Origin of the sequence: Uliginosibacterium silvisoli (assembly GCF_036017035.1) — a bacterium.
Lineage (GTDB): Bacteria > Pseudomonadota > Gammaproteobacteria > Burkholderiales > Rhodocyclaceae > Viridibacterium > Viridibacterium silvisoli.
In genome coordinates this window covers 978,509-1,142,038 of record NZ_JAYXHS010000002.1, presented here as the reverse complement: position 1 = coordinate 1,142,038, position 163,530 = coordinate 978,509, and the positions used below count along the sequence as shown (strand labels likewise).

150 protein-coding genes, 3 tRNA genes and 1 pseudogene (1 of these 154 running past the window's edge) are annotated in these 163,530 nt (G+C 60.7%); 69 read left to right on the top strand and 85 right to left on the bottom strand.

Annotated elements, in window-relative coordinates; translation table 11 throughout:
* Positions 1-426 (top strand): flagellin (locus VVD49_RS14840; protein WP_327599956.1); only part of this gene is annotated, 426 nt, incomplete at its 5' end.
* A 52-nt stretch (positions 427-478) separates the two neighbouring features.
* Here the strand turns inward: VVD49_RS14840 and VVD49_RS14835 are convergent.
* On the bottom strand, positions 479-748 hold the full coding sequence (locus VVD49_RS14835) for a hypothetical protein (protein WP_327599955.1): 270 nt from the start codon (positions 746-748) through the stop codon (positions 479-481).
* 139 nt (positions 749-887) lie between these two features.
* Between VVD49_RS14835 and VVD49_RS14830 the strand changes: the two genes are divergently transcribed.
* A complete protein-coding gene (locus VVD49_RS14830) occupies positions 888-1,721 on the top strand; it encodes a flagellin N-terminal helical domain-containing protein (RefSeq protein ID WP_327599954.1) in 834 nt (277 codons plus the stop codon).
* 82 nt (positions 1,722-1,803) lie between these two features.
* On the opposite strand, the gene VVD49_RS14825 is transcribed toward VVD49_RS14830, so the two are convergent.
* The gene (locus tag VVD49_RS14825; protein WP_327599953.1) at positions 1,804-2,472 is read right to left on the bottom strand and encodes a GntR family transcriptional regulator; all 669 of its coding nucleotides are present in this window, start codon (positions 2,470-2,472) and stop codon (positions 1,804-1,806) included.
* A 178-nt stretch (positions 2,473-2,650) separates the two neighbouring features.
* On the opposite strand from VVD49_RS14825, the gene uxuA reads away from it, so the two are divergent.
* The 3 genes from uxuA (at position 2,651) to VVD49_RS14810 (ending at position 7,072) form a co-directional block, all read left to right on the top strand.
* A complete protein-coding gene (gene uxuA, locus VVD49_RS14820) occupies positions 2,651-3,706 on the top strand; it encodes a mannonate dehydratase (protein WP_327599952.1) in 1,056 nt (351 codons plus the stop codon).
* 96 nt (positions 3,707-3,802) lie between these two features.
* A complete protein-coding gene (locus tag VVD49_RS14815) occupies positions 3,803-4,669 on the top strand; it encodes an SDR family oxidoreductase (RefSeq protein WP_327599951.1) in 867 nt (288 codons plus the stop codon).
* Positions 4,670-4,828: 159 nt separating this feature from the next.
* Positions 4,829-7,072 (top strand): substrate-binding domain-containing protein, encoded by a 2,244-nt coding sequence (locus VVD49_RS14810; RefSeq protein WP_327599950.1) that lies wholly within the window; start codon positions 4,829-4,831, stop codon positions 7,070-7,072.
* A 63-nt stretch (positions 7,073-7,135) separates the two neighbouring features.
* On the opposite strand, the gene VVD49_RS14805 is transcribed toward VVD49_RS14810, so the two are convergent.
* Complete coding sequence (locus tag VVD49_RS14805; RefSeq protein WP_327599949.1) at positions 7,136-8,611, bottom strand: GGDEF domain-containing response regulator; 1,476 nt, start codon at positions 8,609-8,611, stop codon at positions 7,136-7,138.
* A 397-nt stretch (positions 8,612-9,008) separates the two neighbouring features.
* Between VVD49_RS14805 and uxaC the strand changes: the two genes are divergently transcribed.
* On the top strand, positions 9,009-10,415 hold the full coding sequence (uxaC, locus tag VVD49_RS14800) for a glucuronate isomerase (protein ID WP_327599948.1): 1,407 nt from the start codon (positions 9,009-9,011) through the stop codon (positions 10,413-10,415).
* Between the two features lie 70 nt (positions 10,416-10,485).
* Here the strand turns inward: uxaC and motB are convergent, their stop codons facing one another.
* The 5 genes from motB to VVD49_RS14775 form a co-directional block, all read right to left on the bottom strand.
* On the bottom strand, positions 10,486-11,559 hold the full coding sequence (motB, locus tag VVD49_RS14795) for a flagellar motor protein MotB (protein ID WP_327599947.1): 1,074 nt from the start codon (positions 11,557-11,559) through the stop codon (positions 10,486-10,488).
* 40 nt (positions 11,560-11,599) lie between these two features.
* Positions 11,600-12,457: a flagellar motor stator protein MotA gene (motA, locus tag VVD49_RS14790; RefSeq protein WP_327599946.1), complete on the bottom strand. Its 858-nt coding sequence runs from the start codon at positions 12,455-12,457 to the stop codon at positions 11,600-11,602.
* Between the two features lie 230 nt (positions 12,458-12,687).
* Positions 12,688-13,242, bottom strand: a complete 555-nt coding sequence (gene flhC / locus VVD49_RS14785) for a flagellar transcriptional regulator FlhC (RefSeq protein WP_327599945.1) — start codon at positions 13,240-13,242, stop codon at positions 12,688-12,690.
* Between the two features lie 10 nt (positions 13,243-13,252).
* A complete protein-coding gene (flhD, locus tag VVD49_RS14780) occupies positions 13,253-13,570 on the bottom strand; it encodes a flagellar transcriptional regulator FlhD (protein ID WP_327599944.1) in 318 nt (105 codons plus the stop codon).
* 325 nt (positions 13,571-13,895) lie between these two features.
* On the bottom strand, positions 13,896-15,917 hold the full coding sequence (locus tag VVD49_RS14775; RefSeq protein ID WP_327599943.1) for a diguanylate cyclase: 2,022 nt from the start codon (positions 15,915-15,917) through the stop codon (positions 13,896-13,898).
* 236 nt (positions 15,918-16,153) lie between these two features.
* Between VVD49_RS14775 and VVD49_RS14770 the strand changes: the two genes are divergently transcribed.
* Positions 16,154-16,696, top strand: a complete 543-nt coding sequence (locus tag VVD49_RS14770) for an NUDIX hydrolase (RefSeq protein ID WP_327599942.1) — start codon at positions 16,154-16,156, stop codon at positions 16,694-16,696.
* Here the strand turns inward: VVD49_RS14770 and VVD49_RS14765 are convergent.
* On the bottom strand, positions 16,693-17,313 hold the full coding sequence (locus tag VVD49_RS14765) for a hypothetical protein (protein WP_327599941.1): 621 nt from the start codon (positions 17,311-17,313) through the stop codon (positions 16,693-16,695). The two genes, VVD49_RS14770 and VVD49_RS14765, sit on opposite strands and share 4 nt — an antisense overlap.
* A 195-nt stretch (positions 17,314-17,508) precedes the next feature.
* Here VVD49_RS14765 and VVD49_RS14760 point away from each other — a divergent pair, with 195 nt between their 5' ends.
* Positions 17,509-18,069, top strand: a complete 561-nt coding sequence (locus VVD49_RS14760) for an HNH endonuclease (protein WP_327599940.1) — start codon at positions 17,509-17,511, stop codon at positions 18,067-18,069.
* Positions 18,070-18,095: 26 nt separating this feature from the next.
* Positions 18,096-18,377, top strand: coding sequence for a SemiSWEET transporter (locus VVD49_RS14755; protein ID WP_327599939.1), 282 nt, complete (start codon positions 18,096-18,098; stop codon positions 18,375-18,377).
* 79 nt (positions 18,378-18,456) lie between these two features.
* Here the strand turns inward: VVD49_RS14755 and htpG are convergent, their stop codons facing one another.
* Entirely contained in the window at positions 18,457-20,370 is a 1,914-nt protein-coding gene (gene htpG, locus VVD49_RS14750) for a molecular chaperone HtpG (RefSeq protein ID WP_327599938.1), read from the bottom strand.
* Positions 20,371-20,464: 94 nt separating this feature from the next.
* Between htpG and VVD49_RS14745 the strand changes: the two genes are divergently transcribed.
* Positions 20,465-22,333 (top strand): ATP-binding protein, encoded by a 1,869-nt coding sequence (locus tag VVD49_RS14745; protein WP_327599937.1) that lies wholly within the window; start codon positions 20,465-20,467, stop codon positions 22,331-22,333.
* Positions 22,334-22,354: 21 nt separating this feature from the next.
* On the opposite strand, the gene greB is transcribed toward VVD49_RS14745, so the two are convergent.
* Both greB and VVD49_RS14735 read right to left on the bottom strand, forming a co-directional pair.
* Entirely contained in the window at positions 22,355-22,900 is a 546-nt protein-coding gene (greB, locus tag VVD49_RS14740; protein WP_327599936.1) for a transcription elongation factor GreB, read from the bottom strand.
* Positions 22,901-23,093: 193 nt separating this feature from the next.
* The gene (locus VVD49_RS14735) at positions 23,094-23,327 is read right to left on the bottom strand and encodes a DUF3567 family protein (protein ID WP_327599935.1); all 234 of its coding nucleotides are present in this window, start codon (positions 23,325-23,327) and stop codon (positions 23,094-23,096) included.
* Positions 23,328-23,611: 284 nt separating this feature from the next.
* On the opposite strand from VVD49_RS14735, the gene VVD49_RS14730 reads away from it, so the two are divergent.
* From VVD49_RS14730 to VVD49_RS14715, 4 genes are all read left to right on the top strand, one after another.
* The gene (locus tag VVD49_RS14730; RefSeq protein ID WP_327599934.1) at positions 23,612-23,779 is read left to right on the top strand and encodes a YdcH family protein; all 168 of its coding nucleotides are present in this window, start codon (positions 23,612-23,614) and stop codon (positions 23,777-23,779) included.
* A gap of 230 nt (positions 23,780-24,009) precedes the next feature.
* Entirely contained in the window at positions 24,010-25,590 is a 1,581-nt protein-coding gene (locus VVD49_RS14725) for a hypothetical protein (RefSeq protein ID WP_327599933.1), read from the top strand.
* Positions 25,591-25,649: 59 nt separating this feature from the next.
* Complete coding sequence (locus VVD49_RS14720) at positions 25,650-26,501, top strand: HDOD domain-containing protein (protein ID WP_327599932.1); 852 nt, start codon at positions 25,650-25,652, stop codon at positions 26,499-26,501.
* Positions 26,502-26,706: 205 nt separating this feature from the next.
* Entirely contained in the window at positions 26,707-29,616 is a 2,910-nt protein-coding gene (locus VVD49_RS14715) for an adenosylcobalamin-dependent ribonucleoside-diphosphate reductase (RefSeq protein WP_327599931.1), read from the top strand.
* A 65-nt stretch (positions 29,617-29,681) separates the two neighbouring features.
* On the opposite strand, the gene VVD49_RS14710 is transcribed toward VVD49_RS14715, so the two are convergent.
* From VVD49_RS14710 to VVD49_RS14600, 23 genes are all read right to left on the bottom strand, one after another.
* Positions 29,682-30,008: a c-type cytochrome gene (locus VVD49_RS14710; RefSeq protein ID WP_327599930.1), complete on the bottom strand. Its 327-nt coding sequence runs from the start codon at positions 30,006-30,008 to the stop codon at positions 29,682-29,684.
* 5 nt (positions 30,009-30,013) lie between these two features.
* Positions 30,014-30,445, bottom strand: coding sequence for a c-type cytochrome (locus tag VVD49_RS14705; protein ID WP_327599929.1), 432 nt, complete (start codon positions 30,443-30,445; stop codon positions 30,014-30,016).
* A gap of 27 nt (positions 30,446-30,472) precedes the next feature.
* Complete coding sequence (locus VVD49_RS14700) at positions 30,473-31,012, bottom strand: NUDIX hydrolase (protein ID WP_327599987.1); 540 nt, start codon at positions 31,010-31,012, stop codon at positions 30,473-30,475.
* A 19-nt stretch (positions 31,013-31,031) separates the two neighbouring features.
* Positions 31,032-32,495, bottom strand: coding sequence for an NADH-quinone oxidoreductase subunit NuoN (gene nuoN, locus VVD49_RS14695; protein WP_327599928.1), 1,464 nt, complete (start codon positions 32,493-32,495; stop codon positions 31,032-31,034).
* A 41-nt stretch (positions 32,496-32,536) separates the two neighbouring features.
* Positions 32,537-34,018, bottom strand: a complete 1,482-nt coding sequence (locus VVD49_RS14690) for an NADH-quinone oxidoreductase subunit M (RefSeq protein ID WP_327599927.1) — start codon at positions 34,016-34,018, stop codon at positions 32,537-32,539.
* Between the two features lie 28 nt (positions 34,019-34,046).
* Complete coding sequence (gene nuoL, locus VVD49_RS14685; RefSeq protein WP_327599926.1) at positions 34,047-36,143, bottom strand: NADH-quinone oxidoreductase subunit L; 2,097 nt, start codon at positions 36,141-36,143, stop codon at positions 34,047-34,049.
* Between the two features lie 10 nt (positions 36,144-36,153).
* The gene (nuoK, locus tag VVD49_RS14680; RefSeq protein WP_327599925.1) at positions 36,154-36,459 is read right to left on the bottom strand and encodes an NADH-quinone oxidoreductase subunit NuoK; all 306 of its coding nucleotides are present in this window, start codon (positions 36,457-36,459) and stop codon (positions 36,154-36,156) included.
* A gap of 4 nt (positions 36,460-36,463) precedes the next feature.
* Positions 36,464-37,060: an NADH-quinone oxidoreductase subunit J gene (locus tag VVD49_RS14675; protein WP_327599924.1), complete on the bottom strand. Its 597-nt coding sequence runs from the start codon at positions 37,058-37,060 to the stop codon at positions 36,464-36,466.
* 96 nt (positions 37,061-37,156) lie between these two features.
* The gene (gene nuoI, locus VVD49_RS14670; protein ID WP_327599923.1) at positions 37,157-37,645 is read right to left on the bottom strand and encodes an NADH-quinone oxidoreductase subunit NuoI; all 489 of its coding nucleotides are present in this window, start codon (positions 37,643-37,645) and stop codon (positions 37,157-37,159) included.
* A gap of 8 nt (positions 37,646-37,653) precedes the next feature.
* A complete protein-coding gene (gene nuoH, locus VVD49_RS14665) occupies positions 37,654-38,742 on the bottom strand; it encodes an NADH-quinone oxidoreductase subunit NuoH (protein ID WP_327599986.1) in 1,089 nt (362 codons plus the stop codon).
* The gene (gene nuoG, locus VVD49_RS14660; protein ID WP_327599922.1) at positions 38,742-41,078 is read right to left on the bottom strand and encodes an NADH-quinone oxidoreductase subunit NuoG; all 2,337 of its coding nucleotides are present in this window, start codon (positions 41,076-41,078) and stop codon (positions 38,742-38,744) included. The genes nuoH and nuoG overlap by 1 nt, the downstream gene beginning before the upstream one ends.
* A gap of 5 nt (positions 41,079-41,083) precedes the next feature.
* A complete protein-coding gene (gene nuoF, locus VVD49_RS14655; protein WP_416384906.1) occupies positions 41,084-42,397 on the bottom strand; it encodes an NADH-quinone oxidoreductase subunit NuoF in 1,314 nt (437 codons plus the stop codon).
* A gap of 32 nt (positions 42,398-42,429) precedes the next feature.
* The gene (gene nuoE, locus VVD49_RS14650) at positions 42,430-42,906 is read right to left on the bottom strand and encodes an NADH-quinone oxidoreductase subunit NuoE (protein ID WP_327599921.1); all 477 of its coding nucleotides are present in this window, start codon (positions 42,904-42,906) and stop codon (positions 42,430-42,432) included.
* 20 nt (positions 42,907-42,926) lie between these two features.
* Entirely contained in the window at positions 42,927-44,180 is a 1,254-nt protein-coding gene (locus tag VVD49_RS14645; protein WP_327599920.1) for an NADH-quinone oxidoreductase subunit D, read from the bottom strand.
* Complete coding sequence (locus tag VVD49_RS14640) at positions 44,173-44,778, bottom strand: NADH-quinone oxidoreductase subunit C (protein ID WP_327599984.1); 606 nt, start codon at positions 44,776-44,778, stop codon at positions 44,173-44,175. Before VVD49_RS14640 ends, VVD49_RS14645 begins: the two co-directional genes overlap by 8 nt.
* A gap of 78 nt (positions 44,779-44,856) precedes the next feature.
* Complete coding sequence (locus tag VVD49_RS14635; RefSeq protein WP_327599919.1) at positions 44,857-45,333, bottom strand: NuoB/complex I 20 kDa subunit family protein; 477 nt, start codon at positions 45,331-45,333, stop codon at positions 44,857-44,859.
* Between the two features lie 38 nt (positions 45,334-45,371).
* On the bottom strand, positions 45,372-45,746 hold the full coding sequence (gene ndhC, locus VVD49_RS14630; RefSeq protein WP_327599918.1) for an NADH-quinone oxidoreductase subunit A: 375 nt from the start codon (positions 45,744-45,746) through the stop codon (positions 45,372-45,374).
* An 81-nt stretch (positions 45,747-45,827) separates the two neighbouring features.
* Positions 45,828-45,912 (bottom strand) — tRNA-Leu (locus VVD49_RS14625).
* A gap of 94 nt (positions 45,913-46,006) precedes the next feature.
* A complete protein-coding gene (secG, locus tag VVD49_RS14620) occupies positions 46,007-46,354 on the bottom strand; it encodes a preprotein translocase subunit SecG (protein ID WP_327599917.1) in 348 nt (115 codons plus the stop codon).
* A 96-nt stretch (positions 46,355-46,450) separates the two neighbouring features.
* Positions 46,451-47,803, bottom strand: coding sequence for a phosphoglucosamine mutase (glmM, locus tag VVD49_RS14615; protein ID WP_327599916.1), 1,353 nt, complete (start codon positions 47,801-47,803; stop codon positions 46,451-46,453).
* Positions 47,804-47,830: 27 nt separating this feature from the next.
* Positions 47,831-48,616 (bottom strand): dihydropteroate synthase, encoded by a 786-nt coding sequence (gene folP, locus VVD49_RS14610; protein WP_327599915.1) that lies wholly within the window; start codon positions 48,614-48,616, stop codon positions 47,831-47,833.
* Positions 48,617-48,869: 253 nt separating this feature from the next.
* On the bottom strand, positions 48,870-50,768 hold the full coding sequence (gene ftsH / locus VVD49_RS14605) for an ATP-dependent zinc metalloprotease FtsH (RefSeq protein ID WP_327599914.1): 1,899 nt from the start codon (positions 50,766-50,768) through the stop codon (positions 48,870-48,872).
* A gap of 150 nt (positions 50,769-50,918) precedes the next feature.
* Positions 50,919-51,548, bottom strand: a complete 630-nt coding sequence (locus tag VVD49_RS14600) for an RlmE family RNA methyltransferase (protein WP_327599913.1) — start codon at positions 51,546-51,548, stop codon at positions 50,919-50,921.
* Between the two features lie 90 nt (positions 51,549-51,638).
* Between VVD49_RS14600 and VVD49_RS14595 the strand changes: the two genes are divergently transcribed.
* Positions 51,639-52,085 carry a YhbY family RNA-binding protein gene (locus VVD49_RS14595; RefSeq protein ID WP_327599912.1) on the top strand — a complete coding sequence of 149 codons (447 nt, stop codon included), beginning with the start codon at positions 51,639-51,641 and terminating at the stop codon, positions 52,083-52,085.
* Between the two features lie 43 nt (positions 52,086-52,128).
* Here VVD49_RS14595 and VVD49_RS14590 read toward each other — a convergent pair whose 3' ends face one another.
* The 13 genes from VVD49_RS14590 to VVD49_RS14530 form a co-directional block, all read right to left on the bottom strand.
* Complete coding sequence (locus VVD49_RS14590; RefSeq protein ID WP_327599911.1) at positions 52,129-52,584, bottom strand: DUF4149 domain-containing protein; 456 nt, start codon at positions 52,582-52,584, stop codon at positions 52,129-52,131.
* Between the two features lie 16 nt (positions 52,585-52,600).
* Positions 52,601-53,077 carry a transcription elongation factor GreA gene (gene greA / locus VVD49_RS14585; RefSeq protein ID WP_327599910.1) on the bottom strand — a complete coding sequence of 159 codons (477 nt, stop codon included), beginning with the start codon at positions 53,075-53,077 and terminating at the stop codon, positions 52,601-52,603.
* Between the two features lie 13 nt (positions 53,078-53,090).
* Positions 53,091-56,300, bottom strand: a complete 3,210-nt coding sequence (carB, locus tag VVD49_RS14580; RefSeq protein ID WP_327599909.1) for a carbamoyl-phosphate synthase large subunit — start codon at positions 56,298-56,300, stop codon at positions 53,091-53,093.
* A gap of 66 nt (positions 56,301-56,366) precedes the next feature.
* Positions 56,367-57,512, bottom strand: coding sequence for a glutamine-hydrolyzing carbamoyl-phosphate synthase small subunit (carA, locus tag VVD49_RS14575; RefSeq protein ID WP_327599908.1), 1,146 nt, complete (start codon positions 57,510-57,512; stop codon positions 56,367-56,369).
* A 251-nt stretch (positions 57,513-57,763) separates the two neighbouring features.
* Complete coding sequence (locus VVD49_RS14570; RefSeq protein ID WP_327599907.1) at positions 57,764-60,367, bottom strand: response regulator; 2,604 nt, start codon at positions 60,365-60,367, stop codon at positions 57,764-57,766.
* Between the two features lie 152 nt (positions 60,368-60,519).
* Complete coding sequence (locus tag VVD49_RS14565; protein ID WP_327599906.1) at positions 60,520-61,725, bottom strand: acetylornithine/succinyldiaminopimelate transaminase; 1,206 nt, start codon at positions 61,723-61,725, stop codon at positions 60,520-60,522.
* 267 nt (positions 61,726-61,992) lie between these two features.
* Positions 61,993-62,757 carry a phosphate ABC transporter ATP-binding protein PstB gene (pstB, locus tag VVD49_RS14560; RefSeq protein WP_327599905.1) on the bottom strand — a complete coding sequence of 255 codons (765 nt, stop codon included), beginning with the start codon at positions 62,755-62,757 and terminating at the stop codon, positions 61,993-61,995.
* 58 nt (positions 62,758-62,815) lie between these two features.
* Entirely contained in the window at positions 62,816-63,664 is an 849-nt protein-coding gene (gene pstA, locus VVD49_RS14555; protein WP_327599904.1) for a phosphate ABC transporter permease PstA, read from the bottom strand.
* A complete protein-coding gene (gene pstC / locus VVD49_RS14550) occupies positions 63,664-64,647 on the bottom strand; it encodes a phosphate ABC transporter permease PstC (RefSeq protein ID WP_327599903.1) in 984 nt (327 codons plus the stop codon). Before pstC ends, pstA begins: the two co-directional genes overlap by 1 nt.
* Before the next feature lie 74 nt (positions 64,648-64,721).
* On the bottom strand, positions 64,722-65,759 hold the full coding sequence (gene pstS / locus VVD49_RS14545) for a phosphate ABC transporter substrate-binding protein PstS (RefSeq protein ID WP_327599902.1): 1,038 nt from the start codon (positions 65,757-65,759) through the stop codon (positions 64,722-64,724).
* 198 nt (positions 65,760-65,957) lie between these two features.
* Positions 65,958-66,275 (bottom strand): flagellar hook-basal body complex protein FliE, encoded by a 318-nt coding sequence (gene fliE, locus VVD49_RS14540; RefSeq protein ID WP_327599901.1) that lies wholly within the window; start codon positions 66,273-66,275, stop codon positions 65,958-65,960.
* 69 nt (positions 66,276-66,344) lie between these two features.
* Complete coding sequence (locus tag VVD49_RS14535; protein ID WP_327599900.1) at positions 66,345-67,760, bottom strand: sigma-54-dependent transcriptional regulator; 1,416 nt, start codon at positions 67,758-67,760, stop codon at positions 66,345-66,347.
* Positions 67,757-68,911, bottom strand: a complete 1,155-nt coding sequence (locus VVD49_RS14530) for a sensor histidine kinase (RefSeq protein ID WP_327599983.1) — start codon at positions 68,909-68,911, stop codon at positions 67,757-67,759. Before VVD49_RS14530 ends, VVD49_RS14535 begins: the two co-directional genes overlap by 4 nt.
* A gap of 277 nt (positions 68,912-69,188) precedes the next feature.
* On the opposite strand from VVD49_RS14530, the gene fliF reads away from it, so the two are divergent.
* The 13 genes from fliF (at position 69,189) to fliR (ending at position 80,704) form a co-directional block, all read left to right on the top strand.
* Positions 69,189-70,904, top strand: a complete 1,716-nt coding sequence (fliF, locus tag VVD49_RS14525; RefSeq protein ID WP_327599899.1) for a flagellar basal-body MS-ring/collar protein FliF — start codon at positions 69,189-69,191, stop codon at positions 70,902-70,904.
* A 22-nt stretch (positions 70,905-70,926) separates the two neighbouring features.
* Positions 70,927-71,895, top strand: a complete 969-nt coding sequence (gene fliG / locus VVD49_RS14520; RefSeq protein ID WP_416384900.1) for a flagellar motor switch protein FliG — start codon at positions 70,927-70,929, stop codon at positions 71,893-71,895.
* A gap of 66 nt (positions 71,896-71,961) precedes the next feature.
* Positions 71,962-72,639: a flagellar assembly protein FliH gene (locus VVD49_RS14515; protein WP_327599897.1), complete on the top strand. Its 678-nt coding sequence runs from the start codon at positions 71,962-71,964 to the stop codon at positions 72,637-72,639.
* Positions 72,640-72,713: 74 nt separating this feature from the next.
* Positions 72,714-74,120, top strand: coding sequence for a flagellar protein export ATPase FliI (gene fliI, locus VVD49_RS14510; protein WP_327599896.1), 1,407 nt, complete (start codon positions 72,714-72,716; stop codon positions 74,118-74,120).
* An 18-nt stretch (positions 74,121-74,138) separates the two neighbouring features.
* Positions 74,139-74,585 carry a flagellar export protein FliJ gene (gene fliJ, locus VVD49_RS14505; RefSeq protein ID WP_327599895.1) on the top strand — a complete coding sequence of 149 codons (447 nt, stop codon included), beginning with the start codon at positions 74,139-74,141 and terminating at the stop codon, positions 74,583-74,585.
* Positions 74,586-74,701: 116 nt separating this feature from the next.
* Positions 74,702-75,898 (top strand): flagellar hook-length control protein FliK, encoded by a 1,197-nt coding sequence (locus VVD49_RS14500; RefSeq protein ID WP_327599894.1) that lies wholly within the window; start codon positions 74,702-74,704, stop codon positions 75,896-75,898.
* Positions 75,899-76,069: 171 nt separating this feature from the next.
* Positions 76,070-76,657 carry a flagellar basal body-associated FliL family protein gene (locus VVD49_RS14495; protein ID WP_327599893.1) on the top strand — a complete coding sequence of 196 codons (588 nt, stop codon included), beginning with the start codon at positions 76,070-76,072 and terminating at the stop codon, positions 76,655-76,657.
* A 41-nt stretch (positions 76,658-76,698) separates the two neighbouring features.
* Positions 76,699-77,721: a flagellar motor switch protein FliM gene (gene fliM / locus VVD49_RS14490; protein WP_327599892.1), complete on the top strand. Its 1,023-nt coding sequence runs from the start codon at positions 76,699-76,701 to the stop codon at positions 77,719-77,721.
* Positions 77,714-78,148, top strand: a complete 435-nt coding sequence (gene fliN / locus VVD49_RS14485) for a flagellar motor switch protein FliN (RefSeq protein WP_327599891.1) — start codon at positions 77,714-77,716, stop codon at positions 78,146-78,148. Before fliM ends, fliN begins: the two co-directional genes overlap by 8 nt.
* Before the next feature lie 175 nt (positions 78,149-78,323).
* The gene (gene fliO / locus VVD49_RS14480) at positions 78,324-78,746 is read left to right on the top strand and encodes a flagellar biosynthetic protein FliO (RefSeq protein ID WP_327599890.1); all 423 of its coding nucleotides are present in this window, start codon (positions 78,324-78,326) and stop codon (positions 78,744-78,746) included.
* Entirely contained in the window at positions 78,736-79,503 is a 768-nt protein-coding gene (gene fliP, locus VVD49_RS14475; protein WP_327599889.1) for a flagellar type III secretion system pore protein FliP, read from the top strand. Before fliO ends, fliP begins: the two co-directional genes overlap by 11 nt.
* Positions 79,504-79,618: 115 nt before the next feature.
* Positions 79,619-79,888, top strand: coding sequence for a flagellar biosynthesis protein FliQ (gene fliQ, locus VVD49_RS14470; protein ID WP_327599888.1), 270 nt, complete (start codon positions 79,619-79,621; stop codon positions 79,886-79,888).
* 27 nt (positions 79,889-79,915) lie between these two features.
* On the top strand, positions 79,916-80,704 hold the full coding sequence (gene fliR / locus VVD49_RS14465) for a flagellar biosynthetic protein FliR (RefSeq protein ID WP_327599887.1): 789 nt from the start codon (positions 79,916-79,918) through the stop codon (positions 80,702-80,704).
* 39 nt (positions 80,705-80,743) lie between these two features.
* Here the strand turns inward: fliR and VVD49_RS14460 are convergent, their stop codons facing one another.
* Positions 80,744-83,131: a multiheme c-type cytochrome gene (locus tag VVD49_RS14460; protein WP_327599886.1), complete on the bottom strand. Its 2,388-nt coding sequence runs from the start codon at positions 83,129-83,131 to the stop codon at positions 80,744-80,746.
* Positions 83,132-83,351: 220 nt separating this feature from the next.
* Here VVD49_RS14460 and minC point away from each other — a divergent pair, with 220 nt between their 5' ends.
* From minC to VVD49_RS14435, 5 genes are all read left to right on the top strand, one after another.
* Positions 83,352-84,158: a septum site-determining protein MinC gene (minC, locus tag VVD49_RS14455; RefSeq protein ID WP_327599885.1), complete on the top strand. Its 807-nt coding sequence runs from the start codon at positions 83,352-83,354 to the stop codon at positions 84,156-84,158.
* A gap of 46 nt (positions 84,159-84,204) precedes the next feature.
* Positions 84,205-85,017: a septum site-determining protein MinD gene (gene minD, locus VVD49_RS14450; RefSeq protein ID WP_327599884.1), complete on the top strand. Its 813-nt coding sequence runs from the start codon at positions 84,205-84,207 to the stop codon at positions 85,015-85,017.
* 2 nt (positions 85,018-85,019) lie between these two features.
* Complete coding sequence (minE, locus tag VVD49_RS14445; RefSeq protein WP_327599883.1) at positions 85,020-85,292, top strand: cell division topological specificity factor MinE; 273 nt, start codon at positions 85,020-85,022, stop codon at positions 85,290-85,292.
* 166 nt (positions 85,293-85,458) lie between these two features.
* Positions 85,459-85,545 (top strand) — tRNA-Leu (locus VVD49_RS14440).
* Between the two features lie 28 nt (positions 85,546-85,573).
* Positions 85,574-86,737: an FAD-dependent oxidoreductase gene (locus tag VVD49_RS14435; protein WP_327599882.1), complete on the top strand. Its 1,164-nt coding sequence runs from the start codon at positions 85,574-85,576 to the stop codon at positions 86,735-86,737.
* Between the two features lie 15 nt (positions 86,738-86,752).
* Here VVD49_RS14435 and VVD49_RS14430 read toward each other — a convergent pair whose 3' ends face one another.
* Both VVD49_RS14430 and VVD49_RS14425 read right to left on the bottom strand, forming a co-directional pair.
* Positions 86,753-87,871 carry a right-handed parallel beta-helix repeat-containing protein gene (locus tag VVD49_RS14430; protein ID WP_327599881.1) on the bottom strand — a complete coding sequence of 373 codons (1,119 nt, stop codon included), beginning with the start codon at positions 87,869-87,871 and terminating at the stop codon, positions 86,753-86,755.
* A gap of 56 nt (positions 87,872-87,927) precedes the next feature.
* A tRNA-Leu gene (locus VVD49_RS14425) sits at positions 87,928-88,012 on the bottom strand.
* A 109-nt stretch (positions 88,013-88,121) separates the two neighbouring features.
* Here VVD49_RS14425 and hpnC point away from each other — a divergent pair.
* The 3 genes from hpnC to hpnE are packed head-to-tail and all read left to right on the top strand — an operon-like array spanning position 88,122 to position 91,108.
* On the top strand, positions 88,122-88,937 hold the full coding sequence (hpnC, locus tag VVD49_RS14420; protein ID WP_327599880.1) for a squalene synthase HpnC: 816 nt from the start codon (positions 88,122-88,124) through the stop codon (positions 88,935-88,937).
* Positions 88,938-88,941: 4 nt separating this feature from the next.
* Positions 88,942-89,775, top strand: a complete 834-nt coding sequence (gene hpnD, locus VVD49_RS14415; RefSeq protein WP_327599879.1) for a presqualene diphosphate synthase HpnD — start codon at positions 88,942-88,944, stop codon at positions 89,773-89,775.
* A gap of 1 nt (position 89,776) precedes the next feature.
* Entirely contained in the window at positions 89,777-91,108 is a 1,332-nt protein-coding gene (gene hpnE / locus VVD49_RS14410; protein ID WP_327599878.1) for a hydroxysqualene dehydroxylase HpnE, read from the top strand.
* Here the strand turns inward: hpnE and VVD49_RS14405 are convergent, their stop codons facing one another.
* Positions 91,109-91,612, bottom strand: a complete 504-nt coding sequence (locus VVD49_RS14405; RefSeq protein ID WP_327599877.1) for a phasin family protein — start codon at positions 91,610-91,612, stop codon at positions 91,109-91,111. It abuts the gene before it with no gap.
* A gap of 393 nt (positions 91,613-92,005) precedes the next feature.
* On the opposite strand from VVD49_RS14405, the gene clpB reads away from it, so the two are divergent.
* Positions 92,006-94,588 carry an ATP-dependent chaperone ClpB gene (gene clpB / locus VVD49_RS14400; protein ID WP_327599876.1) on the top strand — a complete coding sequence of 861 codons (2,583 nt, stop codon included), beginning with the start codon at positions 92,006-92,008 and terminating at the stop codon, positions 94,586-94,588.
* Positions 94,589-94,610: 22 nt separating this feature from the next.
* Here clpB and VVD49_RS14395 read toward each other — a convergent pair whose 3' ends face one another.
* From VVD49_RS14395 to gspG, 10 genes are all read right to left on the bottom strand, one after another.
* On the bottom strand, positions 94,611-94,955 hold the full coding sequence (locus VVD49_RS14395) for a DUF4124 domain-containing protein (RefSeq protein ID WP_327599875.1): 345 nt from the start codon (positions 94,953-94,955) through the stop codon (positions 94,611-94,613).
* Between the two features lie 132 nt (positions 94,956-95,087).
* Positions 95,088-95,507, bottom strand: coding sequence for a type II secretion system protein (locus tag VVD49_RS14390; protein ID WP_327599874.1), 420 nt, complete (start codon positions 95,505-95,507; stop codon positions 95,088-95,090).
* On the bottom strand, positions 95,500-97,542 hold the full coding sequence (locus tag VVD49_RS14385; protein WP_327599873.1) for a secretin N-terminal domain-containing protein: 2,043 nt from the start codon (positions 97,540-97,542) through the stop codon (positions 95,500-95,502). The genes VVD49_RS14390 and VVD49_RS14385 overlap by 8 nt, the downstream gene beginning before the upstream one ends.
* Positions 97,539-98,078, bottom strand: coding sequence for a hypothetical protein (locus VVD49_RS14380; RefSeq protein ID WP_327599872.1), 540 nt, complete (start codon positions 98,076-98,078; stop codon positions 97,539-97,541). The genes VVD49_RS14385 and VVD49_RS14380 overlap by 4 nt, the downstream gene beginning before the upstream one ends.
* Positions 98,075-98,674, bottom strand: a complete 600-nt coding sequence (locus VVD49_RS14375) for a GspMb/PilO family protein (RefSeq protein WP_327599871.1) — start codon at positions 98,672-98,674, stop codon at positions 98,075-98,077. The genes VVD49_RS14380 and VVD49_RS14375 overlap by 4 nt, the downstream gene beginning before the upstream one ends.
* On the bottom strand, positions 98,674-99,258 hold the full coding sequence (locus VVD49_RS14370; RefSeq protein WP_327599870.1) for a hypothetical protein: 585 nt from the start codon (positions 99,256-99,258) through the stop codon (positions 98,674-98,676). Before VVD49_RS14370 ends, VVD49_RS14375 begins: the two co-directional genes overlap by 1 nt.
* Positions 99,255-100,100, bottom strand: a complete 846-nt coding sequence (locus VVD49_RS14365; RefSeq protein WP_327599869.1) for a hypothetical protein — start codon at positions 100,098-100,100, stop codon at positions 99,255-99,257. Before VVD49_RS14365 ends, VVD49_RS14370 begins: the two co-directional genes overlap by 4 nt.
* Positions 100,081-101,736 carry a GspE/PulE family protein gene (locus tag VVD49_RS14360; RefSeq protein WP_327599868.1) on the bottom strand — a complete coding sequence of 552 codons (1,656 nt, stop codon included), beginning with the start codon at positions 101,734-101,736 and terminating at the stop codon, positions 100,081-100,083. The genes VVD49_RS14365 and VVD49_RS14360 overlap by 20 nt, the downstream gene beginning before the upstream one ends.
* Positions 101,737-101,768: 32 nt before the next feature.
* A complete protein-coding gene (locus tag VVD49_RS14355; RefSeq protein WP_327599867.1) occupies positions 101,769-102,953 on the bottom strand; it encodes a type II secretion system F family protein in 1,185 nt (394 codons plus the stop codon).
* An 84-nt stretch (positions 102,954-103,037) separates the two neighbouring features.
* Positions 103,038-103,478: a type II secretion system major pseudopilin GspG gene (gene gspG, locus VVD49_RS14350; RefSeq protein WP_327599866.1), complete on the bottom strand. Its 441-nt coding sequence runs from the start codon at positions 103,476-103,478 to the stop codon at positions 103,038-103,040.
* Positions 103,479-103,996: 518 nt separating this feature from the next.
* On the opposite strand from gspG, the gene VVD49_RS14345 reads away from it, so the two are divergent.
* The 8 genes and pseudogenes from VVD49_RS14345 (at position 103,997) to VVD49_RS14310 (ending at position 111,476) form a co-directional block, all read left to right on the top strand.
* A complete protein-coding gene (locus VVD49_RS14345) occupies positions 103,997-104,932 on the top strand; it encodes a cation diffusion facilitator family transporter (RefSeq protein ID WP_327599865.1) in 936 nt (311 codons plus the stop codon).
* Between the two features lie 21 nt (positions 104,933-104,953).
* Positions 104,954-105,967 carry a quinone-dependent dihydroorotate dehydrogenase gene (locus tag VVD49_RS14340; protein WP_327599864.1) on the top strand — a complete coding sequence of 338 codons (1,014 nt, stop codon included), beginning with the start codon at positions 104,954-104,956 and terminating at the stop codon, positions 105,965-105,967.
* A gap of 41 nt (positions 105,968-106,008) precedes the next feature.
* A pseudogene (rsxB, locus tag VVD49_RS14335) lies at positions 106,009-106,716 on the top strand (electron transport complex subunit RsxB); the annotation flags it as partial.
* 2 nt (positions 106,717-106,718) lie between these two features.
* Positions 106,719-107,687 (top strand): Gfo/Idh/MocA family protein, encoded by a 969-nt coding sequence (locus VVD49_RS14330; RefSeq protein ID WP_327599863.1) that lies wholly within the window; start codon positions 106,719-106,721, stop codon positions 107,685-107,687.
* A gap of 17 nt (positions 107,688-107,704) precedes the next feature.
* Positions 107,705-108,337, top strand: coding sequence for an endonuclease III (nth, locus tag VVD49_RS14325; protein WP_327599981.1), 633 nt, complete (start codon positions 107,705-107,707; stop codon positions 108,335-108,337).
* Between the two features lie 180 nt (positions 108,338-108,517).
* Positions 108,518-110,320 carry a polysaccharide lyase gene (locus VVD49_RS14320; protein WP_327599862.1) on the top strand — a complete coding sequence of 601 codons (1,803 nt, stop codon included), beginning with the start codon at positions 108,518-108,520 and terminating at the stop codon, positions 110,318-110,320.
* A gap of 107 nt (positions 110,321-110,427) precedes the next feature.
* Positions 110,428-110,859 carry a DUF1841 family protein gene (locus VVD49_RS14315; protein WP_327599861.1) on the top strand — a complete coding sequence of 144 codons (432 nt, stop codon included), beginning with the start codon at positions 110,428-110,430 and terminating at the stop codon, positions 110,857-110,859.
* Positions 110,856-111,476: an HAD family hydrolase gene (locus VVD49_RS14310; RefSeq protein WP_327599860.1), complete on the top strand. Its 621-nt coding sequence runs from the start codon at positions 110,856-110,858 to the stop codon at positions 111,474-111,476. Before VVD49_RS14315 ends, VVD49_RS14310 begins: the two co-directional genes overlap by 4 nt.
* 11 nt (positions 111,477-111,487) lie before the next feature.
* Here the strand turns inward: VVD49_RS14310 and VVD49_RS14305 are convergent, their stop codons facing one another.
* On the bottom strand, positions 111,488-112,429 hold the full coding sequence (locus VVD49_RS14305; RefSeq protein ID WP_327599859.1) for a hypothetical protein: 942 nt from the start codon (positions 112,427-112,429) through the stop codon (positions 111,488-111,490).
* A gap of 201 nt (positions 112,430-112,630) precedes the next feature.
* Here VVD49_RS14305 and VVD49_RS14300 point away from each other — a divergent pair, with 201 nt between their 5' ends.
* The 3 genes from VVD49_RS14300 to VVD49_RS14290 all read left to right on the top strand — a co-directional run bounded on the left by VVD49_RS14300 (position 112,631) and on the right by VVD49_RS14290 (position 118,354).
* The gene (locus tag VVD49_RS14300) at positions 112,631-116,104 is read left to right on the top strand and encodes a hybrid sensor histidine kinase/response regulator (protein WP_327599858.1); all 3,474 of its coding nucleotides are present in this window, start codon (positions 112,631-112,633) and stop codon (positions 116,102-116,104) included.
* The gene (locus VVD49_RS14295) at positions 116,091-117,041 is read left to right on the top strand and encodes a response regulator transcription factor (protein ID WP_327599857.1); all 951 of its coding nucleotides are present in this window, start codon (positions 116,091-116,093) and stop codon (positions 117,039-117,041) included. The genes VVD49_RS14300 and VVD49_RS14295 overlap by 14 nt, the downstream gene beginning before the upstream one ends.
* Before the next feature lie 209 nt (positions 117,042-117,250).
* Positions 117,251-118,354, top strand: coding sequence for a pectate lyase (locus tag VVD49_RS14290; protein ID WP_327599856.1), 1,104 nt, complete (start codon positions 117,251-117,253; stop codon positions 118,352-118,354).
* 69 nt (positions 118,355-118,423) lie between these two features.
* Here VVD49_RS14290 and VVD49_RS14285 read toward each other — a convergent pair whose 3' ends face one another.
* Entirely contained in the window at positions 118,424-120,511 is a 2,088-nt protein-coding gene (locus tag VVD49_RS14285) for an EAL domain-containing protein (RefSeq protein ID WP_327599855.1), read from the bottom strand.
* A 531-nt stretch (positions 120,512-121,042) separates the two neighbouring features.
* Positions 121,043-122,485: an exodeoxyribonuclease I gene (gene sbcB, locus VVD49_RS14280; RefSeq protein WP_327599854.1), complete on the bottom strand. Its 1,443-nt coding sequence runs from the start codon at positions 122,483-122,485 to the stop codon at positions 121,043-121,045.
* Positions 122,486-122,597: 112 nt separating this feature from the next.
* Between sbcB and VVD49_RS14275 the strand changes: the two genes are divergently transcribed.
* Positions 122,598-123,539 (top strand): DUF808 domain-containing protein, encoded by a 942-nt coding sequence (locus tag VVD49_RS14275; RefSeq protein WP_327599853.1) that lies wholly within the window; start codon positions 122,598-122,600, stop codon positions 123,537-123,539.
* Positions 123,540-123,621: 82 nt separating this feature from the next.
* Here VVD49_RS14275 and VVD49_RS14270 read toward each other — a convergent pair whose 3' ends face one another.
* The 3 genes from VVD49_RS14270 to VVD49_RS14260 form a co-directional block, all read right to left on the bottom strand.
* Entirely contained in the window at positions 123,622-124,542 is a 921-nt protein-coding gene (locus VVD49_RS14270) for a DMT family transporter (RefSeq protein ID WP_327599852.1), read from the bottom strand.
* A gap of 161 nt (positions 124,543-124,703) precedes the next feature.
* Positions 124,704-125,456 (bottom strand): alpha/beta fold hydrolase, encoded by a 753-nt coding sequence (locus tag VVD49_RS14265; protein WP_327599851.1) that lies wholly within the window; start codon positions 125,454-125,456, stop codon positions 124,704-124,706.
* The gene (locus tag VVD49_RS14260; RefSeq protein WP_327599850.1) at positions 125,453-126,523 is read right to left on the bottom strand and encodes a M14 family zinc carboxypeptidase; all 1,071 of its coding nucleotides are present in this window, start codon (positions 126,521-126,523) and stop codon (positions 125,453-125,455) included. Before VVD49_RS14260 ends, VVD49_RS14265 begins: the two co-directional genes overlap by 4 nt.
* 91 nt (positions 126,524-126,614) lie before the next feature.
* Here VVD49_RS14260 and VVD49_RS14255 point away from each other — a divergent pair, with 91 nt between their 5' ends.
* The 3 genes from VVD49_RS14255 (at position 126,615) to nudC (ending at position 129,740) form a co-directional block, all read left to right on the top strand.
* Positions 126,615-126,746 (top strand): hypothetical protein, encoded by a 132-nt coding sequence (locus VVD49_RS14255; protein ID WP_327599849.1) that lies wholly within the window; start codon positions 126,615-126,617, stop codon positions 126,744-126,746.
* 543 nt (positions 126,747-127,289) lie between these two features.
* Positions 127,290-128,768, top strand: a complete 1,479-nt coding sequence (locus VVD49_RS14250) for a pectate lyase family protein (RefSeq protein WP_327599848.1) — start codon at positions 127,290-127,292, stop codon at positions 128,766-128,768.
* Positions 128,769-128,918: 150 nt separating this feature from the next.
* On the top strand, positions 128,919-129,740 hold the full coding sequence (gene nudC / locus VVD49_RS14245; RefSeq protein ID WP_327599847.1) for an NAD(+) diphosphatase: 822 nt from the start codon (positions 128,919-128,921) through the stop codon (positions 129,738-129,740).
* Positions 129,741-129,746: 6 nt separating this feature from the next.
* On the opposite strand, the gene VVD49_RS14240 is transcribed toward nudC, so the two are convergent.
* Positions 129,747-130,364 carry a cation efflux transmembrane domain-containing protein gene (locus VVD49_RS14240; RefSeq protein WP_327599846.1) on the bottom strand — a complete coding sequence of 206 codons (618 nt, stop codon included), beginning with the start codon at positions 130,362-130,364 and terminating at the stop codon, positions 129,747-129,749.
* Between the two features lie 101 nt (positions 130,365-130,465).
* On the opposite strand from VVD49_RS14240, the gene VVD49_RS14235 reads away from it, so the two are divergent.
* On the top strand, positions 130,466-130,882 hold the full coding sequence (locus tag VVD49_RS14235) for a MerR family transcriptional regulator (protein ID WP_327599845.1): 417 nt from the start codon (positions 130,466-130,468) through the stop codon (positions 130,880-130,882).
* Between the two features lie 14 nt (positions 130,883-130,896).
* Here the strand turns inward: VVD49_RS14235 and VVD49_RS14230 are convergent, their stop codons facing one another.
* On the bottom strand, positions 130,897-131,361 hold the full coding sequence (locus VVD49_RS14230) for a RidA family protein (RefSeq protein WP_327599844.1): 465 nt from the start codon (positions 131,359-131,361) through the stop codon (positions 130,897-130,899).
* 501 nt (positions 131,362-131,862) lie between these two features.
* On the opposite strand from VVD49_RS14230, the gene VVD49_RS14225 reads away from it, so the two are divergent.
* From VVD49_RS14225 to VVD49_RS14205, 5 genes are all read left to right on the top strand, one after another.
* The gene (locus VVD49_RS14225; RefSeq protein ID WP_327599843.1) at positions 131,863-133,179 is read left to right on the top strand and encodes a hemolysin family protein; all 1,317 of its coding nucleotides are present in this window, start codon (positions 131,863-131,865) and stop codon (positions 133,177-133,179) included.
* 215 nt (positions 133,180-133,394) lie between these two features.
* Positions 133,395-133,703, top strand: a complete 309-nt coding sequence (locus tag VVD49_RS14220) for a UBP-type zinc finger domain-containing protein (RefSeq protein WP_327599842.1) — start codon at positions 133,395-133,397, stop codon at positions 133,701-133,703.
* Complete coding sequence (locus VVD49_RS14215) at positions 133,703-134,233, top strand: 2'-5' RNA ligase family protein (RefSeq protein ID WP_327599841.1); 531 nt, start codon at positions 133,703-133,705, stop codon at positions 134,231-134,233. Before VVD49_RS14220 ends, VVD49_RS14215 begins: the two co-directional genes overlap by 1 nt.
* A 37-nt stretch (positions 134,234-134,270) precedes the next feature.
* Positions 134,271-134,885 carry a class I SAM-dependent methyltransferase gene (locus VVD49_RS14210; RefSeq protein ID WP_327599840.1) on the top strand — a complete coding sequence of 205 codons (615 nt, stop codon included), beginning with the start codon at positions 134,271-134,273 and terminating at the stop codon, positions 134,883-134,885.
* Position 134,886: 1 nt separating this feature from the next.
* Positions 134,887-136,560, top strand: a complete 1,674-nt coding sequence (locus tag VVD49_RS14205) for an FAD-dependent oxidoreductase (protein WP_327599839.1) — start codon at positions 134,887-134,889, stop codon at positions 136,558-136,560.
* 6 nt (positions 136,561-136,566) lie between these two features.
* On the opposite strand, the gene VVD49_RS14200 is transcribed toward VVD49_RS14205, so the two are convergent.
* The 4 genes from VVD49_RS14200 to VVD49_RS14185 all read right to left on the bottom strand — a co-directional run bounded on the left by VVD49_RS14200 (position 136,567) and on the right by VVD49_RS14185 (position 141,353).
* A complete protein-coding gene (locus VVD49_RS14200; protein ID WP_327599838.1) occupies positions 136,567-137,364 on the bottom strand; it encodes a class II glutamine amidotransferase in 798 nt (265 codons plus the stop codon).
* Between the two features lie 346 nt (positions 137,365-137,710).
* On the bottom strand, positions 137,711-139,573 hold the full coding sequence (locus VVD49_RS14195) for an ABC transporter ATP-binding protein (RefSeq protein ID WP_327599837.1): 1,863 nt from the start codon (positions 139,571-139,573) through the stop codon (positions 137,711-137,713).
* A gap of 160 nt (positions 139,574-139,733) precedes the next feature.
* Positions 139,734-140,537, bottom strand: a complete 804-nt coding sequence (locus tag VVD49_RS14190; protein WP_327599836.1) for an inositol monophosphatase family protein — start codon at positions 140,535-140,537, stop codon at positions 139,734-139,736.
* A gap of 42 nt (positions 140,538-140,579) precedes the next feature.
* Positions 140,580-141,353, bottom strand: a complete 774-nt coding sequence (locus VVD49_RS14185; protein WP_327599835.1) for an SDR family NAD(P)-dependent oxidoreductase — start codon at positions 141,351-141,353, stop codon at positions 140,580-140,582.
* A gap of 441 nt (positions 141,354-141,794) precedes the next feature.
* Between VVD49_RS14185 and VVD49_RS14180 the strand changes: the two genes are divergently transcribed.
* From VVD49_RS14180 to VVD49_RS14165, 4 genes are all read left to right on the top strand, one after another.
* Positions 141,795-142,289, top strand: coding sequence for a glutathione peroxidase (locus VVD49_RS14180; RefSeq protein WP_416384899.1), 495 nt, complete (start codon positions 141,795-141,797; stop codon positions 142,287-142,289).
* 88 nt (positions 142,290-142,377) lie between these two features.
* Complete coding sequence (locus VVD49_RS14175; RefSeq protein WP_327599834.1) at positions 142,378-142,797, top strand: OsmC family protein; 420 nt, start codon at positions 142,378-142,380, stop codon at positions 142,795-142,797.
* The gene (locus VVD49_RS14170) at positions 142,794-143,270 is read left to right on the top strand and encodes a GNAT family N-acetyltransferase (RefSeq protein WP_327599833.1); all 477 of its coding nucleotides are present in this window, start codon (positions 142,794-142,796) and stop codon (positions 143,268-143,270) included. The genes VVD49_RS14175 and VVD49_RS14170 overlap by 4 nt, the downstream gene beginning before the upstream one ends.
* Positions 143,267-144,145 (top strand): pirin family protein, encoded by an 879-nt coding sequence (locus VVD49_RS14165; protein WP_327599832.1) that lies wholly within the window; start codon positions 143,267-143,269, stop codon positions 144,143-144,145. The genes VVD49_RS14170 and VVD49_RS14165 overlap by 4 nt, the downstream gene beginning before the upstream one ends.
* Positions 144,146-144,273: 128 nt before the next feature.
* Here VVD49_RS14165 and VVD49_RS14160 read toward each other — a convergent pair whose 3' ends face one another.
* From VVD49_RS14160 to VVD49_RS14130, 7 genes are all read right to left on the bottom strand, one after another.
* Complete coding sequence (locus tag VVD49_RS14160) at positions 144,274-145,506, bottom strand: hypothetical protein (protein WP_327599831.1); 1,233 nt, start codon at positions 145,504-145,506, stop codon at positions 144,274-144,276.
* Positions 145,507-145,634: 128 nt separating this feature from the next.
* Positions 145,635-146,342, bottom strand: a complete 708-nt coding sequence (locus VVD49_RS14155; protein ID WP_327599830.1) for a hypothetical protein — start codon at positions 146,340-146,342, stop codon at positions 145,635-145,637.
* 93 nt (positions 146,343-146,435) lie between these two features.
* The gene (locus VVD49_RS14150) at positions 146,436-147,017 is read right to left on the bottom strand and encodes a hypothetical protein (RefSeq protein ID WP_327599829.1); all 582 of its coding nucleotides are present in this window, start codon (positions 147,015-147,017) and stop codon (positions 146,436-146,438) included.
* The gene (locus VVD49_RS14145; RefSeq protein WP_327599828.1) at positions 147,014-147,292 is read right to left on the bottom strand and encodes a DnaJ domain-containing protein; all 279 of its coding nucleotides are present in this window, start codon (positions 147,290-147,292) and stop codon (positions 147,014-147,016) included. The genes VVD49_RS14150 and VVD49_RS14145 overlap by 4 nt, the downstream gene beginning before the upstream one ends.
* Before the next feature lie 243 nt (positions 147,293-147,535).
* Complete coding sequence (locus VVD49_RS14140) at positions 147,536-150,646, bottom strand: efflux RND transporter permease subunit (RefSeq protein ID WP_327599827.1); 3,111 nt, start codon at positions 150,644-150,646, stop codon at positions 147,536-147,538.
* Positions 150,646-151,824, bottom strand: a complete 1,179-nt coding sequence (locus tag VVD49_RS14135; protein WP_327599826.1) for an efflux RND transporter periplasmic adaptor subunit — start codon at positions 151,822-151,824, stop codon at positions 150,646-150,648. Before VVD49_RS14135 ends, VVD49_RS14140 begins: the two co-directional genes overlap by 1 nt.
* A gap of 8 nt (positions 151,825-151,832) precedes the next feature.
* The gene (locus VVD49_RS14130; RefSeq protein WP_327599825.1) at positions 151,833-153,296 is read right to left on the bottom strand and encodes an efflux transporter outer membrane subunit; all 1,464 of its coding nucleotides are present in this window, start codon (positions 153,294-153,296) and stop codon (positions 151,833-151,835) included.
* A 337-nt stretch (positions 153,297-153,633) separates the two neighbouring features.
* On the opposite strand from VVD49_RS14130, the gene VVD49_RS14125 reads away from it, so the two are divergent.
* Together VVD49_RS14125 and VVD49_RS14120 are read left to right on the top strand one after the other, a co-directional pair.
* Complete coding sequence (locus VVD49_RS14125; protein WP_327599824.1) at positions 153,634-154,386, top strand: SDR family NAD(P)-dependent oxidoreductase; 753 nt, start codon at positions 153,634-153,636, stop codon at positions 154,384-154,386.
* 118 nt (positions 154,387-154,504) lie between these two features.
* Positions 154,505-156,205, top strand: a complete 1,701-nt coding sequence (locus VVD49_RS14120) for a hypothetical protein (RefSeq protein ID WP_327599823.1) — start codon at positions 154,505-154,507, stop codon at positions 156,203-156,205.
* A 108-nt stretch (positions 156,206-156,313) separates the two neighbouring features.
* On the opposite strand, the gene VVD49_RS14115 is transcribed toward VVD49_RS14120, so the two are convergent.
* Positions 156,314-156,475 carry a hypothetical protein gene (locus tag VVD49_RS14115; protein ID WP_327599822.1) on the bottom strand — a complete coding sequence of 54 codons (162 nt, stop codon included), beginning with the start codon at positions 156,473-156,475 and terminating at the stop codon, positions 156,314-156,316.
* A gap of 133 nt (positions 156,476-156,608) precedes the next feature.
* Between VVD49_RS14115 and VVD49_RS14110 the strand changes: the two genes are divergently transcribed.
* The 4 genes from VVD49_RS14110 (at position 156,609) to VVD49_RS14095 (ending at position 159,436) form a co-directional block, all read left to right on the top strand.
* Positions 156,609-156,986 carry a DUF2946 family protein gene (locus tag VVD49_RS14110; protein WP_327599821.1) on the top strand — a complete coding sequence of 126 codons (378 nt, stop codon included), beginning with the start codon at positions 156,609-156,611 and terminating at the stop codon, positions 156,984-156,986.
* 124 nt (positions 156,987-157,110) lie between these two features.
* A complete protein-coding gene (locus tag VVD49_RS14105) occupies positions 157,111-157,641 on the top strand; it encodes a YcnI family copper-binding membrane protein (RefSeq protein WP_327599820.1) in 531 nt (176 codons plus the stop codon).
* A gap of 36 nt (positions 157,642-157,677) precedes the next feature.
* A complete protein-coding gene (locus tag VVD49_RS14100) occupies positions 157,678-158,154 on the top strand; it encodes a copper chaperone PCu(A)C (protein ID WP_327599819.1) in 477 nt (158 codons plus the stop codon).
* A 121-nt stretch (positions 158,155-158,275) separates the two neighbouring features.
* Complete coding sequence (locus tag VVD49_RS14095; protein ID WP_327599818.1) at positions 158,276-159,436, top strand: metallophosphoesterase; 1,161 nt, start codon at positions 158,276-158,278, stop codon at positions 159,434-159,436.
* Positions 159,437-159,445: 9 nt separating this feature from the next.
* Here VVD49_RS14095 and VVD49_RS14090 read toward each other — a convergent pair whose 3' ends face one another.
* The 3 genes from VVD49_RS14090 to VVD49_RS14080 all read right to left on the bottom strand — a co-directional run bounded on the left by VVD49_RS14090 (position 159,446) and on the right by VVD49_RS14080 (position 162,567).
* On the bottom strand, positions 159,446-161,002 hold the full coding sequence (locus VVD49_RS14090; RefSeq protein ID WP_327599817.1) for a tripartite tricarboxylate transporter permease: 1,557 nt from the start codon (positions 161,000-161,002) through the stop codon (positions 159,446-159,448).
* 9 nt (positions 161,003-161,011) lie between these two features.
* Positions 161,012-161,479, bottom strand: coding sequence for a tripartite tricarboxylate transporter TctB family protein (locus tag VVD49_RS14085; protein WP_327599816.1), 468 nt, complete (start codon positions 161,477-161,479; stop codon positions 161,012-161,014).
* A gap of 119 nt (positions 161,480-161,598) precedes the next feature.
* Entirely contained in the window at positions 161,599-162,567 is a 969-nt protein-coding gene (locus VVD49_RS14080; RefSeq protein WP_327599815.1) for a Bug family tripartite tricarboxylate transporter substrate binding protein, read from the bottom strand.
* Between the two features lie 291 nt (positions 162,568-162,858).
* On the opposite strand from VVD49_RS14080, the gene VVD49_RS14075 reads away from it, so the two are divergent.
* Positions 162,859-163,530 carry the 5' portion of a YbaY family lipoprotein gene (locus VVD49_RS14075; protein ID WP_327599814.1) on the top strand. Its footprint extends 138 nt past the window's final position, so 672 of the gene's 810 nt are visible here — the first part of the coding sequence; it begins with the start codon at positions 162,859-162,861; its stop codon lies off the right edge, out of view.

Genomic DNA, 163,530 nt, shown 5'->3' with positions numbered 1-163,530 from the left:
GTCAATCTGCTCAACAGCGGTTCGACCCTCACCTTCCAGGTGGGCGCCGGCACGACGACCAACGACCAGATCACCGTGAGCACGACCGATATCCGCGCATCGACGCTGGCCATCGACTCCGCTTCGATCCAGATCTCCGCCGCTTCGCTGGCGCTGGCTGCGATCACCAACCTCGACTCGGCAATCAATACGATCACGACGACCCGCGCCCGCTTCGGCGCCGCGTTGAATCGCACCTCGGCGGTTGTCTCCTCGCTGCAGGTTGCAGTGGAGAACCAATCGGCCGCACGTGGGCGAATCGTCGATGCGGACTTCGCGTCGGAAACTGCCAACCTGTCGCGTAGCCAGATCCTGCAGCAAGCCGGTACGGCGATGCTGGCGCAGGCGAACAGCTTGCCGCAGCAAGTCTTGAGTCTGTTGCGCTAATAGGCAAACGAAGCAGTCTGAAAAGCCCGCGACAACGCGGGCTTTTTTACGTCTACGCCGCCCCGGTCATGCCGTGGGCGGCGTTTTCACGTGTGCGCATCTCATCGCGCAGCAGCGCCTCTCGCTTCGGCGTTGCCGCCTGCCCGAAATGCCCGGCAAAAAATGCCGGAGCGGCGAAACATGTATGTGCGCCCGGCATGTTTTGACGCGCACACCCCCTCCATTGCGCCTTTGAAAACAAAAAAGCAGCGCAAACCCCCTTCAATTCCACTCCGTTGCAAAACTGGCCCGGTCTTTGCTGAATGGGTATCGAGCCGATCACGAAGCCCTCTCGCCAGAGCGCCGCGATTCAGCCTGACGGAGATGTCATTGCCATATATGGCAAAGTCATTTGCAGAAGCGGCCTTGCCAAGGTTTCCGTCGGAATTATTTGTTAAATGCATTCATGGAGGAATGTAACCATGGCAATGACCATCAACACCAATGTGGCATCTCTCAATGCCCAGCGGAATCTGAACGGAACAAAGGAGTCTTTGGCAACTTCGCTGCAACGGCTGTCATCCGGCCTGCGCATCAACAGCGCCAAGGACGATGCAGCAGGTCTGGCGATCGCGGAACGTATCAACTCGCAGGTGCGTGGCTTCAACGTTGCAATCCGCAACTCCAATGACGCCATCTCGCTGATGCAGGTTGCAGACGGTGGTGCTTCGCAGATCTCTGACAACTTGCAGCGGATGCGTGAGCTGGCCGTGCAGGCAGCCAACGGTACGCTCAACTCGGGTGACCGTCAGAATCTCGCAGTTGAATTCACCGCACTGTCGAACGAAGTCGGCCGCCTCAGCCAGGCAACGCGCTACAACAATGTCGAGCTGCTCAACAGCGCTGCTTCGACCTTCACCTTCCAGGTGGGCGCCGGCACGACAGCCAATGACCAGGTCACGGTCAGCACGGTGGACCTGCGTGCATCTGTCCTCGCAGTCGATTCGGCCACGATTTTCATCTCGACCGCATCGCAAGCGCTCGACGCGATCACCAATCTCGACTCGGCGATCAACACCATCACCACCGCGCGTGCCGGTTACGGCGCCGCGATGAACCGTACCGAGGCAGTGATTTCTTCGCTGCAGATCGCGTCGGAAAACCAGTCCGCAGCACGGGGCCGCATCATTGATGCCGACTTCGCGATGGAAACGGCAAATCTGTCTCGCTCACAGATTCTGCAACAGGCCGGCACGGCCATGTTGGCCCAGGCCAACGCGTTGCCGCAGCAGGTATTGCAACTGCTGCAAGGTTAAGGCGGTAGCTCCATCTACCGCCGCGCGGGGATCACTTACCGGTGATCCCCGCGTTCCGCTATTGAAGAATGACAAATGGTTGTCAGTCTTCAAAAACCTCCGGGTAACGCTTTGCCAGCTCTGGCAGCGATTGCAGGATTTCGTGGTGATGCATCCGCATTGCCGACTCGGCCACCTCGGGCTGCCCGGCCTCGATGGCATCCAGAATCTCCCGGTGTTGCGCAATCAGCCTCGAGACAGGCGTGGCTGAATCGAAACTGAGATAGCGCACGCGATCCATCTGCGCTTTGATCTGATCCACCACACGCCATGCATGCTCGCGCTGTACAGCTGCGGCGATTGCATGATGAAAGTGTTCGTCGAGCATCAGGAAGCTTGCGTTGTCACCGGATGCAACCTGGCTTTGTTGGGCAATTGCGTCGCGCAGGATTTCAACCAGCGCAGCTCTGGCTGGCGCATCCAGTGCCGCTGCTTCGCGCACCACTGCCACCTCGATGGCCTCGCGCACGAACCGCCCATCCATGACATCACGAATGGAGATCTTGACGACAAAGGTGCCTCGCTGCGGCAGGACCACGACGAGACGCTCCTGTGCAAGACGGATGAAAGCCTCACGCACGGGCTGCCGGCTGACTTCGTAGCGCGTCGCGATATCCGTCTCGGACAAAGCCTGCCCGGGGCGGATTTCACCGGTCACGATGGCGGTACGCAACTGTTCATGCAACTGCGCGCCAATGGAAGCGACAGACATGGACCGCCGTTGCTTCATTTGTGGTTCAGCAGACATATCACCTCTTATCTTTCGCGTCCCTCGCGAATGCCAGAACCTATGATTCCGGGACAGACTTGATCAATCCACGCTCGCTGCTATACTACCATACAAGTTGTTCCGACAAGCCTTGTGGTTGCACTGAAGGAGTAGAGAAAGCATGAAGATGAGTTTCCGCTGGTATGGCGATACCGATCCCGTCAAGCTCGAATACATCCGCCAGATTCCTGGCATCCACAGCATCGTTTCGGCGATCTACGACGTGCCTGTCGGCGAAGTCTGGCCGATCGATAAGCTGCAAGCGCTCAAGGCGCGCATCGAATCCGTCGGCCTGAAATTCGATGTCGTCGAGAGCATCCCGGTTCATGAAGACATCAAGCAGGGCAAGCCCACGCGCGACCGCCTGATCGCCAATTTCCAGCAGAACATCCGCAACTGCGCCGCAGTGGGCGTGAAGGTCATCTGCTACAACTTCATGCCGGTCTTCGACTGGACGCGCACCAGCGTCGGCACCGTACTGCCGGATGGCTCGACCACCCTCTCCTTCGACGCGAGCCAGGTGCAGGAGATCGACCCCGAGCAAGGCATCTCCCTTCCCGGCTGGGATGCCAGCTACAAACCCGAAGAACTCAAGAAGGTGCTCGCCGAATACAAGGACATCGGCGAGGAACAGTTGTGGGCCAATCTCGAGTACTTCCTCAAGAAGATGATCCCCGTTGCAGAGGAAGCCGGTGTGCGCATGGGCATGCATCCGGACGATCCTCCGCGCCCGATCTTCGGCCTGCCACGCATCGTCAAGAATCGCGATGACCTGATGCGTCTCGTGAAGATGGTCGACTCGCCCGCCAACGGCATCACGCTGTGTTCGGGCTCGCTCGGCGCCGACCTGTGCAACAACATCGAATCGCTGGTGCACGAGTTCGGCGGCATGGGCCGCATCCCCTTCGGCCACCTGCGTAATGTCGCAGTCGAAGAAGACGGCACTTTCTACGAATCGGCCCACCTGTCATGCGAGGGCTCGCTCGACATGGCGAAGATCCTGAAGGCGTATCACGACGTTGACTTCGATGGTTACGTACGCCCTGACCACGGCCGTATGATCTGGGGTGAAACCGGCAAGCCCGGCTACGGCCTCTACGATCGCGCACTCGGCGTCGTGTATCTGAACGGCCTGTGGGAAGCCATCACCAAGTTCGTTCCCGCCGAGCACGCCTGACCGACGCCATAGCACGGCGCACCGGCTGCATCTCATCCCGAAGACCTCCCGCTACGGCGGGAGCGACAGACCCTTTGCCATCACCAAGGAATCTGCATGACCGCTTTCGCTCCACTGCCATTCGATATCGATTTGAAGAACAAGGTCGCCGTGGTCACCGGCGGTGCCGGCGTGCTCGGTGCCGCCATGTGTCGGGCGCTCGCCCAATGCGGTGCCAAGGTCGTGATCATCGGACGTGATCTGGCGAAGGCCGAGCGCCTCGCCGAGTCCATCAACAACACCGGCGGTTTTGCGCAAGGCATGTCCTGTGACGTGCTTGATCGCGGAGCTCTCGAGAACGCCGCCGCACACATTGCCAGCACGCTCGGGCCGTGCGACATCCTCATCAACGGCGCAGGCGGCAATCACCCCAAGGGCATCACCGGCCAGGAGTACTTCGACGCAGAAACAGCCGGCAAGGATGCATCGCAAAGCAGCTTCTTCGATCTGGACATGGAAGGCTTCAAGTTCGTCTTCGACCTCAACCTGATGGGCACACTCCTGCCCAGCCAGGTCTTCGCGAAGCAGATGCTTGGCCGCAGCGGTTGCAGCATCATCAACATCTCATCCATGAGCGCCTATCGCCCGCTCACCAAGGTTGCGGCCTACAGCGGCGCCAAGGCCGCGGTGAGCAATTTCACGCAATGGCTGGCGGTGCACCTTGGTCAATCCGGCATCCGCGTGAATGCCATCGCGCCCGGCTTCTTCATCACCGAGCAGAACCAGAAGCTGATGCTGCAAGAAGATGGCAGCTTCACACCTCGCGCGCAGAAGGTCATCGCGCAGACGCCGATGCGCCGTTTTGGCGACGCGTCGGAACTGATCGGAGCGCTGCTGTGGCTGGTCGAAGCCAAGGCCTCGGGCTTCGTTACCGGCGCCATCATTCCAGTGGATGGCGGCTTCTCCGCCTATGCGGGCGTCTGACAACGCCTTCGCTACGCGCAAATTGGGGGCCATCCCGCCCCCTGCTTTACGCAACAACAATGGGAGCCTGCAGATAGGCTAGCTGCCATCATTAACCGGCACGTGCCGACGGCGAAGACCGCGGTGTCTCTGCCGTTTTCCACGTCTGGGAACAATGCCGTGAACAACAAGAAGATCAATGTCGGCTTCGTAATGTTCGAACCGCGCTCCGGCGCCTTCGTTTGGACGCTGGGCGAAAACTGCTTGCGTACGGACGCCCTGCGACGTGGCATGGAGTTCACGACCGTATCGGTCCGCACCGTCGAAGAGCAGGCAACGGAATTGTTCGCCCTCCTCGACAAGGGCATGGACGCCATCATTCTCAAGCCGATGGCGCGCAACCACCCTGGCATCTCTGCCTTCATTGCCAAGGCTCATGCTTCAGGCATCCCCGTCATCAGCCTGGACTCACCGCTCGAAGACGAGGGGCTGCTGTGCACCGTTGGCTCCGACAATGCCAAAGGTCAGGCAATGGTCGCGGAATACGTATTCAAGCATCTCGAAGGGCGCGGCAAGGTCGCGTACTTCCGTGGCGATGAGCGTGTCCCCGCTGGCGCAACCCGAACGCGCAGCTTCCACGAGACCCTGACTCGTTATCCCGGCATCGAAGTCGCCTACGAGAACATGCTCGACTGGGTTGCGCAGATTTCGCGCCGCGAACAAGGCGCGCAGTTCATGCGTGAAGTGCTCCAGAAAGCGCCGGACGTCGTTGCCGTGATTTCCACTACCGACGAAGGTGCGCTGGGGGCGATGGATGTCATCCTCGAACGCGGCCTGTCGAAGAAAATTCTCGTCGCTGGTTTCGATGGCATTCCAGGCACGCTGATGGCCATCCGCGAACGCACCATGGAAGTCAGTGTGCGCCAGCTGCCACGCCTCATCGCCACGCGCTTGCTCGATACGCTGGAAGCCGCCCTGCGGGGCGAGGCCGTACCAAAGATCGTGCCCGTAGACGTCGAGCTCGTCACCGAAGATGGCGTCGACAGCTCGGCACTGGACTCCCTGCAGATGATCCCCGGCCTGATCCTGCACCTTGCTTCGAATCACGAAGAGCAACGCGTGCTGCAGCAAGCCGTGATCTCCACGCAACAGAACATTCTCGAAACAGTCGCCGCCGTCTCCTCGGCGGTGAGCAGCATCCGCGAGCCCGGCGAAATGATGAAGCAGGTCGTCAATCTGCTGACGCGGCGTTTCAGCCTGCATTGCGCCAGCCTGTATTCGATCGACCCTACTACCGAGGCATCCGACGGCCAGCCCGTCATCCAGCTCAAGGCCAACAGCAGCGACGGCAATGGCGGCCACCACGCGTGCGGCCCAAGCCGCCAGACCGCTGAATGTCTGCGCACGGGCCAACACATGGTCGGCCACACCGAGGCGGGCGCAGGTGACGGCGAACGCAGCTACGCCGAACTGGTGTTGCCCTTGAAATCCAGCGCGCATGTCACGGGCATTCTCGTCCTGCAAAGCGCCAACCCGCGTGCATTCAATGCTGAAGTTGTCTCCGTGATGCAGGCCATCGCCCAGCAGATTGCTGTCGCGATGGACAATGCGGACCTGCATCGCGAAACCGTCCTGAGCGCCCAACAGCAAGAGCAAAGCCGCGAAAAACTGATGATCGCCGAGAAGATGGCCTCACTCGGTCGCCTCACAGCAGGCATCGCCCACGAGATGAACACACCGCTTGCCGCGGTACGCGCAGCAGTACTGGAGCTGGAAAGCCTGGTGACTGAATACCGCGACTCGATCGGCGACGACAGCGTCAACGACGACGACCACCGCGAGATTGCCGCCGAGATGTCCAAAGCCATCAGCCTCGCCAGTGGCGCAGCCGAACGCGCGGCTGGCTTCGTGCGTGGCGTGAAATCACAGACGCGCGATCTGAGTTCGCAGCAGCTCGTGAATTTCAATGTGGTGACGACCATTCAGGATGCAATCCTGCTGCTCAGCCACACCCTGCGTGAGAAAAACTGCAAGCTTGAACTGCAGAAGCGTGCGGACGATCTGCAGGTGCACGGCTCGCCGGGTCGGCTGGCGCAGGTCATCACCAACCTCATCACCAACGCTGTCGACGCAAGCGCTGCCACCATCGCCCGTGATGGTGGCGCCAGGATCGAGATCTCGCTCGAGCAGGAAGATCGCTTTGTGGTGATGCGTGTCAAGGATCAGGGCAGCGGCATTCCACCTGAGGTGTTGCCACGAATCTTCGAGCCCATGTTCTCGACGAAGAAATTCGGAGACGGCACAGGCCTCGGGCTCACCATCGTCAATGACATCGTCACCGGCGACTTCAAGGGCTCGATCGAAATCGACAGCACGGTTGGGCAAGGCACGACTTTCATCGTACGTCTGGCTCGCCCCAGCTGAGCGGAAACAAAAAACGGAGGCCGCAGCCTCCGTTCGGTACTTCTTGCGACTCGCACGCAAGGCTTATGAAAAAGCCTTCCACTGCAAAGGCTCGCTGCTGAAGGCACAGCTCCCCCCAGTGTGCTTTGCCTTGTACAAGGCCCGGTCGGCAGCATCGATCAGCTGCTTGGCCATGTCGTCGAAATAGGCCGCAGGAATCGGTTTCGGAATATCGGCAACGTCAAAGTCATGTGCTTCCAACAAGCTCACGCCGATGCTCCCCGCCACTGACCACCGACCATTCGGGCCCTCGACGCTCTCGCTACGAAGCAACTCGAGGATCCTTTCGGCCAGCAGCTCGCCGCCTTGCGGGCCGGGCTCGTGCAGCACGATGGCAAACTCGTCACCGCCATAGCGCCCGCAGATATCCGTATCGCGCAGCACTCGACGCAGCACGCTCCCCATCGCCGCCAGCGCACCATCTCCACCGAGGTGACCCATGGTGTCGTTGATCTGCTTGAGCTTGTCCATATCCACCATGAGGATGGACAGGGTGTACTTCTTGCGGAACGCTGCGCGCAACTCGCGGAGCAGCCACTGCTCGAAGAAGCGGCGGACATAAACACCCGTCAACGGATCCAGCGTTGCCATCTCGTATAGCTGCGAGTTGTGGATCGCTACCGCAGCCTGATTCGCAAACACCTGCAGCAATTCGAGGTCGCGGCTCAAGCTCACCGCACGATCGAGATAGACCACGCCGATGACGGCCGGGCCCACACAGAGCGGCACGATGGTCGTTCCATCCACGGCACGGATCTCGTTCTGCTGCACCGTCGTGCGTACGTTGCTCAACTCCTGCTCGTTGAGACACTCCATCGCGCTCTTGAAGCCATGAAAGCGTCCGGTACTCGCCTGGATCGCCAGCTCGGTCTCATCAACCAGCATTGCCAGGAAACCTTCCGATTTCGGTTCTTCGGGAATCTGGACGCCATTGCCATGGGTGTTGATGGCGAGAAAGGAATTCACATTACCAAGCAGGCCCGAGATCTGCAGGATGATGCCTTGCAGCAGTTCGTTCAGTGGCTGGATCTTGTGCAGCTCAGGCGTTGCATTGAGGATGAAGCGCAGCCCTTCACGGCTGTTGCGCAATAGCTGGACGGCATACGCGGCCTTGAGGCCGACATCGGTCCACATCAAGAGCTTCTCAGGGCCCTCGCTCTTGTCGTGGTAGCCCTGGATATCAAGGCGCTTGAGCAAGGCACGTGGCGGCTGCTCGCTGGCGTACCCCGTTTGCAGGATGACCTGCACATTCGTGTTGAATTTACGCAGCTCGATAACGGTTTCCTCGCCCGTCATGCCGGGCATGAAGTAGTCAAGCAACAACAGATCGATCTGGCGGGAGCGCAGTACTTCCAGCGCCTTGGCGCCCGAGTCGGCCCAGACAACTGTGTGCCCTTCCCGTTCGAGCAGCGTGACGGTGGTCTGCGCGTAGTCCGGATCATCCTCAGCCAGCAGGATGGTCCAGTTCGAGGCGCTCTCCCCTTTTGTCTTTCGAGCCATTAGGCACAGTCTCCAATTACTGATTTCATGATTCGCGCGATGTACGCCCGTGCAAGACGCCATCCGCTTGTTATGTATTTATTGTTTATGTGACGCTGCTGGCAACAGCTGCCAGGAGCGATGCTCACTGCTCAGCCCATGGCCAGGAGCGCTTTGACGCTCAGTGCAAGCAACGGCATTTTTCTGCAAGTCATGATGCCTCGGTGCCCAACTGATACACATCGACACATTGCTGCAGCAGCAAAAAAGCGTTGTCAGCGCCGAGGGATGGCGTGACACTCTTTCACTCAGATCAAGGCGCTGTCGGTTTGTCAGACATATAGTGCCACGACTATAATTAGTCAGACTTGTGGACCTGAAATTCGGCGACACCCGCAAGGCAACGGAGATACACAAAATGGCCAAGGCATTCATGGACGAGCACTTCCTGCTCGAATCCCCCACCGCACAAAAGCTGTACCACGAATACGCTGCTCCGCAGCCCATCATTGACTACCACTGTCACCTGCCACCTGCTGAGGTCGCGGAAAACAAGCAGTTCCGCAATATCACCGAGATCTGGCTCGGCGGCGATCACTACAAGTGGCGCTTCATGCGCTCATCCGGCGTCACGGAAGACTTCATCACCGGTAACCAGCCCGACCAGGCCAAGTTCCGCAAATTCTGCGAAGTGCTGCCAATGGGAGTGGGCAATCCGCTCTACCACTGGAGCCACCTCGAGCTGCAACGCTACTTCGGCACGAAGACACTGGTCAGCGCTGCAACGGCCGACGAGTTGTGGGAAGTATGCAACGCACAGATCAGCAAGCCGGAATTGTCCGCACGCGGCCTGATGCAGCGCTCGAATGTGCGCGTTGTATGCACGACCGATGACCCGATCGACGATCTGGCGCACCACAAGGCTGCAGCCGCCGACGGCACCTTCAAGTCGAAGATGCTGCCGACCTTCCGCCCGGACAAATCCTTCAACATCGACCGCGCCGGCTTCCAGGATTACATCCCCAAGCTCGCCGCCGTATCGGGCATCGCCATCAACAACTTCGGCGATCTGCTCAAGGCGCTCAACGCGCGCCTCGACTATTTCGCTGCACATGGTTGCAAGCTGTCCGACCATGCCATCGACATCGCCTTCTTCGAAACGGCGACGGAAGACGAACTGTCGCAGACTCTCGCCAAGGCCATGAGCCACACGGCCGTGACGAAGCTGGAGGCCGACAAGTTCAAGACGGCCATCATGCTGCACCTCGGTCGCGAATACGCACGTCGTGGCTGGGCGATGCAGTTGCACATCGGCGCGCAGCGCAACAACAACACGCGCATGTTCAAGACCCTCGGCCCGGACACAGGCTGGGACTCGATCAGCGATGACCTGATCTCCGCCAAGATCGCTCGCTTCCTCGACGCGCTCGACGGCGACGATCTGCTTCCCAAGACCATCATGTACAACCTGAACCCGATGCACAACGAGGTTCTGGCCACTATGATCGGCAACTATCAGGACGGTAAGTTCAAGGGCAAGATGCAGTTCGGCTCCGGCTGGTGGTTCCTCGACCAGAAGGACGGCATGCTGCGTCAGCTGACGGCGTTGTCGCAACTTGGCAACCTCGGCGCCTTCGTCGGCATGCTGACCGACTCGCGCAGTTTCCTGTCATACACACGTCACGAATACTTCCGCCGCATCCTGTGCAACCTCATTGGTGGCTGGGTCGAGAACGGCGAGTATCCGCAAGACTGGAAGTTGCTGAAGACTGCAGTGGAAGATATCTGCTACAACAACGCGGAGCGTTATTTCCAGCTCGGCTGATGTTTCTGGGTTGGCAAGAAAAAGCCCTGGTCGCGAAAGCGCCAGGGCTTTTTTTGTTGCGGCCGGCCTTCTACCGCTGGGGTGGCCCTGACGGCGCGGAACCACGTGGAGGCAAGCCGCCCACCTGCGGGATTGTGCGCGGCCCGGAAGGAAGCGGCTCGGAAGGAGGGGCCATGCCAGCGGAGTTTTCCCGGACGCCCTCGTTCATGATGTCCTCTTCGGCACGATGATTCAGCACCACGATGCTGATGCGTCGATTGGCCGCGCTGAAGGGGTCGCTTCTATCTAGCGGCAGGATGGAAGCCTGACCAAGCACGCGAATGATCCGCTCCTTGTCCAGCCCGCCGACAATGAGCTCTCGGCGTGCCGCGTTCGCACGGTTGGCAGAAAGCTCCCAGTTTGAAAACCCAGCCGCGCTGCCAGCGTACTGCGCCGCATCGGTGTGGCCCGAAATACTCAACCGACTGCCAAAGCGATTCAACTCCTGCCCGAGCGCGCGCAGGATCACTCGCGTATAGGGCTTCAACTCCGCGCTGGAGGTATCAAACATCGGGCGATTCTGTTCGTCGACAATCTGGACGCGCAGGCCATCCGGCGTCATGTCGAGCAATAGCTGATTCTTGAACTGCCGGAGATCGGGGCTAGCCTCGATGATGGCTTCAATACGCTCCTTCAGCTCCTGCAGGCGGCTACGCTCAACCCTTTCCACCTCCATCTTCTTGCTGTCCGGAATCGCATCAGGCACATCGAAGTTCTTGCCCTTGTCCACCGCAAATTTTGTGTTCTGCGTTTGCTCCGGCGGCGTCACGATGATCTTGGACATCACTCGCTTCTGCTTGAAATCACTCCGTGCAGAATCTCCGATGGTCTTGGTCAGATCCGATCCCCCGCCTTCCAGCGGCGAAGCGGATGCCCCCGTACCCGGGCCGCCATTCAAGGACAGCCGCAAGGGGTTCTGGAAATAATCGGCAATACCTTTGAGGTCACCCTTTGTGGTGGAACCCAACAACCACATCAACAGGAAGAAAGCCATCATGGCCGTCACGAAGTCGGCGTAGGCAATTTTCCACGCGCCGCCGTGCGCACCGCCGCCGCCCTTCTTGATGCGTTTTACAACGATGGGTTGCTGATTGTTATCGGCCATGGTCCGCAGTCAGTGATTCTTGAGGATAAGAAGAGCCGGATCACTTGCCCTTGCGGCTCTTGATCTCTTCTTCCAGCTCCTTGAAGCCAGGGCGATCACCTGAGTAAAGCACTTTACGGCCGAATTCAACGGCCACCTGCGGCGCATAACCATTCATGCTGGCAAGCAACACGACCTTCATGCACTGGTAGAGCTTGCCGTCCTCTTCCACGATCTGTTCAAGCTGGCTGGCAACCGGCGCCACAAATCCATACGCGATCAAGATGCCGAGGAAGGTACCCACCAAGGCGCCACCAATCATCTTGCCAAGCACTGCAGGAGGCTCGCCCACCGAGCCCATCACGTTCACCACGCCCATCACCGCAACCACGATACCGAATGCAGGTGTCGCGTCCCCCACCTTGGCAACGATGTGCGGCGCCTGGTGCGCCTCGTGATGGTGAGTCTCGATTTCCACATCCATCAGGTTCTCGAGCTCAAAGGCATTGAGATTGCCGCCTACCATCATGCGCAGATAGTCGGTGAGGAACTCAACCGCGTGGTGGTCATGCAGGAAATTTGGGTACTTGGACAGAATCGCACTGCTTTCCGGGTTCTCGATGTCGTTCTCGATCGACATCAAGCCTTCCTTGCGGACCTTGGCCAGGATCTCGAACATCATGGCCAGCACATCTACATAGAGGGCCTTGTTCTTGCCGGAGCCCTTGAAGACTTTCGGCAGCGCCCCTACCGTCGCCTTGATCGCCTTCGGACCGTTGCCTGCAATGAAGCCCCCTATCGTCAAACCGACGATGGCGATGTACTCCATAGGCACCCACAACGAGGCAAGACTGCCGTGAACCGAGTACGTGCCCAACGCTGCCGCGAGAATGACGACGTAGCCAATTATCAAAAACATCTTTTTTGATCCCGCAACGAGTGAATGCAGCGCCTGAGAAAATATTGCCTGTCCCTGTTGGGTATCGGCACCACATCTGCAAACTTAAGAAAACCAGAACACCTGACGGCCTCTTGCAACGATGGAGCAGTAGACAAAAAAACCGCCAGACAAGCCGGCGGTTCGTAACTCCCCGCAATGCAGGGAGGAGGTCAGACAGGAGAGAGACTACATTCGATGCATTGTCACCATCAGACAGCAATCTTGAGATCGTCGGTCACGCGAGCCGTTGCACGCTTGCCCTTGCCAGCGCGAGCCGGGATGTGGCACAGACCGCAGACATAGCCTTGGGTAGGATCGTATGCATGCGCCACGAAACCGCCCGTGCATTTCGTACAGCAAGCCAGTTGCAGCATCTTCGCCTCGAAGAAACGCACCAGCGTCCAGGCACGGGTCAAGCTCAGCACTTGATCCAGATCGTTCGAGACCACGTGGTCACGATACATACGGAAGGCCTTCAACGTTGCATCCAGGCCGCTGAGCTTGGTGTTCTTGGTGATGAAGCCGCGGAACGACATGAACAGAGATGCGTGCACGTTCTGCTGCCATGGAATGAACCAGTCAGTCGAGAAAGGCAGCATGCCCTTCGGTGGTGATTCCTGACGGATTTCCTTGTACAGCTTGAGCAGGCGCTCACGCGACAGGCCGGTTTCGGATTCGAGCATCTGCATGCGCGCACCGAGCTCAATCATTTCCATAGCGAGCTGGGTTTCGCGGGCATCCTGGACGAGGCTTTTCATACGCATGTCATTCTCCTCAGGCGATGTGGCCAACTGGCGTTGCTGCTGCCAGGATGGTTGCGTGGATGCGCGCAGCCTGATTGTCGCGATCGTGGTTGGACAGGAGGTTCAGCAGGAGAGTGTCATCGAAGCGGAACTGGCAGATCAGCATGTCGCCGGTCGCCATGCGCAGGATCTGGCCTGGCGACAGCTTGCTGATCATGTCAGCCACGTCTTCACCGACACCGAGTTTCAACATGGCTACTTCGCGATCTGCGCTCAGCATCTGCTGCGCCAACATGAGGTAGGCGAGATTCAGTTCCTTGATCTCGTCGTTGATGTTCGATGTCGTCATTTGTGGCCCCTCTGCTTGTTCAGCGGCGTAAAGGTGTTACGCCATGGAGTGCATTGTTCCCACAAGGGCAACGTCCTCCAATCAGGGTCACGCGGAAAATGATGTAGCAAGGCGAGAACAACCCATTGTAGGAGCTTGTCCTACAAGGGTTATCCTCGCCCTGTAATCTGGCAAGAAGGAAGATGGTTTTCAGATGTCTGCCAACACTACGGCGAAACCCGTAGGTGGCTTTAGGAAAAAAAATAAAAGTTACGTAAATAACTGTTTATTAAAATATATTTTTATCGTCGCGGGGGCCACCTGCAAGGCAGGAGAACGCCCTGAATCATGCCCCAGCCACATGCGGGCGCAGTTGCACGCCTGACACGCGGTTGCGTCCAGCCTGCTTGGCGGTCTGTAGTCCCTGCTCGGCCCGACGCACCAGCGCGTCCGTGTCACCGATCGAAGCGTCGCGTGCTGCGAGGCCCACGCTGACCGTGAGCTTGAGGTTGAGCATGCCGGAAACGATCTCGGCCCCCTCCACCGCCGCGCGCAAGCGCTCGGCACACGCCTGGGCGGCCTCCAGCGGCGTATCCGGGCACATCACGAGAAACTCATCTCCCCCCGTACGCGCCACCACGTCGTGAGAGCGCAGCACATCGCGCATGGCCGTAGATATTTGCCGCAGCACTGAATCACCCACTTCATGTCCGTAGGTATCGTTGATGATGCGGAAGTTGTCGACGTCAACGATCACGCATGACAGAGGGCGCTTGTTTCGCGTCGACGCCGCCCATTCCTGCAGCAGGCGATCAACAAAGAAACGACGATTCGGGAAGCCGGTCAGCGGGTCCATCATCGCCACTTCCTGCAAGCGACGATTACTCACCGCAAGCTCCGCCGCGAAGTGCCTGATCTCCTCGCGGTCACGCTCGATCTCGCTGTGCATGGTCGTGACGCGCTTACCTGCCTCGAGACGCGCCAGTAACAGGCGCGGGCTCACCGGCTTGGAAAGCACGTCATCCACGCCAAGCCCATAGGCGCGCACCATGAATTCTTCATCGCGACGCTCACTCAGGATGACGATGAACATGCCGCGTCCAATCCGCGTTTCACGTACGGCACGAATGCTCTCTTCGCCGCCCTTGTCAGTCAGCGCCCAGTCAACGACAAAAATGTCAGGTTCATAGTCCAGAGCGAACTCGGCCGCCATGCTCACATCGCGCACGATCGCCACTTTGTAACCGGCATTGAGCAACAGCTGCCTGAGCGCCGCACTCGCAGCCTCATCCGCCGACGCCAGCAAGACACTGAGTCCGGCAGGCTCCGGAGCGGGCGCGACCAGCGGGCGCACGATTGCCTCGGCCACCGGTGCGACAGGCTCAGGCGCCTTCACAGCAACAGGGTCCGATGGCGCCTCCTGTTCAGCAGGCACCTCGTCGACTTGCGCAGCCTGGCGTCTCATTTGTTCGAAAGGCGGCAAGGCCTCGGCCTTGACGTTCAGCAACACGCCCCACTCGACCCATTCGCGTGCGACGCCATCGCACAGTTCAACCGTCGAAGACTCATCGAACGACAGGCGTGAGCCGAGTTGCAGCAATCTGCGCATGACAGGTGGACGCGCCGCTTCAGCCGTCAGGCACAGCTCTCCCATGGTCCGCGCAATCATCAATGCTTCAGTCAGGGTGCGCTCGCGCGAGCCATCCGGGAAAGGACAATCGCCAAGGCCATCGCTGTGATACGCAGCTTCCGTAAACACGCGCGGCATACCCCAGTCTGCAAGCATGGCTGCGCCAAGCTCGGCGTGGTTCATGCCGAAACGCCGCGACTCCAGCTCGATGATCTGCAGACCAGGCTTCGCCTTTACCTCGCGCAGTACTTCCGCATACTCCTTCGGGTAGAGCGTCGCCAACGCCAGTTCGCCCACGCTGGCCAACAGACCAAGGCAATAGGTTTCGTCAGGTGCTGCCGCACGCGTACGCATGCAAACAGCTTGGGTCGTGACAGCTGCGGCAAGGCAAGAAGACCAGTAATCCGCGTAGTCGAATGCCTCGCAGGCACCAGACTTGTAGTTGGTCATGAGTGAGAAACCCAAGGCCATCGTACGGATCGCTGGCATGCCCAACACGGTCAGCGCGTCCTGCACGGAAGCGATCGGGCGGCGGCCATAGCCAATCACGCCATTTGCCGCTTTGATGAGACGACCGACGAATGCCGGATCGGTACGGATGATGCGAGCGAGTTCGGCCATCGACACGTCGTCTTGCGACGTGAGCCGCATGATGGCCAGTGCCACGCCTTTGGGCGATGGCAGATCTCCTGAAGCCTTGAGTTGCTCGAAGTGCGCGGTGTTGATCGGGGGTGCCATATTGTCCAACCTGTTCCCCGGCATGCGGGTGCTGATGGGCCTCTGTGCTGGCCTTCTTGCAAGCCAGTCGCCAGCGGCCAGTGAAGATCAATGCTGCTGCACAACAATCCAGATTAACGGCCTGCCTTGCAGGGTCTTGAGCCATAAACGAGCCCCGCCCTGCGGGCGCGTAGACAAGCCATCAGTTAGAATCAAAGCCCCTTCACGCGCTGGCGAAAGCAGCCTGAAACACTCCCATGAACTTCTGTTCGAACTGCGGCGCAACAGTGAAGCAACGAATCCCGGAAGGCGATACCGCGCTCCGTGATGTCTGCGATCAATGTGGCACGATCCACTACATCAATCCGAAGATGGTGGTTGGCGCGCTCGCCGAGTGGGAAGGGAAAATCCTGCTGTGCCGTCGCGCAATCGAACCGCGTCGCGGAATGTGGACGCTGCCCGCCGGTTTCATGGAAATGGCCGAGACCACGGCCGAAGCGGCCCTGCGCGAAACCCGCGAAGAAGCCTGCGCCCGCGTGGAGTTGATCGAGCTCTATACGCTGGTGAATATTGCGCACATCGGTCAGGTGCACATGTTCTACCGTGCACGGCTGCCAGAGCCGGTGTTTGCCGCAGGCGAGGAATCACTGGAAGTGGCCTTGTTCGACGAAGCCAGTATCCCTTGGGACGACATTGCGTTCCGTTCAGTCTCGCTGGCCTTGCGCCAGTTTTTCGCTGACAGGGCCAAGCGTGATTTTCACTTCCGCACTTACGATCTGGCCCCACAAACCAGCTTCTAGCCGCCCGGCTCCAGCAACAGATCCAGCGAAAACGCTTGCCCCATCAAAGCAGCGGGCAAGACAACCTGCTCGATGGCACGCCTTGCCATGATCGGCAGCCCTGGCTGCGCAGTGCCCGACGTGTCGCGCACTGCCACTAGATGCCCGCCTTCATCGAAATCGCACATCAGCAGCACTGCCTGCGGTAGCGAAAACGATTTGCCGTACAGGCCGATCAGGGACTCCGCTATCGACAAGCGCATCGCCACCATCGCCTCCGCCGATCGACCGCTGCGCACACCCGCGGGCTGAACAAACGGTGTCGGGACTGCCGCAGCGGCTGGTTGCGCAGCACCGACCGATGACGACAGCCTGGCGGCAGGGCGACCCACATCCGCTTGCCGCGCTGGCTTGACCGTTGGCCTGGCGGATGCTCCTGCCGTTACGGACACCTCCGGCTGGTGTAGCGGGTCACCCGAGGCCTCTTTCAGACTCACCTGCAGCGTCGGCATGCTGGGACCATGCGACGTCCACGCCGCAGAACGCATCAGGTCAAATGCCACCCAATGCAGCACAAGTGAAGCCAGCAGACCCCAGCCCAGAATGCGACACCAGTTCGGAATTGACGGGAATGACATCGACTTGTGTTGGCAATGTGGTTGATAGAAGCGCCGATAAGCGTATAAGCTGAGGCCAGACCAAGCTATCAGGAACAAGGTACAACAGTAAGAAGCAGAACCAGAGCGAGACAGCACCTAACGGGAAACGGCATCGACATGCTACACACCGAACTGCGCCCAGACATTCGTCCCATCATCCGTGATCGACGACCCATGATCCTCACACTGGACATGTACGGTCAGCCGCATCGCTGGGTCACCTGGCAACACGCCCTCTTCTACTACGCCAAGAACCTCGTCGCCTGGGATGCCGGAGAAGAATGCTTCACCTTCATCGGCGGCCATTCCCGCATTACCGGTCAGCGGTCCGAAATCACCGCCAACAGCATCATCGCCATCCGCGGCAAAGCCCTCAACGCCCGCTGCCTGCACCAGACACCTCCCCTTTCAAACCGCGAACTCTTCCATCGCGATCGCCAGATCTGCGGTTATTGCGGTGACGAATTCAGTACCCAGCGCCTGACCCGAGACCACATCAAGCCCGTTTCCCAAGGTGGCCCCGACACCTGGATGAACGTGGTAACCGCATGCCGCAGCTGCAACCAACGCAAGGCCGGCCGTACGCCAGAGCAAGCACGCATGCTCCTGTTGTTTGCGCCTTATGTGCCAAACAAGGCCGAGTACCTTATCCTCTCGAACCGTCACATCCTGGCCGACCAGATGGACTTTCTCGCCCGACATCTGCCGGCGCAAAGCCGATGGCGAAGTTGCTGAGACGCCGCAAACAACCACCTGCCCCCATGCTCTTTTCGTTCGAACAGCTCATCCTCCAGTTTGCCGACCCGATCGGCTATCTAGCCGCAACCCTCACCACCTCCGCCTTCGTTCCACAAGCCTGGCTGACCTGGAAAACCCGGTCTGCGCACGGCATCTCACTCGGCATGTACAGCGTCTTCGTAGTAGGTGTCGCGTGTTGGCTGGTGTACGGGATCAGCTTGCATGCCTGGCCGGTGATCATCGCCAATGCCATTACGTTGAGCCTGGCCAGCTTCATCCTGATCATGAAAATCCGCTTCGGATAGACAGAAGGCATCAATAAAAAAAGGGCCGCATCTGCGGCCCTTTCATTTTTACTGCGCGTCAGATGTGTGCATCAATCGATTACTTGCTCATATCCAGCATCAGCTGGTTCATGCGCTTGACGAAGGTCGCTGGATCATCGAGCGTGCCGCCTTCTGCCAGCAGCGCCTGATCGAACAGCACGGATGCCAGATCATCGAAGCGCGCGTCTTCACCGCCCAGCTTTGCCACCACCGGATGCTCGGGGTTGATCTCGAGAATCGGTGCCGAGCTCGGTACGTTCTGGCCCGCCGCCTTGAGCATGCGCGCGAGGTTCATGCCCATCTCGTGCTCATCGACCACCAGGCAAGCCGGGCTGTCGGTGAGGCGATGCGTCACGCGCACTTCCTTCACGCGCTCACCAAGCGTGGCCTTGATCTTCTCGAGCAATGGCTTGAATTCTTCGGCCTGCTCTTCGACCTTCTTCTTCTCTTCCTCGTCTTCCAGCTTGCCGAGATCGAGATCGCCCTTGGCGACTGACACGACCTGCTTGCCTTCGAATTCCGTGAGCTGGCTGATCGCCCATTCGTCTACGCGCTCGGAGAGCAGCAGCACTTCGATGCCCTTCTTGCGGAAGACTTCAAGGTGCGGGCTGTTCTTCGCTGCGTTGAAGCTATCTGCCGTGACGTAGTAAATCTTGTCCTGACCTTCCTTCATGCGTGACACGTAGTCGGCCAGCGACACGGTTTCTTCCGGCGTGTCGGTTTGCGTCGAGGCGTAGCGCATCAGGCCGGCGAGCTTGTCCTTGTTGCTGAAGTCTTCGCCGAGGCCTTCCTTCAGCACCTTGCCGAACTCCTTCCAGAACTCGGCGTACTTTTCCTTCTCGTTCTCGGCGAGGTCCGAGAGCATCCCGAGTACGCGCTTCGTGCAACCGCCACGAATGGTGTCGACGTCCTTGCTCTCCTGCAGGATTTCACGCGAAACGTTGAGCGGCAGGTCTGCCGAATCAACGACACCACGCACGAAGCGCATGTAGTGCGGCAGCAGCTTTTCGGCGTCGTCCATAATGAAGACGCGGCGCACATACAGCTTCAGGCCATGGCGTGGATTGCGGTCCCACAGGTCGAACGGCGCGTGCTTCGGCACGTAGAGCAGTTGCGTATATTCGTGACGACCTTCTACGCGTGCATGTGACCAGGCGAGTGGCTCGTCGTAGTCATGCGAGACGTGCTTGTAGAAAGCCTTGTACTCGTCTTCCGTGATGTCGTTCTTCGAGCGAGCCCACAGCGCATTGGCCTGATTGACGGTTTCGTCTTCGTCCTTGAGCACTTGCTCGGCCTTCTCCGCATCCCACTCTTCCTTCTGCATGACGATGGGTTGCAGGATGTGGTCGGAATACTTGCGGATGATGTTGCGCAGCTTGTAGCCGGACAACAGGTCGTCTTCACCTTCGCGCAGATGCAGGACGATATCAGTGCCGCGTTGCGCCTTGGTATACGTCTCGACGGTGTACTCGCCGGCTTCGTCACCGGCCATCGAGCATTCCCACTTCACGCCTGCTTCAGCACCGAGACCAGCACGGCGCGTCATGACGGTGACCTTGTCGGCCACGATGAAGGCCGAGTAGAAGCCAACGCCGAACTGGCCGATCATGTTGGCGTCTTTCTGCTTGTCGCCGGAAAGCTTCGAGAAGAAGTCCTTGGTGCCGGACTTGGCGATCGTGCCAAGGTGATTGACCGCTTCGTCACGGCTCATGCCGATACCGTTGTCGGAAATCGTCAGCGTGCGCGAGGCCTTGTCGAAGGCGACGCGGATCTTCAGGTCGGGATCGCTCTCGAACAATGCGGCATTGTCGAGGGATTCAAAGCGCAGCTTGTCGCAGGCATCCGACGCGTTGGAAACCAGCTCACGCAGGAAAATCTCGCGATTGGAGTAGAGCGAGTGGATCATGAGATGCAGCAGCTGCTTCACCTCGGCCTGGAAGCCGCGTTTTTCGACTTGAGAGGTCTCGGACATGGAAAAGCTCCTTTTATTCTGTGGAGGTAAAGTTGGAAGACCGACGTAATATTGGGCAGTTTTCACCCATTTCAAGAGCGGTCAACAGGCATTCATGAACGCCCCGCAAGCGGATCTCCCTCCTGCCAGCACCGGACGCAAGCCCACCTCCGCGCCACTCTCATTGCGCGCTCCGTTACACCCGCGTCCGGTCGCCGCGCCCGGTCAGCGCCTGGCGCTGCTGTTCTTCGGCAGCTACGCGCTGATTTTCATCGTCATCGTTATCAGTGTCTGGGCACTGGTCGCGCGCGACCGCCAACGTGAGCTCGCCCGCCAGCAAACCGAACTGGTCAGTCTGGCGCGAGCCCTGGAAGAGCACGTGGCGCGTACCGTTGGCCACATGGATTCGAGCCTGCAATTTCTCACCCGCTTGCTCGACAACGAACCCCGCATCAGCCAGGCATCGGTCGACACGCTCAGCACTTACGCCCGCAACTGGCTCAAATCGGCCCCCCACGCGGCAGCCCTGTCCATCACGGATGCGCATGGCCAACCCTTGCTCCTCGTGCAGCAACCGTGGTTGCGCGCAGCCGCGAACTATCCGCCTGTTGCCGTTCCGGCCTGGCGCAGCATGCCGGACGCAGGCATGCGCATCGGCCTGCCGATTCGCCTCAACACGCAAGATGGCAAGGAATGGTTCATCCCCGTCGAACAAGGCATCACGGGCATCGGCGGCAAGCTGATCGGTATTGCCAGTGGGCTCATCAGCACCCGCTATTTCGAGCAGTTCTATCACGACATCCAGTTCGCGCCACGCGACACGATCAGCCTGCTATCCAGCGACGGGCGCCTGCTGTTGCGCTACCCGACCGTTGACGCCTTGATGGGTTCGGATCAATCGTCGGCCCCCATCTTCGGTAGCTCTACCCAAAGCAGTGATCAGTCGCGCTCCCTGGTGTTCAGTGGCGCCATGCAGATCGACGGCGTGCCACACATCACGGCCTATCGTCGCCTCAGCCATTACCCATTGCTGGTCGGCATTTCACGCCCACAAGACGGGGCCTTGGCCAACTATTTCGAAATGCGCAACCGCGTTGTGGTGGGAGGCTGTCTGCTGATCAGCCTCCTCGCGCTCACGGGCTGGATCATCTTCCACGACACCCGACAACGCGAACTCGATCGCGCCGAACTGAGTGAAATCAACACCTCGCTGGAAGAGCGGGTCAGCCGGCGGACTGCGGAGCTGGAGCAATCCAACCGCGATCTGGTCGGCTTCAGTTACTCCGTCTCGCATGATCTGCGCACGCCCCTGCGCGCCATCAATGGCTTCGCCCACGCCTTGCTGGAAGACAGTGGCGACAAGCTCGATGCACAGGGCAAGGACTATCTCGCGCGCATCGGTCGCGCCAGTGTGCGCATGGGCGAGCTGATCGACGAGTTGCTCAATCTCGCCAACGTTTCGCGCCGCCCGCTGAATGTACGCCCGGTACAGCTGAGCAATCTGGTCAGCGACCTTTTCGAAGAGCTGCGTATCGCCGAACCAGACCGGGTCGTCAAACTGCATCTGCAACCGGAACTACAAGCCGAAGGCGACGAAGCCTTGCTACGCAACGCGCTATCCAATCTCCTGCACAACGCCTGGAAATTCACGCGCGGCGAGTCTGTCGGCGAAATCACGATCACCGCCCACCCTACGCCGGATTGTATGAATTACTCGATTGCCGACAACGGCGTCGGTTTCGACATGGCTCACGCCAAGCGGCTGTTCCAGCCGTTCCAGCAATTGCATGGCGATCAGGGTTTTGGCGGCACGGGCATCGGGCTGGCTTCGGTGCGCCGCATCATTGAGCGGCACGGCGGCAGGATCTGGGCGGAATCCAGCCCTGGCGAAGGCGCGCGATTCATCTTCACGCTGCCGCATCGGGTATCCGTCGTGCGACGCCGGCGCCGCGAAGTGCCGTTGGGACCCGAAACCCGGATGTAGTACGGCGCCAGACAGCCCGCTTCAGATGTAGCGGATACCGACGACGTCCAGCTCACGCGGCCCGGCTGGCGTAGGCACCTTGATGGTGTCGCCTTCACGCGCTTTCAACAGTGCGGTGGCCATTGGCGAAATCCAGCTGATGCGCCCTTCCGAAGCGTTGGCTTCATCGACACCCACGATCTGGTATTCCGCCTCCTCACCATCTACGTCGGCCACACGCACGGTTGCACCGAAGAACACCTGATCGATGTTCTCTTGTTCAGTCGGGTCGACGACCGTTGCCGTCTCGAGTCTCTTGATCAGGAAGCGGATGCGCCGGTCGATTTCGCGGAGGCGGCGCTTGCCATATATGTAATCGCCATTCTCCGAGCGATCTCCATTCGATGCAGCCCAGGAGACGATCTGCACGACCTCGGGCCGCTCGGTACGCAGCAAGTGATCCAGTTCGGCCTTGAGGCGATTGAAACCGGTACGCGTCATGTAGTTGCGCGTACCCGCCGGAAGACCGGGAGCCTCTAGCTCTTCGTCATCTTCCTGTTCACTTTCTTTGGTAAAAGCCTTGTTCATGACTGCTGCCGCAACGAGATGATGCGCAATTGTATCGGGTGACAAAAGAATGACACCGGTGCTATCGCGCAGTTCGTACGCGGCCCACGCCACCGGCGTGGAGCCGCGCAGAACAAATAGCGGTTTGTCCCTATGAACTAATTCGCAGGCACCCGTCTAAGCTGAACGGACAGGGTTTTTCCGGGCAGGATCACTATTGGTAAATGGCTGGCTGCGTAAAGAGCGCTTCGAACTGGTCAAGACAGATATCCAGTTCATCAGCACTCTCACCGTGAGCCAGCGCATCGGCTAGTTCATCACGGAATTTCTGAGCAGTTGTTCCGTGAAGAAAAACGCCTTTGGCGCGACGTTTGTCAATGGCTTCCAGCCCATCAACAGAAGGATAGTCAACCACATACAGGATCGGATTGTTCAAGACGACCAACATGGCTTGCCCTCCTTTACTGAGGTTAGGCCATCACGAAAATGGTGGCCTTGTACTGCGCCTTCGTATGTTGCAAATCGCTTACGTGCCCCTTACCTATTGCTAGATCGGTTTCAATTTCCGTAAGTTCAAGCCGTTGTTGTAAAGATGTGTGACTGTGGCTGGTTCGACAAAATCATCAGTCATGGAAAATCTAACGGTCAGCCCTTACAAAGCTGGAGGACGAAATGACGAACGAGACGACGAACGCTACTAGCTTTGAGCAAGCAATGAGCCTGGAGATTCGCTTGGCCTCACTTCGTGACGAGCATCGCCAGATCAACGACACCATCAGTGGTCTGGGCAATGCCTATAACGACGAGTTGGTGCTGCACCGCCTGAAGAAACGCAAGCTCATGGTGCGCGACCGCATCAATCTCATTGAGCGCATGCTCGACCCCGCCGTACGCGCCTGATCTTGCAAAACGGCCGGACATGCCACAACCTTCCTGATCCGGCCTGCACCGTCCTGACGAACGCTCCCCCAGCCTTCCACGCCACCCATCGCCCGATACGCGGCAGCAAGCTTGCCGTCAGTCGCCCGGGCGCATAATCCTCCAGTCGGAACACCGCCACGCCGTTCAAGTTTCGGCCGGCGCGGGTCGTTTCTTTCATTAATTGTCTTACGTACCGACTGGATGTTCACTTGGATATGCGAATCCCCGCGCTGATTTCTGCACGCATGGCGCGCCTGAGCCTGTTCAAGAACGTGCTGCAGGGTGACGGCGACACGGTTTCGCCGGTCAGTCGCGAAATGTCGCGCTGGTTCGCCGACCTGCCAGCCGACAATCCGCTGACCGTCATCGACAGCCTGGGCCAGCGCGTCCTGGAAATCTCGACCAGCACCGGCTCAGCCAACCGCAAATTCCGCCAGCTCGAGCAGATCATCGGCTATGCCGAGCCCATGCTCAAACGGCTCGAGCAGCAGCTCGACCAATGCCGTCTGCCTATCGACTCCGCCAGCAAACAGGCTGCGAATAGCGCCGATCAGCTTTTGAAGAGCCTTTCCGAAGGCTATATGCACATCGTGCAGGCGCTGGACAAGAGCAATTGGCAGCGTCGCCTGAACAGCAAGGTTTTCGCAACCTCCCTTCTACGCTCCGCGCAGTTGATCCATCGCCGTGCCATGGTGGCGCATCGCGCGCATACGCCCGGCTCGCCGCGGCGCTGGAAACTGTTCCGCAAGCTGTTGTCGATGGCGCAGAAGCATCAGCTCATCGACTACTCCATCGATACGCGCAATCCGGAAACCCTGGAACAGGTCGTCGTACGCGATTGCCTGATGAATCTGGTTGACCCCGTCAGCCTCGAATCCGCCGAACTCGGGCGCATCCGCTTCTACGTCGAACGCTTTGGCCATCTGGCGCAATTGACCACCGAGCAACCGGCGGAGCATGCCAAGGCCTTGTTCGTATTCTCGGAGGCCCCGCGGGGCCCAACCCAGCTTGCGCCTGACCAAACCCTGCAGGAGAAGGAATACCTCCTGGATTGCCGCCCACTGATCGAGCGCGCCACCCAACAACTGTCCGGTCTGCGCCAAGGCTTGCATGCCACCAAACTGGGCTTGCCGATGGTGGCCAACGAAGCTTCATACGCATTCATGCTGTCGCGCTGCATGGAGCAGTGGTCGGACGCCAAGTCTCGCCGTCACATTCGCCGCGACTACCAACCATTGGCTGAACTGGTCAGTGGCTTCGATCCGATCCGCAACTTCCTGACCAGTGCAGCCTTCCGCCGCCGCAAGTCAGACAAGCAGGAAGGCGTCGGCAAAGGCCTTTCGGTCGCCAGCGAATGGCGCATCCTGGACCAGAGCCGTTCGGGCTTTGGCCTGCGCCAGGCCAGCGAACACACACGCCATATTTCGGTTGGCGAAGTCGTCGCGATGCGGCCGCTGGAGCGCTCCAACGTGCACATCTGCATCGTGCGGCGCGCGCGCAACGTGGAAGATAAAGACTGCGAACTGGGTCTCGAAAGATTGGGCGGTACCGGCATGCCGACCTCCATCGACAAGACCCTGCCTGACGGTCACACGCATGCGATTCCTGTGCTGTTGCTGCCGCGCGTGCAATGCTTTGATGGAGGCCCGGGTTTACTTGCACCGGTTGGTGACGTAAACAAGGGAATGTCGCTGCTGGTTGCCCAGCAGGATGGCAATGTACGCTTTGAAGTGACCGGCTCTTTTGAAAGGCTCGCCTCCTGCGAGCTGATTCAACTGCGAAGGGTCTGAGCACTTCCCGCAGTACACTGCCTACAACGTCGTTCTCAACCTCATCGGGCCGATCACGTATGCATGTTGCACAGGAACTCGTCGCAAGTCTCGACAAGCTCGCCAGTCTGCCAAGCGTCTACTACCGCGTAAGACAGGCACTGGACGATCCCGATATCTCCCTGAACACCCTTTCCGATCTGATCGGCAGCGACCCTGCCCTCAGCGCGGCCTTGCTGCGTCTGGCCAATAGTGCTTTCTATGGCTATCCACGGCGCATCGAAACCATCAGCCGCGCGATCAGCCTGGCCGGGTTGGAACAGGTCGGCGACGTCATTCTCGCCAGCTCGATCGCGGCAACCTTTGGCGGTATTCGTCCGCAACGCATGGACATGGCCCGCTTCTGGCGCGGTTCGGTGCGCTGCGCCCTGCTCTGCCGCGGTATCGCGCAGACGCAAGGCAGCAACGATACGGAACGTCACTTCCTGCTCGGCCTGCTTGCCGACATGGGGCATCTGGTGATGTACCACGCCATCCCGGATCTCTCCGATCTGGTCATGGGAACGGCCGGCATGTCGCTGGAAGCGCTCGCAACACGTGAGCGCCAGCTGATCGGCTGCGATTTTGCCGAGGTCGGCGCGGCGCTCGCGCAAAGCTGGCGCATGCCGGTAAGCATTGGCGCCACCGTCGGCGAGCAATTGCATCCCGAAAGCGCGGGTGAGTATTCCCAGGGGGCAGCCGTACTCAATATCGTCCGGCGTATCGATGAAATGTGCGAAGCGGGTGCCTCCCTCGACGACACCATCGCCAGCCTGCCTGAGTCGATTCTGGTACTCGGCGATATCGAAACCGAAGAGCTGCCGTCTCTTATCGTGCATTGCGAGGCCCAGCTCCACGAAATGCTGGCGTCTCTTGGTATTGCGGCAAGCTAGGCTCGGCACCCCAAGCACGGACTGCAGCGTTTCCATTAGCAGACCGGGTTCATGCCGATCACGACCTCGCCCCGCTCAAGCGCTAAGATGAAAACCATCTGATAACGGAATTCGCCGTCGCCCCAGCGGTCGAATCCGATTCGACCGACTCCGGGTGAGCTGCCCGCAGTCATCCAGCCTTTCCCAAGCTTTCTGCGAGGTACTCATGACCAAGTATCTGCCGACCGATTCGCACTCCACCAGCACGCTGGCCCCCTTGGCTGATCAGGAAATTTCCGGTGAGGTGTTGGTCGAGAAGTATGCCAAGGGTAACGAGACCAGTGCTCGCGAGGTACGCAGCCGCGTCGCCCGCGCGCTGGCTGCGGTCGAGAACGAAGATCGGCGCAGCTACTGGGAAGAGCGCTTTCTGAGCGCCCAGGAACAGGGATTCGTGCCGGCAGGCCGTATCAACTCCGCAGCGGGAACAACGCTCACGGCCACGCTGATCAACTGCTTCGTCCAGCCGGTGGGTGACTCCGTCACCGAGGAGTCCAATGGTCGCCCAGGCATCTACACCGCCCTGTCACACGCGGCAGAAACAATGCGTCGTGGCGGCGGTGTCGGCTATGACTTCTCCAGCATCCGGCCGATGGGCGCCATGGTGCGCGGCACGCAGTCGCGTGCCAGCGGGCCCGTCTCATATATGCGCGTCTTCGATCGTTCATGCGAAACAGTCGAATCAGCCGGCGCGCGTCGTGGAGCGCAGATGGGTGTGTTGCGCTGTGATCATCCGGACATCGAAGCCTTCATCCATGCCAAAGACGACGGCGACTTGTCCAATTTCAACATCTCCGTCGGCGTCACCGATGTGTTCATGAAAGCCGTCGAGGCCAGTGGCGAGGTCGAACTCGCGCATCGCGCCGAACCAGGCTCCGAACTCAAGGAGAGTGGCGCCTGGCAACGCGAAGATGGCTGGTGGGTATATCGCAAGATTCCAGCGCGTGATCTGTGGGAGCAGATCATGCGTTCGACATACGACCACGCCGAGCCAGGCATCCTGTTTCTAGACCGCATCAACCGCGACAACAACCTCAACTACTGCGAGACCATCGAATCCACCAACCCTTGCGCAGAACAGCCACTACCGCCGTATGGCTGCTGCTGCCTTGGCTCGATCAATCTCACGCTGTTCGTGCGCGAACCCTTCACGGCCAATGCACGCTTCGACGAGACCGCTTTCGGCAAGATCGTCGAGACTTCGACACGCATGCTCGACAACGTGCTCGACGCGACCCACTGGCCATTGCCACAACAACAGCAGGAAGCCGCCAGCAAGCGCCGCATCGGCCTCGGTTTCACGGGCCTTGGCGATGCATTGATCATGCTCGGCCTGCGCTATGACACGCCTGCTGCACGTGCCAAGGCAAGCGAGATAAGCGCCCTCATGCGCGACCGCGCCTATCTCGCTTCCATCGAACTTGCGCGCGAGCGCGGAGCCTTTCCGTTGTTCAATGCAGACCTCTATCTCTCGGGCGGCAATTTCGCCTCGCGCCTGCCCGTAGAGATCAAGGAGCAGATCCGCAAGCACGGCATCCGCAATTCGCACCTGCTCTCCATCGCCCCGACCGGCACGATCTCGCTGGCCTTTGCCGACAATGCATCGAACGGTATCGAGCCGCCCTTCTCGTGGACCTACACGCGCAAGAAGCGCATGGCCGACGGCACGCACAAGCACTATGCGGTGGAGGACTACGCCTGGCGTCTATACCGTCATCTCGGAGGCGACGTAGACGCGCTGCCAGAAGCTTTCGTCACCGCCCTGGAGATCTCGGCTCTGGCGCACAAGGACATGGTCGCCGCTGTGGCCCCCTACATTGACACCAGCATATCGAAGACCGTAAACGTACCGGAAGACTACCCTTACGGTGAGTTCGAAGACCTGTACATGTCGGCGTGGAAGTCCGGCCTGAAAGGCCTTGCCACTTACCGTCCCAACAAGATCCTTGGCTCCGTACTGTCCGTCGACACGGGTCACGCAAAGGAAGACACGCGCTCGCCCAATGACGTGGTACTGAGCGATCCGAATCGTCGCCTGTCCATCCCCTCGCTGCCCGCACCCGTATTGGCCAGCCTGCGCTGGCCCGGCCGCCCCGAGTTACCCGATGGCAACTCATCCTGGACTTACATGCTGGAAAGCCCGCAGGGTTCTTTCGCCATTTTCGTGGGGCACGTGGATGCCAGCGAAGATGGCCGCCGGCGCGACAACTTCCCCTTCGAGGTGTGGGTCAATGGCGCAGACCAGCCCCGTGGCCTTGGTGCCCTCGCCAAGACACTGTCAATGGACATGCGCGCCAATGACCACGCCTGGCTCAAGCTCAAGCTGGACGCACTGGCCTCAACCGTTGGTGAAGTCGGCATTGATCTCCCCTTCCCCCCGCATGGCGAGAAGCGCCGCGTACCGGGCGTCGTTTCCGCGTTCGCGCAAATCGTTCGCTATCGCTGTGAAAAGCTCGGCGCTTTCGAAACCAGTGGTCCGACACCGGTTCAGGACGCTGTCTTCAGCGTGCAGGAGCCGAAAACCGGCACGGACGGCACGCTGTCCTGGACCGTAGATATCGCCAACCCGGCCACTGGCGAAGACTTCGTACTCGGGTTGAAAGAAATCTCCCTGCCAAACCCGGAGACAGGCAACCCCGCGGGCGTCACGCGCCCGTACTCCATGTGGCTGTCCGGCAACTACCCGCGTGCGCTGGATGGACTCGCACGCCTGCTGTCACTCGATATGCGCGTGCTGGACCCCGCGTGGATCGGCATGAAGCTGCGCAAGCTACTCAACTATCCGGAGCCGCTCGGCGACTTCATGGCTTTCGTACCGGGCACCCGCCGCCAACAGAACTGGCCTTCAACGGTCGCCTACGTTGCACGCCTGATGATTCACCGTTACGCCATGCTGGGCGTGCTCGACGAGAACGGATATCCAACGCGCGAAATGGGCATTCTCGAGATGCCACGCGACGACAATACTCCGCGCGTCATGCAAGGCGCTCGCTGCAATGAATGTGGCAATACGTCGGTTATCCGCAAAGACGGTTGCGACTTCTGCACGGCCTGCGGAGCGGTTGGTAGCTGCGGCTAAGTCTGGTGTAGTAAACAAAAAAAGCGGCCCTCAAGGCCGCTTTTTCTTCTTGGCTATGCTTTGCCTTATTTTTTCTGCGTCAACGCAGACTGGCTTGCAAAGTACGCAGCCAGGTCTTCGATCTCCGACGCCGACAGCGGCGCTGCCATCGGGCTCATCATGGCGTTCTTGCGTGTCCCCTTCTTGTATGCCGTAAGGGAATGAACGAGGTAGTCCACATTCTGGCCAGCCAGCTTGGGAAAGGTCGCAACTGCACTGTTGCCATCTGCGCCATGACACGCAGCACAGGTGACGGACTTGGCCTTGCCGCGCGCAACATCGCCCGCGGCATGCACCGAACCAGCCAACATCAACAAGCCCAGCGAGAGAGTCAGGTATTTATTCATCATCATCGAGCTCACTTCTTCGCGCCAGCGTAATACGCCGCGATGTCGGCCATGTCCTGATCGGACAAAGTGGTGGCAATGCTGTTCATGTCGGGATGCTTCCGATCACCGGATTTGTACGCCTGTAGCGCACTGACGATATAGGCTGCATGCTGGCCACCCAGCTTGGGCACTTGATAAGTATCCGGGAAGGTCGTGCGATATCCGGGAATCCCGTGGCATCCGATACACATGGATACCTTCTTCTTGCCAATCTGAGGACGGCCATCCGCTGCTTGTGCAGCAAATGCGCTCAATCCCAAGCCCGCCGCCAGCAGCACAGCCGTGATTTTCATGATTGCTTTCGATTGCAATGAGTTGAAATTAGTAACGCTTGCAATGCACAACGGCATTGCACGAAAAGTGGCGATTTTACAGGGCTTGTGATTGATATCAAACCCCAAGCCCCGGAGTCCTGATGCGGGAATGGCTCACGCGAGAAAACGTCGCGCCCAGAACAGACAGGCAATCGTCTTCGCATCGGTAATTCGGCCGTCGAATACGCAGGCTTCCGCGTCAGCAAGGCTCATTTCAAAAACCTCGAGAAACTCGCCTTCATCGAGCCGCTGGCCTTCGTACTTCAAGCCTCTCGCGAGGAACACTTCGATATGTTCATCTGAGTAGGCTACGCAAGGGTGCAAAGTCGCGATGTGTTGCCAGGAGTCAGCTACGTAGCCGGTTTCTTCCAGCAACTCACGACGCGCGCAGGCCAGTGGCTCCTCACAAGCGTCCAGCTTGCCAGCAGGCAATTCCATGAATACTTGCCCTACCGGGTAGCGGAACTGGCGTTCGAATACCAGCACACCCGGGCGCAGCTCGGCAATGACGATGCAGGCGCCGGGATGTTTTATGAACTCGCGAATCGACTTCGAACCATCCGGGAGGCGCACTTCATCGCGCCAGGCTTTCAGCAGCTTGCCGTCCAGCAGTTGTTCGCTCGAAACGCAAGTCTCGTCCAGCGCAGTATCGATGATCGTCACTGGAAACTGCTCAGAACGAACCGTGGATGACGAGACTGCAGAAGTACATCAGCAAGTTGGGGAACAAGCCGAAGGCTGCGACAGCGAGAACATTGGCAGACAGCACGACACGCACCCCAACACCTGCAACGATGGGGGACTCATCGATAGGCTCGTCGAAGTACATCAATTTCACGATACGCAGATAGTAGAAAGCACCAATCAGCGACATCATGACAGCCAACACTGCGAGCCAAACATGGTCTGTTGCCACGACGAACTGCAAGACGAGGAACTTCGAGAAAAAGCCAACGAAGAACGGGATGCCAGCCATCGAGAACATCACCATGGACATCATTGCTGCCCACCAGCTGTTGCGCTTGTTGAGCCCCTTGAAGTCGCTGATCTGATCAGCTTCGAAACCAGCGCGGGACATCAACAGGATCATGCCGAAGCTTGCCAGCGTGGTCAGCACATAGGTCACGACGTAGAACAACGCTGCCGAATAGGCGTTGTCAGCAAGGTAGCGCTCGCCTCCCACCACGCCTGAAGCCAGGCCCAGCAGGATGAAGCCCATATGGCCAATCGTCGAGAACGCGAGCATGCGCTTGATATTGGTTTGCGCGATCGCCCCGAGATTACCGATGACCAGCGAGCCGATTGCAAGCAGGATCAGCATCATCTGCCACTGTTGAGCGAAGTCCCAGAAGCCTACGGCCAGCAGGCGGAATGTCATCGCAAATGCAGCAAGCTTCGGCGCTGAAGCAATCAACAAGGTCACCGCTGTCGGTGCACCTTGATACACGTCCGGCAACCACATGTGGAAAGGCACTGCGCCCATCTTGAAGCCTACCCCTGCCACCACGAAAACCATGCCGAACATCAGCACGGGGCGATTCGCCTGCTGTTCGAACAAGGCGCGTGCCACATCGATGATATTGAGCGTCTGGGTAGCGCCATAGACCATCGAAATCCCATACAGCAGCAGACCTGATGCCAGGGCCCCGAGCACGAAGTACTTCATGCCGGCTTCGGTTGACTGTGTCGAATCGCGGTTGATAGCGACCAGCGCATAGGACGACAGAGACAACATTTCCAGGCCGAGATACACCGTCAGCAGACTGCCTGCCGAGATCAGGATCATTGACCCCAGCATCGAGAACATGACAATCAGGTAGTACTCGGCCGACTCCAGGCCACGGTCAATGAGATAGCGACGGCCATAGAGAAGGCTCGTCAATACAGACAGCGCGACCCACAGCTTGAGGAAATCACCCAGCGGATCGTCGATATACATCTGGCCGAAAGTGAAGCCCACGTCACGACCGGAGAGCAGCGCAACGAGAGCCATGCCGACGACCGTTGCTTGCGTCAGCCAATAAGCCACCGTTGCGCCACGACGTACGAACGACACGATCAGCAGCACCACCAAGGCCATGCCCGCAACGAACAGCTCAGCGGCAGCCGGGTAAAAGTCTGGTATCTGGAATTCCATTTTATGCCTGTCTGATTTTCAGTATCCGGATCACAGCCGACTTACAGCTTGCCTGCCGCTACGTGCTGCAGCAGATTGCTCACGGACGCATGCATCACCTCGGTGATCGGCAATGGATACAGGCCCATCACAAGCACGCACACGGCGAGCACCAAGAGGAATGCAAATTCACGCTTGTTGATATCGTCAAGCTCTGCCACATGCGAGTTGGCGACTGCGCCGAACACAACGCGCTTGTACATCCACAAGGTGTAGGCCGCGCCCATGATCAGCGTGGTCGCCGCGGCGAAGCCAATCCAGAAATTGAATTTCACCGCCCCGAGAATGACCATGAACTCGCCAACAAAACCGCTGGTTGCTGGCAAGCCTGCATTGGCCATGGCAAACAGCATGAACAATGCAGCGAACTTCGGCATGCGATTCACGACACCGCCGTAGTCAGCGATCTGGCGGGTATGCATCCGGTCATAGAGCACGCCGATACAAAGGAACATGGCTCCCGACACGAAACCGTGCGAGATCATCTGCACCAGCGCGCCTTCCACACCCAGCTGGTTGAACATGAAGAAGCCGAGTGTGACGAAACCCATGTGCGAAATCGAAGAGTACGCCACAAGCTTCTTCATATCGGTCTGCACGAGCGCGACGAAACCGATGTAGATCACTGCGATGAGCGACAACGTGATCATCAGCGGTGCGAAATACTGCGCAGCATCCGGTACGACGGGCAGCGAGAAACGCAGGAAGCCGTAGGCACCGAGCTTCAGGCCGATAGCAGCCAGCACCACCGAGCCGCCCGTCGGCGCTTCGACGTGGGCATCTGGCAACCAGGTGTGCACGGGCCACATTGGCACCTTGACTGCGAACGAAAGCAGGAAGCCCCAGAAAATCCAAGCCTGCGCGGACTCACCCAGCTTGAGTTCGTGCCAGTCGAGAATGCTGAAGCTACCGCCAGAATGCTGGAACAGATAGATGAATGCCACCAGCATCAACAACGAACCAAGCAAGGTATAGAGGAAAAACTTCAGCGCAGCGTACACACGGTTCGCCCCGCCCCAGATACCGATGATGAGGTACAGCGGAATCAATGAAGCTTCGAAGAACACATAGAACAGCACGCCATCGAGCGCGGAGAAGATCCCGTTGAGCAAGCCCGACATGATCAGGAACGCTGCGTTGTACTGCGCAACCTTGGTCTGGATCACCTCCCAGCCAGCCACCACGATGATCAATGTGATGAAGCTGTTCAGCAGGATGAAGGGCATTGAAATGCCGTCCACGCCAAGGCTGTAGTTGATCCGCATGTAGGGTATCCATGCGGCCTCTTCCTGGAACTGCATGGCCGCACTGGCGGCATCGAAGTGCGAGAACAGCGGCAAGGTGACAGCCAGGCCCACGATGGCCGTGATCAACGCGATCACGCGAGCAATGCCGGCATTGCGATCACTACCGCTGACGAGCGTCAGCAGGCCACCGAAGATCGGTATCCAGATGGAAAGACTGAGGTAAGGCACACCGGTCATCTGCAGGTATCCGTTAATTATTTTGTGTTCAGAGCAGGTTCAGGAGCTTGCCGAGCAGACTCACCGGGAACATCCAGACCAGCAATACCGCAACACCGGAAATGATCCAGAAAGCGTAGTGATAGACGAAGCCGGATTGCAGCGCGCGCATCAACTGCGAAATGCCGCCAACCACACTGACCGAACCATTCACGGCAAGACCATCAATCAGCGTCTGATCGCCCGCCTTCCAGAAGATGCGGCCCAATCGACGAGCTCCGCCTGCAAAGACGATTTCATTGAAGCGGTCAAAGTAATACTTGTTCTCAAGCAGGACATACAGAGCCGAGCAACGACGCTGGATGGCCGCAGGGATATCCGGGCGCTTGAGATAGAAGAACCAGGACAGCAGCACACCCGCCATGGCCAGCGCGAACGGCAAGCTCGTCAGTCCATGCAATGCCATGGCAAGAGGCCCATGGAACTCATGACCCAGTTCCCCGAGCACGTCGTTGTGTTCAGCTACAGTGACCACGCCCTTGAACCATTCGCCGAACAGCATGGGTTCAATGGTGAAGAAACCGATCAGCACGGAAGGTATCGCCAGCAACACCAGAGGCACAGTCACGACCCATGGTGACTCATGCGGCTTCTGACCGGGCGCCAGACCGTGATGATGTTCATCGTGGTCGTCTTCAGCGTGTGCGTCGTGCGCATGATCGTCATCCGCGTGATGATGATCGTCATGCGTTGCGGCCGCATGGTCGTCGTGATGCGCATGGGCCTTGCCGAAACGCTCTTCGCCATGGAAGACGAGGAAGTACATGCGGAAGGAATAGAAGGCCGTGATGAACACGCCTGCAATCACGCAGAAATACGCGTAGCCAGAACCCCAGCGATGCGACTCCTTGACGGCCTCGATGATCGAGTCTTTCGAGTAGAAGCCCGACAAAAGCGGGAAACCGATCAAGGCAAGCGAACCAAGCAGCGACGTAATCCACGTCACCTTCATGTACTTGCGCAGACCACCCATGTTGCGGATGTCCTGATCGTGATGCATCCCGATGATGACCGAACCGGCACCGAGGAACAGCAGCGCCTTGAAGAAGGCGTGCGTCATCAGATGGAAGACGGCTGCCGAGTAAGCAGAAGCGCCGAGCGCGACCGTCATGTAACCAAGCTGCGAAAGCGTCGAATACGCAACGACGCGCTTGATGTCGTTCTGAATGATGCCGAGGAAGCCCATGAACAACGCCGTCGTCGCACCGATCACCAGCACGAAAGACAAGGCTGTTTCCGACAGTTCGAACAGGGGCGACATGCGTGTCACCATGAAGATACCGGCCGTCACCATGGTTGCAGCGTGAATCAGCGCCGAAATAGGTGTCGGACCTTCCATCGAATCCGGCAACCAGACGTGCAGCGGCACTTGCGCGGACTTGCCCATTGCGCCAATGAACAGGCAGATGCAGATCGCCGTCATCATTGGCCAGCCCGTCGACGGAACAGTCATGGCAGCCAGTTCCGCGCCCTTGGCGAAGACTTCGGCGTAATTGAGCGTACCGGCGAAAGCGGCGATCAAGCCGATGCCCAGGAGAAAACCGAAATCGCCAACACGGTTAACGAGAAAGGCTTTCATGTTGGCGTAGATCGCCGTCGGCCGCGTGTACCAGAAGCCGATTAGCAGATACGACACGAGGCCCACAGCTTCCCAGCCGAAGAACAGTTGCAGGAAGTTGTTGCTCATGACGAGCATCAACATCGAGAAGGTGAACAACGAGATGTAACTGAAGAAGCGCTGATAGCCTGGATCTTCACTCATGTAGCCAACGGTGTACAGGTGCACCATCAGTGACACGAAAGTCACGACCAGCATCATCATCACTGTCAGGCTGTCGATCAGGAAGCCGACTTCAAACTTGATACCGCCACTGGTTGCCCACGTGTAGAGCGCACCATTGAAGGTGTGACCCGCGCGGACGTCCAGGAAGATGTAGCAGGACGCGATCAGCGCTACGAGCACGCCAAGAATGGTGACGACATGCGCTGCCGTGCGGCCGATGGCGCGGCCGAACAGGCCGGCCAGAATGGCGCCCGCCAACGGGGCAAGGGGAACAAGAAGGTAGAGTTTCTGCATCGCGGTCATTGTTTTGATCTCAACCCTTCAGGCTGTCGAGGTCATCGACATGAATCGAACGCATGTTGCGGAACAGCACCACGAGAATGGCGAGACCGATTGCTGATTCGGCAGCCGCAACCGTCAGGATGAAGAACACGAAAATCTGTCCATCCAGATCCTGGTAGTAGGACGAGAAGGCGATGAAATTCATGTTCACAGCCAACAACATCAACTCGATGGCCATCAGCAGAACGATCAGGTTCTTCCGGTTGAGGAAAATGCCGACCACGCTGATGGCGAACAGGATGGATCCGAGAATGAGTACGTGAGAGAGCGGCAGCATCTTGTTATTCCTCTCCCGCCGAAGGCATCGACACAATCCGCATGCGATCTGCCGCCTTCACGGCAATCTGCTGGGCAGGATCAACGTTCTTCAGGCCCTGACGACGACGGAAAGTCAGTGCCACTGCCGCGATCATCGCGACCAACAGGATCAAAGAAGCAATTTCAAAGGGATAGGCGTAATTCGTGAACATCTCGCGCGCCAGATCCTGGGTGTTGCTCTGCGCCGCAGTCGGCCCCGGAGCAGGCTCCAGGTGGAAGTAGCTGCCGTTGAGCACCATGGCCATCTCGCCCACCATCACCAAAGCAACGATGAGGCCTACGGGCAGGTAACGCCAGAAACCCTCGCGCATCTTGTCGATATTGATGTCCAGCATCATCACAACAAAAAGGAAAAGCACCATGACCGCGCCCACGTAAATCAACACGATGGCGATCGCGAGGAACTCGGCATGCAACATCATCCAGATTGCGCCCGAGGTGAAGAAGGCCAGCACCAGGAACAGCGCCGAATGAATGGCATTGCGCGAGGTGATGACCAGCAGCCCGGAAGCCACCAGTACCGTCGCCAGCACGTAAAAGAAGATCGTCGAAATTTCCATGAGCTTGTCAGCCAGCCTGGCTTTGCTTGTCCTTGGTATCCCGGTTGTCCGGGCCCTGCGTGTTCCTGAAATCCGTGCGAACTACCGGGCGACGCTTTATCGATACTGAGCGTCGGCTTCGCGGTCCTTGGCGATCTGCTCCTCATAGCGATCACCAACAGCCAGCAACATCTGCTTGGTGTAATAGAGATCGCCACGCTTCTCGCCGTGGTACTCGAAGACACGTGTTTCGACAATCGCATCGACCGGGCACGCCTCTTCACAGAACCCGCAGAAGATGCACTTGGTCAGATCGATGTCATAGCGCGTCGTGCGACGGCTACCGTCGTCACGCTGGTCGGATTCGATAGTGATCGCCATCGCGGGGCACACGGCTTCGCAAAGCTTGCATGCAATACAGCGCTCTTCACCATTGGGATAGCGACGCAAGGCGTGCAGGCCACGGAAACGTGGGCTCTGCGGCGTCTTCTCTTCCGGAAACTGTACGGTGATCTTGCGCGCAAAGAAATGCCGCCCGGTCAGGGCAAGGCCCTTGACCAGCTCACGCAGCAACACACTGCCAAAGAATTGATTGACTGCACCCATAGCGAAACCTACTTCCAGATCGACAGCGGCGACATGATCCACAGCCCGGTAACAAGTACCCAGGCAATGCTGATCGGAATGAATATCTTCCAGCCCAGACGCATGATCTGGTCAAAGCGGAACCGCGGGAAGGTCGCACGGAACCACAGGAACAGGAACAGCACGAAAGACGTCTTCGCCGCCAGCCAGAAAAACCCATCCGGCAGGAGGCTCACCGGCGACAACCAGCCACCGAGGAAGAAGGTCGATGTCAGCGCCGACACCAGGATCATGTTGGCGTATTCGGCAAGGAAGAACAGCGCGAAAGCCATGCCCGAATACTCGACCATATGACCAGCAACGATTTCCGACTCACCTTCAACGACGTCGAACGGAGCGCGATTGGTTTCGGCTACGCCCGAGATCAGGTAGATGATGAACATCGGCAGCAAAGGCAACCAGTTCCAGCCGAGGAAACTGAACCAGCCTGCATGCTGTGCGATCGCATTCGTGTGCTGCGCCTCAACGATGGCCGAGAGGTTCAACGAGCCGGAAATCATCAACACGCAAACCAGTGCGAAACCCATCGCCAGTTCGTAGGACACCATCTGCGCGGACGCGCGCATGGCTCCCAGGAATGCGTACTTCGAGTTCGATGCCCAGCCCGCGATGATCACGCCATACACGCCGAACGAAGTGATGGCCATCAGGTAGAGCATGCCGGCATTGATGTCGGCCAGCACCAGGCCCGACGAGAAAGGCACGACCGCCCAAGCTGCCAACGCAGGCGCAAACGCCAGCACGGGAGCCAGCAGGAATAGCGCCTTGTTCGACTGGTGAGGAAGAATCACCTCCTTCAGCAGGAGCTTCATGCCGTCTGCAATCGGCTGCAGGAAACCAGCCGGGCCAACGCGGTTAGGCCCGATCCGTACCTGCATGTAACCAATGACCTTGCGCTCGGCAAGCGTCAGGTAGGCAACGCACAGGAAAATCGGGATGACGATGGCAACGATCTTGATCAGCGTCCACACCAGGGGCCAGATGGTGGGTACAAAACCGGCTGGCAGGTGGATGATGTTCGCCACGTACTGGACGATATTGAGGAGCATCGCTTCCATCATGCGGGCTCCACCGTCAAGTCACCGAACAGCGGGCCCAGTGCGACTGTGCTGGCATGCGCAGACGAAACACGTACCGTGCCAAGCGGCAAGGTGTCATCGGTCTTGGCCTTGAGGATCACTTCGCCTTGTGCGCTACGCACGGCGATTGGCGCCCCCTCCTCCACACCCAGCTCACGCAATTGCGCTGAATGCAGGCGTGCGGTCGGCAGCGCTGAATCCCGTGTTTTCTGCAACGGCACAGAACGGCGCACCAGCGGGTCAGCAAAATGCAGTGGCACATCGGCGATGCGCTGGATACCTGTTGCTGCAGGCGAGCCGTCAGGCGTAAAGCCAGCCACCGTATTACCAAGACGGCTGGCCGGCTCACCCAAGGCAAGCACTTCAGCCAGTACCGCTTCCGAACTTGCTTGCTCGAAGCCTTCGAGATCCAGCAGATTGCCGAGCACGCGCAACACCTTCCATGCTGGACGCGTCTCGCCAAGCGGCTTGGCTGCAGCGTTGAACGACTGCAGGCGGCCTTCGGTATTCACGAAGCTACCGGACGTTTCCGTGAACGGGGCAATCGGCAGCATCACATCCGCATACTCGGGCGCCTTGCCTGCAAAACTACCCAGGTAAATGACCGAAGCAGCACCGTCTAGCGCAGCACGCGCGGCAGCGCCGTCGGCAACATCCAGCTCGGCTTCGGCGCCGAGAACCATATAGGCTTTGAGACCTGCCGCAACCATGCTGCGCACGTTGCCACCTGATTTCGGTACCGCACCCGCCAAATAGCCGCCGACCGAATTGGCGGCTTCACCAATCACGCCGAAGCTGGCATTGGCAATGCGCGCAATATCCTGAGCAACTACATACAGCGAGCTGTACTGCGGATGCTGGACAGCCAGATTGCCAAGGAACACGGCACGCTTCTCGCCGGAGGCAAGACTCTCTGCGATCTTCGTTGACTCATCCGACGCAACTGCCGAAGAGACGATTGCAGCGCACTCTGGCGCAACGGTAGCGTTCTGAGACGCGGCAAGTGCCCCCAGTACGGCAGCCAGTGTATTCACCAACGCGACAGGCGAGACGATGGCTTCAGCATCGATCGGCATGAGCCAGTCTTCACGCGCCACGTGCACGCGAGAAACATTCGCGTACTGACGCGTGGCGCGGCGCAAGCGCTGCGCCAGCAGTGGGTGATCCTTGCGCAGGAAGCTACCAATCACCAGCGCAGCATCCAGCGTGCTCACATCGGCTACCGGCATTCCGAGCCAGGGCGCGCCAGCGAGTTTGCCATCTAGAGCAAAATCGCTCTGACGCAGGCGGAAATCGACATTATCGCTACCCAGGCCACGCACGAACTTCTGTGCGAGATACAGCTCTTCGAGCGTACTGTGCGGCGACAACAATGCGCCGACACTGTTCGCGCCATGATTGGAAACAATGTCCTTGAGCGTCTTCGAGACATACTCAAGCGCAGTCTGCCAATCAACCTTGTGCCATTCGCCACCATGCTTGATTTGCGGCACGCTCAGGCGGTCGTCGGACTTCAGCCCCTCGTACGAGAAGCGATCCTTGTCGGACAGCCAGCATTCATTGACCGCTTCGTTCTCGAGCGGCAAGACGCGCTTCACTTCGTCCAGCTTGGTTTGCACGATCAGGTTGCTACCCAGCGAGTCGTGCGGGCTCACCGACTTGCGACGGGCCAGCTCCCAAGTGCGGGCAGCAAAGCGGAATGGCTTCGACGTCAACGCGCCGACCGGACACAGATCGATGGCGTTGCCGGACAGCTCGGAGTCGACCGTACGGTCAACGAAGGTCTGGATCTCGGAATGCTCACCACGCCCCGACATGCCCAATTCCATGATGCCGGAGACTTCCTGGCCAAAACGCACACAGCGCGTGCAATGGATGCAGCGGGTCATGTCGGTCGAAATCAGTGGGCCGAGATTCTTGTTGAAGACAACGCGCTTCTCTTCCTTGTAGCGCGATGCGGAACCGCCATAGCCGACCGCCAGATCCTGCAGCTGGCACTCACCGCCCTGGTCGCAGATAGGGCAATCCAAGGGGTGATTGATCAGCAGGAACTCCATGACAGCCTTCTGCGCTTTCACGGCCTTCTCGGAATGCGTCGTGACCTTCATGCCAGGCGTCACAGGTGTCGCGCAGGCAGGCAACGCCTTCGGAGCCTTCTCTACTTCGACTAGGCACATGCGGCAATTGGCCGCAATCGACAATTTCTTGTGATAGCAGAAGTGCGGCACGTAGGCACCCGCCTTGTTGGCAGCATCCATGACGGTGCTGCCATCGGGTACTTCAACCTTGTTGCCGTCGATTTCGATCTCAAGCATCTGTATCAACCCACATAAATCTTGCTGCCTTCGCGCTGCACTTCAGGCGGCACGACACAGCACTTGTTATCGACGTGATGCTGGAACTCGGCACGGAAGTGCTTGATGAAGCTACGCACCGGCATTGCCGCGGCGTCGCCCAGCGCACAAATAGTGCGGCCCATAATGTTTTCCGCGACGTTGTCCAGCACGTCCAGATCTTCCTGACGGCCCTGTCCACTTTCAATGCGGTGAATGATGCGATACAGCCAGCCGGTACCTTCACGGCAAGGCGTGCACTGCCCGCACGATTCTTCGAAATAGAAATAGGCCAGGCGCTCGAGGGCCTTGACCATGCAGGTCGTCTCGTCCATCACGATCACGGCGCCCGAACCAAGCATGGAGCCCGCCTTGGCGATCGCGTCATAGTCCATGGTGGTCGCCATCATGATGTCTGCGGGCAACACAGGTGCTGATGAGCCACCGGGAATGACGGCCTTGAGCTTGCGGCCACCACGCATGCCACCAGCCATTTCCAGCAGAACAGAGAATGGCGTACCGAGAGGAATCTCGTAGTTACCCGGTTTGTTCACGTGGCCCGACACCGAGAACAACTTGGTGCCGCCATTGTTCGGCTTGCCCAGATTCAGGAAGGCATCACCACCTTCGCGAACGATGTAGGGCACGGACGCAAAGGTCTCAGTGTTATTGATCGTCGTCGGCTTGCCATACAAACCGAAGCTAGCAGGGAACGGCGGCTTGAAACGTGGCTGCCCCTTCTTGCCTTCGAGCGATTCGAGCAAGGCTGTTTCTTCACCACAGATATAGGCGCCATAGCCATGGTGCGCATACAACTCGAAGCTGAATTCCGAACCGAGGATGTTCTTGCCTAGCAGCCCCGCCGCACGTGCTTCAGCCAATGCTTCCTCGAAGCGCTCGTACTCCGCAAAGATTTCGCCATGGACGTAGTTGTAACCCACCCCGCTACCCATTGCGTAACCGGCGATGATCATGCCTTCGATCAGCGCATGCGGGTTGTAGCGCAGGATGTCACGATCCTTGAATGTCCCGGGCTCCCCTTCATCCGTATTACAGACGACATACTTCGCGCCCGGAAACGAGCGTGGCATGAAGCTCCACTTCAGGCCCGTAGGAAACCCTGCGCCGCCACGTCCACGCAGCGCAGACTTCTTCAGTTCGCCGATGATCTCGTCCGGCTTGATGCCATTGGCGATGATCTTCTTGAGTGCCTCGTAACCACGGCGCTTGAGATAGTCTTCAAGACGCCAGGTGTTCTCACCAGCAATGCCGTCGAGAATAATGCCGTGGCCCGAAGGCATCGCAGCAGGTGCGTCAGGTGTGCTCACGTCGCTCATTTCGACAGCTCCGCGATCAATGCATCGATCTTCGTGCGATCCATGCGACTGCACATGCGGTGGTTGTTATCGAGGATGACAGGTGCGTCGCCACAGGCGCCCATGCACTCGCCCTCCTTCAGCGTGAATTTGCCGTCGGCAGTCGTTTCATTGAAGCCAATGCCAAGCTTTTCCTTGATGTACTCAGCCGCCTCGACACCACCCGACAGCGCACAAGGCAAATTCGTACAGACAGTCAGCTTATGCGCGCCAACCGGCTTCAGGTCGTACATATTGTAGAAAGTGGCCACTTCCAGCCCGGCGATTGCCGGCATGCCCAAGTATTCCGAAACGAAAGCAATCACGTCGTTCGGTAACCAGCCCTTTTCCTGCTGCGCAATGCGCAGAGCCGACATGATGGCGGACTGCTTCTGGTCTGCCGGATACTTGGCGACTTCGCGATCAATTTTCTGCAGGGAGTCTGCGCTCAGCATATGTTTCTCTTGTCTGTCGCTTAACGATCAATCTCACCGAACACGATGTCCATCGTGCCAATGATGGCCACCACGTCAGCAATCATGTGGCCACGAGACAACTCGTCCATTGCTGCCAGATGCGCAAAGCCTGGCGCACGAAGCTTCAGGCGATAAGGCTTGTTGGCGCCATCAGACACGGCATATACACCGAACTCACCCTTGGGATGCTCGACGGCAGAGTACACCTCGCCTTGCGGCACATGGATACCTTCAGTGAAGAGCTTGAAGTGATGAATCAGCTCTTCCATGTTTTCCTTCATCTTTTCGCGAGAAGGCGGCGCCACCTTGTGGCTGCCAATCATCACCGGGCCAGGATTGGCCCGCAGCCAGGTAATGCACTGCTGGATGATGCGATTGCTCTGGCGCATCTCTTCCATGCGACACAGGTAACGGTCATAGCAATCGCCATTCACGCCGACAGGAATGTCGAAGGCGAGTTGATCGTAGACTTCGTAGGGTTGCTTGCGACGCAGATCCCACTCGACACCCGAGCCCCGCAGCATCGGCCCGGTAAAACCCAGTGCCAATGCACGCTCCGGCGTCACGATTCCGATATCGACCGTACGCTGCTTCCAGATACGGTTGTCAGTCAGCAAGGTGTGATATTCGTCGATCAGCTTCGGAAAGCGCGTGACGAAGTCTTCGAGGAAATCGAGCAGCGAACCTTCACGCGATTCGTTCAGTTGCTTCACAGTCGTCGCGCTCTTGAACTTCGACTGCTCGTATTTCGGCATTGCGTCCGGCAGGTCGCGATACACGCCGCCCGGCCGATAGTAAGCCGCATGCATGCGTGCACCAGAGACAGCCTCATAGGCATCCATGAGGTCTTCACGCTCACGGAAGGTGTACAGCACCATCGTCATCGCGCCGATGTCGAGCGCATGCGTGCCGATGTTCAACAGATGATTGAGGATGCGGGTGATCTCATCGAACATCACGCGGATGTATTGAGCACGCGTCGGCACTTCGATACCGAGCAACTTCTCGATAGCCATGCAATACGCATGCTCATTGCACATCATGGAAACGTAGTCGAGACGATCCATATACGGCACCGACTGAATCCAGGTGCGCGTCTCGGCAAGCTTTTCGGTGCCACGGTGCAGCAGACCAACGTGCGGGTCAGCGCGCTCGACCACTTCGCCGTCGAGTTCCAGCACCAGACGCAACACGCCGTGTGCGGACGGATGTTGCGGCCCGAAGTTGATGGTGTAGTTACGAATCTCAGCCATGGCCAACGTCTCCATAGCTCTCTTCGCGCACGATGCGCGGCGTCACTTCGCGTGGCGCGATTGTCACGGGCTGATAGATCACACGACCCTGCTCCGGGTCGTAGCGCATTTCCATGTAGCCGGACACAGGAAAATCCTTGCGGAAAGGATGGCCGACAAAACCGTAGTCGGTCAGGATGCGACGCAAGTCAGGATGGCCTTCAAACATGATGCCGTAGAGGTCGAACGCTTCACGCTCGAACCAGTTGGCCGACGGCCAGATCGACACAACCGATGCGACAACAGGAAAAGCGTCGTCGTCCGCGTGAACGCGCAAGCGTACACGCCAGTTATGCGAAACCGAAAGCAAATGCAGGACAGCAGCATAGCGGCGCGCATTGCTCCGCAGCCCTGCATAGCTGGCGTAGTCAATCCCGCTCAGGTCAATCAGTTGTTCAAAACGCAGAGTCGGCGCATCGCGCAGCAACTCTGCCACCGACAGATAATCCGCGGCGCAGACCTCCAAGGTCACCTCGCCGCAATCTTTCACCAGCGAGACGCCGCGCCCTTCGAGCGCAGCATTCAACGCATCAATCAGTCTTTCCAGCTTTGAACTCATGCAGATGCCAATCCAGTGATTAGTCCAGTGAAGCTGCCAATCAAAACCAGCAGTCAAGCGCAGACTTCCGCCTTACGCTTAACGAGCAATAGTGTTGGTACGTTTGATCTTGTTCTGCAACTGCACGATGCCGTACAGCAACGCCTCAGCGGTCGGAGGACAGCCCGGTACATACACATCCACAGGCACAATGCGGTCGCAACCACGCACGACGGAGTATGAATAGTGATAGTAGCCACCACCGTTCGCGCACGACCCCATGGAGATCACCCAGCGCGGCTCGGCCATCTGATCGTAGACTTTGCGCAGAGCTGGGGCCATCTTGTTGCACAGCGTACCGGCAACAATCATCAGATCAGACTGACGAGGGCTTGGACGGAAGACGACCCCAAAACGATCCAGGTCGTAGCGCGCACAGCCTGCGTGGATCATCTCCACGGCACAACACGCCAACCCGAATGTCATGGGCCACAGAGATCCGGTACGAGTCCAGTTGATGACCGTATCCATGGAGGTTGTGACAAACCCCTCGCGAAAGACGCCTTCGATACTCACGGCGATTTCCTCAAATCAATAGTGGACGCGGAGCGGGGTTATTCCCAGTCCAGCGCGCCCTTTCTCCAGACGTACACATAACCAATGATGAGCACGCCAAGAAAAATCAGCATTTCGAAAAAACCGAATGCGCGCAACGACGGGGTTGCGGCGATGTCTTTGAGGATCGATGCCCAAGGCAGCAGGAAGGCCACTTCGAGATCGAACAAAATGAAGAGGATGGCAAGCAGATAGTAGCGGACGTCAAATTTCATCCGCGCATCTTCGAAAGCTTCGAAGCCGCACTCGTAAGGAGAGTTTTTTTGCGCATCGGGTTTGTGGGGCGCAATGACCCACCCGAGAATGACGGGGACTGCCGCAATGACTACTCCAAGGATGATGAACAACAACACCGGGAAGTAGTTTTCTAGCATTTTCTATCCGCAGCAGATTTGACCCGGCGTGATGCCACCGAAGTCGGAAAAACGCCCGCATACGCGGGCGTTCTGAATTCATGGTGCCGACGGTGAGACTCGAACTCACACAGCTTGCGCCACCACCCCCTCAAGATGGCGTGTCTACCAATTTCACCACGTCGGCACGCTCACAACTGAGCGAATTATACTCGGCGCCGATTTTGCTGCCAAGCAACAAAATACGTCTATTGCGCCGTTACAACAGTACTTGAAACTACTTACTTCGGAATCTCACTAGACTGCGGCGCCGAAGCTGCAGGCGCTACTGCCGCGGGAATCGACTGCTCGGTCATTGTATCCAGGACGCTAGAAGACGTCGCGGTACGATGGCTAGCCAGATAAGTCAGCGTCAAGCTGGTCACGAAAAACAAGGTTGCGAGAATCGAGGTTGTGCGACTGAGGAAGTTCGCAGAACCGGAAGCACCAAACAGGCTGCCCGATGCGCCGCCACCGAAGGAAGCACCTACATCAGCACCCTTGCCATGCTGCAGCAAGACGAACACGATGACCGCAAGGCCAACAATGACGTGCACGACGAGGATGAGATTGAACCAGAAGCTTCCCATGATTTCCGGGCCGAAAAAAGAAGCAGAATTGTAGCCACGACATCAGCCCCGGTCAAGGATTCACGCACTATTCTGGGGAAATTTGTCTGAATTCTTTCACGCGACCGCTTGCAATACGGCATCAGCAATTGTGTGCGCCAACCGCTCGACCTTTTCGGCCTCGCTCCCCTCCACCATCACGCGCAACAAGGGCTCGGTTCCAGAGGGCCGCAACAGCACTCGACCGGTATCGCCCAACTCTTTGACCGCCAGGTCATGCGCAGACTGGATACTGGCATTTGCAGCCCAATCAAAACCAGCAGCCATACGTACGTTGATCAGACGCTGCGGATAGAAAGTCAGATCGCTGCACGCTTGCGCGAGGTTCTGTCCGGTCTGCCTCAAGGAGGCAAGAACCTGCAACGCCGAAACAATGCCATCGCCAGTTGTATGTCGATCCAGGCAGATGATGTGACCGGAGTTCTCGCCACCCAACTTACACCCCGTCTCCGCCATCATTTCCAGAACGTAACGATCCCCCACCTTGGCGCGATGGAAAGGCACTCCGAGTCGCTTGATTGCATGTTCGAATCCCAGATTGCTCATCAAGGTCCCGACTACTCCATCAAGCTGACCCAGAGCGTGTTGCGCTTTGGCGATAACATACAAAAGCTTGTCGCCGTCGTAGATTTCACCCGTGCTGTCGCACATCATCAGGCGGTCAGCATCGCCATCCAGCGAGATGCCAATGTCAGCGTGACTACTACGCACCGCCGCACTCAGATTTTTGGGCACCGTGGCGCCAACACCATCGTTGATATTGCGGCCGCTCGGTTCCACACCCACCGCAACTACATCCGCCCCCAATTCGTGAAAGACCTTTGGAGCGATCTTGTAGGCGGCTCCATTGGCGCAGTCGACCGCAATTTTTAGCCCGCGCAAATCCAGATCGTTCGGAAAAGTGCTCTTGCAGAATTCGATATAGCGTCCCGCCGCATCGTCAATACGGCGCGCCCTTCCCAGCTGCGCCGAATCGGCACATCCCATCGGCTCATCGAGGTGAGCTTCGATCTCTGTTTCGACTGCATCCGGCAGCTTCGTGCCGTTGGCTGAGAAGAATTTGATACCGTTGTCAAAATATGGATTGTGCGAGGCAGAGATGACCACGCCCGCCTGTAGGCGCAGCGCGCGCGTCAGATAGGCCACCGCAGGCGTCGGGATCGGACCAGCAAGCATCACATCGACACCCGCGGCGTTGAAACCTGCCTCCAATGCCGCTTCCAGCATGTAGCCTGAGATCCGCGTGTCTTTGCCAATCAGCACCGCCGGGTGCTCGCCTTCCTTCAACTTCTCGCGCGCAACAAGCGTTTTGCCTGCGGCATATCCCAAACGCATGACAAAATCCGGCGTGATCGGTGCGTCGCCAACCCGACCGCGCACACCATCTGTTCCGAAATATTTGCGTCCCATACCTGAGTCCCTGTTCTTGAATACTGATTACGAATTCTGTTGATGCGATTGGATGGCCGCCATGATTGCGAACGCGTCACGCGTCGCGGCAACATCATGTACCCGCACAATGGCGGCACCGCGCTGTACCGCCAGCATGGCCGCCGCCACACTCGCCGCCAGGCGTTGCGCAACAGGCTGACCAGTAATCTGCCCCAGCATCGACTTGCGCGAAACACCTATCAGCAGCGGATATCCCAAGTCACGCAGCCGCGACAGATCTGCGAACAAGGCCAGGTTGTGCACCAGGGCCTTGCCAAAACCGAAACCTGGATCGACCAGGATACGCTCCGTCGCAACCCCCGCAGACTTCAAGGCATCGGCACGCAAGCAAAGGAAATCCCTTACTTCGGTTACGACGTCCCTATAGTGCGGCGCGGACTGCATCGTACGCGGCTCACCTTGCATGTGCATCAGGCATACCCCGACGTCGGTAGCGGCAACGGCCTCGATTGCCCCAGGCTCTCGCAGCCCATTGATGTCATTGATGATGGCCGCACCCGCACTCGCTACAGCGCGCATGACCTGCGGCTTGACTGTATCAACCGAGAGCGGAACACCGGCGTTCGCAAAGGCCTCAACAATCGGCACGACTCGATCGAGCTCTTCCTGCAGGCCCACAGCCTCTGCCCCCGGCCGTGAAGACTCGCCACCAATATCAAGAATATCGGCCCCGTCTGCAATTGCTTGCTCCGCCTGGCGCAGCGCCATGTCTCGTCGGCCAACGAGCCCGTCACCCGAAAAGGAATCTGGCGTCACATTGATGATCGCCATGATCAACGGCCGCGTTAGCGATAGCCGGAAACGCCCGCAACGGAATCCGGAGTCATTCGCAGTACCTGTCATCTCTCTGGCATATCCCGATACAAAAGAAAATGGCTCCGACATTCCGGAGCCATTGTTCAAAATAGCGACAACTGATCAGGCGGGTGCAGCGGCATTCGGTGCCGCACCCGGGGAATTGTCCTGACGTGAAGACGGTGGTGTCACAAATTCCGGAGCCATTGTTCAAAATAGCGACAACTGATCAGGCGGGTGCAGCGGCATTCGGTGCCGCACCCGGGGAATTGTCCTGACGTGAAGACGGTGGTGTCACAACAGCCTTCGGTGGGCGCGGAGGACGACCATCCATGATGTCGTTGATCTGGTCTGCATCAATGGTTTCCCACTCCATCAACGCGGCCGTCATGGCCTCTACCTTGTCGCGATTGTCCTCGAGAATCTTCTGAGCCAGAGCGTATTGCTCATCAATGATGCGACGGATTTCGCCATCGACCTCCTGCATCGTCGTTTCCGACACGCTCTTGTGAGTCGTGACCGAACGGCCGAGGAAGACTTCGCCTTCGTTTTCGCCGTACACCATCGGCCCCATCTTGTCCGACATACCGTAGCGCGTAACCATGTCACGAGCCATGCGGGTCGCACGTTCGAAGTCGTTCGATGCCCCTGTCGAAATGCGATGCACGAAGAGGTCTTCGGCAATACGGCCGCCAAAGAGGATCGAAATCGTTGACAGCATCTGATCCTTGTAGAGGCTGATCGCATCACGCTCAGGCAGCTGCCAGGTCAGACCCAGAGCGCGGCCACGCGGCATGATGGTGACTTTGTGGACCGGATCCGTACCCGGCAGGATCTTGGCAACAACAGCGTGCCCTGACTCGTGATACGCAGTCGCGCGGCGCTCGTCTTCGGTGAGCACCATGGAGCGGCGCTCCGGTCCCATGAAGATCTTGTCTTTGGCCTTCTCGAAGTCGTCCATATCAACCAGACGCTTGTTACTGCGTGCGGCAAACAGGGCTGCCTCATTCACCAGGTTGGCGAGATCTGCGCCAGACATGCCCGGCGTACCACGCGCCAACACCATTGCATCAACATCTGGCGCAATCGGCACCTTGCGCATATGCACGCGCAGGATCTGCTCGCGACCACGAATATCCGGCAGAGGCACAACGATCTGACGATCGAAACGACCTGGACGCATCAGCGCGGGATCGAGCACGTCAGGGCGATTGGAAGCGGCGATGACGATGACACCTGTCGTACCTTCGAAACCGTCCATTTCCACGAGCAGCTGATTCAAGGTCTGCTCGCGTTCATCGTTACCACCGCCCATGCCCGCACCGCGCTGACGGCCGACCGCATCGATTTCATCGATAAAAATAATGCACGGCGCGTGCTTCTTGGCGTTCTCAAACATGTCGCGAACGCGCGCGGCACCAACACCGACAAACATTTCAACGAAATCGGAGCCGGAAATACTGAAGAACGGTACCTTGGCTTCGCCTGCAATCGCCTTGGCCAGCAAGGTCTTGCCGGTTCCCGGCGAACCGACCATCAGTGCGCCCTTCGGGATGCGACCACCGAGTTTCTGGAACTTGGAAGGATCACGCAGGAAGTCGACGAACTCGGAAACATCTTCCTTGGCCTCGTCGCAACCCGCAACGTCAGCAAAAGTGATGGAGTTCGACGACTCGTCCAGCATGCGCGCCTTGCTCTTGCCGAACGAGAACGCACCACCACGACCACCGCCTTGCATCTGGCGCATGAAGAAAATCCACACGCCGATCAGCAGCAGCATCGGGAACCAGTTAAGCAAGGCGCTCAGGAACCAGGATTGTTCCTCGCGTGGCTTGACGTCGAACTGGGTGTTACTGCGCACCAGATCATCAATCAGCTTGTTGTCCAGACGCGTACCCGTCGTGTGGATCTTCGAACCATCAGCTGTCTCGGCAACAATCTCCGGCGTCATACTACCGTCCTGGATGACGACATTCTTGAGGCGACCGGCACGGACGCTTTCGATGAAGTCGGAATAGGAAACCGCGCGCGCTCCCGCTGCGGGATTTCCACTGATCTTGCTGATCACGGTCATCAAGACGACGCCAATCACCAGCCAGATCGCAAGATTCTTGAAAATATTGTTCAAGTCATTTCCTCACTGCCGCCTCACGGAGGCCTAAGTCATGGTTACTACAGCTGCAAAAAGCTTCGAATGAGCACTGGAATAATGCTCTTGCCAAGTATGGCAGACCCATTCTATGCCCGTTCGTTCCCAAGCATCAATTGCGCCGAGCAATCATCGGGATAGCGGCCGATGGTCCAGCCCAAGCAAATACACTTCGGCACTACGATCTCGCGAAGCCTGGGGCTTACGCGCATGCACTACGCCGAATTGTTTCTGCATGGCCTGTCGGTACTCCATATAGCCAGCACCTTGAAACAGCTTGATCAACATGCTGCCACCTGGACGCAGATGATTGGTGGAAAAATCAAGCGCAAGCTCCGCAAGGTGCATCATCCGGCCGTCGTCACTTGTTGATACTCCCGATATGTTGGGGGCCATATCAGACAAAACAAGATCCACCCGACGTCCATCCAGCAATTTCTCGAACTCGGCAAGCACATCGTCCTCGCGAAAGTCCCCTTGGAGAAAGGTGACACCGGGCAAAGGCTCGATAGGGAGCAAATCTAGCGCAAGCAACAGCCCACCTGGCTGTACGCGCCGTGCCGCCACCTGGCACCACGAACCGGGGGCTGCCCCAAGGTCGACGACCACCATACCGGGCTTGAGAAGTCGGTCTTTCTCGTTTATTTCCAGTAACTTGTAGGCTGCGCGCGAACGCAAACCATCCGCCTTGGCCTTCTGCACCCAAGGGTCGTTTACGTGTTCCATCATCCAGCCTTTGCTGGTTTTACTGCGCTTCATTGCATTCCCCTGCTCGCCACGCTGCAGAAACTCACGCGACCTGTTCATTTTTAACGCGATACAATCACGTTTTATCAGGAATCACTGTCAATGTTTGAACTCAAAGCCGCGCAACGCCGCGAACTGCGTGCCCGCGCCCATCATCTCGATCCCGTCGTCAGCATCGCCGACAAGGGACTCACCGCGAGCGTGCTCAAGGAAATCGAAGTCGCCCTCAAGGCGCATGAGCTGATCAAGATCCGCGTCTATGGCGATGATCGCGAGACGCGCATGGGCTACCTTCTGGAAATCTGCTCGCGGCTTGATTGCGCACCAGTGCAAAACATCGGCAAGCTGCTCGTCGTTTTCAAGCCGGACACCACCGTCAAGGCAGCGCCTGCCGCAGCCCCTGTGAAGAAGGCTGGCAAGACCGCAGCCCCTTCCCGCCCGGGCCGCCCGACTACGACAAAACCACCGCGTGCCGGCCTGCGCGGCACATCGGAGCGTCATCGCAAAGCCCCATTGGGAAGCGATCGCGCCAAGAAGAGCGCCCGCTGAAACGCCTGCCAGGGTGCAGCCCACGGCTGCACCGCGCTAAAACTCAGCGCTTGAACAGTTGCGTCACCAGCGCAACACCCAGTGCGCATTGAATCAGGTACAGCACGCTCGAAACGCCGTGCCAAGCCATGAAACGATCGCGCAACACACTTTCCATGACCTCGCGTGGCAGCGCCTCTGCCTTCAGATGCGCGAGGATGGGCGTGACACCGAAATGCCCCGCCAGTGTCAGCAGCAGCATCACCAGAATCAACCAGAAGGCCGCTGTTTTCAGCGCGCGCGCGCCTTCACGGGCAAAGAGAAACAACAGCGCATAGGTCGCAGCGCCAATTCCGACCCAAGCCATCACGGCGAACATCGCCCCCGCGAGATTACCCGCCAGCGCACGATCACTCAGCTCACGAAACAACACCGGCGCTGCAACGAGGCCGAGTGCCCAAAGCACACCGACCCACAACGTGACCGAGATAGCAAAAAGGTAGTCTGCGACGCGGCTCATTACTGACGGGCCGCGGTCAGATGTATTTGACGTCGAGAACTTCGTAAGAACGCAGGCCGCCGGGCGCCTGCACATCGGCCACGTCACCCGCATGCTTGCCGATCAAGGCACGCGCAATCGGCGAAGAGATCGAAATCTTGCCGTCCTTGAGGCTGGCTTCGTCGTCACCAACGATCTGGTAGGTCACCTTGTCGCCGGACTCGAGATCCTCGAGATCGACAGTCGCGCCGAACACGCAACGGCCATCCGCATCGAGCAGCTTCGGGTCGATGATCTGGGCCACCGAAAGCTTGCCTTCGACTTCCTTGATGCGACCTTCAACGAAGCCCTGGCGCTCCTTGGCGGCATCATATTCGGCGTTTTCCGACAGATCTCCATGCGAACGTGCTTCAGCAATCGCTTCGATCACACGCGGTCGTTCGATGGTCTTCAGTTGATGCAATTCGGCACGCAGTAGTTCTGCGCCCTTCACGGTAAGTGGAACACTGGCCATGGCTATCTATTTCTTATCCGTTCAGTTCGGCATGCAGGCTCTGCAGCGAATAGGTTTCGAGAACAGCAAGGTGACGAATACCCATGCAAGCGGCACGCGCACCTTCGATAGTGGTGTAGACCGTCACCTTGGCGGCAAGCGCGCTGGTGCGGATCGAGCGGGAATCGACAATCGCCTGACGCTTCTCTTCAACGGTGTTGATGACAAGCACGATCTCGTTGTTCTTGATCATGTCGACAATGTGCGGGCGGCCTTCCATCACCTTATTGACTGGCGCCACCTCGATGCCGGCCGACTGCAGGTGGGTCGCGGTGCCTTTAGTCGCAACCAGACTGAAACCCAGCGACACCAGCTCGCGTGCGACCTCGACAGCCTTTTCGCGGTCCGTTGGCTTGACGCTGATGAAGACCTTGCCGGAAGCCGGCAAGCGCGTGCCCGCGGCCAGTTGGCTCTTCACGAAGGCTTCGCCGAATGTGCGGCCCACGCCCATGACTTCACCGGTCGACTTCATTTCAGGGCCAAGGATCGTATCCACGCCCGGGAATTTGTTGAATGGGAAGACCGCTTCCTTCACCGAGTAGTACGGTGGTACGACTTCACCCTTGATGCCCTGCTCCGCCAGCGATTGACCAGCCATGCAGCGCGCAGCGATCTTGGCCAGCGGCAAGGAACAGGCCTTGGATACGAACGGCACCGTACGCGAAGCACGTGGATTCACTTCCAGCACATAGACGGTCTCGCCCTGAATGGCGAACTGCACGTTCATGAGGCCGACCACGTTGAGTGCTTTGGCCATCTGTTCGGTCTGGCGACGCAACTCATCCTGCATTTCGGCCGACAGCGTGTACGGCGGCAGCGAGCAAGCGGAGTCGCCCGAGTGCACGCCGGCCTGTTCGATGTGTTGCATGATGCCGCCGATGATGACCTGCTTGCCATCGGACAGCGCATCGACGTCAACTTCCGTCGCGTCGTTGAGGAAGCGATCGAGCAACACCGGCGAATCGTTGGACACCTTGATGGCGTCACGCATGTAGCGCTCGAGATCCTTCTGCTCGTGCACGATCTCCATCGCACGACCACCCAGCACGTAGCTCGGGCGCACGACCAGCGGATAACCGATTTCACCAGCCAGACGAATCGCGTCCGCCTCGGTACGCGCCGTACGATTCGGCGGCTGCTTGAGGCCCAGATCGTTGATGAGCTTCTGGAAGCGCTCACGGTCTTCCGCTGCATCGATCATGTCTGGTGAAGTGCCGATGATCGGCACGCCGTTGGCTTCGAGATCACGTGCCAGCTTGAGCGGCGTCTGGCCCCCGAACTGCACGATCACACCGACCGGCTTTTCGATGGCGACGATCTCGAGCACGTCTTCCAGCGTCAGCGGCTCGAAGTACAGGCGGTCGGAAGTGTCGTAGTCGGTCGACACAGTTTCCGGGTTGCAGTTGACCATGATGGTTTCATAACCATCCTCACGCAGGGCAAGCGCTGCGTGCACGCAGCAATAGTCGAACTCGATACCCTGACCGATACGGTTCGGGCCACCACCCAGCACCATGATCTTTTTCTTGTCGGTCGGCTGCGCTTCGCACTCTTCCTCATAGGTCGAGTACATGTAAGCCGTATTGGACGCGAACTCTGCTGCGCAGGTATCCACACGCTTGTAGACCGGGCGCACACCCAGCGCCTGGCGACGCGCACGCAGCGTCGATTCGTCCGTCTTCAGCAGCTTGGCGAGACGGCGATCCGAGAAGCCCTTGCGCTTGAGGCGGCGCAACTCGGCCGCATCGATCGAACCCAGCGAGCGGTCATCCAGCTCCATCTCGTGATCGACGATGTCCTTGATCTGCGCAAGGAACCACGGATCGATCTTCGTCAGGTTATGCACTTCTTCAAGCGTCATGCCGCTCTCGAAGGCATCACCGACATACCAGATACGCTCAGGGCCCGGTTCGCCGAGTTCCTTCTCGATTTCTTCGCGATCGTCAGTCTTCTTGTTGAGACCATCGACGCCGACTTCCAGACCACGCAGGGCTTTCTGGAAGGACTCCTGGAAGGTACGGCCGATCGCCATGACCTCACCCACGGACTTCATCTGCGTCGTCAAGCGATTGTTGGCGGTCGGGAATTTCTCGAACGCGAAACGCGGCACCTTGGTGACGATGTAGTCGATCGAGGGCTCGAACGAAGCCGGCGTCACGCCGCCCGTGATCTCGTTCTTGAGTTCGTCGAGCGTGAAGCCCACGGCCAGCTTGGCAGCAACCTTGGCGATCGGGAAACCGGTCGCCTTCGACGCCAGCGCAGATGAACGCGACACACGCGGATTCATCTCGATGACGATCAGGCGGCCATCCTTGGGATTAACCGCGAACTGCACGTTGGACCCGCCTGTATCCACACCGATCTCGCGCAGCACCGCGATCGATGCATTACGCATGATCTGGTACTCCTTGTCGGTCAGCGTCTGGGCCGGCGCGATGGTGATGGAGTCACCGGTGTGCACACCCATCGGGTCGAGATTTTCGATAGAACAGATGATGATGCAGTTGTCGGCGCGGTCGCGCACGACTTCCATCTCGAATTCTTTCCAGCCCAGCAGCGACTCTTCGATCAGCAGTTCATTGGTCGGCGAAAGGTCGAGGCCGCGCGTACAGATCTCGACAAACTCTTCGATGTTGTAAGCGATACCACCGCCGCTGCCGCCCATGGTGAAGGACGGGCGAATGATGGCCGGGAAGCCCATCTTGACCTGCACGGCCAGCGCCTCTTCCATACTGTGAGCGATGCCGGAACGTGCGGATTCGAGACCGATCTTGGTCATCGCATCCTTGAACTTGAGGCGGTCTTCGGCCTTGTCGATGGCTTCCGGCGTCGCGCCGATCAGCTCGACCTTGTACTTGTCGAGCACACCGTTGCGCCACAGATCCAGCGCGCAGTTCAAGGCTGTCTGACCACCCATGGTCGGCAGCACCGCGTCAGGGCGCTCCTTCTCGATGATGCGCTCGACCACCTGCCAGGTGATGGGCTCGATGTAGGTCACATCGGCCATGTTCGGGTCGGTCATGATCGTGGCCGGATTGCTATTGACCAGAATGACCTTGTAACCCTCGTCGCGCAGCGCCTTGCAGGCTTGCGCGCCGGAGTAATCGAACTCGCAGGCCTGACCGATGATGATCGGGCCGGCGCCGATGATGAGGATGGATTGGATGTCTGTCCGCTTGGCCATATCAATACCTGAATTGCATTTCGTGGGGCACGCAACTCGTGGCTGCGGCCTTGATTTCGTTACTGCTTATTTCTTTGCTGTTGCCATCAGATCGACAAAACGGTCGAACAGATAGGCCACGTCGCCAGGCCCCGGGCTCGCCTCGGGGTGACCCTGGAAGCACAGTGCAGGGCGGTCGGTCCAGACGAGACCTTGCAGGCTGCCGTCGAACAACGAGACGTGGCTGCTGCGCACGTTAGCCGGCAGCGTATTCACGTCTACTTCGAAACCGTGGTTCTGGCTGGTGATCAGCACGCGACCGGAATCCAGATCCTTCACCGGATGATTGCCGCCGTGATGGCCGAACTTCATCTTGCGTGTCTTGGCGCCTGCAGCGAGACCCATGATCTGGTGACCGAGACAGATGCCGAAAGTCGGCAGCTTGCGCTCGAGGAACTTGCGCGAGGCTTCGACGGCGTAGTCGCAAGGCTCGGGATCGCCTGGGCCGTTGGACAGGAACACGCCATCCGGATTGAGCGCGAAGACTTCTTCAGCAGTCGTCTGTGCCGGCACGACTGTCAGCTTGCAACCACGCTCGGCGAGCATGTGCAGGATGTTGCGCTTGACCCCGAAGTCATAGGCCACGACGTGGTATTTGGCGGCAGTCTGTTCGACATAGCCCTTGCCCAGTTTCCACTCCCCGCTGGTCCATGGATAGGACTTCTGCGTCGTCACGACCTTGGCCAGATCCATTCCGGCCAGACCCGGGAAGCCACGCGCTTCGGCGATGGCAGCTTCAGCGTTGAGTTCGGCAAGGCTGGCTGCAGTCACCACACAGCCGGCTTGCGCACCCTTTTCACGCAGGATGCGCGTGAGCTTGCGCGTGTCGATACCGGCAATACCGACAACGTTCTGCGACTTCATGTAGTCGTCAAGCGATTGCTGTGAGCGGAAATTCGAGATGCGGATCGGCAGATCGCGAATGATCAGACCGGCGGCAAAAATCTTCGTCGATTCGGCGTCTTCGGTATTCACACCGACGTTGCCGACATGCGGATGGGTAAGCGTAACGATCTGGCGGCTGTAGGACGGGTCGGTGAGGATTTCCTGATAGCCGGTGATGGAGGTGTTGAACACCACTTCGCCGACTGTCTTGCCTACTGCGCCAAGGCCTTGTCCGTAAAACACTGTGCCATCGGCGAGTGCGAGCAGGGCATGCAGGGTGTCGGCCACGGTAAAACTCCTGAAGTCTGGGGTACTGAATGCGTGGGTCACTTGCACATCGAGCTGCCTGATCAGGGCTTCAAGCGACGAAGGCCCTGCAAAGCAGTGACGTAAAAAACGGGACGGTCCCCAAGTGCAGCACTGGGCCCATCCCGCTAAGTGAATTTATGGGATTGTAGCTTTTTACAGGGCCTCCGGCAATGGCAAGGCACGCATCTGGTGCCGGCCACGGGCCAGAACGGCGCCATCAGATCCTGATTTCAGGGCTTCAACTGAGTGCGCAGATAGGCGGACAGGCGATTGAGCTCCACCAGCAACGCCGGTGCGGCAGCCACAGCGGCAGCCGGATCGCCATGGCGGCCAGCCATTTCGACTTTCAGCGCCGCCTCGGCACCATGCACCGCACCGAACACGCCTACCGACGACTTCACAGAGTGCGCGACCGCACCCAGCGCTTTGCCATCACCCTTCTGGATCGCCGCCTGCAACTTGTCACAGGTATTGCCGACGTCGCTGAGGAAAACGCTGATCAAGGCCTGCACGGCCGACTCATCACCTTCGAGGAGGCTGCGCGTCTGTTCCAGATCGGCGACCTGCGTCCCGTCGCCACTGAAAGCATTGCCATTTTCCACGACGACATTGGCAATCCCGTCGGTGTCAGTGCGCTCATAGCGGTTCGAGACCCGATCGATCGCCGCGAACAGCTCGGAAGGCTGGATCGGCTTGGCCACATAGTCATCCATGCCGGCATCGAGACAACGCTCACGGTCGCCCGACATGACGTGGGCCGTCATGGCAATAATGGGCACTGACTCCCAACGGCCGGACATGGCCCAACTGCGACGGGCTTCACGCGCGCGAATCGCCTTCGTCGCATCGAGACCGCCGAGCACCGGCATCTGCACGTCCATGAGAATGATGTCGAAGCGCTGCTTCTCGAACCATTCGATCGCTTCCTGGCCATCGCCCGCTACCGTCACCTTGAAACCAGCGCGCTCCAGCACCTTGGTCGCCACGGTCTGATTGACCGGGTTGTCTTCCACCAGCAGCACCTCACGGCGCCGCACCACGTTGCCGGCCTCGGCCAGCGACTCATCAATCCGGAACTCGTCGAGCTTCACTTCGGAATCCACTGTTGTGCTCAGTGCCAGACGGATCGCATCGAGCAAATCACCCGCAGAGACGGGTTTGACGACATGCGCGCGCACGCCGAACTGGCGACAGCGCGCGGCATCGTTACGTTGCGACTCGGTGGTCAGCATCATGATGATGCGATCGCAAGGTGCACCTTCGGTATGGAAGCGCGAGGGCAGTTCGAAGCCACCCGGCTCGGGCATCCGCGCGTCGACCAGCATCAGGTCGAAAGCCTCGCCGGACTTCTGCGCCACCCGCATCGTCATGTTCGCCTCGTCGCCATTCGCCGCCAGCGCAACATGGAAACCCCAACGACGCAGCGTGTCACCCAGCTCACGTGCGGTGCTGGCACTGTCTTCGACCAACAGGACGCGCATACCCTGGAAGCGCTTGTCGATGCGCTCGCTGACCAGCTCGTCACGCACCACGTCCACTTCTGTCGTGAAGTGAAAAACGCTGCCACGCCCTTCTTCGCTTTCCAGCCAGACGCGTCCACCCATCAATTCAACCAGGCGGCGGCAGATCGCCAGCCCCAGACCTGTGCCGCCGTAACGGCGCGTGGTCGAGGTGTCCGCCTGGGAGAAGACACCGAAGACCTCCTCCTGCTTCTCCTTGGCAATACCAATGCCTGTGTCACGCACCGCGAACTCGATGCGCGCCTGACGCCCCGTACGACTGATCTGTTTGACCGAGACTTCGATTTCGCCCTTCTCGGTAAACTTGATCGCGTTTCCAAGCAGGTTCATCAACACCTGGCGCAGTCGGTTCGGGTCGCCTCGCAGCACCTGTGGCGTTCCCGGCGCAATGCCATAGACCAGCTCCAGCCCTTTCTGGTGGCCGCGCAATGCAAGTGACTTGAAGGTATCGCCCAGTACGGCGGGCAGCGAAAATTCGATGGTTTCCAGTTCGAGTTTGCCGGCCTCGATTTTCGAGAAATCAAGAATGTCGTTGATGATGGACAGCAGCGACTCGGCAGAGGACTTCACCGTCTGCAGGTAGCCACGCTGCTCCGGATCCAGCTGCGTGTCGAGCGCCAGCTCCGTCATGCCGAGGATGCCGTTCATTGGCGTGCGGATTTCGTGGCTCATATTGGCGAGAAAGTCGCCCTTGGCACGACTTGCCGATTCCGCAACCTCCTTGGCACGCAAGAGTTCATGCTCGAACATCTTGCGGTCCGAGATATTGCGATGCACGCCCACCATGCGCAACGCTCGGCCATTGGCATCACGCTCGACGACACGGCCGTAGCTGCCCACCCATTGCCAGTTGCCATCCGCGTGGCGCAAACGGTACTCGACGGCAACGCCTTCAGTGCGTCCAGCCAGATGAACCGATAACACGCTTTGCACGCCCGGCAGGTCGTCGGGATGAACGCGCGACTCCCAGGCTTGCAGGCCCAAGCCGCGGTCGCTCTCGCCATAGCCGAGCGCCTTTTTCCATTGCGGGCTCAGGTAACCACCGTTCGATGCGATATCCCAGTCCCACAAGCCATCGTGCGCACTGTCGAGCGCCAGCACGATGCGCTCCTTCTCGCGCAGTTCGAGCTCCAGCATGTCCTTGAGGCGCCAGGCCAGATCGTCCAGCGTGTCGCCAAAATCAGCAAAAAACTCGGCGCGGCCAGCTTTGCCAGCCAGCAGCTCCAGCGCGTTACGCAAAGCGGCGACGTCTCCACCCACGCTTCCCGACGTCGGAGGGATGCTACTCAGGTCTCTCGTCATGCTCTTGGTCATGCACTGGGTCCGGAAATCACCGACATTGGATCGCGTTCTCGCGACAGATCACTCAGGTTAACGGAAAGCGGCGCGCAGCATTGAACGCCCTTGACGGGCGGACGGGCCCAGCGCCAGTAGTGGCCAGTCTGGCCCCGCCCTCACTGAACCGGCTAGCTCAAGAGCTCGATGCAGGTCTTTTCCAGCCGACGCAGGCCTTCATCCAGCTCGGCATCGCTGATGATCAGCGAGGTCGCGATACGCAGCACGTTCGGACCCGCCTGCAACATCAGCACGCCGTTCGCAGCCCCCTTGCCCACCAGATCGCCGGCTCTTGCCGCCAGGGCTCCGCTCAGCTCGCAACCGAACCAGAGGCCCGAACTGCGAATCTCGCTGAAGCAACCCAAGCGCTCACCCATCGCACGCAGCGCAGCAGCCGCGCGCGCAGCCTTGGTCCGCACACCGGCCAGCACCGCGGGATCGTTGATGATGTCGAACGCAGCCTCCGACACTGCACAGGCGAGCGGATTGCCACCGAAAGTCGAGCCATGGCTGCCGGGCTTGAAGTGGTTGCCGACAGCCGCAGTCGTCAACATCACGCCGATCGGGAAGCCGCCACCCAAGCCTTTGGCCGTGGTCAGGATGTCCGGCACAACCGAGGTATTCATGTAGTCGTACAACGCACCCGTGCGGCCATTGCCGGACTGGATCTCGTCAAAGATCAGCACCGCATCGTTGGCAGTGGTCAGGTCACGCAGCGCCTGCAGGAATTCCGGTGTCGCCGGAACGATACCGCCCTCGCCGATCACAGGCTCGACGATTACGGCACAGGTCTTCGGACCGATGACGCGCTTGACCGCTTCGATATCGTTGAAATCAACGTGAATGATGCCGGCCGGATTCGGCCCCATGCCGGAGGAATACTTCGGCTGACCGCCTACCGAAACGGTAAAGAAGGTACGTCCGTGGAACGAGCCATTGAACGCAACGATCTCGACCTTCTCGGGATTGATATCAACGCCACGCTTGCGAGCCAGCTTCAGCGCAGCCTCGTTAGCCTCGGCGCCAGAATTGCAGTAGAACACCTGCTCGGCAAAAGTCGCTGCGCACAGCTTCTTCGCAAGACTCAACGCCGGCTCATTGGTGAAATAGTTCGAGACATGCCACACCTTGGCGGCCTGATCATGCAAGGCCTTCACCAGCGCCGGATGGTTGTGCCCCAGCGACGTCACCGCCACACCGGCACCGAAGTCAATGTAATCGCGCCCCTGCTGATCCCACAGGCGCGAGCCTTCACCTCGGACGAGAATCATCTCGAGCGGGTTGAACACGGGCACCATGTACCGATCGAAATCGGCGCGTTGGACAGCAAGACTCACGGATGTTCCTTTCGGGAAACAGGGGAAAAGCTGGATATTACTACCTGAAGCACCAAAAGCAGCCAGCACACAAAAGACAAACCCCGCAGGGCACAAGGCCTTGCGGGGTTGTTCCGAAACTCAAGCAGTCCGAAATTTGGTGGTGATTGCCGTAGCGAGCGCCTCAAGGTCGAATCGCGGAGCGGAGCTGTGCTTGAGCACAGCGACTCAGTAGACCACGGCGACAGATTCGAGATTGTGGCGCGCAGTAGGCAAGCGCCGCCAAATTTAGCCGAAGCGGCCCGTAATGTAGTCCTCGGTTTCCTTGCGCTGCGGCTTCACAAAGATCTTGTCGGTATCACCAAACTCGATCAGCTCGCCCAGATACATGTAGGCCGTGAAGTCGGAGATACGCGCAGCCTGCTGCATGTTGTGCGTGACGATGACGATGGTGAATTCTTCCTTCAGCTCGTCGATCAGCTCTTCGATGCGCATCGTCGAGATCGGGTCCAGCGCCGAGGTCGGCTCGTCGAGCAGCAGCACTTCCGGCTTCACCGCGACGCCGCGCGCGATGCACAGACGTTGCTGCTGACCGCCAGAGAGACCCATGCCGCTCTTGTGCAGCTTGTCCTTCACTTCATCCCACAGCGCAGCCTTGCGCAGCGCCCATTCAACGCGCTCGTCCATCTCGGCCTTCGACAGCTTCTCGTGCAGATTCACACCAAAAGCGATGTTGTCGTAGATCGACATCGGGAACGGTGTCGGCTTCTGGAACACCATGCCGACCTTGGCGCGCAGCGAGCTCAGGTCGATGTCCGAGTGCAGGATGTTGTTGCCTTCCAGCAGCAGTTCGCCTTCGGCACGCTGCTCCGGGTACAGGTCGTACATGCGGTTGATCGTGCGCAACAGCGTCGACTTGCCGCAGCCCGATGGACCGATGAAGGCCGTGACGTGACGGCGCGCCAGCGACAGGTTGATGTTCTTCAACGCATGGAACTTGCCGTAGTAGAAATTGAAGTTCTTGAATTCGATCTGCGAAACAAGCTGGGTCATCACTATTCCAATGCAATAAATTCGTTCAGCGTCAGTACTGGCTCTCGGTACCGAGCCTTTAGTGCGATGCTTCCTGGCGCAGGAAGACACGCGCCACGATGTTCAAGGCCAGCACACCCAGCGTGATCAGCAGCACACCCGCCCAGGCAAGGTTCTGCCACTCGGTAAATGGGCTCATGGCGAAGCGGAAAATCGTGACCGGCAGATTGGCCAGCGGATCATTCAAGCTGGTGCTCCAGAACTGGTTCGACAGCGCGGTAAAGAGCAGCGGCGCGGTCTCGCCAGCGATGCGTGCGACCGCCAGCAAAATGCCGGTTGCAACGCCCGATTTTGCAGCGCGCATGGCGATCATCATGATCATCGTGCGCTTCGGTGCGCCGAGTGCGAACGCAGCCTCACGCAGGGAATTCGGCACCAGCATGAGCATGTTCTCGGTCGTACGCACCACCACCGGCACTACGATCAGGGCCAGCGCAACCACACCAGCCCAACCCGAGAACCGCCCCATGTGCGCAACCACCATGGCATACACAAACAACCCGATGACGATGGAAGGCGCCGACAGCAGAAGGTCATTGACGTAGCGCGTGATGCGCCCTAATGGGGTCTTCACGCCGTACTCGGCAAGGTAGATACCCACCAGCACGCCGATTGGCGAGCCAACGAGCGTACCCAAGCCGACCATCATGAGACTGCCTACGATCGCATTCGCCAGACCGCCTTCAGCCGTTCCCGGCGGCGGCGTCATCTTGGTGAACAGATCCAGCGACAAGCCGCTGATGCCGAGCTGCAGCACGGTAAAAAGAATCCATGCGAGCCAGAACAGGCCAAAGGCCATTGCCCCGAGCGATAGCGTCAGCGCAACCTTGTTGACCAGCTTGCGCCGCTTCAGAATTGTCAGAGCCATTATTTCGTTCCTTCGTTACGCGACAGGCGAGCAAGGAACAGCTTCGAGATCATCAGCACTACCAGGGTGATGACGAAGAGGATCAGACCCAGCTCCATCAACGCAGCGGTGTGCAGGCCAGGGCCCGCCTCGGCAAACTCGTTGGCCAATGCCGAAGTAATGCTGTTGCCCGGCATGAACAGCGAGGCTGAATTAAGCATATTGGTGTTGCCGATCACGAAGGTCACCGCCATCGTCTCGCCCAACGCGCGACCCAGGCCGAGCATCACGCCGCCAACGACGCCAGCCTTGGAGTGCGGCAAGACCACACGCCACACCACCTCCCAGGTCGTACAGCCCAGACCATAGGCCGACTCCTTGAGCATCTGCGGGGTGACGAGAAACACATCGCGCATGACAGCGGCGATGAATGGAATGATCATGATCGCGAGGATGATGCCGGCAGACAGCAAACCGATACCCATCGCAGGGCCATTGAACAAGGCACCGATGAGCGGCAATTTGCCCAGCGTGGCCGACAGCACCGGCTGCACATACTCGGCAAATACGGGTGCAAAGACCAGCAAGCCCCACATGCCGTAAACGATACTGGGAATGGCCGCCAGCAACTCGATGGCAGTACCCAGCGGACGACGCAGCCAGGCTGGCGACAGCTCGGTGAGGAACAGCGCGATACCGAAACTGACCGGCACTGCGATGATCAGCGCGATGATGGAGGTCACGATGGTGCCGTACATTGGCACCACCGCACCGAAGCGCTCCATCGGCGGATTCCACTCCGTTGTCGTCAGGAAGCTGAAGCCGAAATGACTGATGCTGGGCCAGGCAGCAATGGTGAGCCCGACGATGATGCCGGCAAGCGTCATCAGCGTCAGAAAGGCGACCGAGCGTGTCAGCCACGCGAAGGCAATATCACCCAGATCCGTCTTGCGACGTCTGATAACGCCTTCTGCCTGCGTATTCACGACCACACTCTCCATCATGGGACCCTCCGAAGCCAGGATGGCTCCGGAGCTTGCCCCGCCAGAACCCAGCGAAACAGTCATGGGATTCTACTTTACTTGGCTGAGAAGACTGGTTTGCCGGCAGCGTCTTTCACGCCGTCCCACGACGTACGCACCAGCTTGGTCGTTGCGTCAGGCAGCGGCACATACTCCAGCTCTTCCGCCATCTTGTTGCCGTTCTTGTAGGCCCAGTCGAAGAACTTCAGGACTTCAGCACCTTGAGCAGGCTTGTCTTGCGACTTGTGCATCAGGATGAAAGTCGCGCTGGTGATAGGCCAGCTTTCCTTGCCCGGCTCATCGGTCAGGATTTCGTAGAAGGACGCATCCCACTTGGCGTAGGCAGCGGCAGCCTTGAAGGTGGTGTCATCAGGTTGCGGGAACTGCTTGTCCTTGTTCTGAACCAGAGCATGGGTCAGCTTGTTGGTCTTGGCGTATGCGTATTCAACATAGCCGATCGAACCCGGTAGCTTCTGCACGAAAGCCGACACGCCTTCGTTACCCTTGCCGCCCAGACCGACTGGCCATTGTGGCGCGGTGCTTTCACCAACCTTGGTCTTCCACTCTGCGGAAGCCTTGGACAGGTAGTTGGTGAAGACGAAGGAAGTACCCGAACCGTCAGCGCGGCGCACGACACCGATATCGCTGTCAGGCAGGTTCAGTGAAGGATTCAGTTCCTTGATGGCCTTGTCACTCCACTTGGTGACCTTGCCCAGGAAGATGTCTGCCAGCAGCGCGCCAGTCAGCTTCAGCTCACCGGGCTTCACGCCAGCCAGATTGACCACGGGCACGATGCCGCCGATAACAGCCGGGAATTGGGTCAGACCATCCTTGGTCAGTTGCTCAGGCGTCAATGGCATGTCGGAAGCGCCGAAATCAACCGTCTTGGCCTGGATTTGCTTGATACCACCACCGGAGCCGATGGACTGGTAGTTGATCTTGTTGCCGGTCGCCTTGTTGTAAGCATCGGCCCACTTCGCATAGATGGGAGCCGGGAAGGAAGCGCCAGCGCCGGTCACTTCAGCGGCGGTTACTGCCAGAGACAAGCTGGCAAAGGCGGTGGCGACAACAACAGAAATCAGAGTCTTGCGCATTGCGTTTCCCCATTGGGTGAGTAAGAACGGCGCCAGATTATTTCCATTGTGTTACAGGGATATTTCAGTGCTCCATGACAGTCTCGCCAAAAGGGCAGAGTTCGAGCAAACGCCAGCAAACACTGATATTTGAGCGGCGAACAAGAAAAACGGCGACCCTTGGGTCGCCGTTTTTCCTGATACGCCTGACGACTTGCGTCAGACCGAAATATTCATGATGTCCTGATAAGCCGTAACCAGCTTGTTACGCACTTGAACCATCTGCTGGAACGAGATATTGGCCTTCTGGAGGTTGATCATGACGTCCTGCAGATTGACATTGGAGTCACCGGCAGAGAAGTCCTGCGACATCTGCTGGGCACTTTCCTGGGCCTGGCTGACCTGTTGCAGGGCACCTTGCAGGGCTTGCGCGAAGTCAGCACCCGCAGTTGGCTGCGCAGACGAACTCTTGCCGGCCGCCAGCTCTGTGGATGCCTTCAACTGCCCGATCATCTGTTCAATGCCACGTGTGTCCATGGTCGCCCACCTGTTAATCCCGGTAAAACCTAAGCAGCTTGCATGCCAAGAAGCCAGCCCCCGGCACGCTCATAGATCGGTATAGCCCTCTTCGCGGTATTGCTGCAACTTGTAACGCAAGGTCCGTTCCGAAATCCCGAGCTTCTCGACAGCCTTCTTGCGCGAACCGCCCACTGCCTTGAGGGTATCAAGAATGTGCTGACGCTCAAGATCACGCATGCTTGCGGGCTTCTCTCCCGGTGCTGCATCCGTTTGATTTGATTGCCTTTCAAGCGCGCCGTGACCCGCACTCGCTCCTTCGTATGCGAGATTCGCCGCAAAAGCCTCCGTGGCGGAAGTCATCTGCGAAGGAGCGCCCGAATCCGGCAAGCACAGACGCACATCGTCAGCCGAAATCGTGTCACCGGAGGCAACGATGACAGCGCGCTGGACCGTATTTTCCAGCTCACGAACATTGCCGGGCCAACGCCAGTCGGCAAGAATTGCCGCAGCCTCATCGGCAATTCTTGCCGTTTTGCCGATTCTTTCGCCGTGTCGCTCAATGAAATACCGCGCCAGCGGCAATACATCCGCCGGTCTTTCGCGCAAGCTGGGGATAGCCAGTGGAAACACGTTGAGGCGGTAGAAGAGGTCTTCGCGGAAACGCCCGGCCTGCACCTCGCGCATCATGTCGCGGTTGGAGGTGGAGAGGATGCGGATATCCAGGGCAATCGGCTTCTTGCCGCCAACCCGCTCCACTTCGCGCTCCTGCAACACGCGCAGCATCTTGGCCTGAAGGCCCATCGGCATTTCCGAAATTTCGTCGAGCAGTATCGTGCCGCCCTGTGCCTGTTCGAATTTGCCAGCCTGCGATGTTTGCGCACCAGTAAAGCTGCCTTTCTCGTAACCAAACAAGGTCGCTTCGAGCAGGTTTTCCGGAATAGCCGCGCAGTTGATGGCCACGAACGGCCCGGCACGGCGGCGTGAATGCTGGTGGATATAGCGGGCAAACACTTCCTTGCCGGTACCGGACTCGCCGGTCAGCATGATGCTGGCGTCAGTCTCCGCAACCTTGGCTGCCAGCGCGAGCACGTTCTTCGTGCGCGCATCGGCGGCCACCATATCGTCCTGAGTCGGCGCCACCGTGGCATGGCGGCGTACGTTCTCGAGCAGCACATCCGACTCGAACGGCTTCATGAGGAAGTCGCACGCGCCGCCGCGCATCGCAGCCACAGCCTTGTCGACGTCGCCAAAGGCCGTCATCAGCAGCACGGGAAGCTGAGCATATTTCGCGCGGATATTGCCGAGCAGCGCCAGCCCATCCATCGGATCCATGCGCAGGTCGGAGATGACCAGGTTGAAGCTGCTCGACTCGAGCTCCGCAAGCGCCTCCGGCCCACTGGCAGCGAGCTTCACGCGATGCCCGGCAGATTCGAGAATCATGCTGATGGCGTCACGCAGGGCGGCGTCATCATCGACAACCAGAATATTGAGCGCTTCTATCATCGTGGTTCCTGCTCTATGAATTCATTGGCATGTTCAGGGTGACGCTCTTCCGCGACGGCTTGCGGCAGCACCAGGCGGAACTCGCTCCCCTCACCCGGCGCTGATTGCAGGAATATGTCGCCGCCATGCGCGCGCGCGACGCCACGGGCAATCGCCAGCCCCAGACCGGTGCCGTCCGCACGCGTCGTGAAGAAAGGCTCGAAAAGTCGCGCCTGCAATTCGAGCGGAATGCCGCGGCCGTTGTCACGCACCGCAAACACCACATCTTCGCCATCCTGTGTGGCCGACAGCGTCACCTTGCCGTCGTCGCTCAGCACCTGGATGGCATTTTCCAGAAGGTTGATCAAGGCCCCGGCAATCTCCTTGCGATTGCCGAACAGGCGCTGGCCGACCGCGCGGCAATCCTGGCTGAAAGCAACGCCATGCCGTTGGGCCACCGGCTCTATCGTCGCGCTCAGCTCGAGCAGGAGATCGCAGACCCCGAACACTTCACGCCCAAGCGCTTCTCCGCGCGCGAAGATCAGCATGTCCTTGATGAGTTTTTCCAGATGGCGCAGCCGTTCGACGGCACGGTCGGCCACCTTGGCGCGCTCCGGCGCCGGCAACTGCACGCTGGCCAGATGTCCGGTGTAGAGCAAGGCCGCTGCCAGTGGCGTGCGTAGCTGGTGTGCCAGCGAGGCCACCATTTCGCCCATGGCGGCGAGCCGCTCGTTACGCGCCGCCGATACACGCATGCGCCAGGCTTCGGTGACATCGTGCAGCAGAACGATGCGCCCGCCAGTCGTGCTTTGCGCGGTTGCGGAAATCGAGATGCGCGCCTCGTCCACCTTGCCAGCCAGGGCCCATTCGCCGGGTGTATCGGTCGCCACGAAGGCGGTCGCCGCGAAGCCCTGCCATTCCACGCCGGTCACATCGCCCAGCATGTCCTGCGCAGCCCGGTTGATCTGTTCGACTTTGCCTTGCTGGTCCAGCACCACCACACCGGCGGGCAAGGCGGCCAACAGCAAATCGAGACGCTCGGTCAGCACGCCCACCTGCCCCTGCAAGCCGCTATAAGCGTGCGTCAGCTCGTCGGATGCGCGCGCAAAGGCCTGGAAGGCTTCGGCAAGACTTGCCGCATCCATGGCCGGCGCAGCCGCCAACGATGGCATTGCGCCGGGCAGCGAGGCTGTTAGGTCGAGAGTTTGAGGCGTGGAATGGGCCAAGGTGATTTCAGGACAGGTTCAGGTTGGGCGCATTGAATAAAGGCTTCTCACGGCATCGCACTTTAGGCGCCGGGCGGCAAGGCGTGCAGGTGGAGAAGGCGGCAGAACTTGCCGCTTATCAAACAGTAACTGGCAAGGTGGCCAGCGCAGAATGCGCCATCACAAATGGGTTTCCGTCCGCCTTTTTCGCACCCGGGACGGGAAACACAAACGCAAAGACGCCATGGCCGCCGAAGACACTCTTGCCGCACCCGTGCCCTCGCCTCTTCAGGTGATCGCGGACAATCTGAACAAGTTGAGCCAGCGCCAGAAGATTGCTGGCGCCATCGCGCTCGCGGTCGCCATCGCGCTGCTCGTCGGCGTCTGGCTGTGGAGCAACAAGCCGCAATATTCGATCCTCTTCTCCAATATCGCAGAGAAAGACGGCGGCGCCATCATCACGGCCCTGCAACAACAGAACGTGCCCTACCGCGTCGAGAACGGCGGATCGACCATCACGGTGCCGGAGAACCGCGCCAATGAACTGCGCCTGATGCTGGCATCGCAAGGCCTGCCCAAGGGCGGCCTGGTGGGTTTCGAATTGCTCGAGACGCAAAAGATCGGCGTGTCGCAATTCAACGAACAGATCAACTACCAGCGCGGCCTCGAGGGCGAACTGGCGCGCACCATCCAGTCGCTGTCCGCAGTCTCCGGCGCGCGCGTACATCTGGCCATTCCCAAGCAGTCTGCATTCCTTCGTGACGAACAGAAGCCGACGGCATCCGTCGTCGTAGCCCTCGTGCCGGGCCGCAAACTGGAGCCGCAACAACTCGCCGGCATCGTGCATCTGGTCTCCGCCAGCGTGCCAGAGCTGTCGTCGGACCAGGTCAGCATCATCGACCAGAACGGCAACTTGCTGACGCGTGCACGCGACCCACGTTCGATGGGGCTCGACTCGACGCAGCTCGGCTACGTCGAGGAAGTGGAAAACAGCTACAGCAAGCGCATCGAAACCATCCTCGCGCCGGTACTGGGCCAAGGCAATTTCCGCGCGCAGGTGACCGCCGATGTGGACTTCGACTCCACCGAGCAGACTTCGGAAACCTACAAGCCGAACCCGTCGCCGAACACGGCGATCCGCAGCCAGCAGAGCAACGAGAACATCACCAACCAACCACCACCGGCAGGCGTGCCCGGCGCCTTGAGCAATCAGCCGCCTGTACCGGCCACAGCGCCGATTACTTCTCCACCGGTACTGGGCCAGGGCACTGCCGCACAGAGCGCACCGCTCACATCGAACAAGAGTTCAACGATCAATTACGAAGTCGACAAGACCGTGCAGCACATCAAGCGCTCGCTCGGCTCGGTGAAGCGCCTCTCAGTTGCGGTGGTGGTTAACAACCGTAGCGAGAAAGACCCGAAAGGCGCGGTGAAGATGGTCTCGCGCAGCGAAGACGAGATGGGCAAGATCGACGCCCTCGTGCGCGAAGCCGTGGGCTTCAACAAGGAACGTGGTGACACGCTGAACCTCGCCAACACGCCATTCACGGAAGTGGCACGTGAAGATGTCGCCGAGTTGCCGATCTGGAAAGACCCGTCGAATCTGGCTCTGGCCAAGGAAGCATTGCGTTGGCTGCTGCTGCTGGCTGTAGTTTTCTTCATCTGGCGCGCCGTCATCCAGCCGCTGATGGTCACCGTCATGCCGCCGCCAGCCGAAGCCGGCGAAAAGGGCGAAGACGGCGAACCGATGATGTCCGCCGACGGCACGCCGATGGCTGCGGAAGGCGCGACGGAGGAAGACCAGGACATCCCGCCGGAAGTGCTGCAGGCAGAGCTTGCCAAGATGAGCTTCGAGAAGAAGGTGGCACGCGCCAAGGAGATTGCGGCGAAGGAGCCGAAGATGGTCGCCCAGATGTTGAAGGAATGGATGGGGAGTACGCCAAGTGGCGAAGGACGCTAACGAAGGGCTGGAAAATTGCGCCATGCTGCTGCTCACCCTGGGGCCGGATGACGCCTCGGAGGTGCTCAAGCACATGTCGCCGCGCGAAGTGCAGAAGCTCGGCGCTGCCATGGCCAAGCTGCCGCCACAACCTCGTGAGCGCGTCGAGAAACTCGTCGAGAAGATGCAGCTCTACGCTGCACACGGCTCGCACATCGAGCCCGACGAAGAGACGATTCGCGTGATGCTCACCAAGGCCCTCGGCGATGAGCGCGCCGCCAACCTGATCTCGCGCGTGTTGCAGGGCTCGGACACGGCGGGCATCGAATCGCTGAAGTGGATGGACGCCGCTACCGCAGCGGACCTGATCAAGAACGAACACCCGCAGATCATCGCCACGATCCTGGTGCACCTCGAGTACGACCACTCCGGCGAAATCCTCAAACACTTCACAGAGCGCCAGCGTAACGACGTGCTGCTGCGCATCGCCACGCTGGACGGTGTGCAACCGACCGCACTGAAGGAACTCAACGAAGCCCTCACCCGCGTACTTTCGGGTTCGACCAATACGCTCAAGAAGACCTCGATGGGTGGCACACGCCACGCGGCAGAAATTCTCAACTTCGTCGGTAACGCGGCGGAGACGGCGATTCTCGACAACGTACGCGAATACGATCCAGACCTCGCACAGCGCATCCTCGACGAGATGTTCGTGTTCGACAACCTGATGGATATCGATGACCGTGGCATCCAGGTCGTACTGCGCGAAGTTCAGTCAGACCAGTTGGTGCTGGCCCTCAAGGGCGCCAGCCCCGAAATGCGCGAGAAGATCTTCAAGAACATGTCGACACGTGCGGCTGAAATGATGCGCGAGGATCTGGAGTCGAAAGGCCCGGTGCGTCTCTCCGAGGTAGAGGGCGCGCAGAAGGAAATCCTGAAGGTCGCGCGCCGCCTCTCGGAAGAGGGGCAGATCGTGCTCGGCGGCAAGGGCGGCGACGACTCGTTTGTGTGATCTGCAGGTTTGATCTTCGGCTCTCTTTCTGGCTCCAGAACCCGGAACGCAACACGGTAAAAACTCGTGGCATCAGTCATCCATAACAATCAGGCCTCAGGCGCCTACCAACGCGCGGAATTCGTCAATTTCGACCGCCCTGCACGCTCGTCGACCAGCGTTGAGCAGAAGGTGTCGGCGGCGCCGGAAGAACCCGTCGATGACCGCCTCGAACTGGCCCCCGGGATCACCCTGCCGACGGCCGAAGAAATCGACGCCATGCAGCAGGAAGCATGGAAGGAAGGCTACGCATCGGGCTACGAGGAAGGCAGTGCACGCGGTCGCCTCGAAGCCGCCGAGTTGCATCAGCTGCTGCAATCCATGCACGCAGCGCTCTCCAATCTCGACCAGGAAGTGGCCGAGGAAATCCAGGCCCTGGCACTCGAGGTTGCACGGCAGGTCGTACGCGACACCTTGAATGTGCAGCCGGAGAGCGTCATCGCGGTGATCCGTGAAGCCTTGACGCAAGTGCCGCAGCAAGGCGCGACTGTGCGCGTCAATCCCCTCGACGCGGCCCTGGTTCATCAATACCTGGGCGAACAGTTCGGCACCACCGGTCATCGGCTGCGCGAAGACGAAGCCGTGGAGCGCGGCGGGTGCCTGATCGAATCCGAGGGAGGTCAGATCGACGCGCAGATCAGCACACGCTGGCGACGCGTCGTCGAGAACATCTCGCGCAGTGCAGCGCAATTCGCAGAAGAGTGACCTCCGAAGACTGAATACCCGGACCCCTGGCAGCAATCCCCCGACATTCACTTCAAGACGACACGCAGGCTCACATGGAACACTTCGGTCAGAACTGGCGCGCGTTTCTCAAGGACTGCCGCAAGCTCTCGCGCGCCGCGCCCGCTTTCCAGCACTCAGGTCGCCTGACGCGCATCAATGGCCTCGTCATGGAAGCGGCCGGATTGAAGCTGCCGCTTGGCTCGGGCTGCCGCGTACTGGTCCCCGGCGGCGGCGGTGTCGAGGCAGAGGTTGTCGGCTTCTCCGGCGAGAAGCTGTTCATGATGCCGACCGATGATGTGTTCGGTCTGGCGCCGGGCGCGCATGTCATTCCGAACGAACCGGTCCAGCCCGTTGCTTCCGCCGCGATCCGCGTCGAGCCACGACGTCGCGCATCCGACCGCGCCAAGCACTTGCCGGTGGGCGACGGCCTGCTCGGCCGCATTCTCGACGGCGCCGGCCGCCCCCTCGACAGCCTCGGCCCGCTCGACACCACGCAAGCACGCTCGCTGCAGAGCCGGCCCATCAATCCGCTGGCGCGTGCGCCGATCGATCGCAGCCTCGACGTCGGCATCCGCGCCATCAACAGCCTCATGACGGTCGGCCGGGGCCAGCGTCTGGGTCTCTTTGCCGGCTCGGGCGTCGGCAAGTCGGTGTTGATCGGCATGATGGCGCGCTACACGGCGGCGGATGTGATCGTCGTCGGGTTGATCGGCGAACGCGGTCGCGAAGTGAAGGAATTCATCGAGCATAACCTTGGCCCCGAGGGTCTGGCACGCTCGGTCGTGGTCGCGGCTCCCGCAGACACCAGTCCGCTGATGCGCCTGCAGGGCGCAGCCTACGCCACCACCGTGGCCGAGTACTTCCGCGATCAGGGCAAGCACGTGCTGCTGATCATGGACTCGCTCACCCGCTACGCCATGGCGCAACGCGAAATTGCTTTGGCTATCGGCGAACCCCCTGTGACACGTGGCTACCCACCATCGGTTTTCGCGCGCCTGCCCGCACTCGTCGAGCGCGCCGGCAACGGCCCCGATGGCGGCGGTTCAATCACAGCCTTCTATACCGTGCTGGCCGAAGGCGACGATCAGCAGGATCCGATCGCCGACTCCGCACGCGCGATTCTCGACGGTCACTTCGTGCTGAGCCGCGCGCTGGCCGACCAGGGGCACTACCCCGCCATCGACGTGGAGCAATCCATCTCGCGTGCGATGCACGGCCTCATTCGCCCCGCTCACTTCGATCTGGTGCGGCGCTTCAAACAATTGTTCTCACGCTATCAACGCTCACGCGATCTGATTGCCGTTGGTGCGTATCAAGCCGGCGCCGACCCCCTGCTGGACGAGGCGGTACGCATGTACCCGGCGCTGGAGGCCTTCCTGCAACAGAGGATCGAGGAGCAGGCAGATTTCGAAGCCAGCCTCTCCGGTCTTTACAGCCTGTTCGGCACACAGCGCCAGTAATAGAGCCAGGAGTGATTCATGAGCGCCCAGAACAATCCGATCAAGACCCTGCTCAACCACGCACATGAAAAGGTCGATGCCGCCACCCGACGACTCGGCGAGCTGCTGGCGAGTGAGCACGCTTGTGAGGTGAAGCTCGACATGCTCGTGCAGTACCGCCTCGAGTACCGCAACCGCTTCATGCAGGCTGCGCAGGACGGCATCGGCCCGGATGCCTGGCGAAACTATTCAGGCTTCATCGCCAAGCTCGACGATGCCATTGCCTTGCAACAGAACATTGTCGACCAATCCAAGCGTCAGACGGCCAATGGCCAGCAACAGTGGGTGCACGAACGCAACCGCATGAAGGCGTTCGATGCATTGTCGCAACGGCAGATCCAGCAGGAGCAGCGGCAACAGAACAAACAGGAACAGAAGATGAGCGATGAATACGCCGTCAAGAACTTCCGCAAGGAAGAGGAATAAGGCCGCTGTAGCCGCGTGGAACCGGCATCTCCCCAACTGGCATAGGCTTTGCTGTAACGCTGTCACAGATCATTGCAAGCAGATCGCTGAACGACGCTACTCAAAGGACAGCAGCCATGCCCGAAGTCAATAACGTTTCGCCCATCCTGCCCGTTGCCGCGGCAGCGCCTGCACAAGGCAGCGGCAGCAATAGCGCAGTGTCGCAGGGCGACGGACAGTCGTCTTTCTCCCAGGTTCTCCGCGACAAGCAGGCCGCCGCAGACAAGGCAAACACGCCAGAACCCGCGAAAACACAGGCCAAGAGCAAGACAGACAAGGCCGATGGCAAGTCTGACGCGGCAGCCACAGATGAAACCGTGGAAGACGAAGCCGTAGCCCGAACCCCTGCCGAACTCGCGCAGCTGCTGGCGGCAATGGCCAATACCCAGAACAACGCTACAAGCACTGGCAATGCCGGTGACGTTGCCGCAGATGCAACAGTTGGCGATGCCACGGGTAAAGCCGCAGCCGATACCGGCATCATGGCTTTGCTGCCGAAGGACGACAAAACTGCCGCGACAGCGGCAAACCTTGCCGGCGCAACGGCAACAACGACGACTTCGGGCGAACAGACGCTGGCCAATCAAGCCCTGCTGGCGAAAGCCGACGTCAAGGACAGCCCCGCTGGCGGTAGCTCGAATGGCGATCAACCCAGCGAGAAGCAACCACTCCTGCAGGTCGCTGGTCAGGGCGATGCCGACAAGGCACGCGCTGCCGCGAACGAGAGCGACACAAGCTTTGCGGCAGCACTCGACCGGGCCAGCCAGAACGCCGAAGTGCGCACGGGCATGCAGCCCACCAACGCCACGCAAACCCAATCGACGCAAGCTACGACAACCCACACGGTGGCCACGCCGGTCGGCCGTCAAGGCTGGGCAGATGAAATCGGCCAGCGTGTGTTGTGGACCGCGAAAACCGACAGCAGCCGCGCCGATCTCATCCTGACCCCACCGCAGCTCGGCCGCATCGAGGTGTCGATCCAGATGAACGGAGACCAGGCCAGCGCCAGCTTCCTGGTGGCCAACCCGGTCGCACGTGAAGCCTTGCAGGACGCCATGCCAAAGCTGCGCGAACTGATGTCACAAGCCGGCATCCAGCTCGGCCAGGCCGATGTCAGCGCGGGCCAGAGCGGCCAGAACAGTGGCCAGAACGAACGTCACCAGAGCGGTCGCAGCGGCATCGGTAACGGGCTCTTGAGCGGCGACAACATGATTGGCGCGACGTCTGGCCAATGGACGCGCCAAGGCACCGGCCTCGTCGATACATTTGCCTGATTTCAAAGCCTGATGCGTCCCCCGCCATCCACCGCAACAACGTGGCAAGGCGGGTAACCGGCAAGGAGTTTGTGTCTCAACCCTTCATTTGCTACCGGGTTTGTCCGTTATTCAAGGCTTGGCGAAGTGTTTCGACACGCGACAATACCCTGACACTGCAAGGTAAAACACATGGCATCCAAGGAAGTTAAGAAGGAAGAAGGCGCAGACGCAGCGCCACCGAAGAAGAGCAAGAAGCTGCTGATCATCATTGTTGGCGTGGTGGTCGTGACCTTGGCACTGGGTGCCGGGGTGGGTTACTTGATGGGTCACAAGAAGCCCGCGGGCGATGGCGCACACGGCGAGGAAGCCAGCGCCGAGAGCAAGCATGAAGAGAAGAGTGGAGAGCCGAAGAAGCCGCCGGTGTTCGTGGCGCTGGAGCCCTTCACGGTCAACCTGCAAGCGGATGCCAGTTCGGGCGAGCAGTTCCTGCAGGCCGTCGTTTCGCTGCGTGTGGCAGACGAGAAGAAGGGCGAAGAACTGAAGGCGTACATGCCGCAGATCCGTCACGAAATCCTCGGCCTTGCTGGCGCCAAGAAGGCGGCTGAAATCACGACCCCGGAGGGCCGCGAGGCTCTCGCCGAAGACATCAAGGACACGGTTAACGAAGTGCTTGGATATGAACCGCCCAAGCGCTCCAAGCGCAAGAAGAAGGACGAAGGCCCTGACGAAGATGCGCCCGTCATGGCTGTTTTCTTCACCCAGTTCATCGTTCAGTAACGTTAGTGACAAACCAGCGATTACCAGCTCGAGCATAGAAGATGGGCCAGGACTTTCTCTCCCAGGACGAGGTTGACGCGCTACTGCGCGGCGTCACCGGCGACCTCGACGAACCGGAATCCGGCGGCGAGGAAGGCGGTGGCATACGTTCGTACGACCTCGCCACGCAGGAGCGTATCGTCCGCGGCCGCATGCCGACGCTGGAGCTCATTCACGAACGCTTCGCCCGCTACCTGCGCATCGGCCTGTTCAACTACATGCACCGCAATTCGGAGGTCTCGGTCGGCCCGATCCGCGTGCAGAAGTACAGCGAGTTCGTGCGTAACCTGGTGGTGCCGACCAACCTGAATCTGGTGCTGGCCAAGCCGCTGCGCGGCACGGGCCTGATGGTGTTCGATCCGGACCTCGTGTTCCTCGTCGTCGACAATATGTTCGGCGGTGACGGACGTTTTCACACACGCGTCGAAGGTCGCGATTTCACCGCCACCGAGCAACGCATCATCCAGGGCCTGCTCAAGGTTGTGTTTGCCGAATACGAGCGTGCCTGGGCACCGGTATTCACGCTGCAGTTCGAGTACATCCGCTCGGAAATGAATTCGCAGTTCGCCAATATCGCCACGCCCAGCGAAATCGTCGTCGCCACGACTTTCACGCTGGAGTTCGGTGGCGCGCAAGCGGACATGCATATCTGCTTCCCGTATTCGATGGTCGAGCCGATTCGCGACGTGCTTTACAGCTCGATGCAATCGGATCACATCACGCAGGACAAGCGCTGGATCAGCCTGATGACCAAGCAGGTCCAGAGCGTGGATATCAACCTGACGGCACGCCTCGCCACAGCCACTGTGTCGCTGCGTGACATCGTCAATTTCAAGATCGGCGACGTGATTCCGCTGGATATTTCAGAGAATGTCCAGGCTGCGGTTGACGGTGTCGGCGTACTGGAATGTCAGTACGGCGTTCAGGGTGGTCACTATGCCCTGAAGGTGGATCGCTTCATCCCGCCGGAAGACACCGAGATCAACCTGATTGCCGCCAAACTTGGGAGTACCGACCATGGCTGAAGAGAACTCCACCGACGTCGCAGAAGACGATATCACCGACGACGACTGGGCCGCCGCGATGCAGGAACAGGTGGTGGCGGATGCCGCCGCCGCCGAGGCTGCGGTCGCACAGCCAGCCAGCTTCCAGAACTTCGAGGCGGGCAGCGGACCGAAGGCGACGTCGATGAACGACTTCGACCTGATCCTCGACATTCCCGTACAACTCACGGTGGAGCTGGGTCGCACCAAGATCTCGATCCGCAATCTGCTGCAACTCGCGCACGGCTCCGTCGTCGAGCTCGACGCACTGGCAGGTGAACCAATGGATGTGCTGGTGAACGGCACCCTTATTGCCCAGGGCGAAGTGGTCGTGGTGAACGACAAGTTCGGTATCCGCCTTACGGACATCATCACGCCATCGGAGCGCGTACGTAAGTTGCGTACCTGAACACCCGTCATTCCCGCCTGCGCGGGCATGACGAGTTCGCCCGGGCAGACGCCCTGCCAGTTCCGCCCCACCTCTCCCGGCAAGATTTGCCGCCGCTTTTCGCCGCTTCTCCCGTCAAGCATCTCCGCTCGCTGCCTTTACCCTACGTGCATTGCAGACTCCGCACGTACACGCAGTGAAGCCCATCGTCACAGCCCTGTTCACCGCCCTGTTTTTCCTGCCCGGCAATGCAGCCCACGCTGCCGAAGGCATGCCGTCAATGGCCAGCAGCGTCGCGCAGATGATCTTTGGACTCGTCATCGTCCTCGCCGCCCTGTTCGGTGTGCTGGCCATGTTGCGCAAGCTGCAAGGCGGGCGCACGCACCTTGTCGGCGGCCTCAAGGTCATTGGTGCAACCTCCGTCGGCCCGCGCGAGCGCGTCGTGCTCGTCACTGTCGGCAGCAAGGTGCTGGTACTCGGCGTCACCCCCGGCCGCGTCAACGCCCTGCACACGCTTGAAGCCAGCGAGTTGCCGCTGGCACCGGAGCCCTCTCCGGCCGCCCCTAACGATTTCGCGGCCCGCTTGCGCCAGATGCTGGAGAAGCGCCATGCAGGTTAAGTCGCTCACGCGCAGCCGCAGCTTTGCCTTGCTCGGCAGTCTGCTGTGCCTTGCCAGCGCATTGCCGCTCGACGCATTCGCGCAAGGCATTCCGGCCCTGACTTCAACACCTGCCGCAGGCGGCGGCACCACTTACAGCCTGCAGGTGCAAACCCTGCTGTTGATGACGGCGCTGACCTTCATCCCGGCAGTGGTGCTGATGATGAGTGGCTTCACGCGCATCGTCATCGTCATGTCCATGCTGCGTCATGCCATGGGCACGCAGACCTCGCCACCCAACCAGGTCATCGTCGGCCTGTCGCTGTTCCTGACCTTCTTCGTTATGTCACCCGTCATCGACAAGGTCTACACGGAAGCGTGGGTACCGATGTCGACCAACCAGATCCAGTTCGATGAAGCGCTCACCCGCGCCTCGGTACCGGTCAAGGCCTTCATGCTCAAGCAGATGCGCGACAGCGACCTGACCCTGTTCGCCAAGCTCGCCAAGGTACCCAAAGTCGAGAAGGCCGCCGACCTGCCGATGCGCGTCATCGTGCCGGCCTTCGTGACGAGCGAGTTGAAGACCGCCTTCCAGATCGCTTTCATCATCTTCCTGCCCTTCCTTGTCATCGACATGGTGGTGGCCTCGGTGCTGATGTCGATGGGGATGATGATGATGTCGCCCGTCATCGTCTCCCTGCCCTTCAAGATCATGCTGTTCGTGCTCGTCGATGGCTGGAACCTGGTTATCGCCTCGCTGATACGCAGTTTTGGCTAGTAAAAACAGAGAGGAGCTGAGAGGGAAGAGTGAAGGGCAAACATTTCCGGGCGGCATGTCGCCCGCATGCTCCGACTCCTCACTCTTCTCTCCTTGTTCATCACCAGGAGTAGACATGACCCCAACCACCATCATTGCGCTCGGTCGCGAAGCGCTCTACATCGCCCTGCTGGTCGCCGCACCCATGTTCATCGCGGCACTGGCTACGGGGCTCTTGATCAGCATCCTGCAAGCAGCAACGCAGATCAATGAAGCCACGCTGTCTTTCGTACCGAAGCTGGTCATCATGTTCGGCACCCTGGTGATGGTTGGCCCGTGGATGATCACACTGCTGACCGACTACATTCGGCGCCTGTTCGAGTCAATTCCCAATGTCATAGGCTGACGCCGTAACGGAAAACGCGCACCCCGCATGTTCACGATCACCTCGGCCCAGCTGGATGCGCTGCTCCTCGCCTACACCTTTCCAATGGTGCGGGTCATGTCCTTTCTCGCGGCCGCACCACTGTTCAATAACGTGGCAATCCCGCGTCGCGTCAAGTTGATCGTCGCGCTCGCCGTCGGATTTGCGATTACGTCTGCGCTGCCGCCTCAGAATCTTGCCGCACCCGGCAGTGATGTCGGCCTCGCCATTCTCGGCATGCAGATCCTCATCGGCGCAGGCATGGGCTTCGCGATGCGCGTGGTCTTCGCGGCACTGGATGTCGCGGGGGAATTGATCGGCCTGCAGATGGGCCTGTCATTCGCGACTTTTTTCGACCCGCAAAGCCAGAGCCAGACCTCGGTCGTGGCCGAGATCATCGGCATCGTCGTCTCCTTGCTGTTCCTGGCGCTGAACGGACACCTGATGCTGATCCAGGTGCTGATACGCAGCTTCGAGTGGTTGCCGATATCGGCGAACCCGGTGCATGCAGAGGGCTGGCTATTGCTCGCGCGCAGCGGCGCGATCGTGTTTGCCACGGGCCTGCTGCTGGCGCTCCCCGTGGTCGTCGCGCTGCTGATCACGAATATCGCCCTGGCCGTGCTGACCCGCGCCGCGCCGCAACTCAATCTGTTTGCCGTCGGCTTTCCCATCACCTCGACGGTGGGCATCGCCGTCATCTGGCTGACGCTGCCCACCCTCGCGAACGTGCTGGAGCAGATCTTCGATCAGGGCTTCGAAGGCATGGCGCTGCTGGTCCGCGTGTGGACGGGCACCTGACGCCCCTCTTCCCGGCTCACGCCTGCAAGCGCAGCAAGGTCAGGGAGTATTGCTGCGCAGCGCCGACAGGCGCGCCGCGTAGCGCTCCATGGTCTTGTTATCCCCGCCCTGCTGCGCGAAGCTCATGCCGGCACTAAGCAGATCAGTATCCGCAGGGCGAAGCACCAGCGCACGGTCAATCTCGGTAAACGCCGCGCGCTGACTGCCGAATGAGTGCAAGGCGACGGCATAGACATACGCATAGCGGGAGTTCGCCGGCTCGATCTGCGTTGCACGCTTGAGCGCTTGCAAAGCCTCGTCATTGCGTCGCAGACGTGTCAACGCCAGGCCTTGTGCGTGCAACATGCTGGCATCGTCTGGCATGATCGCCAGGCCTTCACGCAGCACCTGCTCGGCCATCGCATCGTTGCCCTGGCCGCGATACAGATCGCTAAGGTTGACCAGCGCCGGCACATATAGCGGCCGCATCGCAGCAGCACTCTTCAGCTCCGCTTCAGCGTCGCCGACCCTCGCTTGTCGCAGGTAGAAAGACCCCAAGGCGACACGCCCCTCCGGGCGATCCGCAAGATAGCGCTGAGTCTGCTCGTACTCGGTCGCCGCGCGGGCAAAGCTGGCACTCTGCGCCGCATCGAATGCCGACGCTGGCGCTTCGGCAAGGGAGCTTGCCGCTTCCATGCGCACGACGCGCAGAGGATCGTCGAGCAGCGGCGCAATGAGCGGCACGCGCTGCGCCGGCGGCATCGGTGCCAGCCCCTGGATGCTCGCCATGCGCATCAGAGGATCGCTGGAGAGCAGCCCGCTTCGGATGGACACGAGCGCCTGCGGCGAAGGAAATCCTTGCAAGGCCCGGAGCGCGGTAGCCTTTGCGATAGCCGGCGCTGTCGCCTCGTTGGCGAGGGTCGTCAGGTCATGCCGTGCCGTCAAAGCCCCTTGTCTTCCCGCCTGCAGGGTTGCCGCGAACTTCTGGAAACCTTGCGGCGCGTGCTTGTACCACTTGCGTACCGCGTCGTCGGCCCACTTCGGCGGTTTATCCGTGTGGCAGCTATTGCACGCATTGGGCGTCCCCATGCTCACCGAAAGGTCCGGCCGCGGAATGCGCAGACTATGGTCGCGACGTGGATCGACGACCATGTAGTCCTTTGCCGGCATGTGGCAGTCCGCGCACTGCGCACCCGCCTTGTGGAAGGTATGCGCCGGCGTGTCGTACCTGGTCGGCATGTGGCACTGCGCGCACACCGCGTTACCTTCTGCACGCAGCTTGCCCGAGTGCGGCTCGTGGCAATCACTGCAGGTCACACCTGCGTGGTTCATCTTGCTCTGCAGGAAAGAGCCCCAGATGAACACTTCATCCTGCTGCTGGCCGTCGGCGTGATAGAGCCCCTGCGTCAGCAAGGCGGGCTGGTAGTGGTCCATGAAGGGCTTGCCTGCCTGATAACCCTCGGCAACTTGCGCTCTCCGTGCATGGCACTGCGCGCAGACATCCATCTCACGCTGGCTCGTGCGCGGCACGCTGCGCTTCGAATTGCCTGTTGCTGCGTCAGGCTGCCAGAGCACCCCATGACGTTCGTCGAGCTTGACCGTCAGGCCCGCTGCGGGATTTGCATCCTGCTTCTTTGCCAGTTCGACATGGTTGGCGCCGGGGCCATGACAGGCCTCGCACCCCACGCTGATCTCCGACCAGGTGGTCTTGAACGTGTCGGCCTGCGCGTCGTAACCCTTCTGCAGATTCGTCGAGTGGCAATCCGCACACATGAAATTCCAGTTCTGCGAGCGCTTGGTCCAGTGCAGTTCATCCTTGAAATCGACGCGCTCTTGCGGGTAAAGGTGGAACCAGCGCTGGCCGCCCTTCTCCTTCGGGCGCGTATCCCACGCAACGCCCAGAGCCTGCAGACGGCCATCCGGAAACTCGACGAGGTATTGCTGCAGGGGCTCGACGCCGAAGGTGTACTTCAGCTCGAAGTCTGCCAGCTTGCCGTCCGGCCCGTCCGTGCGCACAAAGTACTTGCCGTCGCGGCGGAAGAAGCGCGACTCGACGCCGGCGTAACTGAAACGCGCATCGTTGAAATCGCCCAGCGCAGTCTCGGCGCTGAGGTGCTGCATCGCATGACGGTGTTGAGACTTGTCCCAGGCAGCATATTGCGGGGCATGACAGGACTGGCAGGCCTGACTTCCGAGGAAACCGGCATTGAGCACCGCGTGTTCTGCTGGACTGGCAGCGCTCACTTCCGGCACTGCCGGCGCACGCCCTTTCAAGAACCAGCCGGCAACGACCACGAGCAGGGCAAGCACCAGAGCCAGCCCCCCAAGCAGCGGGGTCACGCGCAAGGGCTTGCGCTGCGCTGGTGCGCTCTGTTCCTCGGTTCTTGCCGGCTTCAGCGGCGGCGTCGTTGCTTTGGCCTGCCGGCCCTTCCTGGAAGATCTGGACATCTTGCAACCGCGAGGACGAACGAGTGGCGATAGTATCGACAATCGACGAAGTCATGCAAAAGAACGCCGAGCCAGCCGCCAGCCCTCAAAGGCTCTGATTGCTCGCCAAAACCGGACCCGGCGCAGCCCCGAGGGTTTGTTACAATCCTGCCGGTCGGGAGGCCACGCCAGCCCGGAATCCAGTCACCTACCCAACTTTTGCCTATCTGCCCGCACTTCCATGTCGAAACCCATTGAGTTCAAGGCCGGTACGCTTTCCGCCATGTCGGCAGTCATTCGCGAACTCGACAACGTGCGCCTTTCGGACAGCATGCACACCATGCTGGGCGGGCTGGGCGAATTCTTTGCAGGTGAAGCGACAGTCATCGACCTGACGCAGCTGGTCAAAGTGCCCGACCGTGCCGACTGGGCCGGCCTGCTGAGTTTGCTGCGCCGCTACGGCCTGCAACCCATCGCCGTGCGCCACGCCCCCGAACATCTTGTCGAAAGTGCCCGCAAGGCCGGGTTGGCCGTGCTGTCAACCGACGCGGGCCGCATGACGGGCGAACGCACGGTCACGGCTCCTACAGCAGCCCCTGCCCCGGCGCCGGTGGCTGCCGCGGCACCAGCTCCAGCACCCGCCGCCGCAGAGCCCGCCCAAGCCAGCCTCGACATGGCGCCACCGGTGGTCAATGCGAACACCATGATCATCGAGCGCCCGCTACGCTCCGGCCAGCAGATCTACGCCAAGGGCGGCGATGTCGTGATCCTCGGCGGCGTGAGCAATGGCGCAGAAGTCATCGCCGATGGCAGCATCCACTGCTACGGCCCACTGCGAGGCCGCGCACTGGCCGGCGCACAGGGCGACACCAAGGCGCGCATCCTCACCACCAGCTTCGGCCCGGAACTCGTCTCCATCGCCGGCGTGTATCGCACCTTCGAGCGCGGCATTGCCGCCAACCTCGCCGGCAAGCCTGCGCATGCCGTATTGCGTGCCACGACTCCGGGCCAGCAGACACTGAATATCGAAACACTGCAGCTCGACTGAGCCTGCAGCAAAACATGAAGAAGCATTGAGAGAGAAGGAAATCACCGTGACAAGAATTGTCGTCGTTACCTCGGGCAAGGGTGGAGTAGGCAAGACAACCTCCAGCGCCAGCTTCGCCTCCGGGCTGGCCCTGCGCGGCTTCAAGACGGCCGTCATCGACTTCGACGTCGGCCTGCGCAACCTCGACCTGATCATGGGTTGCGAGCGTCGTGTGGTGTATGACTTCGTCAATGTCATCAGCGGCGATGCCAACCTGCACCAGGCGCTGATCAAGGACAAGCACTGCGAGAACCTCTTCGTGCTGCCCGCCTCGCAAACCCGCGACAAGGATGCGCTGAGCGAAGAAGGTGTCGAGAAGGTCATCAACGACCTCAAGCACATGGGCTTCGACTACGTGATCTGCGACTCACCCGCCGGTATCGAACATGGCGCCATCATGGCTCTGACCTTCGCCGACGAAGCCATCGTCGTCACCAACCCGGAAGTCTCCTCGATCCGCGACTCCGACCGCATCCTCGGCATCCTGCAAAGCAAAAGCCGCCGCGCACGCGATGGCCAGGAGCCCGTCAAGGAGCACCTGCTGGTCACGCGCTACAGCCCGAAGCGTGTCGAAGAAGGCGAAATGCTTTCGTACAAGGACGTACAGGAACTGCTGCGCATCCCGTTGATCGGCGTCATCCCCGAATCGGAAAGCGTGCTGCAGGCCTCCAACGCCGGCACCCCGGTCATCCACACCAAGGATGAAGATGCTGCCAGCGCTTACCAGGACGTCGTTGCACGCTTCCTCGGTGAAGAACGCGAACTGCGTTTCGTGAACTTCGAAAAGCCGGGCATCTTCAAGCGCCTGTTCGGAGGCTGATCATGTCCTGGCTCGAAAAATTCTTCGGCAGCAACCAGCCCAAATCCGCCTCGCTGGCCAAGGAGCGCCTGACCCTCGTCATCGCCCACCAGCGCGACGCGGAAGACAAGACGCCTGACTTCCTCCCTGCCCTGCAGAAAGACCTCGTTGCGGTGATCTCGAAGTACATCAAGATCAACCCGGATGACATCCGCGTGCAGATGGAAAAGAAGGGCAACTACGAAGTACTTGAAGTAAATATCGTGATGCCGGAACCTACGGCCAAAGCACGATAATTTTTCGCGTCGCGTGCGCCGCCCGCCTTCATCAGATCGAGGATGTCGCGGTGGGTGGAGCGAGCGGCGCGAGAACAAGGCGGTTTGACGAGACAGTGCTCATGCACGGCGAGGCAAACCAACGCAGTAATCGAGCCGCGCAGCCCATCCAGCGCGGCATCCGAATGCCCGGATGGTGAAATTGGTAGACACAAGGGACTTAAAATCCCTCGACCGCAAGGTTGTACCGGTTCGACCCCGGTTCCGGGCACCAATCCTTTTTCCTGACCCCCCGCTGACAGATGCTCCGGATCGCCATCATCGGTTACGGTACAGCGGGCCAGGCATCTGCAATTGCGCTGGGCCGCAGCGGCAGACATGCCATAGAGGTATTCGAGCAGACAGCAACGGCCGGCCCGGTTGGCGCTGGTTTTCTGCTTCAGCCCACCGGGCTTGCGGCGCTCGCGCGCCTCGGCTTGCTCGACGAAGCACTGGCGCTCGGCTCACCGATTGCCCGCTTGCACGGCTGCAATGCAAACGGCCGGCGCGTCATGAACATGCACTACGCCACATGGCGCGACGATGCATTCGGCCTCGGCATGCAGCGCCACGCGTTGTTCTCGATGCTTCACGATGCCGTGCCTGCCGACGTCGTGCTGCGGACCGGCATCCAGATCCGCAAGCTTGATCCCGCGAGCGGCTTCATCCATGACGAAGCAGATGCCCGATACGGCCCCTACGATCTCGTCATCGTCGCCGACGGCTCACGCTCCCAATTGCGCACACAGATTTTCGGCAAATCATGTGCCCGCCCCTATCCATGGGGCGCATGGTGGTGCCTGACGCCTGCAAAGGACTGGCCAAACACTGATTCGCTGGAGCAGCGCTATCGCCTTGCGCGCGAAATGATGGGCGTGCTGCCGGTGGGCCACGTTCCCGGGCTGACGCGCGACAGCGATCAGCTATGCATCTACTGGAGTGTGTTGGCCGACGAGACACCGAAGGGGCGCAACTCTCACGACATAGCAAACAAGGTTGCAACGCTATGGCCGGAAGCTGCCGGGCACCTGCGTCGAAACGATGCCGTCGCGCTGACACACGCAACCTACCGCGCCATCAACCTGTCAAGCTGGACGCAGCAACGGGCCGTCTGGATCGGTGACGCCGCACACGGCATGAGCCCTCAGCTCGGTCAAGGGGCGAATCTGGCGCTGCTCGATGCACTCGCACTTGCCGAAGCAATCGACACACAAGCCAATCTCCCGGCTGCACTCAAGCAATACGAGCGCGTGCGGCGCGCGCATGTGAGATGGTATTCAAGGGGAAGTCACTGGCTCACACCGCTGTTCCAGTCGGAACACGACAACATCGCGCGGCTACGCGATCTGCTTTTTGACCCACTGAGCCGCCTGCCAATCATCCGGCGGATTTCATTGCAGCTCCTGACGGGCTCACTCGGCGCCTGATCCCGCCACGCCGAATCATTTCGCGCTCTGCAGTGCCCCCGCGACGCTTCCACGCTGGGCATCCGCCAACGGCACGACCCGCATGGGGTGCAGGTACTCCATCGTGGGCGGAAACGGCCGCCCTAGCAGCAACGGAGGCAGAACCATGTCCTTCAAATTTTCTGCCGGCACCTTCCAGCGCGAGCGATCCAGCGGCCGGTAATCTGCTCCGATCTGACTGAGCGAACCTGCCTGGTTGCCACGATCCAGTGCAGCTGCCGGCAACTTGAGTGGGCTCGAGCCCATCAGCAGATTGTTGATGACCGTCACGGAAACTTCTCCTGGTTTGCCATGAACGACCAGGGGCGTGCCCGCAAAGAAACGACGATCGACGATGGTGTTGTGAACCAGCACGAGTTGGTTGCCGCCATCGCGCAGGCCTTCAGCACCGTAGGAAATGATGCTTGGGTTTTCGGTCGTGGCAGATTGCTCGATGATGTTGCCCATCACGAGTGCCGTGCCACCGTTCGGAAACTCCAGTTCGTAGCTGGCACGCCCGTCCGTTTCGTCCGTCAGGCGGTTGTAGCTGATGTCATTGACCTGCGCGCGCGATTTGAGGAGATGGCCAACGCGGGCATGATGAAAATAGCTGCCCGTGACGCGCAAACGCCCGATAGCGCCTGCGTAAATATTATGCGTGTAGCCCGAGCCATCACCGTTGTGACCAAACTCGCTGAACTCGATATCGAGCTGGCTGTCCGGGTTACCGCCGGTGAGAATGCCATTCTCATTGTCGATGAAACGACAATGCGATAGCTGCAGGCGGCCCTTCTCGAAACGGATGCCGGCACCGTTGCGATGAATCACCCGTGCGCCGGTGAATTCGATCTGTTCGATGCGGATGTCACCGCCGCGTATGACCCAGATCGCTTTTTGCTCGGCAGCGCGTCCGTCGGCAATCAACCTCGCCATACCACCCCGCCCACGGATGGTCAGCGCCGATTGCGTCCACACCGCGACGTCGCCACGGTACTCGCCGGCATCGATCTCGACGACGTCGCCATCACGCGCAAGCGTGGCTGCCTGGGAAGGCAGAGTCAGTCGCTGATTCGGGCCGACATGGAGCGTCGCTGCACGCGCGAATGGCGCGGTCAAAACAGCAAGGAGGACCAGCAGGAAGAACGCGCGAACGCGCGTTCGCCAATATGTAATGGTGCCCAGGAAGGGACTCGAACCCCCACGTATCGCTACGCCAGAACCTAAATCTGGTGCGTCTACCAATTTCGCCACCTGGGCCAGCACACAACACCCGGCGCGATGCCGAGAATATTGAGCCGCGAATTATACCAGCTTGGCTATACTCGCCGCCTGACTTGATTACATCTTCAGAAGCACACGGTACCGGATGCCTGTCGAGCATTACGAAAACTTTCCCGTCGCATCCCTGCTCCTGCCGCGCCATCTGCGCGAGCCGATTGAGGCCATCTATGCATTTGCGCGCAGCGCAGATGATATTGCCGACGAGGGCGACGCCGCGCCCCTCGTGCGCCTCGCGCAGCTCAACGACTATCGCAACGAGCTCAATACGATCGATTCAGGTGGCATGCCGACCGCGCCGATGTTCGCGCGTCTTGCGCGCAGTGTACGCGCGCACGCATTGCCGACGATCCTCCTGCGTGACCTGCTGGATGCGTTCTCGCAGGATGTAGTAAAGAGCCGCTATGCCGACTTTGCCGAGCTGCGTGAATACAGCCGCCTCTCCGCGGATCCGGTCGGGCGCCTACTGCTGCACCTCTACAAGCGCGCCACGCCCGAAAATCTCTCCCGCTCCGATGACATCTGCTCGGCTCTGCAGTACATCAACTTCTGGCAGGACGTCGCCATCGACTGGAAGAAGGACCGCGTCTATATCCCGCAAAGCGATCTGCAGAGCTTCGGTATCAAGGAGAAGCAGATTGCAGAAGGCCGTAGCGACCAGCACTGGCGCAATCTGATGCATTACCAGGTAGATCGCGCGCGCCGCATATTGCTGCGTGGCGCACCGCTCGCACGTGCCCTGCCCGGCCGCATCGGCTGGGAGTTGCGCCTCGTGGTACAGGGTGGTTTGCGCACGCTGGAGAAGATCGAAGCGGTCGATTACGATGTGTTCCGCCATCGACCCACGCTGGGCAAGACAGACTGGCTGCGCATGCTGTGGCGCGCAGCATTCATGAAAGCATGACTTGATGGACCCCTTCGATTACTGCAAGCAGAAAGCCGCCGCCAGCGGCTCAAGCTTCTACTACAGCTTCCTGTTCCTGCCGCCCGAGCGTCAGCGCGCGATCATGGCGCTGTATGCGTTCTGCCGTGAGGTGGACGATGTTGTCGACGAAACCCACGACATCCAGCTTGCCCAGACCAAGCTCGACTGGTGGCGCAAGGAAACGGCCGAGATTCACGGCGGCAAGCCGACGCACCCGGTCACGCAGGCGCTGGCTGAGGTGGTGAAGACGTTCGACCTGCCACGCGACAAGTTGCTGGAGATCATCGACGGCATGCAGATGGATCTGCAGCAGACGCGCTATCTCGATTTCAAGGCGCTGGAGCTGTACTGCTATCGCGTAGCCAGCGTGGTCGGCCTGCTGGCCGTGGAGATTTTCGGTTACACCGATCCACAGACGCTCAAGTACGCACATGATCTTGGCATTGCTTTCCAGCTGACCAACATCATCCGCGATGTCGGCGAGGACGCGCGCCGTGGCCGTATCTATCTGCCGATCAACGAGCTGCAGCAATTCAACGTGACGGCGAAGCAGATTACGGACGCAAGCTACAGCGACAATTTCCGCGCGCTGATGGAGTTCCAGATCGAACGCGCCGAGCGCTACTACGATCAGGCGCTGGGTTTGTTGCCGACAGCCGATCGCAAGAGCCAACGCGCCGGCCTGATCATGTCGGCGATCTATCGCACGACCCTGAAAGAGATCAAGGCGGAGGGCTGCAAGGTTCTCACGCAACGCACCTCGCTGACGCCACTACGCAAGCTGTGGATCGCGGCGCGCACCTGGTTGAAGTACTGAAATGAGCACGCGCGTTGCGATCGTCGGTGCCGGCTATGCTGGCCTCGCAGCGGCCGTGGAGCTGGCGCGTGCCGGCATCCAGGTCACGGTATTCGAGTCCAGCCGCACGCTGGGTGGTCGCGCACGCGTCGTCGAGAAGGATGGTCACCGCATCGACAATGGCCAGCACATCCTGATTGGCGCCTATACCGAAACGCTACGTTTGCTGCGCTTTCTGCGCGTGCCGGCGGGTCGTCTGATCAGCCGGCCTTTCACCCTGCACGTGCCCGGCCGGCTGGACTTCCGCGCGGCCAATCTCCCCGCACCCTTTCACCTCGCCGTCGGCCTGCTGAAATCACGCCAGATGAGCTGGGCTGATCGCTTCGCCGTAGTACGCATGATGCGCAGCCTCAAGCGCATGCGCTACGAACTGCCGCAGGACTGCAGCGTCTCGCAATTGCTGGCGGACACGAAGCAGACACCGATATTGCGCGAATTGCTGTGGGAGCCGCTGTGTGTCGCTGCGCTCAACACGCCTGCAGATGAGGCCTCTGCGCAGGTGTTCATTAATGTGTTGAAAGATTCACTGGCGGGCAGCGCGTCAGACAGCGAGTTGCTGATCCCCCGCGTCGACCTCAGCGAGTTGTTGCCGGTCCCTGCCCTGCAATTCCTCGCGCTCCAGGGGGGTACGGTGAACATCGCCACGCCCGTCAAGGGCATAGAGCTGGACGAAGACGGGGAATTCCGCATCGTCGGCAACCCTTTCGAGGGCGAGCGCTTCAGCCATGTCGTGCTCGCTGTCGGACCGTATCACGTCAGCGACCTGCTGGCTGGTTTCCCCGAGTTGAGCATGCTGCGCCAGCAGGTGGATGCCATGGAGCATCAGCCGATCACCACGGTCTACCTGGAGTATGACGAATCGGTGCGTCTGCCCGAGCCGATGGTGGCTGTCGCCAATTCGAGCGTGCAGTGGCTGTTTGATCGCGGCCAGCTGGGCGGCCCCAAGGGTCTGCTGGCAGCCGTTATTTCCGCGCGCGGACCGCACTCCGAACTGAGCCGCGAAGAACTGGGCTTGCGTGCGCATCAGGCCGTGGAAGCGATGATTCCACGCCTGGCGGCGCCAAAGTGGTCGACGGTCATTACGGAAAAACGGGCCACATTTTCATGTAGCCCGTCGGTACTGCGTCCGTTGCACATCACGCCGATCAGGAATCTCGTGCTGGCGGGTGACTATGTTCAGTCGCCCTACCCGGCGACCATCGAGACCGCCGTGCGCTCCGGCTTGAACGCCGCGCGCCACATCCTGCGCCTGATCAAGGCGGATTCGGAAGCGGCGGAGTCCGCCGCCGATTGATCAGCGCTTCTTGCCCTGCTGGGCGACTGCGCTGAACGCTTCGCTGGACGCTTTGGCCACCTGTTCGAGGGTCTTGCGCGCGGTTTCAAAAGTGGTCTGCATCGCTTCTGCCGCAGCATGGCTATTGAGCGGCATGCCCTTCAGGAAGCCCTGCATTGCTTCCATCATGTCCTGACTGCCCGAGGTGAGTTGCTGGCTGACCAGCTTGCTCATCTCGTTCTGCACTTCCGAGGTGATCTCGGCAATGTTGCGGCTCGTCGACAGCATTTTCTCTGCAGCATTCTGGGCGTAGCGCGCGCGCAACTCCATGGCTTCCTGCGGCGTCTTGATCTGGGCAAGCGACTGGACGTTGCTCACGCCATCTTCAAACATTTCCTTTGCCGTCTGCATCTGCAGCTGCAATATGCGCTGGGAATTCTCGATCGAAAGCTGGGCCAGCTTCATGGCCGATTCCAGATTCTTTTTCTGCATTGCTGCAACCGATTGTTCGACCTTGTTCGTCATTCGTTGTTCTCCAGTCAAAGGGGCGGTCTGGCTGCATCGCGCATTTTGCTGCAGCAAGTCCCGGGTGGCGCCGTCACGTTCAAAGGCACCTCAGGGCGCGTAGACCATAGCACCGCGTAAAGGTTTGTCGATACGTAGTAACGCTATGCAAACCTACTACGGCCGGCGTCGCACTTTGCCACACTGCGGCGCAGCAAATCGGCACGTTTGCCCGCAAGTACTGCTATCCCGGCATCGCAAGCCGGCTTGCTTGCGACCGATTGAAAGCTCCGGATCTGCCCCAATCTGCCGAGCTGAAGGTTCCGGATGTGCCGTGTTGGCCGCCGGACAGATGACTTGATGGCTGCATGAAACAGTGCAGCAAACAATGCAGTGATCGCGGAGGATCCGACCATGCGTTTCGACAAACTGACCACCAAATTCCAGCAAGCCCTGGCGGATGCCCAGAGCATCGCCGTCGGCCACGACAGCCAGTACATCGAGCCGCAGCATTTGCTGCTGGCGCTCCTGAGCCAGGACGATGGCGGCGTCAGCGCCCTGCTCGCGCGAGCCGGTATCAATGCGCCACCGCTGCGTGCTGCGCTCGACAAGGCAATCGACCGCCTGCCACAGATCGAGGGCCACGGCGGCGAAGTGCAGGTCGGCCGCGACCTGTCCAACCTGTTCAACCTGACCGACCGCGAGGCGCAGAAGCGCGGCGACCAGTTCATCGCCAGCGAGATGTTCCTGCTTGCCTTGTGCGACGACAAGGGCGCGACGGGCAAGCTGTTCAAAGAGCATGGCGCCAACAAGAAGAGTCTTGAAGCCGCCATCGAAGCCGTACGCGGCGGCGCGAGTGTAGGCAGCCAGGATGCCGAATCGCAACGCGAGTCGCTGAAGAAATACTGTATCGACCTGACCGAGCGCGCACGTCAGGGCAAGCTCGACCCGGTGATCGGCCGCGATGACGAAATCCGTCGCGCCATCCAGATCCTGCAACGTCGCACCAAGAACAATCCCGTGTTGATCGGCGAGCCTGGCGTCGGCAAGACAGCCATCGTCGAAGGCCTTGCCCAACGCATCATCAACGATGAAGTGCCGGAGAGTCTGCGCGGCAAGAGCGTGCTCTCGCTCGACATGGCAGCACTGCTGGCGGGCGCGAAATTCCGTGGTGAGTTCGAAGAGCGCCTCAAGGCCGTGCTCAACGACATCGCCAAGGAAGAAGGCCAGCTCATCATCTTCATAGATGAGCTGCACACCATGGTTGGCGCCGGCAAGGCCGAAGGTGCGATGGATGCCGGCAACATGCTCAAGCCAGCGCTCGCGCGCGGCGAGCTGCATTGCATCGGCGCGACCACGCTCGACGAATATCGCAAGTACATCGAAAAGGATGCTGCGCTTGAGCGCCGCTTCCAGAAAGTGCTCGTCGACGAGCCGAGCGTGGAAAGCACCATCGCCATCCTGCGCGGCCTGCAGGAGCGCTATGAAGTTCACCACGGCGTCGATATCACCGACCCGGCCATCGTCGCCGCGGCGGAGCTGTCGCATCGCTACATCACCGATCGCTTCCTGCCTGACAAAGCCATCGACCTGATCGACGAAGCGGCCGCGCGCATCCGCATGGAAATCGACTCGAAGCCGGAGACGATGGACCGACTTGACCGTCGCCTGATCCAGCTCAAGATCGAGCGCGAAGCCGTGAAGAAGGAAAAGGATGAGGCGTCCAAGCGCCGCTTCGGCCTGATCGAGGACGAGATCGCCAGCCTGGAGCGCGAATACGCAGACCTCGACGAGTTGTGGAAGAGCGAGAAGGCCGCCGTGCATGGTGGTCAGCACATCCGCGAGGAGATCGAGAAGGTCAAATTGCAGATGGAAGACGCGCGCCGCAAGGGCGATTGGCAGAAGATGAGCGAGCTGCAGTACGGCGACCTGCCAAAGCTCGAAGCTCAGCTCAAGGACGCGGAAGGCGCGCAGGAGAACCAGCCCGCCAACAAGCTGCTACGCACTCAGGTCGGCGCCGAGGAAATTGCCGAGGTCGTATCGCGCGCGACGGGCATCCCCGTCTCGAAGATGATGCAAGGTGAGCGCGAGAAGCTGCTCAAGATGGAAGACGCCCTGCACAACCGCGTGGTGGGTCAGGACGAGGCCGTGCGCCTGGTGTCGGATGCGATCCGTCGTTCGCGCGCAGGCCTCTCCGATGAGAACAGGCCGTATGGTTCGTTCCTGTTCCTCGGCCCCACCGGCGTCGGCAAGACCGAGCTATGCAAGACGCTTGCGGGTTTCCTGTTCGATTCGGAGGACCACCTCATCCGCATCGACATGAGCGAGTTCATGGAGAAGCATTCGGTTGCACGCCTGATCGGCGCGCCACCGGGCTACGTCGGCTACGAGGAAGGTGGCTACCTGACCGAACTCGTACGGCGCAAACCCTACTCCGTACTGCTCTTCGACGAAGTCGAAAAGGCGCACCCGGATGTGTTCAATGTGTTGCTGCAAGTACTGGACGATGGCCGCATGACGGATGGGCAAGGCCGCACCGTGGACTTCAAGAACACGGTGATCGTCATGACCTCCAATCTCGGCAGCCAGATGATTCAGCAGATGAGCGATCAGCCTTACGAACTGGTGAAGACTGCGGTCATGGGTGAAGTGAAGAACTACTTCCGCCCGGAGTTCATCAACCGTATCGACGAGGTCGTGGTGTTCCACTCGCTCGGGCAACAGCATATCCAGTCGATTGCCCGCATCCAGTTGCAATACCTGGAGAAGCGTCTTGCGCGATTGGAAATCGGTCTGACGGTAACGGATGCAGCGCTGGAGGAAATCGCCAAGGCCGGCTTCGATGCAGTATTCGGCGCCCGACCTTTGAAGCGTGCGATCCAGGAGCACATCGAGAATCCGCTCGCCAAGCAGATCCTCGAAGGACGCTTTGCCGCCAAGGAGACGGTGGTGGTCGACTCGTTGAACGGGGTGATTACTTTCCGTAAACCGAGCTGAAGCTCTCGACCGCTACCGACCTTCAGCTGCCATCGACAGCGCGCTCCAGGGCGCGCTGTCGGATCGAGCGAGGGTCACTCTGCGCTTCATCAAGCTTGGGCATTGCCGGCGGCACCTTGGCGGCAGGTACGACACTCACGGAGCCCTTGCTCTCATCTACTTGTTGCGCTTTGGCCCCCGTCGGCGGTGTCGAACCATAAGTCACCTGGCCGTTTTTGTCGGTCCATTTGTAGAGCGGTGCCGGCTCGACAGCGACTGCGTTCACCACGCTGCCTTTCACTTGCTCGAACGCAGCCGGCGTCTGCCACAGGTAAAAACCAGCAGCAGATGCACAGATGAGTAAAAGAAAAATCACGCGCTGCCACATGAGTTCGGCACTCCGTCAGGACGGCCTCGAAGCAAGGGGCCGAAGAGAGGATTGTGAGTGCCATGCACATGCCATGGCAATTGCCGCTCCGCCGCCGAGTCAGGTCAGCCGGAGGGCGACGTAGATCCGGGCCTAGAGGGCGCCGAAAGCCCTGCCGTCCTTGGTAGCGCCACGCGCACCGCTCTTGATATCGAACACCTGCCCTTTGTAGGGCGGCTCCGGTGGCACGATCACCCAGGTACGCGCGTTACCCGTGACAGGATCAATCGGCACAGCCCGCAGGTACTTCTTGTCGACCAGTTCCTGAAGCGACTCGGGGTAGCGCCCGGTGTCACTGTAGAACTTGTCGATCACGTCACGCGTGGCATGCAGGTTCTCCATCAGCACCGCCTCTTTCGAACGGTCGACGCCCTGGAAGAATTTCGGCAGTGACAGGGTCAACAAGACGGCGATGATCGCCATCACGATGAGCATTTCGATCATCGTGAAGGCGTTCTGCTTGCGGCGTGGCGGCGTCGTCACGTTCATGTCATGCGAATGCAGATCAATCATCCCTTGAACGGCGCTGCGTACCGTTCTGCCCGTCCGGGTTGGAGGGTGCTTGCTGCTGGACCGGGGCCTGTGGTTGCTCGATCTGCTGTGGCGCCTCGGCCTCGTTGCGACGACCACGCACGCTGGTGATGGTGCCGGCATCGAAAGTCTCGGCCTCGGCAGTAGGCTTGGCAACGCCGCGAATCAGACGGGGCGTAATCGACAGGATCAGCTCGGTCTTGCTCTTGTCCGTACTGTCGGAACGGAACAGGCGACCCAGCAATGGAATATCGCCGAGCAAGGGCACCTTGGTAACCGTCTGGCGATCGGAGTCCTGGATCAGGCCAGCGAGGATCTGATTCTCACCGTCCTTCAGACGCAGCACCGTGGAGGCATTACGCGTACCGATGCGGTAGTTCACCGTGCCTGCAGTCTTGTTCTCGATCGTGCTGTTGATATTGCTCACCTCCAACGCGATCTTCAGGCCGATCTCGTTGCCCGGGAACACCTGCGGCTCGACTTCAAGCTTGAGACCCACGTCGATATAGGTCACTGCCTGGCTGATCACGCCGTTGGAAGTCGCATTGGACGACACGTTTGGCACACGCTCACCGATCTGGATCTTGGCCTTCTCCTTGTTCTTGGCACGGATGCGCGGATTCGCCAGCACATTGACGCCACTGTCTGTGTCGTTGGCGCTGAAGGTGATGCCGCCAATGGTCATGCCCAGATTATTGGTACTGAGACCCAGCAGATCCGCCAGCGTAGGCGAGCCTGGCGCGGAGTTGGTAACCGCTACACCCGATGTCACGGTGGTCGAAGAGGTTGAAGCGCGCGAGATCGGCACCAGCGTCACGGACGCGGGCCACGCCACGCCCAGAGCCTGCAGCTTGCCCTTGGTGACTTCGACAATGGCTACTTCCAGCATGACTTCCGGCTCTGCCACATCGTGCAACCCGATCAGTTGCTCGGCCATGGCCATGGCTTGCGGGGTATCACGCACCACGATCATGTTCAGCTTCTCGTCGACCACGACATCCCTGAACTTGAGCACGGTCTTGAGGCTGTTGGCGACGATCTTGGCATCTGCATTCGCAAGGTGGAAACCGCGCACCTGAAGTCCCTGATAGTCGGCCTGCTTGGCCGGCTCATCCGGATAGACGAGCAAGGTGTTGTCGTCGGTCGCGCGCCAGCCGAGGCGCGTGGTCAGGACGATTTTCTCCAGCGCATTGCGGATGGTGGTGTCCTTCAGATAGATCGACGTCCGCAGATCGGGTTGCACATCCTTGTCGATCACGATGTTCAGCCCGGAGGTCTTGCCAATCGCATCGAACAAGGAACGCACTGGAGCATCGCGGAACTGCAGCGTCACCTTCTTGGCCATCGCTTCATCCAGCGGCGACACCAGTTTCGGCACGGGTTGCACGACCGCAGCGGGCCTGGCGGAAGACGACGCCTGGGCGACAGGTGCAGGTTGTACCGGGGCCGCGGCGACCGGCGCAGCACTGCTCACGGCAGACATCGATGACGCGGCAGAAGAGGAGGCAACCTGGACCGGGGCCGATGACGAGCTGGCCGACGACGCTGCGGCAACAGGCGCCGACGCCATGGAGGAAACGGCGGCCGAAGAAACCGACGAGGAAGCCGTGGCCGGAGTGCCCGTTTCACGGCGGGACATCGCCACGACGGCAGCACGCTCAGTGCCTTGAGCTTCGAAACCCTTTACCTGCGCAAGCTGGGTGAAGCTGGCCGCAGCAGCATCCCAACGGCCCTGACCAAGCGCGGTATTACCTTCGCTGAGCAAGTAATTGCCGAGTTGCTGGCGCGAGGCCGTCACCGCTGCGGTGATTTCCTCGTCCTTCGGGTGCTCCTTCTGTGCTTTTTCCAGCACGGTATTGGCATCCTTGAGACTGCCTGTCGCCATCAGCGCCTTGCCGTACTCGAGGTCGTTACGCGCGGACGGACTGGCGCAACCCGAAATCGTGATGGCCGTCACAAGCGCCATCACCAGGCCGCTTGCAGCAGTCAGCCGCAAAGTTTTTTTTGTGGTTCTCATTTGCCACCCTCTATCGGGATGATTTGGGTCTTCTGGGTTGATAAATTGAAGAGCTGTACCTGATCAGACTTGACGACATCGACGCGGTTACCGTCGATCACGGCGCCCGGTATGGCGACATAGGTCTGGTTGTCCTTGTCGAGGAATACGTTGAGACGCCCATCTTTGTTCATGCTGCCGATCACCGTGAAGCTCGGTGGTGGTGGGGGCAAGTCTTCCGGGTCGACCACCGCGGCAGGCGGTGGTGGGGGCGGCGCATTCGAGCCGAACAGATTGGGGACGGACGCTTCATTCAGCGCCTGCTTGAGGTCCTGGCGTACAGCGCCTGGGCCGCTTGCTGTCGCCGGCACATTGGCGCCCGGCGGACGCGCAATGATGTCCCCGGCTGTCACCGGCGGTGGTGTCGACGAACGGCGAGGTGCCACTGCAGCGACTTCATTGCCAGCGCCACCGGGCGACTTGTCACCAAAAATAGCCAGCCATGCGGCTATGGCCAGAACCGGCAGCATGATCAGCATCCGCTTGCGATCGTTCAATTGCTACCTCCAGCCGCAGCTTGTTCAGCGCTCACGGGGGCCGCCTTCTGCCACAGGGACATCACGAGTTGTGCCTCCAGTTGTCCGCTATTGGCCTGCTCACGCTTGATCACCAGTTGATCCAGCGACAGCGCGGGCATTTCAGTCAGGATGCTGTAAAGAAAACGCCGCAATGATGGGTAGTCCGCTTTCACCGGCAGCGATATCTGCAATCTGGTGTATGCGTGCTGCGTATCCTCGACGCGCCGGAAATCAGCCTGCAGGACGTGAACACCGCTATTGGCAGCAAAGTCCTGCAACGCACGGATCTGCGCGTTCGTCACCTCAGGATCGGCCAGCGCGCGCGCCAGGTTCTGGGCCGGCGAGAGTTGTTTCTCGGCAGGCTTCCCGCGCAGGCTCTTCTGCTGCTGAACGAGTTTGTCCAGCTCACGTTCGGCATGGTCCTTCGCGGCGATCTGTCCAGGCACCACCAGCACGCCAAACAGGACGGCCAGCACCAGCAACAACGCCGCCACAAACGGCAATACCCCTTGCCTGCTGTACAACAGCTCAGCCTTCAAACGCAGCTTGTCGGCAGACAGGTTCATGTTTGCCATCACCGCTCTCCGCTCTTTCTGGCCGCTGGTGACTCGGGCTGAACAACGGGGGCCTCAAGCGTGAAGCGCATGCCTGCGGCAGGATCGTTGCTGCTGCCACGCTCCTGACGCACCAGCATCAGCGATGCGTAGACCGGCTCTTCACGCAGGGTCTCTACGTAACTCAGCACGGCGCCCACGTCGGCAGCTTCAACCACGAATTTGCTCGATTGGCGCTGCACGCCCATCTCCAGCGAAATCATCGTGACTTCCGGCCGCGCATTGCGCTCCAGCGTACCCAGCATCTTGGCCCACGGATAATTGAGGAACTGGTTGGCTTGCTGGATCGACTGCGCCGATTCCGCCTTCAGGCTGTCGGCCAGTGCGTCGTTCTCTTGCCCCACGTCGAGCTCTGCCTGCAAGGCAGTAACCTGTGTCTTGACCGCCGCACGCTCGCGCTGCAGCTTCCACGCCACGGTCATGCAGGCAACCAACAACACCAGAGCCAGCACACATGCCACGGCCCACACAGGGCGACGGCGCCGGTCAGTACCCGCCTCGAACCACTGCTGGCGAGGCGTGAAATCAATCAGCATCGGCTTCAATTCATCGCTCCGTACAAGGCGAGGCGATAGGCGTCGGTCTTGCGATCCAGACCAATGGGAGTGGGCAGCGCAAGCTGGCGGCCAATCGGCACGATGCGTAGCTGGGAACGATCCGGCAGCTCAACCATTGGCGGCGCATCACCCAGCAGGAAAATACTCTGTGGCATGTCGAGACCCATGCGCAGGGCCTCGGTTTCAAGACGCGCCAGCACTTCCGGCAGGGTGGGCAGCAGGTCGAAGCGGAACTGCCGCGCCGACAACAGGCGACCGCCGACGCGTAACAATGCGAGGAAGGAGTGCGTACCGAAGGAACAGACCCAACCGTCATCGCCAAGACTGCCTGCGTCGCGGTTGATGAGACGCACGGCCTCGGGAACGATGGAGCCCAGCGTGCAGTCGTGCTGACGTGACACCTCTCCAAGTGCCGCGATCAACGACTTTGGCAGGGCGCAGGCCAGCATGGCGCGGTCATCGCCCCAGTCCGCTTCGATATGCCAGCTCTCAGCCGGAGCACCGAACAACTGTTCGAAGCGATTGGCCGCCAGCGCCCGCAATTCGGCAAGACTGCCGAGGCCGGCTGGGGGCGTCACCATCCAGTAACGTACCCAGTCATCGGAAACGGAAATCTGCAGATTGCCGGAGATCTTGCCGGCCTGCGCCAGCGCAGTACTCACGGCCGGCTCCCAGATCGCAGTCTCCGGCGACGAAGCGCCCGGCAGGTAATCACGCAACGGCAGCATGCTGCTGACGTGCGCACCCTGAGCGCTGACACCGTCGACGATCAGCATCTCGCCGGCCCCTACACCCATGCCGAGACGACGCTTACCCAGTTTGCGTAACACGGCGCACCTCCTCAAGCGTGGTCTCACCACGGGCGACGAGACGCAGGGCATCGTCATACAGGCTGCGCGTGCCATTACGTTTGGCCGCCTCCATGAGCTGGCGCACAGAGCGACGCTCCACCACCATCTCGGCAATCTCCGGATTCATTACGAGAATTTCAGCAACCGCCTTGCGGCCGCGGTAGCCCGTACCACGGCAATCGCCACAACCACGACCGCGCGTGAATTCAAAACCTTCAACATCAGCCTTGGACAGGCCTGCTGCGGCCAGCTCGGCGTCGTCCGGCGTGTAATGACCACTGCAATGCTTGCAGTTGAGCCGCACCAGACGCTGCGCCGACACACCGTTGAGCGCCGACACGAAGGAATACAGATCGACGCCGATGTGGTGGAAGCGGCCGAACACGTCATACACGCTGTTGGCGTGCACCGTGGACAACACTAGGTGACCCGTCAGCGCTGACTGTACGGCGATCTCGGCGGTTTCCTTGTCGCGGATTTCACCGACCATGATCTTGTCCGGGTCGTGACGCAGGATCGAGCGCAGGCCACGTGCGAAGCTCAGGCCCTTCTTGTCGTTGACCGGGATCTGCAGGATGCCGCCGAGCTGATACTCGACCGGGTCTTCAATCGTGATGATCTTGTCGCGGCCGCTGTTGATCTCGGACAGCGCGCCGTACAGTGTCGTGGTCTTGCCGGAACCGGTCGGGCCCGTCACCAGCACCATGCCGTACGGCTCCTGCACGAGGCGGCGGATGATGGACAAGGTATCCGCATCGAAACCGAGCGACTCGAGGGACAGCGAACCATGCGACTCGACCATGGCCTGCTTGTCGAGAATACGGATGACGGCATCTTCGCCATGCACGCTCGGCATGATGGACACGCGCAAGTCGATCTCGCGGCCCATCGCTTCAACACGGAAGCTACCGTCCTGCGGCACGCGGCGCTCGGCGATGTCCAGCTCGGACAGCACCTTGATACGCGAGATGATCTGTTCGGCGAGCGCACTGCCCTGGATCTGCGCGATCTGATCGAGCACACCGTCGATACGATATTTGGAGACCATGCCGGTCGGCGTGCTCTCCAGGTGAATGTCGGAGACGCCCAGCTTCAAGGCATCGTAAAGCGTGGAGTTCACCAGCTTCACCGCCGGGCTGGTCGCATCGCTCACCGATGCAAAAGTCAGGCTCTCCAGCGAACGACCATCGCCCTGCCCCATCTCGCCATTGGCCATCAGGTTATCCATGGCACGCATGGTCTCTTCCTGTTTGGTCAGGTAGGCGTGAATGTCGGAACCAAGCGCGATGCGGTATTCGATGTTGCCGCCGACGATGCTGTCGATCCAGATCTGCAGGTCCTGATCGAACGGATCGGCGATGGCTGCCAGCAAACCCGCCTTGCCCACCGCGCCATGCTTGCGCAACACGACGACACTGCGTTGCTGGGCGCGCGCCATCGGCACCAGATCGAAGGCTGGCTCGAGGTCCAGCATCTCGGCCGTCTCGATGACGCGATAGTGGAAATTGTGTGCGACTGCACCCAGCAAGGTGCGCGCGTCGAGGCCGGAGAGCACTTCAAGTTCGGCCATGACCGGTCGACCGGATGCCAGCGCTGCAGCACGGGCGCGCTTCATCAACTCCAGATCAAGACTCGTCTCACGTGCGTTCACTGAACAGACCCCGCCAAATCAAAAATCGGCATGTATAGCAACACCACGATAAAGCCTACCACTATGCCGATAATGGCCATGAGGGCAGGTTCCACAGCCTTGCTGAATCTCTCGATCCAGCGAGAACTTTCACCTTCATAGAACAGCGCCGACTTGGTCAGCATCGCGCCCATCTGACCGGAGCGCTCGCCCACGCGCAGCATGCGCAGCGCAATCGGCGTGGTCAGCCCGTTTTTCTCGAAGGCTTGCGACACCGGCTCGCCATTGCTGATATCGGAGCGCGCTGCCACGAGCTTCGCCCGCGACGTAGCGGCCACCGTGCCTGCCACCATGTCCAGCGCGGTCACGATGGGGATGCCGCCTTCGAGCAACATGCCGACCGTCAGGTACAAGCGCGAGATCTCGAGAATCTGCACCCGCTCCGCAATGCTGGGGATGAGGCTCGCGATCTGGCCCCAGCGATTTTCACGACTGATGCGACGCACCTGCCACACCACCAATACGATCAGGCCGATGAACGCAGGCAGCACGATGAACAGGTTGGTGCCGATGAACTCGCCAAAGCCCAGCAGGATCTTCGACATGAAAGGCAACTCGCGGCCACTGTCCTTGTACACCGCAGCAAACTTGGGCACCACGTACATCATCAGGAACACCGCCACCGTACCGCCTACCGACAGCAGGATCGCCGGATACACCGCAGCGCTCACCAGCCGCGCACGCACCTGGTCGACACGTGTCTGATAGTCGATGAAACGGGCCAGCGCACGGGGCAGATCACTGGTGCGCTCCGCCGCACGCACGATGCCGATGAACAGCGGCGGAAAGTATTCCTGCTGCAGACCCACCGCGTCGGAAAACCGCAAACCTTCACGCATGCGATGAATCAGGCTCTCCATGATGCCGCGGGACAGTACGCCGCTTTCCTTCTCGACGAGCGCCTCCAGCGACTCCACAAGACTCAGGCCGGCGTCCAGCAAGGACAAGAGCTCCTGACTGAACAGCACCAGGGAAAAAGTGCCGCGACCGCGCGTGCTCTTGCGGCCAGTACGCGCGCGCACGGTGACGGGCCGCAGACGCTGACCTTCACAGGCCTTGCGTGCAGCTACCTCGTCATCGGCTTCCAGCGTAAGTGTCTGCAGCTGGTTATCGGCCGTCAGGGCGCGAATTTCGAACTGCATGCAGCCTCGGAATCAGTCATGGTCAGTGGCGGGATCGAGCACGGCACCCGGTTCAAGACCTGGCGCGTCGCTCGGCGCGGTCACTCAGTTGGTGACGTCGGCAGACGCATCGACGCCGCCGGGCTGGCCATCACTGCCATACGAGATGATGTCGAAATCACGGCCCTGCGAACCCGGGCTCTTGTAGGCGTAAGCCTTGCCCCATGGATCCAGCGGCAACGCCTTTGCGAGGTATGGACCGCTCCACTTGGTCATACCGGCAGGACGCTCCATGAGCGCCTTGAGGCCCTCGGCCGTCGTCGGGTAGCGGCCGATATCCAGGCGCATCTGATCCAGCGCCTTGGCGAAGGATTCGATCTGCGCCTTGGCAACACCCTGTTCGGACTTGCCAATCTGCGAGAAGTACTTCGGGCCGACGTAGGAAGCCAGCAAACCGATGATCGCAACCACCACCAACAGTTCCAGCAGGGTGAAGCCCGAAGCCTTCTTGCGCAAACTGCCGTTCAGAATTCTGATGTTTCTCACTGTGTCTCCACCTTCGTTGTCCTGACTCCAAGCGGCGGTCATTGCCGCCTTCGCCCGTCTTTCACGTCCTGCCATGCAGACTGAAGACAAGGTCGATCTACAACTTGTTCCGCAAGGCCGGTTCGCCTCGATCAGCCTGAAAGCTGCTGCGCCGCATCAACTTCATGCATTGGCAAGAGGAGGCGCCAGAGTGGGCGCAAGGATGCCACAAAGCCTCGCCAAGTCCAATTGGCACCGACACTTCGCGTCCTGCAAAACGGTGTAAAGCGTCACGAATCACCAGCATGCTTCCAGACAAACTACACGCTTGCAGAAGCCTTACCATGCTGCCATGGCCCCGTGAGCGGGCTCTGCATTGACGCGTGCAAATGACAGATGCAAACGCCGGCCTCCCGCCTTGCTGCTCGCAATACACACGCAGCGTTACAGTACCGCTTGTCGGGAGCAGGTTCGTCACTCGGCATTCGCCAACTCCCCGCTTGCCCGGCTGCAGCGCCTGAATCCGGAAAGACCGAGCCATGATGTCACCAGAGCACACGCCGCCTCCGCGGCAAAAGTCACGCAGAGATGAGACCAGGCGCTATGCGCGCCTCTCCATCACTGCGGCCCTGGCCACGATCACGCTCAAACTGTGCGCATGGTGGGTCAGCGGCTCGGTCGGTTTGTTGTCCGACGCGCTGGAATCCTTCGTCAATCTGGCTGGAGCCCTGTTTGCGATGGTGATGCTGCACATCGCCAATGAGCCCGCCGATGAAGACCACCCCTTCGGCCACAGCAAAGCCGAGTACTTTTCAAGCGGGTTCGAAGGCACGCTGATTTTCGTCGCGGCCGGCGCAATCCTGTGGACCGCCATACCGCGCCTGACTCAACCTGCCGAATTGGAGTCTCTGGGTGTCGGCCTGTGGTTTTCAGCCGCCAGCACCGCCCTGAACCTTGCTGTATCGCGAGTGCTGTCGAAGGCTGCGGCACGCCTGCGCTCGGTGGCGCTCGATGCAGATGCCCGCCATCTCATGACCGATGTGTGGACTTCGACAGGCGTCATTGTCGCTTTGCTGGCAGTGCCGCTCACCGGCTGGCAGTGGCTGGACGCGGCAATCGCCATCGTCGTTGCAATACACATCCTGTTTGAAGGCTGGCGCCTGATGCGCAGCTCGGCGGGAGGATTGATGGATGAAGCACTGCCACCCGCCGACGTGCTGCGCATACACGCCCTGCTGGACGAATATGCACAACACGGCGTTCTCTATAGCGCACTCAAGACACGCAACGCGGGCAGCCAGCGCTTTGTGAACCTGAAGGTCCTGGTACCCGGCGACTGGCGCGTCGACCGGGCGCATGACCTGCTCGACGAGATCGAACTGCGCATCGGGCAGGCCATTCCGGACGCACAGGTCACGACCCATCTGGAGCCCTTATCGCTGCAAGGACACCAAGGTTCACCCACGCAGCAATGAGCATTCCGTTAAAATCGGCAGATGCTCTATTCACTCGCACGCCCATTCCTCTTCGCGCTGGATCCTGAAACCGCGCACGAATTCACCCTCAACACCCTGCACAACCTCGGCGCCTGGATGCCCGGTTGCTCACGCGTCGAGGGCAAGCCCGTCGAAGTCATGGGTATCCGCTTCCCCAATGCCGTCGGCCTTGCCGCCGGTCTGGACAAGAACGGTGACGCCATCGACGGCCTTTCGGCCTTCGGCTTCGGTTTCATCGAAGTCGGCACGGTGACGCCGCGCGCGCAGCCGGGCAATCCGAAGCCGCGCATGTTCCGCATCCCGGCGAAGAAAGCCATCATCAACCGCCTCGGCTTCAACAACCACGGCGTCGACAACCTGCTGTCGCGCATCAAGGCGAGCAAGTACAAGGGCGTGCTCGGCATCAATATCGGCAAGAACCTCGACACGCCGATCGAGCGCGCCGTCGATGACTACCTGATCTGCCTCGACAAGGTCTATGCCCACGCCGGCTACGTCACCGTCAACATCTCCTCGCCGAACACCAAGAACCTGCGCCAGCTGCAGGGCGAGTCCGAACTCGATTCGCTGCTCGGCACGCTCAAGGCACGCCAGACGGAGCTTGCTGACAAGCACGGTCGCTACGTGCCGATGACACTGAAAATTGCACCGGACATTGACGACGCGCAGATCACCAATATTGCGGACGCCTTGCGTCGCCATCGTATCGATGGCGTCATCGCCACCAACACCACGATCGGTCGCGAAGGCGTCGAAGGCCTGCAACATGCCAGCGAAACGGGCGGCCTCTCCGGCGGTCCGGTGCGCGAGAAATCCAATATCGTGATTGCCGCGCTGGCGCAGAAACTCGCAGGCGAAGTGCCCATCATCGGCGTCGGTGGCATTACCGAAGGCGCGCACGCGGCCGAGAAGATCAAGGCTGGCGCCAGCCTCGTGCAGGTCTACACCGGCTTCATCTACGGTGGTCCGCAACTCATCGGCGATTGCATCAAGGCGACGGCGGCACTGGCCTGAGCCTGCGCACCGACATGACGTCCGTTGCACAACCTGCAGCACTGGTAACGCAGATCGATGCGATCCTGCCGCAGACCCAGTGCACAAAGTGCGGCTACACGGGCTGCAAGCCGTATGCAAATGCCATCGCTACCGGCGAGGCGGACATCAACCAGTGTCCGCCGGGCGGCGATGAAGGCATCCACAAACTCGCCCGCCTGCTCGATCGCCCGTACAAACCGTTGAACCCCGCCAACGGCGCCGAGAAACCGTTGGCCCTGGCAGTCATCGACGAAGCGATCTGTATCGGCTGCACGCTATGCATCAAGGCCTGCCCGGTTGATGCCATTCTCGGCGCAGCGAAACAGATGCACACCATCATCGCCGCGCAATGCACGGGCTGCGAACTGTGTGTCGCGCCCTGCCCGGTCGATTGCATCAGCATGGAGACGATCACGGACGCGAGCACCTTGCAGCAACGTCACACCGAGCAGCAGGCTTTCTCCGATGCCTCGCGCGAACGCTTCGAATTCCGCAATCTGCGACTTGAGCGTGACAAGCAGGAAAAGGCCGAGCGACTCGCGGCACGCCTCGCTACACCTCGCGACGAAGCAGCCTCGCCTGCAGCGACGCAAGCCGGCGAGAATCCGGCCAGCGAAGTCGTCGATCCGAAGAAAGCCCTGATCGCTGCCGCCATGGCGCGTGCCAAGGCGCAACGCGAAGCACAGGCAAGCGCACAGACAACGCCACCCACCGACAGGAAGGAATGAGCATGCAATCGAATACGGTTCGCTGGGGCGTTCTCGGCTACGCGCGCATCGCCCGCCTAAATGCCATCCCCGCCATGCAGCGCGCAGGCAATGCCGAGCTGGCCGCTATCGCCTCGCGCGATCCCGCCAAGCTCGCCGAATGCGCCGGGCAGTTTCCACTCGCGCGCTTGCATCTGAAATACGAGGATTTGCTTGCCGACCCGGACGTCGACGCGATCTACGTGCCGCTGCCCAACTCGCTGCACAAGGAATGGAGCATCGCCGCGCTGCGTGCGGGCAAGCATGTGCTCTGCGAGAAACCGCTCGGCATGAACGCGGCCGAGGCGCGCGAAATGGCCGCCGTGTCGCGCGACACCGGCAAGCTGCTGATGGAAGCTTTCATGTATCGCTACACCGATCGCATGCAACGCGTGCGCGAAGTGATCGACAGCGACGTGCTCGGCCCGCTGCGCCACATCAACGCCAGCTTCCGCTTCTTCCTCGACCGGCCGAACACCATCAAGGCCAAGCCAGAACTCGGTGGCGGCGCACTCTACGATGTCGGCTGCTATCCGGTTAACCTGCTCGGCTTGCTCACTGGCGAAGTGCCCGTGCGCTGCGAAGCCGTGACCGAAATGGAGCTTGGCGTCGACGTCAATCTTTCGGCGCTCATGCAATACGACAGCGGCCTCATCGCCAACATCCATTGCGGCTTCAATGCGCACGGCCGCATGCACGCCGAAGTCATCGGCACGCTCGGCGTGCTGGAGATCGCCGACACCTTTCTCGACGCCGCGGGCGACATCAAGCTGCACACCAAGGAAGGCACGCGCAGCATTGCCGTCGCAGAATCGGATCGCTACGGCGCGGAATTCCGCGACTTCTCGGCAGCCATCCTCGAAGGCCGCGAACCGCTGCTGTCACTCGACGAGACAATCCGCAATCTCGAAGTGCTGGACATGATCCGCGCCAGCCTCAATCGCAAGGGCTGAAACGCATGCCGCGTCTCATGACCAAGGCGGAGATTGGCGAAGCCTTCAAGCGCTGGCACGCCGCCAATCCAACGCCGGTCACCGAACTCGAGTACGGCTCGCCGTTCCAGTTGCTGGTGGCCGTCGTGATGTCGGCGCAGGCGACGGACAAGGGCGTGAACATCGCCACGCGCAAGCTGTTCCCCGTAGCGCCGACGCCCGAAGCGATGGCAACGCTGGGTGAAGCGGGCATCACCGAATACATAAGGACCATCGGCCTGTATCGCAACAAGGCGAAGAACGTGGCCATGCTTTCGCGCCAGTTGCTCGAGCGTCATGGCGGTGAAGTGCCACGTGATCGCGAGTCGCTTGAAGCGCTGCCGGGCGTGGGCCGCAAGACAGCCAACGTGGTGCTCAATTCGATCTGGCGCGAGCCGGTCATGGCAGTCGATACGCATATCTTCCGCGTCGGTAATCGCATGGGGCTGGCACCCGGCAAGGACGTGGTCGCCGTCGAAAAAGCACTCATGCGTCGCGTGCCGAAGGACTATCTCGTCGACGCGCACCATTGGCTGATCCTGCACGGCCGCTACGTGTGCATCGCGCGCAAACCGAAGTGCGGCGAATGCATCGTGCGCGATCTCTGTCAGTTCCCCGACAAGACCGACTGAGCCTCCCGGCTCGCCCTTGACGGGCTTCATCGCCCTCCCCTGTCAGACTTCCTGGCTGCCTCGAAATTACGGGAATACCCTCATTAAACACGCAAAGGTAAACGTTTACCTTTCGTTCCGCGCTGGCAATTTGCCGCTTCCGCGGAAACGTCTGGCGACAACCCCACAGAGGAGACACACATGAAAAGCATCACCTCGCACATCGGCGACGTGCCGTCCCGCGCCAGGCGTCCAGCGCGCCTCCCGGCCATCGGCATGACCCTCGCAGCCGTCGGTCTGCAGATGTTCCTGATGAGCAGCGCACAGGCCATCACCGTCGACTTCAAGGTCAAGAGCACCTGGGACTCGGGCTATGGCACCGACGTCGTCATCACCAATGACACCAGCACGACGATCAGTAGCTGGACGCTGGGCTTCAAACTCGGCAACAGCATCACCAGCGTGTGGAGCGCAACCAAGAGCGGTTCCGACCCCTACACCTTCGTGAATGCCTCGTTCAATGGCGAGATCAAGGCAGGCAAGTCGCAGAGCTTCGGCTTCAATGCGAACGGCGTGCTGACCGCTGCGAATCTCGGCAATTGCACGATTAATGGCACGACCTGCCGCTTCCTCATCAACGGCGTGGCGGTAGGTGGCGCGTCGAGCAGTGCGTCGTCTTCCAGCGTCCCCGCCTCCAGCAGCAGCTCGAAATCGAGTTCCAGCAGCTCATCGAGCAGTTCCTCCAAGTCCAGCGCCAGCTCAAGCACGGCGCCTTCCAGCAGCTCGTCCAGCAAGAGCTCATCGAGCGCCTCCAGCTCTTCAACGCCGTCATCGAGCAGTTCCAGCGCCAGCAGCGCGAAGCTGGTTTATCGCCAGAGCTTCAATGCGCTGTCGGCGGGCCTGTGGAACAACAATATCGATTCGTCGAAGATCAAGGCCCATCCCGAGAACGCCTCGGTGACCACCGGTTGTGGCCCGGACAATTCGAACTGCTTCCGCGTCGTCTATCGCCATGCTGACGGCATCCACAAGCAGCCTGCTGCCAACCCGGTCTTCACCACCACCAGCGGCTTGATCGAGTGGACGCCTTCCGGAACGGGCATCACGAATACGGCGACCGACGTCACGCAAGCCAATATCGCCATCGACGGTTCGACCAACGATCTCGGCAAGGCGAGCAATACGCCGGTACCGGGCAAGGCCTATACGCTGAGCTACGACGTGTATTTCGAACCAGGCTTCGACTTCGCCAAGGGTGGCAAGCTGCCGGGTCTCGCGGCGGCGGCCTTCGACAGCGGTTGCACGGAAGACGGCAACGCCAAGCGCCAGAACGGCAACTGGAGCGTGCGCATCATGTGGCGCGCCAATGGCCGCGTGGAGCTGTATTCGTATGACCAGACGCGTCCGTCCGGCAGTTGCGGCATCACGCGCATGATCGACGAACAGGCTGGCGACCCGCCGTATGAAGTGCCCGACCAGATTCCCGCCGACAGCAAATTCCGCTTCAAGCCGGGCACCTGGTACACCGTGCGCCTCGCCCTGAAGCTCAACGACAACAATCTGGTGATCTACCAGAAAGATGCCAACGGCAAGCTGGTGCTCGACAGCACCGGCTCACCGATTCCCACTGCAGGCAACGGCGAAGTGAATCTCGCCATCAAGTCGGCCGACGGCTCGGTGAAGCGCCAGATCACTTATCAGAACGTCGCCCTGCGCGACGAGTGCAACGGCGCCTGCCCTGCCAGCGTGCCGGATACGAAGAGCACCTGGATCAACGGTCTGTTCTTCAGCACCTTCTTCGGCGGCAACGAAGTCAAGCGCACGACCTGCCTGCAGCCCATGCCGAGCTATGCCGGCCTGACCCAGGCGCGCTTCGACCAGCTCTGCGCCTCGCAAAAGAACCCGGCGATCTTTCCGAATCTGACCTGGAATCCGCAACGCCCCTCGGCCGCGCGCTTCGACAACATGACAGTGACGGAAGGCTACGTCAGTACGCCGTTCTGATCCCGGGTAGCACGTTCATCGTTCCACCTCCATTGCGCCCGGCTTGCCGGGCGTTTTTTTTATGGCGGTACAATGTCGGCCTTTCCCAGCAACACCCGGACATCTGCATGTTCAACCCATCCCGAGACCAGGCACGCGCTTTCTTCATCGAGAGCTGGCGCAAGCAGCGGGCAAACGAATCCATGCAAGCCATGGAGCAGCTCGTCGCCGACATCGTGCAGTCACACCCCGAATACCACGCCCTGCTGGAATCGCCTGACGCTGCGGAAAAGGATTTCACGCCCGATGACGGCGCGATCAATCCCTTCCTGCACATGTCCCTGCATCTGGCCATCGAAGAGCAGCTCGCGATCGACCAACCGCCCGGCATCAAGGCCGCATTCGAGGCCTGCCTGGCACGTCGCGGCAATGCGCACGAGGCACGCCATGACGTGCTCGAGTCGCTCGGTGAAATCATCTGGGAGTCACAGCGCAGCGGCACACCGCTCGATGCCATGGCTTATCTTGAACGCGTCAAACAACGAGGCAGCAGCACATGAGTGCAACGAGTGCGATTGATACCGTGGTATTCGATCTTGGCAACGTCCTGATCCCCTGGGACATCCGCTGGCTGCTGCGCAAGATCTTCGACACCGAAACCGCTATTGAATCCTTCATCGACGAAGCCGGCATCATGGCCTGGCATGCGCAGCAGGATGCCGGCTACCCGGTGGCCCAGGCGGTCGCCGAGCACAGCGAGAAGCACCCACAGCATGCGCATGCGATTCGCGCCCTCTACGAGCGCTGGCATGACACGATGAAGCCCGCCTTCCCCGAGTCCGTCACCCTGCTGCGCGAACTCAAGGCCAAGGGCTTCCGTCTCTATGCGCTGAGCAATTTCTCGGCCGAGCTGTTTGCGATCAGCCGCGATGGCTACGATTTCTGGGACGCATTCGAAGGCATCGTGCTATCCGGCGAGGAGCGGGTGAACAAACCCGATCCGAGGATCTACCAGATCCTGTTCGAACGCTTCGCCATTACGCCGGAAAAGGCCGTCTTCCTCGACGACAGCTTGCCGAACGTTGAAGCCTCGCGCGCACTGGGCATGCGCGCAATCCACTTCAAGGATGCAGCCGGAGCACGCCCGCAGCTACGGGACCTCGGCCTGCCCGTCTGAGCTCGGCCCGGTCAGCTGTTGGAGCGCCGGCCCTTGTGGCCGCCGCTTTTCGCGCAAATGCCGGTCTTCTCGTCGAAGGGATCGAACCACAGCTCCTTGCGCGCGAGCGGCGTGCCTTCGGGCAATAGCGGGTTCGGGATCTGCAGCACCAGTCGTTCACACAGCGCTGCGCGCCTGATGACGTCCGCATTGAACTGCAGCATCAGCTTGCGCAAGGTGCCATCGCGCACCATCGACTCCATGCCCTCTTCGATCCGCTTTGCGAGGCGTGGCGCTTTGGGTGACACGAAAACATAGGTCGGCAGCGGCAGATTCAGCAGCAAGGCACGGTCAATCGCAATCTCTGGATGCGCGGCATGCAAGGCGTCGTATTCCGAGAAGGCTTCGTTCAAGCTCCGCGGAAAGTAATCCGAACGCTCAAGACTCAGCATCTTGAGCAAGGAGTCGTAGTTTTCGGCTGGCACGATCTCGAAACCGCCCGCATCAGCCACCTTGCGTGACGACCATGCCGCGCCGACACCCATGCGCAGGGCCTTGAGATCTTCAACACTCCTGACGGCGCCCAGTTTGCCTTGCGCGTCCGCGCGAATCAGCGAAATGCGCAAGCCCGACAATCCCATGTCGATCGGAATGCGGACCGGGATGAGTTTCTCCTCCCAGCTTGGCTGGGTCACCACCATGGCGACATTCAGCTGGGTGCCCTGCTGCAACTCCTCGAGCATGCGGTCGCGCGAGAATGTCAGCGTGCTACTGACATAGCGATACGGTCCGTAATGCTTCCGCGTGCGCTTGAGGGCCTCGTCGAAGACTGTGATCTTGAAATCCGGAATGGCTCCCTTGGCGGGATCGGCTCCCTGCAGATAGATCACATCTTCAGCCGCGCAAGACAAGGGCATGATGCAAGCCCAGACCAGGGCCAACAACGATGCGACTGACAGTGGTGCAGATTTCATCGAAAGCGTCCGTGGAAGTCGGGAGATCTCCGGGGCGACCAGTTGGCGCCCGGCTGCATCATATGCGCGTCGGGGCATGGATCGCCAGAGGGTCAATTCCTTAGGTGGTTTCCGCCAGCCACGACGCCTCGCCGCGCCGCGCCAGCGAATGCCTGGCGTGCAGCGACGCCGTTGAATGTGTCGCAATTCAGCTGCGGCTACATGCCCCGCCTTGAGCAGGCGCATGCCAAGATACGCCCCATGAACTCGGCACTCGATACTCCGGCAAGCACAGACGACGGCGAAGCGATACAGCGCGTCGTCAAAGTGCGCCGCGACTACAACACCTGGGTCGCCAACGAGACGGTGGAGGACTACGCGTTGCGTTTTACCGCGCGCAGCTTCCGCAAATTCTCCGAGGCGCGTGTCGCCAACACTGCGTTCGGTGCCGCGTCCTTCCTCGTGCTCGAAGCGGTCGGCGCGACGCTGCTGGTGAACTACGGCTTCATCAATGCCTTCTGGGCCATCCTCGCAACGGGCCTGATCATCTTCCTGTGCGGCCTGCCGATCAGCCATTACGCCGCGCGCTACGGTGTGGACATGGATCTGCTGACGCGTGGCGCCGGTTTCGGCTACATCGGCTCGACCATCACGTCGCTGATCTACGCCAGCTTCACTTTCATCTTCTTCGCGCTGGAGGCCGCCATCATGGCCTACGCGCTCGATCTGGCTTTCGACATTCCCCCTGTATGGGGCTACGCGCTGTGTGCCCTGGTCGTGATTCCACTGGTGACGCACGGCGTGACAGTCATCTCGCGCCTGCAGACCCTCACCCAGCCGATCTGGCTGATCCTGCTGGCCCTGCCCTACATCTATGTACTGCACAAGGAGCCGGGCGTGATTGCCGAGCTTGCGCAGTATGCGGGCGGTGACGGCACGGGAGGGCAATTGAATATCTACATGTTCGGCGCAGCCCTGACCGTGGGCATCGCGCTGATCACCCAGATGGGCGAACAGGCTGACTACCTGCGCTTCATGCCGGAGCTGACCGAGAAGAACAAACGCCGCTGGTACACCAGCATGCTGATCGGAGGCCCGGGCTGGGTCATTCTGGGCGTTGCGAAAATGCTCGGCGGCGCGCTTCTCGCCTACCTTGCCATCCGCAACTCCGTGCCGCTCGATCGTGCCGTCGATCCAAACCAGATGTACCTCGTCGGGTTCGAGAGCGTGTTCCATCGCACCGACTGGGCGATCGCCGTCACAGCCTTCTTCGTCATCATTTCGCAGCTCAAGATCAACGTCACGAATGCCTACGCAGGCTCGCTGGCCTGGTCCAACTTCTTTGCGCGACTCACGCACAGCCACCCCGGCCGCGTCGTGTGGGTGCTGTTCAATACCATCATCGCCCTGATGCTGATGGAGCTCGACGTATTCCAGGCGCTCGGCCAGGTGCTCGGCCTGTACTCGAACATCGCGATTTCCTGGATGGTTGCAGTCGTCGCCGACCTGGTCATCAACAAACCGCTCGGGCTGTCACCCAAGGGCATCGAGTTCAAACGCGCGCATCTCTACGACGTCAATCCAGTCGGCGTCGGCAGCATGCTGATCGCCTCGACCCTGTCGATCTGCGCCTACGTCGGGCTTTTCGGCCCCATCGCACAAGCCTTTGCTTCCTTCATCGCGCTGGCGACCGCCCTCACCGCATCGCCGCTGATTGCCTGGCTCACGCGCGGCAAGTACTACCTGTCGCGCAAGTACATCGAAGCCCCCCTGCCGCGCGGCGTGCACAGTTGCGTGATCTGCGAGCGCAGTTACGAGTCGGACGACATGGCGCGTTGTCCGGCGTATCAAGGGAACATCTGCTCCCTGTGCTGCTCGCTCGACGCACGCTGCCACGACCTGTGCAAGCCGGACGCCCGCCTATCGTCCCAATGGGCGCGCCTGTTGCGGCAGGTGCTGCCGCAACGCCTGTGGCCTTACGTCGACACCGGGCTGGCGCACTATCTGCTCGTCATGTCGCTGATCGTGCCTGTGCTGGGCGCCATGCTGGGCCTGTTCTACTACCACCAGATGCAGCTCATGGCCGACGCGTCCGAAGCCTTGCAGCAGCCGCTGCGCCTGGCATTCGTCAAGGCTTTTGCCGCCTTGCTGCTGGTCAGCGGCATTCTCTCCTGGTGGCTGGTGCTGACTCACAAGAGTCGTCAGGTCGCCCAAGAGGAGTCGAACCGGCAGACGCACCTGCTGATGAGGGAAATCGAGTCGCACAAGCGCACCGACGAACAATTGCAGCGCGCCAAGCAGGTCGCCGACCAGGCGAACCAGGCAAAGAGCCGCTACGTCACCGCCATCAGTCACGAGCTGCGTACGCCACTCAACAGCATCCTCGGCTACGCACAGATTCTCGACGGCGACCCGGCGATTCCCACCCATCGCCAGCAGGCCATCAAGGTCATCCGTCGTAGCGGCGATCACTTGCTGTCGCTCATCGAAGGCACGCTCGACATTGCCCGCATCGAAGGCGGCAAGCTGACGCTGGAAACCCGCGCCATCGACTTCGTCGAACTCGTGCAGCAACTGGTGCGCATGTTCGAACTGCAGGCGCACGGTAAAGGCCTGCAGTTCACGTACGAGCAGAAAGGCGAACTGCCTGCCGTCGTCCGCGCCGATGAAAAACGCCTGCGCCAGATCCTGATCAACCTGCTGGGCAATGCAGTGAAGTTCACCCAGCAAGGCGGTGTCGTTTTCCGCTTGCGCCACGCCCGCGAAATGGCGACTTTCGAGATCGAAGACAGCGGCCCGGGCATTTCCAGTGAGGACATCGAACGCATCTTCGAGCCCTTCTCGCGCGGCGAGTCAGCGCAGACCACGGCCGCGCCTGGCACCGGGCTGGGCCTGACCATCGCCAAGATGCTCACCGACCTGATGGGCGGCGAGATGTCGGTACGCAGCACGCCCGGAAATACGCCCGATGCGGGCACGCTGTTCACCGTGCGCCTGTTCCTGCCGCATGTGCATTCCGCGCAGGCCGCCAAGGAACTGCCACGCATCACGCAGACCGGCTATCTCGGCGAACGTCGCCGCATACTCATCGTCGACAACGAACAGGTTGATCGCGAGCTGCTGGCCAGTGTGCTGGCCCCACTGGGCTTCGAACTCGATCAGGCCGCGTCGGGCATGGAATGCCTCGAAGTGCTGCCGCGTTTCCAGCCAGACGTCATCTTCATGGATCTCGCCATGCCGGGCATCGACGGCTGGGAAACGATAAGACGTATCCGCACGCAACACCTCTCCAGCGCGCACATCGCCATCATCTCGGCCAATGCCTTCGAGAAGGGTCAGGAGAACGATGTCGGTATCGCCAACGAAGACTTCATCCTCAAGCCGGTCAAGGTGGAGGAGTTGCTGGGCTGGTTGGGCAAGCGCCTGAAACTCGACTGGACCGACTACACTCCTGCGCCCACGGCCGCCGTGGCCGCAACGAGCGAACATACCCTGCCGTCGCGCGCCCGGCTCGAAGAGCTGAACAAGCAGATCAGCCTGGGCTATGTGCGCGGCATACAAGGAACGCTGGATGAAATCGTGGCTGAAGACGCGACCTGCGCCAGCTTCGTCGAACAGATGCGCGACTTGCTCGGCCGCTTCCAGCTCGACGCCATGAGCGAAAGTGTGAGAAAGAGTCTCGATGCCAAGGCTTGATGTAGATCGCAGCAGCACCGACGTCGTCCTGATCGTCGACGACGTGCCGGACAATCTTTCGGTGCTGCACGATGCGCTGGATGAATCCGGCTTCACGGTGCTGGTCGCCATCAATGGCGAGAGCGCGCTGCAGCGCGCCCGCCAGAGCCTGCCCGATGTGATCCTGCTCGATGCCATGATGCCGGGCATGGATGGCTTCGAGGTTTCGCGTCGCCTCAAGGCTGACTTTGCGACCCAGCATATCCCCATCATCTTCATGACCGGGCTGACCGAGACCGAGCACGTCGTGGCTGCATTCAACGCGGGCGGCAGTGATTACGTGAGCAAGCCGATCCGCACCGGCGAAGTCATCGCGCGCATCCACAAGCACCTGCAGAGCGCACGGCAGATGAAGCAGGCGCGCAGCGCGCTGGATGCGTTTGGCCAGGCCACCATCTCGGTGCACCCGCCGAGCGGGCGCATTACCTGGCAAACGCCGCTCGCACGCAAGCTGATGAGCCAGTACTTCGAGATGCAGGAGCACAGCACGCCGCAGCCCGTTCTCGACTGGATCGCCAGCACCAGCCAGCGCATCCAGATCGACCCTGCCAGCGCCACGCCACTCACCATCGCCCAGGGGCGCAGCCGGCTGATCCTGACCCTGCACGACCAGACGGCCGAAGAGGAATGGCTGCTGGTGCTGCGCGAGGAGTCCGATGCGGCCGATATCGAAGCACTGATCGCCGCCTTCCGCCTCACCAACAAGGAGGCCGAGGTGCTCTACTGGGTCATCAAGGGCAAGACCAACCGCGACATCGGCGACATCCTCGGCAGCAGCCCGCGCACGGTGCACAAGCATCTCGAACATGTCTTCGAGAAACTCGGCGTGGAGACGCGTACGGCTGCGGCCAATCTCGCAATGAGCAAGAGCCGCGGCGGCCAGCCCGCCAAAGAGTAAGCCTGTAGCACCGCAGCCGCCGGCAGCCGGCAGCGTTTGGGGGGCGGCGAATCACGTAATCCGCTCAGGCAGATTTACGATTCCTGTTCATGAGACCGGTAATTGATGCGCCGCAGGTTGCGGATGCCGGCGAATGCCACGACACTGCGCCGGCTTCACACGAAATACGGCGGACCACCGTCGAACAAGAAAATCCAGGAGACACAACAATGATTCGCAAACTGCTTGCAGGCGCCGCCGTGTGCCTGATTTCCGTCGGCGCGCACGCTGCCGCCGATGCGCCTTCCGGCTACACAAAATGCGCCCAACCCGGCGCGACCTGTAGCTTCAGCGGTACCCGTCAAGTCGCCATGGGCAAGTCCGGCGTGTTCGGCTACGGCACTTTCACCAGCAGCGTCGCCTGCAGCCTGAGCAACTTCCCGAGCGCGCCGAGCAATTCGGTGTGGTGCTCCTACGCCGGCACGACGACCTCGTCGAGCTCCAGCGTTGCAGCGTCCAGTTCGTCAAAGTCTTCCAGCTCGGTTGCATCTTCGGTAGCTTCATCCAGCTCTTCATCGAAAAGCAGCAGCGTCGCCAGCTCGAGCGTGGCCAGCTCCTCGTCCAGCACCTCCGCAAGCAATGCCTGCGTCGGTGGCGCAGTGATCGCCAACACCACCGTGGATTGCGGCGGCAAGACCATCGGCACCTCCTGCACGGGTGACGGCGAAGGCCAGCAACCTGTCTTCACGCTGAACAACGCCACGCTGAAGAACGTGCGACTGGCAGCAGGCAAGGCCGGCGACGGCATCCACTGCGTCGGGGGCAACTGCCGTCTTGAGAACGTCGTGTGGGAAGACGTCTGCGAAGACGCTGCCAGCAACCTTTCCGAAGGCGGCACGCTGACCATCAGCGGCGGTTCAGCAACCAACGCCAAAGACAAGGTGTTCCAGCACAACTCGAAGAACAGCACGACCATCATCGAGAACTTCACGGTCAATACCGAGATGGGCAAGCTGTGGCGCTCGTGTGGTGACTGCACCAACAATGGCGGCCCGCGCACGGCCAAGATCTCCAATGTGACGATCAATGCCAAGGTTGGCGACACGGTCGCTGGCGGTAATCGCAACTACGGCGACAAGATCACGATTCGCGGTCTGCGCGTGCTGGGCTACAAGCCACCCAAGGCAACCAGCAGCAATCCAAACCAGAGCTCGCCAAAGATCTGCGTCGAGTACACCGGCGTGACTGACCACAACGGTTCGTCGAAGAGCCTCGGCCAGGTATGGAACGGCGCAGTCTGCGACGTGAGCCAATCCGACGTCACAGCGTTCTGATCGATACGAACGCTCAGTACGAAAAAAAGCCCCTGCACAGCAGGGGCTTTTTCTTTGGCGCTTGAAACTTCAGTAGATCGGGAATGGCGTTTGCATGAATGGCAAGCAGTGCTCGGCCGCCACCGGCCGACTGTAGAGATAACCTTGCACGGTGCGGCAACCGGCGTTTGCCAGCATGCGCAACTGCTCGCGCGTCTCCACCCCTTCTGCCACCACCTCGAGGCGTAGCTGCAAGGCCATGGCCACGATGGCGCGCGAGATGGCGAGATCATCTGCGTCGGTCATGATGTCGCGCACGAAGGCCTGATCGAGCTTCAGGCGATCAACCGGGAAGCGTTTCAGATAGCTCAGGTTGGAATAGCCGGTACCGAAATCGTCGATAGCGATCTTGATGCCCATGCCACGCAACTGCTCCATGATGGAGATGCTCAGTTCCGGGTCACGCATACTCGCCGACTCGGTCAGCTCGAGCTCCAGCAGACTCGGCTCCACCGAGAATTCCCTCAAGGTCGTGTCAACGTCATCAATCAGTGAAGGTCCGGAGAACTGCCCCGCCGACAGATTGACCGACACGGTCGGTGCGCTGAGACCTTGCGCTTTCCACAGGCTCAATTGCCGGCACGCGCTACGCATGACCCAGCGTCCCAAAGGCACCATCAAGCCGCAGGCTTCTGCCTGCGGGATGAAGCGCGCCGGTGACAGCCAGTCCAGACGCGGGTGGCGCCAGCGCACCAGCGCCTCCAGCCCCACCGTGCGCCCCGTGGCGATGTCGACCTGTGGCTGGTAGTGCAGGATGAGCTGGTCATCCGTCTTGAGCGCCTCCCGCAACTCGCTCTCAAGCAGCAGGCGCTCCCGGATCTGGTCCGACAGCAAGGGCGAATAGAAGGCGTAGATCTGGTCGGTGTCGGTCGGCGCGCAATGCAGGGCGGATTCAGCAGCCTTGAGCAAAGGCCCGGCCTCGCTTGCATTATCGGGATAGAGTGAAATGCCGGCATGCACGACCGGTAGCACCCATTGCGAATCACCCACACTGACCTGCTCGCGTAGCTGCTCGAGAATATGGGGGGCCAGCATGTCGAGATCGGGCCCTCTGCCTACCTCGAACGCCAACGCAAAACTGTTATCGGCAACACGTGCCAGCAGATCAGCATGCGACTGCCAGACCCTCAAGCGCTGCACAACCTCCGTCAGCACCTGGTTGATGGCCGCATCGCCGTAACTGTCGCCAATGTCCTGTACGCGCTCCACGCCAATCATCATCACGACCAGCACCGTAGTCGCGTCGGCCGCGCGCTGCTTGCAATACTCGCCAAGCTGTTGCACAAAATGCATGCGGTTGGGCAGGTTCGTGACCGGATCGAAATGCCCGAGAAAGAAAGCGTGCTGCTCGGCACGCTCCTGCTCGGTAATGTCGATGCCACACACCACGAGCCGCTCGCCACGATGATCGTGCGCCAGTGCCGAGGATGAGCAGATGATCTTGCGCTCGGTCGGGGTGATCATCGGCCAGCTGCGCTGCGGCGTCTCGTGCCGCAGGTCGAGGGCAGCGTGGATCTCGTGACGGATGGTATCGACCTGTTCTGACTGCGACATCGCATCCCAGAACTTCATGCCTACCAGCGTCGCCCGCGGAAGATGGGTGATGCGCTCGGCCGCGGCATTGATGTGCATGATGTGCCCACTGTCATCCAGCACGATGATCATGGCCTGGGCGGCGTCCAGCACGGCCTGCATGAGGTTGCGTTCGCTCAGCAACTCGAGGTTCATGCGGTCGCGCTCGCCGCGCCGCGCGAAACTCTCCATCGCCGCCGTCACCGCGGCTGGCAGGCGCGCCATGCGGTCCTTGAGGACGAAATCGGTGGCGCCACTACGCAGCGTCGATACCGCCAGTTCTTCCCCGAGCGAGCCGGTGACGAAAATGAAGGGGGTACCGGGCGCCTTCTGGTTACGGATCTCCAGCGCGGCCAGGCCGCTGAAGCCGGGCACATTGAAATCGGAGAGGATGATGTCCGGCGAGAAGGTTTCCAGCGCCGCCTCGTAGGCCTCTTGCGAGTCGACCCGCTGCAGGTCGGCCGTAATTCCGCCCCAGATCAGCTCGACTTTTACCAGCTCCGCATCGGTAGGCCTGTCTTCAAGCAGCAGGATTTTCGGTGGCATCGCACCAGACTCCCGTCATCAGAACAGCGTGAAACCCATTGGAAATTTCCAGACTCTCCCATCTATTCGTCATCGGCGGGCAGTTCTTGAGGCGTAATGCGTGACCGGCAACAAATTTCGCTGAAAACAGGCATTCACACAATCAATCCGGCGGAGTCCCTGGGGCCGGGAATCCTTGGGCCTACGCCCGCCGCAACAACGCACAATCAGATAACACAACGAGATGGGCCCCTGAGGACACTGGAACGAGCCATTCCCGACCACGGACTCATGGCCCGGCAATGGCGTATGCGTGATCGCGGCGCCCGAGCGAAGCAAACCAGCGCAATGACCACGTCTTTGGTCTGCCGTTCTGCCTGTCACGGCCAGGGCAGGATCAGCTCTCCTGAACGATAGGAGCTGCTCACAGGGTTTGCAATGGCGGGCCCCAGAAATACGCCTCTTGCATAAATTGAATATTTTTCATATAGGCAGCCGTCATCTGTAATGACTACATGCGGCTCGTACCTGCACGGCGAACGCCGCCCCGCTTCAGGCCAGAGGCGGCGCGATCTCTTCGGCGTAGTCGTAGAGCGCACCGAGAATGGCTTCGCCGCGCTCGTCAGCCTCTTCACTCAGAGTGTCTATCCGGTCGAAGAACGCCGTCAGCGTGCGCGCGCCGCCCTGCCCTTCGTGGAGCGTCGCGACACGATGCTGCAACCAGCGATCCTGATCCGCCTCGCCCAGGGCCTCCGGGAAGTTGCGGGCTCTGTAGCGGAAGAACAGCTCCTCCAGACGCGCGTCATCGAAACTGACACGCTCGCTGGCCAGTGCCTCGCCATCGAGTGCGCGCAAGCGATTGAGCGTACGACGGTCGTTATTACCGATGAAGCCGCCATATAGATCCTCATCCACATCCGGTGCTCGCTCGGCAGCCGGACGCGCAAACACTTCTGCCCACAAAGCGCCAAGCTGCGGCGCGCTACGCGCGATCTCCGCATGCCGCTGCGCCAGGGCGACGTCGATCCCCCACTTCTCGGCCGTGGCAGCATCGAGTGTCCTGAGATTGCCAATCACGATGGGCGACTTGTTGATGTGGATACTCTTCACCGGCAAGCGCGTCACGCCTTCGGGCAGGTCAGCCTGCTTCGAGAACATGCGCTCGCGCACCGTCGCCGCGTCCAGCGCGAACAGTTCTGACGGATCCTGTGCGAGGTCCCACACGATGATCTCGTTCTTGTTGGTCGAATGTTGTGCCAGCGGCCACACAAGCGCCATGCATCCACGTTCGGCGGGAAACATGCCCGAGATATGCAGAAAGGGTTTGCGTCTGCCTGGGTCGACGGCCATGTCGATCTCCGCCAGTACCGCCTCTTTCTTCCTCAGGCGCAGGCAGAAATTGAAGAGCTTGGGTTGCTTCTGGCGGATCAGGCGCGCCAGCGCAATCGTCGCCCGCACGTCAGACAGCGCGTCGTGCGCCGCCTCATGCGCCAGGCCATTGGCCTTGGTCAGATGCTCCAGCTTGAAGGACGGGCGACCGTCCTCGTGCCGAGGCCACTCGATGCCTTCGGGACGTAGCGCGTACATGCAACGCACCACGTCAAGCAAGTCCCAGCGGCCGCAATCGTTCTGCCATTCGCGCGCATAGGGGTCGATGAGATTGCGCCAGAACAGGTGGCGCGTCACCTCATCATCGAAACGGATGGTGTTGTAGCCCAGGCCGACCGTGCCGGGCTCGGCCAGCTCGGCTTCGATGGCAGCGGCGAACGCGTGCTCAGGCACGCCACGCTCAAGACAGGTCTGCGGCAGGATGCTGGTGAGCAGGCAGGACTCCGGGTCCGGCAGGTAATCCGGCGCCGGCTGGCAGTAGATCATCAGCGGTTCGCCGATCTCGTTCAGCTCGGCATCGGTGCGGATGCCGGCGAATTGCGCAGGCCGGTCGCGGCGCGGCACGATGCCGAAGGTTTCGTAGTCGTGCCAGTAAAAGGTGGTCATGATGCAGGCGGGCGAAAAACGCCGAGAGACGCGAAGAGGCGCTATGTTAGCGCTGCGGGCGACGCCGCGCTGCTAAAGTGTCGTCCTTCGCAATTCATCCAGAAAGTGTCGCGTGGCCACCAGCTTGCTTGTTCTTCTCGACGACATCGCCACCGTGCTCGACGACGTCGCCCTCATGACCAAGGTCGCCGCCAAGAAAACAGCTGGCGTACTCGGTGACGACCTCGCCTTGAATGCCGAACAGGTGTCGGGCGTGCGCGCCGAACGCGAGTTGCCTGTCGTATGGGCCGTTGCCAAGGGCTCGATGCGCAACAAGCTGATCCTCGTGCCAGCGGCGCTGGTCATCAGCGCGATTGCCCCCTGGGCCATCACCCCGCTGCTGATGCTCGGTGGTGCCTACCTGTGCTTCGAAGGGTTCGAGAAGCTGGCCCACAAGTTCCTGCACAGTCACGCAGAAGATGTCTCCGCTCATGCCGACAAGGTAAAGGCGTTGGCCGATCCAGAGATCGATCTGGTGGCATTCGAGAAGGACAAGATCAGCGGCGCAATCCGCACCGACTTCATCCTCTCGGCGGAAATCATCGTCATCGCGCTGGGCACCGTTCAGGATGCCCCGCTGTCACAGCGAATCATCGTCGTGGCTGGGATTGCTGCAGTCATGACGGTCGGCGTGTATTCACTCGTTGGCGGCATCGTGAAGCTGGACGATCTGGGTCTTCACCTCATCAAGGCAGGCGGCCGTCTGAAGGCTGCCATAGGTCGGCTGCTACTTACCGCAGCCCCCAAACTCATGAAGGCCCTGTCCGTCATCGGCACCGCCGCCATGTTCATGGTGGGTGGCGGCATCCTCGTACATGGCTTGCCGGCGGCGCATCACTTCATCGATCACCTGAGCGAGCTAGCGGCGGGCATGGCTGGTGTCGGCCCGGTCGTCGGCGCCCTCGCTCCTTCTGTGCTCAGCATGGTGGCTGGCGTGATTGCCGGTGGCCTGGTGCTGCTGGTCGTCGCACCGATCACTTCGCTGATCTCGAAGTTCAAGAGCAAACCAGCCTGAGGCATTCACGTAGGTCGGAAAAGCGCAGCGCCTTCCGACATCACGTATTCAGACTGCGCTTTTCCGAGCTACTCCCGCGCAATCAATCGGCCGGCGTCACCGGAGCACTGCGGGGCGGCCCCATGTTGATCACCGCGACCGCGCCGAGAATCAGCACCGCAGCCCAGAACTCAGCCCAGCCCGGCTGCTCTCCCAGCATCAATGCGCCGGCCGCCACCCCCACCAGGGGCGTGATCAGCGAGGAAAGCGACGATACGCTCACGGAGACGAGCAAGACCAGCCGGTTCCACGCCCAGTAGCCGAACATGAAACCGATGACGATGTTGTAGAGCAAGCCCAGCAAGGCATTGGTCGTCGGTATCTGCTGCGGCACACCGTCGACGAAGAAAGCCGCTACGACCATCGGGATACCGCCGAGCAACATCAGCCAGCCGGTCAGTGCAACGGTGTTGATCGGAATCTGCCAGCGCTTCATCAGCACCATACCGGTCGACCAGCACCAGGCCGCGATCAGCATGAACACGGCGCCTATCGGCGCCTGCATCAAGCCGAACACTTGCTCTCCCATCAAGGCCAGCACACCACCGATACCCAGCACGATGGCGAGCCAGCGACGCGGTGTCAGCGTCTCGTTGAGCAACCACACGGACAGCGGTACGCACCACAGCGGCATGGTGTAGCCCAGCAAGGCCGCACGCCCGGCCGGCAGCAGCCGTACGCCATAGGTGGCAAAGATGTTCCAGCCGATGATGTTGAAAAACACCAGCCACCACACCTGCAGCCAGCGATCACGCGGAACGGCGATGGACAGCCCCGAGAGCCGCGCCAGCCCCATGACGCCGAGCCCACCAATGACCAGACACACCCCGCGGAAGGTCAGCGGCGGCACTTCCGCCACGATGAGTTTCATGACCGGCCAGTTGAAGCCCCAGCCCAGGGCCAGGCCGATCAACAACAGGATGCCTTCGCGCGACAAACGCTCGGAGTGGGGATTTGAGTGCATCAGAGGAAACCGGAGAAGCAGAGGAAGCGCAGCGCAAGCCAGCGCCGAGCCGGCAAGTGTACTCCCCTCGATCAGGATGAGTGATGCGCCTCGTCAATAGGGCCTTTGCCAGAAACAATATGAATGCCCGGCCACGGCACACGCCCCGGCAGGCAAATGACTCAATGGTTCAACCAGTCACGTACCTGCTGGGCCACCCACAAACCATCGTCGAGCGGCAGATCATGTCCAGCCGACGGATGTATGGCGATAGCCACCTGCCACGCACGCGCCAATGCCTGCGAACAGCGCGTATCGACCAGCGCGTCCTGCTGGCTTGTAAGCACCAGCAACCGGGCAGCAGGCTTGCGGGCAGGCGCCCGGAAACGCACGGCCGCAATCAGCTGGCGCAGCGCATTGCGCGGCGACACGGGAAACTCCTGTCGATAACTCACCCACGCCGGCAGCACATCGGCATGCCCGTTCGCCAGACTGGACGTAACGCGCAAGATCGTCGCCTCACACTCGCGAGCCCTGCGCCCCATGAAAGCCACCTTCAGCAACGCCAGGTAATTGGCCGGTCGCAGACGATGATGAAAGGGACTGAACGGCCGCATGCTGGTATTGATCAACACGCAGCGCGCGATCTCCTGCGGATGGCGTGCCGCCCAAGCCACGCTGACCATGGCGCCGAGCGACATGGCGACAAGGTTATACGGTGGCGCAATGCCACGACGCGCCAGCTCGGCACGGCAATAGTCGGCCATGCCAGCCACCGTGAGCGGGCTCGTCATTTCATGCAGTTCGCCGTTGCCGGGCAGATCGAGTGCAATGACTTGGGCATCGCCGATCGCGACCTTGAATGTATCGACGAAGCTGCCCCAGTGACGGCGCTCCCGCGTCAGGCCACGCAATAGCACCCAGCTGGCCGTCACTGGCTGCCCGCCTCATACCAGCGCGTCATAGCACGCTGCAGGTGATCGGCACGTTGCGTTTCGTCCGGCGTCCAGCTGCGATAGCTGCAGGTTGCGCGCAACAGGAAATCCAGCCAGGCCATCTGGCGGCGTATGACGCGTTGGCGACGATGCTCGACGAGCGGGTTGAAAATCCCGTGACGTGAGAACAGCTGGCGCGGGTTCTTCTTGATCCACAACCATGAGCCCAACTCGAGCGTCAGCGGCAGAAAGACCCTCCCGGGCTGGCTACAGGCCCGCTGATAAAGGTGGTCCCACACGTCACCGTGCGTCAGGTATTGCCGGCTCTGCGGCTCGAAGACGTAACGGTGATTCGGATGCGTGCTCTCGAAGATGTCGCGCAAGGCATGGATCTCGGGCAAATGCTCGATGCATTTGCTGGTGTGGGCATAGGGAAACCAGATTCGATCATGCAGCCCGAAACCGGAATGACAGTCGATGGCAATGCTGAAACGTCGCGCGAGCAGCTCTTCATCCACCACTTGGCAAACAGCCTGGTTCTCGGCCTCCATCGGCGCGGCCGCTGCGCCGCGATACCACGGCAGGCGCGCGCTGATGCGCTGCCCACCCATCAGAAAAGGCACGCTCTCGACGGCATCGACCGGTGCATTGCGCATCAAGTCCACGCCGTTCGGGTTGGCGCGCGTGCCTTGCCACATGCCGCCGGGATTGACGATGGGCATGAAGACCAGGCGGACAGATTCGAGCAAGTGACGCAAGGTGGCATCCCACTTGAGACGCGTCACGAGACTCCCGAGATAGGCGATGACCACTTCGGAGCCGATGCGCTCCAAGCCGTGGAAGCCCCCGAAAAATCCGATGGCGGGCACCTCCAGCGACGCGTTACCCAAGGTGATGGCGTGCACAGGAAATTGCTGGCCAAGGGACTCTGCCGTGCACATCACCTTCACGTCGAGGTGCGCCGCACCCGCATCGAGAATGCGCTGCAGCGTCAACAGTTCGGGCAGGCCTGTCTGGGTCACGAGGAATACGGCATTCGTTGCAAAGCACAAGAATACCTGCCGCATCTGGACGCCATGCAATCTTCATGGCTTGCAATAAAAACTTAACAATAGGCGGCTAGCCTGCGTCGACTCCTCCGTCTTCGACCGTGCTTCCATGCTGAAAACCCTGCGCAAGAAATTCACGTATGCCGCAATCGTGCTGGTCAGCGGCGTGCTGTGGGGCATCGTCGAGTTCGTCGCGTTGCAACGCGCCGCATTCGCCGGTCGCCGCCTGCAGAAGCACTGAAGCTTTCCGGTTCTTCCTGGTTGTTCCTCTACTTGCACGCGCAGCCTGTGTCCGTCCCCTGCATTGATCCATGCGCTCGAACTGTCGATGCCACAAGCATCGAAGAGCGACGATTTCCCGTGCCTGTGCAAGCAGCGCCCTGACGCCTGCCCCGCTGACCAGCGCGGCGCTTAAGACATAAATTCATCAAAATCAATACAACCGCCACAGGCGTTTCCTGCATGGCCGGCCATTGTTCACACTCCCAGAAAACCCTGAAGCAAGACGGCATCTATTTGTTTTAATTGCATTTTTAAACCATTTCAAACACCCCGAAATCGATCGGGTAAACCCGTAATTTCATACGTTTATTTACGTCGATTTACATCTTTTTGCCTGTCGTTTGTGACGAATTTGTCATTTATGTCTTGTAGAACCCGGACCGCGTAACCAGACTGCATTCACCAACAGGGGCCGTGATGGGGTGGCCCGCGAATCCGCAGCATGCATGTGCAACGCATCTGCAACTTTCGTCGCAGTCACTAACAGGTCCGGAGACACTGAATGAAATTTCTTCCCGTAAAGAGCGCACTGGCCGTTGCAAGCGTACTGGCTGCCGCTCAGGCAGCAGCTGCAGTCCCCGGCTATGCCGGCAACGTGACGGGCGGTGGCAGCGCCACGGCCGTCAGCGTGAGCAGCCTGTCCGCCATGCAGACAGCCATCAATAACTATTCGGGCACGGGCGGCCTGGTGCTCAAATACACCGGCACCTTCGATTTCACGCCCATCAAGTCCAACCTCTGCGGGCAATGGAGCAAGTCCGTGCAGGAGCTGTCGATCAAGGACAAGAGCAACATCACCATTCTCGGTGCCGACGGCTCGGCTGCGAACTTCGGTATCCGCATGACGGGATCGACCAGCAACATCATCATCCGCAACATGACGATCGGCCTGGTGCCCGGAGGCGGTAACAACGGCGATGCCATCGGCATCGAGTCGGGCACGAAGAACATCTGGATCGACCACAACGAGCTGTTCAGCGCCAATATCTATTGCGAAGGCACGCCGGGCGACGACACGGCCTTCGAAGGCCTGATGGACGTCAAGGGCACGGCCACCAACATCACCATTTCGTACAACTACATCCACGATCATCGCAAGGTCGGCCTCGATGGTTCGAGCGACTCGGACAGCACCAGCCGCCAGATCACGCTTGCACACAACTGGTACGAGAACGTAGGCGAGCGCATGCCGCTGCAACGCTTCGGCCTGACGCACATCTACAACAACTACTACAACAAGATCACCACCTCGGGTATCAACGTTCGCATGGGTGGCAGCTCGCTCATCGAAGGCAACTACTTCGAGAACTCGGTCAATCCAGTGACCTCTCGCGACAGCAAGAGCATCGGCTACTGGGACCTGCGCAACAACAACATCACCAGCGCGTCCGACTTCGGTACCTACAAGATCACCTGGGTGGCAAGCACCTCTTCCGCCACGAAGGATGCGACCGACTGGACGACGACCAAGGCATTCCCTTCGGCGATTCCCTACACCTACACCGTTGATCCCGCACTCAAGGTGAAGTGCATTGCCATGGCGAGCGCCGGTGCTGGCAAGGGCCTCAAGGAGTCGGCCGATGTGATCGCGAGTTGCGGTGGCACCGCCAGCAGCTCATCGAGCTCTGTTTCGAGCAGTGCTCCGGCCTCCAGCAGCTCGTCGAGCAGCGTCGCCGCTTCGAGCAGTTCTTCGAGCCGTGCTTCCTCGTCCAGCTCCAGCAGCAGTGCCGCATCCAGCAGCTCATCGGCGAGCGGCGCACCCGTACCAGCAGGCACGGGAGACTATCCGACCGGCTTCGCCAAGTGCGCTGATCTGGGCGGCACCTGCTCGGTCAGCTCCGGGACAGGCTGGGTAGCCTTCGGCCGCAAGGGTAAATGGGTCGTCAAGAACGTAGGCGTCGGCAATAGCGTGGCCTGCACGGTGGCAGTCTTCGGTAGCGATCCGGGCGGTAACCCGAACAAGTGCTCCACACAAAACTGACCAGGGCATGCAGCCATGGGCTGCATGCGATGTAGCTTGAACGGCGCCTCGGCGCCGTTTTTTTGTTTTCACGACGGGTGATGCATCAGGCTTTGCAAACACCGCTGCGGGATGCCAATCTTCGGCAGCGCCATTCCCCAGCCAGCAGCCATGCATGCAACCAGCCCGCTTTTCGCTCCCAGCCTCGACCTGTCAGTAACTTCACACACGAAGACTTTCGTGTTTCGCGGCAACGAGTTGCTGATCGGTGAAACCGACATGCACCTGCCGGATCAGGCAATCGTCGCCCACCTCCCCATACTCGATACGCTCGTGCAGCCACTCGGCGTATTTGCGGAAACGCCTTGTCATTGCGTATCAGTGGGCATGGACACCGAAGCACCAGCAGGCTTCCAGTTCGTCAGGCTGCGCGCCTTGCTGACGGCCGAGCCCGACACCATCCTGTCGCTGGCGGGTCGCGCTTACCAGATTGCCGAGTGGGCGCGCACGCACCAGTTCTGCGGCGTATGCGGCACGAAGACGCAACGCATGGCGGCCGAGCGCTGCTTCAAATGCCCGGCATGCAGCGCGATGGCCTATCCACGCATCTCGCCTGCGATGATGGTGTTGGTCACGCGCGGCAACGAGGCCTTGCTGGCGCGCCATGCGGCATCGACCAACAATACTTTCAGTGCCCTTGCCGGCTTCGTCGAGGCTGGCGAATCCGTTGAGGAGACGGTGCATCGCGAAGTCATGGAAGAAGTCGGTCTGCGCGTGCACAAGCTGCGCTACTTCGGCAGCCAGCCCTGGCCTTTTCCGCACTCGCTGATGATCGCCTTCACGGCTGAATACCTGAGCGGCGAGATCCGCCTCGATGAGCATGAGATCGCCGAGGCGGGCTGGTTCCCGCGCAGCGGGCCGTTACCGGACGTGCCATCGACGATTTCCATCTCCGGCCACCTGCTGCGCTCATTCTTCACCGGGCTCACCTGACGCAGTTCAGGCGCGATGCAATTCCTTTGAAGCGTGGCGGATGACTTGCCACGCAGAGGAGAGCGCGAGCACGGCCATGACCCCTGCGACGATCAGGTCGGGCCATGCCGTACCGGTACCGAACACGCCCAACGCAGCGATCAGCACGGCGATGTTGCCCAGCGCGTCGTTGCGCGTGCACAACCAGACGCTGCGCATATTGCTGTCGCCCTCGCGCCAGGCATACAGCAGCGCCGCCACGCCGAGGTTGGCTGCCAATGCCAGACCGCCGATGACCCCCATTGTCATGGCATGCGGTACGTCCCCCGCAGCGGCCTGCCAGATCGTGCTGCCGAGAACCCACAAGCCGAATGCCGCCATCGAAGCGGCCTTGAGCAGCGAAGCGCGAGCGCGCATGGTGAGGGCCATGCCGAGCACCCACAAGCTGATGCCGTAGTTGGCCGCATCCCCCAGAAAGTCCAGCGAGTCAGCCAATAGCGAGACCGAGCCGGCGTGCACGCCCGCAACGATTTCGACGACGAACATGCCCAGATTGACCAGCAATGCAATCGTCAGCACCCGCCGATAGGCGCCCTGTTTCGGCGGTCCTGACGCTGGCTCGGGATGGCAGCAATGCGCGCTCATGTGCGTTTCTCCTGGTGCAGTTTTCCTGTGATGAGCGAACATGCTGAACCCTGTAGCAACTACAAGGTCAACAGTAGCGACAACGACGAGGGAGCCGCACGATGAGCAAGGCATTCACGATCAGCGAACTAGGGCGCGAATCCGGCGTCAATCCGGAAACCATCCGCTACTACGAGCGCACCGGGCTGTTGGCAGCCCCTACACGCGCCAGCAACGGCTACCGGCGCTACGACGAAGCAGCAGGCAAGCGGCTTCGCTTCATCCGCCGCGGTCGTGAGCTGGGCTTCGGTATCGAAGAAATCAAGACGCTGCTGCAACTGGCCGACCATCCGGAGCAGGAGTGTCGCGAAGCGGACAGCCTCGCGCGCAAACATCTGGCCGAGGTAGAAGGCCGGATTGCCGATCTACTGGCAATGCGTGACGTACTGACACGCCTGGTCGGGTGCCAGAGCGGCACGGCAGAGCATTGCCGGCTGATCGAAACGCTGGACCAGCGCAACTGCTGCGCAGACAGCTGAGTCGGTGAACCGCCTTATGCCGGCTCGACTTCGATCACCGCCCGCAATACCACCGGCAGACCGGCGCGCAATGAATTGGCGCCCAGCACCGAGCGCGCATGTACGCCCCGCTCGGCAAAGACGGCGACCAGCAGGTCGGAAGCGCCGTTGAGGACTTGTGCATGCTCCTCGAATGCATCTGTCGTATTGAGGAAGCCCTGCAGATCAACGACACGGGCGACGCGCTCGAGCGATCCCAGCTCGGCCTTCATGACCGCGATCAGATCGAGCGCGGCGGAGCGTGCAAAACGATATCCGTCATCCGCATTGAACTCACGCCCAAGCTTGCCCTTGGGCAACTGGCCGGCTTCGGCGGCCGGCGCCTTGCCAGACAGGAACAGCAGATTGCCGGTGCGCACGGCGTTGGCATAGTTCGCAGCGGGTGAGGTGCCGACCGGAAGCGTCAGGCCAAGATCCAGGATGCGTTGCTCGATCGTCATCTCTCTTTGCTCCTGTGGGGAAAAGCCGAATGGTAGCTGACCAGTACGCACGCCCCGGCCCTATCGGCGCCATAGGCACTCCCGATTGGAACGTTTTCGCCCCTGCCCGTAGGATTGCACCATGACGGCTGAGGCCGTTCCGCCAGCGTAGTCCCCGTAAAGGACCAAAACTGGCGTGCCCACCTCGACAGGAACAGGAGCCCATATGAAACGCGTACGTCAATCCATCGGAGCCGCCGTCAATCTTGCGGGTCTGGCCGCGGTCGCCAGCCAGCTGACGGGGTTTTTCCACTGATTGCCCATCACGTGCGGGTCTGGCCCGCACGCAGCAGCCACCTATCCCCCCGCCTTCCCATACGCACCCGCAGGTCTGCCGCCCCCTTCGCGGGCACCTGTAACGCCCGAAACCCGCCTTGGCCTACAATGGCATCTGCCCGCGGTCGCTTGCGACCCGGGTAGTCCCTCAACACCTGCGCGCACACGGGCCCGCACCCCCTGAATATGGAAGTTGCAATTCTTCTTGTACTGATCCTCTTGAATGGCGCATTCGCAATGTCGGAAATCGCGCTCGTAACCGCCCGCAGGGCGCGGCTGCAGAAGTTCATCGAAGACGGAGACGTAGGGGCCATTGCAGCAGCCAAGCTCGGGGAAGACCCCACCCGCTTTCTCTCCACGGTCCAGATCGGTATCACCTCGATCGGTGTCCTCAACGGTATCGTCGGTGAAGCAGCTTTCGCGCAGCCCTTCGCCCAGTGGCTGGAGCACATGGGCCTGCAAGCGCCGGCATCGGCCTACGTTGCGACCGTGCTGGTCGTGCTGACCATCACTTTCATTTCCATCGTGCTCGGCGAGCTGGTCCCCAAGCGCCTCGGGCAACTCCAGCCAGAAACCATCGCCCGCCTCGTCTCGCGGCCGATGAACCTGCTGGCCGTCGTGACCAAGCCTTTCGTGCAATTGCTGACGGGCTCGACGCTGCTGATCCTGCGCCTGCTCGGCGTCAACAACGTCGGCAACAACACGGTGACGGAAGAAGAGATCCACGCCATGCTGGCCGAAGGCTCCAGCTCGGGGGTCATCGAACATCAGGAACACGCCATGGTGCGCAATGTGTTCCGCCTCGACGAGCGCCAGATCACCTCCCTCATGGTGCCGCGTAGCGACATCACCTATCTCGACATCGAACGCCCGTGGGACGAAAACCTGCAGCTCATCGAGCAGTCCGAACGCTCGCGCTTCCCGGTGGTGCGTGGCGGTCTCGACAACATCCTCGGCGTGGTCAATGCCAAGCAGCTATTTGCGGCAACCGTTCGCGGCGGCATCCCGGACCTGTCGCAGAGCCTGCAACAACCCGTCTTCGTACCGGAAAGCCTGACCGGCATGGAGCTGCTGCAGAACATCCGCAGCTCCGGCGTGCAGCTCGCTTTCATCATCGACGAGTACGGCGAAGTCCAGGGCATCGTGACCCTGAAAGACATCATGGAAGCCATCACTGGCGAGTTCAAGACACGCCACGCGCAGGACGGCTGGGCCGTGCAACGCGAAGATGGCTCCCTGTTGCTTGATGGCCTGATCCCCGTACCTGAGCTCAAGGACAGGCTTGAGCTGCGCAACGTGCCCGAGGAAGAAAAAGAGCGCTACCAGACCCTCAGCGGCATGATGATGCTGATGCTCGGCCGCATCCCGCGCACGGCCGACAAGGTCGAATGGGACGGCTGGTCTTTCGAGATCGTCGACATGGATGGCAAGCGCATCGACAAGGTGCTGGCAGTGAAGATCCCGGAGAATCACGACGCCGACAGCGCCACCGAAGGAGCTTGATCGGAAACCCAAGACAAACCGGAAAGGCGTAGCACGAGCTGCGCCTTTTTTTATTTGCCAGCCGGAGTCACAGGCGCCAAGCATCCTGCGCTCACCCACATCCTCGCCATAAGAAAATTGCTGTTGCACAGCAGCACGCCGCCCCATACGCTACGGCAACGCGCTGCGTGTCATCACGGCAACGCGCCCCCTCAACACCGGCAAGCGAGGACGCGATGGCGAAAGACTGTACGCATATTCCCGGCATCCAGGATGTCACGCCGAGCGCACTCGGCTGCGAGGAATGCCTGAAGATGGGCAGTCGCTGGGTGCACCTGCGCCTGTGCCGCACCTGCGGCCATGTAGGCTGTTGCGACCAGTCGCCGCACAAGCACGCCACCAAACATTTCCACGCAACCGCACATCCCGTCATCGAAGGCTATGACCCACCCGAAGGCTGGGGCTGGTGCTACGTCGACGAGGTCTATCTCGATCTGGGCGAGCACACGACGCCGCAGAACGGGCCGATTCCGCGGTATGCCTGATGCCAACCACGGCACCCATTACGGCCATCATTGCACCAGTACCCGAAGCGCAATCGCTCGTCGGCGATCTTCGCGTACGCTTCGATGACACGACCGCGCTTGGCGTGCCCCCGCATGTGACGATCCTTGCACCGTTCATGGCACCTGAAGCCGTTACGCACGAAGTACTGGCGAGTCTGCGAGAAGCTATCTCCTCCGTGAAAGCATTCCGCTTCACGCTCACCGGGGCCCGTCGTTGGCCCGAGGCAGCGTGGTTGGCGCCAGAGCCCGCAACATCATTTGTGGAACTGATCTGCAATGTTGTCTCGCGCTTTCCGGCATTTCCGCCCTACGAGGGCCGCCACGACAAGATTATTCCTCATCTGACCGTCGCTCACGGGAGCCACGAAGCAGCTGATCTGGCAGAAGCCGAGCTGCAAACGCTGCTGCGCGAAAAAGGGCCGATTCAAGCTTTTTGCGGCCATCTCTCACTGCTGGAGAATTCATCTGGCAAGTGGAAGAAGATACTGGACCTTCCCTTGGCGACATGAGTTCTCCATCGCAGCACTTTCTTCTCGAGCACTCACGATGATCCAGGACGTCCCCAGCCCTGTCGATTTGCGCGTCATGGCCGATGCCCGCGAGTGGGCAGCGACGGCCATGGAGAAGCGCCCGCAGCGCCCGGAGTTCTTCAGTCGCTTTGCATCTGAAATCCTTGCCTCGCCGCGACCGGTTCACAGCATTCTCGAGCTGGGCTCCGGCCCGGGATTTCTGGCCAAACATCTGCTGCAGACATTGCCCGCGATCTCATACGTGGCACTGGATTTCTCGAACGCCATGCATCAGCTCGCTGAAGAGCGGCTCGGTCCCCTGGCTTCGCGTGTCGAGTTCGTACAGCGCAGCTTTCGCGAAGCGGATTGGGCTGCAGACCTCGGCCGATTCGATTGTGTCGTCACCAATCAGGCCGTGCATGAATTGCGCCACAAGCACTACGCCCGCGCGCTGCACGCCGAAGTGAGAAAGCTGCTCACGCCGGGCGGCCTGTATCTCGTCTGCGATCACTTCTGCGGCGAAGGCGGCCTGAAGAATGATCAGTTGTACATGACGGTCGATGAGCAGCGCACAGCCTTGCTGGATACCGGCTTCACGCAGGTCGATCAATTACTTCTCAAAGGCAGCCTGGTTCTGCACTGTGCGAGCTGATATGGCAGACAACCTGAACACCGACAACAACGAAATCCCCGACGAGCCCTACGAGCGCGCCGCGCAGGCCTTCCCGCAACTCGATGACGATATGGCTGCACGCGTCGCGAGCTATGGCGAGGAAGAGCTCGTGCCGCAAGGCACGCTCGTGTTCGAGCGCGGTCAGCGCGGCATCGATTTCTTCCTGATCCTCGACGGCGAGATCGAGATCTTCGATACGGACGACAGCGGCAAATGCCGCATCGTCACCACGCATCGCGCCGCGCAATTCACGGGCGAACTGCATCTGCTCAACGGACGCCAGACCCTGCTCAGTGCACGCGCGGGTATCGATACGCGCCTCGTACGCATCAAACCGGCGGGCTTCCGGCGCCTGATCGGTGGCGAGCAGGACATTGCCGAGATCATCCTGCGTGCGCTGATCCTGCGCCGCGTCGGTTCGCTGCAGCGTCGTCGCGGCGCCATCTCGGTGATCGGCTCTGGCCACGGTGGCGACACGCTGCGCGTCCAGCAATTCCTGACACGCAACGCCTATCCGTTCCACTTGCTGGATGTCGACGTCGACGCCCATGCGCGTGAGCTGCTGGATAACCATTCGCTCGCACCGGCGCAGTTCCCGGTCGTGCTGTCGCCGAACAGCCCTGCCCTCTTCAACCCGTCGAACGCCACGCTGGCAGATGCACTGGGCCTGGCCGAGGCCATAGACCCCGAGCATGTCTATGACGTGGCGGTAGTCGGTGCCGGGCCAGCCGGGTTGGCCGCTGCGGTCTACGCCGCTTCGGAAGGACTCGACACCATCGTCATTGAAGGCTTGGCGCCAGGCGGGCAAGCCGGCACCAGTTCGAAAATCGAGAACTATCTCGGCTTTCCGACCGGCATATCCGGCGCAGCGCTGGCGGGCCGCGCACAGGTGCAGGCCATGAAGTTCGGTGCCAATCTGGCGATCTCGCGCGCCGTGGTCGGCCTGGACTGCGGCGTGTATCCCTATGTGTTGCGGCTCGACGATGGCCAGCGCGTCAAGGCACGCTCCATCGTCGTGGCGAGTGGCGTGCGCTACCGCAAGCTCGAAGTGCAGAGCTATTCGCAGTTCGAATGCCAGGGCATTCATTACGCCGCCACGCCGATCGAGCAGCAGCTCTGCAAGGATGAAGAAGTCGTCGTGGTGGGTGGCGGCAATTCAGCGGGACAGGCCGCCGTCTTCCTGTCGCGCACGGTGAAGCACGTCCACATCCTCGTGCGCGGCGAAGGTCTGGCGGCCACCATGTCCGACTATCTGGTGCGGCGCATTGCCCAGTCGCCACGCATCACGCTGCATGCCCGCACCGAAGTGAGCTCGCTGGAAGGCAATGGTTATCTGCAGGAAGTGGGCTTCACGCATCGCGACACAGGCGCCACGCAAAAGCGCCCATGCAGCAATCTGTTCGTGATGATAGGCGCAGGCGCCAATACGGACTGGCTGGACGGTTGCCTGGAGCTGGACCGCAGCGGCTTCGTGAAAACGGGCTACGACGCCAATGGCCAGTTGCTGCCCTCGCCTTACGCGACCACCTTGCCCGGCGTCTATGCGGTGGGCGACGTACGTTCGGGCTCGGTGAAGCGCGTCGCTTCAAGCGTGGGGGAAGGTTCGGTGGTGGTGCAGGCGATTCATCAATTCCTGAATCCACCTGCGACCTGAGCCTGATCAGCAGGCCATCGCGAGCTGGCGCTCGCCAGCCCCCTGCTCCACACCGTTGCGGAACATCTTCAGCTCACCGGGTGCAAACGCCACCCAGTTCTCGTTCGACGTCAGTGGCTTGGTCGCGATGACAGTGATGCAGTCGTCGAGGTGGTTGTGCTCGTTGAAGTCCATGCTCAACTCGCAATCCACGAGGTGTGCCTTCGCAAACGGATACTGACGCGTGACGTAATGCAGCAGCGTCGAGCAATGCGCGAACTGCACCTCGCCATTCGATAGCAGGAAGTTGAATACGCCATGGGTGGCAATCTCTTCGGCAAGCGCCTGCAGGGCTTCGTGCAGGACCTCAACAGCCGGTTGCGTATCACCGAAACGTGCTTTCAAGGATTGCAGCAGGTAGCAGAAGGCGCGTTCGCTGTCGGTCGCGCCGACCGGCAGGAAGGCACCGAACAGATCAGGCGCGAAAGTCTTGAGATGACCGTTGTGGGCGAACACCCAGGTGCGGCCCCACAGCTCGCGCCGGAAGGGATGCGAGTTTTCGAGCGCTACCGGGCCTTGCGTCGCCTTGCGGATATGCGCGATGACGTTGCAGGACTTGACGGGATTGCGCTTGACCAGCTCTGCCAGCGGCGATGTGATGGATGGCTTGTCGTCGATGATGAGGCGGCAGCCCTTCTCCTCGAAGAAGGCAATGCCCCAGCCATCGCTGTGCTCATCGGTCTGACCACCCCGGCAGCAAAAACCCTCGAACGAAAAACTGATCGACGCTGGTTTATTGCAATTCATCCCCAACAACTGACACATGTACTCGGCTTCCCCGACAACATCGAGACAACTAGATCCTGGACAGATTCGTCCTGCCCACAAGGGTTCTAACGTCCGTGTGCCTGCAAAGTTAACACCGGCCAGCCCATTCTGACGCCCTGCTGTCATGGTGCAAAACACTTGTTTGCAATTGCTTTGCACAAAGTGCGCGAGGGTATTGCACAGGCTCTCTGCAGGATCAAAGCAAAACCCCGGCCATCCGGCCTGTGGGCGTTTCTCAGGCAAAAACGGGGGTTTCCGCGTCCACGCGGTGCAAGACAATGCCGGGATTGGTGCAGAACCGGCCGCAATGTGTTGGCCCGGTGACACAAATGGTCAGCCCTGATCAGATCGCGACCGGCTCCACGGCGTCATCGCCAGGCAATTCGGTCAGAAAACCACCTGACTGATGACGCCAAAGCATGGCGTAGTGGCTATCCAGCGCAAGCAACTCCTCGTGCGTGCCCTGCTCCACGATGCGGCCCTTGTCGAGCACGATCAGCCTGTCCATGCGCGCAATGGTCGACAGACGATGTGCGATGGCGATCACCGTCTTGCCATCCATGAGGCCGATCAGTTGCTCCTGGATCGCCACTTCGATCTCGCTGTCCAGCGCCGAAGTCGCTTCGTCGAGAATGAGGATGGGCGCGTCCTTGAGAATCACGCGCGCCAGGGCCACGCGCTGCCGCTGGCCGCCGGAGAGCTTCACGCCGCGCTCACCAACGTGCGCGTCGTAGCCCTTGCGATCTTGCCAGTCGACCAGTTGCGCTATGAACTCGTGCGCTTGCGCCTTGCGAGCTGCTGCCTCGATCTGCGCGGTGCTGGCCTGCGGCCGACCATAACGGATATTGGCCGCGATGGAGCGATGCAGCAGGGATGTATCCTGCGTCACCATGCCGATGGCAGCACGCAAGCTTTCCTGCGTCACCGCGCGGATGTCCTGCCCATCGATGGTGATGCGCCCTGTCTGCACTTCATGAAAGCGCAGCAGCAGGTTCACCAGCGTGGACTTCCCCGCCCCTGAACGGCCGACCACGCCGATGCGCTCGCCCGGGCGAATGACGAGGTCGAAACTCTCCAGCACCTTGCGCTCTGCGTCATAGGCAAAGTTGACCTGCTCGAAGCGGATCTCGCCACGAGACACCTCCAGCGGCGTCGCCGTCGGCGCATCGACCAGGTCATGCGGTACCGATATGGACTGCATGCCGTCTTGCACGGCTCCCACGTTCTCGAAGATCCCGGCAATTTCGAACGACACCCAGCCTGACATATTGGCAATCTGCCAGGCCAGCGGCACCGAGGTCGCGACGACGGCCGCACTGACGACGCCTTGCGACCAGAGCAGGATGCCGACCAGTGCCGTGGACGGGATCAGCAACGCATTCATGAGCGACAAGGTAAACAGGTACTGCGATGTCATGCGCATGTGCGCCGAGATTGCAGCCTGATGCTCGTCGATCACCTCGCGCACGTGCGCGTCCTCGTCGGCAGCACGCGAGAACAGTTTGACGGTCAGGATATTGGCATAGCTGTCCACCACGCGCGCCATCACCAGCGAACGAGCCTCCGAACTCTCGCGCGCAAGATGACGCAGGCGCGGCACGAAATAGCGCAGGAACACGACGTAGGCCACCACCCATGCCGCCGTCGGCACGGCCAGACGCCAATCGCCCCACAACATCAAGCCGAGCGAACTCACCCCGTAAGCCGTGATGAACAACACCGCGCGGATGCTGGCCATGACGCTCTCGCGCACCGAGTTGGCGGTCTGCATCACACGATTGGCGATGCGCCCGGCAAAGTCGTTCTGGAAAAACGGCCAGCTCTGGCGGATGACATGCCAGTGGCTCTGCCAGCGCACGAGACTCGTCGCGCCGGGCATCAGCACGTTGTGACGCACGAGCGTATCCACCATCTGCAGCAAGGGGCGGCCAATCAGGATGAAACCGAGCAAGGCAGCCAGCACGGGCCACTGCGCGTGCAATGCCGCAACGCGATCCTGCGATTCAACCAGCCGGGTCAGACGCCCGAGGAACACGGGAATCGAGATGTCGGCGAAAGCCACGCTGAGCGCCGTCAGCAGCATCGCGGCGTACCAGAGTTTTGTCTGGCGGACGAAGTGCCAGTAAAAGGCCAACAGGGTGTCCGGCGGAGTACCGAGGCCCGTGGAGGCCGTCCCGCGGATGCGGGATTCGAAATATTTGAACATGCAGTGTGGCAACGGACTGTGCCAGCAAGAGGCTTGTGGCCCCGGCACACCCGACTGCGCTAGCGGATTGTATGGCAAACAAGTATGTCGACACAAGCTGAACCGGTCAATGCGGATCAGCCCATGCTATTGAACCTGCGGCCTGCGCAATGGACTGCGCTCAGCGCGGCAACAAGGCCCGTGCCTCCAGCCAGGCCTCGTGGCTCGATGCCGCCAACAAGCCCGCGCGCACGTCGGCTGCGAGGTAGGGGCTGCCATCGAGACGCGCGACATGCCCGCCAGCTTCGGTGACGAAGAGACTGCCTGGCACGTGGTCCCAAGCCAGGGTTCGCCAGTACAGCAGGAAGCGCCAATGCCCCTCTACCAGGGCTGGATACTCGATGCCCGCCGAACCACAGCCCTCGTCGAAAGCAGCCAGCCCACCCGGGCCACGCGCCAGCGTCCCGACGAAATCGGCTGGCAGGTAGCGAGTCTTCACGACACCGCTCAAGGCCGCCGGCTTTGCGGGCTCGACCGTTCGCACGGCAACACCGTCAACGAAAGCCCCGCTACCCAACTCCGCCACGGCCAGACGGCCGCTGATAGGCGAGTAGATCCAGCTGGCCACGGCTACACCATCACGCAGCAGCGCCACCATCATCGCAAAAGCTTCGCGCCCGGCAGCGAAGTTGGAAGTGCCATCCACCGGGTCGAGCAACCACACCCAGCCCTGGTCGAGCGCATCAAGCAATCCAGGATCAGCCGACGTAGCCTCTTCCCCCACAACGCGCGAGCCCGGCAACAAGGCGCGCAACTGGGGCGCCAGCGCTTCCTCCACATCCTGATCGACCACGGTGACGATCTCGCCGTGGGCCTTCTGCATGACATCGCCATCGCGCAACCTGCGGAAGCGCGGCAACACGAATTGCTCCGCCAGCGCGCGCAAGGCATTGCCCACGGCTTCGATCGACACTCCTGGATTCAAACCTGTCCTTTCAACTCTGCCCGGGCGTTGTACGCGGCAGGATCAGACTACACCCGAAGTACCACCATCCACATTCACACTCGCGCCTGTCACGTAGCTCGCCGCCTCCGATGCGAGGAAGGCAATCACGTTGGCGGCCTCGCGTGCTTCGCCGACGCGCCCAAGAGGCACGCCATCACCCAGCTTGTCGTAATGCTGGTCGAGTGCCAGATTCTGGCGCTCGGCGGCGCGCTCCTGCTGGCCGCTCTTGAAGACGCCGACGCTCACCGTGTTAACGAGGATATTGTCGGCTGCGAACTCTTTCGACAAGGCCTTGGTCAGCGCGATGCCCGCCGCGCGCGACACCGAGGTCGGCACCGACTTTGCCGCAGGCTGTTTGCCGCTGACGGTAGTGATGTTGATGATGCGCCCGCCACCCTGCTTGCGCAGATGCGGAATGGCAGCGCGGCTGACGCGGATCGCCGCGAAGAGTTTGAGGTCGAGGTCTTCCTGCCAGATCTCGTCCGTCGCGCTCTGGAAAGGCTTGGCACTCGATGTGCCGGCGTTGTTGACGATGATGTCCAGCCTGCCGAAATGAGCGACCGCCTGCGCGACGAAATCCTCGACGGCTTGCGCATCTGTCACGTCGGCGGCAATCGGCAACACCGAACCGCCCTTGCTGCGGATGGCCGATGCGGCCAGTTCGAGCACATCCTTGCGGCGAGCGACGATGACGACATGCGCGCCCTCTTCCGCCAGCACTTCGGCCGCGGCCTTGCCGATACCCTCGCTACCGCCGGTTATGAGGGCTACCTTGCCTTTGAGACCAAAGTCCATGATGAATCTCCGGATGACGATGAAAACCTAGGAAACAGACCTCAGGGGCTGTTCGCATATATCCGACGGTCGCGCTCGCGGCACATCGGGCGCGGAACAAGGCACAGCGGCGATGACAGGATAGTCTCCTGTCGAGGCGCTGCGACGCCGTGCCGCGCCCGATGTGCCCGAGCCCTGCGGGTTGAGAAGTATGGCTCGCCGTACTGCGTTACGCTCCTTGTGCAGGGGACTCACCCTGCACCGCGTCGCGCGCCTTGTCCGGCAAGCCACACTTCTCAACGCGATCCGCCGGATATATGCGAACAGACCCTAACATCCATTGTCACGACGCTGAAGCAATGCTTTCAGCGTAGCTTATGCACCGGAGTGCCCAATCATCCCCCCAGGCTGGCACCCTGCGCAGCACCGTCTCCAACGCAACACCTGACCAGGAGCACCATCATGATTCCGACCCCGAACCCGCCCTATGACATGCATTTGCAACGACTCGATGGGCAGCCGACCACTTTCGGCGAATACGCAGGCAAGGTGCTTCTGATCGTCAATACCGCCAGCGCCTGTGGCCTGACGCCACAGTACGAAGGACTGGAAGCGCTGCATCGCGAATACGCCCCGAAAGGCCTGGTGGTACTCGGCTTCCCGAGCAACCAGTTCGGCGAACAGGAACCGGGCAGCGCCGAGCAGATCGCCAGTTTCTGCAGCGCCCATTTCTCGGTCAGCTTCCCGCTGTTCTCCAAGACCGATGTGAATGGCCCGCAAGCGCACCCGCTCTACATCTGGCTCAAGCAGAATGCGCCTGGCGAAGGCGGTAGCGCCGATATCAGCTGGAACTTCGGCAAGTTCCTCGTCAGCCGCGATGGCAAGGTCCTGGCGCGTTACACCCCGCGGACGCTACCGCAAGAGCTACGCGGAGACATCGAGAAGGCCCTGGCCTGAGCATGACAAAGGTTTTACCTGACGCCAAAGCATCACGATTTTCGCGCATCATCCGCACTGCCTGACATTCCCCGACCAGGAGATATCCATGAGCACCCTGCACCTGACCAAAGACACCACCACCGCCGATGGCATGCGGCAGAAAATCGACCTCGCCGGTTTCACCATCCATACCGACGTCAGCATCGCCGCGGGTGGCTCCGGCAGCGCACCCGGCCCGCATGATCTGTTCGATGCATCGCTGGCCGCCTGCAAGGCGCTCACCCTCACACTCTATGCGCGCCGCAAGGGCTGGCCGCTCGATCATGTCGACGTGAGCCTGACCAGCGACGCCAGCGCCGAACGCGAGGGCAAATACAAACTCGATGTCGCCCTGACGCTTCACGGCAATCTGGACGAAACCCAGCGCACGCAGTTGCTGGCTGTCGCCGACAAGTGCCCGATCCACAAGCTCATGACGACGGCGACGATCGAGGTCAGCACCCGCCTTGCCGACGAGGCTGCATGAGCACGGTCTGCCTGCGCGCCGCGCGCGAAGAAGATCTCGCGTGGCTGTTCGAGGCGTTCAAGACCACGCTCAAACCTTACGTCGAGTGGGCCTGGGGCTGGGACGAGGACTTCCAGCGCAATGGCTTGTACAAGCATGCGCTGGATGCCGACTTCCGCCTCGTCATCGTCGATGACAAGCTTGCCGGCGGTATCCGCACCGAAGAGCAGGACAGCCTGCTTTTCGTACGCCTGATTTTCCTGCTGCCCGAGTTCCAGCGGCGCGAGATAGGCTCGGGTCTGCTGCGAGCCGAAGCAATGCGCGCAAAGACCTTGAACAAGCAGCTACACCTCAAGGTCGTACGCACCAACCCGGCCAAAGCCCTCTACGAGCGCATGGGCTTCTTCGTCATCGAAGAGGACCAGGCCACTTACCATATGCGCTTGCCCGACACCGCCGAGCACACCCCCATTCCTACCGAGAGCACAGCATGAGCAGCATCCTCCACCGCATCACGCCCCACACGCGCGACATCGGCTTTCCCGTCAAGCGCCTGCTGCCCGACATCAAGGCACGCAGCATCGGCCCCTTTGTCTTTCTCGATCACATGGGCCCGACCAGCTTCGCTGCGGGCACGACGGCAGGTGATGTGCGCCCACATCCGCACATCGGTCTGGCGACCATCACCTACCTCTTCTCCGGCGCCATCATGCACCGCGACAGCCTAGGCTCGGTCCAGCGCATCACGCCGGGAGACATCAACTGGATGACCGCCGGCTACGGCATCGTGCATTCGGAACGCATACCCGATGACGTTCGCGACAACCAGGTGAATGTCGAAGGCCTTCAGATGTGGGTGGCGCTCCCGCCTGAGCTCGAGGAGTGCGAGCCCGCTTTCTGGCATTACGCCGAAGCCGAACTGCCCCGCTACATGCAGGGCGATGTGAATGTGCACGTGATGGTCGGCAGCTTCGGTGGCCGTACATCCCCCGTGCGCGTCGCCAGCCCGACGCTTTACGTCGCACTGGAAATCCCGGCCGAGGCCTCCATCGACATTCCGGCTGACTATGCCGAACGCGGCCTCTACGTCGTCTCGGGTGCAATCAGCATCGATGGCGAACGCGTGGAGCAAGGCACATTGGTCGTCCTGCAAGGCGGCAGCATCGTGCGCATCGACGCGCCAGAGGCAGCGCGTCTCGTCCTGATCGGTGGCGAAGCGCTGGCAGGTCAGCGCGGCCTGTGGTGGAACTTCGTATCGAGCGACAAGGCGCGACTCGAAGCGGCGAAGCAGGCCTGGGCTCAGCAGGACACGTCGCAGTTTCCCAAGGTACCCGGTGAGGTGGAGTTCATTCCGCTGCCGGAGCGCTAAGCTCCGATCACGCGTCTGGTGATCAGATCAAGGCTGCTCGCCAATGCCGTCACTCCCGCGTTCGCGGGAATGACGGAGAGTGTCAAGCGTCCCGACGCTCGAGGCCTCAGCACTGGCCGGCCATTAGCTCAGGCTTTCTTCTTCGCAGCGCTCTTGGTGGTCACGTTGCAGTTGTCCTTGAGGAAGCGCAGCGCTTCCTTGCCGTCCCAATCCGAATCGTCCTGCATGTACTTCTGCGCTTCGGGGAAGAACTCCTCTTCCCACAGGCTCAGCAAGCCTTGCTTGATTTCGAAGGGCGCGGCGTCGTTGATAAGCTGGGGCACGACGCCTTCGTCGAAGCCACTTTCCTGCACCTTGCGGATCAGGGCGCGCGCTTCAGTTTCGGTCAGCGAGGTCTTGGGCTTGACCCCTGCTGCAAGACAAATGAACAAGGTGAGGCGGGAGTACGGATCCTCTTTTCCTTGCGTGAGCTTGTGCCATTCCTTCGACACGAGACTGTCGTGACGACTGAGGTCGTCCAGGCTGTCCTCGCGCAGGAAGTAGCACGACTCGAAAACGTCGAGCACCGCTTCGAGCTTCAGCGTTGCATCGAGGATGAGGGGCGCATCGTGCTTTTCGATTTCGCGCTTGACGCTCTTCGCGATCTCGCTGAACTCGGCCGGCACGTCCTTGAAAAGCGTGGTCGGGAATTTCAGCTTGCCTGCTGCTTGTGACTCGCTGCGCAGGCGATCGATCAATTGCGCGAACACGGCATGCGTTGGCGCGGCTTTCTGCTTCAGCGCACGCATGAGCACGGCGGTCCGGATGACGCTTTCGGCCAGCATCAGATCGAGCTGGGCTTGCGGCAAGCCCAGGTCTTGCGCGAACCAGCGCGCAGCGGCGAGGGTCGCGACATTCGCCTGGCGCTGCTGGAGCGCACTGCGATAAGCCGGCAGCGACATGGGTTTGGCCAACGTGCTCTCGTCCTGGAAATCCTTCAGCGGACGGCCCTGGCCATCGCCGAAGAGTGTCGTCTCAGGCATGGCATGCAGTTGCTTGAGCAGCTCGTTGCCACCACGCGAATGCGACAGGAAAGTGTTGTCACGCAAGGATTCCGCGGCCGCCGTCAGGTCATTGCCAAAGCTGTTCTCGAGATACAGGCTGATGAGGTAAACCATGCGTTTGCGCGCATTGTCGAGATCGGTCTGGAGGTGGCTGCCACCGAAGTAGTCGGCGATCTGCACGCTGCCCTTGGCGCCGTCGGCAATCATGGTGTCCACGATGCCGGGCGCGATCAATCCGCTCTGCACGCCATGGCACAGCACCCGCTCGAAGAAGGGGCGCTTGTCTATGATGGCAATGTTATTGGCTGCGTCAGGCATGGGCACTCGTGTCTTGATGAATGCGTGACCGGCACGCGACTGGTCACACAAATGTCTTCGTCATTCCGGTCTTCACCGGGGCGACGGGTTTTCTTCTATGACTGGCCTCCAGAGGCTTCGGCAGTCGCTTAGAGTGCCGACTCTTCCGCCGGGCCTGCAGCTGGTTTCGCTGGCACCACTTTCGCAGGTGCCTCAGCGGCCGCAGCGCCCTCGGCGCGCGCAATGCGCTCGGCCTCTTCCTCGGCCTCCTGGCGCAAACGCTCCCGCATGCGGTTCTTCAGCACCGGCCAGATCTGCTCGAACATATCCGGGTGTTCGTGCTTCAGGCGCCAGGTCATTTCCTTCCAGTCACCATCGCAAGCCTCGGCGCGCTCAATGGCGTCGCTCTCTTCGTCCACGAAAAGGTTGAAGGTGTCGTAGCGCAGGAAGTGCAGGACTTCTTCGTCGCGATCCGTCAGGTAGTCAACCAGGGCTTCGCAGCCACCGTCGAGCGCGCCGATGGCTTCGATGAATTCAGCCGTCTCGTCCTCGTCGCGGAAAATGACGGAGTTGATCATGCTGCGCAGATAGCCGTGGGTGCGATCTGCGTAAAGCCTTTCCATGATTACCGTACGCGCGAACTGCTCGGGCGTGACCAGCAAGTTGATCACCGACTCCTTGGAGGAATCGAACTCACGAATGATCGCCAGCAGATCCTTCGGCGGCAGCTCTTCCAGCACCTCGACGAGGGCGTGATCACCTTCGGCGTCGACCAGCGACACCAGTGCGTATTCAGCACCAGCAATATCGCCGGCACCAATGAGTTGAGCTGCTTTTACAACGAGGGCATTTGACATGGGAGTTTCAAGAAAACGGTAATCAAGATTGTATTGAACGCGGCAGCCGGGCCGGAACGCTTGTGCTCACGACCAGCCATTCATCCGGTCAGGTTACTCGCGGCGGTCGAAGCCCTGTTCTTCCATCCAGCCAGCACCGGCCTCATCGAGATCGCGCTCGTCGCCATCAAAGTCGTCATCGCGTTCGTGAGCATCGTGGTCCTGCTCTTCCTTGTCACCTTCCTGTTCCCCGTCGTCATGCGCAGCGCTGACAGCCGCCGCTGCAGTTTTCGAGGCCGACTTTGCGGCATCCCGCTCGTGCAGGAATTCAAGGCAGATCACGGTCGTCATGAACTGCTCGCCACCCGGCTCGCGCAGGGCAGCAATAGCCAGCATTTCTGCCCATGTCTCGAAACGCACGGCATCTTCCAGCTCGTCCCACAGGGGAAACTCATCCGGCTCGTTTGATGACAACAAGGTCAGTGCGTGCGGATTGATGAAGCTGATGCCGCCGTGAAAGACGGGCGCGACCATTTCGGGCGCGAAGTCGATCATCGACAGCAAGGCGGAGAACTGACTGCGTTTTTCCTTGAGGCGCGCAGGCAAGACGTTCTTGCCTTCGGAGTCGGTCTGCAGGTCTTCGAGTTCGGCGCTGTAAGCGCTGAGCAGGTCTTCAAAATAATGCGAGATTCTCATTGCAACACTTTATCGATGTAGTTTTTCCAGATGCCCAACGCGCTTTCCAGCGGATTTTCCAACAGCCCGCGGCGCCGGTTCTCGTCGTAGGCCTGGCGCTTCGCTGCGTCTGAAAGCAAATCGTAGGCCTCTTGCACCTCGCGGAATTTCGCAGGCGCATCCGGTGATGAGTTCTTGTCCGGATGGAATTTCGCGGCACTCTTCCGATAAGCGCTCTTTACCTGGTCAGGCGACGCGTCGGCTTCGATGCCGAGTACGGCGTAGTGGTCTTTCATACGTATCTGTCGGCAGGACTGGGGTTTTGAACCCGGCTTTGGGCGGCGCGGGAAGCGGAGTGTACGTGGAACCGGGGGAAATTCGCACAACAAATGGCACGGCTGTACCGCTTGGCGGCACGAACCAACGTTGTTTCAAGGCAGATATCGAACGGAGGTCGCGTGTTTCGCCCTTGGCCCATGGCCCGCGGCATGCCCTGGAGCGCCACCAGCACTGGCTCTCCGGGCATCGCAACTTTTTACTTACGGACGCTGCGAGTCCGGCAGCACCGGCGGCGTCTCTTCAGGATGGGCGTGCCCATGGCGCAGGCCCGACACACTCTTTTTCAACCACTGCAGCAAATCATCCACGTAAGTGAAGATGACCGGGATGACCAACAGGCTGAGGAAGGTGGAGGTGATGACGCCGCCGATCACGGCGATGGCCATCGGCGCACGGAAGCTCGGATCAGCGCCTACGCCCATTGCAATCGGCAGCATGCCGGCAGCCATGGCGATGGAGGTCATCAGGATCGGCCGGGCACGCTTGTGGCAGGCATCCACCAGCGCCTCGTAGCGCCCCATCGCATGCTCGCGACGCGCCATGACGGCGTACTCGACAAGCAGGATGGAGTTCTTGCTGACAATGCCCATCAGCATCAGCAGGCCAATCACCGACGGCATGGAGAACGAGTTGTTGGTCAGCAGCAGCGCAATCAGTGCACCGCCTACAGACAAGGGCAAGGCGGCGAGAATCGTGGCGGGCTGCAGGAAGTCATGGAACAACAACACCAGCACCACGTAGATGCACATCACGCCAATCGCCATGGCAGTGCCGAAGCTGCCGAACAGCTCGGCCTGGCGCTCGGCATCGCCCGAGGTCAGCTGCTTCACGCCTGGCGGCAGCTTGGCCAGTGAGGGCAGTCTGGCGGCCTCGTTGGTCACGTCGCCGACGCTGCGCCCGGCCAGTTCGACATCGATGGTGATGTTGCGCTCACGGTCGAGACGATTGATCTGCGCCGGCCCGTTGCCCATGCCGATGTCTGCCACGGAGGCCAGAGTCACGCTGCCGGAGCGGCCCGGAATGCGCAGCTGGCCGATGGTTTCGAGATCCTGCCGCGCGCTCTTCTCCAGGCGCACGCGAATCGGCACCTGACGTTGCGGCAGATTGAGCTTGGGCAGATTCATCGCGAAATCGCCAGCCGTCGCCACGCGAATGGCATTGGCCAGGGTCTGAGCCGTTACGCCGCGATCTGCCGCGCGCGCATAGTCGGGATGGATCTGTATCTCGGGGCGCTGCAGGCTGGCGCCCGAGGTCACGTTGCCGATGTTCTTGAGCGTGCGCAGCTCGCGCTCCACGGCGCGGCTCGCCGCCTGCAGGGTCGCCGCATCGTTGCCAGCGAGTACGATCTGGGCCTTCTCGCCGCTACCACCCGCGCCGATGGCGACGCGCGTGCCGGGCAGCGCCTGCAGGCGCTGGCGGATTTCGTTCTCGATCTCCGACTGTTTGCGCGAGCGCTCCGAACGATGCACGAGGCTCGCCGTCAGCGTGGCCTTGCGCACATCGGCCGAACCTCCCATGCCGAATGCACCGACCGCGTTGGCCACGCCGATCGCGGAGAAGACATGCGTCACGTCAGGCATGTCCTTGAGAATCCTGCGTGCCTGCTCGGCCACGTCGCGCGTCTGCTCCAGCGTGCTGCCGGGTTGCAACTCCAGCGTGATGCGACTCTGGCTCAAGTCTGCAGGCGGCACGAAGCCCGTCGGCAGCAATGGCACCAGCGCAATGGAACCAATGAAAAACGCCACCGCAGCCGCCACCGTGGTCTTGCGATGTGCCATGCACCAATGCACGGCGCCGAGGTAGCGCTTCATCAGCTTGCCATCCTCCTCGGCGTGCTTGAGCGGCTTGAGGAAGTAGGCGGCCATCATCGGCGTCAGCAAGCGCGCGACGACCAGCGAAGCCACCACGGCCACGGCTGCGGTCATACCGAACTGCTTGAAGAACTTGCCGGGAATGCCGCCCATGAAGGCGGTGGGCAAGAACACTGCAACCAGCGCAAAGGTGGTGGCAATCACGGCGAGGCCGATCTCGTCGGCAGCCTCCATGGCGGCGTCATACGGCTTCTTGCCCATGCCGAGATGGCGCACGATGTTCTCGATCTCGACGATTGCATCGTCAACCAGAATCCCGACGACCAGCGCCAGCGCCAGCAAGGTCAGCACGTTGAGGCTGAAGCCCGAGAAATACATGACCGCGAAGGTCGGGATGATGGACAGCGGCAAGGCCGTTGCAGACACCAGCGTGGCGCGCCAGTCGCGCAGGAACCACCAGACCACGAGAATGGCGAGAATGGCGCCCTCGAACAGCAGGTGCATGGAGCCCCGATAGTTGTCCTGCACCGGATCGACCGCGTTGAAAGCCTCGGAGATGCGGACCTCGGGGTGAGCGGCGGAGAACTTCGCGACGGCCTTGCGCACGGCTTGCGCCACGGCCACTTCACTCGCGCCCTTGCTGCGCGTGATCTCGAAGCCCACCACGGGCTTGCCATCCGCCAGCGCCAGCGCACTGCGCTCAGCTACCGTATCGCGCACTTCGCCCAGCTGGTCGAGGCGTACGTGACGACCATCGGCCAGCGGCACATCCAGCGCTGCGAGCTGCTCGGCGTTCTGCACCGCACCCAGCGTGCGTACCGACTGGATCGCATTGCCGATATCGCCGCGCCCGCCAGAGGCGTCCTGCTGCGTCTGCTTGAGCTGTGTCGAGATGTCCTGCGCCGTGGCGCCCAGACTTGCCATGCGCGCGGGAGACAGATTGACCTGCACCTCGCGATCGAGCCCGCCGATGCGCGACACCTTGCCGACGCCCGGCACCGACAGCATGGCTTTCGCCACGTCGTTATCCACGAACCAGGATAGGTCCTGCTCGTCGACGCGGTCCGACTCGACCGTGAAAGTCAGGATGGCAGCGCCCGAGGTCGTGATCTTCGACACCACGGGCGGCGTCATGTTGGATGGCAGGTCGGCACGCGCGCCATCGACGGCGTTGCGCACCTCGCTCAGCGCTTCCTCGAGATTCTTGTCGATGTTGAACTGGACATAGATCTGCGACGAGCCATCCGTGAGGATGCTCTGGATGTGCTCGATGCCGCCCAGTGCAGCCAAGCGGTCTTCGATCTTGCGCGCCACTTCCGTCTCGAGCTGCTCGGGCGCTGCGCCTTCGAGCGAAGCACTGACGATGATGGTCGGCAGTTCGATGTCGGGAAAATTCTGGATGCCCAGATTGCGCAGGCCGAGAATGCCGGCCACGCTCAGCACGACAAACAGCAGCAGTGCCGGAACGGGGTTACGGATCGACCAGGCGGAGAAATTCATCAACGCGCTCCGCTCTGTGTTGCCGGGGCCGCAGTCGGTGCAGAAGCAGCCGCAGCCGGTGCATCGACGACGCGCACCAGGTCGCCATCGTTGAGGAAGGCTGCACCGGTTGCAACGACGCGCGCCTGCGCCGGCAAGCCATCGACGATTTCGATCGCACCCTCGGCGCGCCTGCCCGTGGTGACAACGTGCTGGATCACCTTGTTGTCAGCACCCAGTTCAAACACATAGGTGCGGCCATCGCGCTGCACGACGCAGACTTGCGGCAACACGGTCGCATCGCGCTTGCCGAGCAGGATCTCGCCGTGGGCATACATGCCGGCGCGCACGCCGTTGCGATTGGGCAGATCGACATAGACCAGCGCATTGCGCGAATTCACATCCAGCGTTGGCGAAGTCATGCGCACGGCGCCCGTCACGTTCGTGCCATCCGGCAAGACGATGACGGCCTTCTGCCCGGGGCGGACTACCGACAATTGCTGCGGGCTGACTTCCGCACGCCATTCGACACGCCCCTGACGCACGAGGCGGAACAGTTCGCTGCCTGCCGAGACCACGGCGCCGAGCGTGGCCGTACGCGACGAAATGACGCCATCATCGATGGCATTGATGCTGGTCTGCCTGAGGCGGATGTTCTCGCTGTCGAGCTGCGCCATGGCCGCGGCCAGATTGGCCTTGCCGGTTTCTTCCGCCGTCAGGTACTGGTTGATCTGCTGTTCGGAGAGCGCCCCGCTGTCGCGGATCTTGCGCGCACGGTCGGCATTGGCAGTTGCTTCGGCGAGACCGGAGCGGGCCTGGGCCACGGCTGCTTCCTGCTTGCGCAGCTCGGCCATCACCGTATCCTGCGCCAACTTTGCCAGCGGCTGACCACGCGTCACCACCGAGCCCACGTCCACCAGCACCTCGGAGAGCCGCAGGCCGCTGACTTCAGCACTGACGACGGCTTCCTGCCAGGCAGTCAGTGCACCGCTCAGGCTGAGCCGATCATCCCAGCTGGCACGCGAACTCTGTGTCACGCTCACCGTCAGCGCAGGCTGCGCACCCGCCTCGGCCGGCTTGCCGGCTGCACGATGCTTCGCGAACCATACGAAGGCCACAACCAGCAGCAAGGCGAGCACGATCAGGACGACGGCCATGATGCCGCCGCGACTACGTTTCGATGTCGAGCTGAATGTCATCTCTCTCTTCATTTCTCGGGCTGGCCGGGCGCGGACTGCGCCGCCGGGTTTTGGGAATTGCTTGCCACGCTGGCGGCGGGAGCACGTTGTTGCCAGTCACCGCCCAGGGCCTTGTACAAGGCGATCCAGTCAAGTACCCGGTCGCGTTGCAGATTGATCAGATTCACTTCGGCGGTAATTGCCGTGCGGCGCGCATCCTCAAGGAAGATCAGGCCGACACCGCCCGAGCGCCAATTGGTTTCGACGGCATTGAAGTATTTCTGCGAGCTGTCTTTGGCGGTCTGAGCATCGCCCTCGCGTTGCGCTGCGCTGTCGAGGCTCACGAGCGCCTGCTCGACTTCCTTCACCGCATTGCGCACGCTCTGGCGGTAGTTGGCCAATGCCTGGTCGTAGCGCGCCTCGGCCGCATCGACCAGCGCGCGCCGCTTGCCTGCGTCGAACAGTGGCACGGTCAGTGCAGGCCCGAACGACCATGAGCTGGCCTCGGTACTGCGGCCGGCCAGGTCGATCACGCCGTAAGAGATCGAACCGGTCAGCGACAGACGTGGATAACGATTGGCGACCGCCACGCCCACCTCGGCGCTGGCCGCCGCCAGTGCGCGCTCGGCCGATGCGAGGTCGGGCCGCTGGCTGACCAGCGCAACCGGCAGATTGTCGACGGCAAAGCCCGCGGACACCGGCAAAGCCGGAGCAGTACTGCCCAGCAGCTTGCGCAGCGCGGGCTCTTCGAGCCCGGTCAGTGCTACCAGCGATTTGACGGTGAGATCGCACTGCGCACGTTGGGCGGTAAGCGCGGCCGATGCACTGGCTGCACTCGCCGTCGCGAGATTGCCATCGGCAGGTGCGGTGAAGCCCGCGCCAACCGAAATGCCGGTGAGGCGCGCGGTCTCGCGTCGCGAATCGGTTTCGCGTTGCGCAGTCGCGACGAGCAACTGGCAACCACGGTAAGTCGTATAGCTCGAGGCCACTTCAGCTGCCAGCGAGACGCGCGCCTGATGCCAGTCCTGCTCGGCCCCCTGAAGGCGAGCCTGCGCCGCTTCGGTGGAACGACGCACGCTACCGAAGAGGTCGATCTCCCAGGCTGCGTCGATGGCCACGCCCGTCGTGGTCTGCGTGCCGGTGGCTGGCGGCGTGGCCGATGCGCCGGTCGATGAGGCTCGGCCGGTGAAGTTGGGGAACATGTCCGCGCGCGACGAGATGATTGCGGCACGCGACTGATCGATTGCTGCGACTGCCTTGTTGAGTGTCGGGTTGTCCGTTTCGGCGGCCTGCAACAAGCGCACCAGCACCGGGTCGTTGAACTGTGCCCACCAGTTGATCAGCCCGGCTTGCGTGCCGGCATGTGGCAGGGCCGCTTGCCAGCTTGTCGGCAGGCCCGCGTCCGGTTGCGTGTAGTCCGGGCCGACCGCGCATGCAGCCAGCATCATGCTGAAAAGCACTGGCAGCTTGCGCAACGAGAAAGGTTGTTTCATACGGGAGGGTGCGCAGGCACGGTCGCAGAATTCATGACAAGGGAGGCCGCATGGGCCTGCGCTGCGGATTGTATAGGAGAGCCACTAGCCGACGCCTGCGGCCGCAGCAACAAGATGTAAGGATTTGCTGCGCCTTTACGTTTCTTCATATGAATACACGGAACAATTGCATCTGGGGTCGGCCAAGAGGAGCAAGATGCAGGCCGCAGCTGCGCGGGGCACCGGCTAAAGCCCGAATCGCCGGATATGCTCCGGAGCCTTTTGCGGCTGCTACGCTATCGCTTCGGGGCTTTGTCGCCCGCCACCTCAAGATCCAGATGCCCGCAGGAGTTCCAGCATGATCGTATTCGTCACAGGCGCCACGGCCGGTTTTGGCGCCGCCATTGTTCGCCGCTTCGTCCATGAGGGCCACCAGGTCGTGGCCTTGGGCCGTCGCCAGGACCGACTCGACGCCTTGCGCGACGAGTTCGCCGCCGACCGCGTCCATACCGTGATGCTGGACGTGCGCGACAACGCAGCCGTGGAGCGTGCCGTTGCCGGCCTGCCCGATGCTTTCTCAGCCATCGACGTACTGGTCAACAATGCCGGCCTGGCGCTGGGCCTCGAGCCCGCGCATCGTGCCAAACTCGACGACTGGGAGCGCATGGTCGACACCAATATCAAGGGCTTGATGTACGTCACGCGCGCCGTATTGCCCGGCATGGTGGAACGCGGTCGCGGCCACGTGGTGAACATTGGCTCCATCGCCGGCAACTACCCCTATCCCGGTGGCAACGTGTATGGCGCGACCAAGGCTTTCGTGCGCCAGCTCTCGCTGAACCTGCGTGCCGACCTGGTGAACAACGCGATCCGCGTCACCGACATCGCGCCCGGCCTCTCCAGCGGTACGGAATTCTCGAACGTGCGTTTCCATGGCGATGACGCCAAGGCCGCGCAGGTCTACGCCAACACCCAGGCACTCACGGCCGAAGACGTTGCCGAATCGGTGTACTGGGTCACGACGCTGCCGGCGCATGTGAATGTGAACGTGCTGGAGCTCATGCCCACCACGCAGGCCGCCGGCCCGCTGGCCATTTCACGCAAGGGCTGACAGGCCCTTCAGTTCCAGTCTGACACTGTCCATCTGCGCGCATTTGTCTGCCCTGCATCCATCCTGAATCCCGACCCCTATGTCGACACCACACTGCCCCGCCAGCCAACCGGAAGCCATGGACAAGGTGAGACTGGATGCGGTGATCACGCACGTGCAGAACATCTTTCGCGAAGGGGGCGATCTCTATCACCAGCCACCTGCACCAATCTTCGCCGATGCGATCAAGGTACGTGGCCGCGAACAGCTCAACTGGGTCTTTCCTGACGGCAAGGAGAGCGTCATCTCCAATCTCTCTTGCCAGCAGAACTTCATGCGTGTGCTGGTCGGCCTGTCAAACCTTACGGGTGACGAGCAGTACCGCGACGCGGCGAAAGCCAATGTGCGTTACTACTTCGACCACTATCAGGATGCCAATGGCCTGCTGCGTTGGGGTGGGCATCAGTTCATCGATCTGAAAACGCTCGAGGCGGTCGGCCCTAGTGAAAAAGACGGGGTGCATGAGCTGAAGAACGCCTTTCCGTACTACGATCTCATGTTCGAAGTCGACGCTGCGGCCACGACGAAATTCATCAAGGCGTTCTGGAACGCCCACATCTACGACTGGCCAACACTGGAGATCGGCCGTCACGGTGAATTCACCAAGGCCATCGACGACACGCTGTTGTGGAACAACGATCCCTACACCAGGCAGCCGCCCTACTTCGAAGCCAAGGGCCTGTCGTTTCTCAACGCAGGCAACGACCTCATATATGCCGGTGCCATGCTGGCGAAGCACACCGGCAATGCGTCGGCCATGCTGTGGGTCAAGCGCCTGGCCGACCAGTTCATCAGCGCACGCAATCCGCACACGCAGCTCGGCGCCTACCAGTTCTCACAACCCATCAAGACAGAAGAGGCGCCGAGCGACGACAAGACCTACTCGTGGTTCGGTGATCGCGCGCAACGCCAGCTGGGCCCCGATTTCGAACCGAATCCGCATCCCGACCCGACCCGGCGCCGCGTACTCGAAGCCACGATGCTGTTGAAGGGCCAGGCCACCACGATCTACTCCGAGAACGCGCTGATGCAGCTGCAACTCGGCCATGATCTGGGCGATGCTGGCCAGGAGTTGCTGGACGCCACCCGCGATGGCCTGCTGGCCTTCCAGCGCTACGCCTACGAACCCGCAACGAACACGCTGAAGCCCCTGCTGACCGACGGCACCGATCTGTCGAACTTCGTGCTCAAACGCAACGGTTACTACGAGAAAGCCGGCTACGAACTCAAGCCCTATCCGGCCACCAGTGCTTACCTGTTGTCGTATGCGCGCGCCTACCTGACCACCGGCGCTACCGAGCTATGGGGCATGGCGCGCGGCATCGCGCGCGCGAATGGCCTGGGCGACATCGGCGACGCGCCGGGCCGCAACCACCAGGTGAATCTCGAGACCTCACAGGACGACCCGTTTGCCCTGTTTGCGGTGCTCGACCTTTACGTCAAGACGCAGACACCGGACTACCTGCAGCTGGCCCGCGCGATCGGCAACAACATCTACCGCAAGCGCTTCATTCAGGAAATCGACGGTCGCAGCGTCGGCTACTTCATGGCCAGCACGGAGCTTGTCTACGTCAATTTCGACACGCACGAGCCTTACGCGCTGCTGGCGCTGCAGGCAGCAATCGACGGCAAGCCGCAAGCTGTACCGGCATTCCTGAATGGAGCCGGATATACCGAAGGCGACTATCGCCTGCCCGACGGAACGGTCAAGACGTACCAGGACAGGAAGATGCTGGACCTGAAGCTCGGTCAAGCGCTGGTGGAACTGGCCAAACACTAAACCTCCCTGCCGTCAGGGGAGGCTGCCCGCCGCACGGATCCGGCTGACCGGAATTACATGGCATGGAAGGTTTTGCCATGCCCTCGTTCAGCCTCGTCGGCCAGGCGTTCAAGCGCCAAAGTATGAATGCGCCAACGGGTGATTCTCGTCCTGTTCGTCGTCGATGAGCGCGGGGTCGACCGCACGGGCTGCGCCCTTGTCGTCGAGCGAAAACAGGGAAGAAAAAAACTGGCTGAAAAGCCGGGCCGAAGCCTTGGCGAGCGCTTGCATGATGAAACTCCTTGTCGGTGACAGGCGACGCATCGCAATCGCCGTGCCGAAACACCTCGACTCCGGGTTTGTCTTTATGCGCGAGCGCTGATGCCGCGGTTCGCCCAGGATCGCTGTGTATAATTCGCGCGCCATGAAAGCCCGCTCGACCACTTCCCGCATTGCCTGGTTCGCCCTGTTGGCGATCGTCTGGCACGCATTGATGCCGCTGGCGCATGCCGCCAGCACGCAACAGGGGCTGTTGGCCAGCATATGTACGACGGGCGCTCCCGGGCTGGAACTCATCAAACTGCCCGCCGGGGGACAGGACGACTCAGCGACGCACAAGCTGCTCCAGCAGTGCCCGCTGTGCGCCGCTGGCGCCCACTTCGCCATCGTCGACGGGCATGACCACACCTTCTCGCCGAACGAGCGCTTCGTCCACGTTCAAAGCCCTGCCGGGTTTCTCTTTGCCGCGCGCACGCCTGCGTGGCTGCATTTCTCTCCGCGCGCGCCACCGCAACAGGCCTGAGCCTCGTTCAAGCCTCGGTCGGCCTCATGCGCCGGCCGGTCACCATTGCCAGACATGCAATGCATTGAAACCGCGTGCGCCAGGCCACACGGCCGCGCACCCATGCATTGCCGGAGAGATATTCATGCTGAAAAAATTCGCCACAGCCCTGCTGTGCACCGCCGCCTGCCTGTCCAACGCCCAAGCCCACATCACGCTCGAACAGAAAAGTGCCGTCAGCGGCACGAGCTACAAATCCATTTTCCGTGTCGGCCACGGTTGTGATGGCTCGCCCACAACGAACATCACGGTCTTCCTGCCTGAGGGATTCGTCGGCGCCAAGCCCATGCCCAAGGCCGGCTGGAAGCTGGACATCAAGACCGAAAAGCTCGACAAACCTTACCTGTCACATGGCAAACCGGTTTCCGAGCGCGCCGCACAGTTCAGCTGGAGCGGTGGCCGTTTGCTCGATGCCGAATACGATGAGTTCGTGATCGCCGTGACCGTGCCGGAAAGTGCCGGCAAGCGCTGGATCCGGGTGCTCCAGCAATGCGAGAAGGGGCAAAACGATTGGGCCGAGATCCCCGTTGAAGGGCAGGAAAAACCTCGATTCCCGGCAGCCTTGCTGGACATTGTTCCAGCCGCGCCCGTCGCTGGACATGAACACCACCACTGATCACGTGCTTACGCATCCAACTACGAAAGAATCGACATGAGCCTCCATCGCTATCTCACCCTCGCTTGCCTCGTCCTGCTCTCGTTCAGCGCGAGCGCGCACGATTACACCTTGGGCAGCATCAAGATCGGCCACCCGTGGACACGCGCCACGACACCCGGCGCACAAACCGGCGGCGGTTATCTCAAGCTCGACAACGGCGGCGCAGCCGACCGTCTCGTCTCGGTCAGCAGCAATGTTTCCGAACAGGCGGAAATTCATACCATGAGTATGGAAGGAGACGTCATGCGCATGCAGAAGCTCGACAAGGGCGTCGAATTGCCTGCGGGCAAGACTGTCGAGTTCAAACCGGGCGGCCTGCACATCATGCTGCTCGGCTTGAAGGCCCCGCTCAAGGAAGGCGCGAAGTTTCCGCTCACCCTGAAGTTCGAGAAGGCCGGTGAAATCACGGTGGACGTGAAAGTCGAGAGCCTGACGGGAGCCCCCGCCGCAGGTGCCGAACACAAACACTGAGAAAGCACGACACGCAGTTTCACAACCCGGCAGGCGAGGTGCCGGGTTGTGCCCTTGAATGCGCGCCTGCCGGCACAACATGTGGCTGACGCGGCGCACGCCGCATCGCACACGTGATGACATGCCACCTCGCAGCTTTCTCGTCTTCGCCACCGCGCTGATCGGCGCCCTTCATCTGTACATCGGCATGCGCCTGCTCCCCGGCCTGCCTGTCCCGGCTTTCTGGAAACTCATCGGCGCTGCATGGCTGCTGGCATCCAGCGTTCTCGTACCCCTCGGCCTGCTGTCACGCGGCATCCAGCAACAACCTCTAGCGGACAGGCTGGCATGGATCGGCCTGTTGGCAATGGGTCTCTTTTCCTCCTTGCTGGTGCTGAGCGTCCTGCGCGATGTGGTCCTGCTCCTGATCGCCGCTGGCGCGGCGCTGGGCCTGTTCTCTTACCCGCCCCATCTGGCTGCCGAGCTCGCATCCAGCTCAGCCATCGCTGTGATGCTGCTGGCGCTGTTCAGCACGGTCGCGGGCTTTCTCAACGCTCGCCGCCTGGCCCGCGTGATCAACGTGGAAGTACCGATCGCCAAGCTGCCGGACGCGCTGCAAGGCTTCAAGATCGCGCAGATCAGCGACATCCACGTCGGGCCCACGATCAAGCGCGCCTACCTGGAGCGCATCGTGGCGCGTGTCAATGCGCTCGAGGCAGACATGGTGGCTGTCACCGGAGACCTCGTCGATGGCAGTGTCGCGGCCCTGTCCTCGCACACGGCACCGCTGGCAACACTACGCGCGCGTCATGGAAGTTTTTTTGTCACGGGCAACCACGAGTACTACGCCAATGCGGATGAATGGATTGAGGAGATGCGCCGGCTCGGCCTGCGCGTACTGCTGAATGAGCATGTCGTGCTGACACACGCGGCGGCCCCCCTGGTCGTGGCGGGCGTCACTGATTTCAATGGCGGGCATTTCGGCGCAGCGCACCGCAGCGACCCGCAAGCGGCAATGAAAGGTGCGCCGCAAGACAGCGTGAAGATCCTGTTGGCCCACCAGCCCCGCTCCGCAACAGCTGCCGAGCAAGTGGGCTTCGACCTGCAGCTCTCCGGCCATACGCACGGCGGTCAGTTCTGGCCGTGGAATCTGTTCGTGCCTCTGCAACAGCCCTACACGGCAGGCCTGCATCGATTGCGTGCGATGTGGATTTACGTCAGCCGCGGCACGGGCTACTGGGGGCCACCGAAGCGTTTCGGCGCCCCCTCGGAAATCACGCTGCTGAGGCTGGTCTCAGCCTGAACGCGGCGGCTAGGCTGGACGCTCCGGGCTCTCCGTGCTCTCGCCGAGGTTCTTCTCGAACTCGACCTCCATTTCCGCCAGCCTGCTTTCAATCTGCTGGTGTTTGCGGATCGAAAGATAGAAGGACAGTGCCGCCAGCAACATCATGACTACGGCAATGGGACTGGTGAACAGGATGCTCCACTCGCCCCCCGACATCACCATCGCACGCCGCAGATTGGACTCCGCCAATGGTCCGAGAATAAGTGCCAACAGGATCGGCGATAACGGGAAGTCGTAGCGCATCATCAGGAATCCGACCATGCCGAAAGCCAGCGTCACATAGACATCGAACACATTGCTGCGCATCGCGTAGGCGCCGACTACCGACATGACAAAGATCGCCGGCGTCAGGATTGACCTGTCGACCATGATGACTCGCGCAAACAGCTGGATGCCGGCCATGCCGATGAATTGCATGACGAACTGCGCCACCATCATCGACGCGAAGATCTGATAGACGATGTCGATGTGCTCCTTGTAGAGCATCGGCCCCGGCTGCAGCCCCTGGATGGTGAATGCGCCGAGCAGCACGGCCGTCACCGCATCGCCCGGCACGCCGAGCGACAGCAAGGGAATCATTGCGCCACCCTGGCAGGAATTATTGGCGCATTCGCTCGCCGCCAGCCCTTCGATCTGCCCCTTGCCATACAGCTCCGGATTCTTTGATGCGCGTTTGGCTTCACCATACGAGATGAACGAAGCAATGTCGCCGCCAGCCCCCGGAATGGCGCCGACCACCGCGCCGATGACGCTGGAGCGGCACAACTCGCGGAAGCAGTACTTGATGTCGGCCCAGCTCGGCAGGTACTGGTCCAGCTTGGCCGTCACGCTTTTCGCCACGCCACTCTTGAGCGCTTCATTGAAGACCTCCGACACCGCGAACAGCCCGATCAGGGTCGGGATGAAAGGCGGCCCCTCCATCAACTCCATCGTGCCGTAGGTGTAGCGCGGAAAGCCGGAGATCGGATCGAAGCCGATGGTGCAGATCAGCAGACCGAAGAAGGCCGACATGAAGCCCTTGATCAAGGAGCGCCCGGAGATCGAGATGATGATCGACAAGCCGAAGATCGCCAGACCGAAGTACTCGACAGGCCCGAAGCGCAGGGCAAAGGCAGATACCAGCGGAGAGGCCAGCGTCATGATCACGGCGCCCGCCACGCCGCCGAAGAACGACGCAAACAGGGCCATTGCCATGGCCCGCCCGGCTTCGCCGCGCCTGGCCATCGGATACCCTTCCAGCACTGTCGCGGCCGCCGCCGGCGTACCCGGCGTGCGGATCAGGATCGCCGAGATCGCGCCGCCATACATGGCACCAGCATAGATCCCCATCAGCATCGACAGGCTCTCCAGCGGTGGCCGGCCGAAAGTCAGCGGCACCAGCAGCGCCACGCCCATGGTGGCCGTCAGGCCGGGCAGCGCGCCGATGACGATACCTGCCGTAACCCCCACCGCAATCAACAACATGACACTCGGCGTGAACACCGCGCCATAACTGCTGAACATCAAACCCCAGTTGATCTCCATGCTGCCCCCTTAGCCCAGGAGGGGCGCGAGAATGCCCGATGGCAATTCGAGATGCAGGAGCTTCTCGAAAGTCAGCCAGATGCCCCCTGTCACGATCAGTGGTGCCATCAGCAAGGCGCGCGGTTTGCGATTGCCCAGCACCAGCATCATCAGGAAGAGGAAGACGATTGCACAGGGTATGAAGCCAATCGGCTTGAGCGCAAGGCAGAACACTGCGGTCGCGACGAGCAGACACAGTCCGCGCCGCACGGCTGGGTCGGACCAGCGTAGCGGCGGCACCTCGCCCTTGCTCTTCCCGCGCAAGGCGTTGAGCATCAGCAACAGACTGAAGATGAGCAGCATGCTCGCCAGAATGGTCGGGAAGAATCCCGGTCCGATTTTCATGATGACATCGGCAGGCATCCGTTGCGCCTCCCATATTGCATAAATCCCGATGAGCGAACCAACGCCCCCTGATATTAGGTCTGCCTGCTTCATTAGCGCCCCGCGTGCTGTGTCATGAATCCATCATCCGGCCGCCCACAACAGAACAGGTCGGCAAGCCGACCTGTCTGTGCGCTGCCATTTCGTAGTGTTACGCCGCCAGGACGGCCAGCCTATTTCTTGGCGAGCCCCAGGCTCTTCATGACGGCATCCACGTCCTTGAAGTTCTGATCAAGAAACTTGTTGAAATCGGCCGCATTCTGGAAGGAAAGATTGAGCGAGGCCTTGGCGGCAAACTCCTTGAACTCCCTGGAGTCAAAAGCCTTCTTGAACGCATCGGCAAGCTTGAGCTTGATGTCTGCGGGCACACCTTTGGGCAGCGCCAGACCGCGCCAGGTGTAGAACTCCACATCGACGCCCTGCTCCTTGAAGGTCGGCACGGCAGGGAAGAGCTCGTCGCGTTGCGTATCCATGACGCCGAGAATCTTCAGGTTGCCGGCCTGGGCCTGGGCGCGCACCTCTGGCACCGACACGGCCACAGCCTTGATATGCCCACCCAGCAAAGCCGTGACCGCAGGCTGCGCACCGTCAAACGGCACATGCTTGACCTGTACGCCGGTCTTCTCGGCCATCAAACCCGCGGCGATGTGCCAGACCGAGCCGGGCGCCGAATTGCCAATGGTGATTTCACCCGGATGAGACTTGGCGTACTCCACGAACTCCTTGAGCGTGTTGTACGGCGCATCCTTCTTGACCGTCAGTGCCGCCGGGTCAACATTGATACGCATCAGAGGATCGAAATCCTTGTATGTGAAGGGCACCAGCCCCTGCGGCGGCAGTGAGTTGAGTTCAAAAGTGATCATGCCCACGGTATAGCCGTCAGGCACTGCAGCACGGATTGCGTTGTGGCCAATGGCACCCGCCCCACCCGTCTGATTGACGACGTTGATGCTTTGCCCGAGGTGCTTCTCCGCCTCACGTGCCAAGGCGCGCAGCAGTACGTCGGTTCCGCCGCCAGCCGTCCACGGGCAGATAACGGTGATGGACTTGCGTGGAAATTCACTGCTCTGGGCAAAACTGCCCGCCGATACCGAGCCCAGAACACCCGCTGCAATAGCCGACAGCAACACGCGACGTTTCATGTAAAGCCCTCCTGAAAATGTGGATCACCGGAAAGCGACAGAGGCGCAAGACACCACGCGGGTCCTGCTGATCTCTGTCAAATTTGTCGAGAGTCGCAGTCTGCACGACTTGTCATACAAACATGCCTAGGGAATACCCGCGCTTCCCCGCCATGAGCGCTGACGTCCTCCGCGCCTGCTCTGCGGCACGAAGTTTGCGGCCCTTCCGCTTCGACTTCCGGGGGCGCAAAATCCGGTGCTTGCCGACGCCCGAAGCATCCCGGCCACCCGCTCAGTCTCAGGAGATCGTCCGTGCATAGCCTTCTCTCATCCCGCCCATTGCGCACATGCGGGCTGTACATCGCTTGCGCGCTGTCGGGCCTGTTCCTGATCGCTGCCTGTGCCTCCACAGTGGCGCCGGCATCTTCGATTTCGGGTACGGCCAGTTACCGGGAGCGCATCGCCTTGCCACCGGACGCTGTCTTTGAAGCCAGCATCGAAGACGTCTCGCGCGCCGATGCACGTGCTGAGCTTGTGGGCAGCGTGCGGCAGGAGTCGCCGGGTCAGCCGCCCTTCCGCTTTACCATCTCCTATGACCCGGCCCGGATAGTCGCAGGCCATCGTTACGTCGTGCGCGCACGCATTTCCCAAGGCGGCAAGCTGCTCTTCACAAGCGACACGGCCTACCCGGTACTCGTGCCGGGCCAAGCAGACAATCCGCAACTGCTGCTGCGACCCGTCGGCGGCGCGCCCGTAGCCGCCGCCGTCACAGCCAGTTTCGAGAACACCTACTGGAAGCTGACGCGTCTGGGCAGCACCTCCGTCGAGGTCGCCACGTCACAGCCTGAAGCACATCTGATCTTCCAGGGGCCACAGAAGCGAGTCATCGGCGCGACCGGTTGCAACCGCCTCAGTGGCAGCTACACGCTGGATGGCAGCAGGCTCGCACTTGGCGAAACCGCCAGCACGCGCATGGCCTGCCTG

Bases quoted from the DNA above. Each gene is read 5' to 3' on its own strand.
- VVD49_RS14340 (WP_327599864.1), top strand. From the start codon at position 104,954: ATGCTCTATTCACTCGCACGCCCATTCCTCTTCGCGCTGGATCCTGAA.
- pstA (WP_327599904.1), bottom strand. From the start codon at position 63,664: ATGGCTCTGACAATTCTGAAGCGGCGCAAGCTGGTCAACAAGGTTGCG.
- uxaC (WP_327599948.1), top strand. From the start codon at position 9,009: ATGGCCAAGGCATTCATGGACGAGCACTTCCTGCTCGAATCCCCCACC.
- clpB (WP_327599876.1), top strand. From the start codon at position 92,006: ATGCGTTTCGACAAACTGACCACCAAATTCCAGCAAGCCCTGGCGGAT.
- greA (WP_327599910.1), bottom strand. From the start codon at position 53,077: ATGGCCAGTGTTCCACTTACCGTGAAGGGCGCAGAACTACTGCGTGCC.
- VVD49_RS14140 (WP_327599827.1), bottom strand. From the start codon at position 150,646: ATGAATTTCTCCGCCTGGTCGATCCGTAACCCCGTTCCGGCACTGCTG.
- fliF (WP_327599899.1), top strand. From the start codon at position 69,189: ATGGCCGCCGAAGACACTCTTGCCGCACCCGTGCCCTCGCCTCTTCAG.
- VVD49_RS14120 (WP_327599823.1), top strand. From the start codon at position 154,505: ATGGACAAGGTGAGACTGGATGCGGTGATCACGCACGTGCAGAACATC.
- uxuA (WP_327599952.1), top strand. From the start codon at position 2,651: ATGAAGATGAGTTTCCGCTGGTATGGCGATACCGATCCCGTCAAGCTC.
- glmM (WP_327599916.1), bottom strand. From the start codon at position 47,803: ATGGGACGCAAATATTTCGGAACAGATGGTGTGCGCGGTCGGGTTGGC.
- VVD49_RS14600 (WP_327599913.1), bottom strand. From the start codon at position 51,548: ATGAAGCGCAGTAAAACCAGCAAAGGCTGGATGATGGAACACGTAAAC.
- VVD49_RS14530 (WP_327599983.1), bottom strand. From the start codon at position 68,911: ATGCCATCGTTGGCGGCTGCGCCGGCCATGGATGCGGCAAGTCTTGCC.
- VVD49_RS14125 (WP_327599824.1), top strand. From the start codon at position 153,634: ATGATCGTATTCGTCACAGGCGCCACGGCCGGTTTTGGCGCCGCCATT.
- VVD49_RS14290 (WP_327599856.1), top strand. From the start codon at position 117,251: ATGATTCGCAAACTGCTTGCAGGCGCCGCCGTGTGCCTGATTTCCGTC.
- hpnE (WP_327599878.1), top strand. From the start codon at position 89,777: ATGAGCACGCGCGTTGCGATCGTCGGTGCCGGCTATGCTGGCCTCGCA.
- pstC (WP_327599903.1), bottom strand. From the start codon at position 64,647: ATGATGGAGAGTGTGGTCGTGAATACGCAGGCAGAAGGCGTTATCAGA.
- VVD49_RS14210 (WP_327599840.1), top strand. From the start codon at position 134,271: ATGATCCAGGACGTCCCCAGCCCTGTCGATTTGCGCGTCATGGCCGAT.
- VVD49_RS14110 (WP_327599821.1), top strand. From the start codon at position 156,609: ATGAAAGCCCGCTCGACCACTTCCCGCATTGCCTGGTTCGCCCTGTTG.
- VVD49_RS14495 (WP_327599893.1), top strand. From the start codon at position 76,070: ATGGCATCCAAGGAAGTTAAGAAGGAAGAAGGCGCAGACGCAGCGCCA.
- VVD49_RS14735 (WP_327599935.1), bottom strand. From the start codon at position 23,327: ATGTTGGTCGTCTTGAACAATCCGATCCTGTATGTGGTTGACTATCCT.
- VVD49_RS14690 (WP_327599927.1), bottom strand. From the start codon at position 34,018: ATGACCGGTGTGCCTTACCTCAGTCTTTCCATCTGGATACCGATCTTC.
- fliP (WP_327599889.1), top strand. From the start codon at position 78,736: ATGCAGGTTAAGTCGCTCACGCGCAGCCGCAGCTTTGCCTTGCTCGGC.
- fliM (WP_327599892.1), top strand. From the start codon at position 76,699: ATGGGCCAGGACTTTCTCTCCCAGGACGAGGTTGACGCGCTACTGCGC.
- sbcB (WP_327599854.1), bottom strand. From the start codon at position 122,485: ATGACCACCTTTTACTGGCACGACTACGAAACCTTCGGCATCGTGCCG.
- VVD49_RS14085 (WP_327599816.1), bottom strand. From the start codon at position 161,479: ATGAAGCAGGCAGACCTAATATCAGGGGGCGTTGGTTCGCTCATCGGG.
- VVD49_RS14175 (WP_327599834.1), top strand. From the start codon at position 142,378: ATGAGCACCCTGCACCTGACCAAAGACACCACCACCGCCGATGGCATG.
- VVD49_RS14805 (WP_327599949.1), bottom strand. From the start codon at position 8,611: ATGGCTCGAAAGACAAAAGGGGAGAGCGCCTCGAACTGGACCATCCTG.
- hpnC (WP_327599880.1), top strand. From the start codon at position 88,122: ATGCCTGTCGAGCATTACGAAAACTTTCCCGTCGCATCCCTGCTCCTG.
- VVD49_RS14160 (WP_327599831.1), bottom strand. From the start codon at position 145,506: ATGCCTGACGCAGCCAATAACATTGCCATCATAGACAAGCGCCCCTTC.
- VVD49_RS14165 (WP_327599832.1), top strand. From the start codon at position 143,267: ATGAGCAGCATCCTCCACCGCATCACGCCCCACACGCGCGACATCGGC.
- VVD49_RS14090 (WP_327599817.1), bottom strand. From the start codon at position 161,002: ATGGAGATCAACTGGGGTTTGATGTTCAGCAGTTATGGCGCGGTGTTC.
- flhC (WP_327599945.1), bottom strand. From the start codon at position 13,242: ATGCGTATGAAAAGCCTCGTCCAGGATGCCCGCGAAACCCAGCTCGCT.
- nudC (WP_327599847.1), top strand. From the start codon at position 128,919: ATGCATGCAACCAGCCCGCTTTTCGCTCCCAGCCTCGACCTGTCAGTA.
- VVD49_RS14710 (WP_327599930.1), bottom strand. From the start codon at position 30,008: ATGATGATGAATAAATACCTGACTCTCTCGCTGGGCTTGTTGATGTTG.
- VVD49_RS14360 (WP_327599868.1), bottom strand. From the start codon at position 101,736: ATGAAGCGCGCCCGTGCTGCAGCGCTGGCATCCGGTCGACCGGTCATG.
- pstS (WP_327599902.1), bottom strand. From the start codon at position 65,759: ATGCGCAAGACTCTGATTTCTGTTGTTGTCGCCACCGCCTTTGCCAGC.
- pstB (WP_327599905.1), bottom strand. From the start codon at position 62,757: ATGACCCAGCTTGTTTCGCAGATCGAATTCAAGAACTTCAATTTCTAC.
- VVD49_RS14130 (WP_327599825.1), bottom strand. From the start codon at position 153,296: ATGAAACAACCTTTCTCGTTGCGCAAGCTGCCAGTGCTTTTCAGCATG.
- folP (WP_327599915.1), bottom strand. From the start codon at position 48,616: ATGGCGATCATCAATGTGACGCCAGATTCCTTTTCGGGTGACGGGCTC.
- carB (WP_327599909.1), bottom strand. From the start codon at position 56,300: ATGGCCAAGCGGACAGACATCCAATCCATCCTCATCATCGGCGCCGGC.
- fliE (WP_327599901.1), bottom strand. From the start codon at position 66,275: ATGGACACACGTGGCATTGAACAGATGATCGGGCAGTTGAAGGCATCC.
- fliR (WP_327599887.1), top strand. From the start codon at position 79,916: ATGTTCACGATCACCTCGGCCCAGCTGGATGCGCTGCTCCTCGCCTAC.
- VVD49_RS14345 (WP_327599865.1), top strand. From the start codon at position 103,997: ATGATGTCACCAGAGCACACGCCGCCTCCGCGGCAAAAGTCACGCAGA.
- VVD49_RS14100 (WP_327599819.1), top strand. From the start codon at position 157,678: ATGAGCCTCCATCGCTATCTCACCCTCGCTTGCCTCGTCCTGCTCTCG.
- VVD49_RS14310 (WP_327599860.1), top strand. From the start codon at position 110,856: ATGAGTGCAACGAGTGCGATTGATACCGTGGTATTCGATCTTGGCAAC.
- VVD49_RS14395 (WP_327599875.1), bottom strand. From the start codon at position 94,955: ATGTGGCAGCGCGTGATTTTTCTTTTACTCATCTGTGCATCTGCTGCT.
- VVD49_RS14435 (WP_327599882.1), top strand. From the start codon at position 85,574: ATGCTCCGGATCGCCATCATCGGTTACGGTACAGCGGGCCAGGCATCT.
- VVD49_RS14755 (WP_327599939.1), top strand. From the start codon at position 18,096: ATGCTCTTTTCGTTCGAACAGCTCATCCTCCAGTTTGCCGACCCGATC.
- VVD49_RS14300 (WP_327599858.1), top strand. From the start codon at position 112,631: ATGCCCCGCCTTGAGCAGGCGCATGCCAAGATACGCCCCATGAACTCG.
- VVD49_RS14825 (WP_327599953.1), bottom strand. From the start codon at position 2,472: ATGTCTGTCGCTTCCATTGGCGCGCAGTTGCATGAACAGTTGCGTACC.
- VVD49_RS14305 (WP_327599859.1), bottom strand. From the start codon at position 112,429: ATGAAATCTGCACCACTGTCAGTCGCATCGTTGTTGGCCCTGGTCTGG.
- VVD49_RS14595 (WP_327599912.1), top strand. From the start codon at position 51,639: ATGTTTGAACTCAAAGCCGCGCAACGCCGCGAACTGCGTGCCCGCGCC.
- VVD49_RS14255 (WP_327599849.1), top strand. From the start codon at position 126,615: ATGCTGAAAACCCTGCGCAAGAAATTCACGTATGCCGCAATCGTGCTG.
- VVD49_RS14170 (WP_327599833.1), top strand. From the start codon at position 142,794: ATGAGCACGGTCTGCCTGCGCGCCGCGCGCGAAGAAGATCTCGCGTGG.
- VVD49_RS14355 (WP_327599867.1), bottom strand. From the start codon at position 102,953: ATGCAGTTCGAAATTCGCGCCCTGACGGCCGATAACCAGCTGCAGACA.
- VVD49_RS14830 (WP_327599954.1), top strand. From the start codon at position 888: ATGGCAATGACCATCAACACCAATGTGGCATCTCTCAATGCCCAGCGG.
- VVD49_RS14225 (WP_327599843.1), top strand. From the start codon at position 131,863: ATGGAAGTTGCAATTCTTCTTGTACTGATCCTCTTGAATGGCGCATTC.
- VVD49_RS14185 (WP_327599835.1), bottom strand. From the start codon at position 141,353: ATGGACTTTGGTCTCAAAGGCAAGGTAGCCCTCATAACCGGCGGTAGC.
- flhD (WP_327599944.1), bottom strand. From the start codon at position 13,570: ATGACGACATCGAACATCAACGACGAGATCAAGGAACTGAATCTCGCC.
- VVD49_RS14195 (WP_327599837.1), bottom strand. From the start codon at position 139,573: ATGTTCAAATATTTCGAATCCCGCATCCGCGGGACGGCCTCCACGGGC.
- VVD49_RS14535 (WP_327599900.1), bottom strand. From the start codon at position 67,760: ATGATAGAAGCGCTCAATATTCTGGTTGTCGATGATGACGCCGCCCTG.
- VVD49_RS14460 (WP_327599886.1), bottom strand. From the start codon at position 83,131: ATGTCCAGATCTTCCAGGAAGGGCCGGCAGGCCAAAGCAACGACGCCG.
- motA (WP_327599946.1), bottom strand. From the start codon at position 12,457: ATGTTTTTGATAATTGGCTACGTCGTCATTCTCGCGGCAGCGTTGGGC.
- motB (WP_327599947.1), bottom strand. From the start codon at position 11,559: ATGGCCGATAACAATCAGCAACCCATCGTTGTAAAACGCATCAAGAAG.
- nuoL (WP_327599926.1), bottom strand. From the start codon at position 36,143: ATGACCGCGATGCAGAAACTCTACCTTCTTGTTCCCCTTGCCCCGTTG.
- VVD49_RS14815 (WP_327599951.1), top strand. From the start codon at position 3,803: ATGACCGCTTTCGCTCCACTGCCATTCGATATCGATTTGAAGAACAAG.
- greB (WP_327599936.1), bottom strand. From the start codon at position 22,900: ATGAACAAGGCTTTTACCAAAGAAAGTGAACAGGAAGATGACGAAGAG.
- VVD49_RS14640 (WP_327599984.1), bottom strand. From the start codon at position 44,778: ATGAGTTCAAAGCTGGAAAGACTGATTGATGCGTTGAATGCTGCGCTC.
- VVD49_RS14220 (WP_327599842.1), top strand. From the start codon at position 133,395: ATGGCGAAAGACTGTACGCATATTCCCGGCATCCAGGATGTCACGCCG.
- VVD49_RS14080 (WP_327599815.1), bottom strand. From the start codon at position 162,567: ATGAAACGTCGCGTGTTGCTGTCGGCTATTGCAGCGGGTGTTCTGGGC.
- VVD49_RS14115 (WP_327599822.1), bottom strand. From the start codon at position 156,475: ATGCAAGCGCTCGCCAAGGCTTCGGCCCGGCTTTTCAGCCAGTTTTTT.
- VVD49_RS14375 (WP_327599871.1), bottom strand. From the start codon at position 98,674: ATGGCAAACATGAACCTGTCTGCCGACAAGCTGCGTTTGAAGGCTGAG.
- VVD49_RS14235 (WP_327599845.1), top strand. From the start codon at position 130,466: ATGAGCAAGGCATTCACGATCAGCGAACTAGGGCGCGAATCCGGCGTC.
- VVD49_RS14775 (WP_327599943.1), bottom strand. From the start codon at position 15,917: ATGGCACCCCCGATCAACACCGCGCACTTCGAGCAACTCAAGGCTTCA.
- VVD49_RS14320 (WP_327599862.1), top strand. From the start codon at position 108,518: ATGAAAAGCATCACCTCGCACATCGGCGACGTGCCGTCCCGCGCCAGG.
- VVD49_RS14500 (WP_327599894.1), top strand. From the start codon at position 74,702: ATGCCCGAAGTCAATAACGTTTCGCCCATCCTGCCCGTTGCCGCGGCA.
- VVD49_RS14570 (WP_327599907.1), bottom strand. From the start codon at position 60,367: ATGACCAAGAGCATGACGAGAGACCTGAGTAGCATCCCTCCGACGTCG.
- ndhC (WP_327599918.1), bottom strand. From the start codon at position 45,746: ATGCTAGAAAACTACTTCCCGGTGTTGTTGTTCATCATCCTTGGAGTA.
- VVD49_RS14770 (WP_327599942.1), top strand. From the start codon at position 16,154: ATGAACTTCTGTTCGAACTGCGGCGCAACAGTGAAGCAACGAATCCCG.
- nth (WP_327599981.1), top strand. From the start codon at position 107,705: ATGACCAAGGCGGAGATTGGCGAAGCCTTCAAGCGCTGGCACGCCGCC.
- VVD49_RS14230 (WP_327599844.1), bottom strand. From the start codon at position 131,361: ATGACGATCGAGCAACGCATCCTGGATCTTGGCCTGACGCTTCCGGTC.
- nuoG (WP_327599922.1), bottom strand. From the start codon at position 41,078: ATGCTTGAGATCGAAATCGACGGCAACAAGGTTGAAGTACCCGATGGC.
- fliG (WP_416384900.1), top strand. From the start codon at position 70,927: ATGCTGCTGCTCACCCTGGGGCCGGATGACGCCTCGGAGGTGCTCAAG.
- VVD49_RS14745 (WP_327599937.1), top strand. From the start codon at position 20,465: ATGAACGCCCCGCAAGCGGATCTCCCTCCTGCCAGCACCGGACGCAAG.
- VVD49_RS14155 (WP_327599830.1), bottom strand. From the start codon at position 146,342: ATGTCAAATGCCCTCGTTGTAAAAGCAGCTCAACTCATTGGTGCCGGC.
- VVD49_RS14390 (WP_327599874.1), bottom strand. From the start codon at position 95,507: ATGATTGATCTGCATTCGCATGACATGAACGTGACGACGCCGCCACGC.
- VVD49_RS14285 (WP_327599855.1), bottom strand. From the start codon at position 120,511: ATGCCACCGAAAATCCTGCTGCTTGAAGACAGGCCTACCGATGCGGAG.
- nuoH (WP_327599986.1), bottom strand. From the start codon at position 38,742: ATGGAAGCGATGCTCCTCAATATCGTCCAGTACGTGGCGAACATCATC.
- VVD49_RS14270 (WP_327599852.1), bottom strand. From the start codon at position 124,542: ATGCACTCAAATCCCCACTCCGAGCGTTTGTCGCGCGAAGGCATCCTG.
- VVD49_RS14105 (WP_327599820.1), top strand. From the start codon at position 157,111: ATGCTGAAAAAATTCGCCACAGCCCTGCTGTGCACCGCCGCCTGCCTG.
- VVD49_RS14645 (WP_327599920.1), bottom strand. From the start codon at position 44,180: ATGGCTGAGATTCGTAACTACACCATCAACTTCGGGCCGCAACATCCG.
- VVD49_RS14200 (WP_327599838.1), bottom strand. From the start codon at position 137,364: ATGTGTCAGTTGTTGGGGATGAATTGCAATAAACCAGCGTCGATCAGT.
- fliI (WP_327599896.1), top strand. From the start codon at position 72,714: ATGGAACACTTCGGTCAGAACTGGCGCGCGTTTCTCAAGGACTGCCGC.
- VVD49_RS14150 (WP_327599829.1), bottom strand. From the start codon at position 147,017: ATGAGAATCTCGCATTATTTTGAAGACCTGCTCAGCGCTTACAGCGCC.
- minC (WP_327599885.1), top strand. From the start codon at position 83,352: ATGTCGAAACCCATTGAGTTCAAGGCCGGTACGCTTTCCGCCATGTCG.
- fliQ (WP_327599888.1), top strand. From the start codon at position 79,619: ATGACCCCAACCACCATCATTGCGCTCGGTCGCGAAGCGCTCTACATC.
- hpnD (WP_327599879.1), top strand. From the start codon at position 88,942: ATGGACCCCTTCGATTACTGCAAGCAGAAAGCCGCCGCCAGCGGCTCA.
- VVD49_RS14590 (WP_327599911.1), bottom strand. From the start codon at position 52,584: ATGAGCCGCGTCGCAGACTACCTTTTTGCTATCTCGGTCACGTTGTGG.
- VVD49_RS14145 (WP_327599828.1), bottom strand. From the start codon at position 147,292: ATGAAAGACCACTACGCCGTACTCGGCATCGAAGCCGACGCGTCGCCT.
- VVD49_RS14315 (WP_327599861.1), top strand. From the start codon at position 110,428: ATGTTCAACCCATCCCGAGACCAGGCACGCGCTTTCTTCATCGAGAGC.
- VVD49_RS14180 (WP_416384899.1), top strand. From the start codon at position 141,795: ATGATTCCGACCCCGAACCCGCCCTATGACATGCATTTGCAACGACTC.
- VVD49_RS14135 (WP_327599826.1), bottom strand. From the start codon at position 151,824: ATGACATTCAGCTCGACATCGAAACGTAGTCGCGGCGGCATCATGGCC.
- VVD49_RS14675 (WP_327599924.1), bottom strand. From the start codon at position 37,060: ATGGAAATTTCGACGATCTTCTTTTACGTGCTGGCGACGGTACTGGTG.
- nuoI (WP_327599923.1), bottom strand. From the start codon at position 37,645: ATGGGTGCAGTCAATCAATTCTTTGGCAGTGTGTTGCTGCGTGAGCTG.
- VVD49_RS14215 (WP_327599841.1), top strand. From the start codon at position 133,703: ATGCCAACCACGGCACCCATTACGGCCATCATTGCACCAGTACCCGAA.
- VVD49_RS14260 (WP_327599850.1), bottom strand. From the start codon at position 126,523: ATGCGGCAGGTATTCTTGTGCTTTGCAACGAATGCCGTATTCCTCGTG.
- fliJ (WP_327599895.1), top strand. From the start codon at position 74,139: ATGAGCGCCCAGAACAATCCGATCAAGACCCTGCTCAACCACGCACAT.
- nuoF (WP_416384906.1), bottom strand. From the start codon at position 42,397: ATGCCTTCGGGCCACGGCATTATTCTCGACGGCATTGCTGGTGAGAAC.
- secG (WP_327599917.1), bottom strand. From the start codon at position 46,354: ATGGGAAGCTTCTGGTTCAATCTCATCCTCGTCGTGCACGTCATTGTT.
- nuoN (WP_327599928.1), bottom strand. From the start codon at position 32,495: ATGGAATTCCAGATACCAGACTTTTACCCGGCTGCCGCTGAGCTGTTC.
- nuoE (WP_327599921.1), bottom strand. From the start codon at position 42,906: ATGCTGAGCGCAGACTCCCTGCAGAAAATTGATCGCGAAGTCGCCAAG.
- fliN (WP_327599891.1), top strand. From the start codon at position 77,714: ATGGCTGAAGAGAACTCCACCGACGTCGCAGAAGACGATATCACCGAC.
- VVD49_RS14205 (WP_327599839.1), top strand. From the start codon at position 134,887: ATGGCAGACAACCTGAACACCGACAACAACGAAATCCCCGACGAGCCC.
- VVD49_RS14095 (WP_327599818.1), top strand. From the start codon at position 158,276: ATGCCACCTCGCAGCTTTCTCGTCTTCGCCACCGCGCTGATCGGCGCC.
- minE (WP_327599883.1), top strand. From the start codon at position 85,020: ATGTCCTGGCTCGAAAAATTCTTCGGCAGCAACCAGCCCAAATCCGCC.
- VVD49_RS14330 (WP_327599863.1), top strand. From the start codon at position 106,719: ATGCAATCGAATACGGTTCGCTGGGGCGTTCTCGGCTACGCGCGCATC.
- VVD49_RS14385 (WP_327599873.1), bottom strand. From the start codon at position 97,542: ATGAGAACCACAAAAAAAACTTTGCGGCTGACTGCTGCAAGCGGCCTG.
- VVD49_RS14720 (WP_327599932.1), top strand. From the start codon at position 25,650: ATGCATGTTGCACAGGAACTCGTCGCAAGTCTCGACAAGCTCGCCAGT.
- VVD49_RS14760 (WP_327599940.1), top strand. From the start codon at position 17,509: ATGATCCTCACACTGGACATGTACGGTCAGCCGCATCGCTGGGTCACC.
- VVD49_RS14715 (WP_327599931.1), top strand. From the start codon at position 26,707: ATGACCAAGTATCTGCCGACCGATTCGCACTCCACCAGCACGCTGGCC.
- VVD49_RS14405 (WP_327599877.1), bottom strand. From the start codon at position 91,612: ATGACGAACAAGGTCGAACAATCGGTTGCAGCAATGCAGAAAAAGAAT.
- htpG (WP_327599938.1), bottom strand. From the start codon at position 20,370: ATGTCCGAGACCTCTCAAGTCGAAAAACGCGGCTTCCAGGCCGAGGTG.
- VVD49_RS14250 (WP_327599848.1), top strand. From the start codon at position 127,290: ATGAAATTTCTTCCCGTAAAGAGCGCACTGGCCGTTGCAAGCGTACTG.
- VVD49_RS14240 (WP_327599846.1), bottom strand. From the start codon at position 130,364: ATGAGCGCGCATTGCTGCCATCCCGAGCCAGCGTCAGGACCGCCGAAA.
- VVD49_RS14765 (WP_327599941.1), bottom strand. From the start codon at position 17,313: ATGTCATTCCCGTCAATTCCGAACTGGTGTCGCATTCTGGGCTGGGGT.
- nuoK (WP_327599925.1), bottom strand. From the start codon at position 36,459: ATGCTGCCGCTCTCTCACGTACTCATTCTCGGATCCATCCTGTTCGCC.
- VVD49_RS14295 (WP_327599857.1), top strand. From the start codon at position 116,091: ATGCCAAGGCTTGATGTAGATCGCAGCAGCACCGACGTCGTCCTGATC.